We start from the raw sequence: 227680 nt of genomic DNA on the forward strand, positions 1-227680 counted from the left end.
GAAGGCGGATAGAAAAATCTGCATGAGGATGAGGACTCCGTGAACGCAATCCCCAATTCAGAATCCATCTCGCCCTCACAGGCAAGAGCGACCGTTCACGCCTTCAGTTCCAAACGCGATTCCCCTGCAGGTTGCGGGCGGAGCGGGGGCAATTGGCGGGCCGTTCACTCTGGTCAGTGAAACCGGCGAGACTGTGACAGATGTCGATGTGATCACCAAGCCGACGCTGGTTTACTTTGGCTACACCTTCTGTCCCGATGTCTGTCCTCTGGATGCGGCGCGCAATGCGGCGGCTGTCGATCTTTTGGCGGAACGGGGCTATGACGTGCAGCCGGTGTTCATCACCATCGACCCCGAGCGCGACACACCCGAGGTTCTGGCCGAATGGACGGATTACATGCACCCCGACATGCTTGGGCTGACCGGATCGCCCGAGCAGATCAAGGCGGCGTCACAGGCCTATAAAACCTATTTCGCCAAGCGCGAAGGCGATGATCCCGCTTTCTATCTTATGGATCATACGGTGTTCAGCTATTTGATGCTGCCCGAACACGGGTTCGTCGAGTTCTTTCGCGGGGCACCGAATTTCAATGGCGAAGGCGTGACCGAAGAAGCCGTTGCAGAAAGCACCGCCTGTTTTCTCGACAAGGCGTCCTGAAAAGCATGTCCGGCCCAGCGTCATCGATGACAACCATGTCCGGCACCAAGCAGGGGCCGCCAACCGTTCCCGACGGAAAATTGACCCGCGCGGGTGTTCGCTCTACATCAGATGGAAATATGGGAAACCAGATGGATTCGTCGATGAACCCCAGCGAAGCGAACGAGATCGGCCCCGACAACAGTCTGCTGCTGGTCGACGATGACGAAACCTTTGTAAAACGTCTGGAGCGCGCCATGGAAAAGCGCGGATTCAAGGTGGAAACCGCCCAATCCGTTGCCCAGGGCCGCGCGATCGTCTCAGCCCGGCCCCCGGCCTATGCGGTGATCGACCTGCGGCTTGAGGATGGCAGCGGGCTGGATGTGGTCGAAGCCCTGCGCGAACGTCGGCCCGATGCACGGGTCGTGGTGTTGACCGGATATGGCGCCATCGCTACGGCGGTTGCGGCGGTCAAAATCGGGGCGACGGATTATCTGTCAAAACCCGCCGACGCGAACGAGGTGACGGCGGCCCTGCTGGCCAAGGGCGATGCCCTGCCGCCACCGCCCGAAAACCCGATGTCGGCTGACCGGGTGCGCTGGGAACATATTCAACGCGTCTATGAACAATGTGACCGCAATGTCAGCGAAACCGCCCGTCGGTTGAACATGCACCGGCGCACGTTGCAGCGCATACTGGCGAAACGTTCCCCAAAGTAAGGTTTGCGCGATGGGGCTATCGACGTTCCGTTTGCGCTGGCCCGGTTCTGATCAAAGCATCGCCAGCAAATCGCGGTGGCGGGTGGTGAACGCCTCTCGTACCACCACAGGAGGCCGCAACAGGATATCCAGCCCGTCGGCCAGTGCCGGGTCGGGGCGGCCAAAGATGCGGTTTGCCTCGGGTTCGGCAAATCCGGCGATGCGCACCGCCTCCAGCCAGGCAGATACACGGTCCGCCTGTTTGATGCGTTTCTTGACTGTTGCGGGCACGGTTGCGGGCAGCCCGAACCGCAGGTGCACCGCTGCCGCCAGCCGGGCGTCCAACGCTTCGTAAGCCGGGCCAACCGCCGCCTTGACCGGTGATATCATGTCCCCGATGACATATTCCGGCGCATCGTGCAGCAGCGCCGCCAACCGCCATTTCGCAGGTGCGTCGGGGGATATCCGGGCAAAGATCGCTTCTACCAGCAGCGAATGTTCCGCCACCGAATAGGCGAAATCGCCCCGCGTCTGACCGTTCCAGCGCGCGACAAAGGCAAGGCCATGGGCGATATCTTCGATCTCGATGTCCATTGGCGTGGGATCCAGCAGGTCAAGCCTTCGGCCCGACAGCATCCTTTGCCAGGCTCGTGGTTGTTTCATCGCTGCCAGCCTCACCGTCACTTTCATTGCGGCGAAACTGACATGGTGCTAGTCCCCCCGCAACACGGGTTTATCGCAGGAGCAGGGCTCATGGCCAAAGATTACATCGTCAAGGACATTTCGCTTGCCGCCTTTGGCCGCAAAGAGCTGGACATTGCCGAAACCGAAATGCCGGGGCTGATGGCGCTGCGCAAGGAATACGGCGAGGCGAAACCGCTTGCAGGCTCGCGCATAGTCGGATCGCTGCACATGACGATTCAGACGGCGGTGCTGATCGAAACGCTGAACGAACTTGGCGCAGATGTGCGCTGGGCGTCGTGCAATATTTTTTCCACCCAGGATCACGCGGCGGCCGCCATTGCCGAGGGCGGCACCCCGGTCTTCGCGATCAAGGGTCAGTCGCTGGTCGAGCACTGGGATTACCTTGACCGGTCGTTCCAGTTTCCCGAAGGCGCGAACCTGATCCTTGATGATGGCGGCGATGCTACGCTCTATGTCCTGCTGGGCGCGCGGGTCGAGGCAGGCGAGGAAAACCTGATCGCGGTCCCCACGTCCGAGGAGGAAGAGGCGATCTTTGCGCAGATCCGCAAACGGATGAAGCAATCTCCGGGCTGGTTCACCAAGACCCGCGACGATATCAAGGGCGTCAGCGAAGAAACGACCACCGGCGTGCATCGTCTGTACGATCTGCACAAGAAGGGTCAGCTTCCTTTCCCGGCGATCAATGTGAACGACTCGGTCACCAAGTCAAAGTTCGACAACAAATACGGCTGCAAGGAATCGCTGGTTGATGGCATCCGTCGCGCCACCGACACGATGATGGCCGGCAAGGTTGCCGTGGTCATGGGCTACGGTGACGTTGGCAAGGGATCGGCAGCCTCGCTGAGCGGTGCGGGTGCCCGGGTGAAAGTGACCGAGGTTGATCCGATCTGCGCGCTGCAGGCTGCGATGGACGGGTACGAGGTTGTTTTGCTGGAAGATGTGGTGTCCACCGCCGACATCTTCATCACCACAACAGGCAACAAGGACGTGATCCGCATCGAGCATATGCGCGAGATGAAGGACATGGCCATCGTCGGCAATATCGGCCACTTCGACAACGAAATTCAGGTCGCCGCACTGAAAAACCACAAGTGGACCAACATCAAGGAACAGGTCGACATGATCGAGATGCCCAACGGGCACCGTCTGATCCTGTTGTCCGAGGGCCGTCTGCTGAACCTTGGCAATGCCACCGGTCACCCCAGCTTTGTCATGTCGGCCAGTTTCACCAATCAGGTGCTGGCGCAGATCGAACTCTGGACCAACACCGACGCCTATAAGAACGAGGTTTATATCCTGCCGAAACATCTGGATGAAAAGGTCGCGCGCCTGCATCTGGACCGGATCGGCGTGAAGCTGTCCAAGCTCAACCCCGAACAGGCGGCCTATATCGGCGTTTCGCCCGATGGTCCGTTCAAGCCCGAACATTACCGGTATTGATCCGGTCCGCCGCCGGACACCACCGGCGGCGGATCAGCGCGGGTTCAGATGCCAGGCGGATTCTTCCGCCGGTATTATCCCCTTGAGCCCGCCCTTTACCTCGCATCTTTCCAATTCGACGACGTCAAACCGGGCGTCATAGTGCCGCCGCACCTCGGGCCCGTCGATGGAAAACGGCGGGCCGTCCATTGCCGTCTGATCGTATTCGAAGGTGATCAGCAACTGCTGAACACCGCCCGTCAGCCCGATCAGGTGCGGCGCATAGCGGTCACGCATAGTCGGCGGCAGCGCCACAAGCGCGGCGCGGTCATACACGGCATCGACCGGCCCAAGGTCCTGTGCCGTCAGATCGAAGATATCGCCGACGAAAAAATCCAGTCCCGGCGCGTGCCAATTTTCCAGGGTTTCGGTCCGGGTGATTTCGGGGGTGACGTCAAGATCGGTGAACAGATCGCCGATGGCCCGCCTGCTCAACTCGGCCCCGGCCACCGCAAAACCCCGCTCGCGCAGCCATCCCACGTCTCGGGTCTTGCCACACAGCGGAAGGAACAGCCGCGCCCCTGCTCTCAGATGCAACCGGCCAAAGTGCGCGGCAAACAGCGCGTTCACCTGTCCTTCGTGAAACCCGATCCGGTTGCTGCCCCATCTTTGATGCCAGAAATCGCTTTCCATCCCGTACCCCCCGAATTTCTTTGCCACCCTATGCAAAATAGCCCGATTCGGGCCACGGAAATGGGTAAATCAACGTCGGAAAATGACTTTGTATTCCGTCTCAACGCCATTTTTAGGTATGTTTCTGCCAAAAGCAGAGATTTTGCTGCCTTCACCATTGTCATACCACCCCGGCCCGGCGTTCTATAACGCGGTTCACGCGGAAACGCGGGATTCACGGGAAACAGGGACAAGGTTCGAAAAAATGGGAAAACGTGACGATTTGATTGCAAAATACGCGGATGATCTCAGGGACAAGTGCGGCATGACGCCGGACATGGATCTGTTGACCAAGGTGACCATCGGCTGCGGCCCGGCGATCTATAACGCGGATGCGTCGACCGTCGCCGCTTCGCAATCCGAAGAGCTTGAAACGATCAAGAAGAACTTCCTGATCAAAAAGCTGGGTCTTGCCGATGGCCCGGAACTGATGGAGGCGCTGAAGAAGGTGCTTGAAATCTATGGGTCGTCCAATCGCAACAAGTATCGCGCGGTCATTTATTACATGCTGACCCGGCATTTCGGCAAAGAGGCCGTCTACGGCTGAACCGGTCGGCCCGGGCGCAAAACGTGTCCGGGCGAACCCCTTTCCGAGCAGGGTCGGGAACATTTCCACCACCAAGCCGGAACCGCCAGCCATGACCCGTCTGAACCTTGAACAGATCCGCACATTTCTTGAGGTCGTGCGCCGGGGCGGGGTGCGCCGGGCTGCACTGGCGCTGCATGTCACGCAGCCTGCGGTCACTGCCCGGCTGAAGGCGCTTGAAAATACGCTGTCGGTCGCGCTGTTTGACCGCACGACGAACGGTCTGACCCTGACGCGGCAGGGCGAACGGCTGGTCCGGCACGCTGAACAGTTTGAGCAACTGACCGAACAGGTCGCGGCCAACATCATCGCCCCCGATGCCATCGACATGCATCTGCGGATCGGCGTGGCGGAAACCGTGGCGCAAAGCTGGCTTGCCGGGTTTGTCGCCGCCCTGCATCACAGCTTTGCCCGGGTCGAGGTTGAGATTGACGTCGATGTATCGGCCAACCTGCGCCAGTCGCTGCTGCGCCGCGAGGTGGATCTGGCGATCCTGCTGGGGCCGGTGTCGGACCCTGCGGTGAACAACCTGTCGCTGCCCGAGTTTGAGCTGGAGTGGTATGTCGCCGCCAATGTGCCCGATGCCAATGATGCCGCACTGATCGCCAGCCGTCCGGTGATCACCTATGCCCGCAACACCCGGCCTTACCGCGACCTGAAAGAAATGTTGTTTAAAAGGGTCGGGCCGGGGGTGCAGATTTTCACCTCGTCGTCCCTGTCGGCCTGTTTCGGACTGGTTGAATCGGGTCTGGGAGTGGCCGCCTTGCCCCGTGCTCTGGGCCGGTCCTTGGTGGCGCGTGGCAGCCTGCGCGCCTTTGATCCGGGGTGGACCCCGGCACCGCTGCACTTCACCGCATCATGGTTGGGCGAGCCCAAGCGGCATGTGGTGGAAACCGCCGCGCGATTGGCGGTGGAAACGGCTGCGCAGCACGCGGCTGATCAGAATACCTGATCGCTTTGCGTCAGAATTTTCGATTTGCCCTTATCCCTATCGGCTGCGAGCGTGCTTTCTGACAACGTCCTGAACCAAGGCCGATGAAAGCATGTTCCGTCGATGACCAGCCCGCACATCCGCATTGCCGTCGACATCGGCGGCACCTTTACCGATCTTGAGGTGACCGACACCGCGAGCGGCGCGGCGCATAGCCTGAAATCGCCCACCACGCCTGACGATCCAGCGCGCGGTCTGAACACGGCGATCCTGTTGGCGGCCGAAACCCATGGCTTTGCCCTGTCCGACATTGCACTGATCCTGCACGGAACGACCATCGCCACCAATGCCGTCCTGACACGCAATCTGCCCTCTGGCGCGCTGATCACCACGGCAGGCTTTGAAGACGTGCTGGAAATTGGCCGTCATGCCCGCACCGACATCTATGCGCTGAAAGGCCCTGACCGGGCGCTGCTGATCCCCCGACGCCACCGCTTCGGGGCGCCGGGGCGGATCGGTGCGAATGGCGAAGAGGTTCGACCGCTTGATGATACGCTGGAGGTCGTGATCGAACAGGTCGCTGCATCGGGCGTGGCCGCCTGTGCGATCTGTCTGATCAACGGTTTCGCCAACCCCGCCCATGAAATCGCGATCCGTGACCGGCTGGCCAAACGCTGCCCCGATATGGCGATTTCTTGCAGCCATGAGGTATCGCCCGAGATCCGCGAATTCGAGCGCACGGCCACCACAGTGTTGAACGCGCTGCTGATGCCGGTGATCGCCCGCTATGTCACCAAGCTGCGCCATCGTCTGAGCGAAACCGGCATCACCGCGCCGTTGTATCTGATCCAAAGCAATGGTGGCGCCATCGCCTTGGAAGCTGCCGTGCAGGCCCCGGTCAAACTGCTGCTGTCCGGGCCCTCGGGCGGGGTACTGGCGGCGGAGCGTCTGGCGGGGCAGTTGGGCCTGCCGAATGTCGTCGGGGTGGATATGGGCGGCACCAGTTATGACGTGGCGATCATTGCCGATGGGGTGCGAACCGTCGTCACTCAGGGTGAAATCGACGGTCTGCCGGTGCGTGTTCCGATGGTTGAGATGCACACCATCGGGGCCGGAGGCGGGTCCATCGCCTTTGTCGATCCGTCGGGGCGGTTGCAGGTCGGGCCGCGCAGTGCGGGCGCAGTGCCGGGGCCGGTCTGTTACGGGCGCGGTGGCACAGAGCCCACCGTGACCGACGTGAACCTGATCCTCGGGCGGCTGGACGCGGCAGCATTCCTTGGCGGGACATTCGCCCTCAACCTCAACGCGGCCCGCGTAGCCCTTGATAAAAACGTCGCCCGCCCGCTGTCGCTGGAGAAAGACCGCGCGGCGTCCGGAATTCTCGAGGTGGTCAACGCAAAACTGGCGGCATCAATCAAGTTCTCACTTTTCGCGCGCGGGCTTGATCCGCGAGATTTCGCGCTGATGTCCTTTGGCGGGGCAGGGGGGCTGCATGCCTGCGAAGTGGCCGGCGAACTGGGGATCACCACGGTGGTCTTTCCGCGCGATCCCTCGACGTTTTCGGCGCATGGGATCTTGCAATCGGACATCCTGCACGATGCGTCACGCACCGAAATCCTGCCGCTGACCGGCGAAAGCCTGCCGGCACTGAACGCAATGGCCGACGACCTGCGCGCCCGGGGCGCCGCCCTGCTTGACGCAGACGCGATGCCGGACGACCGGCGCACCCTGACCCTGACGGCGGATTTGCGGTATCGAGGACAGGCGTTCGAACTGATGGTACTGGTTCCGGATGGCGTCGCGGATGAAGCCACACTGATCACCCTGCGCGAACGGTTCGAAGCCCTGCATCGCCAGCGATTCTCGTTCGACGATCCAAAGGAAGCGGTCGAATTGATCACCCTGCGCCTTGTTGCCACTGGCCATCTGAACGACGGCGCGGCGCCCCTCGCCTTTGCCGCGCGCCCGGCGCGACCACGACAAACCCGCGCCGTGCATGTGGATGGAAAATGGCAGGATATTCCCGTGCTACAACAGGACAGCCTGACCCCCGGCAGCGAAATCACCGGCCCGGCTGTTATCGAACAGGTCTATACCACGATGCTGCTGACCGGCGGCTGGACCCTGACCGTTACCCCCACCGGCGATCTGATTGCCCGACACACAGCAGGAAAATCGCAATGACCCCCGATCCCGTCCTGCTCGAAATCGTGTCAGCCGCGCTGGTGTCAGCAGCCGAGGAAATGTCGGTGACCGTCTGGCGCACATCGCGCTCCACCACAGTGCGTGAACTGCTGGATTACTCCACCGCGGTTTTCGACGCAAACGGGCGCAACGTGGCCCAGGCGGCGCGAATGCCGGTACACCTGAACTCGATGGAATTGTGCCTGCAGCACGTCATCGCGCATCATATCCCGCTGGAGCAGTGGAACGAGGGCGACGTGATCGTCACCAACGACCCCTATTGCGGCGGTCAGCACCTGCCCGATTTCATTGCCTTCAAACCGGTGTTCAAGGATGGCGCGAGGATCGCAATCACCTGTGTACTGATCCACCACGTCGATGTCGGCGGTGGGGCGGCAGGCGGCTATAACGCCCATGCCGTCGAAGTATTTCAAGAGGGGCTGCGCCTGCCCCCTGTGCGGATCGTCAGGGCGGGCGAGATGCAGGACGACCTGTTCGCCACCATCCTGCAGAATGTGCGCGAACCCGAAACATTCCGCGGTGATTTCCTGAGTCAGCTCGCCGCGCTCGAGGTCGGGGCGCGGGCGATGCGCCGTCTTGCCGAACGCTATGGCACGCAAACCCTGACGGCGACGGGAGCGGCTCTGTTGGATCATGCCGAAACCGCCATGCGCGCGGCCCTGTCCGCCCTGCCCGATGGCACCTACCGCGCCGAAGATTTTGTCGATGGCGACGGGTTGGAGCAGGGCGCGAAACGGATCAGCGTGGCGCTGACCATCAGCGGCAGCGATATCGCGCTGGATTTCACCGGCACGGCGGATCAGGCAAAAGGCCCGATCAACGCAACCCTCGCAACCACCACATCCGCCGTCTATTACGCTGTGATCGCGGCCTGCGGCGTGACCGGAACGGTAAATGCGGGCTGTTACCGCCCGATCACGGTCACCGCACCCGCAGGATCGCTGGTCAATGCGGCCTTCCCCGCGCCGGTGTCGATGCGGATGCTGCCCGGTCACAAGATCGCTGTGGCGGTGCTGCGCGCTTTTGCCGAAGCAATCCCCGACCGGATTCCGGCCAGCTACTATGGCACCACGTTCAACCATGCAGTCAACATCCGCCACGCAGACGGGCGGCGACAGGTGTACTTCGACAGCGAGTTGGGCGGCTGGGGTGCACACCCGGAACGTGACGGCCCGAACGCGCTGGCCGCCGGGTTTCACAACGGCCAGAACACCCCGGTCGAAATGATCGAGGCGCTGTTTCCGCTGCGTTTCACCCGCTATGCGCTCGCTCCCGGATCAGGGGGCGCAGGCAAGATGCGCGGCGGTCTGGGGCTGGTGCGTGAATGGGAGTTCCTGGCCGATTCCGGCCTGCTCAACACGGCCTTCGACGCATTTGATTCCCTGCCTCAGGGCCTGGCCGGAGGGCAACCCGGGCGCGGTGGTTCATTGTCAGTGACCCGTGATGGCGTGACGGTGCCGCTTGCGTCAAAGACGATCGGCCACCCTCTGCGCCCGGGTGATATCGTGCGCATGGAAACACCTGGCGGTGGCGGACATGGCGACCCCGCATTGCGTGACCCGGTCGCCGCGGCACGCGATCTGGCCGATGGATATGTAATCGGAGAGCCGTCATGAGCGGCGCGCCCCGTCATGAGCCCCGGGGGCGCTGCCCCCGGACCCCCGGAGTATTTACACAAAGAAGAAGCCGGGGGTCGTTTCTTCTTTGTAAAAATACTCCCGCCGGAGGCACCGCGACGCCGAAGGCGGTGCAACTGCCGGGCGATGGGTGTGGGATGGCCGGAGTTTCTGGACAGCGGTGGCAAAGCATGGTCCGCTATGTGCGACCGGGGGAATGCCGCTGATGGAACCGCTGACGCAGCGCATATCACGATGGCTGGCCTGGCTGGCCGGCGCGGCGATTCTGTTTGGATCGGCAGTGCCGATTACCATTGATGTGATTGCGCGGTATTTCTTCAACCGCGGCGTGGTCGAGAGTTTCGAGATCTCCGGCTATGCGCTTGCTGCCTGTGTCGGGTTGGGGCTGGCGTTTACGGTGACGACCAAGGCAAACATCCGCGTCGATTTCCTCATCTCGTCTTTGCCGTTTCCTTTGCGCGCCGCTTGCGATCTGCTCGCGTCTTTCGCTTTGGCGGGGGTTGCGGTTGCGCTCGCCTGGTTTGCCTGGGGGACGGTGGCGCAATCTCTGGCGATGAACGCCAAGTCTATTTCGCGCCTTCAGGTGCCTATGGCCATTCCACAGGGCATCTGGTGGATCGGGCTGTTCTGGTTCGCTTTCGTCGCCGTTCTGGCGCCGCTTCAGGCGGTCTGGCGGCTGGTCCGCGGCGATCGGGCGGGTTTCGATGCGGGGATCGGCCCCGCTGATCTGGACACCGAAATTGAACAGGCGATCGAGGACACGGCATGATCACAACCGCCTTGCTTATGCTGCTTGGCTTGCTGGCTTTGTCGCTGCCGGTTGCCGTGGTTCTGGCGCTGACCGGCTATGTCCTGTCGGAGCGATTTGCCTTTTTCCCGATGACCGGCGCGGCAGGCGAACTGGCGTGGAATTCGAGCAACGATTTCATCCTCATCGCCTTGCCGATGTTCATCATGATGGGCGAGTTGATGCATCGCTCGGGGGTAAGCGAGCGGTTGTTCAGCGCGCTGGCCCCATGGTTCGCCCGGGTGCCGGGGCGCCTGATGCACACCAACATTGCCGCCAGTGCTGTGTTCGCCGCCACCTCGGGCAGTTCGTTCGCCACGGCCGCCACCATCGGCACCGTGGCGACGCCGAACATGGATGCGGGAGGATATAATCGGCCGTTGTTCCTTGGCTCCATTGCCGCCGGGGGGACGCTGGGAATTCTGATCCCGCCGTCGATCAACATGATCATCTATGCCGTGCTGACCGACACTTCGGTTGCCGACCTTTATGCTGCCGGTTTCATCCCCGGTTTCATGCTGGCCACGCTGTTTTCCGGTATTATTCTGGCATTGGTCCTGTGGCGGCCTCATTGGGGCGGAAAGCCGGTGGGTGACGTCTCGCTGTGGCCTGAGCGGATTGCCGGGCTGCCGCATCTTCTGCCGCCGCTGGGGCTGTTTATGGTTGTGGTTGGCAGTATCTATGCGGGTATCGCCACCCCGACCGAGGCGGCGGCGCTGGGCCTCATCGCCACTGTCGGGTTGGTCGCGGCCAACCGGAAGTTAAGCCTGCCCGTTCTGCTGGCCGCATTCGAGGGCACGGTCCGGACCACCTGCATGATCATGCTGATCGTGATTGCCGCGTTTTTCCTGAACTTTGTCATGGTGTCCATCGGGCTGGTCGCGGCGATCACCGATGCTGTTCTGGCGCTGGGCTGGCCGCCGCTGGGCATGCTTTTGGCCATTGTCGCCTTCTATCTGCTGCTGGGGTGTTTCATGGAAACGCTGTCCATGATGATCGCGACCACGCCGATTATTGTACCGGTGGTCACGGGCCTGGGGTATTCGCCGGTCTGGTGGGGCGTTGTGTTCGTCATTCTGATCGAGGCGGCGCTGATTACCCCGCCCGTGGGCATGAACCTGTATATCGTACAGGCGGTGCGCAAGGGCGGCGGGCCGTTTTCCGATCTGTTCAAGGGGGCGGCGCCGTTTCTTGTCGCCATGTTGGCGATGATCGCCATCCTGATCGCCTTTCCGCAGCTGGCGCTTTGGCTGCCGACGATCCTCAATCCAAAAACCGGCGGCTGAAACCGCCTTTCTCAGGGAGACGACCCAAATGAAACTGGCCATGAAATATCTTCTCACCACCGCCGTTGCCGGGCTGCTGGCGCTTCCTGCCGGGGCGCAGGACATGCCGGTGACGGAGTTCAATGTCGTCGGATCGATCGGCAACCTGTCGATGTACACCGACAAGGAGCTTCCTTTCTGGACCGAACAGGTGCCCGCCGAGACCGATGGGAAGATCAAGGTTCAGGTGAAGCCATTTACCGAACTGGGGTTCAAGGGCGGCGAAATCTTCCGTCTGGTCAGCAACGGTACGTTGCAGATGGCGACAACCGTTCTGGCCTATAACTCGGGCGAGGTTCCGACAAACGAATCGACCGATCTGGTGGGCCTCCTCGGATCGGTTGGAGAACTGGCCGAAGTGGTCGAGGAATGGCGCCCGACCTATGCCGAATTCCTGGAGAAAGAGCACAATATCAAGCTGCTGGGTTTTGGTACCTATCAGGCGCAGGTGATCTATTGCCGCGATGAATTCACCGGCATAGCCGATCTGGCCGGGCGCAAAGTGCGGGCCTCGGGTGCATCGCAACAGGCCTTTGTCGCTCATCTGGGCGGGTCGCCGATGAACATCGCCTTTGCCGAGGTTCAGCCCGCGCTGGCCAGCGGCGTGGTCGATTGTGCGATCACCGGCGCGCTGTCGGGATACAAGTCCAAGTGGCATGAAGCGGCCAAGTTCATTTCGCCGATGCCGGTCAATTTCGGTCTGGCGGCGCAACTGGCAAATCTGGACTGGTGGAACGGGCTGGACGCGTCGGTGCAGGACTATCTGACCGGTGCTCTGCGCGGGCTTGAGGATTCGATCTTTGAGCTGGCGGCGACCGAGACGGAAACCGGTCTGGCCTGCAACACCCAAGGCCCCTGCGATCAGGGCGAACCGGCGGGAATGACGCTGGTTCCACTGACCGAAGCGGATGACGTTACCCGCAAAGAGGCCGTGAAGTCGGCGATCCTGCCCTCGTTTGGCGAACGGTGCGGGGCGGACTGCGTAACGTCCTGGAACGATACCATCGGTGCAAAGCTGGGCATCACCATTGAGTGACGTTATGGGTGGCGGGGATATTTTCCGCCGCCCATTCCACACTTTCGGCAGGGGCTGACCATCAGAAACGGGCAGACCATGAAGAAATTGACCGGACTGCCGCAATTTGTCGCCGTCTGCGCGACCCGCAACCTGACCGTGACCGCAGCCGATCTTGGAGTGTCGCAACCGGCCCTGACCCAGGCAATCGCCAAGCTTGAGCGGCAGTTGGACGTGACGCTGTTCGACCGCTCTACCCGGCCTCTGACCCTGACCCCCTACGGCGCTGTCCTGCTTGACTATGCCCGCGCCCTGGAACGGGACGGTGACGCGCTGGACCAAAAGCTGACGGCGATGAAGACCGGATCTGGTGGTACGCTGCGGATCGGGTGCGGGCCGGACTGGATTCACGAAATCGTGCCGGTGGCGGTCAGTGGGTTGCAGGCGGATCGCCCGAACATCCGGGTGTCGCTGACCGTATCGTTGAACGACGATCTGCGGCGAAGGCTGGATCTGGGCGAGATCGATATGTTTTTTGCCTCACTCACCGACGTTTACTTTGGCGGGGTCTATCGCACCCGCACGCTGTTGCGCGAACGTATGCATATACTGGCACGGACCGATCACCCGATTCACGATGGCGGGCCGAAATCACTGGACCAGCTGGCGGATGAAGACTGGGTGCTGACCGGCTCAGATACTTTTGGCGGGCAGTTGGTGCGCCGGCTGTTTGGCCAGCACGGAGTCGAAATGCCGCCGCCTTCGGTCGAAACCAATTCGGTCAGGGCGATGATCAACATCCTGCGCCACAGCCAGAAACTGGGGTTTCTGTCGCAGGCACACGCGCGGGCCTATCCCGAGATCAAGACCGTCGAAACGACGGAGGACATGCCGCACCGCGAAGGTGGGGTGGTCTGGCGCAACGATGCACCGCTGCTGCCGGTGGCCGAAGCGCTGATTGACCGTGCCCGCGATGTTATCGCTGCGGCGGGGGGCAGTGCCCACTGACCGGCGATTTTGCTGGCCGTCGCCGGCCTCATCCGCCGACCCACTGCGAAACACTGGTCAGCCCGCAAGAATCCGGTCAGGATGGTGGTGGATCAACGGAGGATCGACGATGGCCGAAATCGTGATTGCCGGGGCAGCGCGCACGCCCATGGGGGGCTTTCAGGGCGTGTTCGCGGATGTAGCGGCGCCGGTGCTGGGCTCTGCCGCCATTGCGGGCGCGCTGGCCGATGCCGGTCTGCCGCCCGGTACGGTGGGTGAGGTTCTGATGGGCTGCGTCCTGCCTGCCGGGCTGGGTCAGGCCCCTGCGCGGCAAGCGTCAATGGGCGCGGGTCTGGGGGAGGATGTGCCTTGCACCACCCTGAACAAGATGTGCGGATCGGGGATGGCCACGCTGATGCTGGCCCATGATCAGATCGCTGCGGGGTCGCAGACCATCATGGTTGCGGGCGGAATGGAAAGCATGTCGCGCGCGCCATATCTGTCGCTGAAATCCCGCACGGGTGCGCGACTGGGACATATCGAGATGAAGGACCACATGTTCCTCGACGGGCTGGAAGATGCCTTTGACAAGGGGCGCCTGATGGGATCCTTTGCCGAGCTCTGTGCCGAAGAATTCCAGTTCACTCGTGCGGCACAGGATGAATATGCGCTGCAATCCCTGTCCAACGCACTGGCGGCGCAACAGGACGGCGCGTTCGGGCGTGAAATTGTTTCGGTCACGGTTGCCGGACGCAGGGGCGATACGGTGGTCGCCGAAGATGAACAGCCCGGCAAGGCGCGACCCGAAAACATCCCCTTGCTGAAACCCGCATTCGAGGCGGGTGGCACTGTGACGGCGGCCAATGCCTCGTCCATATCGGACGGCGCGGCGGCCATGGTGCTGTGTGATGCAGCCTCGGCAGCCAAGTACGGTCTGACGCCCCGCGCGCGTATCGTTGGCCATGCCAGCCATGCGCAAGCGCCTGCATGGTTCACCACCGCGCCGATTCCGGCGGCGCAAAAGCTGCTGGCGCGGATCGGCTGGTCGGTGGGTGATGTGGATCTGTGGGAGGTGAACGAGGCTTTCGCGGTCGTTCCCATGGCATTCATGCGGGAAATGGCGATCCCGCGCGACCGGATCAACGTGAACGGCGGGGCCTGCGCGCTGGGCCATCCGATCGGCGCAAGCGGTACGCGGATCGTCGTGACCCTGCTGAACGCCATGGAAAAGCGCGGTCTGCGGCGCGGGGTCGCGGCAATCTGTATCGGCGGCGGCGAGGGCACGGCCATCGCTCTGGAACGGCTCTGATATGCGGGTCGGCACCGACACCGGGGTGATTGCGACACGGTCCGCCCTGCCGTGCGGCGCAACGCGCCTGACGCCTGAGGTGACCGAATGGATTTCGCACTGACCGAAGAACAAGTGGCCATCTTCGACATGGCCCGGGCGTTTGGTGCCGAACACATCGCCCCCCATGCCCGCGCGTGGGAAAAGGCCGAGATCATCCCGAAAGACCTTTGGCCAAGGTTGGCCGAACTTGGCTTTGGCGGGCTTTATGTCAGTGACGCATCGGGCGGATCGGGACTGTCCCGGATGGATGCGACCCTTGTGTTCGAGGCGCTGAGCATGGCCTGTCCCGCCACCGCCGCCTTTCTGTCGATCCACAACATGTGCGCCGCGATGATCGACCGGTTCGGGTCGGACGCATTGAAATCGCGCTATCTGGCCGATGCCGTGGCGATGAAGACATTCTTTTCCTATTGCCTGACCGAACCCGGATCGGGGTCAGACGCCGCCGCTCTGCGCACCCGGGCCGACCGTACCAACGATGGCTATGCGCTGAGTGGCACCAAGGCGTTCATTTCCGGCGCGGGGTACTCGGACGCCTATGTCGTGATGTGCCGCACGGGCGATGCCGGCGCGAGTGGGATCAGCGCCGTCGTTGTCGATGCGGGCTCGAAGGGACTGTCCTTTGGCGGGCTAGAGGACAAGATGGGCTGGCGCGCGCAACCCACACGGGCGGTGCAGTTCGATGATTGCCATGTGCCCGCCGCCAATCTGTTGGGTGACGAGGGGGCGGGGTTCCGCTATGCCATGGCCGGGCTGGACGGCGGGCGGTTGAACATTGCCGCCTGTTCGCTGGGCGCGGCGCAAGCGGCGATGGACGCCACGCTCGCCTATATGTCGGAACGCCGCGCCTTTGGCCAAAGCATTGACCGGTTTCAGGGATTGCAGTTCCGCCTTGCCGATATGGAAATCGACATGCAGGCGGCGCGCGTGCTGCTGCGTCAGGCGGCTTGGAAGCTGGACAAGGCCACGCCCGATGCCTCGCGACATTGTGCCATGGCCAAGAAATTCGTCACCGAGACCGGCAGCCGGGTGGTCAACGACTGTCTGCAACTGCATGGCGGTTACGGCTATCTGGCCGACTATGGGATAGAAAAGCTGGTGCGCGATCTGCGGGTGCATGAAATTCTTGAAGGCACGAATGAGATCATGCGGGTGATCGTCGCACGCGGTTTGATTGAGTCTTGATCGGTGGCTGACCATAGGCTGATCGCGGTCTGAGGAGGGAATATGTTTACGACCAGCATGGATTTCGGACTGGGGGATGACATCGACGCCCTGCGCGACATGGTGCATAGCTGGGCGCAGAAACGGGTCAAACCGCTGGCCGCCGGGATCGACGCCGACAACTGCTTTCCCCCCGATCTGTGGCCCGAGATGGGCGAATTGGGCGTGTTGGGCATCACAGTCCCCGAGTCCGAGGGTGGTGCCGGTATGGGATACCTTGCCCATGTCGTCGCGGTTGAAGAGATCGCCCGGGCCAGCGCCTCGGTTTCCCTGTCCTATGGCGCGCATTCCAATCTCTGCGTCAATCAGATCGCCCTGAACGGATCACCCGAACAAAAGGCGCGGTATCTGCCTGACCTGATCTCGGGCACCCGCGTCGGTGCCTTGGCCATGTCCGAGGCGGGGGCCGGATCGGATGTGGTTTCGATGAAACTGCGCGCCGAGAAAAAGAACGACCGCTTTATCCTGAACGGCACGAAATACTGGATCACCAATGGCGGCGAGGCGGGCACACTGGTGGTCTATGCCAAAACCGACCCCGAGGCGGGTTCAAAAGGCATCACCGCCTTCCTGATCGAAAAAGACATGCCCGGGTTCACCCAGTCCGATCACTTTGACAAGCTGGGCATGCGCGGCAGCAACACCGTGGAACTGGTATTCGACGAGGTCGAGGTGCCGTTCGAAAACATCCTTGGGCAGGAAGGGCGCGGCGTGCGCGTGCTGATGTCCGGGCTGGATTATGAACGGGTTGTGCTCTCGGGCATCGGTCTGGGCATCATGGCGGGCTGTCTGGACGAAATCATGCCCTATCTGGCGCAGCGCAAACAGTTCGGTCAGCGGATCGGAGATTTCCAGCTGATGCAGGGAAAGATTGCCGACATCTATACAAGGATGAACAGCGCGCGGGCCTATGTCTATGCCGTGGCGCGGGCCTGTGATGCAGGAAAGGTGACGCGGGCCGATGCGGCGGCCTGTGTTCTTTATGCGTCGGAAGAGGCGATGACCGCCGCTCACCAGGCGGTGCAGGCGATGGGTGGCGCAGGTTTCATGACCGAAACGCCCGTATCGCGCCTGTTTCGCGACGCCAAATTGATGGAAATCGGCGCCGGCACCAGCGAAATCCGCCGCATGCTGATCGGACGCGAGATGATGGGCGCGATGGGCTGACGGCAATCAGCGACAGGAGAGTCATTCGGAATTCTTTGTAAAATCGGGCCGTTAGAAATCGGGTGTGCACTTTTCCAGAAATGCGCTGTATCCCTCGCGGAACTCGGGCGCGGTGAAGGTGCGTTCGAACACCGATTGCTCCGGTAAAAACACCGGTTCGCTCAGCCCGTTGGTGATTGCCTTGATCGCGGCCAGCACACCGGGGGCCAGAACTGCCAGTTCGGCAGCCAGAGTCTGCGCCGCAGCAACGGCATCGGTATCGCTCAACCGGTCAATCAGACCGATGGACAGCGCCACGCGCGGGGCGACACGACGGCCGGTCAGAAGCAGATCCTTCGCCCGCGCGACGCCGACCTTTTCGATCAACTTCCATGTGTCGGCGGGCGAATAGGCAAGCCCGAGCCGGGCAGGGGTGATCGCAAAAGCAGCGGTTCCGTCCGCCACCTGCAGAACACAGGTCAGCGCCAGCCCGCACCCACCGCCAAAGCTCGCGCCCCGGATTGCCGCGATCACCGGGCGGGGCAGATCACGCAGCCGGGCCTGAGCGCTGCGCACGAACCCGTTATAGGCGTCGATCGAGTCAGGCGTGCAGCGGTTGCGGATCACTTTCGGTCAGGATCACGCTCAGCCCGGTGGGATAGATGTTGATGCCGCGCAGCTTGACCATGTTGTCGCTGCGTCCCTGAAACCCTGCGATCCGGCGCAGGGTCAGACCCATCGGCGATTGATCCGCGCGAAAGGCGGAAACGTCATGGGTGCTGAAACGTATGATCGGAAATACGTCATCCTTGAACAGGCAGGTGCAGGCCATGTCGCCGCTTTGAAGCGCGGTCAGCAGCTCGTTCAGTCGGGCGGCATTCTGTCCGGATTCCGCCGACAGCGCAGCGTCGGGCAGGGGGCGGCCTGCGGGTGACAGCGGATGCGACCCTATCGGGGCACTGCCCGCCCGGTTCGTTACAGCACCCACCGGTGTCGCCGCTCCGGCCAGCGCACCTGCCAACCAGTCCAGAAGATGCGGCGGCGCAGCCGCACGATCCCTTGGGGCGGGCCGTCGGTCAATTGCGGCCAGCAGGGCGGCGCTGAGCGGCCGGGAGATGGCGCATCCATCCGGGCGTATAATTTGTCCGGATATATTTCTACGTTTCGCTCGCGATCATAAGTCTAAATTCGCGCGTGAAACGCCAAAACGCCCGGCCATGAATCCCGAACGGGGCGATGTGCGCAGGGAGTGTCCTGGCGGGGCCATACCTGATCGGATGAAAATTCGCATTCCTTCGCAGATTATTCACCCCCGCCATGGATTATTGCGGCGATCCCCGGCCATACTCTGCGGACACCTGCACGGGCAGGATGCGCAAACGGGCAAAGGAAAAACAGATGACGGATTTCTCGGGACAGGTGGCTGTGGTGACGGGCGGTGCACAGGGAATCGGCCGCGCGGTGGCTGACCGGCTGGCGGCGGGCGGTGCACGTGTCGCCATCTGGGACATGGACGCAGATCTTGCCAATACGGCAGCCAAGGCCATGGGCAACGGCGCTTTTGCGCAACAGGTCGATGTATCGGACTGGGACAGCGTCAGCGCTGCGATGGCCGCGACTCTGGATATCGCCGAACGGGTCGACATTTGTGTCAACTCGGCCGGGATTGCCGGATCGAACGGCCCTCTGGCCGATTACCCGGTCGACGAGTTCCGCAAGATTACCGAGATCAACCTGCTGGGCACCTTCCACGTCAACCGCGCCGTGGTTCCGACAATGACCGAGCAGAACTACGGGCGAATCGTCAACATCGCCTCGATCGCCGGAAAAGAGGGCAATCCGAACGCCAGCGCCTATTCCGCGTCAAAGGCCGGGGTGATCGGGCTGACGAAATCGCTGGGCAAGGAGCTGGCGGGTCATGATATCGCCGTTAACTGCGTTACACCTGCCGCCGCACGCACCCGTATCTTTGATCAGATGAGCCAGGAACACATCGATTTCATGCTGAGCAAGATCCCCCGCAACCGGTTTCTGGAGCTGGACGAGGCGGCAGCGATGATCGTTTGGCTGTGCACGCGCGAAAACAGCTTTTCCACCGGCGCAGTGTTTGATTTGTCGGGCGGGCGCGCAACCTATTGAACCGGTGCGCTTGCCGCGCCGTCTGTCGCGGCTGATCGGGGTCAGACCAGTCCTGACCAGATCAGCCGCAGCAACACCAGAACCAGAATTGTGTGCAGCGCCGGGCGAAACCGCGGTTCACCGATCAGGATCAACAGGTGCCGCCCGGCCAGCGCATCCAGAAACCCGGTGACGTTCATTGGCAAGCCGTTTGATATCGGAGAACCTGTTCCGGGCTTATCAATGCGCACCAGCGACGCAAATTTCAGTTACTGCATTGCCTCGGACAATGCGCGGCGCGACGCTGGTGTCGCCATCTGATCGTGTGCGCGTCGAAACTCGGCCACGGCTGCCGGGCGGTTGCCGGAATTCAGATATGCATATCCGCGCAACAGCGAGAGATCACGGTGCATCCGACCGGTCAGTCGTTCGAGTTCGTCGAAATATGCAATGGCCCGGCCATAATCCCCACGATTGTACGCGTAAACACCGCGTTTATCGAGGATTTGACTTTCGATCTCCACCCGTTGCTTACGGTCGAAATGCGTGTTGGCGGCGACCTCGGCTGCCTGATCGATCATCCCGAGGCGCAGCATCGCCAGCGCCATGCCATAGGCTGAATCCGTTCTGGATTGGGCGGTTGATCCGATTGAAGTGGCCTTCCGGAAATCATTCAAGGCCTCCATCGGACGGTCGGCGTTCAGCGCGCACCACCCGCGTTGGGACAGGATCGCGCCGCTTTGAGCGTTGGCCGTCAATGCCAGACATCCCTGCCAATCGCCGCGTGCGGCAGCCTGTGCCGCGCGGGAAAGATTGGGCGCAGCAGCAGACCCACCGCCTGCAGGTTGGGGTGTCGATCCGCCCGACGATGATCGAGCCGTCGATGTTCGGGGCGGCGCAGGTTGCGAGGTCGCCGACCGGGTGTCGAGCGTTTTGGGCCTTGGGTTTGGCCTTGGACTTGTCATCATGGCAAGCGTCGGGTCGGACTCCGGATCGTCGGGCGCCGATTGGCTTGTTGGGTCGGTGGGCGTTTTGAGCGGCACAGAGCTTGCCCCCGCGCGAAGCCGATTTTCGACCACAGTCAACTGTTCGGCTGTTTCCGGGGAGGTTTCGCGGGCCAGATCTGCCAGGGCGGACAAGGCTGCGGCATCAGCGATCGCGGCGGATTTCTCCAGCGTGGCGATCAGAACCTCGGACGTGTCGCAACTGCGCAATACGCTGCGATAGACGGCGAGGGCCGATTCATTGTCACCCACTGACTGATATTGCTCCGCGAGCAGCCAGGCGTTGTTGACCCGCTCGCAACGCAACAGGGCGGAATTGCTGCGCGCGACGCGGATTGCGGCATTTGCCTCGCCGGCATCGACCGCCTGGGTAAAGCGGCTCTGCGCCTCTGCAATCACAAGGGTTTGCAACAATTCCTCGGTTGGGGACCACGCGGGATAGGCTTGGCGAGTCTTGTCGATCAAGGATCGAGCGCCATCGAAATCGCCGGTCGCGATCAGACCATAGATCTCGTCGATGGCTTCGGCGGGGACATCACGCGAAACTTCGTTCAGATCCTCTGACGGCGTCCAGTCGGGATATTGAAGTTGCAGGCGGCGGATTTCAGATTGCACCGCCTGCTCATTGCCCTCGCCGATATAAAAGCGGAGCGCCATGAGATCGCCGTCGGGCGGCGTCTGGGCCGCGGCCGGAACGGCGGCCAGCGCCTGCAGCATGGCGAACGCGGCGATGAGTTTCCAAATGCGCGTCACAGGGGGAAGCACATGGGTGCGCTTTTGGCTTGGGCAATCATGGTCATCACCTGCAAGGTTGCTGGATAATAGGGGTCGTCGGACACGAAAGGCGGCAAGGCCGAGCCGACGCTGTTCTGCGCGCTGCAGATGGAAAGCGCCGCGACGGCCTTATACCCCGCATGCGCGCTGGTTTCGAGGATCTTTCCGGTTTTTCGGTCGATGACGGTGGCCGCGCTGCCTTCTGGTGCGCGCGCCTGCGCTTCGGCATAACGCAGAACAGCGGGGTGCGCGTTCAGGCCTGACCAGATCAGGAAAAGCGGTATGCGCATCGCCTCATACCCGGCGTTGAACGAGAAGTCCTGTGCGGGGCGGATTGCATCACTGGTGATTTCCACCCAATCCGGCACGACGCCGTCCCGCGCCAGCGTGGTTTGCAGATCGACCGCGCCGCGCGCTGCGAGAGCGAGTTCGGGCAGTTCGAAAGCTGTCGCCAATTCGGTCATCGCCAACGGCATCGAATAGCAGGGATTGATGATGAATCCGCTGTCGGTGCGAAATCCGTGTGCCGCGGGCAAAAGCAACGGTGTCGCGTCCGATCCCGGACTTTCTATGATACACAGCTCGACCAGATCCGTCGCGATGCTCTTTGCCAGTTCGCGGTATTCCGGAACCGAAAATTTCCGCGACGCCTTGAGAAGCGCCCAAGCCCGGAACAGATCACCGTCGCTTGCATTGTTGGTGTCGGGCACCCGCTCCGGCGCGTCGGGCAGCCAGCGCCAGGCGAGCAGATTGTCGGACCGGACGCCCAGATTGACTTTGGTCCAGGTCTCCATCCTTTCAAACGCAAGCCGGTCGCCAACCGTCACGGCAAGCAGCATGCCATATGCCTGCCCCTCCGAATGGCTGGCGTTCTGCTGATTGCGGTCAACCACCCGGCCCGAGGAATCCAGATTGGCAGCTTTCCACGCCGCCCAGACATCGCGAAGATTAACCTCGATGTCCGCGTCCTGACCATACGCCGGCAGTCCGGACAGTGCGCCCAACCCCGCAAAGGCGCCAATGCCAGCCATGACTTCGCGTCGATTCATTTTCTTTTCCGCCTTGTCAGCATGGCAATCCCGATAGCGACAATTGCAGAACAAAAGATTAATAAAAACAGCGGAATGACGAAGCGGGCGGGTGTTATCGTGACGTAATTCCCAACGACGGCGCGCATGTTGCCCAATGTCAGCGGTTCGTTCAGGGACAGCGGCTTCTGCGGTGAAGTCCAACTGCTCCAGCCGTTCTCGGACGAATACAGTGCGACCTGACCGTGTGGGCCCTCGAACTCTTGATGACTGGCTGCGAGGGACGCAACGATTTCGACAGGATCGGCACGGGACCGCAGGATCAGCCAGATTTTTTCAGGCGTCGCCATATCCGGCTGGATCAACATGGCTTCCGCAGAATGCCTTGCAAGCCATGTTTGCAGATCCGGCTCGGAGCCGCGCCACATTTCGGCCAGACCGTCAGACAGGCGCGATGGCAGGGCGGCAGCGCGTTCCAGATCATAGAAAACACGCCACCACGGCCCATCGTCGATATTTTTCCACAGATCTATGTCCTCGACCGTTTCCTGGGCGGTCGACAGGAGGACAGATTGCAATTCGGCGCTGTTTCCATCGACAATGTCGCCTTCCAGCGATGACAGATCGGCGGGCACCCCCACCGTCAGCTCAAAGTCCGACCGGTTCGCGTCTGCCTGATCCGATGGCGCATCGTTGACGTAGACGGCAGCGAGTTGGGGCAGCATGCCCAAGGGGATCGAACCGCGCCCGGCCTCGCTCAGCCGGATCGAGTCGGGGCCGATGACGCCAAGCACGGCTTCGATGCTTGGCAATGACATGTTGGGCGAATCCGGAACGAACAGCGCAGTCGTCCCCGATACCTGAAAGATCGGAACGTCCCTGAGCTCACAGGCCTGATCCGGCGGATCACCGGGGACAAGCGCCTCGAACGTCAGACGGTTCACCCCCGGTGCCAGCAGGTTTGCGGCAAAGGGAACGCGAAGCGTCTTAAGCGGGCGGCCCGATCTTTCGGCCTCGTCCAGAGGCAAGAGACGGATCGTCGTGTTGTTGATCTTGACGAGCAGCAGCGATCCTTGCGGCAGCTCATCGTCGTATTGATAATCGAGATTCAGCTCGGCCTGTTGCGACGCAAGCAGCAACCAGTCCCGCGGCAGACGAAACGATACCGGCGCGCGGAAATAACGCCCCTGTCCTTCGATGATCGGGGTACCGAGATCTGCAATAGACGTCTGGCGGCCGGGCGTCAGCAGTGGCGGCACATCGCCTGAACCTGCGTCTTTCAGGGCCCCGGCAAGCATCTGACCGACTTCGGCATAGCGACTGCTGTTGGTGACCAGAACGATGGCCCCGTCTCCGCCGCGCCGAAACTCTGGCCCATTGGGCAGCTTCTGGTCAGGCGGCAGAGCCGTGACCCGCGCCAGCTGTGGCGGCTTCGGCGAGACGGCATAGTAATCCTCGAACGCGATCTCGGGGGGGGTGCCGCCAAAGACATCCCCGACCCTTGCGATGATCCCGGCGGCGCCGGCCAGCGGAAAATCAGCGCCCGAGATCCGGATCGAGAACGGTTGGCCCCGCCCCAGTTGCGCGCCGATCGCCGCAAGAAAACCCAGTGGATCGGGCGTCAGGTCATCCTTCTGTGTTTCGACGCCGCTTTCGGCCAGGTCAATATCGGTCCACAGGCTGAACGACGCTTCCGGTCCGCAAAAAACGCGGTGTACCTGCCGCGCCACCAGAGAAACCTGATTTCGGCCTGCCTTGAACAGTCCGGCGGGCACATCCAGCGTGTCGATGGAATCTTCTTGGAAATGGTTCGGTGTGATCTTGCCGATAGAGGTTCCATTCACGAAAACCTCGATCGAAGACCGTTCAGGCAAAATGTTGATCGCGCTTCTGGTTGTCAGTCGAAACGTGGTGGCATCAGTTTCGCTTGGCAGGACCAGAATGAACTCTTCACGCGAATATTGACCCTGCATCCGGAAACGGTTTGCCGAGCCGACCTGCGCCCGCACTGTCCGGAGCGGCATGATCAAGGTCGCGGGTTCTGGCGCGCTTGCCAAATCCCGGGCGGTTTCGTCGTGCATCGCGCGCGGCGCTGTCGGGGCCTCCGGCATGTTAAACCGGTCGCTCGCGGACCCTTCCGGGTCTTCGAAATCTTCCAGAATGATCTGTTGGGCCGATGCCTTTTGCAGCGGAAGAACAGACGCCAGCATCGTGGCAATCAGAAGGGGTTTCCACCGGATCATCGCCATCTAACTCCCGACTCCGAAATATTTTTCTGCTTCAGGCGACGGTTCGTTCGGCTTTTGCCCGGGCTGAACCGGAGCGGAGACAACATTTGCGAGTTCGTTGGATGGCACGTGCGTGGCCGTCTCAAGCTCAGCCTTTCGGCGGGCGGGTTCGTTCAGAAAATCATAGACGGTTGTGGGCAGGGACAGGATGCCTTTGGAAAACACGAAGACCAGCCCCGAAAACAACCCGCGGCCCCTGGAGTGCACCTTGCGGAAAAAAGTCCAGCGCGCGCTGTCGCCGAAGGTGAGAAAGGCGGCCAGACGACTTGCGGCGATCATGTCCTTCGAGGCAATGGCGAGGTTTACAGTCACCCCCTCCACACCGCTGCGCACAGATGCGATTGTCGCGGGCAGCGCGGCTGCCAGATCAGGCTCATTGGTAAGTATCGCGTGGACCTCGACAGCGCCGCCCTCACGGGCCTCGTTCAATCGATCCTTGCCATCGGGGCCGCGGGTATCGCCGTCGACTCTCAGGATCAATGATTTCGCCCCGGCGGAAAGGATCGTGGCGTCCAGCGGATAGCTGCCCTCGCCACCCGAAATCAGGTGCAGCGACGCCGGCACTGAAACACCCGTTCGCGGCTTTAGCAAACGCCGAGGGCGTTCGAAAACTGCGCGCAGAGCCAAAGAGGTGAGCAGGAAGTTGTAAAGATTCCATGCCCCAACAAGCTGTACGACAGTCCGGTCACCCGGAAATGCGATCCAGCGGTATCCGCCGGCGATCAATCCCAACAGCATCAGCAGGGTCAGACCCAGCAATGGCAGGTAAATCGGTGACAGGAAGGCGTGGTCAAGTTCTTCCTCTTTCACAGTGACCTTGAACTGCGCGGCGCGGGGTCGGAGCACGGTGCCGATGATCGCGCGCAGCAGATAGGGAGTCTGCGCAATCTCATAAACTTCAGAGATTTGCGGCCATCGAACTTTGGAGAACAGGGCGCTCTGAACCAGAAAACCGATCAACAGATAGGGCAAGATATAGACCAGAACCTCTTTAGAGGAGACGACAAAGATTTCGAGACCGAAGAACATATAGAACAGCGGACTGATCAGAAAAATCATCCGGATCAACGGAAACAGCCAGAAACTCATCGAGTTGAGATAGCAGAGCCGCTGTGTGATCGAGAGACCCGAGCGGAAGATCGGGTTCTTCAGGATGAGCATTTGGATCATGCCCGTGGCCCAACGGCCCCTCTGCTGGATGAACGAGGCAAAGGTTTCGGGCTGCAAGCCGCCGATCATCGCCTGATCCAGATATTTGCTTTCCCAGCCACGCGCATGGATGTCGAGAGCGGTTTCCGCATCCTCGGTGATGGTTTCGCCAGAGATTCCGCCCACCTCATCCACTGCCCGGCGTCGCAACAGCGCGGCCGATCCGCAGAAGAACGCGCCGCCCAGCCGGTCAAGACCCCGGTGGATCGTGGTATAAAACATCTCGTTCTCGGACGGACAGGTTTCCGGCAAGCCAATGTTGCGCTCGATCGGATCGCGGTTGATGAAAAAGTGCGGCGTCTGAACAAGAAACAGGCGCGGGTTCTCGACAAAATATCCGACCGTTCGGATCAGAAAGTCGCGGCTGGGCACGTGATCTGCGTCCAGAACAAGAAACAGCTCACCGCTCAGGTTCTGCAATGCAGAGTTCAGGTTACCAGCCTTCGCGCTCTCGTTGCGGGCGCGCGTGACATAGACGACACCCAGATCGCTGCACAGTTTCTGCAACCGCGCGCGGCGGGCTTTCGACTCGGTCGCGATGGCGGGGTCGGAGTGGTTGCACCGCTGATCGGTCCCGCCATCATCGCACAGAACCACCGTCACCTTGTCGTGCGGATAGTTGATCTGCTTTGCTGCGGCCAGCGTGACGGCCAGCAGTTCATCGGCTTCATTATAGGAGGGAACCAGAATGTCGACGCTGGGCACGTCTTTTACCCGCACACGCGCGGGCGGTTCCGGGTCGGTCGGGTCGGCGGTGACAAGTGCTGTCAGAAAGAACAGGCCGACAGTAAAGGTTTCAGCCCCGAACAGGATGATGGCGGCGGCGAAGGACAACGGTTCTTCTGGCGATGGCAGCGTTTCCGTCAATCGCCACAGCCAATAGCGCAGGGTGAAAAAGCTTGCCACTGCAAGCATTCCGAAACGAATAGGAAGGCAGACATGGACGAAAGGTTTCACCACCAGCAGCAGGCCAACTGTCACCAGCGCCAACACTCCCTGAACCGCGATCGAGGTCGGAACCGACGCGAGAAACAGGATCGGCACCATCAACAGCAGCCAAAGCAGGACCATCACCGACACGCCAAGGCGCGAGACTACTCCTGAAATATTCATGGCCGCGGACCGGCAAGTGGTGAAAGCATCTCGGGTGCGTCGCCCGGACGTTTGGTTTTGGCGGCAAACCCGGCTTGCGTGGGTTCTGCGGCGATCAAAGCCTCATCGGCTGTTCCGTGGATGCAGTTGCGCAAAATCATGTCCATTGCTGATCGGCCTGCCGGTACGATCCGGGTTGCACCGTCAAGTCGGCGCAGGGCAAGCACGCAGGTCAATCCGGCATTGTTTGACCATTCCGCCCAGTTCAGCGCACCAAGACTATCTGTGCGGCTGAAGAACGAAAGGTCTGCGATCTCTCCAAACGGAAAGAGATCGGTATCCAGCGATGCCAGATACTTCACGGGCTGGAACCGTCCGTTGGTTGCAAGGTCCGCGCCATGTGCTCTCAGCATCACGACATTATCGCCACGCAATGCGGTGCGATTTGTCAGCAGGATGCGTTGTTCGGCATAGGGCCCAACCAGACGCGCCAGCACCATTTCCGCGTCGGGAACTGAAATCCACGCGCTTGCGAGCGGCTGCTGAACGAACGGTTCCTGCGCGAGGTCCGTGCGAAATTCGCCCATCGGCAGGACAAATGTCTCGCATCCGGCCAGCAGCACGCAAGCGGTCCAGAGAAACGGCTGCCTCAAGGCGTCACCGTTTCTGAAGGTGATCGAGCGCGGGTCGAGTTCCGTAACGGAAAGTTGCTGCCACAATGCAGCCGGGACTGGATCAACGATGGATATTTTAGCACTGCCATATCTTCACACGACCCATCGAAGCGTGGCGACTGCATCACAATCTGGCAGGGAGTGATGCACCGTTTTGACATTTAATTGCTTGATGTCCATTAGAAGTTCCGCTCCAGAGACAAGCCGGAAAGCGCAAGGAAGGAGTGCATCATGAAGTGCCTAGATCTGCGCAGAAGTTGTTGTGATCAACTTAAACGGGAGTACAATAATTTGCAACGCGCTCTGATTGATCATGGAACATGACGGTGACATTGGCATTGGGTTTATACACATTGATGTAAAAATGGCGCTGAGGCGGGCTTGCGAGCCTTCGATTGTTGGTCATTGGCGCAGCCACTTATCGACGAGAAAGCATGGGTCCATGAAAATACTTGCCATCGACGACGATTCGTCCGCTCTTGAAATCCTGAGCATGCTTGTCGCCCACGCGGGGTATTCGGATATTGAAACTGCGGCGAGTGCAGGGATCGCGTTGGAGCGGATTACCTCGGCCAGCAGGCCGTTTGAGTGTATTTTGCTTGATATTCAGATGCCAGTCATGGATGGAATCGAGTTCTGTGATCTTCTGCGGCGTTTGCCCGGTTATGGTGATTGCCCGATCATCATGGTTACGGCGATGACCGACAAGCGGTACATGGATCAGGCCTATGCCGCCGGGGCAAGTGCATACGTCACCAAGCCGTTCGACGCGAATGGTCTTGCGGTGTGTCTGGCCGATGCCGCACGCAGGCTTGGGGACGCACGCATGCACGGGTAGGCTTGGCCTGCGTAGCGCCGACAGGGGCGGTGATGGTCTCGGGCGGTAAAGCTCGACGACTTGCGATGGTTTGAACGGAGTTTTCATGAGTTCAGAGGTTAAATTGAACGATTCACCAATTATTAATGCGTTCAAGCGTATTCAGGTCGCGCTGATGATCGTCGGGCCGACGGGGCGGATCCTGCATTGCAATCCGGCCGCCGACAGCCTGTTCGGCTATGACAGCGGCAAATTGGTGGGCCGTCCGGTCTTTGACGTGCTTGCGGTCACCTCGGTGGCCGAGCTTGGCGCCTATATCGAACCGCCGGCGATTGACGCGATCATCAAGGGCATCGCCGGACGGACCGCGAACGGCCAGAGGATCCTGCTTGGCGCGCAGATGACCGTGTGGACGGAGGCCGAAAACGGGCTTCAACATGCGCTGGTCCTGCGTGACATCGCCGATGAGGTAAGTGCCGAACGGCGGTCCCGCAGCGAGCTGGAGCGCGCCAACAATGCAATCGTCGGCGCAAAGATCGGCGTGTTCGACTATGTGCGCAAAACCGAGTCCGTGAACGTTTCCGATCTCTGGCGTGAGCTGCTGGGGGTCGATTCGGTTGACTCCGACGATTTGAAGCGCGAGTGGCTGTCAAAGGTGCATCCCGACGATCTTGACGCGGCACTGGAGTCGGTTCGACTCTGTCTCGAGGATCAATGCGAGCGGCACAGTTGTGAATACCGGTTGAGATCAAAGGACGATTCCCGCTGGCTCTGGATTCGAAGCGATATGTCGATTGCCGAACGCGACAGGCAGGGGAACGTCAGTCGTCTGAGCGGCGCGATGACCGATATCACCGACCGCAAGGCGACCGAAACCGCGCTGCGCCGAAGCGAAGAACAGTTCAGATCCGCCTTTCAGTCGACAACGATCGGAATGGCGATCGTCGGTTTCGATGGCAAATTTCTCCGGGTCAATCCCGCGCTCTGCGAGCTTTTCGGCTATTCCGAGCAGGATCTCGTGAACACCGACATTCAGGCGCTGACCCATAGCGAGGATCAGCAAGACACCGAAGCCCGGCTCGATCTGATCAAGGCCGGCGAGGCTTCTTCCTATCAGTTCGAAAAGCGGTATATCCGTGCCAATGGCGCCGTGATGTGGGGGTCGCTGAGCGTCGGCATCGTAAGGGATGACGAAGGCCGGCCCGACCATATGGTGTCACAGATCGTCGACATGACCGAACAGCGGCGTCTGAACGAGTTGAAAAGCCAATTCGTGTCCACCGTCAGCCACGAGTTGCGCACCCCGCTGACGTCGATCCTCGGATCGCTGATGCTGTTGTCCTCGATGGATGACGAGCCGTTTTCCGATCAGGCGCAGCGCCTGTTGTTCATCGCCCAGCAAAACGGCGACCGGCTGCACGCCTTGATCAACGATGTTCTCGATTTCGAGAAGTTTTCCGCACAACAGATGCGCTTCGACCTCTCAACGCATCGGATCGTCACACTGGTCGAAGAGGCGATTCTGGCCAATCTGGCCTCGGGCGACAAGTTCGGCGTCCGGTTCGATATGGTCTGTCCGGATCGCACGCTGACCGGGGTGGTCGATCCGCAGCGCTTTCAGCAGGTCATGACCAACCTGCTTTCCAACGCGGCCAAGTTCGCCCACACCGGCAGCACGGTCAGGGTGGCGGTGGAAGAGCAGGAAGACGCCGTCCGGATCGCGGTCACCAGCGACGGCGAGAAAATCCCCGAGTCCTTCCGCGAGCATCTGTTCCAACCGTTTTCCCAGGCCGACTCGGCAACGACCCGCGCCCGGGGCGGAACCGGTCTGGGGCTGGCGATCACAAAACAGATCGTCGAGCAGACCGGCGGCGCGATCGATTTTGACAGCACCGAGGGCGAGGGCACAACCTTCTGGTTCACCGTCCCAAGCCCAAGACCCCAGTGACGCTTTCGCAGCCAGCCAACCGAGCCAGCGCCGATTGTTGTGGGGCATCGACAGGCTGTGCAGATCCCTATTCATCAAGCGCTGTCCTCAATCCTTTCTCGATTGCCGCGAAGCAGGGCATTTGCAGCAATGCGCAGCTTTCGCATGACCGCTGTGATGGACAATCTGCTTTATTTACCGGATGCTATCCGTTGCGTGCATTGGCCTTGATGTCCGGATTGAAGCGCGTGGCGACAACAACAGGCAAATCACTCGCGCGCCTGATGCTGGATCGACTGCTCTGGGTGCGCTCGTTGCCCCGCCACTTTCCGGATTGCCTTGGGCTTGGCACGGCCGATGCTTGCGACTGGCAAGAAAACAGTTACATTCCGTGCAATCCGCCGACCGGCATAATTGGGAGGCCTTGAATGAACGACGACCCCTACACGGTGCTTGGCGTCGCCCGCGATGCGTCGCAGGCCGACATAAAGAGCGCCTATCGGAAGCTCGCGAAGACACTGCACCCTGATCTGCATCCCGGCGACAAGACGAAGGAAAAGGAATTCCTCAAGGTCGGGTCGGCCTATGCCATTCTGTCCGACGTCGAGAAGCGCAGACAGTTCGATGCGGGCGAAATCGACGCGCGCGGTCAGGAGCGCCCGCAGCAGCAATATTATCGCCAGCACGCCGAAGCCGACCCGCAGGGGCGCTATGCTTCATCAGACGGGTATGGCGATTTCGGAGATGCCTCGGACATTTTCGCCGATCTTTTCTCGCGTCGCGCCCGCGGCGGCGGCGGCACGGGTGGTTTCGACGCGCCGGGCGGCGACCTGCGATATCATCTCGATGTCGATTTCATGGATGCAGCCCTTGGCGCGAAACGACAGATCCCACTGCCGGGCGGTGGCACGATAGATCTGTCGATTCCGGCTGGAATACGTCAGGGTCAGACCCTGCGGCTGCGTGGTAAAGGGCAGGCGGGATTTGGCAAAGGGCCGCCGGGCGATGCCCATGTAGAGATCAGTGTGGGCCCTCATCCGTTCTTCGTGCGTGAAGGAAACGACATCGAAGTCGAGGTTCCGATCACCTTTGATGAGGCGGTATTGGGTGCGAAGGTCGAAGTGCCGACGCTGGCCGGTCGTGTGTCGATGACGATACCGAAAGGCGCCTCAACCGGGCGCCGCTTGCGGCTGAAAGGGCGGGGCGTGAAGCCTGCGAAGGGTAAGCCCGGCGACCAGACTGTCGTGCTGAAGATCGTCTTGCCGGAGTTGATTGACGCGGAGATGGAAGAGATAGCCCGCCGCTGGCAAGAGGCGGCTAAAGAAGATCCGCGTGCAGAACTGTGGAGAACCCCATGAGACTGGATGAAAATCAGGTCGTGGCAACGATCCGCCGCGTCGAGTTGCACGAACTTCGAGTGTGGGTGCGTGAAGGGTGGGTCAAACCGGTGCCGGGCGACCGTGGTCCGATGTTCGATGATCTGGATGTCGCGCGGATCCGGCTGATCTGTGATCTGACGCAGGACATCTCGATAGAAGGCGAGACGCTGCCCGTGGTTCTTTCGCTGCTCGACCAGATCCACGGCCTGCGCCGCGAGTTGAGTGACATTGCGCACAGCGTGGATCAGCAGCCCGATGAGGTCCGAAAGGCGATCACCGAGGCATATCGCGCGCTGTCATCCGAACGCGGCTGAATGTCGTTGGCCGGACTGCTGGCCGTAGCGTTGCGCAGAGCACATACGGCGGTATCGTCGACACCTTGCTTATGCGAGTCACCGGGTTTTCCAGGCCCTGCCGCGTTTCGTGCTGGCGCTGATCGTCGATCAGTCCGGGGAGCCGACACTGTGACCGACGCGCCGGTCTGGATATTCGCGATCTGACGGTCGAGCCCCGGATCGGGAGCCGGAGTTTGAAACTGGTCGAAGATGTCTCGCTGACCGGTCCCCCGCCGGGCTTAACGCTATCATTCACAGCCTGCGCACGGTGTTCACCGCGACTGCCCCGGTCCACTGCTGATCGGTGGAGAATCCGCCCGCGCCAATCTGACCATCGCAGAGATGCTTACGAAAGGGACGCGGGCCGCCCTATGCCTGACGCTGTGCTACTTTCCTATGGCATCTATGACGCTGACCTTGGTAACGAGACCTATGTCAGATACCGCAACGGGCCGGAAAGACCGGGCACGTTGACGCCGCCTATGCCGAGGACGAAATCATGACCTATAGCGAAGTGTTCCGCACCAGCAACGAACCCGAAGTGGTGATCCGGCGCGACCTGCATCAGCATCCGGAAACCGCGTTTCTGGAATATCGCACGGCCGCGCTTGTGGCGGCACATCTCGACGGGCTGGGCTATGGCGTAAAGGTCGGGCCCGAGGTGATGAAAGCTTCGGCGATCATCGATCCGCCATCGGGTGATGAGGTCAAAACGGCGAAAGACGCGGCCCGCGCCACAGGTGCTCTGGACGAATGGATGGACCGGATGCCCGGCGGACAGACTGCCGTGGTGGCCGAAAAGCGGTTCGGCGACGGCCCGGTTCTGGCGTTTCGTTTCGACATGGATGCCCTGCCGGTGAACGAGACGAAATCGGACAGCCATGCGCCCAACGCCGAGGGCTATCGCTCGCTGAATTCCGGGCGAATGCATGCCTGCGGCCATGACGGTCACGTCTCGATCGGCCTTGCGGTTGCGACGCAACTCTATGGCGCCGAAGGGTTCACGGGAACGATCCGGCTGATCTTTCAACCCGCCGAGGAAGGCGGGCGCGGCGCACAGCCCATCGTCGAGGCGGGGGTGCTGGACGACGTCGATTACCTGTTCGTCGGCCACCTTGGGTGTCTGCTGCCCACTGGCAAGATCGCCGCCGAGGCGATCGGTTTCCTTTACGCGTCAAAACTGAAGGTAGTCCTTACGGGCAAGGGCGCCCATGCCGCCATGGGGCCGCAGGACGGATGCAACGCACTGCTTGCCGGGGCGACAGCGGCGCTTAATATCCACGCGATTTCGCGCCATGCCGATTCGCCGACTTTCGTCAACGTCGGGCATTTAAGCGCTGGTTCCGCCTTCAACATCATCGCCGAATCCTGCGATATGATGGTTGAGGTGCGCGCGGTGACCGAAGACGGCCATAACTATATGCTGCGCCGGGTACGGGAAATCCTGACGGCCGCCGCCCAGATGCACGGCGCAACCTGCGACATCGCCCTCAAGGGGGGGCTTCAGGGCAACAGCAACAGCCCCCGCGCCGCCGAAATCGTCAGCGCGGTGGGTGCGGGTATTGACGGCGTGGAGGTCGTTCCCGAATGGCCGATCGGTGGCGGCGATGATGCAACGCGGATGATCCGCCGGGTTCAGGAACGGGGCGGAAACGCCGGTTATTTCCTGATCGGCAGCGACATTCCCGCCGTCCATCACGCCAGCGACTTCGACATCGACGAGGCCGCGCTGCAGTACGGAACTCAGATTTTCGTCAACATCGCCAACGCGATCCTCGGCAGGCAATAGCAACGAAAATGGCCGCTGCCAGCAAGCGGCGGCCATTTCAGACTCAGGCGGCCATTCACATCGCCGTGCCTGATTTTGGCCTGCTCACGCTCGCTTGCAGGGTGTGGATGATCCCTTGTCCGCTGCTCTGAGTGGCTTCACACAGGGGGCAAATCATGGTGGAAATTGCGCATTCCACCGGATCTGTTCCAAGCGGAAATCCCCATCCCGCCGTCTTGCAAATCTCACGGATCGCGTTTATCTCTGCGTCCCACGATGCCCCAATAGCTCAGTCGGTAGAGCAACTGTTTCGTAAATAGTAGGTCGGCGGTTCGAATCCGTCTTGGGGCACCAAATTATCCACAGTAATCGGCTAAAATCAGGGCACTGCCTGCAATTAGGCAATTTTCACCCGATCCGTAGCCCATCACGTGTCGAGCATCTATTGCGAGTCCCTTCTTGTGCCTTGGCCGTTGGTTATTACCGGCAGCGAAGGGCACACGGGCGTGCCTCTGTCATGGGTAGTTAATCGGTGATACTTTGATGAAGTGCCGCCTTTTGTGATACAAAGGCACAGACGAGAAGTTGCGACATATGGTAAATCATCAGCGGCAGAACGATCGCGCCCACTATATCTGGTGCAAATAGAGCGGTCGCAATTGGTAGGCCACTCGCAAGACTTTTGGTTGATCCGCAGTAGAACAACACCGCGCGGTCTGGATATCCTAGCCCGGAAAGTTTTCCGGTCGCTACCGTAGCACCCATGACAATGGCCAGAAAAATCCAGATAACCGCAAAAAGTGTGAGAAGGGTCGTAAGCGGGATCGCTGCCCAAACCCCCGAGACAGTGCCCGCGCTGAACGCGGAATAGACGATCAGGATGATCGACCCACGATCCACGATCATGGTCAGAACCTTGTGCCGTGTCAAAAAGCCACCGAGCCAAGGTCGCAAAATCTGCCCGATGATGAAGGGCAACAAGATCTGAATCCCGATCTTGCTGACCGCATCAAAGCTGACGCCGCCATCGCCCTGATGCAGCAAAACCGCCACAAGTACGGGCGTCAGGACCACGCCAACAAGGTTCGACACCGATGCGGCACAGATCGCAGCAGGCACATTTCCCCCCGCAATGGACGTAAAGGCGATGGAGGATTGCACCGTAGAGGGCAGTACAGCCAGAAATAGCAGACCCAGAGTGACCGTGGTCCCCAAGAGCGGACCAAAGACCGCCGCAAGCCCAAGCCCGATCAGCGGAAACATCAAATAAGTAGCGCCAAACGCCAGTCCTTGAAGGCGCCAGTTCGTCAGACCCTTCCGAACCGCGGCGGGGTCAAGTTTTGCGCCATAAAGAAAAAACAACAAGGCCACGGCCCAGAACGTGACATGCCGCAGCCCCACGGCGGCGATCCCCTGTGCCGGTAGCGCCACCCCTGCCACGACCGTAGCGAGCAGCAGCAGCATATAAATGTCGATGCCGATGCGCTTTAAAAAGTTCATGCCGTGTTCTGCCTGTCTTGGTTTTTACGTAAATCCTGCGCGTGCCCAAGCGCTTTGGGTTCAGGCGGATGCCCCCCCCCCCTCACACGGTAATGTTCAAAAACCGGCAGCTTGTCCATCTTTGCGCGGATCCGATCCTGCGGCATAGCCACCCCCGGGAAGTCGCTGGACAAGCTGCGCACCGCCAAATCCAAATGCATTATCCGGAGCATCGACCTGAACCTTGTGGCCAAGGTGCTTTAGCCCGTCGATAAGCTTTGCCGCCATGGTCGGTTCGCAAGCGAGTTCCAATCCTGCAAGTATCCGCCAGCGAGGCGCATCTGCGGCGGTCTGGGGGTCTTGGTTCCACAGTTGCGTGCGCAGCAAAAGCTGCAGATGGCCCTGCGCCTGAATTGGACCGCCCATCATGCCAAAGGCCATCAGCGGTGCGCCATTCTTCATCGCAAAGCCTGGAATAATCGTATGGAAAGGTCGTTTGCCCGGTGCAACCTGATTGGGATGACCCTGTTCGGTCGTAAAGCCGAAGCCACGGTTCTGCATCGAAATCCCGGTCCCCGGCACGACGACGCCCGAGCCAAACCCGGAGTAATTTGACTGGATGAAGCTGATCATCATCCCTGACGCATCGCCGACATTCAACAACACAGTGCCACCCAATTTGGGCGCACCCGCACCGAAATCCTGCGCATGATCCAGCTCGATCAGGGCCGCGCGGGATTTCAGATAGGCCGGATCCAGCAAGACAGTTTCGCCGACGTCACCCATGTGGTCCCGGTCGGATACAAAGGCATAGAGGTCACGATACGCGAGCTTGATAGCCTCGATTTGCAGGTGAATGGCGGTAAGATCGTCTGGTCCGTGATCGCGAATGGATGTGTGCTGCAACATGCCAAGTGCCATCAGCGCGGCGATGCCTTGTCCGTTCGGCGGGATCTCATGCAGCTCAACATCGTCAAAAGTCTGGCTGATTGTACCGCACCAATCGTTGCGATGGGCGGCAAGGTCATCCGCCGTCATTGCACCACCGTGGGCCTTTGCAAAAGCCGCTATCTTCTGCGCAATCTCGCCTTCGTAAAAGGCGCGACCCTTGGTTTCGGCAATGGCACGCAGGGTGCGCGCAGCACCGGGATTGCGGAATCGCTCACCAGCTTTTGGGGCACGCCCGTCGGGCATGAAAGTTTCCGCAAATCCGGGTTGGTCTTTCAGCACGGCCGCGCCCTTTGCCCAGGCAGCACCGACCACGGGCGACACGATAAAGCCTTCTTCGGCATACCGAATAGCTGGGGCCAGTACAGTCGCGAGTCCCAACTTGCCAAATCTTTCGGACAGTTCGACCCATGCGCTGACCGCTCCAGGGACAGTCACCGCGTCCCAGCCATGCTGCGGCATGCCGCCGGAAAAGCGCTCGGGCGTCCATGCGGCGGGCGCACGGCCTGACGCATTTAACCCGTGCAGCTCCTTGCCATCCCACAAGATACAGAAGGCATCCGAGCCTAGTCCGCAGCCTGTCGGTTCTACAATGGTCAAGGTCGCGGCGGTTGCGATCGCTGCATCGACTGCATTGCCGCCCTGTTGTAAAATCGTAAGTCCGGCTTGCGTGGCCAAAGGCTGTGAAGTCGCAACGATATTCTCTGCAAGAACCGGCGAGCGCCGCGAGGGGTAGACAGGATCATGACGCAGGTGCATCGGATTCTCTTTCTGTAGTTTTGCGACTTTTCAAATGGGTTCGGATCGCCCAGACGATGGAAACCAATGCGGCAATCAGGAATATCAGGCTGATAGGGCGGGTGAAGAAGAGACTCGGGTCAGAATCGGTCATCAGCGCACGGCGCAGGTTGGTCTCCGCGATCGGCCCCAAGATAACGCCGAGCACCAGCGGCGCCAAAGAATAGTTGAGCGCGCGCATCGCATAGCCTGCAATGCCGATAAATATCAGCAAGTACAAATCCGTCACGCGGTTATTCAGCGCGAACGTTCCCACGACACAGCAGGTCATCACGACCGGCACGATCAGCCATTTCGGCACCTCGGTCACACGCAGAAACAACCGCATGGAACACACCGATACAAAGAGCATCATGAAGGCCGACACGACCATGGCGATAAACATTCCATAGACCAAATCTGCGTGATCGAGGATCAATCTTGGCCCGATAGCGATCCCGTGCACCATCAGCGAGGCCATCAGGATCGCATCAACCGCCGAGCCCGGAATGCCGAGGCTGATCATCGGGATCAATCCTCCACCCGCCGTGGCCGAGTTGCCCGCCTCGGAGGCTACGATGCCATCCGGTTCGCCCTGGCCGAAATTCTCGGGATGTTTCGAGGCTCGTTTTGCCTGATCATAGGCCACCAGGTTGGCGATTGACCCGCCGGCCCCCGGAAGCGCGCCGATCAGGACACCCACCAGCGACGAGCGCAACAGGTTCACCGGCCGCATCAGGACCTCTTTCATCACCTTCCACGTTTGGAAGTCGACTGTGCCTGTTACAAGCGCATTGCCCGAACGCACGCTGTCGGCATCCTCAACCTCGGACACCAGTTGTGAAATAGCGAACACGCCGATCAGCACGACAAGAAAGGGCAATCCCGTCTGTAACAACTCGATCCCGAAATCAAAGCGCAGGCGGCCCAACATCGGATCTGTTCCAACAGTCGAAATCGCAAGACCAATGAGCCCCGCAAGCATGCCGCGAATAACAGAGGAACCAACGAGGCTTGCAACAATCGTCAGGGCGAAGACAATCAGTGAAAAATATTCCCACGGTCCCAAACGCACGGCAAACAGCGCAAGCGGTGGCGCAGCAAAGATAAGAACGATTGTAGAGATTATTGTCCCGAAAAATGACGCCCAAACCCCGAGCGAGAGCGCCCGTCCCGGTTCACCGTTGCGGGCCATCGGAAAGGCATCAAACGTCGTCGCGACAGATGATGGCGTGCCGGGAATTCCCAGAAGAGCCGCTGAAATCAGCCCTCCGGTATAGCCGCCAACATACACTGAAAGCATGACCGCGATGCCCTGCAACGGTTCCATGGAGAACGTCAGCGGCAACGTCAGAATAATCGCCATAGTCACAGTAAAGCCGGGAACGGCGGCGGCCACGATCCCTGCAATAGAACCAAGAAGCATGAAAATCAGCGTCGTGAAGGTGAAAATCTGCGCCGCACCGGATAGAAAATCAGCCATTTCACAAGACTCCGCGAGGCAGAAATACCGTAAACACCTCGGCAAAAAGCCAGTTCAAGCCGAATGAAAACACCAGCGCGACAATGACGGCCACGATCATGGATTTCGGGCGGCGCGGCATCAAGATCAGTTGCAGCCCAAACAGGAACACAAAGCTCGCGATGGAAAAGCCAAGGACCGGAATGGCCAGCAGATAGGCGGTCAGCGCCGCGAGACTGATAAACACCAAGTAGCGGCGTCGCGCCCAAGCCACCGTTTGTCTGCCAAAATCCCCATAGGTCGAGCGTGGTATTTTCCGAACCGCGTCGATGATGGCCATCCCGGAAACAATGATCATCACACCAAAGACGATCTTTGGAAAAGCGCCCGCCCCAAGTTTTTCAAACCGGGAAGCGGGAATAGCGTTTGCGGTGAAAAACAAGCCGACCGAAGCGAGTAAGAGAAGCAGATAGCTGATCAGGCGGGCGATTTCGCCCGCCTCCCGTACCTCTTTCATTGCAGGATCGGTGTCCTTCACTCTGCGAGAACCGATGAGAGCGATTTGACCGTCGCATCAAGCTTGGTGAGGTATGCCCGATACGCGTCCTGACCGCGGAAATCGACATCAGCACCGGAGTTGTTGGTCTGTTCGACATAGTTCGGGTCTTGCGACAGCTTTTCAAACGCGGCTTCAAGTGTGTCGCGGACCTCTTGTGGGACACCCTTGGGCGTAACGATGCCACGGGTGACGCTGAGCTCCAGATCGTGACCAAACTCGGTGAAGGTCGGCACATCCGGCGTTGCTGCAAGACGTTCTACAGAGCCAGCCGCGAGAAACGTCAGGTCTCCGTTATCTACGAATTCCTTGGCAGAGCTGACATCGCCGATCGCAATATCAAGATTTCCGCCGACCAACGCACGGATCCGTTCCCCGGTACCTTCATAACCGACATATTTGAATTGCAGACCAAACGCCTGCTCGATCATCGCGGCATGAAGATGCGGCACCCCGCCCAACGTGACCCCGATCGAAATTTCGTTGGGATGCGCCTCGGCATAGGTCACGAATTCTTCGAAATTACTGTAATTCTCGCTCGGACCCGCCACAAGATATTGCGGTGAATTCGTCATCAATGCGATCGTGTCGAAATCATCCCACGCGAGATCTGTGATACCGGTTTCGGTTGCAACCAAGAGGCCTTCGTGGACCTGACTGATGGTGTAACCATCTGCCGCCCGGCGAGACGCTTCGCGCAGACCCACTGTCCCGCCGACACCGGGTATGTTGATGATCGGCATATCGGCACCAAGGAAAGGCGGTATATTGTTGGCGACCAACCGCATAAGGATATCCGACCCGCCGCCCGGTGACCAAGGCACAATGAATTCAACGGCTCGTTCAGGGTAGGTTTGGGCGCTGACTGATCCTGCAACAAGCGTCGCTGCGGTGAAGAGGGCGGCAAAGCCCGTGCGAATTGCCATGGTGAGGCTCCCTGCGAAAATACAGCGGCTTGATCGCCGCAATTACGTTTGCGCGCCAAGGCTAACACAAGAATAACCCTGACAAAGTGATTAATTCTGGCTATCTTGTTAAAGCATTCTTACGTTATCGGATGGATACACGCCAACTTGAGACCCTACTTGCCATTGCCCGGCACGGAGGCTTTGCGGCAGCGGCAAAAGTCGTCAACCTCACCGCTTCGGCCGTAAGTCAACAGATCTCGGCTCTGGAGGCCGAGTTGGGCACACAGCTTTTCGATCGCTCTCGCCGCCCGCCAGCACTGACAGCCAAGGGCGCCGAGATGGTGCGCTCTGCCCGTTCGATCCTGCACATTGTGAGCGAAACCAAGGCGTCCGTCGCCGAGGGACGGATGCGCGGGACGATCGCCTTTGGATCACTGCGCACGGGGGCGAATTCGTTGATGCCCAAGGCGCTTGCTACCCTGCGCGCGACCTATCCAGACCTGAAATTCCGCCTGCGCGTCGGCATGTCCGAAGAATTGATGAACGAAGTGGTCTCGGGTCGTCTGGACGCGGCGCTGGTTGCCGACCATGTGGCCGTGCCACCCAGTTTGCGTTGGACGCCGGTGGTGCAAGAACCGCTGATCGTATTGGTCCCGCCAGGCGACCCTGCGCTGTCGGTCGACGACTTGATCCGTAACGTGCCCTATATCCGCTATCGCACCGAGGTGCCGCTGGCGCGCCAGATTGATACTGAAATGGCACGGATTGGCACCCCGCCAAGGCAGGCGGGGTCAGTAAATACAATGGCTGCGCTGGTGGGTTGCGTGCGGGCCGGGCTTGGCTTTGCGGTGATCCCGAAAATCTCGTGCCAAGATATGATAGCGGCTTCGCTAGATTGGTTTCCCTTCGGCGCGCCACCGATCCACCGAAGGCTCGGGGTCGTACAGCGTGCAACCGCGCGCCGTGAAGAGGTCTTGGGCGCGATGATCGCTGCGCTCGGCCATCATGGCCGTTCTCACGACGAGGACGGCTAATGTTGAGGCACCTTGAGGATCGTGACTGAACCCCGTGATCTGTGGAAACTGGGGTGGTCGCCGCGAGATGCCGGGATTTGTGATCGGCAGCCAAGAGGCTGAGCAGATCCGGACGAAATTCCAACGCAAGCTGACCCGGCGCCTGCGGGGAGCAATGCTGATGATTTCCGACACCGAGGCGGGCATCAAGGCAGACGTCAAGGAGGTGCTGAGTGCAAAGCGCCACTCAACTGGATTTTGGTCCGCCATAGAGAGCAGTTTTTTTCCAGGGTTTGCGAGACAGGCGCATCGGTGAAGAACGTGTCTATTTCCGCCAGCGACCCGATCCGGGCCGGGGCCGTGCGCTTGAACTTCGTGTGGTCTGCTATCAGCATGGTATTGCGGGACTGGCGCAGGATCGTCTGGCTGACCCCGACCTCACGTAAATCGAAATCGAGGATATCGCCGTCCGCGTCGATCGCGGAGCAGCCGATGACGCCGATGTCGAACTTGAACTGTCGGATCGCGGCTGTTGTGATGTCGCCGGTCAGGCCGCCGTCCGATTGGCGCAAGGCCCCGCCTGTCACGATCACTTCGCAATCCGGATTGCGCGTCAGGATATTGGCGACGTTCATGTTGTTGGTCACGACCAGCAGGTTGCGATGATGCAGTAGCTCTGTCGCGACGGCCTCGGTGCTGGTCCCGATGTTCAGAAAGATCGCGCAATCCTCGGGGATCAGCGCAGCGCAGGCCTTGGCCATCGCCATCTTGCCCTCGGCGTTCAATCGCCGCCGTTCCTCGTAGGCGATGTTCACCGTACCCGATGGCAGGACTGCGCCGCCATGCACCCGCTCCAGCTTGCCCACTTCAGCCAGCTCGCTCAGGTCGCGTCGAATGGTCTGCAAGGTGACGCCCAGATGCTCTGCCAGATGTTCGACGGTCACTTTGCCATCGCGCCGCGCGATGTCGAGAATTTCGGGGAATCGGATGGTTTGCGACATGGGGCGGCGTCCGTAAGTGAAGGTCTGACAAAAACCACGCGACCTGAAAAGGCGACCTATGCTGATCCGTGCATGTTCGTTGATACGCGATTGTCCTATATTTGCGTGTGGATTGAGCCACCGCAAGCAAATTATGGTCTAAAATCTGGTGATATCGGATAAAATCCTACAAAACGAAAATAACCGAAAGTATTCGCTTTCTTTTCGGAGCAAACTGGCAATATTGTGCCGGAGAAGATTTGGGAGGATCCAGAGTGAGCGACGACACGGACATCCGTGACCTTTTGGTCATTGGTGGCGGCATCAATGGCTGCGGCATCGCACGCGACGCGGCCGGACGTGGCCTGTCGGTGACGTTGGTCGAGATGTCCGATCTTGCGTCCGCAACCTCCTCTGCGTCGACCAAGCTGTTCCATGGTGGCCTGCGCTATTTGGAATATTTCGAGTTTCGCCTGGTCCGCGAGGCGCTGATCGAACGCGAGACCCTGCTCCGCGCCATGCCGCATATCAGTTGGCCGATGCGGTTCGTGCTGCCATACCACAAGGAAATGCGGTTTGAAGGCGACACACCGACGTCCAGACTGATGTCGGTGGTGATGCCATGGATGCGCGGTCGCCGTCCGGCGTGGCTGATCCGGCTGGGCCTGCTGATGTATGACACCCTTGGCGGTCGCAAGATCCTGCCGGGGACAAAGACGCTGAACCTGACGAATGCACCCGAGGGTGCGCCGCTGAATGACGCTTTCACCAAGGCTTATGAATACAGCGACTGCTGGGTCGAAGATGCGCGCCTTGTCGCGCTGAACGCCCGCGACGCAGCACAGCGCGGGGCGACCGTATTGACCCGGACCAAGGTGGTGTCCGCCAAGGTCAATAACGGCGTCTGGACCGTCACCCTGCAGGAGGCCACGACAGGGTCCCAAAGCACCGTCCGCGCCCGCATGGTCGTGAACGCCGGTGGTCCTTGGGTCGGTCAGATCATGCGCCAGCAGATCGGGTCCAACAGTCAGGATGACGTGCGCCTTGTGCGCGGTAGCCATATCGTCACCAAACGCCTGTTCGATCACGATAAATGCTACTTTTTCCAAGGCACCGACGGTCGCATCATGTTCGCGATTCCATACGAGACTGATTTCACTCTGATTGGGACCACCGATCAGGAGCACGAGGATCTGACGTCCAAACCGATCTGCACGCCCGAGGAACAGGCCTATATGATCAAATTCGTGAACGCCTATCTTAAGGACCCGATCAGCAGCGACGACGTCGTATGGACCTATTCCGGCGTCCGCCCGCTTTATGACGAGGGTGCGAGTTCCATTACTGCCGCGACCCGCGACTATACGCTGAAACTGGACGACAGTGCGGGTGCGCCGGCCTTGAACGTCTTCGGCGGCAAGATCACGACGTACCGCCGACTGGCGGAAAATGCCCTGGACAAGATCGGCCAGCGTCTGAACGTGGCTCAGGGCCCGTGGACCGCCGGCGTCGCGATACCCGGCGGAGATTTTCCGGTGGGCGATGTGGACAAGCTGATCGGTGATCTGCGGCGCGATCATGCGTTTCTTGACGGCCGATGGGCGCGCCGCCTGATCCGCGCCTACGGTACGGATGCAAAGCTGATCATGGGCGAGGCGAGAACCGCCGCCGATCTGGGGCAGGATTTCGGCGCGACCCTGACCGCGGCAGAGGTCGATTGGCTGATGGACCATGAATTCGCCCGCACCGCCGAGGATATCCTTTGGCGTCGGAGTAAGCTAGGCCTGCGTGATACCGACGCAGTTACCCTTGACGCTTACATGACCGCTCGCCGCCCGCAGCTAAAGGATATCGCATGACACTCGAACTGGATGACGTGAGCTATGTGGTTGGTGCGCAGACCTATATCCATCCGACAACCTTGACGCTGGAAAAGGGCACGATGAACGTGCTTCTCGGGCCGACGTCTTCTGGCAAGACGACGCTGATGCGTATCATGGCGGGCCTTGATGCGCCGACGAAGGGCCGCATTCGCTGGAACGGCGAGGACGTCACAGGGCAGCGCGTGCAGGATCGCAAGATCGCGATGGTCTACCAGCAATTCATCAATTACCCGGGGATGACCGTCTACGACAACATTGCCTCCCCGATGAAGCTGATAGGGCTCGATAAAAAAGAGATCGACCGCCGCGTCCGCGACACCGCCGCCCTGATGCAACTGACCCCGATGCTGAACCGCAAGCCGCTTGAATTGTCCGGTGGTCAACAACAGCGCTGCGCTCTGGCCCGTGCGCTGGTCAAGAACGCAGGCCTTGTGCTGCTGGACGAACCGCTGGCGAACCTCGACTATAAGCTGCGCGAGGAACTCCGCGCCGAAATCCCCCGCATCTTTGCTGAATCGGGCTCGATCTTCGTCTACGCCACGACGGAACCCGAGGAAGCCCTGCTGTTGGGCGGCAACTGCGCCACCCTGTGGGAAGGCCGCGTAACCCAGTTCGGACCGACCGCACAGGTCTATCGCAATCCCACCGATGCGACGACGGCCCGCGTCTTTTCTGACCCGCCGATGAATTTTCTGAAGGTCGAAAAGCGCGGTGATCGGATGCACTTCGGTCAGGGAGACTCGATGCCTTCCGTTGGCCAGAACATCGCCGATGGCACTTATATGCTGGGCTTTCGCCCCAATCATCTGTCGTTGAAACCGGGCGACGGAATGGTCGCCTTTGACACGATACTCAGCGTTATGGAAATTACCGGGTCGGAAACCTATGTCCACCTGACCCGTGACGACTCCCGCTGGGTCGGCCTGATCCACGGCGTCCGCGACCTGGATCCCGGTCAGTCCCTGACGGTCTACCTTGACCCGACGCGCATCTATCTCTTTGCGGAAAGTGGCGACCTCGTCGCCTCTGCACCCTATGCGGAGGCTGCGTAGCATGGCCAAGATCACACTCGAGAACCTCGCGCATTCCTATCTGCCCAACCCCAAGTCAGAGGACGACTTTGCGCTGAAGGAGTTGAACCATGACTGGGTGGACGGCGAGGCCTACGCCCTGCTCGGGTCTTCCGGCTGCGGCAAGTCCACGCTTTTGAACATCATCTCGGGCCTGCTGATCCCCAGCCAAGGCCGCGTGCTGTTCGATGGAAAGGACGTGACGACTGCCCCCACTGCCGACCGCAATATCGCGCAGGTGTTCCAGTTTCCCGTCGTCTATGACACGATGTCCGTGCGTCAAAACCTTGCCTTTCCGCTGAAAAACCGCGGTATGGAGGCTTCCGAGATCGCGCGTCGGGTGCAGAAAGTTGCCGCGATGATCGACATGGAAGCGCAGCTGGATCACAAGGCGCGCGGCCTTACCGCCGACGCCAAGCAAAAGATCTCTTTGGGCCGAGGCATGGTCCGAGAGGACGTGAACGCCTTGCTGTTTGACGAACCGCTGACCGTGATTGACCCGCATATGAAGTGGGAATTGCGCACGCAGTTGAAAAAGCTGCACCAGGATTTCGGACACACAATGATCTATGTGACCCACGATCAGACCGAGGCACTGACTTTTGCCGATAAGGTCGTCGTCATGTTCGACGGTCGCGTCGTTCAGATCGGCTCTCCGCAGGAATTGTTCGAACGCCCCGCCCATACTTTCGTTGGCTACTTTATTGGCTCACCCGGGATGAACCTGTTCGACGCGCAGATCGACGGAAACACCGCCCGCGTGGGTGACGCGACCGTGCAGTTGGACGGCGCCTATACCGCCCACGGCAAGACGCAGCTTGGCGTGCGCCCCGAATTCATCCGCCTGTCCGCTGGCGGCGAGGGCATTCCTGCCACGGTGCGCCGGGTCGAGGATGTGGGCCGCCACAAAATCGTGCGCCTTGACGTCGCAGGCCGCGAAATAAACGCCGTCGCCACCGAAGGCGAGGAGATCCCGGCCGACACTAACCGGATCACCTTCGCCCCGGGGAGCGTCAACGTCTACGCCGACGACTGGCGCGTGACACCACGGGGGACAGACGCATGAACAAGACCGTCAATCAAAAGGCATGGTTTCTGGTCCTGCCCGTTCTGATCCTCGTGGCGTTTTCTGCCGTGATCCCCTTGATGACCGTCGTGAACTATTCCGTGCAGGACACCTTCGGGAACAATCAGTTCTTCTGGGCTGGTCTCACCTGGTTCGAGGACATGCTGCATTCCGACCGCATGTGGAACGCACTGGGACGACAGCTGATGTTCTCGGCGATCATTCTGGCGATCGAGGTGCCACTGGGCATCTTTGTCGCTCTGAACATGCCGAAGAAGGGCTTCTGGTCGTCCTTCTGCCTTGTTGTGATGTCCCTGCCTTTGTTGATCCCGTGGAACGTGGTTGGCACGATCTGGCAGATTTTCGGCCGCGTCGATATCGGCCTGCTGGGCTATACGATGGACGCGCTGGGTTTCGACTACAACTATACGCAGGACACGTTTGACGCATGGGTCACCGTGATCGCCATGGACGTCTGGCACTGGACGTCGCTGGTCGCGCTTCTGGCCTATGCTGGTCTGCGGTCGATCCCCGACGCCTATTATCAGGCGGCCAAGATTGATCAGGCCAGCCGCTGGGCCGTGTTCCGGTATATCGAGTTGCCAAAGATGGCCGGTGTTCTGATGATCGCGATCCTGTTGCGGTTCATGGACAGCTTCATGATCTACACCGAACCGTTCGTGCTGACGGGTGGGGGACCGGGCAACGCCACGACCTTCCTGTCCATCGACCTCGTGAAGATGGCATTGGGGCAGTTCGATCTTGGCCCCGCAGCGGCCTTCAGTCTGATGTATTTCCTCGTGATCATGGTGATTTCGTGGGTGTTTTACACCGTCATGACCACGCTCGACAAAAGGGATGGCAAGTAAATGACCGATAGCGCAATTCCAGAAGTCGTCATCAACACGCACGAGATGGCCATCGAAAAACCGCGCACCACCCCGAAACGTTTTCGCCCCTCTGGCGGGGCGGTGGTGATGGGCCTTTACCTGCTGTTCCTGATGCTGCCGATCTATTGGCTGATCAACATGAGCCTTAAGACGAATTCCGAAATCCTTGGTGCCTTCAGCCTGTGGCCCCGCAACCTGACGTTCGAGAACTACGCGCTGATCCTGACGGACCCAAGCTGGTATATGGGTTACGTCAACTCGCTGATCTATGTGCTGATGAACACGGCAATCAGCCTCGCGGTTGCGCTGCCTGCCGCCTATGCGTTCAGCCGCTACAGCTTCATGGGCGACAAGCACCTGTTTTTCTGGTTGCTGACGAACCGCATGGCCCCGCCTGCCGTTTTTGCGCTGCCGTTCTTCCAGCTTTATTCCAGCATCGGGCTTTTCGATACGCACATCGCGGTGGCCTTGGCGCATTGTTTGTTCAACGTCCCTCTGGCGGTCTGGATCCTCGAAGGCTTCATGCGCGGCGTGCCCAAGGAGATCGACGAGACGGCCTATATTGACGGCTACTCGTTCCCGACATTCTTCATCAAGATCTTCACGCCTCTGATCGCGTCTGGAATCGGCGTCGCGGCTTTCTTCTGCTTCATGTTCTCTTGGGTCGAGCTGCTGCTGTCGCGCACCCTGACCTCTGTCAACGCCAAGCCGATTGCCGCCACCATGACCCGCACCGTCGGTGCCGCAGGTGTCGATTGGGGCGTCCTTGCCGCCGCCGGTGTCCTGACCATCGTGCCAGGCGCCTTGGTCATCTATTTTGTGCGCAACTACATCGCCAAGGGCTTTGCCCTGGGGCGGGTGTGATGCGCCAGTTGAAAGGAGCGTACAATGCTTGACTGGATGGCATGGACCTGGCCCACCGCTTTGTTCTTCGTGATCATCGCCACCTTGCTGACCACCTTCACGGTGCTCGCGATCAAATTTCCCGAGGCGCCCCGAAAGGGCGTCCTGCGGATCGAAACCACGCGCGGTGACCGCCTGTTCATCACGCTGCTGGGGTCCGCCTTTATCAATCTGGCGTGGCTTGGTGCGGGTCTTGGCCCGCAGCCCTACGCGCTGATCGTCTGTCTGGTCTATGCCGCAGCGGTGTTCCGCTGGGTCTAGACCACGTCAAAACCCGGACCAGATCATCGGCCCGGATCGTCTACGTTCAACCGTAAAGGGAGGAAACCTATTATGAACGTTCTCTTGAAATCATCCACTGCCCTGGGACTGGCGCTTGCCCTGTCCCAGCCCGCGTGGGCTGATATGGCCGCCGCGACGGATTTTCTGGATAAGGAGATCGGTGACGTCTCGACCCTGTCCCGCGCGGATCAGGAAGCCGAGATGCAGTGGTTCGTCGACGCCGCCAAACCGTTTGTCGGCATGGATATCAACGTCGTATCGGAAACTATCACGACCCACGAATACGAAAGCCAGGTGCTGGCCCCCGCGTTCCGAGCGATCACCGGGATCAACATCACTCACGACCTGATCGGTGAAGGCGACGTCGTCGAAAAACTGCAGACCCAAATGCAGTCGGGCGAGAATATCTATGACGCCTATGTCAACGACTCTGACCTGATCGGCACCCACTGGCGCTACCAGCAGGTCCGCAACCTGACCGATTGGATGGCGAACGAAGGCAAGGACGTTACCTCGCCCACGCTGAACCTCGAAGATTTCATCGGTCTGGACTTTACCACCGCCCCCGATAGCAAACTTTACCAGCTGCCGACCCAGCAGTTCGCGAACCTTTACTGGTTCCGCTATGATTGGTTCAACGACGAGCAGAACAAAGCCGATTTCAAGGAAAAGTACGGCTACGATCTGGGCGTGCCTGTGAATTGGTCCGCCTACGAGGATATCGCCGAATTCTTCACCGGTCGCGACCTGTCGCGCATGGGTGTCGAAGACGCGATCTATGGCAACATGGACTACGGCAAGAAGGACCCCAGTCTGGGTTGGCGTTACACCGACGCATGGATGTCCATGGCCGGGATGGGCGACAAGGGTGAACCCAACGGCCTGCCGGTCGATGAATGGGGCATCCGCGTAAACGAGAATTCGCAGCCCGTCGGTGCCTGCGTGGCGCGTGGCGGCGCAACGAACTCTCCCGCCGCTGTCTATGCCGTGGACAAAGCCATCAACTGGCTTCAGAAGTATGCGCCGCCCGCCGCCGCCGGCATGACCTTTTCCGAGGCCGGACCGGTCCCGGCGCAGGGCAATATTGCGCAGCAGATGTTCATGTACACCACCTTTGTCGCACCGCTGGTCGACTCGGCGGCTGTGATGAACGAGGACGGCACGCCGAAGTGGCGTCTCGCCCCCAGCCCGCATGGCGCGTACTGGGAAGAGGGCATGAAAGTCGGCTATCAGGACGTGGGCAGCTGGACGCTGATGAAATCCACTCCTGTGGATCGCGCACAGGCCGCATGGCTCTATGCGCAGTTCGTCACCTCGATGACCGTCGATGTGAAGAAATCCGACGTGGGACTGACCTTTATCCGCGAGTCCACGATCAGCTCTGACCACTTCAGCGAACGTGCGGACAAGCTGGGCGGTCTGGTGGAATTCTACCGTTCGCCCGATCGCGTCCGCTGGTCGCCCACGGGGACCAACGTGCCCGACTATCCCAAGCTGGCACAGCTGTGGTGGCAGAACATCGGCGACGCCATGTCCGGTGCGAAGACATCCCAGGCGGCACTCGATCAATTGTGTGCCGACATGGAGAGCGTGATGGACCGTATCGAACGCTCCGGTGTTCAAGGTGAGCTCGGCCCCGTGCTTGGCGAACCGCAAGAGGCCTCCTATTGGCTGGAAGGCCAGCCAGGCGCGCCCAAGCCCAAGCTGGAAAACGAAGATCCGAAGCCGGAAACCATCGGCTATGACGAGCTTGTTTCATCCTGGAACCAGTAAGTCGTTGATACCGGCCGGGGCACACAGGCTGTGCCCCGGCTTTTTTGTGCCCGGTTTATCGAGGTATCCCTTTCTCGCCCATGGGCGACGGGAACGGCGATGGCGTCAGGCCGGTATAGGCCCGCCGCGAACACGGGCGTGTATCTCCGAGGATCCGCTCATTTCGGGTTCGAGGTGACGCCGTCACGCTGTAACCCTGCGATGTCGGCGTCGGAATAGCCCGCTTCGCGCAGGATCGCTTCGTTGTGTGCCCCAAGATCAGGCGCCGGGTGACGGATCTGTAGCGGCGAGGCGCCGAATTTCATTGGAAATCCTGTCATCTTGACGTTCCCATGCCCAGGATGCGGGACGTCCAGGATCATTTCCTGAGCGGCGACCTGCGGATCGGCCAGCGCCTCGGTCATCGACTGGACCCGTCCACAGGGGACGCCTGCACGGTTCAGACGTGTGATCCAGTTGGCCTGAGTATCATCGGCCAGCGCCGCGTTTATCATCGCGTTGAGGTCCTGCCGCCGATCCAGCCGTTTGGCATTCGTGTCGAAAAGCGGGTCGCCCATGACATCGCCAAGCCCCAGTTCGCCCAGGAATTTGCCACAGATCGACTCGGTCGACGGCGCGACGGCAATGTCGCCGTCCGACGCGTGAAACAGACCATAGGGTGAGGCAATCGGGTGATCGTTGCCGGTCGGTGTCGGATCTTGCCCGGTGGCCAACGCGCCCGACGACAGATAGGCCATCATCGACAGCATGGACATCATCATCGAGGCTTCCACCCGTTGCGCCGGTCCACCTGCTTCGCGCCCGCGCAGGGCCGACACCGCAGCCAGTGCAGCGTAAAGGCCGCAAACCAGATCGGTAATCGGCGGAGCCGAGCGTATCGGCCCGGTCTCTGTCGATCCGTTCGTCGACATGAACCCCGACATGGCTTGCGCGATGAAATCGAATGCGGGGCGGTCGGCATAGGGCCCGGTCGAGCCATATCCGTTGATGCTGACCACGATGAGCTTTGGGTTTATTCTGGCCAATGTTTCAGGGGTCAGCCCCATCTTGACCAGAACGCCGGGGCGAAAGTTCTCGGTCAGGATGTCGGCGTTGGCCAGCAGACGGTGCAGAACTTCCTTACCCTTTTCCGACCGCAGATCCAGCGTCAGTGACCGCTTGTTGCGGTTGAACCCGGCGAAATACCACGACATGCCGTCGATGATTTCACCCTGAGTCCGCACGCTGTCACCGCCGGTAGGGGCCTCGATCTTGATGACGTCCGCGCCCAGATCGCCAAGGATCATCGAACAGAACGGCCCCGACAGGATACGGGTCAGATCGATCACGCGAACCCCGGAGAGGGGCAGTTGCGACAGGTCATTCATCCCCGGGCCGTCGCGGTCATCTGCGGGTCGAATTTTCTAAGACGCGGTCCGGCCTTCAGAATTTGCCCCGGAAGATCGCGGCCCAACGTGTCTTGCGTCATACGCGCGACGTCTGTGATCCCCTCAAGGTCGATCCCGGTCTCGAAACCGCTTTCTTGCAACAGATAAACCAGATCCTCGGTGCAGATATTGCCGGTGGCGCCGGCTGCAAAGGGACAACCACCCAGACCCCCGATCGAGGCGTCATAGTAACTGACGCCCTCGGCCAGACCGGTCATCACGCAGGCCAGCCCGACACCGCGCGTATTGTGGAAATGCAGACAGATCTCGACTTCCGGCGCTTCGGCACGGATGGCCCGTATGGCGGCGCGAACGCTGGCGGGCGTCGCCATGCCGGTGGTGTCGCCCAGACTGACGCGCTTGGCGCCAAGCTCCTGATACCGTCTGGCAATCTGCGCCACGCGTTCGGGCGGGACGACACCTTCGAACGGGCAACCAAAGGCCGTAGCGATCCCGCCTTCGACCGCGATTCCCTCGCGGTGCATGAGAGCGGTTACGACTTCAAATTCAATCAGGGACTGATCAACCGAGCGGTTCACATTCTTGAGGTTGTGCGTGGCAGAGGCCGACACGACCGTATGCACCGCATCGACCCCTGCCGCCGCGGCACGTTCCGCGCCTTTCAGGTTCGGGATCAGTGCCGAAACAACCGACCCCGCAGGCCGTCGGATGCCCGCGATCACCTCGGTCGCATCGGACAGCTGCGGCACGGCGCGGGGGCTGACAAAGGACGTGACTTGCACGTTGCGCACGCCGGCCGCGAACATCGCGTCTACGATTTCGATTTTGCGGGCGGTGGGTATGAAAGTCTTTTCGCTTTGAAACCCATCGCGCGGTCCGACTTCGCAGACGGTGACGGCGCTGCCTTCGGAAAGCGGGGTGCTGGCATGTTTCATGGAAAACCTTTCGATTGCAGGCGGTTTGAATGACGGGATCATCGACGCAGGAAGGGGCACGACCTGCGATTCTGTACCAGAATGCCCGCAGAAACCGCAGCTTAGCAAGGCACGCGCCGGAGATTCCTTGCAATCTTTCTGGATGCGATCGAAAGCCAACCCGCCCGGGGCTTGATATTCTATTTCCCCTCGGCCCCTGTCTGTTGTTTGTTCGTATACACTTGAAAATAAGGGGAAACGCAGGCTGCGGCGTGCGTGATGCGCCCATGCCCATCGCGCTGAGTGACGTCGTTTTTCGCACGCCAGCCATCACATCTCAAGATGGCATATTTCGAGATAGACTTTCGCACGCTTGAGTTTCCGGCAAATGTGTACTTCTGTGTCCGGAATCTATGCAACGGGAGGAGTTCGTACCCATGGGAAGCAAAACCATGATTTCGGCCAAATTGGCCATCGCGACAGCGGCGACGGTGTTTTCGCTGTCGGCGGCACCGCAAGCGGCGCAGGCCAATGAATGTATCGCACCATCAAGCCCCGGCGGCGGCTGGGATTTCACTTGCCGCACCATCGGACGCATCCTGACCGAATTGAATCTTGTCGACGGCAACGTTCAGATCACCAACATGGCAGGCGGCGTGGGCGCCGTGACCTATGCCACGGTCGAGGCGAAACGGTCCGACGACCCGAACCTGATCGTCGCGACATCCACCGTGGGGATCACCCAGATCGCTCAGGGGCGCTATCCTTCGGGCATCGAAACGATGCGCTATCTCGGGATGCTCGGGGCTGACGTTGGCGTAATCGCGGTTGCCGCGGACAGCAAATATGAAACGCTGGCACAGTTGAACGAAGCGATCGTCGCCGACGCATCATCGGTTGTCACGGCGGGTTCGTCCGGGGCCGGGGGCTGGGATCATATCCGTCTGTTGCTGGTCGCACGTGCGGCAGGGCTTGAGGATCTGAGCTCGTTGCGCTGGGTCCAGTTTGACGGCGGTACCGATGCCGTGACGCAGATGATGGGCGGACAGCTTGACGTTGTATCGACCGATCTGGGGGAAATCGCGGGTTTCGTGGAATCAGGCGACATCCGTATTCTTGCCGCGTTGTCGACCGATCCAATCCCGGCCTTTCCCGATATCCCGACAGCGATCAGCCAGGGTGTCGATGTAACGGGCTATAACTGGCGCGGTCTTTACACCGGTGGAAACGTGTCGGACGAGGCCTATGACAAATGGGTCGAGCGTCTGAAGACACTGTACGACTCGGAAGAGTGGCAGACCGCCGCGGTAGATTTCGGTCTGGTTCCAATCTGGATCGGCGGCGCCGAATTCGAGACTTATGTCCGCGAACAGGAAAAAATCATGGCCGACATCTCGCGCGATATCGGCATCATTGAATGAGCATAAGGCTTGCAAGCGCCGCGATCTTTCTGATCGCGGCGCTTTATGCCTGGACGGCGCAGGATTACACGGCCTCATTCGGGGACGTTCTTGGGCCGTCTGTCTTTCCCGTGATGGTGGGCATCCCGGCCATGGCGCTTGCGCTGTCGCTGGTGGTGTTTCCGGGTGGCACGACCAGTTGGCCCTTGCTGCCGCGGCTTTTCCGGCAGGCAATGGCGCTGGCGGCGCTGCTTGGCTACGCTCTGTTGCTGGAACCGCTCGGCTTTCCGCTGGCCACTGCTGCGGTGATCGCTGCGGTCGCGGTTGTTCTTGACGGCCCCGTTCTCAAATCGCTGATGATCGGCGTGGCCGGATCGCTTTCACTCTGGGTACTTTTCGATCAGCTGCTCGGTCTGCCCATCGACTTTTTCGGCACTCTATTTGGCGGGTAGTTCCTGATGGAAATCCTATCGTCCCTCGGCCTCGGTTTTTCCGTGGCATTGCAACCGCTTCACTTGGCGCTGCTTTTGTTTGGCTGCTTTGCGGGCACATTGATCGGCGCGATGCCGGGTCTGGGCCCGGTCAACGGTGTCGCGATCCTTATTCCGCTGACCTTTGCGTTCGGCTTCGACGCCACAGCCTCGCTGATCCTGCTCAGCGCGGTCTATTTCGGTTGCATGTACGGCGGGCGGATTTCATCGATCCTGCTGAACATTCCCGGCGATGAACCGGCCGTGATGACCACACTCGACGGTTATCCCATGGCGCAGCAGGGACATGCGGCCAACGCGCTTGCGATTTCCGGAGTGGCGTCGTTCATCGGAGCGACCGTGGCGATTATCGGTCTCACGCTGTTCGCCCCAATGCTGGCGAAAGCGGCGATCTATTTCGGCCCGGCGGATTATTTTGCGCTGTACATCATGGCATTTGCCACCATCGGCGGGCTTTCGGGCGTCGACCCGCGCAAGACGCTTTTGTCGGCGCTTCTTGGTCTGATGATCGCCACTGTCGGGCTGGACCCCGCCACCGGCATTCCGCGCTACACCACCGGGTCGTTTCACCTGTATGACGGAATTGATCCGATCGTCGCGCTTGTGGGTCTGTTCGCCATTTCCGAACTGTTGTTCCTGTTGGAAAAGACCATCAAAGACCGCGATGTCGCGATCCGGCTGACCACCTGGATTCCGGATGTAAAGGTCGTGGTCGGCACGCTCTGGGCGACGCTCCGCGGGTCCATCGTCGGGTTCGTCGCAGGCGTCTTGCCGGGGGCGGGTGCATCGCTTGGCGCGGTGATGAGTTATTCGATCGAAAAACAGGTCAGCAACAAGAACAACACCTTTGGCAAGGGCGACCCGCGAGGCGTCGCGGCACCCGAGGCAGGCAATAATTCGGCTTCGGCGGGAGCGCTGATCCCGATGCTGTCGCTGGGGGTGCCGGGATCGGGAACCACCGCCGTCATGCTGGCGATGCTGATCTCTCTCAACGTCCAGCCCGGACCGCTTTTGTTTGAACGCCAACCCGACTTGGTCTGGGGGCTGGTCGCATCGCTTTACATGGCCAACGTGATGCTGCTGATCCTGAACCTGCCGCTCATCGGATTATTTACCCGTCTGATGGCCGTCCCGACCTGGGCTCTCATGCCGCTGGTCGTTGCCGTCAGTTTCGTCGGCGTTTATTCGATCAGCAATTCGACCTTCGATCTTTACGTGATGATCGGTTTTGGCCTGCTCGGCTATGTGCTGCGCAAGCTGGACATCACGCTGGTGCCGCTTGTCCTTGGTCTGCTGCTGGGCACGGACATGGAAAACAACCTGCGGCGCGCGCTGTCGATTTCGGGCGGTGATTTCGGCGTGCTTGTGGCAAGCTGGATTTCAATCGGTCTTTATGTTGCGACTGCCGCGTTCCTTATCCTGTCGGTCTTTCTGGCTGCTCGCGACAGGAAACGGGTGCCCACAGAAGCAGGGTGATGCGTGCCGGGCGCACAACTTTCCAGTGGGACACGCGATGCGCCATGACCTGATCACCCTTCAGCTTTTTCGTAGGGTGACGCAGGTCGGTTCCATTGCCGGTGCGGCAGTGCGCCACAACATGGTCGCGCCCGCCGTCAGCAAACGCCTCTCGGATCTGGAAACGCAGATTGCGCACGTCACGGGCGGTTTTTGCTGGAAAACCTGACCGGAGCCTGAGTCTGATGTAAGCCGGGCAGCCATTCCCGCTTCGCATGGGGCCCGCTCAATTCATAGATCGAGCGATGAGACACTGCAGGAAGTCGTTCAGGTAATCGGGATCATCACGTTCTCCCTGTAGGCGCGGCGCTCCACCAACCTGTCCCACCATGCCTTTAGGTTTGGCAAATCCGGACGCGCGAAATCCATCGAATGCCAGCGATATGCCGAGCTCCCTAACGGGATGTCGGCCATGCTCAAGTAGTCGCCCATGATGAAATCGCGGGTGGCGAGGTGTTGATCCAGCATCGCCCAAAGCTTCGTGCCTTGCGCGATCGCCGTTTCGATTTTCGCTGCGTCTCGCATGTCGGGGTCGGTGCGGATGAGCTGCCAGAAGAGCGTTGTCATCGGCGGATGCATTGACGTGAGATACCAATCCATCCACTGCCCGGCGAGGCCGTTCTGCGGCGGCGTTCCCAGCTTCCAGTCGCCGGATCCGTATTGGTCGCACAAATAGCGCACGATCGCATTGGATTCCCAAAGCACGAAATCACCGTCGACCAGCACAGGAACGCTGCCGTTCGGGTTCATTGCGCGAAACGCGTCAGTGTCATTGCCTCCGAATGCACCACCGACATCTGCCCGCGCTACTTCGACGTCAAGCTCAGCTGCGCACCACATAACCTTTTGCACGTTGACCGAGTTTGCGCGCCCGAGAATCTTAATCATTCCAATTTATCCAATCTTTATAAACCAACCAGCGCGAACCCGGTCATTCAACCCGCAGGAATCTCATTTGCGAAAACCGGAACGTGGTATCCCTTTTGGACTGCATCACGTGACAGAATGCGGCGATACCAAGCGCGGACCTCTGGATAGTCGGCCAGATCAATCTGGTGCCATTCATGGCGTGATACCCACGGCCAGCAGGCCATATCGGCGATGGAATAGTCGTCGCAGATGTAATCCCGCCCGACGAGGCGCTGATTGAGGACCCGATAGAGCCGCGCGACTTCGGTCCTGAAACGATCCTCGGCATAGGGTGCCTGTCCGGGGTTGTTTTTCAGGAAGTGATGCGCTTGACCGGCCATGGGCCCGAGCCCGCCCATCTGCCACATCAGCCATTGTGTCACTTCGGCCTTTCCTTTCGGATCCTGAGGCAGAAATCTCCCACTTTTTTCGGCAAGATAGAGAAGGATTGCGCCGGATTCGAACAGGGCGATACCGGTGTCGCGATCCACGATCGCCGGTACTTTGTTGTTGGGACTGATCGCGAGAAATTCCGGAGTGTGCTGTGCGCCGTCGTTGATGTCGATGGGATGCGCTTCATAGGGCAGGCCAAGCTCCTCCAGCAGGATCGAGACCTTGCGACAGTTCGGCGTGGGCCAGGTATATAAATCAATCATTGACGATCCTCTTTATCGGTCAGGTGACGTGGTTCCGAGCCAGTGCGGATGTTGTATCAGGAGATCTGGCCAAGGAAATTTTTCGTCCGTTCGTGTTGCGGATTGCCAAAAAATAGCTCCGGCGCATTTTCTTCGACAATCTGGCCGTGGTCCATGAAAATTACACGATCCGCGACGGCCCGCGCAAATCCCATTTCGTGGGTCACGCAGATCATGGTCATGCCGTCCTGGGCAAGGTCGATCATCGTATCCAATACTTCCTTCACCATCTCGGGATCCAGCGCAGAGGTCGGCTCGTCGAACAACATGATGCGGGGCTTCATGCACAGCGCGCGCGCGATGGCGACGCGCTGCTGCTGACCACCGGACAGTTGGGCGGGATATTTGTCGGCTTGTTCGGGAATACGCACCCGTTCGAGAAATTCCCGTGCCGTTTGTGTGGCTTTCTCCTTGCTCACACCGAGGGCTTTCACGGGTCCCAGAATGCAGTTCTCTAGAACGGTCATATGCGGGAACAGATTGAACTGCTGGAACACCATTCCAATGTCCAGCGGTACCGTCTTGGGGGTTTTATCCAAGACGACACCGTTTACCTTGATGGATCCTTTTTGAATGGCCTCAAGCTGATTGATGCAGCGAATGAGGGTCGATTTTCCGGATCCGGACGGGCCGCAAATCACAATGCGCTCACCCGCCTCTACTGTAAGGTCAACCCCGTGTAAGACCTGAAATGCGCCATACCATTTTTCAATCTGGGACATTTCTATCGCGAGTTCTGGTGCAGACTGCCCAGTTGAGGAAGCTTGGGAGGACATTGGCTTGCTTTCCCTTTACGAATTATTCGTTGAAGCTTGGAAGCGGTTCATCGAGCCATTGCATGTGCGCCTCGTTCAAGGCACCGGACGCGGTGACACCGGCAAGAAATTCATTCACATAGGCAAGAAGCTCGGGCGCGTCGGGGCTCACCGCGATGGCCAGTCTGAACTGGTTCAGTGTGAATTTTTCATCAAACCTTCCCGGGGCGATCTGGCGGATTTGCGCCATCACCGTGTTAGAGGCGCCGATCGTCTGGACCTGTCCGGACAACAGAGCCTGTACAGCGCTCACGTCATCATCGAACCGTCGGATTTCGGTCGTCTCCGGAGCGATTTCGGTAATTGTCGTGTCCTGACCACTCGCGCGGGCAACGGCAACACTGACGCCGGCAAGATCAGCCGCCGATGTGATGTCGAGGTCGGCTTGACCCATTACGCCGATGCGGATCGCGGCGTAAGGATTGGAGAAATCCACCTTTTCCGCGCGGGCCGGACTAATCGCCAAAGACGAGACCAGAATATCCACCTGTCCGCTGAGCAGGAAAGGTATCCGGTTGGGGCCGGTGACCGGTATGAGGTTGAGTTCAACTCCGAGATCGTCCGCGAGCGTCTTTGCGACCGTCGCATCATAGCCGTCTGGTTCATTGTTTTCATTCAGGATGCCATAGGGCGGAAAATCGATCAGAACGCCAACTTTGATGGTATTCGCCGCCTGGATGTCGGCAAGTTCAGCCGCCGCGGCGGGCAGGGTGGCCGCGCTGCTCAGGGCAGCTGCTGCCAACGTGACTTTGAGAATATTCAGAAGCTTAATTTTCATGACTTTTCCTTTTATGCTTCGCGCATTTGTCTCGCATGAAGGGTTAACGTGTCGTGGCTTGATTGAATTTATGCTCCAGGTTGGCGGCCAGTTTCGAAAGCGGCCAACACAGGATGAAGTACAGCACGGCAACAAGACTGATCACCGCGAACGGCTGGAAGGTGGCGTTGCTGATGATCTGACCGGCGCGGGTCAGTTCGGTGAAGCCGATGATGGATGCAAGCGAAGTCGCCTTTATCAGTTGGACAAGGAAACCGGTGGTCGGGCCGACCGCGATGCGAAAGGCCTGCGGCAACACCACATGCCGCATGCGATTGACATATCCGAGCCCGACGACGCGTGCGGCTTCGTGCTGGCCCGTTGGTACGGCTTCGATACACCCGCGCCAGATCTCGCCCAGGAACGCAGCCGCATGCAGGATCAGCGCAACACTGGCGGCCGTCCAGGGATCAATGGGGAAGCCCAGGATCGCCATGCCGAAATAGGCGAGAAACAGTTGCATCAAAAGCGGCGTGCCTTGGAACACCCGAATGAACGCCATCGCGATCCAACGCCGGTATTTGTTCTGAGACACCCGCATCAAGGCGACCATCAAGCCGCCGACAGCACCGCCTGCGAAGGCGATGAGCGACAACAGGATCGTATATCGTATTGCCAGCGTGATGTAGATGACTTCGTTTGGACCGAATTCTCTGATCATCTGGGGCTACCTATTCAACGGATAGGAGAACGCGAGTTTGCCGATAAGGGCAAAGACGCCTGAAAACGCGAGCGACATCACAAAGTACATCGCCGTGATGACAATATAGACTTCAAAGCTCGCAAAGGTTTGAGATTGCAGATCATTGCCCGCCGCCGCGAGGTCAGTCGCTGAAATGACGGACACGACGCTACTGGCCAGCATCAGATAGATGAATTGGCTGGTAAGTGCCGGGTAGACTGCCCTCATTGCAGGCTTGAGGATCACGTATCGCAGGGTCTGAAAGAAGTTCAGGCCGACTGTTTTCGCAGCCTCGATATGTCCGCGACCCACCGACGCGACTCCGGCCCGCACGATTTCGGTCCCGTAAGCGCCAAAATTCACGACCAGCGCCAGCAGTGCTGCCTGGTTCGGACCAAGGCGCACCCCCAACGCGGGCAACGCGAAAAAGAAGAAATACAGTTGGACGAGAAACGGCGTGTTTCTGATGATCTCGATATAGACGTTGATCGCGATGCGGACTGGCTTGGGCCCGGATGTCTTGCCGACAGCGCCGAGGATCGACAAAACCAACCCAATGACCATCGCGACAGTCGACATCTGGATAGTCAGCCACGCGCCCACAAGGAGCGTGTCGAACGAGGCGAAAACTGGCGCAAAGTTGAAGTCGTACACGTAAACCTCCCTGCTGCTTGCACTTGTTCATAAGCTCCCGGTCTGCGGATTTCTCCTCCCAGCAGATACGGGGCTATCGTTACACGGGGCGAATTCGTCCCGTGTGTCAGTCGTCTATGCAGTCACAGTCCCACGAAATGGCAGATTGTTTGCGATGGTGTACTGCATGCCGTCCAGCAACTGCGCGAGATCAGGACGCGCCGAGGGGGCGTTCGAGATCGCCGCAACGACGATGTTGCCGTCCGGATCGATGCAGAAAATTCCTGGCTCGGCGAACCGCGCGATGGCATCCCCGTTGTTTGTAGGCTCAGTGATGTAGAGACCCAAGGTCACCATCTGCTCGACGCTCAGACCATAGCCTACATCCATGCTCCACTTGAATTCGGCGATGTCAGCGGCGGCACGTTCTGCTGTGTCGGCAGATGCGACTTTGACAGTAAAGCCGGACTTCTCCCAGTCGGGTTTCATTGCTTCCAAACTGTTCAAGTAGTTTTTGCAGCGACCACAGTGTCGACCGCGATAGACGATAAACAGCGTCCAGTTTTCGGTCGCGCCGCCGATGTTCATTGTGCCCCCGCCCAGTTTTGGAACGGAAATTGCGGGCATCGGCGCACCGACGATGGGTTTGGAAAGTCCGTTCATGATCGGCGGTTCCTTATTTGATCTGACGACACCGGCTGTCGCGAAAACATGCCTTTGCAGAGGGCCAGATAAGACGTCGGTTGTTCTTGAGTCAATAGACATATGATGTCATACGTCATATGTCACCAGATGCTGAAGATTGTGATTCATCAGGCTTTAAGTATGAAGCTCGAAGAGTTCAGCTTTGGCTCGCCCCTGACACCTTCGCTGCACAGCAGGAGATTTGGACGTTGCAAGACATGCCGTCGCCAACATCAGCAAGACGACCCCGCCTGAGCGTGGATGTGGCCAGCCGGCTGCGAAAGATGATCGATGACGGCCAATGGGTTGCCGGCCAGCAGCTCCCGACCGAACTCAAATTCATCGAGATGTTTGGCGTGAGCCGAACCGTCATCCGCGAGGCCATTTCAGCGCTGGGTGCCGAGGGGCTTGTGAAACCTCAACATGGTCGCGGTGTTTTTGTGGCCGAGCATCTGCCCACGCCCCCGTTTCGTTTCGGCGACAGCAGCATCGATGAAATTGACCATATCCGTCAGAGTATGGAGTTGCGGCTCGGGATTGAAACGGAGGCGGTTGCGCTTGCTGCAACACGACGTACCGAAGGCGAACTCGCGTCAATAAAGCAGGCGCTGGACACCGTTAATCAGCTCAATTCCGAAAGCATAGGCGGAGCTGCAGAAGATTTTAATTTTCATGTCAAAATCGCAGAGGCGGCGCACAACAGTTATCTGGTGGATTTCATGAACTTCCTCGGCAGCCAAAGCATCCCGCGCGTGGTCCTGCGGCTGGAGTTCGGCGCAGAGCGTGACGCATTCTTTGAAGAACTGATCGCACATCATGTGGCGATTTACGACGCGATCGCGGCCAAAGACCCGGTGGCAGCTTCTGAAGCGATGCGCGTGCATCTATCGCGTGGATTGGTTGTAAATCGGGCGGTTTAGGGCAACGAACACCCGCGTTCCAATCTGGGACCGCCGCCCCAAAACCCTGCTCTCAGGCCTGATGGCCTGCGGTCACTGTGGCGGCAATTTTGCGAAAGCGACCAAATCCAACTTCACAGACGGCCCCTTACGGCCTTGTAGCGATCAATCTGGTGTCGCAGTGCGCCTATTCTGGCGTTGAGCCCTCATGACGCCTACCGTTAATAAATCACCGACATCCTGCCCTTCCACACCTGCCAAATGCCAACATCATTGACCGGCGTGGACATAAAGCAGGCGACGTTGATACGGCTTGTTTGGTTGGGTTCATTGATCAGCCCGTCAGGCGGGACAGAGGCCCATTCGATCATCGGATCATTTTGGCCGACCTTGCAGCGTATACAGTCCGCGGCCTGTACGTTGTCCACGTGCGGCGGCACAAGCAGACGGAGCAGGCCAATTACGCATTTTTGGCGATACCTGCTGATCAACATCGCGATTGCTGTTGCCTGCTTAGTGACTCCCCACGGCTGGACAGGATCTGGCACAATTCAACCTACTCGTTGCCCGTGCTGATCAGGCTGGTTGATATCAGAAGACCGCAAACCGCAACTTTTGTCAGTGTCCAAATCTCTGGGTAGCTCAGATCATCTTGGAACTCACAGACGCCTCGTAGGCTTGGTCGCCTGTATCCCCTGCGCTTACCTGACAAGTTAGGAAGAAATATGTGCCGCGTCCTTGCCTATATCGGCCCGGAAATACCGCTTGAGAGCTTGCTTCTGGAGCCGGAGAACAGCCTGATCAACCAGAGCCTGGACCCCGAGCTTCACCCGCTGCTTCAACTGGCCGGTTGGGGGTTCGGAGCGTGGAGCGAACATCTTTTAAAAACTGAGGAGCCGCTTCTCTATCGCCGGCCAATGGGAGCCTTCTATGATGACAATGCGCAAGGCATCATCCCGAGCCTTCAGGGCAGCACACTGCTCGCGCACGTCAGGGCCGCTGCCTATAATTCACGGACTGTTCTGGCGGATGAGAACTGCCATCCTTTTTCCTTCGATGAAACGCCCTGGATCATCGCCCAAAACGGTGCCTTGCCAAACTGGCAGATTTTACAAAGGGAGCTGATTTCGCACTGCGAGGATAGGTATCTTAAGCAGATGCGGGGCACCACCGACACAGAGTTTCTTTACGTTCTGCTCCTCTCCCTGCTCAAGGGCGACAGTGACGGAGACGTGCAAAAAGGCTTCGAGGACCTGCTGAAAGTCATTCTTCAGGCCATGAAAAAGCTTGATCTGGTTGAACTGACAAAATTGAAGATTGCCTTGGTTGCGCCAAAGCGGATCATCGGGGTCAATTATGGATTGGGGCACAAGGGAGAGACTGACCCCGCAGGCGATTGGAAAGAGCTGCGAAAATCCGGGTCGGGAACCGCCGACTATTCGCTTTCGATGCTTCTGGAGCCGATGTATTTGCTCATGGGGGCGAATTTTCAGGACCATGAAAAATCCTACAAAGTCGACTCTTGTCCGGAGGGCGAGGCAACTTCCGCTATCTTCGCATCTGAGCCTTTGACCGAGGATGGCGACGAATGGCTGAACATCGAATTTGGTGAAATCGTCGCTCTCGAGAGAAAGGGCGAAAAAATTTCGAAAACCGTGAACAAGCTGAACCTGTGACGACGCAGCCCCGCGTGTATACGCTGACCCCACTTGCCGCGAACAGGACATTGGCCAATGGCTGATCGCTACCGAAATTTCGAAGAACTCGCTGCCGATTTGCAGCCGGAGGTCGACTACCGCATCCGCAGTGAGGATCGCGGCACATCTGTGGTGATCCTTGCGCCGCACGGTGGCTCCATCGAGCCGGAAACTTCGCAAATCGCCATGGCAATTGCGGGAACCGACTTATCCTTCTACTCCTTCGATGCACTGAAGGCCGGGGGGCATGGCGACTTCCACATTACCTCTCACCGGTTCGATGAACCCCGAGCCATCGACCTTGTCGGCAGGTCGAATACCGCGGTCGCGATCCATGGACGCAAAGACGACGGCACCAATACCGTATGGCTGGGCGGGCGCGCGACTGTGCTGCGCGACGCCATTGGTTCCGCGCTGCGCGACGCAGGGTTTGGGGCCGAACTTAACCAGACGCTGCCGGGTATCCATGAATCCAATATCTGCAACCGGACCCGCTCTGGCAAAGGTGTGCAGCTCGAGCTTCCGAGATCGCTGCGTCGCAGGTTGGCGACAGAGAGTAATGACTTGGATGCATTCTGTTTGGCCATCCGAAGTGCCATCGTGTCTGCGTCGCAAAGTTGACAGAATGACCGCCCTATTCGCGAACGAACGGTACTACAGCGCGGCCATCCGGCGCAAAGCGAACACAAGCGGACATCTGGAAATGGAAGTTCGATGTGCCTGCCTGTGCTGGCTGCGAGCGTCGAAACCGCTGGGCCATCGGCACATCTGCAGGTGGTCTCTGGTTCGGTGCGCTACCTGTGCCTAGAATATTACAACTCTTCCGTCTTCCGGGAACTGGCACCCAAGACAAAGAAGGTCCGCGTGAATAGCCATAGATTTGTAGACGCCTTGATTGATAATTTTGGAAGCAAGTAGGACGAGATGTCAGCACCAAATCGATCTACACATGGCAGAAGCTGTTTTCGCGGCCGACGAAGGTGATCAAAGAGGTTGAGGCGCAAACCGATGAGATCCGCCGTCTGAAGCGCGATTTGGCGCGTGTCACGGAGGAACGGGACATCTTAAAACCGTCTTGGGTCGCAGCCCGCCTGTGCACGGTAGGAACAGCCTGTGCTATCGTCGAGGTCTGGAGGGCAGTTGCCGATCGCTTATTGGAGGGACTGACCCCGTTAAAAAACGTGGCACATGGGCTGATGCGCACTTGAGAGTGGTGACGCCGACTCGGCGGTAATCCCGCTTAGGAGGATGACGAACTTGCATGGCTCAGGTCTTCCAGCCCAATGGAGGAGATGTAGTAATCCCCCCGAAAGTAAGGGGATGCGGATGCTGAATTTTCTCAGCAAGATAGCCGCAGTGCCGGGCCACATAGTGAGGTGGTTTGACTGACCCCTTCTCACGGGGCCCACAGCGTCCATTCACGCGCTGACGCAATGCTGCGTTGTTGCGCGCCGAGGCGGTCATTCGTGCATCGTGCAGCATTTTCTACTGTCGTACGGCAGCAGTGCGGAGAGGGTGTGTGAAAACTCCGGCAGTTTTTCTCAATTGATGGTATGATTTCTGTATTCGATGCGGAGGTTGTTCATGGCGCAATTTATCGAAGGTTTGGATCGTCAGCAGACGATGCTGTTGCCGGAACATCTGGATGATTATGTCGACGAGAACAGCCCGGTTCGTGCCATCGATGCCTTTGCAGACATGCTTGATCTCGCAGCACTTGGCTTCAACGTGCAACCTGCGTCTACTGGTCGGCCGGGTTATCATCCAGGTCTGATGCTGCGGATTTATCTGTACGGATATTTGAACCAGATCCAGTCATCGCGGCGACTGGAACGTGAGTGCGGACGTAATCTGGAGCTCATTTGGCTGACGGGTCGGTTGAAGCCTGACTTCAAGACGATTGCTGACTTCCGCAAAGACAACGGCCCTGCGATCCGCAAAGTGTGTCAGCAGTTCGTGGCGCTATGCCGCAACATGGGCTTGCTCGACGCAGATGTGGTCGCGATTGACGGCAGCCGGTTTAAGGCGCTGAACTCCAAGGCCAAGAATTACACACGCGGTAAGCTACGCCAAAAGTTGATCGAGATCGACACGGCAATCGAGCGCTATATGGGGGAATTGGATCGTGCTGATGAGGTGTTTGCGCAGACCGGCACGGTGCTGCCCGAAGCACGTATGGAACGCACCTTGAGAAAGCTGGAGCATCTGAAAAAGGAGGCCACGCGCTACAGATCAATTGAACAGCGCATGGACCAGACCGGCGAAACGCAGGTGTCGCTCAGCGATCCTGATGCCCGGTCCATGGCGACGACGGCGCGGATGCCGCGCATTGTCGGCTACAACGTTCAAACGGCTGTCGAGGCCGATCACCACCTGATCGTTGCGCATGAAGTCACGATGCTTGGGTTTGACCGGGATGCTTTGTCGATGATGACCGCGGCAGCAAACGATGTCATGATGACAGATCAGCTCACCGCAATCGCCGACAAAGGTTACTACAAAGGCGAGGAGATTGTTGCCAGCGAAGAGGCTGGCATCTCGGTCGTCGTCCCCAAACCCATGACGTCAAACGCTGCTGCACGCGGCCAGTTTGACAAGGCTGACTTTGCATATGACAGCGTCCTGGACGCCTATTTATGCCCAGCGGGCGAGCCTCTGGCCTACCGATTTACCGGCCAGCAAGACGGCAAAGCGATCAGATCATACTGGTCAGGAGCCTGCGCTGAGTGTCCGATAAAGACGAAATGCACAACCTCAAAAGAGAGGCGCGTTCGTCGATGGGAACACGAGGACGTGCTCGAACGCGTGCAGGACCGAAGACCCGACCCAACTGGCTGTTCGGAGCATGACCGTGGAGCATCCCTACGGCACGATCAAATCCTGGATGGGAGCCACGCACTTCAAAATGCGAACGCTGAAGAAGGTGGCGACAGAGATGGCCCTGCATGTGCTCGCCTACAACATGACCCGCGTCATGAACATCATGGGCGTTCCTGCGATGATCACCGCCATGAGGGCGTAACCGGCCTCATTTGCACTGGAATTTGTTCCAAATTGCCCAATCCGTCTCTGATCACTACCACCGCCCGCACACTCCATCCTGTCTACTAAGAGGGCGATCTCACGCCAAAACGGGCATAAACGCCGGAAAAGACAGCGGGGCATCGCAATCAGCCGAGTTTCCACACACCCTCCGGTCTTAGCTGTCATTGGCATCTTGAAACGAAGGCCCTTTCCTATAGGCCTTGCAGACATTCGCTTCCAGTTGGAGATTGCACACTTCAAGTCGCTACCGCCTTGATTATCTCCCGAGGATGGCGACGGAATGACAGTAAGGCCCGTCAGATTAGCCTACTCACATGGCTTTCAAGCATAGTGATTTCATGAATTTCGCAGATTTTGCACCGCAACTGCGACATAATATTGTAAACCGTGAGATGTTGATCTTTCTCCGGCCGGTTTGCCGCGCGTGGTGGCACCACGGAGAAAGTGGTAACCTGTTCAAAAGGAAACGCTATGCTTGAAGTCTGCAAGTCAGGTCTAACCGCACTGGCAATCTCAACTCTGAGCGCAACGATTGCGTCCGCCGAACCGCTCAAGGTCAAGGTCTTTATCGGCACGATGTTCGAGATCGGCGAAAATGCTGGCGATCGCGCAGGCGAGTTTCAGCATTGGTTCGAAAAATACTGGACTGGCACCGAACCGCAGGACGTTGCAGGTGCCTTCCGGCCTGTGCATTGCAACGACGACGGCGTGTGCGGGTCTGTTCTTGGAATGGGCAAAGTCAACTCCTCTGCGTCCATGCAAGCGATCCTCCTGAATCCAAACTACGACTTTTCCGAGGCTTATTATTTGCTTGCAGGCGTTGCGGGAACTCCGCCTTCAAGGGGCACGATCGGTGACGTTGTCTGGGGAACCTGGCTTGTGGATTATGACCTCGGCCATCGCTGGGCACCGGAAGAAGGTGAGCCGGGCGCTCCCGTGTTCATGCCACGCAAGGGCTATGAAGCGTATCGCCTGTTTGAAATGAACCCTGCATTGGTCGCCTGGGGCGTCGCTCTGTCCGACGATATCGAAATGCGAGACTCAGAAGCGGCGCAGGATTACCGGCAGCGCTATCCCGATGCTGCGGCTCAGGCCGCGCCCAGTGTAAAAACCGGAACGCACATGACAGGGGACACGTTTTTCCACGGTCCCGGGCTCTCAAACCAGGCTCAGTATATGACCGAGCTTTATGGCGCAGATGACTATCTGATTACCGAGATGGAGGCTGCTGCGATCGCCCTTGTAATTGGCCGCCAGCACGGGATCGACCGGATCATCAGCTTGCGAGGTGCGGTAAACTTCGATCAGGGAAATCCGGATGAAACAACACTTCAACACCTTGACCCTGCACCGGGTGAAACCGCTGGCGGCTTCGCTGAAACCGTAGAGAACATAACCTTGGTGGGTGCGCCGCTGGTGGATAGGATCGTCACCGACTGGGCACAGTGGAAAACCGGTACTCCAGCGGAAGTCGCCAAATAACGTGCCCCCTAAATAGTCGCCACGTTAGGTGTAAATTTTGGATGCAATGAGGGCGATCACTTCGCATTAGCATCCGCCTCGACGGCCTGCACCTGACGTTGTGGGCCGCTTTGGGGTGGGCCAACTGACATTTGTACAAGTTTGAGGCAGAGGGTGCGGCGTGGAGTCTGCCCGATCCGGACATTGACGGTGATGACCCGCCAGCCAACCACTAACTACATTTCCTGCCAGTCTCCCAATGAGCCACTGACCTGGGTCATCTCGCCGATGATGCCGGTTTCGCGGTCAAGGAAGGCCTTCTTGCGCCCGATAACGGTGCCATCCGCAGGGGCGAAGGTGTCGAAATCATCGTCAACCCAGCCCGTGCGCGAAACGCGCACAAACTTTTCCTGCGGCCGCCATGCACACAGCAAGTCAACCAACCGCCCTCGCGCCTCGGCACCCGCAGCACCCGTTGCGATTTGCACCCCACTGCCCCCTAGGGGCCGCAACAGAGCGGCAAGGGAACCGTTGAACAGCGATTCGTCAAGGAGGAGGCGATGCGTACGGTCATCTGGATCGACGATATCCACCAAACGGCTCCAGCCTTTGCCGTCAGACCAACTGCAGAGACCGATGACGGCGATCTTTGATCAGATCCAAACCGGGCCTACATCGTGTTTGGCATCCACATCGTGGAAATAGATACCATCCGGTGTGGCGAAATAGTTCTCGACAGGCGCCCGGCAGGAACATTCACAGGCATTGTTGCCACATGCGGCGAACCTGAAGTTTCGCGAACAGACAATGAGATGACATTCGAGGATGCCATATCGATGTTACCGATGATCGCTGAGTGGGCTTTCATACTACGTCTTTTGAATGGCCATAGCCTCCGGCTGCCGCGAAACGGATCTCGCTGCCTTGGGCCGTTTGAAGATGTTGAAGGGGCCAAACCCGCGTCGATCAGGACATCCGGGTCTGGCAGGCTAGGGTCACATTGCTGCGTGGAACGGGTAGTTGGTGATGAAGCCGCAGGGGCACTCCGCCTCGTAGGCTTGAAGTTCGCTGAGCCGCCAGCGTGAGGTCTTGAGGCTCAGCATGATCGGCTTGGGAAAACCGCCTTCGCGACGCCAGCGCCAGATGGAATCCTTTGAGACATTGTACGGGCCGAGACCTGCTCTACAGACAGGTAGACGTCGCTTGCGGCTTTGTTCATGAACGTTCACTGCACATGATCTGCGCACACAAAATTGCTCTCGTTGCCGATTGAGGCGTCGAGAGTATCCGGTGAACGTCAGCGGGTTGATATGCGTAAAGGGAAACTACTAGACCATACTTGGCACAAAAAGAGCACCTTATTTCTCGTGGTCTTACGCGAAAAAAACCCAATTCCCAATAATGCGGCGAGATTGGCACAGCGTATCAGTCCTAACGCATGACAACATGCATTTGTCTGGCACCTCATACATGGGAGCCACCTCGCCCAGTGCAGCGGGCTGAATGATGGAGATCTCATCATCGAGGGGCATCGTATTAGAGACTGGACGCGCGACTGGCGGAGGATTGAGGCGCCCTCGTCCGGCTGGCACCGCCTGCATCCCACGACTGAAGCATCTTTTTCCAGGTCTTCGCATGCCCCGACGCATCGCAGAAAGTCCCACCTGACTGCTGTGATACAACACGTCAAATATGTCATGATGCCGACCACACGAGAGAGACATCACGTACCCGTATCAGAATACCCCGACCGCAAGATTGATCTCAGACCGCATCTGCGAGCTGTCGAATCGCAAGATTCAGGCCGGATTGAAGCTGATCATTAGGGGTTGTGCTCGCTCTATACGACTTCGAAAGTTGCCTTCGGGATTGTGAAGTTCGAACAGATTCTTCCTAGACAGCGTTCGCGGATGAAGAAGCCTGTAGTTAGTGCCAGCGAGCATTTGTAGCCCCAGTGTAGCCCCAAACAACGCATGGCGTCTGACGGTCATTCTGAAATGCAGCAAAACGATGGTTATTCAACTGGTTAAAGTGGTGCCCGGGGGCGGAATTGAACCACCGACACGAGGATTTTCAATCCACTGCTCTACCCCTGAGCTACCCGGGCACGGATTGGCAAGGTCGTGCCTTGCCGAGGCTGCGATCTTCTAGACGCGGCGGGGTGGGGTTGTCCATAGGGCGATTGATTAAATTCGAGGTTTCGCGTCATCGGGCGTAAAGAACCGGCCAAATTGACACCCGCCAACGGTGAGGCGGGCTGTCATCTGTTCTGCGTCATCGCGCAACACGGGCGGTGGGGCGTCCGACAGCGTACCGCGCTGCGGTAAGCGGGTGACAACCGGTGCAGGATCGATTGTGCCGGCTAGGCAGGGCGCCCATCGCCCGGAGCGCTTGGTTCGGGAACGATCTCGGCATCCGGCGTGTCAGGCGCGACATCCCGCCTTGTGCCATCGTTTGTCGCAGGGGACGCCGCGACGATCTCGGATTCCGGTTCGGGCTGCTTTGCGATCTGACCCACGATCAGCGGCAGCATTTCCGTACTGGACGGCATCGCTACCTCGCCGGATTTTGGTACAGTCCAGGCCAGAGTGTCGAAGGCGCCGCATTCGTTGCAGACGGGGGTCCAGGCGCTGTGGATCGTGTGGCAGTTTTCGCACACCCACTGCGGCCCGCGCGAGACGGTCAGCGCCCGGGTGAGCCAGCCGCGCACGATGGCATCGTCAGCCCCCTCGCCCCGCTCGATCGCGGCCATGATCGTTACGGAACGCGCGGTCGGATCGGCGGTGGCCAGATCACCCAGCGCACGGCGGGCGGATGGGAAATCTTCGTCAGCGATGTTCAGTTCGGCCAGCAGCATCTTGGTTTCCGGATGATCAGGCCGGATCCGTGTCAGCACGGTAAACCGCTTGATCCTCTCGCGCGGCGATTCGTTCGGCTGAATTTCGGCAAAGGCGGCAGCCAGATCCGGATGCGGCTGAGCCTCCCATGCCTTGCGCAGCACGCGGGTGGCATATTTCAACTGGTTGTTGGCGATATAGCCACGGGCGGCCATCGCGGCGGCGGGAATCAGATCGGGGGACAGGCGATTCGCCTCGATCGCTGCCTCGCGCGCCTCGATCGGATGACCTTCTTCGATAACGTCTTTTGCCTCGGATAGGGCCAGAACGGCGTCGCGTCGTTTGTGAACGTCGCGCGGCATGCTGCCGTGTTTCAGCTTGGCGCCCAGCGTCTTGCGCGCACCGGACCAGTCGTTGTGGCCCGCCTGGAGCTGTAGCAGCATATCCTGGGTTTCGGTGTGTTTAGGTTTCAGCGCGAACGCCTTTTCCGCCAGTTTCAGCGCGGTATCGGTATCGCCCTCGGCCAGCTTTTGCTTGAGCAGCCCGCGCACACCCACGAACCGGGTGCGGTCGTCGGTAAGCAGCCGCTTATAGACAGCTTCGGCCTTGCGCTTGTCGCCGACCATTTCGGCGGCCTGTGCCTGAATCAGGTTGGTCAATTCGGGACGGTTCAGCAGCTTCTCGGCGCGGTTCGCCTTGGCCATGGCGACCTTGCCCTCGCCCGAGGCCAGCGCCAGCAACCCATCGGCCAGAGCGTCATAGCCTTTGCGTTCGCGATTGCGATCAAAATAGCGGGAGATTGCAGTTTCATCGCCGTTCAGGAACCGGATCAAGGCCACCAGCAGCCCGACCAGTTTCAGCAGGAGCCAGACCGTAAACAATAACAGCAGAGCGGAGATCGCCAGTTGCAGCGGCCCCAGCGTGAATTCCGTATTGGCGACTGCAACGATAACGCCGCCGTCGGTCTCCATCAGGTAACTCGCACCCAAGGCCAGACCGGCGATGATGCAGATGAAAAGGACGAATTTGAGCAGGGACCAGAGCATTTAATCGTCCTCAGTTGGAGTTCTGTGCGGCCAGATCGGCATGGGCGGCCGTGGCGGCCAGTCTGGCCTCGGCTGCGGTGCGCCAATCGGCCATCGCCTCTTGCCCCGAGGGCGGAAGAGCCGCGATTTCGGTCAGTGCAGCGGGCAGGTCACCCGATTTCACCGCCGCTTCGGCCCGCGACAGGATGGCATCGGGATCGTCACCGTCCTTGGCGCCCAAAGATCGCGCGCCGGTTTGGGCACGCAGGAAATCACCGATGCGGTTCATCGTCCCACCGCCCGATATCTCGCGGATCGACAGGTTCAGTGCGCGGCGTGCGGCAGGCGGGAACTGGTCCTGCAGTTGCGACAGCGTGGCGACACCGCTGGCGTTGGCGGTCAGGCCCTCGGGGGCTTCGGGTCCGCCAGTGGTGTCCAATTCGGCCAGAGCGTCAACGAAGGGGTCGCCGTTTTCCAGCGCCGCGCCGATCTTGGCCAATGCGGCCTGCACCGAAATCCTGCGGGTTTCCGTCTCGGCGGCATCGCGGGCTACGGCGATATCGTCGCGCTGATCGTCCAACTGTGACTGGAGCGTCGCCAGTTGCTGCGCATAGGCATCCATCGCCTTTTGCGCCGCTTCGGGGTCGATCTGGTCGGTGAATGACTCGAACCGGGTGGTCAGGTCGGCCAGACTTGCGCCCGTTGTATCGATCTGTCCGGTCAGCGCTTCGATCCGGTCTGCAACGGTATCGACCTGTCCGGCGACGGTATCAACCCGCGCCACCAGATCGCCCAAGGCCGGACCGTTGTCGGTGCCAGCGCCGGACCCTTCGGCGGGTGGTGCGGCGGGCGATGTGCCCGGAGCAGACCCCGCGCCTTGCGAAGTTTCGATCAGGGCGCGCAATTCGGCAAGGTCACTGGCACTTGCAGAGGCCTCAACGCGCTGTGCCGCGGCGGTTGCTGTTTCGGCTGCCGAGTTTGCGGTCTCGGCGGCGAGGGTGGATTGCGCCGCAAGTTCTTCGATCGATCCGGATTGATCGTTCAGCCGGGATTCGATTCCGGCCAGTCTGCCGTCGTCGCGTTGTTCAAAAACGTCATATGTGGACAGACCATAACCGATCCCGCCGGCGATCAATCCGCCAAGCAGCATGGTGAAGAACCCCGGCCCGGTGCTGATTCGCGCCTGTTTCACCGGTACCAGATCAGTGGCGGATTCACCGGTCGGCGAGTCGCGCCCGGCCTGTGCCTCGGACGCCGGTTCGGGGTCCGGCATGTCGGCGGGCGGGGCGGATTCTGCCCGGGCTGTCACAGGATCGACCGGCTCGGCGGGGTCCAATGCGGCGTTGTCGGGGCCATCGGCATCGGACGTGTCATTAGCCGAAGCATCGGTGTCAGGTGTCGCCATGTCTGGAGTGGTGTGGGCTGAAACATCGTTGTCAGACACAACGTCACTTGATGCATCCTGCAACGCCTCCGCTGGGGTTTCGCTTGATTCAGACCCATCCGCTTGATCAACCGCGACAGCCTCGGCCGTCGGTTCATCACTCGCAGAGGCGAGTTGCCCTGCATCCGCAGAACCCGGTTCGCCACCCTCGATCGTGGCTTCTGCCTTGGTCCCCGCATCGGGATTGTCGGCCTCAAACTGATCATCGACGGATTTGCCCGCCTCGGAGTTAACTACGGCCGGTTTGCCGGGTGCGGCTTTCGATCGCGTGCTTCTCGGTTTCGTCGATTTTGCCACGCTGACCTCACCTTGTTTCGAAATTCTGATTTTGCCGCGATATCGGCACAAGTCCGGAGTTTAGCTTTTCGATAACCGACCAACAAGACCGGTCATGAAATGGTTCCGGCCAACACCGCCGCCAGCATTGCCGCACTGTCGGGCCGGGCGGCGACAATCGGCGTTTCAGGGCGCTCCCATGCGGCGGCGGCGGCGGCGCTGATTGCAACAGGGAGCAGTTGTGCGGTTGACCCTTTGCATGCGGCGGCCATCAATACGGCGGAGCGGGGTGAAAACAGCGGGACGATTATGGGCCCGGGCCCGCGCAACAACGCAACTGCCTCAGGCGAAAGGGCGCGCGCATGCTGATCATAGACGATGAACGCATCGGTGGGCAGGCCATTTGCGGTCAAACGCTCGGAAAGATCGACCCGGGCATGCTCGCCGCGCAGATGGCACAGGGGTGTCGCGGGCGGATCGGCCAGCAGCATGGCAATCAAGCTCTCGGCGGTTCCGTTGGCGGTGATGGCCGTCATGCCTGCCTGTTCGGCCCGGTGTGCCGTGGCACCGCCCACGGCGATCGCCAGCCTGCCGGTCAGATCAGTCTGCGCCGCGACCGACTCGATCCCGTTGATCGAGGTAAAGATCAGCGCGGCATAGCACGACAGATCAGCCGTCAGGTGCCGCGGCTCGATCTCGATCAGCGGCGAGATCGCGATATCCCCTGACCAACCGGCAGCGCGGCAGTCCATGGCAAAGGCCCGGGATTGCGCGTCGGGACGGGTAAGCAGCAACAGCGTCATGGCGCGCCTCGTCAGGTCTGTTGGAGCGCGCGGTCATTGTCGCCGCGCGCCCCGAGTGTTAGCGACGCCGGGTCATACACGCAACCGGGGCCACCGATGACCACGCTTACCATTCTGGGAATCGAAAGCAGCTGTGACGATACCGCTGCCGCTGTCGTGCGCCATACGCCGGGCAGCGCGCCTGTCATTCTGTCGTCGATTGTCGCGGGGCAGACCGCGCTGCATGCCGGGTTCGGCGGTGTGGTGCCCGAAATTGCCGCCCGTGCCCATGCCGAAAAGCTCGACCATTGCATCGAACAGGCACTGTCCGAAGCTGGAACTGCTTTGGGCGATTGCGACGGGGTGGCGGTGACCGCCGGTCCGGGGCTGATCGGCGGGGTGATGTCGGGTGTGATGTGCGCCAAGGGGATCTGTGCCGGGTCCGGCCTGCCGCTGATCGGGGTGAACCATCTGGCCGGTCACGCGCTGACGCCGCGCCTGACCGATATGGTGGCGTTTCCATATCTGATGCTGCTGGTGTCGGGCGGGCATTGCCAGTTCCTGCTGGTTCATGGCGCGGACCGGTTCACCCGCCTTGGCGGCACGATTGACGACGCCCCGGGCGAGGCGTTCGACAAGACGGCCAAGCTGCTCGCGCTGCCTCAGCCCGGTGGTCCGGCGGTGGAGCGTACGGCGGCCACCGGTGACGCTGCGCGCTTCGCCTTTCCCCGCCCGCTGCTTGATCGGGCCGGTATGGACCTGTCATTTTCCGGGCTGAAAACGGCACTGCTGCGCGAACGGGATCGGGTGATGACACCCGAGGGATTGCGCGAAACCGACCGTGCCGATCTTTGCGCCGGGTTTCAGGCAGCGGTGCGCGATGTGCTGGTTGCAAAATCCGCCCGGGCGCTGGATGCCTATCTGACGCTGAAGCCTGCCGCACCGGTGTTTGCTGTGGCGGGCGGCGTGGCGGCGAACGGCGCGATCCGGGGCGGGTTACAGGCCCTGTGCGGCGAGCGTGGCGTGCGTTTCCTTGCCCCGCCGCTGGACCTGTGCACCGATAATGCGGCGATGATCGCTTGGGTCGGGGTCGAACGGTTCCGCCTTGGTCTGTTTGACGACATGACCCTGTCGGCCCGCCCCCGGTGGCCGCTGGACGACGCCGCTCCTGCGATGCTGGGGAGCGGCAAGAAAGGCGCCAAAGCCTGAGCAGGAGCGTTGTGCCCGGTGCATCGGTCCGGCGCTGCGCCGAAATCGGGCTGGGGCGCCCATGTGTCGATGTGCCTTGAGATGATCCAGCTTCGCCGCATCGGTAAGAGGCTTGTGAGATTGGAGTTAACGCATGGCCCATACGAACAAAGTTCTCCGGTCGATCAATCTTGACGGCAAAACCATTTGTGTTGATATTTTTGCCCGCCCTGACGGCACTTACGGCTTTGATGAGTTTCGCCGCGATCCCGAAGATGGGCAGGGATGGTACAGTATCGGACACTATGGCTCGGCCGTATTCCGCAGCCCTGATGAGGCGTTGGCCGAGGCGAGAAGGGTCGTGTCCTGGCTTGACGATACAATGGCACGATGACCGGATGGTCCGCAAAACTGACGCTCTGACGGTGATGTGAAAAATGACGGACATGTAAGTCCCTCTTGCTACCCGCCCTGTCCCCGGGCAGGTTATTGCGAACTGAGCAAGGAGACTGCCAATGCGCGTTGCGCTGATCGCCCGGGACAAACCCGGCGCCCTGTCCGTCCGGACCGAAAACCGCCCCGCCCATGTGGCATACCTCAAAGCGTCGCCCGCCGTTGAACGCGCCGGTCCGCTGCTCGATGATGCCGGAGAGATGTGCGGATCGCTGATCATCCTCAACGTCGATGACATGACGGCGGCACAGGCGTTTCGCGATGGCGATCCCTATGGCAGGGCCGGGCTTTTCGACTCGGTTGAACTGATTGCTTGGACTCAGGTAATCGGCTGATGGCATTCTGGCTGTTCAAGTCGGAACCGGGTGAGTGGTCCTGGGACATGCAGGTGGCCAAGGGTGCCGCAGGCGAAGAATGGACCGGTGTGCGCAACTATCAGGCGCGCAACTTCATGCGTGACATGGCGGTGGGTGACCGGGGGTTCTTTTATCATTCGCAGGCCGAGCGGGCGATCGTCGGCATTGTCGAAGTGTGCAAGACGGCGCACCCGGATTCCAGCACCGATGACGAACGGTGGGAATGTGTCGATATTCGCGCCGTTGAACCTCTGGCCCATCCCGTGATGCTGGATATGGTCAAGGCCGAACCGGGACTGGCCGACATGGTGCTGGTCAAGAACTCACGCTTGTCTGTCCAGCCAGTCACCGCCGACCAGTGGGCGGCGGTGCTGAAGCTTGCAAAGGGCTGATCCGGCCGCTGTTCAGGCCAGAGCCATCGGCGCAACCACCCGTTTGCGCGCATCCCGCGTCTGAACGGCGCTGTCGATGTGCCATTCCATCAGCACGGTCAGCAGGCTCGCCTTGATCGCTGCCGATCCGGGATCATCCCACAGGTTGCGGACCTCTTTCGGGTCCGCCACCAGATCGAACATCTGGCCGCAATCCATACCGCGAAAATGCACCAGTTTGTGGGTTTCGGAGCGCACCATGGTCAGGAAATTCGCACCGGTCAGGTTTACGTCACCGCCCTGTTCGCAGAACACATGGGTCCGGCCTTCGAAATCGTCGCCCTCTAATGCGGGATTCAGCGAGACCGCTTCGAAACTGCTGTCCGGCGTCACCCCGGCCCATTCCAGAATCGTAGGGCCAAGATCGAACAGTTGCACCATCTGGTCGACGCTGCGCCCACCGGTGAACCGCTTGGGCGCGCTGATGATCAGCGGCACGCGCGTCACTTCGTCGTAAGGGGCCCATTTCTGGCTCAGACCGTGATCGCCCAGACAATCGCCATGGTCGGACGTAAAGATGATGATTGTATTGTCCATCCGCCCGCGTTTTTCCAGCGCATCCAGAATTTCGCCGACTTCGCGGTCGATCATTTCGACGTTGGCATAATAATAGGCCCGCAGGCGGTGCAACTCGTCCCGCGTCGGGTTGAGTTTCCATGACACGGAATCATGATCAACCTCGACATCGTGGTGGCGCTTTTCAACAAACGGCGCGGGCAACCCGGCGATTTCCTCTTCGGTCACTTCGGGCAAGGGCACATCGCGGGCCATATATTTTTCGGCATATTCCGGCGTCGGATCATAGGGCGGATGCGGCCCGGGAAACCCGACGACCAGAAACAGCGGTTTGTCCACCGGTTTGGTTTCCAGCCACCATTCCACCATGCCGCCGACGAAAACGTCGGAATGCAGGTGTTCGGGCATGTCCCAGGTAAACGCGCCCAGACGATCCTTGTAATCGGGGCGTTTGCGGTAATCGACCCGCTGCTGTTTCTTCAGCCCGTGTGCCGCCAGCGCCTTGTCCCATTCATCGAAGTACCACCGGCCCTCCATGAAGCGATCCTTGTTTTCCACGACAAAGCGTTCGGAAAATCCTGCGGGTGCGTCATAGGGGATGGTGTGCATCTTGCCGATGTTTACTGTCTGGTACCCGACAGCGGCCAGTTCGGACACCCAGGTCCGGCTCCAGGGCTGACCATTCGCCAACACGCCGTTGGTGTGCGGATAATAACCCGAGAACAGCGAGGCGCGACAGGGTACACAACTCGGCGCGGTGACGTGGCACTGTGTGAATGTCACACCGTGCTGGGCCAGACGGTCAATGTTGGGCGTGTCCATATGCGACGCACCAAGAGCGGCAATGGTGTCATACCGTTGCTGATCGGTGCAGATCAAAACGATATCGGGCTGGTTGGCGGTCTTGGGCACGGGGGTGTCTCCGTCTGTCAGGGTCTTACAGGTTCAGTTGAAAGAAGCGTTCGGCCAGCACATCCAGATGGGCGCGCATGGCCGTCTGTGCGGCGTCGGGCAAGCGACGTTGCAGGGCGCGCAGGATGACGCTGTGATCTTCGACCGACCGCACACGGTTCTTGCGTTGGCGGGTCTTGTCATACCAGATTTCCCACATCGCGCTCTGGCGCATCTTCCACAAGTGCCCGACATAGGATTCGATCACCGCATTGCCCGAGGCCGCGGCGATCTGCAGGTGAAATTCGGCATCAGCCGCGTCGAACCGGGGAATGTCGTCCAGCGCATCGGCCATACGTTCGCTGCAGCGCTCCATTTCGGCAAGCTGTGCATCATCGATCCGTTGCGCGGCGGTATAGGCGGAATATCCCTCGATCAGGCGCCGGGCCTCCAACACCTCCCACGGGCCGGCTGCATCCTGTTCGGCCAAAGCCCCGCGGTCCGGGTCGCGCCCGGCGGCAGGCAATACGAACACCCCCGAGCTGACGCGAATTTCCACGTACCGCTGAATCTCCAGCGCCAGCAGCGCCTCGCGGACTGTTGTCCGTGACACTTCCAGTTGCGCCGCCAATTCGCGTTCGGGCGGCAACCGGTCACCGGCGGCATATTCGCCGCTGTCGATCCGGTCGGCGATGTCTTTCGCAATGCCAAGATATCGCCGCCCGCCCGTGGGAAGCCCGATCAAACTCATGCCGTGTTCCTTTTGCCTATACGCGCCGCGATCACAGGCCAGATCAGCGTAAGCACGCAGAGCACAAGGAAGAACAGCGCCCAGGGCCGGCCCAGAATCTCGGTGACGTCGCCGTCTGACATCATCAGCGATGCGCGCAACTGTTCTTCGGCGATGGGCGACAGGACAAAGCCGATCACGAAAGGCCCCAGCGGCACCCGCGCCGCCTCGAGCCCCAGACCGATCACCCCGAAGGCGATCATCACCCAGACATCGGCAAAGCTGCTGTTCACCGCATAGGAACCGGTGACGCAGAACACCAGAATGATCGACAGCAGGGTCGAGCGGGGGATCTGCACCACCCGGGCGATCCATTTCACCGCGCCCCACATCATCAGCAGCATGATGATGTTGGCCACCAGATAGGCGGCGATGATGCCATAGGCGATCTCGGGCGCGTTCTGGAACAGCAGGGGTCCGGGTTGCAGATTGTGGATGGTCAGCGCGCCGATCAGGATCGCCTCGGTCACACTGCCGGGGATCCCCATGGTGATCAGCGGGATCAGCGCGCCGCCGATGGATGCGTTGTTTGCGGTTTCCGCCGACACGACGCCGGGTTCATAACCGGTGCCGAACTTTTCTGGCTCCCGGCTCAGTTGTTTGGTGGTGGAATAGCTGACCAGCGCGGCGATATTGCCGCCGATCCCGGGCAATAGGCCGATCCAAGTCCCGATGACCGACGAACGCAGCATGTTCGCGCCATGGGTTCGGATATCGGACCAATACACCGGCAAGCGTTTTTTCGGTGGGTCGATCTTCAGATCGGTCGCGGCACTGTTGGAGTCGCGCAGGACCTGACTGATCGCAAAGGCGCCGATCAGCACCGGCAACAATCCGAATCCCGACAGCAGCGTGGACGACCCGAATGTCAGCCGCGCCTGCCCGATGCTGGAATCGATCCCCGGCAAGGCAAAGGCCATGCCCAGCGCCGCTCCCATCAACCCTTTGGCCAGCGAACCCTGTGCCAGAACCGCCAGCATCACCAGCGCCATCAGGACCAGCGTGAAATATTCCCAAGGGCCGAACTTTAACGCGAACCGCGCCAGAGAGGGCGACATGGACGCGAGAAACATCCAGGAAATCACCCCGCCCACGACTGATGCCATGATGCCCAGTGCCAGCGCCCGCTCGGCCCGGCCCGATTGCGCCATGGGATAGCCATCGAAAGTGGTGACGATCGAGGCCGGGGTGCCCGGCATGCGCAACAGGATCGCGGTGATCAGCCCGCCAGAGATTCCGCCGACATATTCACCGATCAGCAGGGTCACAGCACTGACCGGATCCATATGGAAGGTCAGCGGCAGCGTCAGCGCGATCAGCATTGTCGCCGTCAGCCCGGGAATCGCGCCGATCACGATGCCCAATCCGGTGCCCAGCACCAGAAATGCCAGATTTTGCCATTGAAACAAAAGGATGAAGGCGTCGATCATGAGCTATCCGATGCGGATAAAAAGAAAGGTGGACAGGATCCAGTCAAGCAAAAGCGCGACCCCAAGACCCAGCGCGGCAAAGAACAGCGCGTGGCGAAAGGTGAGCCGCGACATTGCCAGACCAGAGGCTAGCACGAACAGCGGTGTGGCGACGTTGAACGGCACGCGGCCAAAATCCAGAGCGCCGACATAAACGACCAGCGCGATCAGAACCATCGTTCCGCGATAGGGGATTGCAGCCGGGCGTTCGGGTGAGGGTTCGGATTCAGAGTTGCGCGCGACCACCGCCTGTACGGCGACGATCACGGACAGGACGATCAGAATGCCGCCCAGAATACGGGGTACGGCCGCGCTCCCCAAAGGTTCAAACCGGGGTGGCGGCAGGGTGGAGGCGCCAATGAACAGGACAATGGAACCGGCGATGACAAGGGCGCACAGGGCAAGATCGCCCAGAGTGCGGCGGCTGAATTCGGGCATGGCGGGCTCCGCTGAACAGATGCCACGGCCCGGGGTCGGGCCGTGGCGCTATGATTTACTGGATGGTCGCGGCGATCTTGTTCAGCTTTTCAAGCAGCTTTTCAGACTCCGCCATCGCCTCATCGCCCGGGGTCCAATAGGCCTCGAGCGTATTATTGGTGAAGTATTCGACGATTTCGGGGTCGGCCATGGCCTTTTCCAAAGCCGCCGACAGCGCCTCGACCGCTTCGTCCGGCGTGTCCGCAGGGGCCAGCCACCAGTTTGGGTTCGCCCATGTGACGTCATAGCCAAGTTCCAGTGCCGTCGGAACATCGGGCATTTCGGGCAACCGGTTCAGGCCGAAATAGACCAGCGGGCGCAAGCCTTCCTTCTGAGCCAGATATTCCGACGCGGCGAACAGCGCTATATCGGCATTGCCACCCAGTAACATGCGCAGACGGTCAGCGGCGCTGTTGGCGGTGACATAGCGGGTCTCGAATCCTGCCGCGTCGGCGAACATTCCGCCGACGAAATGCGGGATGCTGCCAATGCCCAGCGCTTCGATCAACGAACGCGGCTCGGCCTTCAGGTGATCGATCAGTTGCTCGATGGTTTCGAATTCACTGTCGGACCGGACCGCCCACAGGGGGCTGCCGCCGCCGGTGAACCCGAGCGAGCGGAAATCGTCCAACCCGAAATCGCCCAGTTTCATTGCCATGGCGATCAGCGCCTGATGATGCCAGTGGATGATCGTATGTCCGTCGGCCTTGCCCCGGCGCATCTGTTGCACCGCATTGGCACCCGCACCCCCATCGGCATTGACGATGACCATGGGTTGCGACAGCCAGTCGTTTTCCTTGATTTTCTCGGCAATCAACCGGGCGACGACATCGGTGCGCCCGCCGGGTTTGAACGGCACGATCACGCGGATCGGCTCACTGGGAAAACCCTCGGCCTGTGCGTGACCGGTCGGATTTGGTCCAACCGATCCAATCAGGGTGGCGGCCACAGCAAGGGACACACCTCCTGCCAACATCTTAATTCGACGCATCATCGCAAAATCTCCTCCCGGTATTTGCTTTAATGGTCCAACCAATATGGCACAGTGTCGCATCTGTCCAGACCAATTCGGTTGGACCAATCCGTCGATGCGTCGTGCTCCGTGCCCTCTACCGTTATGAACGGCGTGCGCCCATCGCGGCCAGCTTTTCGTCCGAAAGGTAGCCATATCGGTTCATTTGTACCGGCCCGTCCGCCACGGCATCGTATCGGCGCATCACATCGTCCAGCGGTCCGTATCCATGCGCCATTGCCCAGACACCGGGCGCCTCGATTCGCGCTGCCGCCATTTTGGCCGCCAGATCGGTCGATGCTGCCGGGTGCGCTTCGTCAGGTCCGGGATACAGGATCGCGGCCGGATCGCGGGGTGTGGCGGGTGACAACGCCATGATCCGGCTTAGCGCCAGCGCGACCTGAGCCGGGGCGAAATCGGCGCGGGTGGTCAGGGCTTTCAGAAAATCCGCCTCGATCAGTGGCCAGTGCATTGTGTACATCTTGATGCCCAGCCCGTCGCAATGGGGGGCCAGCGCTGCCAGATCGGCACCCGTTCCGGTCGACAGGGGCGGCGGGAAGCCGGGCAGGAACAGTTTGCACTCGCCCTTGGATGCCTCGTCCACCATGGCCCGAAGGGCGGCGGCGAAATCGGTCACCACGGCACGGCGCAGGGCTATCATCTGCTCCAGTGCGGGATAGGCGGCAAACAGGCTGTCACGGAACCCGTCGAACCCGTCTAGCGCGATCTTTTTATGGCGGGCAGCACCATTGCCGAGTTCGGCCAGAAACCCGCGCACCCCGGCGGCGATACCCTCCATGTCGAATCCCGCTGCCCGGGCGATGGGCGCCACATGGGGCGAGAAATCGAAGAACAGCGCGTCGAAATGGTAACAGGGGTATTCCGGCCAGTCGAATTTCAGCCCATCCACCTGCGGATAATTGCGCCACAAATCCTGTGTCAGCGCCCGCAGATAGGCCCGCAGATCGGGCGCGGCAAGCGAGGCATTGTTGTCGACCCTCGGCCGCAACACCCGGCCATCTGGCAACAACGGCTCGTCCCCCGGCAGCGGCCCCCCGAACGTCACGCGGATACAGGGCGGCATGGCGGCCTGCACCTGCAACCAGGTCTCGACCCCCCGATCCCTTGCCGCGTCGAGAAACCGGCCCACGGTCGCGCCCTCGGCCCTGGTCAGTTCCGTCGCGTCGGGCGGGCGATACCGCAGCCCGTCATACAGGCCCACGTCGGGCACAAAGCTGGGCGCGGCAGTCATCCACAATTCGCGCCGTCCCCACAGCGCCCGGTCCAGCAGCCGTTTCTTGCCCAGCCCCGCATCGCCCGGCGGTTCACGGTCGCCAACCCCCTCGGGTGCCAGTGCCGCGACATAGGGCGATGTGGTGATCGACGTCGCCCGCGCCAGTCCGGCGATATTGTCAAGAACCCGGTCGATCCCTTCGGACTGGGGGTATTCGGGCATGACGGTAATTCCCAAGGGATGGATCATCCGGCGGTCTCCTGCAGGTCGATACCGATACCCGGGGCCATGCCGTGCAGATCCACTTGTCCGTTCTTCGGGCGGGGAAGGGCGTGGCGCGACAGGGTATCGAACATCGGGGTTTCGTCGAACTGCATCTCGAGCAGATCGCAATTTCCCAGCGCGGCACAAAGCTGCATGGAATGAGCATGGCACACCGGGCCGCTGGGGTTGTGGGGCGAAAACGCGATACCGGCATCGGCAAAACTGGCGGCAATGCGCAGCATCTCGTCCGGTCCGCCGGCGTATTTCACATCGGGCATCATCACGTCATAGGCCCCCGCCGCCACCCAAGGCGCGAACCCTTGTTCAAGTATCGCGGTTTCCAGCCCGGCAAGGCGCATGCCTTTGGCGTTGGCGCGACGGCGCAGCGCCGTAATCTCGGTTATGGTTTCGGGGGTTTCCACCATCGGGCATTCGATCCAATACAGAGCCAGCGCCGCGCAGGCTTCAATCAGATCGTCCGCGCCCGTCGCATCAAACCGCCAGTGACAATCGACCATCAGCCGGGCATCGCCCAGCGCATCGCGGATCGCTGCAACACGGGCCAGTCCGATCTCCATGGCGACGCGCATCGCGGCGCGGTCCTGCGTGGGCGAAACCTCATCGAAAGGGGCGATCTTGAACGCTGTGTGCCCGGCGGCCAAAGCATCACGCGCACTGGACGCCATGCCCTTTGGCGACCGGTCGCGGGTGCGGCGGTTGAAGTTGGCATAAAGTCCAATACCGACGGTTTTCGTCCCGCCAAGATGATCCGCCAGCGATTGACCGGCCCGCCGCGCCGCCAGATCACGCGCGGCCTGCATCAGCGACGACGACAGCGCCGCCTGTGCCAGCGTGGCAAAGGGCAGGGTCGCCTGAAACCCGTCGGGAATGGCGCGCAGGCCCGGCAACATCGCCTCGGCCAGCGCGATCACCTGTGCCTCTTGCCCGGCCAGCGTCGCCTCGCCCCAGCCGGTATGGCCATCCATGTCGGTCAGTTCGGTGAACAGCCATGTCGTGACTGGGGTTACCTGAACGGGAAACAGCCGGGCCGAACGCAAGGCGATCATACGGACGGGCCCAGACGGCTGATCACCTCATCCCCGTCACCATTGCGTTCGGCGGCGGTCGTATCGCCGGAACAGATCCGCAATGCCAATGCCACCAGTTCAGGCAACAGGTCGGCGCGGGTGCGCGCGCCGGTGAATCCGGGTGAGGCGTCGAAATCGATCTGACCGGGCAGGTGCGCGGCGGTTGCCGGATTGCCGGTCAGCTTGATCGTCGGAGCCAGCGCGCTGGCATAGGGGTTGCCCTGACCGGTGGTGAAAATCACAAGCTGCGCCCCTCCGGCAACCATCGAAGTGATCGATTCCGGCGACAGCGTTGGCGTATCCATGGCATACAGGCCGGGGCCGGGGATCGGTTCGCCCTCGGCCAATGCGCCGGAAATCGGTGAAGTGCCGCCCTTTGAAATCGCACCCAGCGATTTTTCCTCAAGCGTGGTGATGCCGCCGCTATGGTTCTGCGGCCCCGGATTGCCGATCAGCAGATTGTGCCCGGCCTGTGCGGCTATGGCATGGCGCGCGGCCACCAGCGTCAGCAGGCGTTCGGCCATGGCGGGCATGGTACAGCGGGCGGCCAACCCCGTCTCGCAGCCCAGCCATTCCAGCGTTTCCGAGAATACCGCCGCACCGCCTGCGGCAATCACATGGTCGGCGAAATCTCCGGTCAACGGATTGGCGACGATGCCCGATGACGCGTCCGAATGGCCACACTCCATGGCGACCAACAGATCGGACAGCGGGCAGGGCGCGCGGGCGGTGCGGGCCAGATCGCCCTGCATGTCCTGCCCGGCCTTGATCGCGGCGGCGGTCATTGCGGTGCCGTCCTCATCCCATGATTGCAGGGAAAACACGGCCACCGGGCGGCCGGCATTGCGCACTGCCTCGCCGAATATCGCGCCAAGCCCGTCATCAGGGGCAAGCACCAGCACCGCGCCCGCATTCGGATGGCTGGCAAGCGCGCATAACATCTGGCGATGAAAGACACGGTCCGGCCCCACATGCCCCCGGCCATAGGGTGATGCGATCAGCACTGACCCGGGCAGCGCCGCCGCCACCCGCCGCGCCCCCGGCCCATTCAGCCCGCAGACCGACAGCACGACAAGATGATTGCGGGTGCCGGGGCGACCAGTGGTGCGGGGAAACCCCTGAAACGTCATGCCAGCACTCCGGCCAGATTGTGCAGATGCACATGATCCCCCGGCGCGATGTCGCAGGTCGCATGGCCGATCACCGCGCCGTATTTGACCACCGGTGCCCCGCTGGCATGGGCGATCAGCGCCATCTTGTGGCCCAAGGCAATGTCGCAGTGCAGCGCGGGCGCAACGAGACCCGCCAGCACCGGAACCGCCCCCGCCGCATGGTCACGCAGCAGGCAGATCACCGTGTCGTCGGGATGCAGGAGAATTGCGCTGGGCGTCATAGCTGCACCTCGGTGTGATCGTGCAGCAACTCGCCCATCCCGCCGACGTCGGGCGTGAAGCCCAGTCCCGGTGCGTCGGCAAGCGGGAATAGTCCCTGTTCCAGCATCAGACCCCCGCCGTGCCCCGAAAAATGGTCAAGCAGCGGGTTTTCCGAACTGTCCACCTCAAGCAATCCGTCGCCGCCCACCGCCGCCAGCAGATGCGCCGAAGCGACAAGCCCGACACCTCCGCCAAGGAAATGTGGGCAATACCTGCGCCCGGACGCAAGCGCGTTGCGGGCAATGTCGCGCGTCGTGCTCAGCCCGCCCCATTTGCAGATGTCGGGCTGAATAACGTGCAGCGCGCCCCTGGCGATCACTTCGGCAAAGGCGCTGTCTCCGGTGACGTTTTCGCCCCCGGCCAATGGCATCTCAGCCGCTTTGGCCAGCCTTGCCCAGTCGGCGGCGGGGGCGTCAACCGGCAGCGGTTCCTCCATCCAGTCAATGCCAAGCGGCGCCAGACGGGCGCATTGGGTCAGGGCGCGGTCGATATCCCAGGACTGGTTCGCATCCAGCATCAGACGGTCGCCGGGGTGCAATGCGGCCGCGGTCGCCTCGGCGGCGGGCAGGCCCTCGTCTGGGCCAAAGCCGATGCGCTGTTTGAACCGGGTAAAGCCCAGCGCGCGCATCCTCTCGACCTGAGCGGGCGCCTTGTCAGGGCTGATGCCGCTGGCATAGGCGGGCAGCTCTCGCACCTTGCCACCCAGATGCACGGCCAGCGGCACACCAGCGCGCCGCGCGGCCAGATCGTTCAGCGCAATGTCAAACCCACAGGCGACCTGCGCGACAGGGCCGGGTTCACCTGATTGGATGGCAAGCCGGTGCAGCCGGGCGATAATCTGGCGGAACGGATGATCGGTGTCCGCCGTCATTCCGTTCAGCGCGATCGCGGCAACCCTTGCGGCAAGGCGGGCCCGGTGCAGATCGCCGTCGGGTGGAAAATTACACCAGATTTCACCCCAGCCCGCCGCGCCATCGTCATCCTCGATCCGCACCAGCAGCGCCGGGCGGTGGGTCATCGGGCCCATGACGGTGGCGATCGGCTGTGCCAGTTCATGGCGGAAGTGGTAGATATTCAGACGTTTCAAGGCTGCGGTCATTGCGTATCCAGACGGTTCATTGATGGGTCGAGCGGCCAGATATGAGTGCCGGTAGGAGCAGTTTCCCGCGCCCAGGCGGCCAGAATGTCTTTGCGCTGTCGCCGTGCCAGCATCTTGTCACGGACCGCGCCCGCATCCCAGTCGCGGGTGATCAGCGCGGTCAGATCGGTCAGGGTGTCAGCATGGGCGGGATCACCTGCCAGATTGATCATCTCCTGCGGATCGTTGGCAAGATCGTACAAAAGCGGTTCTTCTTCTCCCGATACGATCAGTTTCCAACTGCCCCGCCGCACCATCCGCCGTTGAACCGCCCGCCCGCCGGTCCAGACCGGAACCGCATCGGTGCAATATTCCGAGAACACGGTATCGTCCCAGCCCTGCGCTGCGCCAGTCAGCAGCGGCCAGAAACTCCGTCCGTCCGCCTGTGGCAGCAGGTCGGCGCCCATCGCTTCGAGCATCGTCTGGGACAGATCGATCAGGCTGACCACCCGGTCACAGACCTCGCCCATGGGCAGGGTGCCGGGCAGGGACAGGATAACCGGCACTTTCGCGCTTTCGTCATAGAACGTGTGCTTCCACCAGACGCCGCGTTCGCCCACATGATCGCCGTGATCCGAGGCATAGACGATCAGCGTGTCGTCGCGCAGCCCCAGCGTATCCAGCCGATCAAGTATCTGCCCGATCATTTCATCCAGCACCGCCACCAGCCCCCAGTATGCAGCGCGGGCAAGGCGGGACTTGCGCTCGGGCACGTTGTCGACCCCGCGATTAGCGCGCCACCATGTCAGCCAGGTGTCATCCTGCCCGGGCGGGATTTCGGGCGGCGGAAGGCTGTGAAGATACCGGTCGATCCACTTTTGTGCCGCAACATAGGGCGCATGGGGCAGCATGAAACCGACCGTCAGACAGAACGGATCGCCTGTCTCGGCAATCCGGTCCAGTGCGGCAAGCGCTGCGGTGGTCACGTCGCGGTCCTTGACCTCATAGGCCGATTGCCCCGCGCCGCAGGCGATCAGGCCTTTCGGTGTGGGGTCGTTGGCCCCGTCCAGCGGGCCCATGTCATGCCATGTGCTGCCGGGGAAGTTTGGCGAATGATCGCCCACTTCGCGCCATGCGTAGCCGCGCATCTGGTCGGGCCCAACCGAGTGCATGCGCCCGATCAGGCCGGGTTTGTACCCCGCCGCGCCCAGCGCGTGCAGCCATGTGGGCCGCTCTGACGCAAGCACATCGTCGTTGGTCCAGCAGTCCTGCGACGAGGGATGACAGGCGGTCAGCATCGACATGCGCGAGGGCACGCAGATTGGCGAGGGGCAATAGGCGTTGGTCATCCGCACCCCCCGCGCTGCCAACCCGTCAAGCGCGGGTGTCTGGGCATGGGCGTCGCCCGCACAGCCCATGACGCGGGCGGCGTGCTGATCGGAAAACAGGAACAAGAGGTTCTTCGCAGGCATCATTCATTCTCCTGTACTGCTTCTTTGGATCCGCGTTCACGCGAACGGCCAGAGGGTTCGATGGGTTCAAGGGGTGGCAGGTGGATGGCCGCAACGCAGTGGGTTGTTCATTTCGCGGCCTTCGACTTGCGACGCCGTTCAGCGATGAGGGGCCAGACCAGCAGGATTACCGCCATGACCGTGAACAGCAGCGGGAAGGGCCGGGTGAGGATGGGCGAATAATCTCCGCCGGTCATCATCAGCCCCGAGCGGAGCTTTTCTTCGCCCAAGGGCGCAAGGACGAAGCCGATCACGAAAGGGCCCAAGGGGATGCGCGCCTTCTCCATCAAAAAGCCAAGCACACCGAACACCAGCATCACCCAGACGTCGAACATGGTGTTGTTCAACGCATAGCTGCCGATGACGCAGAACATCATCACCACCGGCAATACGAACGCTTTCGGCAAATAGATCAGCCCGGCAATGTGTTTCACGGTCGAGGTCATCAGGATGAACATCAGGATATTCGCGAGCAGTGCCGCGGCGATCATGCCCCACACAATGTCGTTGTTGGTCAGAAACAGGGTTGGTCCCGGCTGGATCGAATGGATGGTCAGTGCGCCGATCAGAATGGCGTCAATCACGCTGCCGGGGATGCCCATGGCAATCAGCGGAATCAGCGCACCGCCTACTGTGGCATTGTTCGCCGCTTCCGATGCTATGATGCCTTCTTCGGACCCATGGCCAAATTCTTCGGGCCTGTCGCTGACGTTTTTGGCCACGGTATAGGCGACGACCGATCCGATGCTGGCGCCGATCCCGGGCAGGATACCGATCCATGTTCCGATAAACGACGACCGCAGCAAGTTGCCCGCGCTGCGTTTCAGATCGCTCAGGGACATCAGGATGCCCGATGTATTCATCTTGTTACGCTCGGGCATGTCGGCGCGATCCATGCAATCCTTGATCACCTGCGACACGGCGAAGGTGCCGATCAGCACCGGCAAAAGCTGCAATCCGCCGTTCAGTTGATAGAACCCCATGGTCATCCGGGGCATCCCCGACGACGGATCAACCCCCGGCATCGACACCAACATCCCCAGCAGGCCAGAGATCAGCCCCTTGACCAATGATCCCTCGGAGACCGAGGCGATCAATACCATCGCCATCATGATCAGCGTGAAATACTCGAACGGGCCGAACCGTGTTGCCAGAATTGACAGGGGCTGTGTGATCGTCAGCAGCACGACCCAGGACACCAGCCCGCCGACAAAGGATGCGGTTATCCCAAGCCCCAGCGCGCGCCCCGGCTTGCCCGCCCGCGCCATGGGGTATCCGTCGAGTGTGGTCATCACGGACGCGGGCGTGCCCGGCATCCGCATCAGCGTGGCAGTGATCAGCCCGCCCGATATCGCGCCGACATACATGGCGATCAGCAGAACCACCGCATCGAATGGATCCATATAGAACGTTAGCGGCAGCGTCAGCGCGATCAGCATCGCGCCCGACAGCCCCGGAATCGCCCCCACGACAATGCCCAACGCCGTGCCGATGAACAGCATGAAAAACGTCCATGGCTCAAAGATATGGCCGATGGCGCCGAAAAGTGCCGGAAGATCCAAAGTGCCCCCTTAGACCGGAAGGTCGACGACGAAGATTTCGGTAAAGACGTATTGCGCACCAAAGGCGGTGATCGCCGCGAGTATCAGGGCGGGCAGGATGCGGCGGCGCGAAAACCCTTCCATCCCCAGAATCAACAGCAGCAGATAGACAAAGGTGATGATCCCGAACCCCGCCAGTTTCAGCTGCAGCGCGGCAACATAGGCCAGGGTCAGCCCCATCACGACAACGCCGCCCATCGGGTTGCCGCCCGAAAACTCTTCCCGCATTGCGGCGCCCGCATCGATACCGCGCAGCGACAGGGCGGCCCGCAGGATCACGGTAACGCAACACAGGATCACGATGACCGAGGTCCATATGGGCACCGGGCCAGAACCCAGAGGCTCGAACCGCCCGGGGGGCAGGGCCAGCGCCTGAACCAGAAAGACACCACAGATCAGGGTGATCAGGGTGGACACACCGATTTCGGTGAACGGACGACGTTCCATGGATACCCCGGAATGACAGGTTGGCACGCCCCGTTGCGGGACGCGCCTGAGTGGTCAGTTCTGGGCAGCCAGCTTTGCCACCGGCTCGATTGCGCTCCAGGTCGCGTCCAGATCGGCCTGCAGCGCGTCACCGGTCAGAAAGGATTCCGAGAACCCCTTGTCGGCCAGGAATTTCTGATACCGCTCCGTCTTGATCGCTGCGCCGACGGCGTTTGCAAAACCATCGACAGCCTCTTGTGGCGTGTCCTTGGGCGCAAAAATCCAGTTCTTGATGCAGAACGTCATGTCGAACCCTTCTTCCGTCACCGTCGGAATGTCCGGCAGGCCCTCAAACCGTTCGGGTCCGGTATAGGCGAGCGGTTTGATCTGGCTTTCAGGATTGTCCGTTCCATCGGGCAGCAGGGTAAAGTTGATCACCTCGGCGCCTGACAGCACGGTCAGATTGGTCTGTGCTCCGGTCAGGGCGGTAAAGTTCGCCGTACCGCCGCCGACCTGTGCAAAGCGGAACTTTGCACCGGGCAGTGTTTCCTGCAACATCACCCCGGCCAGATGGTTGATCGCACCGATATTCACCCCCATGATCAGGGTATCAGGCTCGGCCTTGGCCTTTTCCAAAAGCTGACCGACGCTGTCGATCCCGCTGTCTTTTCGGACCATTGGTAAAAGGCAGAATTCACCCGTTGCAGCGACCGGTTTGAAATCACGCCAGCTGAAGTCCAGTGCACCGGTGCCTTCGCCGCCCATCAGGGCAATGTGGATGATAACAAAGTTATATCCGTCGGGATCGCTTTCCATCACCTGCCGTGCGCCGATGGAATAATGGCCGCCGACATTGACCACAGTCACAGGTTGGCTCAGCGCATCGGCGTCCTCGATCGATGCCTGAAGGACGCGGGCAACCTGATCCGAAGTGCCTCCGGCGCCGAACGGCACGATCAGCCTGACGGGTTTTTCCGGCCACTCAGCCAGTGCGACACCCGTCGTTGCCAGCAAGGCAGCGGTGGCCAGTCCCAATAGTTTTCTCATTTGATCCTCCCCGATCAGCATAAGCAATAGATTATTTTATATAACCTTATTCACGCTTAACATTATGAAGGTGCATTTAATAAATCAACCGGTTTTAGCCGCCCGGGCGAAACAGGCGGACCACGACAGCCTTGGCGCGACATCCGGTTGAGACCAGCGGATCGACGGCCGGCTGCATGGCTGGCGCTGGCGGAATCGGGATATCGGCACGTCGACGGTGGATCAGTGTTCGGCGAACGCCGTGCGACCTTTCAATGTCCACTCGAAAGGTCGATCTGCTTGATCGCCTGCGGATGGTCCGTGAAGGGGATACCCCGCGCTAACTTCTCTGTTTTGCCCGGCGTTCGCGCCAAAGTGTGAACAGCCCTGCGGCCACCACCATGGACACGCCCAACCCCACGGCAGGGCGCAGATCTTCGCCCAGCACCAGAATGCCCAGCAGTGTCGCGAAAACCAGATGCAGATAGGCGAAGGGCTGCACCGCACTGGCCTCGGCCACCTCATAGACCTTGATCAACAGGAAATGCCCGAGGGCACCCAGCACACAGAGCGCGGCCATCACCACCTGATCGCCCGGTGTCATCGGCTCCCAATACCACAGACCGATCGGGGTGATTGCCAAGGCCCCGATGACGCCGGACCAGAAAAAACTGGTCGCTGCGGTGTCGCCCCGGGCCACATACCGGGTCAGCAGGGAATAGAGCGCAAACATAAATCCCGCCGCCAAAGGGATCAAACCGGCAGGGGTGAACAGCGCGCTGCCCGGTTGCAGGATGACAAGAATTCCCGAAAATCCCGCCCCGATTGCCGCCCAGCGTCGCCAGCCGACACGTTCACCCAGAACCGGGCCGGACAGCGCCGCGATCAGCAGCGGGCAGGCGGCAAAAATCGCATGGGATTCCACCAGCCCCAGTTGCACAAAGGCGACAACCATCACGCAGATCTCGGCAGGCAGCAACAAGCCGCGCAGCAATTGAACCCATGGGTGACGCGACCGGGCGGCGGCAGCCAGCCCGCCTGCCCGACGGGTGGCGATGGTGACGGCGAAAATTCCGAAGAACCAGTATCGCAGCATCACCACGACATAGACGTTGTAATTCGCCGCCAGATGCCGCGACAGAAGATCCTGCAAAGCAAAAATCACCGTCGTGCAGATCATCAGCGTGATGCCCAGCTTTGTATCGTTCTTCATCACAGGGCGGGGTCTTTCCGGCAGCGGGTCATATGTCTTTTGCGTCCATAACCTGCGACACGCTCAACCGTGAAACCGGCGTCACTCAGGGCGCGGCGGACGGCCCCGGCGGCGGTATAGGTGGCGGCAGTGCCATCCGGCGCAGTATGGCGGGCGACTTCGGCCAGCAGATCGGGCGACCAGAGTTCGGGGTTCCTGGCCGGAGAAAAGCCGTCAAGGAACCATGCGTCTGCCTGATCCGGCCATTTTGGCAAGCTGTCGCGTGCATCTCCCGGGATCAGGTGAAACTCAAGATCCGGCAAGGTGATGCGGCCCGGGCCGTTTTCCCACAGGGGCGTCAGTTCGCGCGACAGGTCGGCCAGTTCGGGAAACGCCAGATGGGCACGCTGCATGGCCTCGGCGGGCAGGGGAAACGCCTCGAAGGTGGAAAAGCGCAGGCGCCCGCCGATCCCCGCAGCGCGCCACAAATGCAACGTCGCCAGCAGGTTCAGCCCTGTCCCGAAGCCCAGTTCCGCAATATGGAATCCGGGTGCGAACCGCTCGGGCAACCCGTTGCCCTCCAGAAACACATGCCGCGTTTCGGCCAAGCCGTCGTCAAGCGAGAAATACGGGTCGTCAAAACGCAACGACACCGGCAGGTTGCCGGCACGCCATTCGATCGGGTGGGACTGGTTCGCATCCATGGGGTGGTCTATGCCGCATCTGTCGGGAATTGCGGCGGACAATGGGCAAGGGACGCGGGAATGGCAACGGTCGACGTGACAGTGCGCGGTGCCGGAATATTCGGCCTCTCCATCGCCTGGGCCTGTGTGCAGGCGGGTGCGCGGGTGCGGGTGATCGATCCGGGCGGCGTGGCGGCCGGGGCATCGGGCGGAATCGTCGGCGCACTTGCGCCCCACACGCCCGAACGCTGGAACGTCAAGAAGGCGGTTCAATTCGAAAGCCTGATCGTCGCCGAACGGTTCTGGGCCGGGATTGATGAGGTGTCCGGGCTGGCATCGGGGTATGGGCGCACCGGACGATTGCAGCCCGTGGCCGATGACCGGGCACTGGAATTTGCGTATGAGCGAACGGAGGCAGCGGCGGTGCTGTGGCAGGGGCTGGCCGAGTGGCGTGTGGTGCCTGCAACCGGCGCCCCGTGGGAGCCGCCATCGCCCAGCGGATATCTGATCCACGATACACTAAGCGCCCGTATTCACCCCCGGCAGGCCTGCTTGTCACTGGCGGCCGCTTTGCGGGTCAAGGGTTGCGAAATCACCGCAACGGGTGACGATCAGGGGGCGGTCGTCTGGGCCACTGGCGTGGCGGGATTGCTGGACAGCGGGGCGGGGAACGGCGTCAAGGGGCAGGCCGTGCTGTTGCGATTGGCGATGCCCGATGCGCCGCAACTCTTTGCCGATGCGCTGCATGTGGTGCCCCATGGGGATGGCACGGTCGCGATCGGATCAACCAGTGAGCGTTATTTTGACGATCCCACTGCCACCGACGGTCAACTTGACGATGTGCTTACCCGTGCCCGGGCGGCGGTGCCCGCTTTGCGCGATGCGCCGGTGATCGCGCGCTGGGCCGGGGTGCGCCCCCGCGCCGCCAGTCGCGCGCCGGTTCTGGGGCCATGGCCGGGGCGGGACGGGCATTTCATGGCCAATGGCGGTTTCAAGATCGGCTTTGGCATGGCGCCCGGAGTGGCGTCGATGATGGCCGGTCTGGTGCTGCACGGACGCGATGAAATCCCCGAGGATTTTCGGTTTTACTTGCCCGGGACGTCCAAGGGGTAACTGAAGTCATCTGATTGCCTGACAGGTTGGCGTCAGCTCAAGCGGACCGGGCATAAGCTCGGCCCCGCTAAGTTTGTCAGTCCCGCCCATAGAACAGCGATACAGTGTGTTCTGCCTCGGCGAAGAACAGCCAGCGTGTGATCAGAACGCCCGTCACATGGCACAGAACCGCCAGCGCTGCCAGAAGATGGTGAAACGGCAACAGCAACAACGCAACGGGCACCGCAAATGCGAGCGCAAGCGCGATCGATCTGAGCTTGACCGAGTGTTTGCGCGCGACGACGAAAACCATTTCCTTGGTCAGATAATTGTCACTTGTATGCGGCCCCTCGAACAGGCGAACCTTGCCGAATTGCCCCAATCCCGTCGCCGTGCCTGCGGTGCTGCCTGTGGCGGCAAACCGGGAATCGCCGAACTTCCACGCAAAGAATTGCGCGATGCCGGTCAGCACCAGAAACAGGATCGCGGCGGGCACCTCGCCGGACAAAAGCGCACCGCCTGACAGCGAATAGGCGACGAACATCACGCTGGTTGACCAGTGGCTCCAGCGCGGCACGGTGCGGATCGATGCATAGATCATCGAAGTCACATAAACCGTCGCCATGCAGGCCAGCGCTCCGAGCCACCCCAGAGGTGCCAGACGGATTCCGAACAGCACCAGAAACGCCGCGAAAATCCCCATCAATCCCAGTGTGCCGACCGACGCCCAGCCTTCACGGCTCAGCCAGCTTGTGCGCCACTGCGTGAAAGCCTTGAGCGCGCGCTCCGGGTGGCCAAGGTGGAAGGTCGAAAAGATCAACCCACCGACGGCCAGGGCAAAGGCGATGAAAAAGAACCAAAACGCACTCCAGCCTGTAACCTCCGGAAACCCAAGCCCCAGAAACGCCAGAAGTCCGAAGCCCATACCCGACAGGGTGGTAAAGGCGATGATAGAAGCAGCGGGATGCATCAGACTTTCTCCAGCGCACGGTCGAGCCAGCCCAGAAATCCGCCCTGGGCGGTGGTCACAGGCTCAAGAAAGGGGGCCAAGACGTCGATGTCCTGATCCTTGGGACGGGGCGGCAGATATTTGTTGACCGGTTTGGTTCCCTGTTCGGGCATCAGATCAAAACCGCCCCGTTCGGCCACCAATTTGCTGACGTCGGAATCGGGGTCGCCAAGATCGCCGAAATGTCGTGCCCCCGAGGGGCAGGTGCGGACACAGACGGGCACCCGGTCTACTTCGGGCAGGTTTTCATTGTAGATCCGGTCGACGCAGAGGGTGCATTTTTTCATCACCTTCTCGACCGGGTCCATTTCCCGCGCGCCATAAGGGCAGGCCCAGGCGCACAAACCGCAGCCGATGCAATCTTTTTCGTTGACCAGAACGATCCCGTCTTCCACCCGCTTGTAACTGGCACCGGTCGGGCAGACGGTCACACAGGGGGCGTCTTCGCAGTGCAGGCAGGATTTCGGGAAATGTACGGTCTGTGCCGGGGCGGCTTCGGGTTTCACCTCGAAAGAATGGATGCGGTTCAGGAAGGCCCCGACAGGATTGGCACCATAGGCGTCCTTGTCGGCCAAAGGCGCGCTTTCATTCTCGGTATTCCATCCTTTGCAGGAGGTCACGCAGGCATGGCAACCGACACAGGTGTCCAGATCGATCACCAGCCCCAGTTTGCGTTGGGTCGTTTCAGGCAGCGTGGTCATACCGGCTCTCCCAGCTTTTAGTGATCAAGATACCCGCGCCGGAAGCACGAGGTTTCAACGAAAATTTGCATCCCGCCTTTGATGTCCGGCTCATGAGCCCACCTTCTGGCGAACATTGGCCGGTCCGCGTCCGACCGGTGAAACCTGTTCGCCGGTGTCGGGATAGCTGCGCGCAGGCGTGCGCACCTTTTCAATCTTCACCCGCAGATCGAACCAGGCCGCCTGCCCGGTCACCGGATCCGAGTTTGCATAGCGCAACCCGTCGCCCTTTGCGGGCAGCAGTTCGTGAATGATATGGTTCAGCAGAAAGCCTTTTTTCGCCTCGGGCGCGTCCTTGTCCAGTGCCCAGGCACCGGCGCGTTTGCCGATGGCGTTCCAGGTCCAGATCGTGTTTTCGTTCAGCGCCGCCATATGCGCCACGGGAACGGTAATCTCACCGTGGATCGATGAGACGCGCGCCCAATCGCCATCGCTGAACCCGTTTGCCTCCCAGATCTTGGTCGGGACATACATCGGGTTGTGCCCATGGATCTGGCGCAGCCAGGCGTTCTGCGACCCCCAGGAGTGATACATCGCCATCGGTCGCTGGGTCAGGGCGTGGATCGGGTATTCGACCGGGTCGGCATGGCCGTCTTCCAGTGGCGGATACCAGACCGGCAGCGGATCGAGAGTCAGCTTGATCCGTTCGCGCAGGTGCTCGGGGGGCTGACGGGTGCCATGGCCTTCGGCAGCCAGTTGGAACCGGCGCATGGGTTCAGACCAAAGCGTGAAGATATAAGGCGTTGGTTTGTCGAACAGGCCGATGTCGACGGCCCAATTCTGATAGGCCATGTTCCACGGTTTATAGAACAGCGCGTCGTCCGGGATATGGCTGCTCCAGAACCCGCCGTTCTGGATATAGGCGTCGATCTGACCCTCGTTCGGCGCACCGCGTCCTTCGGACAGCCCGGTTTCGCCAATCCGCCAGCCCGCAAGCGGCCCGATCCCGGGGCGGCGTTCGTGGCTGACGATATAGTCGGCGTAATCGGCAAATTTCTGCGATCCGTCCTCGTTCACGAAACCCGGAAGGTTCAGCCGCGCACCCAGATCGACCAGCGCCGACTGGAAGCCTTTGACGTTGCGGTCAGGCTCGACCACGGGCCAGCGGATCGCGTCGGCCACGGCGTCGGCCTCGCTGATCGGGCGGTCAAGCAGTGAGATACAGTCGTGACGTTCAAGATAGGTCGTGTCGGGCAGGATCAGGTCGGAATAAGCGACCATTTCCGAACTGTAGGCATCTGAATAGATGATATGCGGGATGACATATTCGCCGCTTTCATCCTTGTCGGTCAGCATTTTCATGACGCCGGATGTGTTCATCGACGAATTCCACGCCATGTTCGCCATATACATGAACAGCGTGTCGATCTTGTAGGGATCGCCGGCATGGGCGTTGGAAATCACCATATGCATCATGCCGTGCGACGACATGGGATTGTCCCATGAAAACGCCTTGTCGATGCGCGCCGGTTCGCCCTCGGGGGTCAGGCACAGATCGTCCGGACCATGGGTGAACCCCAGATGCGGCCCGTCCAGCGGTTTGCCCGGCGTGACGTTGTAATGCGGTTTCGGGTGCGCGGTGGCGGGTTTCGGATAGGGCGGTTTGAACCGCATGCCACCGGGGGTTTCGACGCTGCCCAGCAGGATCTGCAAAAGATGCAGCGAACGGCAGGTCTGAAATCCGTTCGAGTGGGCGGAAATTCCGCGCATCGCGTGGAACGACACCGGGCGGCCAATCATTTTCTCATGCTTGGTGCCACGGAAGTCGGTCCAGGGCTGATCAATCTCGATGGCTTCGTCAAAAGCGACGCGGGCCAGCTCGGCGGCGATCCGGTGAATCCGGTTGGCGGGCAGACCGATCCGGTCGGCGACAGCCTCGGGGGTATAGGTGTCGGTCAGGTATTTGTCGGCGATATGCTGAAACACGGTGCGGTGGCTGATACCGGCGCGGCGCAGTGTTCCGGCCAGATCGGGTTGCACCCCGGGCTGGTCAAAAGCAGCGGGCTTGCCGGTCACCCGGTCGATCACCATATCCTTGCCGTCGTCGGTTTTCAGAAGCAGGCCGAATTCCGGGCTTTTCGGGTCTTCGTTGACCAGCACCGGCGAGTTGGTGAACTGCGCCAGATAGGACAGATCGACCTTGCCCGCCTTCAGCAGGCAGTGAATCAGCGACAGGATGAACAATCCATCGGTGCCCGGCGTGATCCCCACCCATTCATCGGCAATGGCGTTATAGCCGCTGCGGATCGGGTTGACCCCGATCACCTTGGCGCCGCGCGCCTTCAGTTTGCCCAGACCCATCTTGATCGGGTTGGAATCGTGATCCTCGGCCACGCCAAACAGCATGAACAGTTTGGTGCGGTCCCAGTCGGGCTGGCCGAACTCCCAGAATGCGCCGCCCATGGTATAGATGCCCGCCGCCGCCATGTTGACGGAACAGAACCCCCCGTGTGCGGCATAGTTTGGCGTGCCAAACGCCTGCGCCCACCATGACGTAAAGCTTTGCGATTGGTCGCGTCCGGTGAAAAACGCCAGTTTCTCGGGCGCGGTCTCACGGATCGGCTTCAGCCATTTGACCGCGATGTCATAGGCTTCGTCCCATGAAATTTCTTCGAACTTGCCCGAACCACGTTCGCCCACCCGTTTCATCGGGGCGCGCAGGCGGGCGGGTGACAGGTGCTGCATGATCCCGGCGGCACCCTTGGCACAGAGCACACCCTTGTTCACCGGATGGTCGCGGTTGCCCTCGATATAGGCAACCTGGCCCTTTTTCATATGCACGTTGATGCCACAGCGGCAGGCGCACATATAACAGGTGGTCTTGCGCACCTCATCGGACACCTTGGGCGAGGTGTCGATTTCGGGTTGGGTATGGTGTGTCATGGGTGGGATGCCTTCCTGTGCCGCGCCAAGCGGATCATGTCAGCGCCGTGCGCGCAAGGGCCAGTCCGGCCAGCCCCATCAGAAGCGACAGGCAAAACGGGCGATACCATGGTTCGAACCGTGGGGTGAAGAGAAGCTTTCCGCCAATGACACCCAGCGCGGCGGCAGGTGCCAGAAACAGACCGCGCGCCACCGTCCGTCCATCCATGGCACCGAACCACAGCAGGGTGGCCAGTGTCGTGACGGTCGAAAACAGCAGGAACACCACCAGCGACGCACGCATTTGACGCGCCGGACTGTCCGAGGCCAGAACATAAAGCGCGACAACCATTCCGCCGACCGATGCAATTCCTGTGGCGATCCCGGCCAGCAGACCCGCGCCATAAAGCCCCGGCTTTGTGGCCAGAAATGCCAGCCGGATCCGCGCCAGTTGCGTCGCGGCCAGCACCAGAATCACGACGAGCGCGACCAGTTTGCTGATCTCGACCGGCAGCGCCATGGTCAGCGCAAAGCCCACGGGCACACCGACCATTGATCCGACGACAAGGCCAAAGACGACACGGCGGTCCGCTTCGGCCCAGCCGCCCCGCGCCATCAGGACCGAGGCTGTCATTTCCAGCCACCAACACACCGGGATCAGTTCGACAGGCGGCAGGATCAGCACCGCGCTGGCCATCGTCATGGCTGACAGGGCAAACCCTGAAAAACCGCGTACCAGACCGGCAAGCAGGACGATGCCAAAGAGGATCGCGAGGTTTCCCGCGCTCAGATCCGTCATTGCCGTGATATCGAACAGGTTCATGCACGGCTTATGGCGGCAAGTGCGACCGAGGCAAGCCGGGCCGCAGGTGGATCAGCGCGCGAGGTCAACAGGATCGGCACCGAGGCGCCCGTGACGATACCCGCCGCACAGCCCCCCGAAAGATACACAAGCGATTTGAACAACACATTGCCCGAAACGATATCGGGCACGATCACCGCATCGGCGTATCCCGCCACCGGATCGTCAGTCAGACCCTTGGTGGCAGCGCTTTCGGGCGACAGGATCAGATCCAGCGCGAGCGGACCCGAAAAATCGGCATCGGTGATATTGTCCCGTGCCCATTCGGCCAGTTCTGCCGCTTCGCCCGATGAGGGTACGGCAGGGAGTACGCTTTCAGTGGCCGACAGAAACGCGACACGCGGCCGGGCGGTGCCTAGACGATGCAGCAGATCGACCACCGCATGGGTCGCGTCGCGGCGGGTTTCGATGTTGGGCGATACGTTCACCGCCGCATCGGAAATCAACAGCGGGCGACCGCCGGATGGATGGGTGATGTAAAAGATATGAACCAGCCGCCGCCCGGTGCGCAGCCCTGCATCACGAGCCAGAGCGGCCTTCATGAAAGTGTCCGAGTGCAACTGACCCTTCATCAGCACATCGGCGTCGCCACGCCCGCAGGCCTCGGCGGCGGCCTTGGCCGATGCTTCTTCGCCTGTCGCTTCGATCAGCGGAAAGGTGGATATGTCCCAGTCGAGCGCACGCGCTTCGGCGCGGATCAGATCGGGTTCGCCGGTAAAGATCGGGTGCATGATCCCGGCGCGGGTCGCATCCATCGCGGCCTGCATCGGCAGGGGCGCACCGGCGCGAGCGATGGCGACACGGGGTGCCCCGGCGGCGCGGGCCATGTCCAGCAGACCTGTCGGACAGACTGCCGGTGTATCAGACAGAAAGGGCGAACGGACGTCGGACATTTGAAAGCCTTGTGGTTTAAGGAAGCGGGCCCGCGCGTTTGCGGCGCGGGCCCGGCGTTTTCTTTATTCTACGGTCATGTCCGAACCGCTGACACCGGCAACGGCGACTGGTTTCTTCATCGCGTCGCGGCGGAATGGTTCGCCCAGCTCCTGGTTCAGCAGCACCTCGATAAAGGTCGTGGTACCATTGGCCATCTGTGCCTTGACGGCAGTGTCCAGAGCATCGGTCAGACCCTGCATCGTGGTCACCTGCACACCCTCAAGCCCACAAGCCTTGGCAATGCCCGCATAGGACACTTTGGTATCCAGTTCGGTGCCGACAAAGTTGTCATCGAACCACAGGGTCGTGTTACGCTTTTCGGCGCCCCACTGATAGTTGCGGAAGATCACCATGGTGATGGCGGGCCAGTCGTCCCGTCCCACCGATACCATTTCGTTCATCGAAATGCCGAAGGCGCCGTCGCCTGCAAAACCCACGACGGGCACATCGGGCTGGCCGATCTTTGCGCCGCAGATCGCCGGAAAGCCATATCCGCAGGGACCGAACAATCCGGGTGCGAGATATTTGCGGCCATCCTCAAAGCTGGGATAGGCGTTGCCGATGGCACAGTTGTTGCCAATGTCCGAACTGATGATCGCATTCTTGGGCAGAGCGGCCTGAATCGCGCGCCAAGCCTGACGCGGCGACATCTTTTCCGGCTCGCGGTTGCGGGCGCGTTCGTTCCAGGTTGTGCCCGGATCGTCATCCTCGTGGTCGAGGCTGGTCAGTTCTTGTGCCCAGGCCGATTTGGTCTGTGCGATCATCGACTTGCGCGCATCGCGTCCAGTATCGCCGGCGTTTTCGCCAAGGTGCGAAAGGATACCCTCGGCGACCTTTTTCGCATCACCGACGATGCCGACAGCCACGGATTTGGTCAGACCGATCCGGTCAGGGTTCAGATCGACCTGAATGATTTTCGCGTCCTTGGGCCAATAGTCGATGCCATAGCCCGGCAGGGTGGAAAACGGGTTAAGACGGGTGCCAAGCGCCAGAACGACATCGGCCTTGGCAATCAGCTCCATTCCCGCCTTGCTGCCGTTATAGCCCAGAGGGCCGGCAAACAGGGGGTGCGAACCCGGGAAAGCATCGTTGTGCTGGTATCCGACACAGACCGGCGCATCCAGTTTTTCGGCCAGTTTCATGCTGGCGTTGATGCCACCGGCCAGAACCACGCCTGCACCGTTCAGGATCACCGGGAATTTTGCCGATGACAGAAGCTCGGCTGCCTTTTTCACCGCATCCGCGCCGCCTGCAGGCGTTTCAAATTCGAGAACTGCGGGCAGGTCGATATCAATCACCTGAGTCCAGAAGTCGCGCGGCACGTTGATCTGCGCCGGGGCAGAGGCGCGGTACGCCTTAAGGATCACCCGGTTCAGAACTTCGGCGATGCGGGACGGATCGCGCACTTCTTCCTGATAGGCGACGCAATCCTTGAACAGGTTCATCTGTTCCATTTCCTGGAACCCGCCCTGACCAATGGTCTTGTTGGCCGCCTGAGGCGTGACCAGCAACAGCGGTGTGTGGTTCCAGTATGCGGTTTTCACCGAGGTGACAAAGTTGGTGATGCCGGGGCCGTTCTGCGCGATCATCATCGACATTTCGCCGGTGGCGCGGGTGTATCCGTCGGCCATCATCCCGGCGGTCATTTCATGGGCACAGTCCCAGAATTTGATGCCCGCCTTGGGAAACAGATCGGAAATCGGCATCATGGCCGAACCGATGATTCCGAATGCATGGCGAATTCCGTGGGATTGCAGCACTTTTACAAAGGCTTCTTCGGTCGTCATTTTCATTTGCGGTGTCCTCCTACGGGCGCATTGCACCGTGTCTTAGTGCCAACCATTGCCCCGCGATAGGGCCAGTTGCGCGGTCGATCTAGAGCCAGCCAGATATTTTTGAGCCGTTTGGTCTCAAAATGCAAGCCGTTCGTGGTATTTTGCCGGTGCCGTAACGGCGGTATCGGCCTTAGTGCCCGCCATTCCGGTTCAAATGTCGTGCCACCAGTTCCAGCCCGCTGCGGATACGGTTGGTCGGAATTGACGAATAGGCAAGCCGATAGAAATTGTTCGGCGCGCCCTCGGCCACGAAAAACGGGTGGCCCGGTTCGATCAGCACCGAATCGGCCCGCAGGTCTTGCGCGATCCGGGCCATATCGGTGCCTTCGGGCGCGCGCATCCACAGGGCTGAACCGCCGAACGCGCCACGCCCCGCGATCTCCAGCCCCAGATCGCTGATCGCCGACTCCATCTCGCGCCGCCGGTCATGATAGGCGCGACTGGTGCGGCGGATCATGGCGTCATAGTGGCCCAGCGACAGGAAATAGGCGGTCGTGCGCTGGATATGGCCGGGAACATGGCGCAGCACCGTTGAACGCAGCGCCCGCGCCTCGCGGATGAACGGCGCCGATCCTACCAGAAACCCCAGTCTCAGCCCCGGAAACAGTGACTTCGAAAAGCTGCCGACAAAGATCACCCGCCCATCGGTATCCAGCGACTTCAATGTCGGTGACGGCGATTTGAGGAACGACATCTCGAATTCATAGTCGTCTTCGACGATCAGCATGTCATTGGCCGCCGCCCTGTCCAGCAACGCCTGCCGCCGGTGCAGCGGCATGGTGGCCGCTGTCGGACATTGGTGGCTGGGCGTGGTGAACAGCACATGTGCGTCGTCGGGCACCTGCTCGGGGATCAGCCCGTCGTCGTCCACCGGCACCGGCACCAGATTACAGCGCGACTGCACCAGAATATCACGCAGCGCCGGATAGCATGGATCCTCGATTGCCGCCGTGCGCTGCGGCGTGAGCAGAACCTGAGCCGTGAGCCAGAGCGCGTTTTGCGCGCCCATTGTGATCAGGATCTCATCGGGTTCCGCCAGTATCCCACGGCGGGGCAGTGAGCGACGGGCGATGAACTCGATCAGTTTCGGATCGTCGGAATCGTAATAGTCCGACGTCAATGCCGAGAAATCCCGCTGACCCAGCGCCTGAAGTGCGCACAATCGCCAGTTGGCGTGATCAAACAGCGTCGGATCGGTCTGGCCATAGATGAAAGGATATTTATAGCTCTGCCAGTCGGCAGGTTTCACCATCCCAACCCCGCCGGAAAACCGCTGACCGATGGCGCGCGTCCAATCCACCCGGTCCACCCGCAGTTTCGGTGCAAAGGCGGGGTGCTGTGGTGCATTGTCGGACACAAAGTACCCGGAGCGCCCGCGTGAGGTAAGATAATCGTCAGCCAGCAGTTCGGTGAAAGCCAGGGTCACGGTGATCCGGCTGACCCCAAGATGCCGTGCAAGACTCCGGGTGGATGGCAGCCGTTCGCCCGGACGGAACCGCCCGGCCAGAATGCCCGATGCAACCATCGTCTGGATCTGGAATTGCAACGTGCCCTCGGATCGGGGGTCGAGGAAGAAAGAATCGGCGGGGACGGACATATATTTTTGGACCTATCGCTGTTCTCAGTTTGGCTCTATCGCAGAACGGGCGCAAGTGGGCCGTTCCCTGTCGTCGATTGCGGTACGGGCCGTATTGTTGTTTATGAGCCTGAAATGTGAAAACGCGCCAAAGGAGCCCACCCCATGTCGAACGCCGCATTGGAAGCCGCAATCGAAACCGCATGGGAGGGCCGCGACGCCATCACTCCCGCAACCACAGGTCAAACCCGCGAGGCAATCGAAGACACGCTTGCGGCGCTGGATTCCGGCAATCTGCGTGTGGCCGAGAAACAGGCCGACGGATCGTGGCATGTGAACCAGTGGGCGAAAAAGGCTGTGCTGCTGGGATTCCGTATCAAGGATATGGAAATGCAGCAGGGCGGTCCGCAGGGTTCCGGCTGGTGGGACAAAGTTGACAGCAAATTCGCCGGATGGGGCGAAAAAGAGTGGAAGACCGCCGGTTTCCGCGCCGTGCCCAACTGCATCGTGCGTAAATCCGCCTTTATCGCGCCCGGTGTGGTGTTGATGCCCTCCTTCGTCAATCTGGGCGCCTATGTGGATTCCGGCACCATGGTCGATACCTGGGCCACCGTGGGAAGCTGCGCGCAGATCGGCAAGAACGTGCATCTGTCGGGCGGCGTCGGCATTGGCGGCGTGCTGGAACCGATGCAGGCCGGCCCGACGATCATCGAAGACAACTGTTTCATCGGTGCGCGGTCCGAGGTGGTCGAGGGCTGTATCGTGCGCGAAGGTTCGGTTCTGGGGATGGGCGTGTTTATCGGCAAATCCACCAAGATCGTCGATCGCGAAACCGGCTCTGTCAGCTATGGAGAAGTGCCGCCCTACTCGGTCGTCGTTGCCGGATCGATGCCGAGCAAGAACGGCATCAACCTGTACTGCGCCGTGATCGTCAAGCGCGTCGATGCACAGACCCGCAGCAAGACAGCGATCAACGAGTTGTTGCGCGACTGAGCGCAATCGTCGCAGAAACCCAGACCCGCCCCCGGCGTTGCACACCTAAAGGCAGACACCGGGGGCTGAAATTTTCCGACCCTCGCAAACCCAAGATCCACGCTGCGCGAGGGAACAATTCGCCGGATCATCGCATTTATACGTCACATGACATAATGCACGAGGGGAGCGGCACATGGGAATTGGGTTAATCGGAGCCATCATCATTGGCGGACTTGCGGGCTGGATCGCAAGCATCATCATGAAGGCCGACACGGGCCTGATCCTGAACATCGGACTGGGAATCGTCGGCGCCGTTGTGCTGAACCTGATCCTTTCCGCCTTGGGCATCTATGCCGAGCGGTCGTGGCTGCCGCAACTTATTGTCGGGTTGATCGGTGCCTGTGGGCTGATCGCCATATGGCGCGCCGTCGCGCGATAGAATAGACCGGTCCACAGGACACGCCGGAAATGATAATGCTGGACGCGCCCTGCCGTTGCTGGCAGGACGCGGCCTATGGCAAAATCTGAAAAAATACATCACGTCTATACCCTTTTGGTGCAGGTCGGTCGCCGGGCCGGTGATGGCCTGCCCAAGGGCGCGACCGGTGCGGCGCTGATCTGCTATGCCTCGGGCGTGGATGAGGGCGAGGCGGTGCGCGAAACCGTGGCGATCCTGAAACAGGCTGATCTGGCTCCGCTGGATGTGACCGGATATGGCACCCTCGAAGAGCGGTTGGCCGAAGGGCACGAGATTGACGAAGACGAACAGACGTTGATGGCGCGGGCGTCAGATGAAAATTCGGTGATCGTGGCGCAGATGACGCCGCTTTATGATGACCCCGGCAAGGTCGCCGCAAGCGAAGAGGGGGGTAATCCCCGATGAGCGTACCCCAAACCCCCGCCGATCCCGTTGAATTGACCGCGGCGCTTATCCGCTGCGCTTCCGTCACTCCGGATGAGGGTGGCGCCTTGGTATTGTTGGCCGATCTGCTGACCAAAGCCGGGTTCCTCTGCACCCGCTGCGACAGAAACGGTATTGCCAATCTGCACGCGCGCTGGGGGCAGCTTGGAAATGGCAGGGTCTTTGGCTTTAATGGCCACACCGATGTCGTACCCGTGGGCAACCGCGCCGATTGGCAGCACGATCCTTTCGGGGCCGAAATTGTCGATGGTGTGATGTACGGACGAGGCGCTTGCGACATGAAATCCGGCGTTGCGGCCTTTGCTGCCGCTGCCGTCGATTTCGTCCGCGACACCCCGCCCGATGGTGCGGTCGTGCTGACGATCACCGGCGACGAAGAAGGTGACGGGGTGGACGGCACCACTGCAATTCTTGACTGGATGACCGAAAACGGCGAACGGATGGATGTCTGTCTGGTCGGCGAACCGACCTGTCCGGAAACCATGGGCCAGATGATCAAGATCGGGCGTCGCGGCTCGATGACCGCGTATTTCACTGCGACCGGTGTGCAGGGGCACTCGGCCTATCCACACCGGGCTAAAAATCCCTTGCCGGCCATGGCACGGCTGATCGACAGGTTGGCCCGTCACGAGTTGGACACCGGCACCGCGCATTTCGACGCCTCGACTCTGGCTGTCACAACCATCGACACCGGTAACCCGGCCAACAATGTGATCCCGGCCACCTGCCGCGCCACGGTCAATATCCGGTTCAACGATGCGCATTCATCGGCTGGCATCATCGAATGGCTGCAATCCGAGGCAGCCCTTGTGGCAGGTGAAACCGAGATCGCTTTCGCGATGACGACCAAAGTATCGGGCGAAAGTTTTCTGACCCCGCCCGGCGATCTGTCGGCGCTGGTGGCCCGTGCAGTCACGGCAGAAACCGGTGTGACGCCAGAGCTGTCCACCACTGGCGGCACTTCCGACGCGCGGTTCGTCAAGGATCACTGTCCGGTCGTTGAATTCGGACTGGTCGGGCGGACGATGCACCAAGTCGATGAATGTGTCGACGTAGCGCAAATTCATCAGCTCAAGGCGATTTATTCGCGGGTTCTCACTGACTTTTTTGCATGATCGTTGCGCGAACAGACGATATTGTCGCCTGCCATCGGCTGCGCCATGCCGTGTTCGTCGATGAACAGGGGATCACCCCGGAAGATGAATTTGACGGGCGGGATGGCGAGGCGATTCACCTGCTGGCCATGCTGGGCGGTGTTCCGGTCGGGACGGCCCGTTTGTTTATCATCGGAGATATCGGCAAGATCGGGCGGGTCTGCGTTTTGTCCGCACACCGGGGTACGGGAATCGGAGCGGCGCTGATCCGTGCCGCCCTGACCGAATTGCGCGTCTTGCCGGCGGTTCGGCTGGCGCGACTGGGGGCACAGACCCATGCCATCGCATTTTACGAGGCTCTGGGATTCACCGCCCATGGGCCACTCTATGACGATGCCGGAATAGCGCACCGTGATATGGACCTGACGCTTTAAAACCGAAGCTTTTCGTAATGGTGAAAGAACCGCGATCAATCGGGTAAAGACCGGCTGGGACGCGACATCTGAGCGGTGCCCGCGGCGTGGTGGTTTCGTTACCAGTCCTGCGCCGGTTGCGCGACCCGCGCTGGCGGCTGGTGCTGGCCGTGGCCCCTGATCGCGAAGGCATGATCAGCCGGGTCTGGCCCACCGATCTGCCGCGTATCCGGCAGGGACAGGGGGGACTGGGTGTGCGGATGGGGCGGTTGCTGCGGCAACCCGGACCGGTGGCGGTGATCGGCTTGGACATCCCGGGTGTCAGACGGCATCACGATCTGATGCGCCAATCCAGCGACTAAAAAATTCGGCAGCTCAGCGTTTCAACTCATCGGTCAGGCGCACCGGTTCGGTTTTTCCGGTCAGACGCGCGCGGTAAATTGGCAGCGATTCGGCCACCCGCATGACATAGTTCCGGGTTTCATCGAACGGAATATGCTCGATCCAGTCCACCGGATCGATACCATCGGCGCGTGGATCGCCGAAGTCGCCAATCCAGCGGTCCGGTCTGCCCGGCCCGGCATTGTATCCCGCCGACACCAGCGTGACATTGGGGCCGAACCTGCCGAACAGTTCGGCCAGATATCCAGTGCCAAGGCGGGCGTTGTAAACCGGATCGGTGAACAGCCGTGCGCGGGAGAACGGCAAGCCCAGCTTTTTCGCCATGTCCTGTGCTGTGCCCGGCATCAACTGCATCAGCCCGCGCGCCCCCACTCCGCTGGCCACACCGGGGTTGAATTCGCTTTCGCGCCGGGCAATCGACAGGGCCAGTTCCAGAGGCACCGGGATATTGCCAAGTCCCAGATCGACCACAGGGTAATAGGGCCGCGGCAGGGTGATCCCCGCCTGTGCTGCCTGTTTGGCAATCAGCACTGCCATATGCGGTTCGCCCAACGCCAATGCCAGATCGCCCAGTGTACCCAGCTCGGGTTCGCTCAGGGTTTCTGCCAGATGCACCAGAAACCGTTTCGACAGGTCCCGTTCGCCCGCCGCCTGCAACCGCAGGGCGGTTTTCAGCACCGATGATCCGGCAAAAGACGATTCTGCCAGCGGCGGATAAATCTGTTTGCCGATCAGTTCGGGGTCCATCGGCAACCCGCCGCGTTCGGCGGCGAGCAGGCCATAAAAACTGGTCTGATATTCCGCGCCGTAAGCATAGGCGACCGCAGCCGCTTCTTCATCGCCCAAAGCTTCCTGCGCGCGGCCTTCCCAGTAACCGGCCCGGCCCAGACTGATTGGTGTGTCCACAGCCCCCCGGAATTTCTGGAAATGGATCAGCGCCTTGGCGGGATCGTCAAGGAAACTCAGCGACAGGTACCCCGAAAGCCATTCCAGATCGGCATAGTCGGACCCGGATTCAAGCCAGTGTGACGAGGCAACGGCATAGGCGTCTTCGTGGCGTTTCGCCCGCATCAGGGTGCGCGCCAGATCGCGCCGCGCCCGCGCCCAGATTGCCGGTTGCCCAAGGCGCTCGTAGGCTGTGCTGTGTTCCAGGATCAGGGTTGTCGCCTCGTCAACGCGGTTGCGGGCGTGGGCGTCGCGAAATTTCTCATAGGCCAGACCGGGATCGGATTGCAGGGCGGTGGGCACGGCCTTCACCGCGGCCTCGGCTCCGTTGCGCCCGTTGCGCAGGCTCAGCCGTGCCTCGGCCAGCGCGGTCTGGTCAGCATCGCCAAGCCGGGGCAGCATGCGCCGCGCGGCGCTTTCGGAATCCCGCCACAGCATATTGTCCAGCCGCACGGCATGCAGGGGGAACAGGACGTCCGGATACCGCTGTAGCAGCGCGAACTCGGCCTCGGCGGTCATTGAAATGTCCAGCCAGGCCAAAGCCGCCATCGATTCGGCATCGCCATTGGCACCGATCGCCGCAAAGGCATTGACCAGAGCGACGACGCCGTGCCCGGTCATTGGCTGGTGGTCGGCAAAAAACGCGATCACGTCGGGCCCACGGGCATCCAGCGGCAGGGCCTCTTCGCTTTTCTGTTTCAGATAGGAAAGACCCGGCCAGTCGGGATGGCGGTTGAGAAAGGCCAGCGATTCGTCAAATGTGCCGCGTCCGGCCCGTAAGCGATGCCATTCGACGACATCGCCTATCAACGGCCCGGCCTGGGCGCCCAGTTCTGCCGCGGTGTCCCAATCCCCCGCCCTGAGCGCCTGCATCGCCTGGGTTGCGGCCAGGCTGGCCAGTGACACGAAAGGGCGGCGCACGGGCCGGATTCCGGTGTCAGATATCTGCGACCAGACGGGCCAAGGCGCGCCGATCAGCAAAAGGCCAAAAACAAGCATATTTCGAAGGAAATTGTACATGTTGCGCAACCTATCCTTATGCCCGATTACATCAATACACAAACTTGGCAATCCGGCGATCCGGCGCTAGGGTCCGCGCGCACCGGAGGGTGCATTTAACGGGGCCATAGCGCCCAAAAGATAAAGGAAGCGTGTCATGTTCAGGGGATCTTTCGTCGCACTGGTCACGCCGTTCAAGGACGGTAAGCTGGATCTGGACACGCTGAAGAAACTGGTCGACTGGCATATTGAACAGGGCACTCATGGCCTTGTGCCCGTCGGCACCACAGGCGAAAGCCCGACGCTGAGCCATGCCGAACATGAACAGGTGGTCGAAACCGTGGTCGCCCATGCGGCTGGGCGGGTGCCAGTGATTGCCGGGGCCGGATCGAACAACACCTCCGAAGGCATGCGGCTGATTCGCCATGCTGCTTCTGTCGGGGCGGACGCCGCGCTGGTCGTGACGCCCTATTACAACAGGCCGACACAGGCGGGCATGATTGCGCATTTCACCGCGCTTCACGATGCCGCCGATATTCCGATCATCATCTATAATATTCCGCCTCGTTCGATGGTCGACATGACACCCGCCACCATGGGCGTTTTGGCAAAGCTGCCGCGCATCATCGGTGTCAAGGACGCCACCGCCGACATCACCCGGGTTTCGTCCCAGCGGATCACCTGCGGCAAGGATTTCGTCCAGTTGTCGGGCGAAGATGGGAGTGCTCTGGGCTATAACGCCCATGGCGGTCATGGTTGCATCAGCGTGGCGGCAAACGTCGCGCCAAAGCTCTGTGCTGAATTTCAGACCGCCACGCTGAACGGCGATTTCGCCAAGGCGCTGGAGTATCAGGACCGGTTGATGCCGCTGCATCTGGCGCTGTTTCTGGAGCCCGGGCTGGTCAGTGCGAAATATGCCCTGTCGCTGCTGGGGCTGTGTAGCGATGAGGTGCGCCTGCCGTTGGTCGGGCTGACCGATACTGCGAAAGAGGCGGTTCGCGCGGCGATGCGCCATGCCGGGTTGATCGACTGACCTTTGGATATCAGGCTGCGTCGCGTTTCGATCTGCGATGCAGCCAGATTCCACAGAGCACCATGACAGCCAGCGCGGCGACGATCCCCACCACATCGGTCACGAGTTCGGCCATGTATTCCAGCTCGGTCGCGAAAATATACCCCAGCGCAACATAGGCGCCTGTCCAGACCACCGCACCAAGAACCGCGGACAGGGTGAACGCGGCCCAGCCGACGCCGGTGGCACCGCAGATATAGCTGACATAGGGTCCGGTCGGGCTGAGCACTGTATGGCTCAGGAACACGGCCAGCCCACCGCGCCTCTGCAACAGCGATTCCGCCCGATCCACGGTCGAAGCCACACGCCGAACTCCGCGTATGCGCGTCACCAGAGGCGGCCCGGCGCGGCGGGCCAGATGAAACGCGAGTTGGTCGCCGATCACGTAGGCCGCCCAGATCGCCGCAATCACCTGCCAGAGGATCAGATCGCCCGTCGCCGCAAATGCGCCCGCCGCCAGAACCAGCATCGAAGCGGGCAAAGGCACGGCAAGACATCCAAGAAGGACCGTCAACGCAACGATCCAAAGCCCGTATTCGGGCACAAGGGCCAGAAGTGTTCCGGTCACCGGTGCACGGCCCGCCAGACGGCGGCCGCGGCGCGCAGTCTGACGTTCAGTTCTTCGAGTGTGATGCCAAGGTCATCGGCGATGTCATCAAGTTTGCGACGCTTGTCTACATGGGGTTTGATATCGAACACCGAAAACACCACTTGGGGCGGCAGGCGCCATGACATCACCACATGGCGCGGGGTCATCCATTCCTTCAGGTCGGGGTCTTGCGGACGGGGGCCGCGCAGATGGGCCACGTCCAGCACAAATCCGATGGCAAACCACAGCGCCACGATGGCCGACAAGATCAGCCCCAACGCCGGGATCCAGTTGCGCCGCAGCGCCAGTGTGAAATCACTCAGTCGCACGTCATTCCCATAGGCCAGTGTTTCCGACTGCCGGGTATCCGGCAACCCCATTGTTCAGAAAAGACAGGGTCCGTGGCGCGGGCAAGGGACAGCCGAAACGGACGTCGTGCAAAGGAAAAGGGCGCGTTCCGGCAGAACGCGCCCCCATTATTTCAGTCGTGCCACCCGTTCTATGCCGAGGGCGAATCATCCTTGCGGCCATTCTTGATCGGCGCCCAGATGCGTTTGTTTGTCAGATACAGCAGCGCTGCAAGAACCGACAACATCAGAACTGCAATGAATCCCGCCCGCTTGCGCGCCATCATCTTGGGTTCTGCAGTCCACATCATGAAGGCGGCGACGTCTTGTGCGATGTCAGGGATGCCGTTGTCGTGCCCGTCGGCGAATTCGACATCTTCGCCGTACAGAGGGGGTGCCATGGAGATCCAGCCACCCGGGAAGGCCGTATTCTCGTACAGCACAGTGCCTGCCTGTTCTCTTTCCTCACCGGTATAGCCGGTCAGGAGGCTGACGATATACTCTGGACCACCAGTGCCTTTGAGGAACTGGTTGATCCCCGAGCCATAGGGCCCGTGGAACCCGGCGCGGGCCTTGGCCATCAACGTCAGGTCAGGCGCACCCGGCAGCCCGCTTTTGTTGAAGTGGTCGGTCGGCAGGGCCGGGCGAAAGTCGCCGTCGCCGTCGGCCAGCTCGGGGTCGAAAACCTCGTGCTGGGCGGCATAGGCCCTGACCTGATCCTCGGGCAGGGATGGCCCACCGGCCTCTCCCAAGGCGCGATAGGTCAGATGCTCCATCCCATGGCAGGCCGAGCAGACTTCGGTAAAGACCTGCAATCCGCGCTGCAACTGGTTCTCGTCATATTTGCCGAACGGACCTTCGTACGAAAAATCGACGTCTTCGATGTGGGCTTCGTCGCTTGCGGCCAGCGCGACACCCGGCATTAGGCCGAGGGTCAGAACTGCGGCGATTGTAAGCTGTTTCAGCATTGTCAGCGGTCCTTTCACTCGGCCGGTTTTACCAAGGTTTTCGTGCCCACGGCGTCCGGCGCGTAGTGCGCGTTGAAGTCGTCTTCGATGGTCGCGGGTTGGGCATGGGGTTTTTCGATCACACCCAGCAACGGCAGGATGATCAGGAAATAACCGAACCAATAGGCCGCACCGATCAGCGAGATCGTGGCATAGGGCTCTTCGGCGGGCATGGAGCCGCACCACATCAGAACCATGAAATCGACGCAGAGCAGGGCGAACCACCACTTGAACATCGGGCGATATCGTCCCGAACGCACCGACGACGTGTCGAGCCAGGGTGCCAAAGCCATCACGAAGATCGCACCGAACATCGCCAGGACACCGAAGAATTTGGCGTCGACGATGCCACCCGTGATGAACGACGCGAATTGCACCGCCCAGACTTCCGACGTGAAGGCCCGCAGGATTGCGTAGAACGGCAGGTAATACCATTCCGGCACGATATGCGCGGGCGTCGAAAGCGGGTTTGCCTCGATATAGTTATCCGGATGGCCCAGATAGTTGGGCATGAACCCGACCACGGCAAAGAAGATCGCCAGGATCACCGCCAGCGCGAACAGGTCCTTCATCACGAAGTAAGGCCAGAACGGCAGGGTGTCCTTTTCCGCCTCGACCTTGGATGTGCGGCGCACCTCGACCCCGGTGGGGTTGTTGTTGCCGGTGGTGTGGAACGCCCAGATGTGGACGACCACAAGACCCGCGATCACGAAGGGCAGCAGATAGTGCAGCGAGAAAAAGCGCGTCAGCGTCGCGTTGTCCACAGCCGGTCCGCCCAGCAGCCATTGCTGCAGCGTTTCACCGATGAACGGAATGGCACCGAACAACCCGGTGATGACGGTGGCACCCCAGAACGACATCTGCCCCCAGGGCAGCACATAGCCAAGGAAACCGGTCGCCATCATCAGCAGATAGATCAGCATACCGATGATCCAGGTGACTTCGCGCGGTTCCTTGTAGGAACCATAGTAAAGACCCCGGAAAATATGCAGATAGACCGCGATAAAGAACAGCGATGCGCCGTTGGCGTGAATATACCGCAGCATGAACCCACCGTTCACGTCACGCATGATGTGTTCGACCGAGGCAAATGCCATTGATGTGTCGGGCGTGTAATGCATCACCAGCACGATGCCGGTGACAATCTGCAACACCAGACAGAATGTCAGGACGATGCCCCAGATCCACATCCAATTCAAATTCTTCGGAGTGGGGATCATCAGGGTGTCGTAAAGCAGTCCGACAATCGGCAGACGGCGGTGCAACCACTTTTCGCCCCCGGTGGTCGGTTCGTAATGGTCGTGCGGGATACCAGCCATGATAAACTCCGTTATCCGAGAACGAGGGTGGATTCATCTTCGAAGGCAGCGACCGGAACCGGCAGGTTCCTCGGCGCGGGGCCTTTGCGGATGCGTCCAGCGGTGTCGTAGTGCGAACCGTGACAGGGGCAGAACCAGCCGCCGAAATCACCCGCGTCGCCCAGCGGCACACAGCCAAGGTGCGTGCAGACGCCGATCATGATCAGCCACTCACCGTCTTCCGACAGTGCGCGGTTGGCGTCGCTGGCATCGGTCTCGGCGGGCAGGTTGGCGTTTTCCGCCAACTGATCAGGCAGATCGGACAGGTCGACCGCGCGGGCCGACGCGATTTCTTCGTCGGTACGGCGACGGATGAATACCGGCTTGCCCTGCCATTTGACAGTCAGCTGGGTGCCCGGTTCAACGCCGCCCACATCCACGCGGATCGAGCTGAGAGCTTGCACGTCGGCCGAAGGGTTCATCTGGTTCACAAGCGGCCAGACGGCGGCACCGGTGACGACGACTCCGGTACCCGCAGTCGCATAGTACAGAAAGTCTCGGCGCGTGCCTTCATGATCATCTGTGTGGGACACGGCATTCTCCATTTTCTCACCCTAGCGGGCCAACAGGACTTCTGGCCGCACGGATTGCAGCCCCAATTGTTGCGTTACTTAACGAGGAGTCGCGGTTGCGTCCAGCGGACAAAGCCGCGCATCCGCGCGGTTTCCGGGTTTTGTTTCGCCGTTTTTTGTTCCCGGACCTGTGCATTGCCGCGCGTTGTCCGGTTGAACAGCGCCCGCGTGAACGCTATCTCATCCAAATGAGCAAGCCCAAGGACAATCCGAATTACAAGGTGATCGCCGAGAATCGGCGTGCGCGGTATGACTTTGCCATTGCCGACGATATCGAATGTGGCATCATTCTTATGGGGTCCGAGGTGAAAAGCCTGCGGGTCAACAGCGCGAATATCACCGAATGCTATGCTGCCGTGGAAAATGGCGAGCTGTGGCTGGTGAACTCTTATATCGCGCCTTACCTGCCGGCAAAGACCTGGGGCCACGAGGATCGGCGACGCCGCAAGTTGCTGGTCAGCAACAAAGAGCTGTCGCGCCTGTGGAACGAAACGCAGCGCAAGGGCATGACGATCGTGCCACTGGTGATGTATTTCAACCACAAAGGTCTGGTGAAGCTGAAAATCGGCATCGCCAAGGGCAAACAGAATCATGACAAGCGCGCCGATGCGGCGAAACAGGACTGGAACCGGCAAAAGGCCCGGCTGATGCGCCACAACGGCTGATCCGGTACGGCGGGCAGTGACCGCTTCGGGGCTCTTGCCTTGCCGCGGGGGCGGGGTTAGGCAGTCAGTATCCGATCCGGAGAGGTGCCCATGGCCTATGACGATCCGACGACGCTGGTTTCAACCGATTGGCTGGCCCGGCACCTGAAAGACCCTGACCTGCGTATCATCGATGCAAGCTGGTATCTGCCCGACGCCGGGCGGGATCCGGCAGCCGAGTACGAGGCCGCGCATATTCCGGGCGCGCGATTTGTCGCGCTGGACGATGTATCCGACAGCCGCTCTGACCTGCCGCACATGGCACCGCCACCTGAAAAATTTGCCTCGCGCATGCGTAAACTGGGTGTCGGCGACGGGCATCAGGTGGTCGTCTATGACGGGGCCGGGCTGCTGTCGGCGGCGCGGATGTGGTGGCTGTTTCGCCTGATGGGCAAGACGGATGTCGCCGTTCTGGATGGCGGTCTGCCGAAATGGCAGGTCGAGGGCCACCCGGTTGATGACATGCCTCCGGTTGTGCGCGACCGCCACATCACCCTCACCCGGCAAAATCACCTCATTCGCGATGTCACTCAGGTGGCTGCGGCATCCAAGCTGAACGATCCGCAGATTGTCGATGCCCGCGCCGCCGAGCGTTTCGCCGGAAAAGTGCCCGAACCGCGCCCCGGTCTGCGTGCCGGGCATATTCCCGGCGCGAAAAGCCTGCCATACAAGACCCTGCTGAACGCCGACAATACAATGAAACCGCCCGCCGCCCTGCGTACCGCCTTTATCGAAGCGGGCATCGACCTTGATAGCCCCGTCATCACGTCATGCGGATCGGGTGTGACTGCGGCAATTCTCAGCTTGGGATTGCAGGTTCTCGGCCATCGCAGGCATGCGCTGTATGACGGATCCTGGGCTGAATGGGGCATGTACAACGACCTGAAGGTCGCCACCGGAGACTGACACGATGTTAGAGACACTGAAACCGCAAGCCGCCGACAAGATCCTGACCCTGATGGCGGCCTACCGCGAGGATCCGCGCGCCGACAAGATCGATCTGGGCGTCGGGGTTTATAAAGACGCCGAGGGGCGCACGCCGGTTATGCGCGCGGTGAAAGAAGCCGAGCGTCGGCTGGTCGAACAGCAGGACACCAAAGCCTATGTCGGGTTGCTGGGCGATCCGGCGTTTACCGATGCGATGCGCGATCTGATCCTTGGCGATGCGGTGCCCGCCGACCGGGTTTCGGTGGCTGCAACGCCCGGCGGCACCGGAGCGATCCGGCAGGCGCTGGAGCTGATCAAGATGGCCGCCCCGGGTGCCACGGTTTGGCTGTCCAATCCAACATGGCCGAACCACCCGTCGATTATCAAGTATCTGGGCATGAAATCAGCCGACTATCGCTATTTCGACGAGGCGACGCGTAACGTAGACTTCGACGGAATGATGGCCGATCTTGACGGAATCGCCAAGGGCGACGTGGTGCTTTTGCATGGTTGCTGTCACAATCCGACCGGTGCCAACCTGACCCATGAACAGTGGGAAAAGGTGGCCGATCTGCTGATCGCCAAGGGTGCGATCCCGTTCATCGACATCGCCTATCAGGGGTTCGGGGACGGGTTGGACGAAGACGCATTCGGAACCCGGCTGATTGCACGACGCCTGCCCGAATGCCTGATCGCCGCCAGCTGTTCCAAGAATTTCGGCATTTACCGTGAACGGACCGGGGTGATCATGGCCATTTCGCCCGAAGCCGGGATGAAGCCGGTCACGCAGGGCACGCTGGCCTATCTGAACCGCCAGAACTTCAGCTTTCCGCCAGATCACGGCGCGCGGGTGGTCACGACGATCCTGACCGACCCTGAATTGCGCGCCGACTGGATGGCCGAGCTTGAAGAGACCCGCAACGGGATGCTGGCTCTGCGCCAAAATCTGGCGGATGAGCTGCGCCAGCGCTCGAACTCGGACCGGTTCGATTTTATCGCCGGTCACCGCGGCATGTTCTCGCGCCTTGGCGCAACGCCCGAGCAGGTCGAAAAGATGCGGGCGGAAAACGGGATCTACATGATCGGCGACAGCCGGATCAACGTTGCCGGTCTGAACGCAAAGACGGTTCCGCTGCTGGCTCAGGCGATTCTCGACGCCGGGGTCTGACCAATCCGCGCATGGCCCCGCAGACAGCGGGGCCAACCACCGCCGGTCCGGACAAGGGGCGCTCATGGAAAATCTCACCGACCGCCGCTCCCGCCTGATGGGCCCCAACGTGCCGACGTTTTTTGAAACGCCGGTGCATATCGTCCGGGGGCAGGGTGTCTGGCTGTGGGATGCTGACGGCAAACGCTATCTCGACTGCTATAACAACGTACCACACGTGGGCCACTGTCATCCGGCGGTGACCGAGGCGATTGCCCGGCAGGCGGCGGTGCTGAACACCCACACCCGATATCTGCATGAGGGTGTTCTTGACCTGCTGGACCGGATCACCGCCACCATGGGGCACGGATTGTCGCAGGGCATTCTGGTCTGCACCGGGTCCGAGGCGAATGACATCGCCTTGCGGATGGCGCAGGCGGTGACCGGCGCGACAGGGATCGTCGCCACCGACAACACCTATCACGGCAACACCACCGCCACCGCGCAGCTGTCGACCCGCCGCCCGCCGATCGGTGGCTATCCGCCCCATGTGCGACTGGTTCCAGCGCCGGAATCAGATACCGACCCCGAAGTGTTCGGCGCCGCCGTGGCACAGGCCATCGCCGGGTTGCAGCAGGCCGGGCACGGATTTTCGGGCATGATGCTGTGTCCGATCTTTGCAAATGAGGGCCTGCCGAACGTCGCGCCGGGGTTCTTTGCCCCCGCTGAACAGGCGATCCGCAGGGCCGGCGGGTTGGTCCTGTGCGACGAGGTGCAGCCCGGGTTCGGGCGCACGGGGCGCTGGTGGGGGCATGACTGGCTTGGGGTGACGCCAGATGTGGTGACACTGGGCAAACCCATGGGCAACGGGCATCCCGTGGCGGGCGTGATCGCCACGCCGGACGTCATGGCGGCCTTCCGCACCGCCTTTGGTTATTTCAACACTTTCGGCGGAAACCCGGTGTCGGCGGCTGCTGCTCTGGCAGTGCTGGACGTGATCGAGTCCGAAGACCTGATTCCCCACGCCGCCGCCATGGGCAGCCATGGGATTAACCGGCTGAATGGTCTGTCCCATCCGGCAATCACCGAAATTCGCGGCAACGGGCTGTTTTTCGGCGCGGTGCTGGAACAAGGCGGCAAGCCCGCCACCGATCTGGCGATCCGTGTGGTTGAAGAAATGAAAGAGGCCGGGGTGCTGATCGGACGCGCCGGACGGCAGATGAATATCCTCAAGATGCGCCCGCCGATGCCGATTTCAGCCGATCAAATCGATCTGGCAATCGACACTCTGGCCGACGTGCTGTCGCGCCATGGCTGAGGCCGGGATACAGGCGCTGGCCAGTGATGCGCTGCGGCTCTGGGGTGGGGGAACCGCGCCGCGCCTGATCGCAAACCGTGAAAACGCCGTGTTTCACACCGTCCTGTCCGATGGCACCCCTGCGGCCCTGCGTCTACATCGCGCTGGATACCAGACCGATGCCGCCATCGAAAGCGAACTGGTCTGGACCGATGCGCTGGCGGCTGCCGGTTTTCCCTGTCCCCGCCCGATCCGCACCGCCGATGGTGCTCTGCTGGGGTGTCCCGCTGTTGGGCCGCGCGTGTCAGTCATTGCCTGGATCGATACGCTACCGGTGGGGGGCGCGGGCATTCCGGCGGCAGGCACGATCGCCCAGCAGTGCGAGTTGTACCACACCATCGGCGCCATGATCGCCCGGCTGCATCGGCTGAGCGACGGTCTGACCCTTCCGGCGGGGTTTCAGCGTCCGCAGTGGGATCTGGACGGGCTGACCGGCGATCTGCCCCATTGGGGCCGGTTCTGGGTAAATCCTGCGCTGGACGGCAAAGAAAGCGATCGGCTGGTCCACGTCCGCGATATCGCCCGCGCGCATCTGCGCGATGGTGCGTGGGACACCGGCCTGATCCACGCCGATCTGTTGCAAGAGAACATCCTTGGCAGCGCCGAGCACCTGTCGCTGATCGATTTCGACGACGGCGGGTTCGGATATCGGTTGTACGATCTGGGCACGGCCATGGTGCAGCACGCCGAAGCGCCGCACTTTGGTGATCTGTCTGCGGCCCTGTGCGACGGCTATGGCGGGGGCCATGCCGATCTGCCGCTGTTCACCCTGTTGCGGGCCTGTGCCAGCACCGGCTGGCTGATCCCACGACTGGCCCCGGACGATCCGCGTCACCGGTCCTATGCCGACAGGGCGCTGCGTCTGGCGCACCGCTATTGCGGCTGATACTGGCCGTTGCGGACGTCAGACCACCACCGGTTGAACCTTCTGTGCACCGACCCCGAACACCCGCTTGTAGCGTTCGATTTCATCCGCCGGGCCCATTGCCTTGTTCGGGTTGTCCGAAAGCTTGACCGTGGGTCGCCCATTGGCGCTGACTGCCTTGCACACCAGCGAGAACGGACGCAGCGCATCGTCGGGAACCAGCCCGCGGAAATCGTTGGTCAGCAGCGTCCCCCAGCCGAATGAAACCCGCACCCGCCCGTTGAACTGCGCCTGCAACTGCGCGATTTTCGCGACATCCAGCCCGTCGGAAAAGATCACCAGTTTTTGCCGCGGGTCTTCGCCCCGTTCGGTCCACCAGCGGATCGCTGTCTCCGCCCAGGTCGCCGGGTCACCCGAATCGATGCGGATGCCCGTCCAGCCCGCCAGCCAGTCGGGCGCGTGCTCCAGGAACCCGGCGCTGCCATAGGTATCGGGCAGGATCACCCGCAGGTTTCCGTCGTGTTCCTCGTGCCAATCGGCCAGGACTTCATATGGCGCCTGGGCCAGTTCATCGTCACTTTCGGCCAGCGCGGAATAGACCATCGGCAATTCGTGGGCATTTGTCCCGATCGCCTCAAGGTCGCGGTTCTTGGCGATCAGGCAGTTCGACGTGCCGATGAACGACTTTCCCAACCCCTCCTGCATCGCCTGCACGCACCAGTCCTGCCACAGGAACGAGTGTCGCCTCCGAGTGCCGAAATCGGCTAGCCTGAGCCCCTGCACATCGCGCAGACCCTCGACCTTTTCCCACAGTTTGGTCATCGCGCGGGCATAGAGCACCTGCAACTCGAACCGTCCCATGTCGCGCAGCACCGAGCGCGAGCGGAGTTCCATGATGACGGCCAGCGCGGGAATCTCCCACAGCATGACCTCGGGCCATTTGCCTTCAAACGTCAGTTCATACTGCCCATCGCGTTTCTCCAGATGATAGGGCGGCAGGCGCAGGGCCTCGAACCAGTCGATGAATTCGGGCGTGAACATCTGCCGCTTGCCATAGAATGTATTGCCCCGCATCCAGGTCGATTCGCCACGGCTGAGCGACAGCCCGCGGATATGATCAAGCTGTTCGCGCAACTCGCCCTCGTCCACCACATCGGCAAGACGTATGGATGTGGTGCGGTTGATCAGCGAAAACGTGACGTTGGTGTCAGGTTTGTTGCGGAACACCGACTGGCACATCAGCAGTTTGTAAAAATCCGTGTCGATCAGGGACCGGACAATCGGATCGATCTTCCACTTGTGGTTCCAGACTCGGGTGGCGATGTCTACCATGGTGTTTCCTTAAACCTGTTGCACCCTTGTCACCCAAGGTTGCCGCCAAGAGCAAGGGCGCGCGAACCGAAGACCGTTGCGCCCGGTCGCGGACGAAGATGAGTATTTGGGCAAGGAGAAGACATCAGTTTCTTCTTTGCAAAAATACTCAATGCGTGCCGCTGACGGGTGCAGGGCTGCCGCCGCGTCTTGGCAAAGTGGCACCGGCAGAGTAATTGGAAGCGGTTTCAGAAGGGGTATCACATGACGGCGACGGTATTCATCGATGGCGAAGTCGGCACGACCGGGTTGCAGATCCGCGAACGCCTGATCGGGCGCAACGACATCCGCCTGTTGTCGCTGCCTGACGACCGGCGCAAGGATGCGGCGGCGCGGGCCGATGCGCTGGCCAGTGCCGATGTGGCGATCCTGTGCCTGCCCGACGATGCGGCGCGCGAGGCGGTGACGCTGGTCGAGGGGGCCGGTACGCGGTTGATCGATGCCAGCACGGCACACCGCATTGCGCCCGGTTGGGTGTTCGGTTTTCCCGAAATGGCTTCGGGTCAGCGCGCGGCGGTGGCCAAAGCTGCGCGGGTTTCGAATCCGGGCTGTTATTCCACCTGCGCCATCGCGTTGCTGCGGCCGCTGCGCGATGCCGGACTGCTGGCGCGGGATGCGCAACTGTCGATCTTTGGCATTTCGGGCTATACCGGCGGTGGCAAATCAATGATCGCCGAATACGAAAGCGGTGCGGCGACGGGCAGTTTCGTCTATGCCACCGGTCAGACGCACAAACATCTGCCCGAGATCGTCAAACATGCCGATCTGGCCACTTCGCCGATTTTCGTGCCTTCGGTCGGTCAATTCGCCCAAGGGATGGTGGTGCAGGTGCCACTGTTCACCGAAGCCGCGCCGGCAACATTGCATGCCGCACTGGCCGATCATTATGCCGGCAGCCAGTTTGTGACAGTCCGTCCGCTGGACGTTTCAGTGGCGCGCGAAGAACCTGCCGGGCTGAACGGCACCAACCGGCTGGAACTTTCGATTTTGGGCGATGCAGCGAGTGGGCGACTGGTGCTTTCTGCCGTGCTCGACAATCTGGGCAAAGGCGCGTCGGGGGCTGCTGTGCAGAACCTGAACCTTATGCTCGGGCTGGACGAAGCTGCAGGCCTGTAGCCGCATGGATCACTGTCTGTCTGTCGCTCAGGCAGTCAGCATGACACCTGCAGCACCCATGGCCGACATGGCAGCGTGGAGCGAGCCGTCCAGATCGATGGCGCGGCACAGATCCTGCTGAACGGTGACGTCAAAGCCAAGCCTGGCCCCGTCCACCGCAGAATAGTTCACGCAAAAATCCAGAGCCAGTCCGACGAGCGTGATCCGCCCGATCCCCCGGCTACGCAAATACCCGTCCAGCCCGGTTTCCGTGGTGTGGTCATTCTCGAAGAACGCCGAATAACTGTCGATCGCGGGGTTGAACCCCTTGCGGATGATCATGTCGCCATCGGTGCGCAGACCCGGGTGGAATTCCGCCCCGTGTGATCCGATAACGCAATGATCAGGCCACAGAACCTGCGGGCCATAGGGCATTTCGGTCACCGAAAATGGCGCCGCCCCGGGATGGGATGACGCAAAGGATGAATGTCCCGCCGGGTGCCAGTCCTGACTGAGGATCACCGCATCAAAGGCGGGGATCAGGGCGTTTATGCCCGGCACGATTGCATCACCACCCGCCACGGCCAGCGCGCCTCCCGGACAGAAATCGTTCTGGACATCGATGATCAGCAGCGCGGAACGGTCGGTCATTGTGGCCTCGGATATTAGATCTTCCGCCATCCTACAGCTTGTCGCGGGGGGGCCAAGGGGGTATTCGGCGGCGATGATTACCGTTGCCGCACTCTATCACTTCACCCGGTTCGACGATCCTGCCGCTTTGCAGGCACCGCTGGCCGAGCTGTGCCATGCGCAGGGGGTGCGGGGCATCCTTTTGCTTGCGCCTGAGGGGGTGAACGGAACCATTGCGGGCACGCGGTCGGGCATCGATGCGGTGCTGGCACATCTGCGCGGGCTGCCGGGATGTTCCGGGCTTGAGTGGAAGGAAAGCGGCGCAGAGTCGCCGCCGTTCCGCCGCATGAAGGTGCGGCTCAAGCGTGAAATCGTGACGATGGGCCAGCCTTCGGTCGATCCTCTGGCGGCGGTGGGGCACCATGTGGCGCCTGCCGACTGGAACGCACTGATCGCCGCGCCGGATGTGGCGGTGATTGACACCCGTAACGATTATGAGGTGGCGATCGGCAGTTTCGAGGGCGCGGTTGATCCCGAGACCGGAACATTCGGCGACTTCCCCGCATGGTGGGAGGCAAACCGCGAGCGGTTCGCGGGCAAGCGGATCGCGATGTTCTGTACCGGCGGAATTCGCTGCGAGAAATCCACCAGCTTTCTGCTGGGGCAGGGGGTGGAGGAGGTGTTCCACCTGAAGGGCGGAATTCTGAAATACCTCGAAGACGTGCCCGAGGAGAAGAGTCTGTGGCGCGGCGAGTGTTTCGTGTTCGACAAGCGGGTTGCGGTGGGGCACGGTCTGTCCCCCGGCACCCACGGGCTGTGCCATGCCTGCCGCCGCCCGGTTTCAACGGCTGATCGCGATCATCCGGCGTTTGAGGACGGGGTTTCCTGCCCGCAATGTATTAATACCGTGACCGACGCCGACCGCGCCCGATTTCGCGAGCGGCAGCACCAGATCGCCCTGTCTCGGTCACGGGGCGAAAGCCATCTGGGCGATTAGGTCAGCCCCCCGGTGATGATCCAGCGGATTCCCGCGAAAAATCCCAGCACGATAAAATAGGGGCAGGTGACCGATGGCCACCTGCCCCGTTCCGGCAGGACGCTGGAGATGTGCGGTTAAGACGCCCTGCCGATTCCGTGTGAACAGCCCGATCAAGCCGGGACCGTTCGAAATTTCTGCTCAGACCTGACGCCATCCGTGGTTGCGCAGGCAGCGCGGATCATAGCCTTCGAGTCCGTTGCCCTTGCCGTGCACGCGGGTGCTGCACTGGCCGGGCAGCCGGGAAATGTTCATCGTGCGTTGCAGGCAAGATCTCAGGAAGAGGTTCTGCCAGCCGCTGCGTGTCTGGACCGAGCGAAGGCAGCGGGAGTCCACCGTTTTGTTGTGGTGCGGATAGACGGGATTGGGGGGGCTCGGGCGCGGGTAGGCGGGCGGTTTCGGTGGCACATGGACCGCTGGCGGCGGGGTCTTTGAACGGCGATCCCGCGACACGGCAGCGCCGATGATGATCAAGGTCGCGGCCCCGGCAAGGATTGCCACCAGATCGCGGGAGTTGTCGGCCTGAACGGGCGTGGCGGCCATCGGGCTGAAGGCGACAGCGGCAGACAGTGTGGCGGCGGCAATGGTGCGGAACATGGGAGGCTTCCTTTCGATATCGGACGTTGCAATGCGAACAGCGGGTCCGGCACGATGTTTCCGAACTGGACTGCAATCAAACTGCAGCCGAACCCGGCGGACAGGCAATATCGCCGCGCTGTTATCCGATAGCGACCAATACAACCCTCGCGGACATTGAATATCGTGCCCGGTCGGCCCATCGTGACATCAACCGCCTGCCAAGCGGTCTGCCAAAGGTCACTGCGACCAGAACCCCGGAGACATCATGCCGCGCCCGCCTGTTCCATCTGCCATTGCCGCACTGGCCGTCTGCCTGTCACTGTTCGGTTTCGCCGCCAGTGCCGAGGCCGCCTGTTTTGCCGATTACAAAGCCAAGACGGACAATCCGTTGAAACTGCATTATGGGGTGATAAAGCTGCCCCAAAATGCGTGCGATTCGAAGAGTGCACGGGCGGTGATTGAACGGCGCATCGGTGCGGATGGCTGGCAGTTGCTGAACGTGATGTCGGTGTTCGATGAAAGTGGGCTTGAGCAAAGGAAAGACAGTGCTGGTGCCTACTTCCTCCGCTACTGACACGCGGCGTTCAACAGGGCGGATCGTGACGCTTGGGATCGGGGCGATTGTCCTGATTCTGCTGGTGGCGGCGGTGTTTCTGCTCGTCAATCTGCCCGACGCCAACGCCTTCAACGCGCGGGTCGAGCGGATATTCATCGATAACGATGCGCTGACCGGTTCGGGCGAATTGCGCCTGCTTGAGATTCTGGCCCAGTCGGGCACCGCATTCTCGGGCGTGTTGAGCAGTTACCGCATGGTGATCTTCGTGCTGCTGGTTTTCGCCACGGCGCTGCTGATTGCGAGCCTTGTGTTTCTGGTGACAATCATCGCGTTGAACCGCCGCATGGGCGAAATCGAGAGGGCAGGCATTCAGGTGTCATCGCTGTTGATTTCGCGCGATCAGCTGACGGTCTATCTGAACAACATGGAATTCAAGCTGACCGAGGCGGCGATCGAAACCCTTGCCGTGCTGGCCGAGGCGCGGATGGATGACGACGTTTTGTCAGGGTCGGAAATCGAAGCGGTGATATCGGGGCGCAAGGCTGCGGACTGTGACGAGGCGGCAGGCGCCACCCGCATCAAGCGGTTGCGCGATACGCTGGGCAACCAGATGGTCAGCGAACTTCTGGTCAAGAACATCGCGCGGCGGGGCTATATGCTTGCCATCGACAAGGACGTGATCCGCATGGTGTGACGGTCAGCGCAGACAGGTGCGGAATTTCTAAGAAATTCCGTGGTCGTTTTCTCGGGGAGAAAACGATGGCCCGCCGCTGTCAGCGATGGGGACCAGATCAGACTTTCTCATTCCGGATCGATCATTGCGATCTGACGTCCTGACCCCATGCTGGGTGGTCCAAAGTCAGTCTGGAGTCGGCATGAGCAATGCCGCCGATAACAGTGCCGGGCGGCGCGGACCGCAGAACCGTCTACAAGCTCCGGCGGGCATGGGAACAACAGCCCGGCCATGGCCGTGCTGTCGCGTGCCAGGTCACTCCAGGCGGATGGCAGCGCGGGCCGAGTTTCCGTCGGCATCGATCACCGACAGGATGACAAAGCCGGGGCCGGGGGCGGCCAGTCGAATTTCTCGCTCGGAAGCAGCAAGGGCCAACGGCGCGCCGTCCGCGAGGATCGTGAACGGCGGTTTGCCCTTACGCAGTTTCACCACAAGCGGACCGTTGCCCAATGCCATCCGTGCGCCATCGGGCGGAAAGGCGATCTGCGGCGCGTCCTGTACCGGGGACAACGCGGCCTGACGGCTGCGGAATTGCATCAGCGGCGCGGGCAGGTTCGCTGTGCCCGACATCAACGTGCCGGGTGGTGGCGCGGGCAGGGGGGTGCGGCGCGGTGCGATGCGCTGAAACGCTTGGAACAGGACGGGGGCCGCAACCGCTGCGCCGAACGCGCCGGGCACCGGTGTGCCGTCGGCCCGCCCCATCCAAACACCGATCACATGCCGCCCGTCCCAGCCAATCGCCCAGACATCCCGATAGCCATAGGAGGTGCCGGTCTTCCACGCGATGGCGCCTTCGCTGCCGCCATCGGGCGGACGGATGCCCGACAGGATGTGACCGACGTGCCAGGCGGCCTCGGGTGACAGGAACCGCGGTCGGGTCTGCGGCTGCGGCAGGGCACTCAAGTCGATCCGCACCCCGCCCTGTGCCAGCCCGGCAAACAGCTGAACCAGCCCTTCGAGACTGACGCCGACCCCGCCAAGGCTGACCGCCAGACCGGCGCGGCCACCGGGCACGACCGCCTCGACACCGGCACTGCGCAGCGCGCCCATCAGACGGGCCGGGCCGAGCGCTTCGGTCAGTTGCACCACCGGCAGATTCAGCGACAGTTGCAGCGCATCGCGCATCCGCACCGTGCCACGAAACAACCCGTCGAAATTCTGTGGCGCATAGGTGCCAAAGCGCATCGGCACGTCCTGAATCAGCGTGTCAGGATGGGCCAGCCCCTGATCGAAGGCCAAGCCATAAACCAGTGGTTTCAATGTCGAGCCGGGCGATCGCAGGGCGCGGGTCATGTCGACGAACCCCTGCCGTTTATCATTGTCGTAATCGGCGGAACCGACATGGGCCAGAATCTCGCCCGTGGTGTGATCTGCGGCGACGATCGCGATGGAAAGCCGGTCACCGCGCCCGGCCAGTGCCGCGCGGGCCATACGTTCAAACGCGATCTGGGTGGCGCGGTGCAGCGTCGTGTCGTGGCGCTGGGCAGCCGGATCGGCGGCGATCAGACGGTCGGACAGATGCGGGGCAAGGGCGGGGAACGGGCGGCGGCGGGTCGGCACAGGATCGCGCGTGGCGGCGGTGGCCGTGTCGGCGTCGATCACGCCGGCGGCCTGCATCCGCGACAACACCCGATCACGAGCCGTCCGGGCGGCAGGCGCATGGCGGTCAGGGCGGCGGGTTTCGGGGGATTGTGGCAGGGCGACCAGAAGTGCGGATTCCGCCGGGGTCAGGCGGCGCGGCTCCTTGCCGAACCATGTGAGGGTGGCGGCGCGCAGGCCTTCGATATTGCCGCCAAAGGGCGCACGGTTCAGATACAGCGCAAGGATTTCAGTCTTGTCCAACCGTCGCTCCAGCGCCAGCGCCACCCTTGCCTGCCGCAGCTTGCCGCGCAATTCACCCGTCGACCCTTCTTCAAGCAGGCGCGCGACCTGCATCGTCAGCGTCGACGCGCCCGAGGTGATCCGCCCACGGCTCAACCCCGCTACGACGGCACGCAAAACGGCACGCGGATCGATTCCGGCGTGATGGTAGAAGCGCTTGTCCTCATAGGCGATCAGCATCCGCAGATAACGCGCATCGACCTCGCCGGGCGAGACCGCAAGCCGCCATCGGCCATCGGCGACCGTATAGGCGCGCAAGAGCTGCCCGTCCCGGTCGCGCACCTCGCGGGCGGTTTCGGTGGCCAGCGGCGGCAGGGTGGTCGCGTCGATCCAGATGTCGAACTGATCACGCGCCATGCCGCTCAGGAACAGCGCAAACGCCAGTGCGAACAGCCAACGGTCAAGGCGCATCGACAGTGCCTTCCCATCCGCCGGGATACCGGGTGACAAATCCCGACGGGTCGACCACCAGCACCGCATCGTAATCTTGCGAGCGGTATCCGACCTGGGTCGCATCGATCCGGTGATAGCGTTGTTCGAGCACCTCGATCCGCCCTTCGGGCCAGCGCAGCCACAAGGCATCGACACGGGTGGGGCTGGACAAAGTTCCGGCAAGACGGCGCAGGGGCAGCAGATTGGTGGCGGGGGTGAAACCCAGATCGATGTCAATACAGGCCTCGGAACCCGGCACCGGTTCGCCGTTTACCTGCCAGCCCTCTGCCGTGCGGGTGAATTTCCACGCAACCGGCGCACCATTGCACAGCCCGGTCACATCGGCGTCGATGGTCACGAAACCCGGATCGCAGCGCACGATATATTCCAGCCGCGACTCGCCCATCTGGTCAAACAACCGCGTATGTCCGATCAACAGGAACCCGTCCGGCTCGCGGATCAGGCGGCAGGTATCGCGACCCTCTCCGATAAGGGCGCGCCAGTGGGCTGTGGCCAGACATTCACCTTTCATCGGCTATTCCATCACGGCAATCCGCCCGGTTTCTGTATGGGCACCGAAGCGGGGGCGATACATATCGGCAACGCTGGCGGCGGGATGGTGGAACACCCCCGGCGATACCGCCCGCACCACATAGGCGAGGCGGAACGCCTTGTCCGAGCGCCAGTCGACGGCGGAAATGAAGCGGTCACTGCGGAATTCACTGGTTTCAACATCATCGATGGTGTCCAGCCAGTCCAGCGCGCCGATGTCACCCGACCGGATCAGGTTGGGATTGTCGATTTCAAAACCCGCGGGCAGGGGGTCGTCGATGATCAGCCGGGCTTCGGCCCGGGCGAAGGGTTGTACTGTCAGCAGCGCCACCAGCCGGGTGCCGACCTTGATCCCGCTGGGATCAACCGGCGCACCCTCCATGGTGAAATAGGTCCGCTCGATGGCGTAACCTTCGCCGCCCTTCGGTTCGGGCACTTCGGGCACGCCAAAGGTGGTGAGGGTCAGCGTCGCCTCGGTGTTGCCGGTGTTGGCAATGGCAACCGGTGCGGCGTCGGTCTGTGCATCGCGCAGGCGGATCAGCGGGCCGTCGGGCGCCTGTCCGTTCACGCTCAGCCCACCGCCTGTGGCATCGCCGATCAGCGCGTTTGCCGCCAGCAGCGACCACACTGCCTCTTGGGTTGAGCGTTCGGGCCCGCCCTGAAGCGGCACAATGTCATCGGCCAGCGCGGCGCGGTCCACTGCCGTGCTGCCCGCCTCAACCGCCAGCGTCAGCACCGCCGCACTGTCGCGCAACCGGGTTCCGTAATCGGTCCGCCAGCGGCGTTCCGCGTCCTGTGGCTCGGGCTGGTTCAGCATCCGGCCCGCCTGTGCGAACAGGGCATCGGCGCGGGTCGGGTCGCCATAAGCGGCCAGCGCGGCACCCAGTTGCGCGACCGCCAGCGGGGTTGCGAAATCGCCCGCTTTCACATCGGCATAGTACCGCAGATCGCCGATCGACGCCGCGCCCTCACGCGCCAGAACATGCAGCGCATAGGCGATGTCGGCCCCACCGTCATCCGGATCGTCCGCAGCGAAATCGGGGGCATAATTCACCCGGTTGCGCAGATTGTCGAGCGCGCTGCGAAACGCGATGTCAGGCACCGCGATGCCTTGGCCCCGGGCGCGCGACAGGAAATCCGTGACATAGGCGTCAAGCCAAAAATCGCCCGAATCCGGACGCCACATGCCGAAACTGCCGCCGGATGTCTGATTGTCCAGAACCCGCGTCACCGCCTGTTCAATCCGTTCGCGCAGCTGGTCACGGGTGCCAAGCCCCATCACCTGCGCCACCCGGTCAAGATAAAGCAGCGGCAGCGCCACGGATGTGACCTGTTCGGTGCAGCCATAGGGATAACGGTCAAGTGCGGCCAACAATCCGGGGCTGTCGAACCGCGCCAAAGGCCCGGCGGTCAGCGTGGCAGTGCCCGATCCGGCGCGCAAACCCGCAAAGACATCGGCGTCAAAGGTGAACGTGTCGCCGGGGGCAAGGCTGAACCGGCTGGTGTGGTGGATCTCAGGGTCGTTCAACCGCACCGGCAGGGTATAGGCGCGGTTCAGTACCTGCCCCGACGGTGCTGTCATGGCAAGATCAACGGTGAAATCGCCCACGGAATTGGCGGACACCGGCACGCTGAACGTCTTTGTCTCACCCTCGCCCAGTGCGAACTGTGCAGGCAATGCGCCGGTGCCCAGCGTCAGGCCCGCCCCACCGATGCGCAGGCCGACAGCCCCGGTCGGGCCTTTTGCATGGGTCACCTCAAGCAGGATCCGCGATTCATCGCCGGGGGCCAGAAACCGGGGCAGGGTGGCGGTGACCACCACAGGATCACGCACCAGCACATCCGTAGTTGCCTGACCGACGCCGGTATCGCTCCAGACCACTGCCATCAGCCGCAGGGTGCCGTTGAAGGCGGGCAGATCGAAAGTGGTGTGGACAAAGCCATCGGCCCCCACCTGCAACGGGCCGCTGACCAGCGTCAGCAGATCCTCGGTCGGGGGCGGGGACTGCATGCGCATCCCCCCGGCTGCATCGCCGCCCGAACGGACCTGACCCATCGCCCCGACATTGCCGTCGATCAGCCGGCCATAGATGTCACGGATCGCCACGCCCAGCCGCCTTTGGCCAAAGTAATACGCGGAGGGATCGGGCGACTCGAACCCCGTCAGGTTGAGGATTCCGAGATCAATCGCTGCAATGCTGGCCCAAGCCGTTTCGCCGGGCGCGATGCCTTCGACCTTCAACGCCACCTCAAAGGGTGCGCGCGGCTGTGCCTCGGGCGGGGTGTCAAAGCTGGCGTGCAACTGTGCCGCGCCGGGATCGACCACGGCATAGGACAGGCCCAGCGAACGGGCTGGTGCAATGTCATCGCCGGACGGGCGCAGCACAGCTGCGGTGACATAGGCCCCCGGGCCCCAGTCGGCGGTCACCGGCACATCGACAATATTCTCGCCCTCGGTCACGGCGATAGCCTGCATGGCAATCACCCGGTCCGACATCACGGTGATCAGCGCTTGTCCGGCATAGCGGGGCACAAGGCGCAGACGGGCGGTTTCGCCGGGTGTATAGCGTGGCTTGTCCAGCGACAGCTCCAGAGTGTCGGGCGTGTCCTGCGCGCTCGCGCTGACATACCATCCGACATCGAAACTCAGCGAGCTTGCGACAGGATCACCGCCCATACGTTCGATCAGAATCTCGTGTTTGCCCCATTTGACGGGGGCGGTCACGGTGACAGGGGCATCGGACAGCGTCACCTCGCCCGAGGCAACGCGGGTGCGGCGGGTAATCGGCTCCCACTCCCAGCGGCCATCCAGCGAATACCACTGATACTGTGTATCGACGCGGTTGATCGTCCAGCGCACGGGCATGGGCGACGGTGCTTCCGACACCGCGATCAGGCTGAACGACGCTTCGCTGTTTTCAGGCAGCACGCCGTCGAACGCGGGCCGGATACCAATCATCGATGCGGTCGCCGCGACTTCGCGGGTAATCTGCCGCTCAATCGGTCGGCCCGAGCCTTCTTTGACGCGAACGGTAATCTGCGCCTCGGTCGGGCGGTCGGTGGTGTCCGGTTGCGGCAGGTTCAGCGGCACGGTGGCGTGACCATCGACCCCGGTTTCGACCGGCTCCGAGAAGTCGGCCTGTGACGAAGTTTCCGCGTCATATCGCCCGAAGCTGAAGCCGGGATGGGCCGTCATCGTGCTGACCGGGCGCAGCCGCGTTTCGGTTTCAACGGTCAGCCCGCCACCGGGAGCGCCGAACAAATACCGCACATCGACGCTCAGTGGCGTGACGCCACCCGCGCGCAGCGGTCCGTCGGGCAGGCTCAGGTCGGCGTCCAGTCTTTCGGGCAGGAAATCCTCGACCAGCAGGGTCTCAGTCGCCAGCGGCGGCGCATCCACATCGGCGTGAACGTCCAACCGCCATGTGCCCCGCGCCACATCCGGACCGACGGGCATCCGGAACATGTGACCCCCCGCTTTGCCATCCGCCGACAGGTGGCGCGAATATTCCACACCGTCAGGGCGGTGCAGGATCGCGGTCAGAGGCAGGCCCGGGATCGCCCGCGCCCGGTTGTCGCGCAGCAGCGCGGTTGCCACCACGGTATCCCCGGCACGATAGGCCCCCCGGTCTGTGGTCAGGAACAGGTCCATCGGCCCGGCAGGCGCCCGGCCCTCGACGCCACGGTCGGACAGATCGAACTCGGCGTCGTCCAGCGGCAGGAACGCCATGTCATCGCCCCGCTCGACCAACAGCAGCGCGGGTGCTGCACCGCCGGTGCCCCGGGTCAGACCCGGCGCGAACAGCGCATGCCCCATGGCATCGGTTTCGGCCCGGCCCAATACGGCATTGGCGCGTGACAGCAGGGTCAGCGTCGCACCCGGCACCGCGTCGGCGGTGGACAATGCGCGCACGAATCCATGCAATCCGTCAGTGCCCGACAGCGTGGTCATCCCGAGATCGGACACCACGAACCACTGGGTTGCGGGCGGATTTTCCCAGGGATCGGTCCCGGCAATCCGCGCCTGCAGCGCGTAGACGCCGGTCGTCAGATCACCCGCGATAGCGCCCAGCGGCAGGCGGGTGGTCATGTCACGGTTCAGGTCGTTCTGCACCTCGCCTGTGCCGGTCCAGATCTCTTCTGCAACCTCCGAGGCGAATTCTTGCTGGCGATAGTCGGGGAACGGGAGGCCAAACATGTCGTCCTGAATCGCGCGGATGATGTTGCGGTCGGATATTCGGAACAGCTTCAGATCAATGGTATTCAGGTTCACCGTCACGATGGGCAACGCAACCGGCCCCCCGGCAGGCAGCACATAGCCGCGTCCGGCAAACCGCGCGGCGGGTGCCCGGTCACGAACGTAAAGGTTCAGAACCACGGATTTCGCCAGCGTTTCGCCCGATGCGGCAGGCAACCCCTCGCGGAAGGTTACGCGATAGCGCGCGCCATGTTCGACACCTTCGATGCACAATTGCCGATCCTGCGCCGAGACGGCCAGCCCGCTTTCCCCGGTCTGCACAAAGGGTGCATAATCGACACCCGCCTGCACCAAAGACTCGTTGAATTCGGCACAGATGCGTGGGCTGGCGGCATCGCTGTCGATGTTATGTTCGGTGATACGAAAGCCGAACTTGCCGATGGCCTCTTCCAGCCGTGCCTCGATATCTTCGCGCGGGGACAACGTCTGGGCCAGACGCAGCGCCGGGATCATGTCGCGGCCACGATTGTTGCGCTCCAATGCGTCGGCCATCACCGACAGGGCGTTGGCCTGAACCGGTGCCGATCCGGCACGCAGATAACCGTTGATCGCGGCGAACAGCGCCTGCTCACGATATGTGCTGCGCTGTCCCGAATCGTCGGTCTCGATATCCAGTTGCAGTTGCGCATAATCGGTCCACAGGTCGGCAACATCCGTTTGACCCAGCGCCATGCCGGTGAACCGCAACGCCCCCAAGGTATTTCCCGCCGCCCGTGCAGCGCGGGCGGATTGCAACAGTTCCACCGCGCTGAGTCCGGTGCCGCTGTGCCGGACGGGCAGGGCAACCGCTTCGCGAAGGGCGACATCGAAATCGCCGGGACGCAGAAACGTCAGTTCGGCGCGGCGGGTTGCGGCCCGTGTCATATCGCCCGGCACGCGTTGCACCACTTCGGCCGAGACTGCGCCCTGGAATGTCTGCCGGTCGGTCACGTTGGATTTGGTAAAGCAGCTGTTCGAGCGGGAGTTATAGGTAAATGCCCGGCATTCCCGGTCGCTCAGACAGGTGGTTCGGCACACCTCGAATGTGGTGTCGAACACGGATTGCCGATCGCCGCCGAAAAAGTCGGTATCACGACTGACATTCAGCCATCGTTCAGGAATCGAGTCCTGTGCGACCCCTGGCAGAGCCATTGCGAAAACCGCCAGAATCGTCAGGAAAATGCGTACCATGAACCGCCTCATGCGAAAAGTTTGCGGCATGGTCGCACAGGCCCGGCAGCCCTGACAAGCATCGCTTTATTTGCCGCTGAATCGCCGCAGTTTAAGGTGTTATTTACCTATGATCGGCATCTGTTGCTGAGCAAGGGAGCGGCAGAATGTCGCGCGGTGTGTAACAATGGATCTTCCATCGCTTCTGGCGAATGAACGGCGCGCCAGGTTGGCGGCGGAACGCCTGCTTGAAATGCGGCAGCGCGATCTGCGCGCCGCCAACCGCAAGCTGGCCGAACATGCCCGCGCGCTGTCCGGGCAAATCATGGAAAAGCGCGGCGAAATGGAAACCATCCGTTCGCAGACTGCATCGTTGCGCGGAGAATTTGACGATACCTGCAATCGGCTGGAGCAGGCGACCACCGCTGCCGATCTGGCCGAAACCCGTCTGTGGGCGGCCCTGCAATCGGTGACGGATGGTTTCGCGCTGTTTGATTCCGATGATCGTCTGGTCTTGGCCAACCGTGCCTATCTTTCGGTGTTCGACGGGATGGATTGCGTAAAGCCCGGCATTTCTTATGCTGATCTCGTCGATGTTCTGCTGGCCGAAGGCATTGTCGATCCCGGCGGCGATTCGAACGATTGGCGCCGGATGATGCTGGATCGCTGGCGGCAGGCCCCGCCCGATCCGATTATCGTGCGGTTGTGGAACGGTCAGATCATCAAACTGGTGGATCGCGTGACCCCTGATGGCGGCAAGGTGTCGCTGGGCGTCAACCAGACCGCTCAATTGCGGATGTGGGCCGGGGTCGAGGCCATTCCAGATGGCTTTACCCTGTTCGATCAGGAAGACCGGTTGGTGATGTGCAATCAGCGCTATCGCGACCTCTATGATTTGCCGGTCACGGTTGCACCGCTGGGAATAACGTTCGAAGACATGTTGCGGATCGGTCTTGGGCGCGGTGCGATCGAAGGCGCGGTCGGTCGCGAGGAAGAGTGGCTGGAAGAACGGATTGCCGAACACCGCCGCGCCGACCGGCAAATTGACCAAAAGCTGAGCGATGGCCGTTGGGTGCGGATCATGGAAAAGGCCACGCCGGATGGCGGGCGGGTCGCCCTGCGGGTCGATATCACCGAGATCAAGCAGCATCAGGCCGCTCTTGAGGCCGAACGTGCGCGGGCCGAGGCGGCAAGCCGCGCCAAGTCGGCCTTTCTTGCCAACATGAGCCACGAAATCCGCACTCCGCTGAATGGGGTTGTCGGCATGGCAGAACTGTTGAAGTCCAGTCCGCTGTCCAGCGAACAGGCGCTGTTTGTCGATACGATCAAATCGTCGGGTGAGGCTCTGTTGCAGATTCTGAACGACATTCTGGATTTTTCCCGGATCGAGGCACAGAAGATGCCCCTGCGCGAAGCCCCCTTTGATCTGCCCGGGTTGGTCGGGCAGGTGGTCCGCCTGCTGAACCCGTCAATCAATGACCGTCCGATCACGCTGCTGACCGAGATTGATCCGGCGGTTCCACTTGTCGTCATGGGTGACGCAGGCCGGATTCGCCAGATTCTGACCAATCTTGTGGGCAATGCGCTGAAATTCACCGCCCGGGGCCATGTGCGTGTGATCGTCGCACCGGACGGCCCGGGGCAGGTTTCGTTCCGGATCGAAGATACGGGCATCGGCATTCCCGCGGATAGGCTGGAACATGTTTTCGGTGAGTTCAATCAGGTCGAAGACGATCGCAACCGTCGTTTCGACGGCACCGGGCTGGGCCTTGCGATCAGCCGGCAGCTGGCGCGGCTGATGGGCGGTGAAATTTCGATAAGCTCCGTCGTGGGGCGTGGCAGTTGTTTTGCCGTCACCCTGCCGCTGGCCGCCGCGCAGATGGAAGCCCCTGCCGGGCTTGAACCTGAATTGAACGGGGCCGTTTCCGGCACATCCGGGGTGGGCGTCTTGCGCGTGCTCGCGGCCGAGGATAACCGCACGAACCGGTTGGTGCTGTGCAAGATGCTCAAGGATTCGGGGATCGACCTGCATCTGGTCGAGGATGGCACCGCCGCCGTCGCCGCCTTTCGCGCCGATCCGCCCGGCTTGATCTTCATGGATATCTCGATGCCCGGTATGGATGGCCGCGAGGCCGCGCGTCAGATCCGCGCCCACGAGGCGGCGAATGGGCTGCCCCGCACCCCGATGGTTGCGATGACCGCCCATGCGATGGACAGCGACAAGGTTGAAATCTTTGCCGCCGGGATCGATCACCACCTGTCCAAACCCCTGAGCCGCGAGGCGCTGCTGCGCCATATCGAAACGGCGCGGAGGGCTCAGGGGGCGGGATAGTCGCGCAGAAACACCGGCCGGTCCGGTTCCGACAAATCCGGATCGTAGGCATATCCGCCCGTATCGAATGACAGGATTGCGTCGGCCTCGGTCAGGCGGTGTTCGACGATATGTCGCGCCATGGCACCGCGCGCCTTCTTGGCAAAGAAACTGACGATCCGGGCGCGACCGTCCTTCAATTCCATGAACTGCGGCGTGACGACCCGCAGCTTCAGCGCCGCAAGGTCGACCGCCCCGAAATATTCCTGACTGGCGCAGTTGATCAGCGTATCGGTGCCCAGGCTTTCGGCCTGTTCGCGCAGCGCCCCGGCAATCACCGTCCCCCAGAAGTCATACAGGTTCTGGCCCCGCCGGGTTTTCAGCCGACTGCCCATTTCCAGACGATAGGGCTGAATCCCGTCGCGCGGCCGCAACAGTCCGTAAAGCCCTGAAAGAATGCGCAAATGGTCCTGCGCCCAATCCATGTCTTCCCCCGACAGGCTGCGCGCCTCAAGCCCCATATAGGTATCACCGGCAAAGGCCAGCGCGGCGGGGCGCAGGATTTCGGGCGTCGGATCATCGGCATAGGTGCGGAACCGGTCACGGTTCAGCCGTGCCAGATCATCGGACAGGGCCATCAGGCCCTTCAGATCGCGCAGGGACAACTGTCGCGCATGGGCGGCCAGTCGCGCCGCCTCGGGCAGGAAATCGGGCGTCGTCACACGCTCCATTTCCGGTCCAGTCACATCCCAGTCCAGCCGCTTGGCCGGAGAAAGCACCACAAGCATGATCACCCCCTATTTGCGACAGGTCTATCAGGCGGTGCCGCAGGCTCAACCCGTCGCAAGCACATCCAGGAACGCCGCGCCGAACCTTTCCGCCCTCTGTGTGCCCATGCCCGTGATCCGCTCCAGCGCGTCCAGCGACGCCGGGCGGCGCTCGGCGATCTGGCGCAGGGTGGAGGGGGTGCAGGACATCGGCTTGTCGATCCCATCAGGCCCGCGAGAAAGATCCTGTTGCGCCGCCAGCAGCCGGTCGAACAGAGCGCCAGCGTCGCGTCCGGCCATTTTACGCCGGGTCGGATGCATCTGGGGCGTTGCGGCGCCGGTGATCACCTCCAGAAATATCGCACCATAGCGTTCCAGCTTTTTCGCCCCGACCCCGCCGATGCCGGCCATCTGGTCCAGTGTTGCGGGACGCCGTTCGGCCATTTCAACCAACGTGCGGTCGGTGAAAATCACATAGGCTGGCACCCGCCCCGCCTCGGCCAGCGCGCGGCGTTTTGCCTTGAGCGCCGAGAGCAGTGGCGCATCCTCGTCGCTGACCATCGCCTTCACCGCGGGGCGGGCTGTCTGGGCCGCCTTCACCACGTCCGAGCGCAGGGATATCCCCGCCTCGCCGCGCAGGATCGGGCGGGCGTCTTCGGTCATCCGCAGCGCGCCGTGGCGTTCGGGATCGGGACGTATCAGATCGCGGCCCATCATCTGCCGGAAAATCGCCTGCCATTGGGGCCGGGTCCAGTCCTTGCCGACCCCAAAGGTGGGCAGGCTGTCATGCCCGCGCTGGCGTACTTTGTCGGTCGCGTTGCCCAGAACGACGTCGATCAGATGCCCAGCACCAAAATATTCGCCGGTGCGCAGGATCGCCGAAAGCCCCATGCGCACGGCGGTGGTGGCATCGAACACCTCGGGGGGCTTGTCGCATAGGTCGCAATTGTTGCAGGGTTCGGCGGTTTCGCCAAAATATCCCAGCAACACCTGACGCCGACAGCCCAGCGCCTCGGCCAGACCCAGAAGCGCGTTCAACCGTCCGTGGTCGGCAGACTTGCGGTCGTTGGGCGCCAGCCCTTCGTCGATCTGGGTGCGGCGCAGGCGAATGTCATCGGGCCCGTACAGCGTCAGGGTTTCCGCCGGTGCGCCGTCACGCCCCGCACGGCCGATCTCCTGATAATAACTTTCGATGCTTTTCGGCAGGTCCGCATGGGCAACCCAGCGGATATCCGGCTTGTCCACGCCCATGCCAAAGGCAACCGTGGCGGTGACAATCAACCCGTCCTCCTGCGAGAACCGCCCCTCGACAATGCGTCGTTCCACCGGATCCATCGCGCCGTGGTAATGGCAGGCCGTGTGCCCATCGGCGCGCAGGGCGGTGGCCAAGTCTTCGGTCTTGGCACGCGAGGAGCAATAAACGATTCCCGATTGTCCCCGCCGCGCGGCGGCATAGGCCAGAATCTGTTTGCGCGGCCCGTCCTTGGGCGCAAAGGCCAGGTGGATGTTGGGCCGGTCGAACCCGCCCAGAAAAACCGTCGGTGCCCTCCCATCGAACAATCGCGTGACGATCTCGTCCCGGGTTTCGGCATCGGCAGTGGCGGTAAAGGCGGCCAGCGGCACGCCCAGAGAGCGCCGCAGATCGCCGATCCGCAGATAATCAGGTCGAAAGTCATGGCCCCACTGGCTGACGCAATGCGCCTCGTCGACGGCGATCATCGATACGCCGATCTGACGCAAAAGCCGTTCGGTGCCCCCCATGGCCAGCCGTTCGGGTGCCATATAAAGCAGCTTCATCTCGCCCGCGTGCAGTGCCGCGAAAACCTCCTCGGTTTCCTCGTCGGTGTTGCCGCTGGTCAGGGCGCCTGCATTCACCCCTGCCTCGCGCAGCCCGCGCACCTGGTCGCGCATCAGGGCGATCAACGGCGATATCACCACCGTGACCCCGTCCCGGCACAGGGCGGGCAGCTGGAAACACAGCGATTTTCCACCACCCGTGGGCATGATGGCCAGTGTGTTCTGCCCCGCCGTCACCGCCGCCACGATCTCGGCCTGACCGGCGCGGAATTCAGAGAATCCAAAGACGGACGCCAAAAGGTCGGAAGGTTCTTGCATGAATCTGTTCGGCCCCGTTTAGCTGCTTGTGAACGCCGACAATCGCAGATGGGGAATCAGGCCACAAGACCAAGGCGCGAAGCATTCCGCACCCGGCGGTCCCTGCACCGGACCCTTGGCTTCTTCTTTGTGAAAATACTCTGGGGAGCGCGAGGGGCCAGCCCCTCGCATCCGCGCTCAGTAAAATGCGCCGGCGTTGTTGACCAGAACGATCCGGCAGGCATAAACCGCGATCAGCGCGACGAGGGGCGCCAGATCGATGCCGCCTAGATCGGGCAGGATCCGACGGATCGGCCCATAGATCGGCTCAAGCAGACGGTTCAGACCATTCCAGATCTGCCCGACGATTGGCTGTCGCAGGTTCAGCACCTGAAAGTTGATCAGCCACGACATGATGATATGCGCGATCATGATGAACCACACCACATCGAGGATCAGCATAAGAATTTGAAAAATCGAAGTCATGGCCCGCCCGTTTACACCGTGTTACCGCAGCACAGGTAAGGGCACTGGCCCGCGAGGGCAAGCGATTGCCGCAACGTCTGTTTTGACATCGGGGTCTGATCGGAGCACCCGACCCGAAAAAGGAGTCCGCCGATGTATCCGGTGATACGACTGGCCAAGGAAATGCTGATCCACCGCAGGAAGCCCCGTCTGGGGCTTTTTGACACCCATGTGTCGCACCATCTCTGCTGGCCTCAGGACATCGATGTCTGGATGGAGCTGAACAACGGGCGGACGCTGACGCTCTATGATCTGGGGCGAATGGTGCTGTTTCAGCGTACCGGCGTGATTGACGTGATGCGCCGCAACCGCTGGGGTGGGACCGTCGCGGGGTCTTCGGTGCGGTATCGCCGCCGGGTGCGGCTGTTTCACCGGGTCGAAATGCGCACACGGATCCTCGGCTGGGACGACCGGTTCCTTTATCTGGAGCAATCGATGTGGCGAAACGGCGAGGCGACGTCGAATGCGCTGTTCCGCAATGCCGTCACCTCGGTGAATGGTATGGTTCCAATGGCGGTCGCGGCGGCCAAGATGGGGCACCACGAGCCCAGCCCCGCCTTGCCCGACTGGGTTCAGGGCTGGATCGATGCCGATGCGTCCCGCCCCTGGCCACCGCAAACGTAACCGCGGTGCCTGCTGACGGGCGCGCCCATTGTCAGCAGGATACCGGCACTCGTCAGTGCTGCGCGCCGGGTTTTCCCTTGAGAACAAGCTCTTGCGGTCGACTGACGACGATATGCTTGCGGCGGCTTTCGACGATCCCGCTTTTTTCCCACGCGCTCAGCAAACGGCTGACGGTGTGCAGCGTGGTTCCGGTCATTTGCGACAGATCCTGCCGGGTGATCGGAAAATCCACTTCGATTCCCTGATCGGTCTTGCGCCCCATCTGGTTGATCAGCCGCAGCAGGGCGTTGGCCACACGTTGTTCAACCTGCTGCGTTGCCATTTCGACGAAACGGTCATGCATGTCGGTCATCCGCTTGCCGACGGCGCGTTGGGTCGCTGTGGAGAATCCCTCATAGCGCGCTTCGAAGTCGGACCAGAGCCGCATCGGCCAGGCAAGCGTGATCGACTCTGAAACGGCGATTGAAGTGGCGGGATAATTTGTGTGGCCAAGGGCGCTTGCGATTCCGAATAATTGCCCTGACGGAATATGCAGCACCGTCACATGATCGCCCCCGTCGGTGATGCGCACCACCCGGACATAGCCATCCAGCAGCAGAAAAAACCGCTCGGCCACCGCGCCTTCGTCAAATATCGATTCGCCCGCGTTAAAGCGCTGCGTCGAGGCCTGATCGAGGATCTCGCGGATTTCGTCCCTTGTCAGCCCGGCAAAGGGCGCAAGGTGGGACAGCAGGCTTTCGTCAAGTTTTCGCATCATACTTTTTACCCGATCAACGTGCCCTGTTGGCTGTTCCCCACAGGAATTCCGAATTTTCACCGCCATCGCTTGCTTCTTTGGTGCAGGAACCTGCCCGAAGTTTGCGAAATCGCAAAGTGCTGCTGCTGCGGCGTCCCTAGATGTACCTCAAGACAGATAGAGATTGAAAGGAAACGGCATGTTTACCAAAGTTGGCGTAGCGATTGCGACTGTACTGATGCTTTCCGGCCCGGTGTTGGCCGATACGGTTGAGGTGCAGATGCTTAACAAGGGCGAAGCGGGGACGATGGTCTTTGAGCCTTCGTTCATTCGGATTGCGCCCGGAGATACCGTAAAATTCGTCGCCACCGATCGAGGCCACAATGCTGAAAGCATCGATGGCATGGTTCCCGAAGGCGCCGACGCCTTCAGCTCCAAGATCAACGAGGAAATCGAGGTTACACTGGATGTTCCGGGGTTCTATGGCGTGAAATGCACTCCGCACTTTGCCATGGGAATGGTGATGACCATTGCCGTCGGCGACGATGAGGCGCCCGCAGATTTGCTGGAAGGCCGTCTGCCAAAGAACGCCAAAAAGCGTTTCGAGGAACAGCTTGCCAGCCAATAGGGCCCCTATCGCTTTGGTCTGTCCGGTCAAAGCGATACCCACCCTTCCCGGATTATTCTGAGGTACTTGAGATGACATATCCAACTGATGAAAAACCACAATCCGCCGGCAGGCGCAATATTCTGCGCGGCACTGCACTGGCAGGCGCCGCGGCGCTGACCGGTTCCATGCTCTCGGCTGCGACGGTCACACGCGCGCCGGTCGCGCCACCGCGGATCAACATGCCCGGCGCCAACATGCTGCGCGTCCAGCAACAGCAGATCGATCAGGCCGCGCCTGTCGATCTGTCCGGGCTGGAGCGGGTCAAGCAGAAGATGGTCCGCCCGCCCTTCGCACCGAAACATGAACAGGTCGCACAGGGTGGCCCGAAAATCATCGAGGTCGAGCTGGTCGTGGACGAACGCCTGATGGTGGTCGACGAAGACACCGGCGCGTCGATCTGGGCAATGACCTATAACGGTTCGGTTCCCGGTCCGCTGATCATCGTGCATCAGGACGACTATATCGAACTGACGCTGAAAAGCCTTGGGCGGAACCAGCTTGAGCATAACATCGACTTTCACGCCGCAACTGGCGCTTTGGGTGGCGGCGCGTTGACGCATATCTATCCGGGCGAAGAAACCGTGCTGCGCTTCAAGGCGACCAAACCGGGCTGCTTTACCTATCACTGCGCACCCGGCGGCGCGATGATCCCCTACCACGTTTGCCACGGTATGAACGGCGCCGTCATGGTGCTGCCGCGTGACGGGCTGAAGGACAAGGACGGCAACGCGCTGCCCTATGACGAAATCGCCTATATCGGAGAGCAGGATTATTATCTGCCAAGGAACGCCGACGGGACCTACAAGACCTACTCCAATGCTGGCGATGACTATGCCGAATCGCTTGAGGCGATGCGGACGCTGACGCCAAGCCATGTGGTGTTCAACGGTTCTGTCGGGGCGCTGACCGGCACCCAGGCGCTGCACTCGAAAGTGGGCAATACCGTGCTGATGATCCACAACCAGTCCAACAGGGACAGCCGCCCGCATCTGATTGGCGGTCACGGTGACTACGTCTGGGAAACCGGCTTTGCCGAGCCGCCGTTGACCGGTGTCGAGACATGGTTCGTGCGTGGCGGGACAGCCATGGCGGCGATGTACAAGTTCGAGCAGCCGGGGGTTTACGCCTACGTCAACCACAACCTGATCGAAGCGGCGATACTGGGCGCGACCGCGCATTTCGTGGTGGATGGCGAGTGGAACAATGACCTGATGGAGCAGATCGTGGCGCCCCGCCAGGCCGAAGTCTGACACCGGAAAAAAGGGAGCGCCCGTCATGACACGCCAATTCAGGATCGCATCGGTGATGCTGGGATCGGCCTTGGTGGCGGGTGCGATAATCGCCGGGGTCGCGTGGATGCCACGCGGCCCCGATCCGGCGTTTTTACCAGATATGATTGGGCCGATTTCGGTGGATACCGACAGGTCCGTCTGGGTGCAGAAATATCAGGTCACGGTGGCGGAATGGAACGCCTGTCATGACTCGGGCGGTTGTGCGCTGCAGATCGTCGTGCGTTCGGATCAACAGCCCGCCACCACGCCCGCGACCGGGATCAGTCATCCCGATGCGCAACAATATATCGATTGGCTGAACCACGAAACCGGCGGGGCGTATCGCCTGCCCGGTGTGGCCGAATGGACCGAGGTTGCGCAGGGTGTTCTGCCGGACAAGCCGGAACCGCTGTTTACCGATCCGTCCCTGCGCTGGGCCTCTGCCTATATGGTCGAGGCAAGCATTCCCCGCGCCCTGAAACCTTCGGGCAGCTTTTCAACCACGGACGACGGCGTCTCTGATCTGGGTGGGTCGGTCTGGGAATGGACGCAGGACTGCTATGCCGGAACCGGAGAGCCGCTGACGCCCGACCGCTGTCCGGCATTCTATGTCGCCGGGCTGCATATCGCGGCCATGTCGTTTCTGGAACGCGACCCGGCGCGCGGTGGGTGTGCGGTCGGTGTGCCGCCTGCGCATCTGGGCTTGCGGCTGTTTTCGGACGTGGCGTCCTGAAAATCTGTCTGCGTCCCGGGTTTTAGCCTTTGTTTCGCCGCTGCACGCTTAGGGATTGAACGCGATTGGCAATGAAAAATGGTGAACTCCGGCGGGCAATCCGCCGGGTGCCGGTTTGAAGCGCGCACGTCTGACGGCAGTCAGGGCGGCCTGATCAAGCTTTGCTTCGCCCGAGGATTGTCGCAGTTGCACCGATGACAGCGCGCCTGCCGTCGATACACCGATCGACAGGATCGCTGTGCCACGGCTGCGGGTGCCGGCGGGGTATCTTTTGCGGCGTTCCACTGCGGCGCGGATGCTGTTGCCCCATTGCGCCATCAGGGCCGGGCTTGCCGCCTGCCGCTTGGCTGTCGTTTTTGCGCTGGCATCATTGCCGGATGCCTTGCGCTGCCCAGACCCCTTGGCGGTCTGGCTTTTGGTGGGCTGGCGTTTGGCGGATTCGGATTGCTTGGCCGGGGCAGTCAGGGTCTGTTTTCGCGGTGCCGGGCGCAGCTTGGGGCGGACAGAGGCGGTGACCGCCAGTGGCGAGGGCGGCGCTGCGGTGTCGATGGTGGGAAGGCGTTCAAAATCAGGCGGCGCGGTCGCCGCCATCGGCATGATCGGGCGCTCGGGCAGTTCGGGTCGGACGGGTTGGCTCAAAGACGGTTCCTGCGGCGCGACCGGGGCGACGGGTGAGGGCGTATCGATCTGCTGGAGCGTCTCCACCGGGCGATCCCATTCCGCGACCATGGCAGAGACGTCCTCGGTGCTGGCCGCCAGCGTGATCATGTCGCCGCCCGCGCTGCCTGCCGATGGTGCCACGCCCGCCGTATCACGCTGAAACAGGGCGAGATGCGACACCGTGGCGAGCATCAGAAAGACGGTGAATTCCGCAACCTGTCTCATGATCCGCGCAGTGCAAGATCAATGGAGGAAAACCCCATACCCGCCAGCCGTGCCAGGACCGCCGCAATCTTTGGCGTGGGCAGGTCGGCATCGGCGCGAATGGTCAGCCGCTGATCTGCCTTGACCCCCGCGAGCGTCATCCAGGCAGCGTCGTCCAAACCACCCCGAAATCCGACCCCGCCATCGGCAGAGACATAGAAGGTCATGTCTTCGTCCAGCGGGTTGTCGCTTGGCGAAACCGGCAGGGTCAGGTCGAAAGGCGGCGCGGGGGCGATCCGCGCAGTCATCATGAAAAAGATCAGCAGCAAAAATACCACGTTGATCATTGGCACGACAGATTCCGCGATGCGGCGGCGGGGGACGGGTTTGAACTGCATCGGCGCTACTCCACCACCGTCAGCCGAGTGAATCCGGCCTGCCGCAATGCCCGCGCCACGTCGATCAGCCGTTGCAGGGTGGTGTCGGCACCGCCGCGCAGAATGATCAGATCATCGGCATCGTCCATCAGCGGGCGCAGCTGTGTCACCAGCAGATCCGGCGCAACAGCGACTCCGTTCAGACGCAGGTCACCTGCCCCGATGTCGACCAGCCGCGGCGGACCGGTATAGGGGCCGGCACTTCCGGGCGCTGAGAGCGGCAGCGCGTTGTCGTGCCCGAACTGCGAGGCGAGCATGAAAAATACCAGCAACAGGAAAACCACGTCGATCATCGGTGTCAGACTTGGCCTGCGACGCGGCCTTGGGGGCGCGAAGCTGAACATCAGGCTGCCTTTGCGGGCCGTTCCGGCGCATGGATGAACAGCTTGGTCGCCATATCCTCCATATCCGCTTGCACGCGTTCTGCGATCCCTTCAAACCAGCTGAGCGCCACCGCAGCCGGGATGGCAACGGCCATGCCAGCCGCCGTGGTCAGCAGCGCCTCCCAGATACCACCGGCCAGAATGGCGGGATCAGCCTGACCGCCGCTTGTCTCCAGCGCCTGAAACGCCTCGATCATTCCCAGAACCGTGCCAAGAAGACCGATCAGCGGGGCGATTGTCACGATCAGTTCCAGCGGACGCAACCCGTGGCGCAACGCCGTCAGCTCGCGTCCGGCCAGCCGTGTGACTTCTTCCCGGGCCAGAATGTCTGGCAACGACCGGGCCGCCAGCGCACCCGCCACGAAACGCGCCCGTATGTTGCGCCGGGCGCGCGGTTTGCCCGCCTCGGTTCCCGCAATGGCCGCATCGACCAATCGTGTCGCCTGCCGTGATGACCACGCACCCGCCAACAAAAGCCGCCAGAGTTTCCACAGGATGATCGCGAGGGTCAGCACCGAAAGCACCGCGATCGCGACAAGTGCAGGTCCGCCGGTTTCAAGAAACCTCTGTGCTGCCTCTGTATCCATTGTCATCCTCATTGCCCCATCATCCCTTTCAGGCTTGGTCCGATATCGGTCTGCCATTGTTGCGCGCCCAAGGCCGTGGCGCGATAGACTGCGGCCCCCACAGCTTCTCCCAGAGCGGTGTGCAACCCGGCATAGTCCGACTGCCCCGGCGGTGCCGCAATCGCGATGCAATCGGTGCCCGTGCCGGTTGCGATACCGCTGGTGAGCGGCAGGTCGATGTCCATGATCGCCGCCGTGCGAGCCTGTGTGGCGATGCTGAGCGTTTCGATCAGCCCGGTCTGCGACAAGGCGTCAGACACGCGCACGGCAATGTTGATCGTTCCCCAGTCCTGCGCCTGACGGTTCTCACGATGCCCGACCCGTTCGGCGTTGGACAATCCGACAGTTGCGACGCAATCGGCGGTCGTGGCACCGACGCTTGCGGAAGCCTCGTGAAAGCAACAGACATGGCGCGAGGTCAGAAAGGCGACGGTGTCCTCAAACCCCTGCGCTTTCAGTTCGTCCTTGAACCAGCCCGTCACATCCATGTCACGCGGCAGATCGGCGTTGCGAACCTCGCGCCAGACGATGCGCCGGGCAGTGACAAAGCCGGGCCGGTTGATCGCCCAACTCAGCACCTGCATCTCGGCCCCCAGATCGAAGGTCAGCCAGGGCTGTGCAAGACGGACAAGGCTCATCCCAGCACCTCCAGCGGTTGAAACACCAGACCATCGGGCGTGACCTGCAAAAAAGCGCTGATGCCGAAGGTATCGCGCACCAGATCCGGGGTCAGCACATCCAGCGGCGGACCGTCGGCGGCAATCTTGCCCCGGTCGATCACGATCAGCCGGGTACAATGGCGCGCGGCAAGGCCAAGATCGTGCAGCGAAACGATAACCGAATGCCCCTCGCCGGCCAGTGCGGCGAAGGTGCGCATCGTGGCGATCTGATGCGCCGGGTCGAGCCCTGCTGTGGGTTCATCCGCCATCAAAAGCGGCGCTTCTTGCGCAAGGGCTCTTGCGATCAACACGCGGGCCTGTTCGCCGCCCGACAGCCTTGTGGCGGTGCGGGCGCGATACCCGGTCAGCCCCATGCGCTGCAACGCACGCTCGACGGCGGCGTGGTCTGCGTCACTGGGGCGCTGACCCGGCCCGAGATGCGGCGTGCGGCCCAGCATGACCAGCGTTTCAACATCCACCGGCCATGCGATTTCCCGTGACTGGGGCATCCAGGCGACGGCCCGACCGCGTTCGCGCGGGTTGAGCGACGCCAGCGAGCTGTGCCCCCTCGCGTCGATCAGCCCAAGCGCGGCGCGCATCAGCGTTGTCTTGCCCGCACCGTTCGGGCCAAGGATGCCAACCAGTTCGCCGGGCCCGACGCGCAGATCGATCCCGCGCAGGATTTCACGCTTGCGCCGGGTGACCGAAAATCCGTTGAGAGTCAGCAGGCTCACATCCCGTCCCGTCGCGTGCGAAAGATCAGATGCAGGAACAGCGGCGCACCGATCAGGGCGGTGACGACACCCAGTTTCAGATCGCGGGTGGGCAGGATGACCCGCACGGCAATATCCGCCGCAAGCAGCATCGCCGCGCCGCCAAGGCCCGACGCCCAGAGCAGACGACCGGGCCGTGCCCCCACGAAGGGGCGCAGCAGATGCGGCACCACCAGCCCGACAAAACCGATCGCCCCCGCCACTGCGGTCGAAGCGCCGACCACGGCAGCGGTGCCAAAGATCAGCGTCAGGCGCAGGCGGCTGAGGCGCACGCCCATGGCCTCGGCCGCGTCCTCGCCCAGCGTCAGGGCATCAAGCCCGCGCGACAGCGAGAGAAGCAGCGCCGCACCCAGCACGATCAGCGGCAGCGCGATCCACACATGGGTCATCGAACGGTCGGCCAGCGAGCCCATCATCCAGAACACAATTTCATTGGCGGCAAAGGGGTTGGGCGACAGGTTCAGCACGAGGGAGGTGAACGCCCCCGCCAGTGCCGAAATGGCGATCCCCGCAAGGATCAGCGTCAAGGACGATCCGCGTGGCCCCGCCAGCACCAGCACCAGAAACATCCCGATCAGCGCCCCGCCAAGCGCCGCCAGCGGCAGGCCCAAAGCAAAACCCGCCGCAACCCCGGTCTGAATCGCCAGCACGGCACCCAGCGCGGCCGAGCCCGACACGCCGATCAGCCCCGGATCGGCCAGCGGGTTGCGCAGATAACCCTGCATCGCCGCCCCGGCGAGCCCCAGCGAACCCCCGATCAGCAGACCCAGCAGGGCACGCGGCAGACGGATTTCACGCATCACCAGCGTCATCGGCCCTTCGTCACCGGCCACAAGCGCCGTCAGGCTTTGCAGCGGGCCGATATCCGCAGGCCCGACCAACAATGCGGTGATGAACAACACCCCAACCAGCGCAGTCAAAAGCAGGGCAAGCCGGGTCATCGGGTTGCGCCCTGCAGGTCACGGCGCAGGTCGACCATATCGTCGATCGCCTGCAGCACATATGGCGTGCCGCAAACCCAATCGCTGTCGGTCATCGCTGCCTCGGGTCGCGCGCGGCGCAGGGTCTCGATCACCGGATGTTCCATGATCTCTTCCGAGCGCGAGCCACCGGGATAGGGGCGGCTGGTGATCACCGTGTCGGGCTGCGCCATCGCCAGAACCTCGAGCGGCAGAAACCCGGCATCGCTGAAGCCGACTTCGCCCGCGATATTTGCCAGACCGGCGGTGGTCAGGATCTGCGAGGCCAGCGTCTTGTCCCCCGCAGTATAGCCATTGGCATGGTAAATTGCGGCGCGAGGGTGCGATGCGATCTCGGTCTGAAAGGTCGCCAGTCGCGCCTCGAATTGGGCAATCAGGGTTTCGGCACGGTCTTGCTGGTGCAGAACCTCGCCCATTTGCTTCAGACGATCCGCAACATCAGTCAGGGAATCCGCAGGATCGAACACCGCGACGGGAATGCCCAGGCGTTTGAGCATGTCGACGCTGGCGCGGGCGGTAAAACTGCCTGCGATCACCAGATCGGGCTGCATCAGATAGATTTCTTCCGCCCGCCCGTGATGGGTCGGATAGGCCGCCGCCGCATCGACCATTGCCGAACTGCGCGGATCTCTAGAGAGATCGGAAATCGACAAAAGCTGCCCTGTGCCCGCAACCAGCATGGCCAGTTGATCGGTGCACAGATTCATCGACACGACGCGGCGCGGTGCCGCCGTGACTTGATCCGCAGCGCCCGGATCGGGCGACAAACCTGCCGCGCCCGGACCGGGCGACAATCCCGCCGCGCCCACCATCAGGGTGAACGCGGCAAGACGCGTGATGCGATCAGAACTTCGCACGAACGCCAAAGAACGCGGCCCGGCCCGGCGTGTTATAACCACCAGCCGTTTCGTAATCTTCGTCGAAAACGTTCTCGATCCGCAGATACCCCGTGGCATTGTCGGTGATATCATAGGACAGGCCGACCCCGACCAGCGTGTAATCCTTAACCTTGTGATTGGCGGGCGCATAGATGCTTGGGATAACGTCGGCAACGTGGCGCAGATCCACATAACCGCTCAGCTTGTCGGAAAAATCACTGCTCGCCCCAAGAACGAGATCATGGCGCGGTGTGCGGGACAGTCGGTCACCGTTGGTCTGCGCATCGGTATAGGTATAGTTGCCGTAAAGGCTGACAGCGGTGTTAAGCGCGTATTCACCGGACAGTTCGATACCCTTGGATTTGGTTTTTCCGGACACCTGAGTGTAACAGCCATAGCCACTGCCACAGACCGTGGCAAAGTTGTCCCAATCAATTCGATCGTCGATTTCCGTGTAAAACAGCGTCGCCTTGACGGATCCAACATCGCTGAACGACTTTTCCACTCCAAGCTCAACGCTGCGGCTTTGTTCTGGCTGAAGGTCAGGGTCGCCGGCCGCACTGAACCGCTCATACAGCGACGGTGTGCGGAACCCGGTTCCAACAACCGCCCGGAATGCCAGATCGTCTGCCGGGCGCCAAACCGCCGCAAGCCTGCCCGTGGCCTTGCCGCCAAAGCTTGAATTGTCATCATAGCGCAGGGCAGCAGAGATATCGATTGCGTCGGTCGGGCGGAACAGCAGTTCGGCCTGCGCCGACGTGGTGTGATCCGACTCGGTTATCCCGTCTGTCGACGCCTCTTCCTTGGTGCGATCGATCCCGAAGTTCAGAGTGTACATTGCGCCCAGCTCGGCACTGCCGAGATAGGCAACCTGTCGGCGCTCTCCGGCGAAATGTTTGGTCCACCCGGTCGGATCGCGACGATCCACGTCGAAGTGGGAAAAGCTGAGCGTATGGGTGACGGCACCGGTCTGCATTTCGGCAAAGATCCGTGCGCCGAGTTCTTCTTGAAAGTTGGTGCCTGAATTATCCGTCGCGGACCGGTCGATTTCGGTTTCTCCGTCCCGGTAATAGATTGCGCCGCCGAGTGTGACCATATCGTTGACGGCGTGTTGCGCCGAGAATGTCAGCGTCGACTGCTTGAATCCATCGTCTTCGTCGTCGCCTGCGATGGACGAAATACCGTCAGACTCGACCCGTCCAAAGGTCAATGCGACCTCGCCCTGATCCGTCTTGTATCCGAGGTTCAGTGTGCCGGAATATGTGCCGAAGCTGCCCGCCTCAGCCGCAATTTCGGTCGAGAATCCTAGCCGCTCGGGGCGGAATGTCTGAATATCGACAACGCCGCCAATCGCCTCAGAACCATAAAGCGCCGACTGTGACCCTTTCAGGACCTCGATACGCCCGATGCCCGAGGCGGTAAGGCCGCCAAAATTATACATGCTCTGGGTCTGTGACGGGTCGGACACGTTGATACCGTTGATCCGCACACCGACATACGCCGCTGGCAAGCCTCTGATCCGTATCGAAGAAACTGTGCCAAACCCGCCATTCGATGTCGAGCTGACGCCCGGAAGCCGGTCCAGCCGGTTGATGACCGACGAATCATTGGCCCCGACATCCTCGCCGGTCAGAACCTCGACGGTGGCGCCGGTGCTGTCAGTGGTGACGGGCGAAAGGCTCCCTGATACGACAATCGTATCAAGTTCGAAGGCGTCCTGCGCCAGCGCAGGAACCCCCGACGCGATAACAGCCACAGTGGCCAGCAAATAAGAACGGGTCATCAGTTTTCCCTCGGAGCGGCCCAATCGGACCGGCAGACGTTGACGTGTCTTGTGAGGGATTTACCCCCGCAGACGGTGAAAACACCACGAGCGGACGTTCCGCAGCCCCGACGCCCCTCGCGCCCGGACAGGGTGAACACCTCGGCAGGTCTCCTGACTCGCGGGTCAATGCTTGGCCGGTCCTTCCCATCACGCAGGCGTGACAGTGGTTATTACCGGCTTCGCTCTCCGCCTACAGTTGCGGGGGCAGTCGTGGAATTGGCCGATTGGCCGTACCACATTCCCTTTTAACCGAACGGCAGACCGTCCGGACCGAAGGTTTCCCTGATACAAAGAACTGGGCGTTTTGGAAAGGCCGGAAACGAACGCGCCTGAGGGAGCGCCCGTGATCCTGTCGCAACACTTTGGGTGCGCCGGTGGGTGAGAACTCGACCGCGCCCGCCCAGCAACAGGCGCCGCATCAATCAGGCGTCACGTGCCGATGTCGTCGGGCGCCACCGCAACGGACTTCATGATCGCAAAGCAAGGTTTTCCGGGGGCCAGTTCCAGCGCCTCACACGACCGCCGGGTGACGCGGGAAAGGACCGTTTGGGTGCCGATACCGATTGTGACGATCGCCCCCGGACCAACCCCCATGCGAACCTCGCGCACCGTGCCCTCCAGCAGGTTGAGCGCGGATATATCCCGGGGCCGGCTGGTTGCCAGCATGACATCCTGTGCGGCGATCCTGACCCTGATCCGGGCACCGACCGGCGATGGGATGCGCGGCAGAAACAACTGTCCCGTCCCGATGGCCAGTTCAGTCAGCCCGTCTGCGTGATGGGCAACGACCCGCGCCGACAGGACCGCCCCGGCCCCGCGAACCCCCAATGTCGGCGCAATCGCCGGATCGCCAAGCACTTCGGCAGCAGGGCCGCAGCGCACGACGCGCCCGTCTTTAAGAACCACGATCGTTGTCGCAAGCCGGGCAATCTCGGCGACGCTGTGGCTGACATAGACAATGGGAATTTCAGTCTCGTCGCGCAGACGTTCGAGATAGGGCAGGATCTCCAGCTTTCGCGACTCGTCCAGCGCGGCAAGTGGTTCATCCATCAACAATAGACGCGGGGCGGACAGCAATGCCCGCCCGAAGGCCACACGCTGTTTCTCACCGCCCGACAGTTTGGCAGGACGGCGCGCCAACAGCGGCCCGATGCCAAGCATTTCCACGACATGGTCGAAATCGGCAGTGCCATGACGTTTTGCAAACCAATGCCCGTACAGCAGGTTCTGGCGGACGCTCAGATGGGGAAACAACCTGCCTTCCTGAAAGACATAACCGATTTTGCGGCGATGGGTCGGAATCCATCGCCCCGCCGTGCTGTCGAACAACTCGCGCCCATCAACGCTGATCCGCCCGGAATTTGGCCGCAGCAGCCCGGAAAAGGCGTTGACCAGCGTCGTCTTGCCCGAGCCGGACTGCCCGAAAATAGCGGTGACACCCGGCGGTGCTTTGAATGCAACGTCAAGGCTGAAATCCGGAAACCCGTGCTGGACAGAGACCGACAGGCTCATGCGCCCCGGACCCTGCGTGCGACGCGTTCAGCGATGAATTCCGACATCAGCAATGCGGTCATCGCCACGGCAACCGCGACGATCACCAGCTTGAGGGCCGAGCTTTCGCCGCCGGGCACCTGTAGAAAGGCATAGATTGCAGAGGGCAGGGTCTGGGTCTGGCCGGGAATGTTCGACACGAAGGTGATCGTCGCGCCGAACTCTCCCATCGCCTTGGCAAAGGCGAGGATCGCACCCGCAATAATTCCCGGCATGATCAGCGGCAGGGTGACGGTGGCAAACACCCAGAGCGGCGATGCGCCAAGGGTCGACGCGGCCTGTTCCAGTTTAGGGTCGACCGCTTCGATCGACAGGCGAACCGCCCGCACCATCAACGGAAACGCCATCACGCCCGCCGCCACCGCCGCCCCCGTCCAGCGAAAGGCGAAGACGATTCCCACCTGCTCAAGCAGCCCGCCGATCGGCCCTTTGGTGCCCAGCGTCAGCAACAGAAGATATCCGGTGACGACAGGGGGCAGGATCAGCGGCAGATGCACAAGGCCGTTCAGCACCTGTTTTCCCGGGAACTGCCACCGGGCCAGCGCATAGGCGGTGAAGATCCCCAAAGGCAGGCTGACAAAGGTCGCCCACAGCGAGACACGCAGTGAAAGTGCGACCGCCTGCCATTCCTGTGGGCCGAGCCAATCCAACTATTCGTCCAGCACGGTAAAGCCTTGGCGCTCAAACACCATCCGCGCGACATCACCGCGCAGGAATTCAAGGAACTGTGTATTGAGGGGGTTCCCGCTCGCCGCGACTATGGCCGCAGGATAGATGATCGGCGGGTGCGAGCCTTCGGGGAAGGTGGCGATCACGCTCACCTTGTCGTCGGCGACGGCATCGGTGGCATAGACGATTCCCAAGGGTGCCTCTCCGGTGGAAACAAAGGCGAGTGCTGCACGCACGTTGTCGGACTGTGCGACCTTGGGTGCGACATCATCCCAGATGCCAAGGCTTGTCAGGGCCGCCTTGCCATAGATACCAGCGGGCACCGCATCGACCATCGCCATGGCCAGCCGGTTTTCCCCCAGCATGCCCGCCAGATCAAAGCCTTGCGAGATTTCGACCGGCACGGCGTCGCTGCCGTGGGCCACAAGGACAAGCGTATTGGCAAGGAAATCAAACCGGGTTTCCGGCAGGATCAGATCGTCACTCTCAAGCACATCCATCCAGTCGGGATTGGCCGAGATGAAGATATCCGCAGGCGCGCCCTGCTGAATCTGACGCGCCAGTGCCGAGCTTGCCGCGAATGACACCGCGACGGTATGGCCGGTTTGCTCTGCCCATTGCATCGACACCTCATCCATCGCGTTCTTCATGCTGGCGGCGGCAAAAACCGTCAGATCACCGGCGGCGCTGGGCAATGGTACAAGTGTGATGGCGGCGGCAACCATCGCTAAAATCTTGCGAAGCGGTGTTTTGATCGCCATGTCAGCGCCCTTTTGGGTACGATATGTTCGTTAAAACGCATCGCAAATTCTCAATGCGTAGTGCAAGCCTTATTTCCCGCTAGACATATCGAGGGTGAGCGTAAGAACCAACGCAAGATCGGCCTTGCCTGTCTCTGGGGTCCGGATTTCCGGTCTGGACGGGAAGGCGGTGGCGCGGCGACAGCTGTGCCGCTATCAATCAAAGGTCCAGCAGAGTGGCGAGTGCATGCCGCGGCCGTGTCACATCACTGAGAGTGTAACCGTCCAGCGTGGCAAAGAATGCCTCCTGCGCTTCGGCCAGAGGGCCGCGCAATCCGCAGACGGGCAGGATGAGGCAGGACTTGTCGGGCCCGAAACACTCGACAACCGGTTCGCCGCGCTTCATCGCACGCACGACAGCGCCGATAACGATCTGATCCGCCGGACGTGCAAGGGTCAAACCACCGTTGCGGCCGCGCTCTGAGGCGACGAACCCTTCGCGGGCAAGTTGCGTGGCGACTTTGGACAGGTGATTCTCGGACAGCCCAAAGACCGCCGCAATCTCGGACGTCGGAATCCGCGCCGGAGCGCGCACCGCTAGGGTCATCAGGACACGCAAAGCGTAGTCTGTAAATTTATCCAACTGCATCGGCTATATTTAGCATTTACAATGCGCAATTAAAAGCGTTAGATATTGCGCATCTAAAATACTTGTTAAGGAGCCGAACCGATGAGTCTTTCCGAAGCATTTCTCTGGCCCGGAACAAAGGTCTGTGAGCGTATGGGCGTGAACCCCGAAGGTGAGGCAGGTCTGCTCCGCTGGCTGGTCAACACGCTGGTCTATCTTGTGGTCTGCCTGACCGTTGTCTGGATTGTTATGGTATGAACATACCACCGCGAATTCCCGTCACCGAGGCGCAGATCGACCGGGTTGTGGCGCGGTTCTATGAACGTGTGCGTGGCCATCCGGCACTGGGGCCGATTTTTGCTGCGCATGTGTCCGACTGGCCAACGCATGAAGAAAAGATCGGGCGATTCTGGCGCAACGCGCTTTTGTTGCAACGCTGTTATGACGGTAATCCGATGCAGGTGCACAGCGCGGCGGGCAACGTCCGGGCCGCGCATTTCCCTGTCTGGCTGTCGCTGTTCGATGCCACGTTGGAGCAGGAATTGCCGGAACCTCTGGCGCGGGCATGGTCGGCATTGGCGCACCGGGTCGGTCGCGGGCTGAGCTATGGCCTGCCGCAACAGGATGACCGCGGCCCTGTGCCTTTTCTTGGCGAAGACTGGTCAAAGAGAACCCCACCGTCGCTTAAAAGGAGCGGATGATGACCGCCGGAACCGCGCAGCGGATGCGCGCTTGGTCAGGCCCGGCTTTACTGTCCTACGGGTTTCGCCCGTTTTTTCTGGGTGGGGCGCTCTGTGCGGCCGGCGCGATGGTGCTGTGGGTTTTGATGTTGAGCGGTCAGGTGACCCTTCCGACACGCTTTGACCCGGTGTCCTGGCACGCGCATGAGTTTCTGTTCGGGACGTTGGGCGCGATCCTTGCCGGTTTCCTGCTGACCGCGGTGCCGAACTGGACCGGGCGGTTGCCGGTCACCGGATGGTGGCTGGGCGGGCTTGCATTGCTCTGGCTTGCGGGACGTGTGGCCATTGCATTTTCGGCAAGCTTTTCATCGGGCACGACTGCCGGAATCGATCTGGCCTTTCCGATCCTGTTGGGCGCGGTGATCCTGCGCGAAATTCTGGCAGGCCGAAACTGGAAGAACCTGCCGGTTCTGGGCTTGCTTGCCGTATTCGCGCTTGCGAACGGGCTGTTCCATCTTGATGCGGCGCAGGGGCGGTTTGCGGCGCAGGGCGTCGGGTTGCGGCTGGGGGTTGGGACGGCTGTGATGATGATCTCTCTCATTGGCGGACGTGTCGTTCCCTCATTCACCCGCAACTGGTTGGTCGGTCGGGGCCATCCCGCACGCCCCGCCCCGCCCATGCAACAGTTCGACAAGGTGGTGTTGCTGTTTACGGCGGCGACCATGCTGTCGTGGGTGATCTGGCCCGCATCGGATCTGACCGGATATGCCATGCTGGGGATGGGTGTTTTGCATATCATCCGCCTTGCCCGCTGGCGGGGATGGCTGACTGCCGCCGAGCCTTTGGTTCTGGTGCTTCATGTGGGCTATGGGTTTTTGCCGTTGGGCGCATTGGCCGTGGGCGGCGCGATGCTTTGGCCTGATGTCTTCGCCTCGGGCGCGGCACAACATCTGTGGATGGCAGGGGCGATCGGTTTGATGACCTTGGCGGTGATGACACGCGCGACACTGGGGCACACCGGACGCCCCTTGAAGGCGGGGCCGGGCACTGTGGCGATTTATGTCATGGTGGTCTTGTCGGTCACTGCACGGCTGGCCGCCGGTATCCTGCCCGATCTGCCGCTGGTTGAAGCGGCGGCAGTGTTCTGGATCGGCGCGTTCGCCGGATTTGTCGTTCTGTACGGTCCGTTGCTGCTGCGTGCGAAACCCGGCAAGGCGTGATGGGCTGGGCCGGATTCATCGCGGCTTTTGTTGCGTTCTTTGTCAGTCACCGGCTGCCGCTTCGACCTGCGGTTCGGGCGCGGCTGGTTGGTGTGCTGGGCCGACGCGGGTTCACCATTGCCTATTCGGTCCTGTCGCTGGCGGTTCTTGCTTGGTTGATCGTGGCGGCAGCGCAGGCGCCTTATGTTGCCATCTGGAGCAGCGCGCCGTGGCAGGCATGGGTGCCGCTGGTCGCCATGGCGGCGGTCTGTCTCATCTTGTGTTTTGGCATCGCCCGGCCCAACCCGCTGTCCTTTGGCGGGGCGCGCAACGAAAGCTTTGATCCGGCACACCCCGGAATCGTTCGATGGATGCGGCATCCGCTTTTGGTGGGGCTGGCACTGTGGGCCGGGGCGCATCTGGTGCCGAATGGCGATCTGGCGCATGTGATCCTGTTCGGTCTGTTCGCCGGTTTTGCAATGCTGGGGATGCGGATCGTTGACCGGCGCAGGCAACGCGCGCTGGGCGCAGAGCATTGGGCATCCTTGCGCCAACAGATCGCCCTTGGCCCGCGCATACCGCATCCGGAATCGTGGAGCGGGGTCGGTATAAGGCTGCTTTTGGCTGCGTTGATCTATCTGGTCTTGTTGGCGCTTCACCCGGTCGTTCTGGGTGTCTCACCGCTGCCCTGAGCTGTCGTGATTGTCTGTCGGACCGGGCTGAACCATCGTGAAATTCCGGTTTGAACCGATCCTGTGAAACACTGCTTCGCACCGGCATCAGAGCCATCAGCGACCTTTTCTGTTCGGCAGAGACGAAATTGCGTCGCGGTGGGCCTTGCCCCTGAAATCGTATTGCGACCCGCCTGTGGTGCTGTTCGGCCCTTGGCAGGGTTCCGATACTGTAAATCGCGCTCCCCGCGCCAGCTAACCCCCATAAATCAAAGCGGATAGCAGGCAGAAGTCGCCCTGTTTTCAAGTGAAAAACCATCCTGCGTCGGGTCAAAATCGCTGCGGCATCGGCAAGAAACCGACCGCCGAGTCAGGTGGTCAACCCCACTCAGTATTCAAATGCGACGCGCCTAATGTCGCAAATGAGCACTTATCAGGTTGAATTCCTGAGGCATAAGGGTAGGTTGGCGACCGAGTTCGGCCAATCCCGTCGTCGCACACCGCCTTTACGGCACCAGATTGCCGCGCAGGCAAATGCCTGCACAGGGCATGACTGTGGCACTGATGGGTTTTAGGTGGATGCGGCAACGCAAGGCTGTGACCCGTCAAAGACAGACACTTGAAGGAGAAACTGCATATGAAGAACGTTATCTACGGCGCGGCCTTTATGGCACTTGCTGCCCCGACGGCGGTTTTGGCTCAGGAACAATGCGGCGATGTCACAATCACCGAGATGACCTGGGAGTCGGCGGCCATCGTTACGGCGGTTTCCAAGTTCCTGATGGAACAGGGCTATGGCTGCGACGTGACGGTGGTTCCGTCCGACACCACACCTGCGATCACCTCGCTGGCCGAAAACAACGAGCCCGATATCGTGACCGAGCTGTGGACCAACTCCACCGGTGAAGTCTATGAAAAGCTGAAAGCAGACGGCACGATCGAGGAATTGGGCCAGGTGCTTGATCCCGGCGGCGTCGAAGGCTGGTGGCTGCCGACCTATCTGGTCGAAGCACATCCCGAACTTGCGACAATCGAAGGCGTGATGGCGAACCCCGAACTGGTTGGCGGCATGTTCCATAACTGCCCCGATGGCTGGGGTTGCCGCATTGTCAGTGACAACCTGGTCCGCGCCTTCAACCTCGAAGACTCGGGGATTGAGGTCTTCAACCACGGCTCGGGTGAGACACTGGCGACGTCGATGGCCTCGGCCTATCAGGACGAAAAGCCTTGGTTTGGCTATTATTGGGGGCCGACTACGCCTCTGGGCAAATACGCCATGACCAGCATCGATCTGGGCGAATATGACGAAGCGGCGCATCTGAACAACCAGAACACCCAAGCGGACGATCCCAAGCCGTCGGCGTTCCCCGCCGCGCCCGTGCTGACCGTTGTCACGAAGGACTTCATGGCAAGCCATCCTGACATCGCCGAGTTGATGGGCAACGTCACCTTCAAGACCGACACGATGAGCCAGCTTCTGGCGTGGAAAGAAGAAAACAACGCCTCGAACGAAGAAGCGGCGGTATATTTCCTCCAGAACAATGTCGATGAGTGGAGCACCTGGATCAACGATGGCGCAACAGAAAAGCTGTCGGCACTGCTGAAATAAGCAGTCGCCAAAAATCCGGCCGGGGGCGTCCACAGATGTCGGCCCCGGCCATCGTTTTTTGAAGAGCAACAATAACAAGGAGAAACCTGCTATGATAAAACGTATTCTGTCCGCCACCGTGATTGCCGCTGCGGCCCCTTCAATTGCCGCCGCCGACTGCGGTGAAGTTACCATCACCGAGATGACTTTTGCCTCGGCCATCATCACCACCGAGATCGCTTCGTTCCTGATGGAGCAGGGCTACGGCTGCAACGTGACCCGCGTACCCTCCGACACGATCCCGGCGCTGACATCGCTTTCCGAGAACAACGAACCCGATATCGTCACCGAGCTTTGGGTCAATTCCGGTGGCGCATCCTATGACAAGCTGAAAGCCGATGGCGTGATCGTCGATCTGGCCAGAGTGCTGGAGCCCGGCGGCGTCGAGGCATGGTGGATTCCCACTTATCTTGCCGATGCGCACCCCGAATTGAAAACGATTCAGGGGATCATCGACAACCCCGAACTGGTCGGCAACCGGTTCAACAACTGCCCCGATGGCGGTTGGGTGTGTGGCATCATCAACCATAACATCGCGCGGTCCTATGACTTTGACGCAGCCGGAATCGAGGTTTTTGATCACGGTTCGGGCGAGACGCTGGCCGCATCGCTTGCCGCTGCCTATGAAGACAAAGAGCCGTGGTTCGGATATTATTGGGAACCGACAGCGATCATGGGTCGTTATGACATGACAATGGTCGACATCGGCGCCGTTGATGTCGACGCGCATGAGGGAAACCTGGACCCGAACGTGGCCGATCCCAAGCCGAGCGCCTATCCGCCCAGCCTTGTCTATACAGTTGCCACGACATCATTCGTCGAGCGCGAGCCTGAAGTGGCCGCAATGATGGGCAAGCTCAGCTTTCCGACCGATGAGATGAGCGCGCTTCTGGCGTGGAAAGGTGACAGCAACGCTTCGACCGAAGAGGCTGCAGTCTATTTCCTGACAAACAACAAGGAAATATGGGCCGATTGGCTGAACGACGACGCACGTGCACGGTTGTCCAAGCTGTTGGGGGGCTGACGGACCGGGCCGCAAGGCCACGACAACTCCATAGTAGCGCGACGCGGCATCCTTCGGATCGCCGGTCGCGTTTTCTTATCAGATGAAAGAATGGGCCGCAGTCCGGCCCGAAAGAGGACTACATGGCGACATACGATTTCATTTTTAACGGCCTTGGGCTTAAGGATTGGTGTGGCGGCGGCGGCGATGGCGGCGGTTTGACATCAATGGCGCAGCTGCTCGGCGAAACCGCAGGCGAAGAGGCCGTGGTTTCGGCCTGGGATACTCCGTTTCCGTCCCTTGATACATTGCACGAGGCTTGCGCCAAGGTGCCTCAGTCGCGCGAACTGACCAGCGGGCTGGAAGAAGGCTTTCTTGCCATCAAGGACACTTTGAAAGTGATCGTGGATCCGCTGACCCAACCGCTCAGCTGGGCGTTGAACGATGCGCTGTGGGTGATGCAGGCGGTGCCGTGGTTCATCATGATCCCGCTGCTGATGCTGATTGCCTATGTTGTCGCGCGATCAATGAGCCTGGTCGGGCTTGTCGCCTTGTGTTTCGGCTTCCTCGCCTTTGTCGACTACTATGACTATACGATGCAGACTCTGGCGATCATATTTGTCTGCGCGATCATATGTGTGCTTTTAGGTGTGCCGATCGGCATTGCCATGTCGCGCAGTGACCGGGTGCAGCGCGTGATGATTCCGATTCTGGACATGCTCCAGACCTTGCCGCCGTTTGTGTATCTGATCCCGCTGATCTTCCTGTTTTCGGTGACCGAGCCAAAGCTCTATGGCATCGCGATCATCCTTTACGCCATTGTGCCGGTGATCCGCCTGACCGATCTTGGTATCCGTCTGGTTGACCCTGACGTGATCGAAGCGGCAGACGCTTTTGGCATGACCAAAAGCCAAAAGCTGTTCAATGTGCAGATCCCGCTGGCCCTGCCCAACATCATGGCCGGTGTGAACCAGACAATCATGATGAGCCTCGCAATGGTTGTCATTGCATCGCTTGTGTCGGCCCCCGGTCTGGGCGTGCTGGTGCTGCGCGGTATCCGGTCGCTCGAACTTGGCGTCGGCCTCCTGTCCGGTCTGGGCATCGTTCTGCTTGCGATCATTCTCGACCGCGTGACCAAGGCGGCGCTTGCCCGCATCAACGCCAGCCAAGCGCGATAGGGGAAAGCCATCATGACCAAGCAAGAGAACAAGATCTCCATCCGTCACCTTTACAAGGTTTTCGGAGATGACCCCGAACCGGCCCTGCAATACGTCAAGGACGGGATGGGCAAAACCGAACTGCTGGAAGAGCACAATCATGTGCTCGGCCTGAACGATATCAACGTCGACGTGCCCGCCGGGAAAACGACGGTGATCATGGGTCTGTCCGGGTCAGGAAAATCGACCCTGATCCGGCACCTCAATCGGTTGATCGAACCGACAGCGGGCGAAGTCTGGGTCGATGGCGAGAATATTCTGGAGTACAACGACAAACAGTTGCGGCACCTGCGCCAGCACAAGATGTCGATGGTGTTCCAGAAATTCGCACTGTTGCCACATCGGACCGTCTTGCAGAACGCCGGGCTTGCGCCCTCGATCGAGGGTCAGAGCGAACGTGTCTATGCCGACGACGCCCGCAAATGGCTTGATCGGGTCGGTCTTCATGGTCAGAGCGAGCAGTATCCGCACCAGTTATCAGGCGGGATGCAGCAGCGGGTGGGCATCGCCCGCGCGTTGACCAGCAATTCCGACATCATGCTGATGGACGAAGCGTTTTCGGCACTGGACCCGCTGATCCGTACCGACATGCAGGATCTGCTGAACGAACTGCAGGCCGAGTTGCAAAAGACGGTGGTGTTCATCACGCACGATCTGGATGAAGCGTTGAAACTGGCCGAGCATCTGGTGATCCTCAAAGACGGTTTCGTTGTCCAGCAGGGCGAGCCACAGCATATCCTGCTGAACCCGGCGGACCCATATATCGAAGATTTCGTAAGCGATATCAACCGCGCCCGCGTGCTGCGTGTGCGTTCGATCATGGCAACTACACCGGATGCCCCGGGCGAAATGGCCGGCGAGATCGACCATGACGACACGCTGGAATCGGTGATCGCGCTGTCCGAAGGCGACACGGGGCGCACTTACCGTGTGATGAAACAGGGCGATGCCGTCGGCGTGCTGCAAATGCGGAGTCTGGTGCGCGCGCTGGTCCCATCCGATAAATCGGACGATCCGGAAAGCGCACGCCGCAGCGGTTAAAGGCGCGCAATTCCGGCAGGGTGCGGGCCGCTTCGGCTGTGACCTGCACTCAGCCGGTGCTCGCGCGAAAATTGACACATGATGCCCGTTCGGCAGCATTTTGTCGGGCTTTGCGAATAGGTTTTCCAAGGTCCGTTGCTGGAGCATGGATTGAGGGATGCGGATGCCACGCGGCCAGCCAATACATGGCGCCCGCGAATGGGAAATCGTTGCTTATCCCGCCCATGAGGGCAGGACTTTCTGCAACCCATGCAAGGAAAGCGAGCCGTGCGATCCTCGGTATCCGTGGAATGGCGCGGTTGAATCGCACAAAACCGAACAACCTTGTCCAAACCTGATCGCCGGTCAGACATTATCCTCGAGAAAAGTGGGGGATAATAATATGATACAGAAAAAGTGGCAGCCCGTAGGGGAATCGAACCCCTCTTTCCAGGTTGAAAACCTGGCGTCCTAACCGATAGACGAACGGGCCACTGTTGGTGCGGTGGTAACTAGGCAAACTGTGGACCGGTGGCAAGAGTGATTTGCATGTTTGAATGCGAAATATTGAATGGCGTCAGGCGAGGGCCGCATCCTCAAGCCGCAACTGGACTCGGCTGCGCCCGCCCCACTGGTTGATTTCCAGACGCCCGGCCAGATGAACGCGCTGACCGCGCAGTTCGGACAGGGTAATTCCCAGCGCTCCTTCGAAAGCGCCAAAGCAGATGGCATCGATTCGCGGGCCCTGTCCGTCACTGAATGATACCTTGAGATGGGCCTCGCCAACCCGTCGGGCGCTGTGGATCGTGCAGTCGGGAAAGGCGAAGCGGGGCGCGGGGGCGGCCATGCCGAACGGGCCTGCCTGCTCAAGCTGCGTTACCAGTTCAGGGGTTGCTGCGCCGGGCATCAGCACGCCGTCGAGCCGTAACGCCTGTGCGCCGCCTTGACCTGCGCCCTGACGGGCCAGCAGCTCTGCCATACGGGCCATCGCAGGCTCCAGCTTGTCGGCAGCCACAGTCAGGCCCGCCGCCATCCGGTGACCGCCCCCTTTCAGCAGCAGGCCCTCGGACGCCACCCGCTGAACGACCGAACCGAGGTCGACGCCGGAAACCGATCTGGCCGAACCCTTGCCGATGCCGTCGTCCAGCCCGATCACCACGGCGGGCCGGTTGAACGCCTCTTTCAGCCGGGCGGCGACGATGCCGACCACGCCGGGGTGCCAGCCGTCACCCGCTGCCCAGACCAGCGGTCCGTCCACGCCGCGGGCCTCGGCCTGAACCATGGCTGCGGCGCGCACCGCCGCCTCGATCTCGCGACGTTCAGTGTTCAACTGGTCCAGTCGTTCGGCCAGCGCTGCCGCTTCGTGATCATCCGCCGTCGACAGCAGGCGTGCACCAAGATCCGCCGCGCCGATTCGGCCGCCGGCATTCACCCGTGGCCCCAGCAGGAAACCAAGGTGATAGGGTTTCGGCGCTGTATCCATCTTGGCGACATCGCAGAGCGCCACCAGACCGGGTCTTTGCCGCCGCGCCATCACCACCAGCCCCTGACGGACCAGCGCGCGGTTGACCCCTGTCAGCGGCGCTACGTCCGCCACTGTCGCCAGCGCCACGAGATCAAGCATCGCCATCAGGTCGGGGCCGGTCACCCCATCACCGCGCAACCGGCGGTTGGCCTCGACCAACATCAGAAACACCACTCCAGCGGCGCAGAGATGCCCCAGGTCGCCGGTTTCGTCCTGTCGGTTCGGGTTCACCACTGCGACACAATCGGGCAGCACCTCGCCGCCCAGGTGATGGTCCAGCACGATCACATCTGCCGCTTTGGCCGCCGCGATCGGTTCGTGCGAAAGGGTGCCGCAATCGACACAGACGATCAGGTCGTGCTTTGCCGCCAGATCGGCCATCGCCGCCTCGTTCGGGCCATAGCCCTCATCGATCCGGTCGGGAATATACAGGGTCGCGGCGGCGCCCATTTCGCGCAGCCAGCAGATCAGCAGCGCGGCAGAGGCGCCGCCGTCCACGTCATAATCGGCAAAGATCGCGATGCGCTGCCGTTGCTTCACCGCCTGCAGGAACCTGTCCGTCGCGGTGCCCATGTCCCGCAGGGTCAGCGGATCGGGCAGCAGGTCGCGCAGGGCGGGGGCCAGAAACGAAGCGACCTCGGCGGGGGCGACACCGCGCCGGGCCATGACAGCGGACAGGGCAGGGGGCAGACCCGTCTCTTGTTCCATCGCCTCGGCCTGGCGTGCATCCTCGACCGAGGGGCCACGCCAGATCCGTCCGGTGATTGACGAGTCGACACCCAGAAAGGCCGGGATGTCGGCAGAGGGCGGGTCAGCAGGGATCATGCGTTCAACCTGTCAAATCACGGCCCGACAGGACATCCGTCGCCCCGCCTGCGGCGTTTCGCTGATCGAAACAAGTGTCCTGCCGGGCGTCGCAGTTTGCGCAGCAATCGGCAGGACCAACACGTTATTTCGTCGGATTGCGATAGGTCATCCGCCGCACGGATCCGGTTTTCGACCGCATCAGGATGGTTTCGGCAGTCAGGAACCCCGGTTCGCGCTTGATGCCGGCAAGGATAGAACCGTCGGTCACACCCGTGGCGGCAAAGATCACATCGCCCGTAACCATGTCGTTCAAGGTATAGACCCGGTCAAAGTTGGTGATGCCAGCCTTTTTCGCGCGGGCCCTTTCGTCATCGTTGCGAAACAACAACCGGCCGAAGATCTGGCCGCCCATGCATTTCAGAGCGGCTGCGGCAAGAACGCCTTCCGGAGCGCCGCCCGATCCCATGTACATGTCGATGCCGGTCCGTTCGGCCTCGGCGCAGTGGATGATTCCGGCAACGTCACCATCGGTGATCAGCCGGATCGCCGCGCCCGTGGTGCGCAGTTCGGCAATCATTTCTTCGTGGCGTTCGCGTTCGAGCACACAGACCGTGATGTCGTCGGTGCTGCATCCTTTGGCGGCGGCCAGCGCGTTCACCCGTTCGGCGGGCGACATGTCCATCGTCACCACGCCGCGCCGGAATCCCGGGCCGACGGCCAGCTTGTCCATGTAAACGTCGGGCGCGTGCAGCATCGATCCGCGCGGGCCCATGGCAATCACGGTCAGGGCGTTCGGCATGTCTTTTGCGGTCAGCGTCGTGCCTTCAAGCGGATCAAGCGCGATATCCACGGCAGGACCGTTGCCGGTGCCGACCTCTTCACCGATGAACAGCATCGGCGCTTCGTCACGCTCGCCTTCGCCAATCACGACGACACCTTTGATGTCCAGCTTGTTCAGCTGTTCGCGCATGGCGTTGACGGCTGCCTGATCCGCCTTCTTCTCATCTCCGCGCCCGATCATCCGGGCCGAGGCCAGCGCCGCAGCTTCGGATACCCGGGCCAGACCCAGCGATAGCATGCGGTCATGAAATTCGACGGTTTCGGTCATTTTGGCAAATCCTTGTTTGGCGCGGGTGCTTTCCAGCGGTCTAGCGCGGGGGCATGGCAGGGCACAAGGATGTTGGCGCGAACAATGTGCAAATCAGTTCGCGCAGTCCGGGGCACGCAATGGTGCCCCGGGCAAAGGTGTCAAATCAACCCAAGCGCAGGATCAGCGCTTATCCTCGTCGTCTTCATCCTCATCCGGCTGATCGTCGGGCAGGTTGAAAAAGCTCTCGGCGTCCGGCACATCGTCGTTCTTGTCGTCGTCGTCGTCGTTCGATCTGGACAACGAGAATGTCTCAAGGCCGGCGATGGCTGTGGGGATGCGCGTTTCGGGATCCATGCCAAGGCTCTGTTCGGTGCTGACCAGCTTGCGACGTTCGTCGTCGGTCATCACGCTGCCGTCCTTGGCCTTTTTGGTGTTCGCCTTTTGCACGGCCATATCCAGCTCGGTCTGTTTGCACAGGCCCAGTGCGACAGGGTCGATTGGCTGGATGTTGTTGATGTTCCAGTGGGTGCGTTCGCGGATCGCCTGGATTGTCGGCTTGGTGGTGCCGACAAGCTTGCTCACCTGACCGTCGCTCAGTTCCGGGTGGAACTTGACCAGCCACAGAATTGAGGCGGGACGGTCCTGCCGTTTCGACAGCGGTGTGTAACGCGGTCCGCGTCGCTTTTCCTCGCCGACGGCGGCGGAATAGAATTTCAGCTTGAGCTTGTGCAGCGGATCCTTCTCGGCCTTGGTGATCTCTTCCTGCGTCAGCTGGTTGTTGGTCACCGGGTCGAACCCTTTGACCCCTGCGGCAACATCGCCATCGGCGATGCCCTGTACCTCAAGCTCGTGCAGGGCGCAGAAATCTGCAACCTGCCGGAAGGTGAGCGTCGTGTTGTCCACCAGCCAGACGGCGGTGGCCTTGGCCATGATCGGTTTGTTCATCGCAAGTCTCCTCTGGCGGTCCCGCAAACGGCATTTAGCGCCGTGGAAAACGGCTGGTCCGGCTGGACCCTCACCTCGTTTTCGGGGAAGTTGTCCTTGATATACGCATCGAAGCCACAGGAGAAAAGAGAAAATGCACGTTTTTGCTGTGTTGCTTGCGTTTGTCCTGTTGTCGCACGCGCCTTTGCCCGCATCCGCCGAGGGCGAAAAGGCAGGGCAATTCGACTATTACGTCCTGTCGCTGTCGTGGTCGCCCACATGGTGCGCGACCGAAGGCGCCGGGCGCGGATCGGCGCAATGTGCCGCAAATGCAGACTTTGGATGGGTGATGCACGGGCTGTGGCCGCAAAACCATCGGGGCTATCCCAGCTATTGCCGCACCACTGCGCGCGATCCGTCGCGCGGCCAGACGGCGGCAATGGCCGATGTGATGGGCGATGGTGGTGCGGCCTGGTATCAGTGGAAGAAACACGGACGCTGCGCCGGGTTATCGGCAAACGATTATTTCGCCACCGCGCGCCGCGCCTTTGACAGCGTGGCCAAACCCCCGGTGTTTCGCAAGCTGGATCGCGCCGTAAGACTGCCCGCGAAAGTGGTGGAGCAGGCCTTCGTCGAGGCCAATCCCGGTCTGGAACCCGATATGATCACCATCACCTGTAAGGACGGTCGGATCAACGAGGCGCGGCTGTGTCTGTCGAAAACCCTGACCCCGGTGCCTTGCGGGCGCGATGTGCTGCGTGATTGCACCATGAAAGATGCCTTGTTCGATCCAATTCCGTGAGGAAAACTCTGACGGGTTCTTGAACAGCCAGAAGCGCACAGCCTGATTCGCGCGCAACTATTCTGATGCCCGGCTGAACATCCCCGCCACAGGTGCGATCACAAAGGTGACCAGCGGGATCAGCAACATCCCGATCACCAATCCGACGATACCGTCCAGAAACGCCGTAACCGTCCATTTAACCGCTGCCGGGGCGGTTCCGGCCATGGCCACGGCCTGCATGGCAACGTCGTTGATAAAGTCCTGCGGCGCGTGAAACCCCAACTCGTGCAGCCCGTGAACGATGATCTGACCGCCGACCCAGATCATCGCTGCCGTGCCAATGATGACCAGCAGTTTCAGGAACCCCGGCATGCCGCGCACGATCGCCTGCCCGACCGCCCGGGTGACCGCAAACCGGCCCTTGGCCACCATGGCCAGCCCAAGATCGTCGGCCTTGACGATAATCCCAACCGCGCCATAGACCGCGAATGTGATGATCAATCCCGCGACGGCCAGCGCCCCTGCCGTCTGCCAAAACCCGATTTCGGGCGGCAGGGCGGAGAGGATGATCGTCATGATTTCGGCGGAGAGAATGAAATCGGTCTTGATCGCCCCGCGCACTTTTCTTTCTTCAAGCGTGGCATCGTGCATCTTGGCCGCAAGAACGTCTTCCGAGTGGTGATCGGCGGGGTTGACCGCATGCCACACCTTTTCTGCACCCTCAAAGGTCAGATAGGCACCGCCCAACATCAGCAATGGCGCGATTGCCCAGGGTGCGAATTCCGCCAGCAACAGCGCGACCGGCACAAGGATCACAAGTTTGTTGAATATCGACCCCTTGGCGATGCTCCAGACAATGGGAAGCTCGCGCGCTGCCGAAAAGCCATGCACGTATTTTGGCGTCACGGCGGCATCGTCGATCACCGCGCCTGCCGCCTTGCTTGAGGCTTTGACCGCCTGCCCGATGACGTCGTCGACAGAAGCCGCCGCCACTTTGGCGATGGCCGCCACGTCGTCCAGCAATGCGATCAGTCCGCTCATGTGTCGATCTCCGTTGATACAGGACCGCAACCTAGCGTGATGCCCCTGACGCACAACGCGGAAATGCGCGACAGGGTCCGACGAAGCGCAGCTTTTTACGCCTGACACCTTACCGATTTTTGCGATGTCTGCCTGTCACGCGGTCAATGAAACGCCCTCAAACCGCATCACCGGCAACCCGCAGCACGATCTTGCCAATGTGATCGCCGGCCTCCATCCGGGCATGGGCCCCGGCGGCATCGCTTAGCGCGAATTCGCGGTCCATTACCGGCGCGATCCGTCCGGCGTCGAGCCATGGCCAGACATCGCGCACCAGACCCTCGGCAATCCGTGCCTTGGCCAGATCCGATTGCGGGCGCAGGGTGGAACCAGTGATCGTCAGCCGGCGCATCATCACCTGTGCAAAGTTCAACTCGACCTTCGGACCGGTCAGAAAGGCAATCTGCACCAACCGCCCGTCATCAGCCAGCGCCTTGACGTTGCGCGGAATATAGTCGCCGCCAACCATGTCGAGGATCAAATTCGCCCCGCCTTCGGCCTTCAGGATTTCCACGAAGTCGGAGTCGCGGTAATTGATCGCCTCGGCCCCCAGATCGGCGCAGGTTTCGCACTTTTCATCGGTTCCGGCGGTGGCAAAGACCCGTGCGCCCCACATCCGGGCCAGTTGGATTGCCGTGGTGCCGATGCCCGACGATCCGCCATGCACCAGAAACCGTTCGCCCGCCGACAACCCGCCCCGGGTGATCACGTTGGAATAGACGGTAAAATACGTCTCCGGCAGGCAAGCGGCCTGTTTCAGGTCCATGTCTTTGGGCACCGGCAGGCAATGGGCCGCCGGGCACAGCGCGTATTCGGCATATCCTCCGCCGGGCAGCAGGGCACAAACCCGGTCGCCCACCGCCCAGTCCGACACGCCGGGACCGATCGCCGCCACGACTCCGGCGCATTCCAGCCCCGGCAGATCGCTGGCCGTCGGGGGGGGCGCATAGGATCCCGCCCGCTGTAACGCATCGGGGCGGTTCACCCCGGCATAGGCAATCCGGAGCAGCACCTGCCCGCTCCCGGGGGCGGGCACCGGCCGGGTGACGGGGCGCAGAACTTCCGGACCTCCGGGGGTCGATATTTCAACGGCTTGCATCGTGTCGGGCAGGGTCATCGCAGTTTCCTTAGGCGTTCAGTTCGGTCGGTTCCAGCTTCCGGGCATGCCGGTCCGGGTGGTGCGGGTGGGGGCGCGGACATGGCCCAGCAACCAGTTTGGGCCTGCCATCAGACCGCGCAGAACCGGGTTCTTGTTCACCGCCGCTTTCATTTTTTCGATTGTCATCACATCGTCGATGCGCCGGTCGAGAAATTCCCACGTTGCCTGATGATCCGGGCTGTCGTCGCCCAGCCAGAACAGCACGGTGGACGCATGAACCCCCGACAACGTGGCGCGTTTGGTGTACCAGTTGATATCCTCGGAGGTGTCACCCAGCGCGGTCCAGATGTGATCGGCGGTTTCCCACAACGCGCGGGCACCGTCGGCGGCATGCTGGGGCAGTGCGAACAGGGTCGTGCCCCGCCGCACCGCTTCGCGATCTTCGATTGTCTCAAGCCGGAATCGCACAGCGGCGGCGATACGGTCGCGGAACCGCATTTCGCCCAGCGGTTCGCGTTTGATCCGCGCCAGCATCGCGGCATCGCCCGCCCGGTGATACGCCATCGCCAGATCGACACCGCCCCGGGGAAACAGCGCCTTGGCCATCGCCAAGGGCAGGTCAGTGTCGCGGGCAGCGGCGGCAAGGGTCGCGTCGCTCCACCCGTCAAAGGCGACATGGGGCAGGGCGGCGTTCAGCAGGTCAGTGGATGGATCGGCCATGGCATGTCCTTCGCTGTTGCACAGGAGATGATCTAGCATGGATGACGCCGGGTTCCACGCCCCTTGCGCCCAATTGCCCGCCATCCCCTGCGGTTACTTCACGGCAGTGTCCCCGTGCCCGAAAAAGCCTGCGTTCCGTTCGCGGAGCCGCGCCGCTGGATCATCATAAAGGTACGGCAGGAACGTATAAAGCGTGATACGGCATGGAGCAGCGAACAGGAAAACACCAGGCACCCCCGACCGGCGGCTTTTAACGCTGGTTGAGCCAAGGCGCGAAATCACCCGTTTGCACTTCGTTCTACATGGTGGATGACTCCTCGCCGCGAAAACCCGCATTCAGGATCAACAAAGCTAAAATTCCGTTAAGTATATTATTAGCGCGGTTTATGGCGTGACGAATAGACAGGTGGCGCAATCTGTGCTAGGTGCCGCGCTCCTGCAAATCCATGCAACTCTTACTAGAAAGGTGGTGAAAACCACATGCAGGTCAGTGTTCGTGACAACAACGTCGATCAGGCGCTTCGTGCCCTGAAGAAAAAGCTCCAGCGTGAGGGCGTTTTTCGTGAGATGAAGCTTAAGCAACATTTCGAAAAACCCTCTGAGAAAAAAGCGCGTGAGAAGGCCGAGGCGATCCGTCGTGCCCGCAAGCTTGCCCGTAAAAAGGCACAACGCGAGAACGGGATGTAATCTGTCAGAATATTGGGGCGGCTCCGGTCGCCTTCAATTGAACCCCCGGGCGAAAGCGCGGGGGTTTCGTTTTTTCCGGCAATCGGTTCATCGGAGACCAGCGGGTTGACGACCGGCTTGAATTTGCGCCTGAATTTCACGCCGCAACAGATGAGCGTTGCGCAGGTTTCCCTTGAACGCCATGTCGAAAATATCACCCGCAATCGGCACGGATCCAAGCGCGAAATCCAGCCCCCAGTTGATCCCCATCCGCGTCAGAACCGACCGCGGAACGCCCAGTTTCCACGCCCGCCAGACGATCCATGCCGCGGGTGCGGCGGTCAGAACATCTCCGACACCGGGCACAAGCCCGACAATCCCATCCCAACCGAACCGCAGTCCGAACACGCGAAATCGCGCGTCAAGCAGACGCGCGATCTGGTCCACCCGCGCCAGCTCACTCGCCAGCGCGGGGTCCGGTCCAGTTACTTCATCAGCTTCCGGCCCGGACGGAAACATCCGGTCACTCCACCGATGTCAGTGTCATCGAGGTAAGGCCGACGGCAACGTTCAGTCCTGTTTTTCCTTCGACGCTCAGCGGCTGCAAGCCGATGGACTTGTCGCTTCCGCCGACCAGAGCGTTTGCGCCAAAGCCGATTCCGACCGATGCATCCGCCGACACGCCGACATATGTGCCGTCAAGCGTCAGATCTTCGGGTGCATGATCCAACGCCTGAACCACGACCCATTTCATATAGCTTTCGCCGGAAATGCCGATATCCACGCCCAGTTTGTCGATCTGTCCGAGATAGACCTGATCTTCGCCTTCGGCCTGGTCAAAGGTGCAGACAGCCTCACGCGACGATCCGATAAGCAGGCCGAACCCGCCTTCGACCGTGCATTCCAGAAATCCGATCGTCGATCCGGTTTCGACAGTTTCGACCTGCACGGGTTGGGTGGCTTGCGCCAATACGGGGGAGCCGATGGTTGCGGCACAGGCAGTGGCGATGGCGAATGTTCGGGTCAGTTTCATAATGGTCGTCCTTTCATTCCGGTCACAGGTCCGGGCGGTTCGATCCGCCCAGGCGCTCCGGCGGGGCGCCTGTTCATGATCCGGGTTGGTAAAGAAAGCGGTGACAGGGGCTTATGGTTCCAGAAATTCCTTTTACGGATCGGCGGAACTTTGCCGGACCGGTGCCAATCGACGCGCGACACGCGGGGAAAATTGAATTAGCAATACCCGGGCAATGGAAATAATCCTTTGGCGGAGTCAGATCATGGTGCGATCTTTTGTTCTTTCCCGGGCGGTCGCTGTCGCCCTTGTCTTGTGCACGGCGCTCGCCTCTTGTGGCAGTCGTGGGCCGGGGTCCGACGCCTCGGCGACACGCCGTGCGACTTCGGACGGACCGGCGTATCTGAACGCTATGATCGCGCAATACGCCGATCTTTACGATATTCCCGTCGACCTGGTGCATCGGGTCGTGCAACGGGAAAGCAGCTATCAGCCTACTGCGCGCAATGGGCCGTATTATGGCCTGATGCAGATCCATCCGACCACCGCGCGCACCATGGGGCACCGCGGCGACCCTTCTGATCTTCTGGATGCCGAAACCAACCTGAAGTATGCGGCAAAGTACCTGCGTGGCGCCTGGATGGTGTCGGACGGCAGCCGCGATGCCGCTGTCGGCTGGTATTCACGCGGATATTATTACGAGGCGAAAAGCCGTGGCCTGTTGGTGCAAACCGGATTGAAGGGCTGATCGTCGGTCCCGGGCCAATTATTGCGACTTGGGGGCGCCAAAGCTGATGGTTCTCTCAACCGGTCCCGTAATGATCGAAACCCTTCCCGCATGGGTACTGCTGCTTCTGCTCTGGATCGCCGTGGTCAATCCGGTCACGTTTGCCGTCTATGCCTGGGACAAATCACGCGCCCGGTTCGGCGCATGGCGGGTTCCGGAATCGCGGCTGTTGTTTTTGGCTCTGATCGGTGGCTGGCCGGGGGCGAAGCTGGCCCAGCACCTGTTGCATCACAAGACGCGCAAGATGCCCTTTGCCCGGCAGTTGAACACCGTCCCGGTGATCCAATTGATGTTGATCGGTGGGGCGATGACGCTCTGGGCGTCTTTGGGGGCAGCGAAAGAACTCACGCCTGCCCATTCCGTGACGCGTCAATCCGAAAGGTCTGATTGACCGCGACGGTCTGGCCGGGGCGGTCAAGATGCGGGTCGTCTGTCGCAGGGTGCGCAGCACGCAGGCCGCCGGTGACTGAAGGCCGTGCAAAAGGCCCGCGCCGGGCGGGCCCTTTCCTGTGCAGTCACAGACGGATCAGCGCGTTTTCAGCGAATCGCGAATCTCCAGAAGCACGTCCAGTTCCGACGGGCCGGTCTTGACCTCGGGCGCGACGTCGTCGGGCCGTTCCGCTGTGGATTTGATCCGGTTGACGAATTTGACCAGCATGAACACCACGAAAGCGATGATCAGGAAATTGATGCATGCGGTAATGAAAGCGCCATAGGCAAAGATCGCAGCGCCGGATTCCCGCGCCGGTTCCAGCCCGATACCCTCAGGCACCACGCCCGACAGCACGAGATACATGCTGGTGAAATCCACGCCGCCCAGTACCAGACCGATGATCGGATTGATCAGATCACCCACCAGGGATGATACGATCGCGGTGAACGCGGCCCCGATGATGATACCCACCGCCAGGTCCATCACGTTGCCCTTGGCAATAAAATCTTTGAATTCGTTGATCATTTCTGTCCCCACAGAATTGTGTTCCGCCGCGATTGTTCGCTGCTGCACAGTTTATAGCATCAAAACACTCAGTCTTGAGAGGTTTGTTCCCAGAGGGATCGAGCCTATCTGTCACTCAGACACGTCCAAGGAGTATGAAATGGCCGATCTTTCCGCTTTTCCAATCACCCGTCGCTGGCCCGCCGCCAATCCCGATGTCATCCAGCTTTATTCCTTTCCGACCCCGAACGGCGTCAAGGTCTCGATCGCATTGGAAGAAACCGGCCTGCCATATGAGGCGCACAGGGTGACGCTGTCGGACGCCGATGTCCGTTCGCCCGAGTTTCTATCACTGAATCCGAACAACAAGATCCCGGCGATCATCGACCCGAACGGGCCGGATGGCACGCCTCTGGGATTGTTCGAAAGCGGTGCGATCCTGATCTATCTGGCGGAAAAGTCCGGTCAGCTAATCGGACGTACGGGTTCGGATAAGGCCCGGACGATCCAATGGCTGATGTTCCAGATGGGCGGTGTGGGGCCGATGTTCGGGCAACTCGGGTATTTCTCGAAGTTCGCCGGGGCCGAGATTGAGGATCCGCGCCCGCGCCAGCGCTATCTCAACGAGGCAAAACGGCTTTTGGCCGTGCTGGAAAAGGAAATGCAGGGCAAAGAATGGATCACCGGCGAATTTTCTATCGCCGATATCGCCATCCTGCCCTGGCTGAACGGGCTGGAATACTATGGGGTGCAGGATGATCTTGGCTGGGGCAGCCACGAAAATCTTGTCGCGTGGAAGGACAGGTTTTATGCCCGTCCGGCAGTAGACCGGGCAAAGAATATCCCGCCGCGCGACTGATTGCATGACGAGATCGGAATGCGCCCCTGAAAAGCGGCGCATTCCGGTCTGTCCAACCCTGTCTGTCGAGGTTTAACCCTGTGCGGGCAATGTGCCGGTCAGTACATAACGCAGGATATCAACCACCTGTTCGGGGGTTTCGGCCACGGCCAAAGCCGCTGCGTCGACTTCTTTCAAAGCGTGGGCGTGGTCGGGACCATGCAGCACGATCAGTGATTTTCCCAACGCGGCGGCATAGCCTGCATCGAAGGCCGCGTTCCATTGCTTGTATTGATCGCCAAAGCGCACAACGACGACATCGGCATCGGCGATCCCCTTGCGGGTGCGGATTGCGTTCATGCTCGCGCCCTTGCGGTCATGCCACATCTTGTCCGGTTCGGCCCCAAGGATCGCGACGCCGCAATCGTCGCTGGCCGCGTGATCGGTGACCGGGCCGTTAAACGCAACGTCCAGACCTTTCGCGCCCTCGGTGATCCTTTCGCGCCAATCGGTGTGAATTTCGCCCGAGAGATAGACATTCAGCATGGAGTTTCCTTTCATTCCGTGCCGCCTTGGCAGGCGGCGCTCCTCCGTCCCTTGCGGTCCGTCCTCGCGCGGAGCGACCGCGGGACGGGCCTGCGGGTCATCCGGCAGGCAATTTGTAGCAACGGCGGATATCTTCTCCGGTCATGCGACACAATAGGACGGGCGGCCAAAGGAGGGGCGAACTGGGCGCGCAAGGAATGCCCCGCACGGCTGCCCTAAAGGATCAGCCGGAACCGGGCAAAGCCGTCGTCGCCGTCCCCTGCGGGCTCAAGCGTCACGCCCGACACAGAGGCGGCATGGGCGGCACCGCCCGGTCCGGTGTCAAAAAGCACCGACGTGCCCGGCAGCGGCGCGAAGGTCCAGTTACCATCGGCCTTGGGATTGATCGTTCCCTGTTCGACGATATAACGCACAATCACGTCGCGGTTTGTGTCGGGCCCCTCAAACACAATGGTATCACCCTTGGCACCCGGAAAATCCCCGCCGCCCGAGGCGCGATAGTTATTGGTGGCGACGATGAACGCCATGTCATCCGTCACCGGCTGACCATTATACGCCAGATCGACGATCCGGCTGGCATCTGGATTGGCGGCCTCGCCCTGAGGGCCGAAGCGCGACGGCTGGGACAGGTCGATGCGATAGGTCACGCCGTCGATGACATCGAAGTTATAGCTGGGAAAATCCGGGTCCAGCAGCGGCTGGTCAGCCTCACCGGGCGTTACCCTGTGAAACATGCCCGCGCTCCGCTCCAGCCAGCCTTTCAACTGCGCGCCGTCGATTTTTACCGCCCGCACCGTGTTGGGATAAAGATATAGATCGGCGACGTTCTTGATCGCCACATCTCCGACGGGAACATCGGTATAATACTCTGGGCCGCCCCGGCCCCCGGCCTTGAAGGGTGCCGCCGCCGACAGGACCGGCAGCCCTGCGTATTCGGTGCCCGCCATCATCTGTTCGATATACCAGATCTGGGCCTGACTAACGATCTGAACTGACGGATCATCGGCCACAAGCGCGAAATAGCTGTGCATCGGCGCTGCCGTCTTGCCCACCGCGCGGCGGACATATTTCAGCGTCGCATCATGGTCAGCCTGAACCGAGGCAAGCACTGCGGGCACGCTTTCAACCAGGGCCGAAACCGACCGATCCTCGTTTCGCACTGAAATCGGCCGGGTCGTGCTTTCATGGGCGGCGATGCGCCAGCCCCCGCCATCACGTTCCAGCATCAAATCGATCACGCCCAGATGGCTGCCCCAAAACCCGCCCATGGTGGCCGGTTTGCCGTGCAGCGTTCCCTTTTCCGCGTCCACACCGGCAAAATCGGCATAGGCGGGGCCGGGAAACACCAGATGCGAATGGCCGGTCAGGATCGCGTCGATCCCTTCAACCATGGCAAGCGCGGTACTGGCATTCTCCATCCCATCGCTGGCTTCGGCGGCGCCGATCCCCGAATGGGACAGGGCGATGATGATGTCGGCGCCTTCTTCCTTCATCTGCGGCACCCAGGCGCGGGCGGTGGCGACGATGTCGCGGGCGGTCACGCTGCCCTCCAGATGCTTTCTGTCCCAGTTCATGATCTGCGGCGGGACAAATCCGATCAGCCCGACCTTGATCGGGTGTTTTTCTCCGGTGCCATCAGTCAGCATCCGCTCAAGAATCACATAGGGCCGGACCAGCGGCGTGTCCTTGGTCGGATCCGCACCCTGCGCCTTGACCACATTGGCCGAAATGACCGGAAACTCGGCCCCGGCCAGCGATTTCAGCAAGAAATCCAGCCCATAGTTGAACTCGTGGTTGCCAAGGGTCGAGGCATCAAAACCCACCGCATTCATCGCTGTGATGACCGGGTGCGCATCGCCTTCTTTCATCCCGCGTTCATAGGCGATGTAATCGCCCATCGGATTGCCCTGAAGAAAGTCACCGTTGTCCAGCAACAGCGAATTTGCCGCCTCGGCGCGGATGTCGGCCACATGGGCGGCGGTACGCGCCAGACCGACAGTATCGACAGCCTTGTCCGCATAATAATCATAGGGGAAGACATGCACATGCAGATCGGTGGTTTCCATCAGCCGCAGATGCGCCTGACCGGCGGCGGCACGGGCGGAAAACGGATGGATCATCACCAGTGTTGCCCCGGCGATGCCCGCATGCAGAATTTGACGTCGGGTCATGTGCTCGGCGGCTCGGCTGATCTTGCGCAGTTGCATGGCAGGCTCCTGACGCTGGCTAAGGAACAAACGAGACGGATCATGACAGTCTTTCACGCAAAAAAGAATAGGCGAGTTCTTGCCTAGTGCGGGGCGGGTGGCGTTCTGTCAATTCCACCTGAGGTTGAGGCGGCGCATTTTTCCGTTGTGGTGCATTTACCCACATCCTCAGACATGGTCAGAAAGAGCAGGCCCGGTATGGGGCAAGGCTTTGCGAAATGGGCGGTGGGCACGATGAAACTGGCTGAGACGGTGACATTCGGTGGAGGCGCGTTGGCGCGACACGCAGAGTTGCGGGGAAACGTCAGGAAGCAGGCCGAACTGCTGGCGGATCCGGCGGCCCGGACCTTGGCGATCTGGCGGGGCAAGCCGTTGTTTGAGCTTGCCAATGAACGGTGCGCGCCTGGATGGTTGATGACGGGGGACCGCGTCCTGGCCCAGGCCGGACCACCGGTTTTCCTTGGCCTTGCCGGCGGCCCGCGGTTCGCTGTCGACCTGTCGATGTGGGAGCCGGACAGTCTACCCGACACCCTGACCGATTTCTTCGACCCTTCTGAACAGCGCCACCCCGATCTGCCCGAAACAGCCAGATTTGCCGAGTTGCGCGGCACAATGACTCGGCTGTCTCCGCTGGACGCCGAATTGATCGCTTCGGCCAAGGCGGTGCTGGGCTGGCACGCAACGCACCGGTTCTGTGCGAGATGCGGGAGCGAATCAACGATGAGCATGGCAGGTTGGCAGCGCGATTGCCCGGCCTGCAAGGCGCATCATTTTCCGCGCACCGATCCGGTGGTGATCATGCTGATCACCCGCGGCAATTCCGTTCTGCTGGGGCGTTCGCCCGGCTGGCCCGAGGGGATGTTCTCGCTTTTGGCGGGGTTTGTCGAACCGGGCGAAGGCATCGAAGCGGCGGTTCGCCGCGAAGTGTTCGAGGAGTCGGGCATCCGCGTTGGTGCCGTGTCCTACCTGTCCAGTCAGCCCTGGCCGTTTCCCGCATCGTTGATGTTCGGTTGTCGTGGCGAGGCGCTGGATGACACGATCTCGGTCGATCCCGAGGAGATCGAAGAGGCGCTGTGGCTGTCCCGCGAGGAAATGATCCGCGTGTTTGCCGGAGAACACCCGCGTATCCGCGCACCGCGACAGGGCGCAATCGCTGGTTTTCTTCTGTCCAACTGGGTTGCAGATCGGCTGGATTAAAGGGACAACAACGCCGGATATTGGAACCGGCAAGGGTCAGTCACGATGGAATTCACCACCCGCAAGGATATCGAGGCGCCGCAGCAATATGTCTTTGTGGCCGCAAGCGATTTCGCCGTGTTCGAACGTCAGGCGCTGCGCCGAAACGTCGATATCACCCGTACCGAGGGGCCCGGACCGGCGCGCGAAGGCACGGCATGGCGGATCCGGTTCGATTATCGCGGTCGCAGCCGGGAAATCGACGCGCGGGTCGCGTCGTTTGAAGCGCCGGGCGGCTATGTGATCAAGGGGAGCACTGCCGGGTTGGATATCGTGCTGAAGCTTGAACTGATGCCGCTGTCCAAGGCGACCACCCGTATGTTCATGTCGCTGGAACTGCTGCCCACAACGATGACCGCCCGTCTTCTGATGCAATCGCTGAAACTGGCAAAGTCCGCCATGTCGCGCAAGCTTGACTATCGCGCGGCGACTTTTGCTTCGGATATCGAAGACCGGTATCGGGCCGAGGTTTAGACCGGATCGGTTGCCGACTTTAACCTGCGCCGCGAGTCTCCGGCGTGGCGGCAGTCCGTGTCCGGCAATCCGCATATGGAAAGCTTCACCTTTCCTTTGCTTATCCTTAACCAATCCTTAACTAAGATTGCGGCAGGCTGAGGCGATGTTGGAAATCCGTCTCGCCATCCTTTTCATTCTGCTTGCTGTCCTCTTCGGCTGCGACAGCCCTTCGATTGCGTTTCAGGGTGCGCCGATGCGCGTGGTGACGATCGGCCCGTCCACGTTCAGCGTGCGGATGCGCGACGACCGGGTGGAATCCATACGCACCAGCCGCGAATGGCGGCCAAGCGCATCCGCGATCATGGAGCGCGCCGCTCAGGCGATAGAACAGGCCACCGGATGTGTTCTGCGCAAGGGTTCGCTGACCGGCGATCAGGCGATTCAGCGCGCGCGTGTGCTGTGTGACAACGGATAGATCGCCGCGCCGTGGCAAACGCCGGTTCCGTTGCGGTAATCGCCTGTGGATAAGCGCAATTTCGCACAGAGTTCCATGGCTGGCGCGTTGACTTCGGTGCAGTGCAAACGGCAGGATGCGGCTTCTGATCCCGAGCCCGAGCACCGCCTTGCGATTTACCCGCCTGAAACTGAACGGCTTCAAATCCTTCGTCGACCCGACAGATCTGGTGATTGCCGAAGGGCTCACCGGCGTTGTCGGGCCCAATGGCTGTGGCAAATCGAACCTGCTCGAGGCGTTGCGCTGGGTGATGGGCGAAAACCGCGCCAGTGCCATGCGGGGTGGCGGGATGGAGGACGTGATTTTTGCCGGTGCGGCCACCCGGCCCGCGCGCAATTTTGCCGAAGTCGCGCTTCATATCGACAACTCCGAACGCCGCGCGCCCGCTGGATTCAACGACTCGGACATGCTCGAGGTTACACGGCGGATCACCCGCGATGCCGGTTCGGCCTATAAGGCCAATGCGCGGGATGTGCGGGCGCGCGATGTGCAGATGCTGTTCGCTGATGCGTCGACCGGGGCCCATTCGCCCGCGCTGGTGCGGCAAGGGCAGATATCCGAGCTGATCAACGCCAAGCCCAAGGCCCGGCGGCGCATTCTTGAGGAAGCGGCGGGGATCTCGGGGCTGTACCAACGCCGCCACGAGGCCGAGTTGAAGTTGAAGGGCGCCGAAACGAACCTGCTGCGGGTCGATGATGTGGTCGAAGCCCTTGCGGCGCAGTTGGCACAACTGTCCCGGCAGGCACGACAGGCGGCGCGCTATCGCGAAATCGGCGCGCAATTGCGGCAGGCCGAAGGGCTGTTATTGTACCGTCGCTGGCGCGAGGCGGATGTGGCCCGCGCCGCTGCGTTGGCGGATCTGCGTGCCCGAACCTCCGCCGCGTCCGAGGCGGAACGTGCCGCGCGTACAGCGGAGGAGGCCCGGGCACGGGCCGAGGACGCGCTGCCCCCCCTGCGCGAGGAAGAGGCGATCGCCGCCGCAGTGCTTCAGCGGCTCGAAGTCGAACAGGCTCAGCTGACCGAACGTGAAGGTCAGGCGCGGGCGCGGGTTGCCGGGCTGCGCACCCGTATTGCGCAGTTGGATCAGGACGGATCACGCGAAGATGCGCTGAACCGCGACGCGGGCGAGAGCATCGCCGCACTGCAGGCGGAATCCGCGGAACTGGCCCGAGAACAGGACGGCCACGACGAGCGCCTGAGCATCGCTGAAGCCGCCTCGGACGCGGCAGGCGATATCCTGACCGCGCGTGAATCCGCCCTTGCGCAATTGACAGAAGACGTCGCCCGCCTGTCCGCCCGTCACCAATCGGCGCATCGTCTGGTCGAAGACACCTCCCGTACCCGCGACCGGGCCGAGCGCGAGGCCGCACTGGCCCGGCAATCGGTTGCCACGACGCAGGACGCTCTGCAAACCGCCGAAGATGCGCTGAACGCCGCCGCCAATGCATCGACGATGGCGACCGATCTTGCCACCGCCGCCGATGAGGCCCTGCTGGCGGCTGACGCTGCGCAGATCGAAGCGCAATCGCTTGAGGCAGAGGCGCGGGCCGAACGGTCCTCCGCTGCCGGCGAGCTTGGCGCGATCAAGGCCGAAGCGGGCGCGCTCGCCAAGCTGGTCAACCGGGACACCGCCGAGGGCGGGCAGGTGATGGATTTGCTGACGGTCACACCCGGCTATGAGCTGGCGCTTGGGGCGGCGCTGGCCGATGATCTGCGGGCGCCTGCCATCGGGCCTGCCGGGGCGTCGGGTTGGGCACCGTTGCCCGGATATGGCACGACACAACCGCTGCCCGAAGGCATCCCGTCCCTGGCCGATCATGTGCGGGTGCCCGATGTACTGACGCGGCGGATCGGCCAGATCGGTATCGTTCCCCGCGAAGAGGGTACGCAGATGCAGGCGGCGCTGCACCCCGGGCAGCGGCTGGTCAGCACCGAGGGCGATCTGTGGCGCTGGGACGGGTTCCGCGCTGGCGCCGACGATGCACCCAGCGCGGCGACCCTGCGGCTCCAGCAGATGAATCGTCTCGAGTCGCTGAAGCAGGAGATGGAGCGCGCGCTGGCCCGGGCCGATGGGGCAGAACGCGCGCATGAGATGCTGAAACAGCAACTTGACGCGCTGACCCGGGCGGACCGCGACGCACGCGAAGCCCGGCGTGACGCCGACCGTCAACTGGCCGATGCGTCACGCGCACAAAGCCGGGCCGAGGCCGACCGCACCATCGCGGCGGGCAAGCAGGAAAGCGCGAGACAGGCCGTTGCCCGGCACGAAGAAGATGCCAACACCGCCCGCACCCGTCTGGCCGAGGCCGAGGCCACAGTCGCCGAACTGGGCGATCTGTCCGCCGCGCGCGGTGAAATCGCCGATGTGCGAATGACCGTCGAGGCATCGCGCCTGACGATGCTGCAACGTCGGTCGGCCCATGACGAGTTGCGTCGCGACGGCGAAGCGCGCACCAAACGGGCGGCGGCGGTGGAAAAGGAACTGACCGGTTGGTTGGCGCGATTGGACACGGCAGGCAAACGCATGGCCGATCTGGATCAGCGCCGCGCCGCCGCCGCCGCCGATCTGGACCGGGCCAGCGGCCAGCCCGCAGAAATCGCTGAAAAGCGCGTCGCGCTCTCGGACTCCCTCGATGTCGCAATCGATCGCCGCCGGACTGCAGGCGATGCTCTTGCGGCTGGCGAGGCCGCCGCCCGCTCGACCGTTCAGGCCGAACGCGACAGTGAACGCGCCGCCGGCGAGGCTCGCGAAGCCCGCGCCGCCGCCGAAGCCCGGGCCGAGGCTGCCACCGGTACGGTGACACAGGCGGTCGACCGCATTGATGAGGCGTTGGAGATCACACCGCAGCAATTGCTCGACACGCTGGGTGCCGATCCCGATGCCATGCCCCCCGCAGAACAGATCGAGGCCGAGGTGAACCGGCTGAAACGCCAGCGTGATTCACTGGGCGCCGTCAACCTGCGCGCCGAAGAGGACGCGCAAGAGGTGCAGGGCGAACATGATCTGCTGGTCCGCGAAAAGGCCGATCTTGAGGATGCGATCCGCGCTCTGCGAACCGGCATCGCCGCTCTGAACAAGGAAGGACGCGAACGGCTGCTGACCGCGTTCGAACAGGTGAATTCCAACTTCTCGATGCTGTTCACCCACCTGTTCAACGGGGGTGAGGCGCGGCTGGAACTGATCGAATCCGACGATCCGCTGGACGCGGGACTGGAGATCATGTGTCAGCCGCCGGGCAAGAAGCTGTCAACGCTGTCGCTGCTGTCCGGGGGCGAACAGACGCTGACGGCGATGGCGCTGATCTTTGCGGTTTTTCTGGCCAACCCCGCCCCGATCTGTGTGCTGGACGAGGTGGATGCGCCGCTTGACGACGCCAACGTGACCCGCTTCTGCGACCTGTTGGATGAAATGACCCGCCAGACTGAAACCCGGTTTCTGATCATCACCCACCATGCGGTGACGATGGCGCGCATGGATCGCTTGTTCGGGGTCACAATGGGTGAACAGGGGGTCAGTCAGCTGGTGTCGGTCGATCTGAAAAATGCCGAGGCGCTGGTGGCCTGAACCAACTGGTAATCAAAGAATCTATCCGTAAACAAAAAAGGGCCGCGACATGCGCGGCCCTCTTTGTGGATTATGGGCAAATCAGCCGCGGGTGTCGACCCAATCTTCCATCGACTCGAACTGTTCGCTTGTGATGGATGTCCGCACGGACAGATCATCTGCATCATCGGAGTCGCGCATGATGGTCAGATCTTCCATCATGACTGAGACTTTCTTTTCGCCAATCCCAAGGAAACCGCCGATGCCCAGGATGACTTCGGTGACTTTACCCTGATCGTCGATCAGAAGTTCCGAGATTTCTCCGACGGATTCATCGTTGACGTCATAGACGTTGGCACCAATCAGCGCATCGGTGTTGACTTCGGTTGCCGGAACTTCGACGGAACCGGAGAAATCGCGCATTTCACGATCAGTGGCTTCGGCGTTCGTCGTCGCGTCCATCGCAGGTGCAGCCGCAGGATCGGCGGCCGGAGCAACTTCTGCGTCCGTCGCGGGGGCCGCGGCTGCGTCGGTTGCCGGAGCAACTTCAGCGTCTGTCGCCGGGGCCGCGGTTGCGTCGGTTGCCGGAGCAACTGCTGCGTCCGTTGTGGCAGCTGGAGTCGTACCGGCTTCCCGCAGACCGACTGTACCGATGTCGAACTCAGGTGCGTTTTCCAGCGAGTCCTGCGAAGCATTTATCACGACGAAATAGTCATCGTCCGAGTCGCCGTCGCGCACAAGTTTCAGCTGATCCATCGACACGGCGACAGTGCGTTCGCCGATGCCAAGAAATCCGCCGATGTCGAGCAGGATGGCTTCGGACGAACCGTCGGCTGCCAGAACGACATCGCTGATTTCGCCGACGTCATTCCAGTCTTCGGACGGGTCGTTCATATCCGCGCCGTCATATCCGACTTCGCTTGTGTACAGACGCTTGCCGATCAGTTCAGAGGCGCGCAGATCGAAGCCCATCGAGGCAGCGTTTGCGTCGGTGCCATAGAACGGGCTGGTCATTGCAGCGTCCTGCGCGATGGCAGGAGCGGCAAAAGGGGTGGCCAGAAGGGCGACAAGGGCGGTTGTGCTCATGAAACGTTTCATGGTGGTCCTCTCACTATTGCTGTGCGGATGGTTCCGCTTTCTGGTTCAACAACCCACTGCGCCCGGCGGCGGTTCCGCAATCGGGTGCAGCAGAGAGCGAAATTTTGTCGGGAACAAAGTGCCGGGTTCGACGTTTGTGACGCCTTGCAACAGGGGCTTACAACCGGGCGCGACGGGAGGTGAAAAATCCCGTCATGCTTTGCGCTCCGTGGCGGCAGCGGGCCGCAATCTGGGGGCCATCTGGCAAGACGACCGGTGACGCTCGGCTGTGCCATCGCCCCACCCGCCGTCCCGAAAGCCCTGTTTCGGGTCCGGTAAACGTGGGGCTGCAGGGCAGTCGGACCAAAACCACCATGCCATAAAAAAAGGCCGCTCCATCCGGAGCGGCCCTTCTGTCGTTTGGTCGATCCGATCTGTTGGATCAGAAACCGAGACCTTCGTACTTCTTCTTGAACTTCGACACGCGGCCGCCGGTGTCCAGCAACCTGGTGTTGCCGCCGGTCCAGGCCGGGTGCACCGTGGGGTCGATGTCCAGCGACAGTTGGTCGCCTTCTTTGCCCCAGGTCGATTTCATCTGAATGATATCGCCATTCGTCATCTTGACGGCGATCACGTGATATTCGGGATGGATGTCCGCTTTCATCTGTCCGCTCCTTACGCCGGTGATTTGTCGGCACGGGGCCGGTAATTCGAGACTTCGGCGATCCGGGCCGATTTGCCCCGCCGGTCACGCAGATAGTACAGCTTGGCGCGACGCACCTTGCCGCGGCGCACCACTGTGATGCTGTCGATGTTCGTCGAATGCAGGGGGAACACGCGCTCTACGCCTTCGCCGAACGAAATTTTGCGCACGGTGAACGAGCCAGCAATGCTGTGGCCGTTCTTTCTTGCGATGCAGACACCTTCGTAGTTCTGGACCCGGGTACGGGTGCCTTCGGTCACTTTGTAACCGACGCGGATGGTGTCACCCGCCTTGAAGTCGGGAATATCATTTCCCAGTGCGGCGACCTGTTCGGCCTCCAACTGTGCGATCAGATTCATCTGACGCTCCTCTAATACACGGGTTTGTCCCGTTTGGTGACGCGCGGGATGGTCCCGCGCTATGCGCTCTCAGAGCTCTTGGTCGTCCATCGGGTCCATACCGCGCGCCGCGCAATATGCCCGCCAGAGATCAGGGCGGCGTTCCTTGGTCAGCCTTTCGGCCATCGCCCGGCGCCACTGTGAAATTTTGCCGTGATGCCCAGACAGGAGAATGTCGGGGATTTCGCGGCCTTCCCAGCTGCCGGGTTTCGTGTACTGCGGGTGTTCGAGCAGGCCGTCGGAAAATGATTCCTCCTGCGTCGATTCATGATTCCCGAGCACGCGGGGTATAAGCCGGACTGTCGCGTCGATCAAGGCCTGTGCTGCAATCTCGCCTCCGGTCAGGATGAAATCCCCAAGGCTGATCTCTTCGATGGCGTGATGTTCGATAACGCGTTCGTCCACGCCCTCAAAACGACCGCACAGCAGGGTGATACCTTCGGTCCGGCTGAACCGCTCGGCTGTTTGCTGATCAAAGGGTTTGCCCCGCGGCGACAGATAGACCAGCGGCCATTTTTCGCGATCCGGCGGAGTGCCGCGCATCGCCTGACGGATCGCCCGGTTCAGGACATCGGCGCGCAGAACCATCCCGGCGCCGCCGCCCGCCGGGGTATCGTCGACATTCCGGTGCTTGCCTTCGCCGAAGATGCGCAGATCGATGGGTTCCAGCCGCCACAGCCCGTCCTGCAACGCTTTGCCGGTCAGGGATGCGCCGAGGACCCCCGGGAAAGCGTCGGGGAACAGGGTGATCACCCGCGCCTCCCATGCGCCTTTCAGGTGTGGCCGGTCCTGCATCAATTCACGCGGCTGCAACGTCGGCTGGTTCGTCAGACGGCCATGGGATCTTGCGGGGCGGTCAGTCGGAGGTGTGTCGGTCATCTCTATCGGGTATCCATCTTCGAGTATCTCGATCGGCTAGGCAGGGCCCGGGTGGCGCCCGATGGGCGTGCCACAGGGATGACGGAATTGCCAGCGGTGCGCGGCAACGGCGATGCCGGAGCGCAGCGAAATGCGCCGGTCAATGCCGTCAATTTCACCGGCAAAAGTCGATCATCCCGCGCCCTTGCCCTGCTGCATCACCGCCTCTTTCGCGGCACGCAATCGTGGGCGAGGTCCGCCAGCGCGGTTCAGGGCCAGCATCCGGTCACGCTGCGCCGTGGTTGGGCCGGGGTTGTTCGGCGGCGCGGCGGTGAAGGTCCGCCACTCGTCCTGTGGTACTCCCAGCAGGCGCAGAACCGTGGCGCCGTGGCCAAGACGGTGTAGTGCTGCGTCCTCAAGGGTTGAGATATGAACTGGAATTGGTGTCAGGGCGGCGGCAACTCTTGCAGCCTGCGCCGCCGGGTCCGGGGTGTCTGCGAAGCGTTTGCGAAAGGTTTGCCAGTCGTCGATCAAGCGCGAACTGCGCAGCACATGCCCATAGAGCGAGCGTTGCCACGCTTCCGCCTCGCGCAGTGAATACAGAAATTCTACCCGCACATCGGGGCCAAACCTGCGGCGCAGGCAGCGCAATATAGCGCGGGCCAAAGTGATTGCGTCGTGCGATCCGTCGGTCATCACAGCACTGCGTCGCCGGAACCCGGGCATCATCCCCGACCAACTTTCACGGGACAGGATGATGACGGGGGCATCCGGGATGCGGCGCAGGGCGGCTGCCAGGCCATGCTCGAACAACCAAAGCGTCAGGCGTGACGGTCGCTGACCATACCATCGCCCCAGATACCGGGCGCGGCCAAGGTCGGCTTTCATATGCACATCTGCATAGGGTTTCAGCGCGTAGCGGTGGCGTTCAAGAAACGTCTGAAGGCTGGTTGTCCCGGTCTTGTAGAACCCGGCATGGACGAGGACGCGCGGCGCCCTGTCACGGGCGCCGATGTCAGCCATGGCCGGGAACCGTAGCGATCAGGCGATTACAAATACGCCCAACAGCAGAAGCAGGAACAAGACGAGAACGATTCCGATCAGCAGTTTCGCACCCGTCAGTGCCGCGCCCGAAATGAAATTGAACCCCAAAAGCGCCGCGACGGCGCCAACGACCAGCAGTATGAGAATAAGTTGCAGCATGACTGTCCTTTCCGGTTTCCGGCTGTATGGCCGGTTCGCAAAGGCAACGCCGCAGTTTGTGCCGAGGTTCCCTTGAAGGGGCCAGCGTCACAACAATCCGTCGGGCGGATCGGCAACGATGCGGCGTGCGGCCAGATCGACGGTTGGCACGCCATCACGGGTAAACGGCAGCAACAGAGTGTCGCCGCCTGTGGGGCGCTTGATTTCCAGCAGATCGTCGGCGCCGTGGTTCTGTACCGCGATTACCGTGCCCAGAGGCGCGCCGCCGGTGTCGACCACGCTCAGCCCAATCAGGTCGGCATAGTAGTATTCATCATCCGGCAGACCGGGCAACCGCCCGCGCGGAGCGAAAAGACGGACACCGCGCAGGGCATCGGCCTGTTCCTTGGTCGAAACGCCAGATATCCGGGCGGTAAACACGCCCTTGGCCTGACCGGTCAGTTTCAGATCAAACTGGCGGGTGCCGTCCTCGGTGCTGAGCGGGGCATAATCCGCAATGGCGCCGGGATCAGCACAAAAGCTTTTCAGCCGGATATCTCCACGCACCCCAAAGGCGCCCGAGATCGCACCGACACAGATCATCGGGGTGGTCTGGTCCGACATGCGTCTGCCCCTTTCACAGGTTGCGCCGCGCCCGGAATACGGACGCGGCGGGTTCGGTAATAAAGGATTATTCCTCGGCCGGGGCGGCGGCTTTTTCGGCCTTCTTGGTGGCGCGATCTACCGTTGCCTTGCTCGGGGTGCCCTTGGTCGGGTTGTTGCGCGTGGACTTTTCACGCAGGCCAGCAGCTTCGAGCATACGGGCAACACGATCTGTCGGCTGTGCACCGTGGGACAGCCAGTACTGGACCCGCTCGGCGTCCATCTTGACGCGGCTTTCATCGTCCTTGGGCAGCAGCGGGTTATAGGTGCCCAGCTTTTCCAGGAAACGCCCGTCGCGGGGCATACGCGAATCGGTCGCGACGATGGAATAATGCGGGCGCTTTTTCGATCCGCCACGGGCGAGTCTGATCTTCATGGCCATTGGTGTTCTCCTTTGAATGGCTTGGGATGCGACGGCTGTGCCGCCGCTCAGGATTTATGGATTTCGTGGTGCTTGATCACTTCCTGGATGATGAAGGCCAGGAATTTCTTGGTGAATTCGGGGTCGAGATCGGCGTCGAGAGACAGTTGCTGCAACCGCGCGATCTGGGTCGCTTCGCGGGATGGATCGGAGGGCGGCAGATCATGTTCCGCCTTCAGCCTTCCCACCGCCTGAGTGTGTTTGAACCGCTCGCCCAGAGTATAAACGAGGATCGCATCGAGACGGTCGATGCTGTCGCGATGGCTTGCCAGAAGCGATGCGGCGCGGGTCACTGGATCGGTCATGGGCGAAAACCTGCAACGTGAGTATGGGCGGACAGGCAAGCGGTGCCCGGCGGTGGTGTGGGATTGCGTCGGGCCGCGCTGTCGAAGGCGGACAGGCACGGGAATTCGATCACGACAGGGTTCAGGGTGCGGTCGTTCATTTCTTTTTTCCGAACCCGGACAGGCCCGGGGGCAGACCGCCGCCACCAAGGCCGGGAAGGCCGCCCGCGCCGCCGGGCATTTTGCCGCCCATTTGCGCCTGTGCGGCTTGCATCTCTGCCTCGGAGGGCATGCCGCCTTTGCCAAACATGCCTTTCATGGCCTGTTTCAGCATCCCGCCTTTGCCCATCTTCTTCATCATGTCGCCCATCTGGCGCTGCATCTTCAGAAGTTTGTTCAGATCGGACACTTGCAGCCCCGAACCGCTCGCGATGCGTTTCTTGCGGCTGGCCTGAAGCAGGGCGGGATTTGCGCGCTCCTTCTTTGTCATCGACTGGATCAGCGCGATCTGGCGGCGCAGGACAGAATCGTCAAAACCGGCATCGGCGACCTGTTTGCTCATCTTGGCCATGCCGGGCATCATGCCCATCACGCCTTCCATGCCGCCCATCTTGAGCATCTGTTCCAGTTGCATTTTCAGGTCGTTCATATTGAACTGACCCTTCTGGAACCGCCTCATCATCCGCTCGGCCTGTTCGGCCTCGATCGTTTGCTGTGCCTTTTCGACCAAAGCGACGATGTCGCCCATTCCAAGGATCCGGCCCGCCACCCGTTCGGGCTGAAATTCTTCAAGCGCGTCGAGCTTTTCGCCGGTGCCGACATATTTAATCGGCTTGCCGGTCACCGCGCGCATGGACAGGGCCGCGCCGCCGCGTCCGTCGCCATCCATCCGGGTCAGAACGACGCCGGTGATGCCGATGCGTTCGTCAAAATTTTCGGCGGTGTGCACGGCGTCTTGTCCGGTCAAACCGTCGACCACCAGAAGTGTTTCGCGCGGCTTGGCGATGTCACGAACTGTCGCCACTTCGTCCATCAGGGTGTCGTCGATGGACAACCGGCCTGCGGTGTCCAGCATGATCACGTCGTATCCGCCAAGCGCACCTTGGGTCTTTGCCCGTTTCGCGATGTCGGCAGGCTTTTGCCCCGCGACAATCGGCAGGGTGTCGACACCGATCTGCACGCCGAGGATGGCCAGCTGTTCCATTGCCGCAGGACGATTCACATCGAGCGAGGCCATCAGAACCCGCTTGTTGTCGCGGGTGGTCAGGCGGCGGGCCAGCTTGGCGGTTGTCGTCGTCTTGCCCGACCCCTGCAGGCCGACCATCAGGATCGTTGCCGGGGGATTGTCGATGCGCAGTGCACCGGGATCGTCGCCGTCACCCTTCAGCACATGGATCAGCTCGTCATGGACGATCTTGACCACCTGTTGGCCCGGGGTGACCGATTTCGTCACGGACTGGCCGGTCGCCTTGTCCTGCACCGCTTTGACGAAATCCCGTGCCACGGGCAGCGAAACGTCGGCCTCAAGCAGTGCAACCCGCACTTCTCGCAGAGCAGTTTTCACATCGTCGTCGGAAAGGGCACCCTGTTTGGTGAGCCGGTCAAAGACGCCTGACAGGCGTTCGGACAGATTTTCAAACATGGCCAAGCCGCCTTCCGGTCGTTTCATCTGCCCCCGGGATCAGAGGCGAAACCCCAAACGAGAAACGCACCAGTGGGCGCAACGCGCTGACTGGTGGCGATCCCGGCTGAGGCTGCGGGACCGGAAGCGTAAAAACCCCCGGAGTTGCGTCGCGATTTAAAGACCGGGACGCACAGAGTCAAGGCGGCGTGCCACCAACAAGAAAGGGCGCAGGGAAAAGACCCTGCGCCCCGGTATCACGGCAAGTGATGGATTACTTGCTGTTGTCGGCAAAGATTTCGCGGGTTTGCAGCACCACCAGTTCGGCGGTTGTGTACTCTGCGGGGTTCACGTCCAGCGTGGCGGCCAGTTGAACCTTGCCCGGCGACAGCGAAGCGCGGTCGTCGGCGGTGTTGTTGCCAACGTCTTTGCTGCGTTGCGAGATCAGGAAGTCGTCATGTTCTTCGCGGGCCTGATCCAGCAGGATGGCACGGTTGAGAGCGTTCGAGGTTGAAACGCGGGCCTCGCCCTTGGAATTCAGGATCGCAAGCGCGTTGGAGCGAGCGGCGGCGCCGGACTCGGACTGTGCCTGCTGCAGCAGGATCAAATCGCTGCGGGAAAAGGCTCCGGGCTCGACACCCAAGGTGCTTGCCAGTTGTGCGTCGCCCTGGCTGACCGATTGGGCGACGGCGGGAATTGCGGCGACCGAAGTTGCGGCGACGGCGAGAGCGGCGATGATTGTGTTCAGTTTCATGGTTCTGGTCCTTTTCTTGTACCGCAATTCGTGCGGCAATCGGGTGTGTCTGGGGCCTTCGGATCGGTGCCATGCGGCTGTTCCGTTGACCGTGAACAGTACATGGTATAGTGCTGTAGCGAACCAAACTGGCAGAATCATCAAGGCGGTTGTGCACATACGCACATCACGAAAAGCGGAGCAGGGGATGTATTGTGAAATCCGCTTCTACCGCTGCGCCGGGATGGGGCAGGGCCGCATCGCATCCGGGCAATTCCATCCGATCGTTGAGCGATGGGCGCAGATATAAACTCCTTGCATGGGTGATCGAAAACCGGTCACCTTGGCAATCAACTTTTCCTGACCGCGCATAGGCACATGTCGATCAAAACCTGGGATGAAATCCGAACCGCGTATCAGGTTGCCCGTCTGGGCACGGTCAGCGGCGCGGCAGATGTGCTGGGTGTGCATCATGCGACGGTGATCCGTCATATCGACGCGCTGGAGGGGCAGTTGGGTGTAAAGCTGTTTCAACGGCATGCACGCGGCTATACCGCGACCGAGGCGGGGACCGACCTGTTGCAGGTTGCGCAGGCGACCGATGACCAGTTCATTCAGCTTGCAGGCCGGATTCGCGGGCGCGGCGCGTCAGTGACGGGTGAACTGGTGGTCACTTCGATTGCGATGCTGTCGCCGTTGTTGAATCCGGTGATGATCCGGTTCCAAAGGGACCACCCCGGATTGATTGTGCGGTTTCTGACCGATGATCGGGTGTTCCGGCTGGAATACGGCGAGGCGCATGTGGCGATCCGCGCGGGTGCAGCGCCCGAGGGGGGCGACAACGTGGTGCAGCCGTTTGTCCACGACCGATTCGCTCTTTACGGCAGCAAGGATTATCTGGCGCTTAACGGCGCGCCCGAGTCGGACGAAGATCTGGCGAATCACAAATTTGTCGTGGCCGATGGGATGGACAGCAAGGCGCCGTTCTTTCGCTGGTTGTTCGATCGCGTACCACAGGCAAGCCTGTCGTTTCGCGCGACCGATGGACGGGTGATGCGCGATGCGATTCAGATGGGGGCCGGGCTTGGGTTCCTGTCGTCCTATGAGGCGAGGCTGCTGCCTGATCTGGTACAGGTGATGCCGCCGCGCCCTGAATGGAGAGCTCAGTTGTGGCTGGTCACCCATGTGGATCTGCATCGCACGATGAAGGTGCAGAGCTTTCTGGCCTATCTCAAGGACGCCGCGAAATCCTGGCCGCTGGAGTGATCCGGCGATGACCGAAACGGCCCGTGGACATCTGGCGATGCTGCTGTTTTCTGCGCTGGTGGCGGGGTCGTTCACTCTGGGGTCATTGGCGGCAAACGAGCTGGATCCGACGGTCTTGAACGCCGCGCGGTTCATTCTGGCAATGTGTATCGTCGGCGCGGTCGCCCTGGCGACGACCGGGATCAATCGTGAGGCATTCCGCGCGCCTTGGCGCTATCTTTTGCTCGGCGGGCTGTTTGCCTCGTATTTCGTGCTGATGTTCGAAGGGTTGAAAACCGCGCCGCCCGTGTCTGCGGCGGCGGTTTTCACTTTGGTGCCGGTGATGGCGGCCGTGTTCGGCTGGTTGCTGCTGCGTCAGGCGATTACAGGCCGAATCGTTCTGGCGCTGTCCATTGGTGCGGTCGGCGCGCTTTGGGTTATCTTTCGCGGTGATCCGCGCCTTGCTCTGTCGCTGGATGTCGGACGCGGCGAGGCGGTGTATTTTGTCGGATGTGTTGCACATGCAGCATACACCCCATTGGTGCGCAAACTGAACCGCGGAGAGCCCGCAGTCGTCTTTACCTTCGGCATGCTGGTTGCAGGCGCGGTGCTGCTGACCGTCATTGCATGGCCGGGGATCGTTGCGACGCAGTGGGGTGAATTGCCCACTATTGTCTGGATTACAATCGGTTACACGGCCGTATTCGCAAGCGCGGCGACGTTTGTGTTGATGCAATATGCGACCATGCGATTGCCTTCGGCAAACGTGATGGCCTATACCTATCTGACGCCGGGATGGGTGATCGTCTGGGAAGCCGTCCGCACAGGACAATTGCCACCGCCGTGGATATCTGGCGGTATCTTGCTGACGGGTATTGCTCTTTTCATGCTTCTGACCAAAAAGAACACAGCCGCGCGGGAAAATAAGTCAAAGGTTGCGGTGTCGCGGTGACGTCGCCTGTAACCTATGGTAGTTTTTCGCGTAGTATGATTTATGACCACAAACCGGAATTTTGGTGAGGATCAAATGAAGATTTCAAACATCGTCTCAACCGCTGCGGCTGGCGCTCTGGCGCTGGGCTTGTCGGTCTCGGCTGCCGCTGCCGAAACCTGTGTGATTGCACTGCCGTTTGATTTTGGCAGCGCCGCCGTTTCGACCACGAACCAGGGCCTGCTGGATATCGTCCGGTCCAAGTACAACGGCACGACCGTCGATCTGGCCGGTTATACCGACGCTGTCGGCAGCCCGGCTTCCAACCTGGTTTTGTCCCAGCGTCGGGCAAAGACGGTTTCCGATTATCTGACCTCGGGCACGACGATCAGCGTCAACAACGTGACCGGTTTCGGCGAATCGAACCTGAAGGTCGCCGACACGGGACCGAACCAGTTGAACCGTCGGGTCGAAGTTACCGTCTATGACTGTAACGCCGCAGATTTCGACGCCGTGCCGATTGGCGCGGGCCTTCTGGGCGGTGCGGGTGTTGCCGCTGGTATTCTGGGTGCGGTCATCATCGTGGGCGCCATCGGCGGTGGCGACGGTGACGGCGGTACCGGAACCGGCACCGGTACGGGCACAGCGACAGGCACGGGCAACTGATCCGGGCTTTCTGAACTGAAATTCTGAAAACGGCGCTCCTTGATGGGGCGCCGTTTTCGTTTCCGAGGACCGGGTTGTCGGAAAAAACTGCCGCCCTGCGGGGAACGGAACTGTGACATGCGAAGTTGGACCCTCAGACAGCGGTGACAAGACAGCGCACAGAGTCATCTGACCTTAGGGTCTGAAAGACACCGTGCAAGAGTTTGCAGGTCCTGTCGCCAATACAACGGGGAGACCCGACAACGCCGGGGGCGGCACACCCACCCTCAGGTTCAACACGTAAACTGCGGAGAACAATTCATGCGTAATATCATATATCTTGTCGGTCTCGTCGTTATCGTACTGGTTATCGTTCAGTTCGTGCTCTGATCCGGTGTGTTGGGCGGTCGGGGCAACCCGGCCCCTTCGCCGTCCAGCTCGACCGCAAGGAACCGCTCGAAGGCATCTAGATGCACGGCCTCGTACTGTCCGAATGCCTGCATCCAGATTGACGCATCGCGCATGGCGTCCGGTTCCAACTTGCACCATTTCACGCGGCCGCGCTTTTCCTGCGTGATAAGCCCCGCATGAGCCAACACCATCAGATGTTTTGAAATTGCAGCCAGTGATGTGGAAAATGGTTCTGCCACGTCGGTCACAGCCATGTCATCCTCGAGCAGCATTGCGAGAATGGCGCGGCGGGTCGGATCGGCGAGAGCCGAGAAAACTGTGTCAAGTGGTGCGGTCATGGCTCGATCAAGCACTCGGGCGCGTCATCGTCAACCATTTGGTTGAATATGCCGGTTGCGCGTCCCGCGACGTCCGAAGGGCAGATGTCGCCATATGCGGCAATCGCGACATTCAGTTAGATACATATATAACAATAGGTTAGCTTGTTGATCCGGCGCTCTTTCGCGCGCTTGACTTGCCCCCGTCCGGTTCATAGTGTCCGCTCAACCGCTGAGAGGGGGCTGCCGTGGCCAAAGATCCGCATGCCGAGCGTTTGAAGGCGCTGGACGACAGGATCGTTGCCGCCAAAAAGGCGCACGGCCCCAAGAAGCGTTCGGATGAGCATTATTCGACAGCCAATACGGCATGGCGGATGGTGATTGAGCTTGTGGCCGGTCTGGGGATCGGTTTTGGCATCGGATATGGGCTGGATGTGCTGTTTGACACCTTGCCTATCTTCCTGCTGCTGTTTACGGGGCTGGGGTTGGCTGCCGGTGTGAAGACGATGATGCGCACGGCGAGAGAGCTGCAGGACGACGCGATACGCACGCAGGGCATCGGTGATGACCTGCCGGAAAAGAAGGACGACTGAGGCATGGCGAGCGACGGCGGAAGCGGGCTTAGCATTCACCCGATGGATCAGTTCATCGTCCAGCCCCTGTTCGGGGACGGGCCGGTGGGCATGTTCACCATAACTAACGTCACGCTCTGGCTGGCGCTTTCGGTGGTCGCGGTTCTGGCGCTCATGGTATTGGGCACCCGGGGGCGCGCAGTTGTGCCCGGCCGTACGCAATCGGTGGCCGAACTGGCCTATGGTTTCGTGTACAAGATGGTCGAGGACGTGTCGGGCAAGGAGGGGCTGAAGTTTTTCCCCTATATCATGACGCTGTTCCTGTTCATCGTCTTTGCCAACTTTCTGGGCCTGCTCCCCATGTCGTTTGCCACCACCAGCCATATCGCGGTGACCGCGCTTCTGGCGATGGGGGTTTTCCTGACCGTCACTATTCTGGGTTTCGTAAAGAACGGATCAAAGTTCCTCGGCCTGTTCTGGGTGTCCAGCGCGCCCTTGGCCCTGCGTCCGGTTCTCGCAATCATCGAGCTGATCTCGTACTTTGTGCGGCCCGTTAGCCACTCCATCCGTCTTGCGGGCAATATCATGGCCGGGCACGCGGTTTTGAAGGTGTTCGCAGGGTTCGCGGCCGTCGGCGCGATCGCCCCCATCGCGATCTTCGGGATGATTGGCGTCTATGCGCTCGAACTGCTGGTTGCCTTTATCCAGGCTTATGTTTTCACGATCCTGACCTGTGTGTACCTCAAGGATGCGCTGCATCCCGGACACTGACGGTCAGCCCGACACAACAACACATCAATACCTAAATTCATCGTAAGGAGAGACGACATGGAAGGCGATATCGCACAAATGGGCCAATTCATCGGTGCCGGCCTGGCCGCCATCGGTTCGGGTGCAGCAGCTATCGGTGTGGGCCACGTGGCAGGAAACTTCCTGTCGGGTGCTTTGCGCAACCCGTCGGCCGCCGCCGGTCAGACCGCGATTCTGTTCATCGGCATCGCATTCGCAGAAGCGCTGGGGATCTTCTCGTTCCTCGTTGCGCTGCTGCTGATGTTTGCCGTCTGATCCAGCCTGATCCTTGCGACCGGGTGGGCAGCATTGTCTGCCCGGTGCATTTTTTGAGGTGTCACGGGGGACCATATGGCAACCGAAACAGCGGGTCACGGGGTCGAAACCGTCGGCCAGGAAATCGAAGCCGGCATGCCGCAGCTTGATTTCTCTACGTTCCCAAACCAGATTTTCTGGCTTCTGGTGGCGTTGTTCGCCATCTATTTCATCCTGTCGCGCATTGCGCTGCCCCGGATCGGCGCCGTTCTGGCCGAACGTCAGGGCACGATCACAAATGACATCGCTGCCGCAGAAGAGTTGAAGCTGCGCGCTGTCGATGCGGAAAAAGCCTATGACAAGGCGCTGGCCGATGCTCGCACCGAAGCAGGGCGTATCGTGGCAGCGACCAAGGCCGATATCCAAGGCGAACTGGACAACGTGATTGCGAAAGCCGATGCCGAAATCGCCGCAAAATCGGCCGAGTCGGAAAAAGCGATCAACGAAATCCGCGCCGGGGCGATCAAAAGCGTCGAAGAAGTTGCCACAGACACCGTTGCGGCAATCGTTGTGGCGCTGGGTGGCCAAGCCGACAAGGCCGCAGTCGACAGTGCCGTCAAATCCCGCCTGAAAGGGGACGCGCGATGACCAGACTTGCCCTTGCTCTGACCATGTTCGCGTCACCCGCTCTTGCGGCGACTGGACCGTTCTTTTCCCTGCGCAACACAGATTTTGTTGTGCTGATTGCCTTCGTACTGTTCCTCGGGGTGCTTGTCTATTTCAAGGTGCCGCCGATCATTGCGGGTTTGCTGGACAAGCGGTCGGACGAAATCCGCGCCAATCTGAACGAGGCACGCAGCCTGCGCGAAGAGGCACAGACGCTGCTCGCCTCGTATGAGCGCAAGCATGCCGAGGTTCAGGCCCAGGCAGACCGCATTGTCTCTGCCGCCAAGGTCGAGGCTGACGAAGCCGCCACCAAGGCGAAAGCTGATCTTGATCTGTCGCTCAAGCGCCGGATCAAGGCTGCGGAAGAACAGATCGAATCGGCGCAGGCGGCCGCGGTGCGCGACGTGCGTGACCGTGCCATCCAGGTGGCGATTGCCGCAGCGGGCGAGGTTCTGGCCAAGGATATGAGTGCATCAAGGTCAAGTGCGCTGATCGACGAATCAATCGAGACGGTCGCGGCCAAACTCCACTGACAAGGCCTGCATGCGCAGGTGGATGAACCCCGGCCCAAGTGGCTGGGGTTTTTCGTTTTCAGCCGCTTGTGAATGGAACAAGGCTCATCGCCGCTCGGCATGGTCCAATCGCTGGCGGGCGATCGCTTCATTCCGGTCGGCCCTCTGCTGTTCGACAAGCGCGGTCTGAACAAAGTCCAGATGCGATTCCATTGCAGCCCGCGCCGCCGGCCCATCGCGCGCCTGCATCGCCGTGTTGATATCCCGGTGCTGGTTCAGCAGCGTCTCGCGGGTTGTGTGCTGGCCAAACATGATCTGCCGGTTATACACGACGCCCTCGCGCAGAACCGCATTCATTGCACGCATCATATGCAGCATGACCAGATTGTGCCCTGCTTCGATGATGGCGAGGTGGAAATCGGCGTCCAACCCCGCCTCACGAGCCGGATCGGCGGCGGTATGGGCCTGTTCCATCCGGTGCAATGTGGCAGCGATGACCTTCAGATCCGTGGGCGTGGCCTGCCGTGCGGCCCGTTCGGCGGCCATTCCTTCGATATCGCGACGAAAGGCGATATAGTCGAAAACCGCTTCGGTGTGGGTGGCAAACAGCTGCGCAAGTGCCGGCGTGAAGGCCGGACCGATCAGATCGGCAACAAATACGCCCGACCCTGCCCGGCTGGTCAAAAGCCCGCGCGCCTGAAGCTCGGCCACGGCGTCGCGCAGCGACGGGCGAGATACGCCCATCCGGTCAGCCAGATCCCTTTCGGACGGCAAACGTTCACCGGGGCGCAGGATGCCCCGAAGAATCAGCAGTTCGATCTGTCGAACAACGGCAGAAGACAGCTTTTCCGGCTGAACCTTGTGAAACGGCATGGGCAGACACCTGTTGAATTGGTCAAATGATATGACCGCTTTCAGTCCCCGCCAAGGTCAATAGGCCAGCCAGCGAAAAAGGCCCGTTAACGAAAATGACCAGCCAACGAAAAAGGCCGGGCGCGGGGCCCGGCCTTCGACAGATTGCCGACCGATCAGTTGGTCGGGCGGATCACGATATCGACGCGACGGTTCTGTGCGCGCGTGGAAGCGGACAGGTTCGACGCGACAGGGCGGTCTTCGCCGTAACCGATGGCGCGAAGGCGTGACGACGAAACCCCATTCGACGCAAGGATCGCGGTGACCGCCTGTGCCCGACGCTGGGACAGGTCCAGGTTATAGGCGCTGGCACCGGTGTTGTCGGTATGGCCCTGAACTTCGACCACTGAATTGGGATAGCGGTTCAGGTTGGCAGCCAGCACGCCCAGATCGCCACGCAGCCCGCCCGATACCGAAGCGCTGTCGGTGGCGAACAGGATGTCCTGCGGCATGCGCACGATCAGTTCGTTGCCATTGTTCACGACATCGATGGAGCCGTTCGAGAAGTCGCCGCGCAGTTCGGCGGCCTGCTTGTCCAGAACGTTGCCGATGACGGCACCACCGGCGGCACCAATCGCGGCACCCAGGGCGGCATTCTTCAGGCGGTCACTGCCGCTTTCGCGGGTTCCGCCCAACACAGCGCCGATGGCGGCACCAGTCAGGGCACCGGAACGGGTGCGGTTGGGATCACCGGTAACGGGATCGGTACAGGCAGTCAGTCCCAGCAGACCCGCAGATGCGGTCAGCAGGGCGATTTTTGTGATGGTCATGTCAGTCCTCGTTCGAAGTTCGGCACATCTCAACGCGTGTCATATGATATGCGGTTCCATGTCGCACCGTAGAAATCGGCCATCGGCGGAACACCGCCCGCACATCTTTGTGATAGGGCTGGTGCATTCAAGCGACAGGTTACAGGGCGGTGAGGGCCGATTCATGGGCCAGCATCGCACGTTTCACCGGTAGACCCCAATGATAACCGCCCAATTCACCGGATTTGCGCAATGCACGATGACAGGGAATCAGCCAACTGATCGGGTTTCGCCCGACCGCGGTCCCGACAGCGCGCACCGCTTTGGGGTTGCCAATGCTGTTTGCGATCTCGCCATAGGTTGTGACATGGCCGGTGGGGATGGTCAGCAACGCCTCCCATACTTTCAACTGGAACGGCGCACCGATCAGGAAAAGCGGCGTTTTTTCATTGGTTTGCGATGCTCCGAACGCCGAATTGGCCCAAGGACGCAACCTGTCGGGATCTTCCACAAAAGTCGCATCGGGCCAGCGGGCGATAAGATCGTCCATCGCCGCCGCTTCGCCGGTTTCGGCGGCGAAGGCGATGCCGCAAAGACCTTTGTCGGTGCCCATGACAAGGGCCGGGCCAAAGGGACTGTCGAACCTGCCCCAGAACACGCATAATCCGTCGCCATGCCGGGCATAGCTGCCGGGGCTCATCGCCTCCCATGTCACGAAAAGATCGTGCAGGCGCGAGTTTCCGGACAAGCCCACGGCATCGGCGGTTGCCAGGGTGGTAAACCGTTCGCGCAACAAGGTACGGGCATGGCCCAGCCGCAGATACTGCTGGAATCGCTTTGGCGAAATTCCGACCCAGCGGGAAAAGACCCGCTGAAAATGGGCAGGTGACAGGTTCATCTCGGCGGCGATGTCGTCAAGCGTGAGAGTGCGCCCATCGTCGCCGTCAAGCCGGTCGATGGCCCGGCGGATAAGCGGCCAGTAATAGCTCTGTTCGGGATCTGACATGCGGCTTCCTTTCATCTGCCTCTGTTTATCCCTTTACGCGTTGCGGTGCGATCCGGAACCTGCGGCTTCGTTGCTATGATCTGCGATGGAAATTCGTGTCACTCGCCGGGATATTTGCACGCCAGAGGGGCGGGGGGCTTGCCTGCCATATGCCGGCGTTGCATGACAGCGGTATGGCAAAGCAACTGTCCTTTCCGGTGATGTACGAGATTTTCGCCCGCTTCCGGTCCGCCGAGCCCGAGCCGAAAGGCGAGCTTGAGCACGTCAATGCCTTTACCCTTGTCGTGGCTGTCGCTCTCAGCGCGCAGGCAACCGATGCAGGGGTGAACCGCGCGACGCGGGGCTTGTTTGCGGTCGCCGATACGCCCGAAAAAATGCTGGCGCTGGGGATTGATGGCGTTACCGAATATATCAAGACCATCGGCCTGTTTCGCAACAAGGCCAAGAACGTGATCGCAATGAGCCGTATTCTGGTCGAAGACTTTGGCGGCGTTGTTCCGTCGTCGCGTGCGGCCCTGCAATCCTTGCCCGGAGTGGGGCGCAAGACCGCGAATGTTGTTCTGAACATGTGGTTCCGGTATCCGGCACAGGCGGTCGACACGCATATCTTCCGGCTTGGCAACCGCAGCGGCATCGCGCCGGGAAAGACAGTCGAAATCGTCGAACGCGCGATTGAAGACAATGTTCCCGCCGAATTTCAACAGCACGCCCATCACTGGATGATCCTGCACGGGCGGTATACATGCGTGGCGCGCAAGCCCAAATGTGGCGCCTGCCTGATCCGCGACCTGTGCGCATACGAGGAAAAAACGACATGAAGAAATTTCAGGTTGTCGGCATCGGCAACGCAATGGTGGATGTTCTGGCGTCCTGCGATGATGATTTTCTGTCGGACAACGGCATCGAAAAGGGCATCATGCAGCTGACCGACCGGGAACGTGGTGTCGAGCTGTATTCGCGGATCGGCCCGGCGCGCGAAGTCAGCGGCGGCTCGGCGGCCAATACTATCGCGGGAATTGCCCATCTGGGCGGGCGCTCTGCCTATGTCGGCAAGGTGAAAGATGACCAGTTGGGCGCGATCTTTGCCCATGACCTGCGGGCGCAGGGGGTGGTCTATGACACCGCCATGGCAGAACCGGGGGCCGAGGCCGAAACCGGGCGCTGCATCATCCTTGTGACGCCGGATGGTGAGCGGTCAATGAACACCTATCTGGGCGTGACCGAGTTTTTGGCGCCCTCGGATATCGACGAAGGCCAAGTGGCCGAGGCCGACTGGATCTATCTGGAGGGTTATCGGTTCGATGGTCCGCAAAGCCACGCGGCCTTTGCCAAGGCAATCGACGCCTGCACCGGGGCGGGGGGCCGCGTTGCCCTGACGCTGAGCGATCCGTTCTGTGTCGAGCGTCACCGCGATGCCTTTCGCGCAATGATCCGCGATCACGTCGATCTGCTGTTTTGCAACCGGGCCGAGATACTGTCGATGTATCAGACCGATGATTTCGACGAGGCGCTGACCCGCGCTGGGTCCGAGGTCGCCATGGTCGCCTGTACCGACAGCGAGAACGGCGCCTATGTTCTGACCGGCGGGCAGCGCGTGCATGTGCCTGCAACCAAGGTCGATGTCGTCGATGCCACGGGGGCGGGCGATCTGTTTGCCGGTGCGTTTCTTTGGGCACAGGCCGAAGGCATGAACCCCGAGATTTGCGCAAGGGCAGGCTGTATCGCAGCGGGCGAGGTGATCTCGCACATCGGGGCGCGGCCCGAGACCGACCTGAAAACCCTGTTCGCGAAACACGGCTTGCACGCCTGAGGTGACGGAACGTGTCATCGGGTTTCATGTGAGAAGAATCCTGCCCCCACTGCCCTGATCCCGATTTCGATCCTGTCGGATTGCGAAATGCTCGGGGGGGCGCGGGTTCAGGGCTTCAACCGCCGCCCTGCCTTGCTGGCGGGGCGGGAAAAGATCCCTCGGCGAACGGCCATTGCGCGGTGTTTGTCACCAAAAGCGACGCTCTGGACGGAAACCGGGCGTTTCGCGGTATGAGGTCAGGCCCGGTCAATCACCCAGTTTCGCATGGACCTCGTCCAGGTCGATTTCACCGGTGGGCATCTTGTTGGCTGGGTTCTCAAAGTCATAGCGAAACAGCCGGAAATCGCGTTTGTACACTTCGTACATCAGGTGCATCGTCAGGTCGTCAAAGTAATCCTCGACCGGGTGGGCGCGCTTGGGGCCGTGGCCTTCGGATTCATTGAACCGCGGAATGGCCGACAGATCGACGGGGTGCGGCGTTTCGGCCCCGTCCAGCACCGCCTGCATCCCGGCGTTGAAATCTTCGGTCCAGAAGATCCGGTCATACCGCCCGCCGTTGACCACAAAGGTCGCAAGGTGGCCCGACATGGCTGACCAGTGGATGTCAGGCTCCATCGGTTTGCGCCAGCGGATCGTGTCGCGCACAAACAGCATGAACCGGCGGAAACTGGCAATCTGGTCGAAATCACCGGTGCCGTCTGGTCCACCCACGTCGATTCCATATTTCTGAACCAGCAGCGGCACCAGATTGCCGCGATAGCGTTTGCCGTTGCGCTGGACGCCGCAGATCTTGTCAAAAAACGACGACAACACCCGGGTATAGGGATTGCGAACACAGGTAAAAGTCGGTGACGTGCCCGCCTTGACGTTGGCGGTGATCAACGGCTGGCTGTCCTCTTGCGCCCATTTGTGCAGACCGCTGGTGGCGTCATGAATATCGCCGTCATAGAACTGCCCGTGATCCGAGTAATACATGATCTGTCCGATGGTAGAGCAGGCGCATTTGGGCACCACACGGTAAACCATGCTTTCGCTTGTCGTCATCCATGTCCCGGGAAAGCCCATGTGCCGTCATCCTCGCCTTTTACAGCCTTATATGTGACAACTGCGTGGGAAGGCAGAGAAAAAACCGCCACAACCCTGTCACCTCATATGGTTTTCAGAGTATCCGGTTAAAGCAATCACAATCCGGACCTGTTCACTGTTTCAACAATGGCTCGAATCGCGTTCATCCTACTGTGTCACAAAGATCCGGACGCCGTCATTCAGCAGGCGCGCCGACTGACGGCTGTTGGCGATTTCATGTCGATCCATTTCGACGCCCGGGCTGGCCGTGCCGACTATGATCGGATTCACGAGGCGCTGAAGGACAACCCCAGAGTCGTCTTTGTGCGCAGACGGATCAAATGCGGCTGGGGAACGTGGAGCCTTGTCAAGGCGACGTTGCTGGCGGTGCGTGCCGCGGTCGAAGCGTTTCCGCGCGCCACGCATTTCTATATGCTGTCAGGCGATTGCATGGCGATCAAATCGGCGGAATACGCGCACGGATTTCTGGATGCGGAAGACGCCGATTATATTGAATCCGTCGATTATTTCGACAGCGGTTGGATCAAGACGGGGTTCCGCGAAGAACGGTTGATCTATCGCCACTTCTTTAACGAACGCACACACAAGTGGTTGTTCTACAAATCCTATGAGTTGCAAAAGCGGCTGGGGCTGGCGCGCGGGGTTCCGGCCGACCTGCAAATGATGATCGGCAGCCAGTGGTGGTGCCTGCGCCGTCGTACGATCGAGGTGGTCTTGGATCTTGCCCGCCGTCGCCGCGACATAATGCGGTTCTTTCGCACCACCTGGATTCCGGATGAGACATTTTTCCAGACTCTGGTGCGGCATCTGGTGCCGGAAAAGGAAATCCGTTCACGCACCCTGACGTTCCTGATCTTTACCGACTACGGGATGCCGGTGGTTTTTTACAACGATCACTATGATCTGCTGCTGGCGCAGGATTACCTGTTCGCGCGCAAGATCAGCCCGGGCGCCGCGACGTTGAAGGAAAAATTGGGCGATCTTTATTCCGCGCGGGGTACGGCGTTCCAGATCAGCAATGAAGGGCGCAGTCTGTTCAATTTCATGACCGGGCGCGGCCGCGAGGGGCGACGGTTCGCGCCGCGATTCTGGGAAACCGAATCGACCCTGGGCCGGGAACGCGAGCTGATGATCGTGATCAGCAAGAAGTGGCATGTGGGCAAGCGTCTGCTGGAGCGGATTCGCAATGTGACCGACGTGCCCGCCATCGACTATTTGTTCGACGAGGACGGCGCGCATCTGCCCGATCTGGGCGGCATTCAGAAAACGATGGAAAAGCGCACCCGCCACCGCCGCGCCCTGATGCGGATGCTGTTCGATTACTATGAATCCGACCGTCTGGTGATCTGCCTTGATCCCGACAATATCGACCTGTTGCGTGATTTCCAAACTGACCGTTCGGTCACTCGACTGCTTGAAGTTCAATGCCAGTTCACCGACGAATATCTGCTGGGCCATGCAAAACGCGTCGGTCTGGCGGGCGAAAGAACACCGCAGGAAACCATCGACACCCTGCTGCCGACCATCCGCGCCGACGTCGCCCACGAAAGCGATATTCTGCGCGATGCCGGGTTCGACGCGCTTTATCAACTTACTCAGGGTGCACCGGATGCGGTGAATGCCGCCGCTCTGACCGCATTCCTGTCGATTTCACCGGAGGCTGCGATGCGGCTTGCCAGTGACGACCAGCTTTTCGACGACTGACCAAAAAGGAATACGCCGATGTTTGCAACCTATGACGACCAGAACATCTTTGCCCGCATCCTGCGCGGTGAAATCCCGAACACGACAGTGATGGAAACCGATCACACGCTGGCGTTCCGCGATATCAACCCTCTGGCACCGGAGCATGTGCTGGTGATCCCCAAGGGCGCCTATATCTCCCACGACGATTTTGCCCTCAACGCTGGCGAGGCCGAGATTGTCGATTTCATCCGCGTCACGGGCCGGATCTGTGCCGAACTGGGCGTTCAGCCTTCCACCCAGGGGGCAGGATACCGGATTATTTCGAATGCAGGAACGGATGGGGTGCAGGATGTGCCACACTACCACCTGCATATCCTTGCCGGGCGCCCGCTGGGCCGGATGCTTTCGGCGGGTTGAACGCGCGGCACGGGTCGCCGGGGCTGGCCTTGCCGCCCTGCCGGGATTTCTGAGCGCGACGTAAGGCGCGCTCGGCGAGCATCGCTGCGATCTGCTCGCAAGGATGACGGCATTTTCATCGGCAGGACGGGAAATCGGGATGACGGCAGTTTGAAATCTGCGATACTGCGTCGCAGATTGACGACACCCGCATGTCCGAGGAGAATGCCATGGCCGATCTCGATGCCCAGGTCCGCAAAAGTCAGGCGCAGGTCGCCGATACCCAAGCCAAGATCACTGAAATTACCAGCCGGATCGAAACGGCACGTCAGAAAATGGCGTCCGGCACAGATGTGACCGTCGAGATCGAGAACGCCACTCTGGACGATGTACATGCCCATACAGAGGCGATGAATGCGAATATCGCCGAACTGATCATGGGGCTTGATGACGTGACCTCGGGGTTTTCGAAAGACTTCGCTGAAATGCGCGACAAGACCGGTTGGGAAAGCTTCGTCGGCATCTTTTCCGAAGGCAAATCCGAATCCCTGCGGCAGGAACGGATGCGGACTGCATCGGTTGACGAAAAGTTGCAGGATCTGATCTCCAAGTCCGACATCATCGTGCGCCTTCTAGAGGGCCAGCTTGCCGTGCTGAACGAACAGAAGACGCGGGTCGAGGTCAACCTGACCGAAACGCTGGACGACCGCGAGTTCACAGTCGGCGAGCTTGAAGCGCTGCGGGTCGATATTCTGGCCATGGACCCGAAGATCATCGCGCTGGAAAACCGGATCAGCGTCGAACAGGACGCCGCCGCCCGCACCCGTCTGGAAACTGAACTCGCCGGATTGAACCAGAGCTATAATGAAATGGTGCAGCAGGAACAGGTCAAGCTGGCCAAGTCGCAGACGCTGGAACGCTATATCGAAAAGGGCAAGACCTGGGTCGATTCGCTGCAAAATCAGGCGGCGACGCAGATGGTCTTGATTAACAAGTTGCAGACCGACACGAAACAGCGTGTCGTATTGTATGACGCCCTGACAAAATCGCTGAAGACCGCGCAGCAGCAGGATGTCGCACACCGGATCAACGAGATCGGTGTGCAGACCGATCAGGAGGCGCAGACCGCCATGGCGCAGATCGGCGCGGCAACCAACAGCCGGATGGGTGACATGCTGGAGGCGCACGAGGATCATATGGTCTTTGCGCGAAAGGTTCTGGAGCAAAAGCAAAAGGCCGACGAACGGTTCGCCCGACGCTTTGCCTCGATCGTCGAAAAGCACGACAAGAACCTGTATGGTGAATGACCTGTGCAGGCGGCGAAATTTCCTTGAAGTAAGGAAATTGAAAAATTTCTCGCAGGAGAAATTTGGGGGCCGGCGATGAGCGAGGGCGTGACCGGTGCCGATCTGTCGCGCGATCATGTCGGGCTGACCGATACATTGGTCGCGCGCCGGTACTTCCGCAAGTTTGAAGCGATCTCGTCGCATCTGGCACGCGTCGCAGCCGCGATGGAGTCCGAGGGTATCTTTTCGCGCGGCGAGGTCGAGGTTCTGGGCGATTACGTTCAGCGGATTGCCAATACGTTTCGCGCTCTGGGCATGAAATATCTGATGACCGGGCGTGATACCGGCACCTCATTTGGCAGCCTTGCGATGGACCGGACCGAAAGCGGGTTTCCGGTGTTCCGCGAGCTGCTGACCATGGGCAGCGATTTCGCGCAGGCGGCCGCACATCTTGATTCAACCCCCGACCGGGAAGGGTTGACCGAGCAGATGCTTGGACGGATTCTGCGAGACCTCGAGATTCCGACCCGGCTGCAATTCGCCATGGCTCAGCGGGTCTATTATGAAACACTGTTGGCACAGTCATTGTTCTGGGCGCAGAACGATCCGCGCGCGATCTGGCTGGGCGGGGTGGAGGGCAGGCGGCGGTTCTTGCTGCACTGGGCGGTCTATGACACCGAGGTCAACCTGCCGGTCGTCTATCTGATGGAGATCGAGGATTCGGGGCGCGTGTCGCTTCCCAAGGATGCGGCGCGCTGGCCGGCGGTTCAGGCGCATTTGACGGCTCAGTCGATGGGCGGGCTGAAACTGTTGACTATCGCCAATGGGTTCGACCGGGATTTCGACGATCTGCACCCCAAACGGTTGCGCCGCCTGCACATCGGGCCAATGTATTCGCGAGCCTATACCCAGCAGTCCGGGCCAATTCATGAGATTCTGGAAGAGGCTCATGCACCGGATGAGCAGGACTGGTGTCTGGTCTGGACGACCGAGGAACTGGAGAGCGGACGGGTGGAGCGTGAGTCCAAGGGATGGTTCGGTTCGGTCGAACGTGAGGTGTTCACGCTGGATCCCTTCGGGACGCGCGGCATAGACACCGGCGCGACACGGACCGACAGATCGATCATTCTGCCGCAGCTCTTGTTTCAGGTGTTGTCCGAGAAGAATCCGCCGGGGTTTCGGTCGGTGCGCAAATTCGTCGTTTCCGCCAATGGGCGCGTTCTGAGCCACCGATAGATCGGCGCGAGTGTTCGGGCGCAGCGCAGTGAGTATTTTTGCAAAGAAGAAACAGGAGGTTCTGTGAGCCTGTCAGCCGATACAATGGAACTGCGTGAGGCGGATATTCGCAAGCACTATGTCGCCGCGCTGGCGATGCTGGCGGGGTTCGACCACATGCCGCGGATCGCCGCCGCGAAGAGGGACGTAAGGACCGATGAGCGTTCGCCGGGGATCGGCACGCGCCGGCGGTTCCGCTCCACCACGCCCGGGCTGGTGACGCGGTCGACCGCGCGGGCGGAAGGTGTGCGGATCATTGAACGGGTCGAATCCGTAGGGGGTGATGAGTTGCCCTCGCCCGTGCAGGCGGCGGTATTGCAGGGGTTGCGGCGCGGGCTTGCCATCGCTTTGGCGGTGGGGGAGCAGTTTGCAGAACGCACCGGGCTGGATGCGTTGAAGCGCGACAATCTGGCGGGCGTGCTCTCAGCGGGAAAATCGGCCGGGTTTTCGGAACTTCTGTCGGCTGAATCCCTGGTGGTCCTGTCGGTGTTCGGCAATGCGGTGTCGGTTCTTTTGGCCGCCCATGCGGGTGAACTGACGGTCGAGATCGGCGAGGTCGAAGAGGTGCTGACCGACAACGCGCCGCTGGCCCTGCACGGCGCGCTATGGGAGTTGGATCAGGACATCTCTGCTTTCGGCGTGGAAGACGACGGCCGGGTGGTGGCGACAGTTCTGGCCTTTGCCGAGGCGCTGATGCGCCGGGTGGAGCAGCGTGCGGCAACGGCGCCGCAAATTGCCGGGTTCACTGGCGCAAGCTGGCGGGTCGAGGCCGACGATCTGACCATCCACGGATTCACGCCGTCGCGCCGGGGCAAGGGCACGGCCCTGACCATGACGTTCAAACAACCCAACGAGGTGGTGGGCAACCACATCGCCAAATATCAGGCGATGAAGCTGTCGAAGATGCTGATGGCTTATGATTTTGACCGGCGGCTGAACCCCTTTGCCGAGCTCGGTGGTTTCATCTTTACCTTCATGGGGGACGGCGCGCCGGGCACCGGTAAAACGACGCTGATTCAAATGATGGCGGGGCTGATTTCCGGCTATTGCGAGGTGGCGGGATATCCGTTCCGATATCAAAACCTGTCGACCGACAATATCGACAGCTATCAGGGCAAGTCCGGTCAGAACGCCAAGGCTTTCATCACTTCTATCATCGACCCGGGCGTCATCGGCTTTGGAACCATCGACGACATCGACCAACTGGCGGGAAAGCGCGGTGACCGGCAGTCCAGCGCCGGACAGTTGGAAATCACCGCCGTCCTGATGGAAAGTTTCGCGGGGGCCAATACTGTGGTGCGCGGCAACTGTACCTTCGGCATGTTCTCGAATTATCCCGAAAACGTCGACGATGCCCTGCGCCAAAGGGCGGGTGCGCGGTTTCTAGTCGACGGGCCGCAGAGCCGGGACGATTACATCGACATCCTGCATCTGCTGATCGGCAAGAACCACAAAATTCCCCTGGGCGATCACCAGTTGTTTGCAGCGCAGGAAATCCGGCAGGCGGTCGCTGCGAGTTTCGAAAGCCATGGTCGCCCGAAAGAGGATGGGTTGATTGCGGTCTGGGACCGGACCGAGAAAGCCCTTGGGCGGCTGGATACTATCGCCAAGCTGGGCAGTTATCTGAAAGCGATACAAGAGGCCGATCATCGTTTTACCGGGCGGGCGATCAAGAACATCACCGATGCGGTCAAGGTGCGGGCGATGGATTTCGAGCTGCCGGACGAATGGATGGAGAACCCCGACCTGTTCCTGTTCAAAGCCTATGACCACAAGGTGGCGATGATCCGCGACATGGCCCGGCCAATTACCGTTGAGATGGTGATTCAGGAAATCAACCGCTACGCCGACAGTGAGTTCCGCTATGCCGACAAGTCGGACGAGGTCGCGATTGCCAATATGGTGCGTGACTTTGGCCTGACCGAGATCGCCAAGCGGCGGTATCTGGAGTCGAAGGGATGAGCGAATGCGCGGTCATGCCGATCGATCCCGTTCTGACGTCTTCGGCTGTGACGGACAGGCTGAGTTCGGACCATATGAGCTTGGGCGGGGGGCGGCGCGACGCATGGGTCCAATCCTGATTTTTGTCGGCACGGTGATCGCCGCCTCTGTGGTGGCGAGCCTTACTGCTGTATCGGCGCTGGCCGAAACCGGCGTTGACACTCGGCTGGGGCAGTTTCGCGCGACGGTCCTGGGAGTTGCGATCTGTTTCGTTGCCGCCTTCGTCCTGTTTGCCTTGACCGACCCCGACCCTCTATCCTGGCCTGAGACGACCACCGAATATCTGCGCCGTACCCTTGGGATAACGATATTTGCCGGTTTTATCTGGCTGCCGGTGTTTCTGGGGGTGTTTGCCACACTTGTACGGCGGCGGCGGGCATGACCGGCCTGTTGATCCCTGCGGTTCTTTTGATCCTTGCTGCGGCGGCAATCCCCTTTGCCATGGCGCGGGTATTGCCCGAAGGTATCGCGGGACTGGTCGTGAATGGTGCGATTTCGGCGCTGGTGCTGACCGGGATGTCTGCGGCCTATTTCCTGTGGGCCTATGGTCGGACCGACACCCGCGTGGTTGACCTGCTCGGTGCCGCTCCGGGGGCGACGCTGGTGTATTTCCTGCGGCTTGGGGTTCAGGCGGGGCTGATCTGGGCGCCGGTCATGATCCTGAGCCTGAGTGCGCAACCCAAACGCTGGAAGACAGTACAATGGTAAATTCCGGCGCCGACGGGTTCTGGACTGGCGGAACGCCACATTTACTGTCGCTTGGGGCGCGAATTGCGCGGTCGGGAGCGGATCCGGGGCCTGAGATGATCCCGATGATCAGCATTGCAGGGCTGGTGGTGCTGGGCCTGATCCTGGGCATGAATGCCCTGCGCCGATGGTCATTCTGGCCCCGTCTCGCCGTGATCTTGGTCGTTCTGTCGGTCTGTGGCGCGCTTGCCGCAGTGGGTGCCTATGTGGCCAACGGGGTGCAGGTGGGGGCGGCGCTGACCGCCGATCCTCTGGGCGGTGCGATCTGGTTCTTGGCGGCAGGGGTGCAACTGGCCCTGCCGGGGTGTATCGTCGCGGCGGTCGCGTTGTGGTGGCGGCAGAGGGGCAGGGCGGCGTGATACAGGTTCGGCAATCACAGGCGAGAGCGGTGCATCGGGTCCGGAAGGGAAACGCATGAGACGGCTGATCGAAAAGGGGCTGATGTTCGGCGGGCTGGTGTCTGTGGATTCACCCGCTTTGGTCGAACGCTATAACCGCGCGTTAAGGCAACTGACCGGCAAAACCACAGGGCTGGATTCCTTTCATATTGATCTGTCGGGCTATTCCCCCGAGATCGGCGATGAGTTGGGCGATATCCGGTATCTGAACGCCAATGGTGTGAACCGGCAGTTCATTTTGCTGTCCAGCGAACAGAAACACGCGCCGCTGCTGAACATGTCGTTTTCCACCAGTCGCCCGATCCTTGTTCAGTTCATCGAAGCCAACGAAAGCGAGCTTTTTGCCCTGACCGCCCGGGACGCCGTGGCGGGTGAACTGGCCAATTCCGTGTTCGACGTGTCGCGCCCCGCCCGCCTGTTCGACATACGCCGCATCACGATCGAGGCGGACACCACCGGCTCTCATGTCGCTGATGCCCGCAAGCTGGCCGACAAGGTGCAAGAGTTCCGCACGCGGCAGGATGCCTGGTGGGACGACGTGCTGATTGCTGAAATGATCGGTCTGGCGAAACACACCGGCGACGTGACGCGCCACCCTGTCGCGCTGAAACAGATGGTGTTCGAGCACGGCAATTTCTGGACCTCGCATTTCGGTGGTTCCTATGTCTTTCACAAGGTCAAACGGCCCTTTGTGCTGACCGCCTCGCCCGACGCATTCACCAGCGACGATGGCGTCAGGGTGCCGGCTCTGGGGCTGGACCAGCCCAATGCCATCGCCCGCGCGCTAGAGGAGAACGGGCTGGTTGAACCCATCGTTAAGGCGCGCAATGTGGATGCCGCCGCGATCCTGCGCCAGAAAATGGACTTTATCCTGATCGATGCCGCCGCGACGCTGGAAATCGACATGGCGGATGCCACGCGCAGCGATCTGCGTGCCGTGGCCCGGCGGCTGGGTGCGGCGCTGCCCGATGCGTTCACTGGGCTTGGCGATCTGTTGCGCTGGGTCGAGGGCGGCGGCACCTGGCCACGCATCACATCAGAGCATCCGGCGTATTTCTATACCTTCCGCGCCGCACCCGGCGCCGACCGCGATCTGGTGAACATGCTGCTGGCCGAACTGGCGCCACTGGATGTGCGGCAGTTGTTCATCTGCCACAAGGAACTGTTCTATCGGTTGTATGCCACATGGTCGGACGCGCGGCGGCAATATGTGGCGGATTTTCTGGAACGCGAGTATCAGGTCGACAAGGCAGGAACGCGCGCCGCTCTGTTTGGCGACGAACCGGGGATGGAGGATGTTGTGCCCGCCGCAACCCTCGGGGCAAAGCCGCGCGTCGGTCAGATCCGCCGCGTTGGCCCCTGGGGCTCAGCAAGGAGCTAACTCATGGTGTTTGCAATCGCACGATTGGGGCTGATGGGGTTCGTGATCCTGTCGATCATCTATGTTCTTGTCTCGATCTATTCCCGGTCGGTCCGGCGTGAGCGACTTGAAAATCGGTGGGAAGCCGAAGAGATCGGCGGCGACCGCGAGGAATATGTAAAGAACGGTCTGGCGGAATATGACAGTTCGGTCCGTCGCAAATTGATTCTGGGTGTCTATGTAGTACCTGTGATCGTGGTCGGCACGCTGATCTATGTGATTAATTTCTGGTAAGGATTCGAAATGCGCTATGTGAAATGGGCCTTGGTGATCGTGTTGATTTCGGTCGTCGGCGGGTTCCTGCATTACACCTTGCCGCAGCAGGATATCGTTCGCGTTGTCGGCACCGAAGTACGGCGCGTCGATGTGAACGAGAACAGCATTTTCTGGGCGCAGACCGATGTGGGCAACAATCCGACGACGGTAAACCGCGATGTGCGGTTCATCGAAACGATCCGCGACAATGGCAAACCCATGGTGTACCGGAACGAGGATACGGGGTGGGGCTGGCCGCCGTATTTCAAGTTGAATTCATCCAACCTTCAGGCGACGACAAGCGATCTGGTCTCGACCCGCAACGATCCGCAGTGGGTGGTGGTGCGCCACTATGGCTGGCGCAACGAATTCCTGTCGATCTTTCCCAACGCTGTCGGCGTCCGCGCGGTGGATGGCCCGGATGTGCGGCTGATCCCTTGGCTGAACATCATTCTGCTGGTGCTGCTGTTGGTGTTGATCCTGACAATCCGCGCCATGTGGCGCCAGTTTCGCCAGCGCACGGTCGATCCGATGGTGCAGGATGCGGGTGAAACCTGGGATCGGGTTGATGCCTATGCCGACGAAAAACGTGGGCGCTTCGGTCGGTGGCTGGACAGCTGGAAGAAGAAATAGCGGCGCTGTTCGACACTCCGTCCGCGATGGGCGCGTGAAATCCTGTTAGAACAGCGGGTTTTCACGCGTCAGGATGACGAAATTGTCACCCTTGAAGAAAACGCTCTGCATTGCGCTAAATCCGGTCCGGTCCGCCAGTCTGAGCGATGCTGCATGTTCCGGCGCAAGGATACAATGTGTACGCGGTGCTTTCAGCACGGTATCCGCCCAGCGCAGCATGCGGTTCACCGCCTCGGCGGCAAATCCCTGACCCTGTGCGTTGGGCAGGAACGCCCAGCCCGCTTCGGGTGCAAGCGACCGCATCGGTTCGATCTGACGTTTATAGTCGGCCAGACCGACACAGCCCAGAAATGCGCCCGCCCGGTCGGTCACCGCGAAATACCCATAGTCCATGAAGCGCCAGTGGCCTTCATAGCGCAACAGGCGCTGCCATGATGTTTCCGAGGTCTGAACTTCGCCGGTGATATGTTCGGTCACCCGCGGATCGGCCCAAAGCGCGGCGGTATCGGCAAAGTCGTCCACGGTATGTCCGCGCAGGATCAGGCGATCGGTGGTCAGCGTGGGTGCTTTGGTCATTTTGGTGCAGACGCTTTCGGAAAGCGGAACTCGGCACCAAGGAGACCCGAGGTTCAGGCCTGACGCAAGGCGCGTTCGCACCGAAACGACAGCAACCGACGTGACTCTTCATCCCACAGGTGCAACCGGACGCATCGCAGGCTTTCACGGATGGTCAGGCGTTGGGTGGTAGCCAGTTCGGCATGATCGCGCAACACTTCGGTCAGGCGATAGAACGGGATGCGGGCATAAAGGTGATGCACGTGATGCACGCCGATATTGCCAGAGAACCAGCGCAGAACCGGCGGCAGATCGTAATGTGACGATCCGTGCAGCGCCGCGTCGTGCAGTTGCCAGTCGGGATCGGAATCCCACTGGGTTTCTTCAAACTGGTGCTGCACATAAAACAGCCAGACACCGGCCGATGCGGCGACAAGGGAGGTGGGCAGGAAAATCAGGACCAGAGGCCGCCAGCCGCCAAACCAGGCAATCGCGCAAAGCCCCGCAACAATCAGCAGGTTGGTCAGCATCGCACTGGCCCAATATTTGCCGAATCTCATCAGGCCCAGTGGAAGACGGTTCTGCAACAGGAACAGATATCCCGGCCCAAGCCCAAACAGGATCGCCGGGTGACGATACACGCGATAGTGCAGCCGCCACAGGGGCGACAGCGCCCGGTATTCGGCCACAGTCAGAGTGTGAACGTCGCCGATCCCGCGCTTGTCCAGGTTGCCCGCGGCGGAATGGTGAATCGCATGGGTGCGCCGCCAGACGTCATAGGGGGTCAGCGTCAATACGCCGAGCGCGCGCCCGATCCAGTCAGACACGTGACGGTTGCGGAAAAATCCGCCATGACCGCAATCATGTTGGATGATGAACAGGCGTACCAGGAAACCGCCGTTCAGCATCGCCAAAGCGACCGAAGCCCAGGGAGCTATATCAATAAGGGCCCATGCCAGCGCCCAAAGCGCGAAAAACGGCACAAGGCTGACCGCGAGCTCAAAGCTGCTGCGGGCATGATTCGGGTCGCGGTATTTCGCGAGCACCTGAATCCAGTTTCGTGCAGGGGTGCGCTCGGATGGCTGCGCAGAGTCCTGCGAGAAGGTCGATTTTGTCTGTTCGTTCATGTCTGGTCTGTCACGCCTGCTCGGGCACGCGATGTGTCCCGCGGCTGGACCAGTGCAATATGTCAAAATCATTGGCAAGTCGAGTGTTCAGGTTAGCGACGCAACGACATTGGCAAAACCGGCGCTGAAAATCCCGTGATCAGCCCTCGCCGAAGGGGATCCAGACGGTTTTCACTTCGCAGGACTGCCCGAGGAATTCGCGGGTGGACGGATCGGTCCAGTCGCGGTTCCGGGCGTGGTTGACCCATGTGCGCTTCAGATCGCGCGCCGCCTCGGTTTCGATCGTCTGCGACAGGTCGGATGAAGAAAAGCTCCAGACCGCGCCCACATCCATGTGCCCGGCCAGATGCGGCGCCAGTTCGGTGTGCGACCCGGTCAGGATGTTAACCACGCCGGGCGGCACGTCTGATGTTTCCAGCACCTGATAGAAATCTGTCGCCGCCAGCGGAAAAGGCTCGGACGCCACGGTGACGGTCCGGTTGCCCATGGCCAGAGCGGGTGCGATGACCGACACAAGCCCCAGCAGCGGCGCGTCATCCGGCGCGAACTGACCGATCACGCCCACGGGTTCATTCATCGCCAGCGCCACGGCGCGCATCGGAACGCCTCGCGCGGCGCCGTCGTGTTTGTCCGCCCAAGCGGCCCAGTGGAACAGGCGGTCGATGCTCGCCTCTACCTCTCCTTCGGCCTGCGCCTGCCGTGCGCCACTCATCGCGCTGAGCCGTGCGGCGAATTCAGCTGCCCGGGCCGACAGGTTCTCGGCGATGTAATACAGGATCTGCGCGCGCAAATGGCCGGTGGTGCGCGACCACCCTTTTGCCGCCTGCGCCGCCTCAACCGCGTTGCGGATATCCTTGCGGTTGGCCAGACTCACATGGCCCAGCAGCGCGCCCTTGCCGGACCAAACGGCGCGGGAATACCCGCCGTCGGGTCGCGCCTGTTTGCCGCCGATATACAGCTTCGCCGTTCGGTCCAGACCGGTCACCACTGCCGACTTCGGCGCGGCCACAGGCGGCACGGGTTTCAACGGCTTGCCGGTGATCGCGGGGCGGGAATAGGCCGCAAGCCCCTCCCATCCGCCTTCGCGCCCGAACCCTGATTCGCGCACACCGCCAAACGGGGCCGCAGCATCCAGCAGGTTGGTGCTGTTGATCCAGACGACGCCGCTGACCAGCTTTGGCGCGATGTCCAGTGCCAGGTTCACATTCTCGGTCCATAAGGTCGCCGCCAGCCCATAGCGGGTGTTGTTGGCCAATTCGACAGCCTCGGCCGGGGTGCGGAACGTGGTCGAGACAAGGACCGGGCCGAATATCTCCTCCTGCATCAGCGGATCGGCGGGGGACAGGCCGGTGATCAGCGTCGGCGGATAGAAACAGCCCGCCGGCAGATCGCAGGCGGCGCGGTAAATATCGCCGCGCGATGCATCAACCAGCCGGGCGATGGCGTCCCGCTGAACAGGATGCACGATCGCACCCACGTCGATGCACTTGTCCAGAGGATCGCCCAACCGCAGCTTGTCCATCCGCACGCGCAGGCGGTGATGGAAATCCTCTGCGATATTCTCTTGCACCAACAGGCGCGACCCGGCACAGCAGACCTGCCCGCCGTTGAACCAGATCGCATCGACCAACCCTTCAATCGCACTGTCGATATCGGCATCGTCGAACACGATGAAAGGCGATTTGCCCCCCAGTTCCAGCGTCAACGCCTTGCCGGTCCCCGCCGTCGCGGCGCGAATCTGGCGGCCCACTCCGGTTGATCCGGTAAAGGCGATCTTGTCGATATCGGGATGTGCGACGATCATTTCGCCCACAGCGCCGTCGCCGGTGACGATGTTGATCACCCCCGGCGGAACCCCGGCCTGCGCGCAGAGATCGGCGAACAAAAGGGTGGTCAACGGCGTGTATTCCGCAGGTTTCAGCACCACGGTGTTGCCCATCGCGAGGGCGGGCGCCACCTTCCAGGCCAGCATCAGCAGCGGAAAATTCCATGGCACGATCTGGCCGCAGACCCCAAAGGGCACCCGGCCGGGCAGTTCGCTGTCGGCCAGTTGCGCCATCCCGGCGTGATAATAGAAATGCCGCGCCACCAAGGGCACATCGATGTCACGGCTTTCGCGCACCGGTTTGCCGGAATCCAGACTTTCCAGAACCGCGAACAGCCGCGCCTGTTTTTGCACCATCCGGGCCAGCGCATAGAGCACCCGCGCCCGCGCCGCCCCCGATTTCGCCCAAGACCCCTGCGCCCGCCGCGCCGCCGCCACAGCAGCATCCACATCACCCGCACTGGCCTGTGTCACCTGTGCCAGACTCTGATCGCGCGCTGGATTGCGAACCTCGAACAAGTCGCCCGGCGCAGTCCATGCCCCGCCGATGAACAGGCCGAACGACCGGTCGCTGCCAAGCCATGCCATCGCCTCGGCCTCGCTTTCGGGGGCGGGGCCGTATTCCATGCTCTGAAAGATATCCGAAACGCTCATAGCTTCTTCTTTGCAAAAATACTCAAATTCCCCGCCCCGCCAAGATCCCCGTCAGCCGATCCCATGGCGATACCCCGCCGAATACCGGCCCGTCACATGATGCTCCAACTGCCGCTCGATATCCCCCAAAAGCGACGAGGCCCCAAAGCGGAACAGATCGGGCTGCAACCAGCGATCACCCAACTCGTCCTTGATCAGCGACAGATAGACCAGGGCGTCCTTGGCCTTCGATATCCCCCCGGCGGGCTTGTAGCCTACCATGAAACCCGTGTCGTTGTGATAGGCGCGGATCGCCCGGATCATCGTCAGCGACACCGGCAAGGTCGCGTTCACATTTTCCTTGCCGGTCGAGGTCTTGATGAAATCCGCCCCGGCCATCATGCAGATCAGCGATGCGCGGGCGACGTTGCGCAGCGTGCCAAGCTCTCCGGTGGCCAGAATCGCCTTGATATGGGCGGGGCCACAGGCGGCGCGGAACGCCTGTACCTCGTCATACAGGGCCTGCCAATTGCTGGTCAGGACGTGGCGGCGGGAAATCACGATGTCGATCTCTTTCGCCCCGGCCTTTACCGACTCGCCGATCTCGGCCAGCCGCAGGTGAAACGGCGACAGCCCGGCGGGAAAACCGGTGGACACGGCAGCCACGGGCACGCCCGTTCCCTCCAGCGCCTGCACCGCCGTCTCGACCATGTCGTGATAGACGCAGACCGCCCCAGTGGTGATTCCGGTGACGCCCAGTGCGTCCAGAATGTCGGCGCGCACCGGATTGGCCGCCTTGGCGCACAGCCGCTGCACCCGTGCCGGCGTATCGTCGCCCGACAGGGTTGTCAGATCCATGCAGGTGATCGCCCGCAGCAGCCAGGCCGCCTGATGGTTCTTCTTGACCGAGCGCCTCCCGGGCAGGGTCGCGGCCCGGCGTTCAATCGCGCTGGTGTTGGCCTGCACCGCGCGCACCCGGTCCATATCCAGCGCCATGCCGGGATTACGCGGCAGGGCGATCTGCGGCAGGTGTGTGGCGGTCTGGACGGTCATCGGCGCTTTCCATGCGGGGGCGAGAAGCAGGCGGGAAACGGATGGGCAAAACGTGCCATGGGGCCGGAGGTTTGACAAGGTTCGACAATCCAACCCGGATTTCGGCCCCACCCGAATTTCCGCGCCCGCGAGATCTGTTCATCTTGCCGTACAGGCTGTATCGCAATGGCGTCCAGATCAAACAAGCCCGACCAAACAAAGGTGATGCCATGACCTTCGACCGTTCACCAAAGCTTGCCCCGTCGATCCTGTCGGCTGATTTCGCCAATTTCGGCGCCGAGATCCGCGCGATCGAGGAACAGGGCGCCGATTGGGTGCATGTGGATGTGATGGACGGGCATTTCGTGCCCAACCTCACCTTCGGCCCGGCGCTATGCGCCGCGATCCGCCCGCATATCCGCACGGTGATGGACGTGCACCTGATGATTGCCCCCGTCGATCCCTATATCGAGGCCTTCTCCAAAGCGGGCGCCGATGTGATTTCCGCCCATGTCGAATCCGGACCGCATATCCACCGCACATTGCAGGCGATCCGCGGCGCGGGCTGCCGTGCTGGCGTGGCGATCAACCCGGGCACCCCCGCCGAGGCAGTGGAAAACCTGCTCGATATGGTCGATCTGATCAATGTGATGACGGTGAACCCCGGCTTTGGCGGCCAGAAATTCATCGAGTCGCAATATGAAAAGATCCGCCGCCTGCGGGCGATGATCGGCGACCGTCCCGTGCATATCGAAATCGACGGCGGAATCGACGCAACCACGGCCCCCCGCGCCATCGCGGCCGGGGCGGATATCCTTGTCGCAGGCAGCGCGATCTTTTCCGGCGGATCCGTCGAGCGTCCCGCAGTCTATGGCGAAAACATGAACCGTTTGCGCAAAGCGATCACCGCCGGAAATCCGGGCTGACCGGCGCACTCCTGCGCCTTCTTCTTTGTCCAAATACTCATCTATCGCGCCGCAGGCGCGTCCCGTCGTTCTACGCCACAGGCGCGTCCCCTCCGCCGGAGGACCGGGCCGGCTTCCCGGTTGGACACGGTTTCCCGCGATCGCAGTTGCAAACTGACGAGGGGGTTTTGTCGATCCGCGCGGGGCAAATGGCAACACGCCCGCCCCCCCGGATTGAACGAAAACCGGCACAGCACGGGCCTCGGCGAAACCGCCCTGACCGCCGTCAGCTCGGGCCGTCGGATCGTCCCACAGCGAAACTGAACCGGGCGGGGGCGATGACAAGTTCCGTCACACGTCGGCGGATTGTTGCGCATTGGCGAGCGGCAGTTAATATGCACCGCATGAAATGTTTGATCCCCCTCGTGGCGCTGGGCGCCTTCACGCTTCCCTCGCCCGGCTGGAGCGAGGTCCGCGCACTGTTGATCGGGGTTGGCGACTATCAATATCTTGATGTCGATCTGCGCGGTCCAGTCAACGATGTCGGGCTGATGGCGCGGGCCCTGATGGCGCGGGGCGCCGACCGGGTGACCGTGTTGGCCGATCCGGGGGCACGCTTGCCGGACGGCGCGATGCCTGCCGGGGTGGCGACGCGGGCGGCGGTTCTTGAAGGTCTGAGCGCGCTGGCCGATGGCGTGGGGCCCGGGGATACGGTGATCTTCTATTTCTCCGGCCACGGATCGCAGGCCCCCGACATGAACGGCGACAAGGCGGTCGGATACGATGAAATCCTGCTGCCCGCCGATGCCCGGGGCTGGAGCGGCGCAATCGGCGCGGTCGAAGACGCGATCGTCGAAGATGAATTCCAACCGTTTTTCCAGGCGATCCTCGATACGGGCGCCAAACTGGTCGCCATCCTTGATGCCTGCTGTGCGGCCACCGGGTTTCGCGCGGTGACGGGGGGCGGCGGGGTCGACCGTTTCGTCCCGCCTTCGGTGCTGGGCCTGCCCGAGGAGCAACCGCAAGGGAGCGAGGAGGCCACCGGGCATATCGCCCCGCCATTGACCGGCGATTTCGCGTTTCTGTATTCTTCCCAGCCCGACGAACGCTCGTTTGAATATCCACTGGGCGACAAGTCCAATCCAGCCAACTGGTTCGGTCATTTTACCCGGTCCCTTTCCAATGTGCTGACCGAAGTGCCGGAACTGACCTGGGCGCAGGCGCTGGCCGGTGCCATGGACGGGATGCAGGCCGGCAATCCGATCGCCGTCCAGACCCCCGACGGCGAAGGCACGGCGCTTGAGTCGCCGGTTTTCGGCACGGGGCGCGCCGGTGCGCGGCGGGTGCTGACCGAGGGACTGGCGCTTCAGGCCGGGCTGTTGTCGGGCTTTGCCGATGGCGCCGTCTTTGATGTCTTTGCAGATGCCATGATGCCCGATCCGGTTGCGCAGGCCGTGCTGCGCGCGCCCGGGGCAGACAGCGGCAAACTTGACCTGCTGGCGGGTGACATGCCGAGCAAGGGATATGCGCGGCAGGTGCAGCCGGGGTTGCCATCGCCCTTCCGTCTGTCATCGCCCGTGGTGCGGGATGGCGCAGATTACGCGCCGATCCTGGGGGAACTGGCGGCGCTCGCGGCGGCGGGTCTGCCCGAAGGCGTCGTCTGGAACGCCGCCGAACCCGATGCGGTCATCGTGCTCAGCGATGGCAAACTGGCGTTGACCGGGCCTGACGGTGTGCTCGACCCGCTGGGGCCGGGCAGCAGCCCGCGGATGGACAAGGAACCGGCGGCATTTTTCGACCGGGCCACCCGGGCGCACCGGTTGCGCCGCGCGTTGGTGCTGGCCGAAACCGGCGGGCCGGTTGGATTCACCCTGCCCGGTTCCGGTCTGTCGCAGATCATCGAACGTCAGCAGGGCGCGCCGACCGACGGCAAATGCGACGAACCCAGCGCCGGAGTTGAGGCCTTTTCGCCGGTTCAGCCCGTCACCGATTGCGACCGGCTTTGGCTGTCTCTGACGAACGACAGCAAGACGGCGCAGGATGTTACTGTGCTTTATATTGATCGGGATTTTCATATCAGCGTTCTCTGGCCCGATCCTGGGCTGAGCAACCGCATCGGGTTTGGCGAAACACGTGAGATCGGTATGGTGATCCGCGCCGCCGATCGCCTGCCGGGGCAGGAAGAGATCATCGTGCTGGCTGTACCTGCCCGACCGGGCAGCCCAAGCACGGTGCTCAGCGCCCTGGCTGATCCGTCTGCCGCCCGCGCAGGTCCGGGCGCTCCGGCGCTGCAGATATACCTCGAAGCGGCAGCAGACCCCGCCGCGACCTATCGCAATCTCGGATTCACCGGCGCGCCGGCGCCCCTGAAAGTTACGCGGACCCGGCTGAATCTGGTGTCGGCGCCGCGATGAATGCGTTTTTCGACCAAGTGGAGAGGAGCCCCTGATGTCATCCCGCAATTCTATTTTGACCGAAACCATTTTGTTGGCTGCCTGTGCCACGGTCGCAGCGGGACAGGAATGAATCGCCCCGACTGATCCGGCGATCCAATCACCCTCTGCCTTGGCCGAAAGCAGGTAAAAGGAAACCCAGCGGATCGAATCCGGAAAAACGGCGGAAACCTCGCGAGGCGGGTGATCGGCGGCGAAGTCGCAAGCTCCGGCGCCTGCCCCGGCAAGTTGGGCGGCTGACCCGTCGGCCCCGAGGCACAGGTCTGCGGCGGCACGATTGTCCGAGATTGGGCATCGGAGAATATACGAAGACTTCATGCGGTGTGGCGGGTGATCCGCGATGTTGACTTTCAGTCGGCCGGGACGACACGCCGTCCCGTCCAGAGCTGCAAAATCAGCCTGAAAAGCAAAAACCCCCGAAAACCAAGGTTTTCAAGGGGTTTTAAGCTTTGTCTTGGTGCCCAGGAGAGGACTCGAACCTCCACACCGTTGCCAGTACTAGCACCTGAAGCTAGCGCGTCTACCATTCCGCCACCTGGGCCACCGTGATCGGCGATGTACGGCAGGGTCTTGGGGCTGTCAACGCCATTCTCGCTAATATTCGGGGAACTTAGGGCTGTGGGGTGGTGCGCATGGGGCGGCGTGACGGATTCCGCCTTGTGTGCAGGGGATGGCATCCTTAAACCTGCATTGGCCGGAACAATGCAGGCCGGAACAGTGCGGGACAGTGAAATGTCGAACCTTGTGACGATCTTTGGCGGCTCGGGTTTCGTCGGGCGATATGTTGCCCGACGCATGGCCCATGCGGGATGGCGCGTGCGGGTCGCCGTGCGCCGCCCGAACGAGGCGAATTTCGTCCGCACTTATGGCGTTGTCGGACAGGTCGATCCGGTGTTCTGCAACATCCGCGACGACGATTCGGTCCAGCGTGTTATGCATGGCGCGGATGCGGTGGTGAATTGCGTCGGGATCCTGGCCGAGAGCGGCAAGCAGTCTTTTGATGCGGTGCTGACTGAAGGCGCCGGGCGCATTGCCCGGATCGCGGCCAAGTCGGGCGTGGCGCGTATGGTGCATGTATCGGCCATCGGTGCGGATCCGGACAGCGACAGCGGCTATGCCCGGTCCAAGGCGGCGGGTGAGGCGGAAGTGCTGAGCCACATGCCGGATGCGATGATCCTGCGGCCCTCGGTCATTTTTGGCCCCGAGGATGAGTTTTTCAACCGGTTCGCCGGGATGACCCGTTTCGGTCCGATCCTGCCGTTGATCGGGGCGGATACCCGGTTTCAGCCGATCTATGTCGATGATGTGGCCCATGCGGCCGAACTTGGCGTGACCGGGGCGGCGTCCGGGGGCATCTATGAGCTGGGTGGACCCGATGTTCTGACCCTGCGCGAGTTGATGGCTGAAATGCTGGAGGTGATCCAGCGTCGGCGTCTGGTGGTTAACGTGCCCTTTCCACTGGCGCGGCTGATGGGGTCGACGTTCGATATGATGGGCCGGTTCTCGGGCGGTCTGATTTCCGGGCCGGTGACGCGCGATCAGGTCATCAACCTTGCCCATGACAACATTGTGGGTGACGGGGTAAAAACGATGGCCGACCTGGGTATTTTCCCGACGGCCACCGATATGGTTCTGCCTGAATATCTGTGGCGGTTCCGCCACACCGGGCAGTACGCGGCGATCAAGGACTCCGCCCGCACCCTGCGCCGCCGTCAGGAATAGGCGATCCACAACAGCACCACGCCCAGGATTATGCGATAGATCACATAGGGCGTAAAACTGACCGATTTCAGCAGCCGCATCATCAGTGCCAGCGCCACAAGGGCGGCGACAAAGGCGAATGCGGCGCCAATGGCCGCGTTGGTCATCAGCTCGGTGTCTGCCTCGCCAATAACTTCGGCCCCCAGCAAAATCCCCGAGGCCAGGATCGTCGGAATCGACATCAGCATGGCCAGCCGCGCGGCATCGGGGCGGGCATAGCCCAGCATTCGCGCCGCCGAAACAGTGATGCCTGACCGCGACGTGCCGGGAATCAGCGCAATCGTCTGCCACAGCCCCATCACCAACGCATGCCGCAGCGTCCAGTCCTGCGCATGTTCGGTTTCGGCGCCTTTCTGATCGGTCCAGTACAGCACGATGCCAAAGATGATCATCGTCCAGCCGATAACGGCGGTTGAACGGAGCATCTCGTCCAGCCCGGACAGTTTCAGCGCCAGCCCGGCCAGAATGACCGGCACGGTTGCGATGATCAGACAGAGCGCCAGCCATGCGCCCGGCGTATCCACTTTGCCGCGGATCAGCCGGGGCAGGCCGCCCAGCCCCATGCGCACGTCTGACCAGAAGTACAGGATGACAGCACCCAGTGTACCAACATGCACGGCGACATCAATGGCCTGTCCCTGGTCGGCCATGCCGGTAAGATTCGGCAAAAGAATAAGGTGACCCGAGGATGAAACTGGCAGAAATTCGGTTAATCCCTGAATAACCGCGATGATAAACAGATGGAACAAGGTCATATGGTCGGCACTTTCTGGTGGTCGAGTTGGCGCTATCGCGTTGATATTATGTCTTATCGTGAAAATTGAGGCCGAACCGGCTGCAATTCCCAAGAAAGCTTGCTCCCTGCGGATGGTGTGGTTGAAAAAAACGTAATTTAGGTCAGCATGTCTGCCTTTTATTTTTATGACGACTACTTTACACCCGCAGATCTGGAGTAACCGAGGATCGGACGATGGCCAAGAACGTCATGTTGAAATTCGTGGAAGTCGGCCGTGACATGCCGTCGAAACGTCCGCCCGATCTGCGGCGGCACGATTTCGGAGAGATATATGGCGAATATGCCCGCGAGAAAGCTGCCGAACAATCGGGGCGCTGTTCCCAATGCGGTGTCCCCTATTGCCAGACCCATTGCCCCCTGCACAACAACATTCCCGACTGGCTGCGCCTGACTGCCGAAGGGCGGTTGCAGGAAGCCTATGAGCTTAGCCAGGCGACCAACACCTTCCCCGAGATCTGTGGCCGGATCTGCCCGCAGGATCGCCTGTGCGAAGGCAACTGCGTGATTGAACAGGCGGGACATGGCACCGTCACCATTGGATCGGTCGAAAAGTTCCTCACCGATACCGCCTTTGAACAGGGCTGGGTCAAACCGATCACCAATCCGGGCGAACGCGGCGAATCCGTGGGGATCATCGGTGCCGGGCCGGGCGGAATGGCAGCGGCGGATATGCTGCGCCGGGCCGGGGTGCAGGTGACGATATACGACAGGTACGACCGTGCCGGCGGCTTGATGACCTATGGTATTCCGGGGTTCAAGCTGGAGAAAGACATCGTCATGCAACGGGTCGCGCAGCTGGAACAGGGCGGTGTGAACTTTGTGCTGAACTGCGATGTGGGCGTCGATATCTCGTTTGATGCGATCCGGGGCAAACACGACGCGGTGCTGATCGCAACGGGTGTGTACAAAACCCGCGAGTTGGGCGGGCCGGGGTCGGGCGCTGCCGGGATCGTGCGCGCCATTGATTATCTGACGGCCAGCAACCGCAAGAGTTTCGGCGATGATGTGGCAGAATTCGACAATGGCCAACTGGATGCCAAGGGTCGCAAGGTCGTGGTGATTGGCGGTGGCGACACGGCGATGGATTGCGTGCGCACGGCGGTTCGTCAGGGGGCGGAATCAGTCAAGTGTCTGTACCGCCGCGACCGTGCCAACATGCCCGGCAGCCAGCGCGAAGTGGCAAATGCCGAAGAAGAAGGCGTTGAATTCGTCTGGCTGAGCGCACCACACGGGTTCGCCGGGGAGACGGTGACCGGAGTGATGACCCAGCGCATGCGCCTTGGCGAACCGGATGCAACCGGGCGTCAGATGCCCGAACTGATCGACGGCTCGGACTATGTGGAAAATGCCGATCTGGTGATCAAGGCGCTGGGATTCGAACCCGAGGATCTGCCCACGCTCTGGGGGGTTGAGGGGCTTGAGGTCAGCCGCTGGGGCACCGTGATCGCCGATTTCAAGACTCATGAAACCAGCATCGAAGGTGTCTATGCCTGCGGCGACATCCAGCGCGGCGCATCTCTTGTTGTCTGGGCGATCCGCGACGGACGCGAGGCGGCCGAGGCGATGCTTGACTATGTATCGGGCGCGGCAAGCATCGCCGCAGAATAAACTGTAAGATTCCTGCGGCAAACCGTTCAATTCAGGGCCGATCACGCCACTCGCACCGGCACAGTTGAAGCCTTCATTGTGGAACAGAAAATGACGATGTCAGACACGTTGAATGGCCAGTGCCTTTGCGGTGCCGTGACGGTAACGGCGAAACCCGGTGATGACGGGCTGCATGCCTGCCATTGCACCATGTGCCGCCGCTGGACCGGATCGGCCTTTGTGGGCATGGCGATTGCGCCGGGTGATCTGACCGCCAACGGTCCGATCAAGACCTATGTATCGTCGGAATGGGCCGAACGGTCGTTCTGTGACACCTGCGGTTCGACGCTTTGGTACAGGGTGACGCTGCCGGGGCACGAATTCAATCATGTCGCGGCCGGATTGTTCGATGATGCCGGAGGGCAGGCCCTGACCAAGGAAGTCTTTATCGACAGTAAACCGGACGGATACGCTTTCGCCGGAGATCACACACTGGTCACGAAAGAAGAAATGCTGGCGATCTTCGCCAAAATCGGAGGGAAGACCGAATGACCATCTATAACGACGCATGGGTTGCCGCCGAAGAAGCGAAACGCGCATGGATCGCCGAAAACGGACTGTATCGCGACGATGATGAACACGCATCCTGCGGTGTGGGGCTTGTGGTGGCGATTGACGGCAAGGCCCGCCGTCAGGTTGTCGAGCACGGGATTTCCGCGCTCAAGGCGATTTGGCACCGAGGCGCAGTGGACGCCGATGGGCGCACGGGCGACGGTGCGGGTATCCATGTTCAGATCCCGGTCGCGTTCTTTTATGACCAGATCAAGCGGACCGGCCACATTCCGCGCGACAATCAAATGATGGCGGTGGGTCAGGTGTTCCTGCCGCGCACCGACTTTGGCGCGCAGGAAATCTGCCGCACCATCGTGGAAACCGAAGTCCTGCGCATGGGCTACTACATCTATGGCTGGCGGCACGTTCCGGTGGACATCAGCGTTCTGGGCGAAAAGGCCAACGCCACCCGCCCCGAGATCGAACAGATCCTGATTTCCAACGCCAAAGGCGTTGATGAGGAAACGTTCGAGCGCGAATTATACGTCATCCGCCGCCGTATCGAAAAAGCATCCGCCGCCGCCGGTGTGGGAACGCTTTACCTTGCTTCGCTGTCGTGCCGCTCGATCATCTACAAGGGGATGATGTTGGCGCAGGATGTGGCGAATTTCTATCCCGATCTGCAGGATGAACGGTTCGAGTCGGCTTTCGCGATCTATCACCAGCGGTATTCGACCAACACTTTCCCCCAGTGGTGGCTGGCGCAACCCTTCCGCATGCTGGCGCACAACGGCGAGATCAACACGCTGAAGGGCAACCTGAACTGGATGAAATCGCACGAAATCCGGATGGCCAGCAGCACCTTTGGCGACATGGCCGAAGACATCAAACCGATCGTCGCGCTGGGTTCGTCGGATTCTGCCGCTCTGGATGCAGTGTTCGAGGTTCTGGTACGCTCGGGCCGTTCCGCACCGATGGCGAAAACCCTGTTGGTGCCGGAAAGCTGGAGCAAACAGGCCGAGGAACTGCCCCAGGCCTGGCGCGACATGTATTCCTATTGCAATTCGGTCATGGAGCCCTGGGACGGTCCCGCTGCTCTGGCGATGACTGACGGACGTTGGGTCTGCGCCGGGCTGGACCGTAACGGGCTGCGGCCCATGCGTTATGTGGTGACGGGCGACGGGCTGGTGATTGCGGGTTCCGAGGCCGGGATGGTCCCGATCGACGAGGCGCGCGTGATCGAAAAGGGCGCTCTTGGCCCGGGTCAGATGCTGGCCGTCGACATGACCAAGGGCATTTTATTCAATGACCGCGACATCAAGAACAAACTGGCGGCAGCACTGCCGTTCGGCGATTGGGTCGGCA

General features: G+C 61.2%; 218 protein-coding genes, 4 tRNA genes, 3 pseudogenes and 1 riboswitch (1 of these 226 cut by a window edge). Of the genes and pseudogenes, 108 read left to right on the forward strand and 117 right to left on the reverse strand.

The window, feature by feature from the left end:
- Positions 1 to 130 precede the first annotated feature (130 nt).
- A pseudogene (locus tag FQ320_RS01970) lies at positions 131 to 658 on the forward strand (SCO family protein); the annotation flags it as partial.
- A gap of 143 nt (positions 659 to 801) precedes the next feature.
- Entirely contained in the window at positions 802 to 1356 is a 555-nt protein-coding gene (locus tag FQ320_RS01975; protein WP_148470240.1) for an ActR/PrrA/RegA family redox response regulator transcription factor, read from the forward strand.
- A 51-nt stretch (positions 1357 to 1407) separates the two neighbouring features.
- Here the strand turns inward: FQ320_RS01975 and FQ320_RS01980 are convergent, their stop codons facing one another.
- Positions 1408 to 1998: an HD family hydrolase gene (locus FQ320_RS01980; RefSeq protein ID WP_148469536.1), complete on the reverse strand. Its 591-nt coding sequence runs from the start codon at positions 1996 to 1998 to the stop codon at positions 1408 to 1410.
- A 90-nt stretch (positions 1999 to 2088) separates the two neighbouring features.
- Here FQ320_RS01980 and ahcY point away from each other — a divergent pair, with 90 nt between their 5' ends.
- Positions 2089 to 3480 carry an adenosylhomocysteinase gene (ahcY, locus tag FQ320_RS01985; RefSeq protein ID WP_148469538.1) on the forward strand — a complete coding sequence of 464 codons (1392 nt, stop codon included), beginning with the start codon at positions 2089 to 2091 and terminating at the stop codon, positions 3478 to 3480.
- Positions 3481 to 3513: 33 nt separating this feature from the next.
- On the opposite strand, the gene tmpT is transcribed toward ahcY, so the two are convergent.
- Positions 3514 to 4152: a thiopurine S-methyltransferase gene (gene tmpT, locus FQ320_RS01990; RefSeq protein ID WP_148469540.1), complete on the reverse strand. Its 639-nt coding sequence runs from the start codon at positions 4150 to 4152 to the stop codon at positions 3514 to 3516.
- 244 nt (positions 4153 to 4396) lie between these two features.
- Here tmpT and FQ320_RS01995 point away from each other — a divergent pair, with 244 nt between their 5' ends.
- From FQ320_RS01995 to FQ320_RS02045, 11 genes are all read left to right on the forward strand, one after another.
- Positions 4397 to 4738 carry a DUF2853 family protein gene (locus FQ320_RS01995; protein WP_148469542.1) on the forward strand — a complete coding sequence of 114 codons (342 nt, stop codon included), beginning with the start codon at positions 4397 to 4399 and terminating at the stop codon, positions 4736 to 4738.
- A gap of 91 nt (positions 4739 to 4829) precedes the next feature.
- Positions 4830 to 5729: a LysR family transcriptional regulator gene (locus FQ320_RS02000; protein WP_148469554.1), complete on the forward strand. Its 900-nt coding sequence runs from the start codon at positions 4830 to 4832 to the stop codon at positions 5727 to 5729.
- A gap of 102 nt (positions 5730 to 5831) precedes the next feature.
- Positions 5832 to 7892 (forward strand): hydantoinase/oxoprolinase family protein, encoded by a 2061-nt coding sequence (locus FQ320_RS02005; protein WP_148469556.1) that lies wholly within the window; start codon positions 5832 to 5834, stop codon positions 7890 to 7892.
- Positions 7889 to 9529 (forward strand): hydantoinase B/oxoprolinase family protein, encoded by a 1641-nt coding sequence (locus FQ320_RS02010; protein ID WP_148469558.1) that lies wholly within the window; start codon positions 7889 to 7891, stop codon positions 9527 to 9529. Before FQ320_RS02005 ends, FQ320_RS02010 begins: the two co-directional genes overlap by 4 nt.
- 226 nt (positions 9530 to 9755) lie before the next feature.
- The gene (locus FQ320_RS02015; protein ID WP_187393740.1) at positions 9756 to 10319 is read left to right on the forward strand and encodes a TRAP transporter small permease subunit; all 564 of its coding nucleotides are present in this window, start codon (positions 9756 to 9758) and stop codon (positions 10317 to 10319) included.
- Complete coding sequence (locus FQ320_RS02020; RefSeq protein WP_148469562.1) at positions 10316 to 11623, forward strand: TRAP transporter large permease; 1308 nt, start codon at positions 10316 to 10318, stop codon at positions 11621 to 11623. Before FQ320_RS02015 ends, FQ320_RS02020 begins: the two co-directional genes overlap by 4 nt.
- A gap of 40 nt (positions 11624 to 11663) precedes the next feature.
- The gene (locus FQ320_RS02025; RefSeq protein ID WP_187393741.1) at positions 11664 to 12698 is read left to right on the forward strand and encodes a TRAP transporter substrate-binding protein; all 1035 of its coding nucleotides are present in this window, start codon (positions 11664 to 11666) and stop codon (positions 12696 to 12698) included.
- Positions 12699 to 12776: 78 nt separating this feature from the next.
- On the forward strand, positions 12777 to 13685 hold the full coding sequence (locus FQ320_RS02030; protein WP_148469566.1) for a LysR family transcriptional regulator: 909 nt from the start codon (positions 12777 to 12779) through the stop codon (positions 13683 to 13685).
- A 109-nt stretch (positions 13686 to 13794) separates the two neighbouring features.
- Positions 13795 to 14973 carry an acetyl-CoA C-acyltransferase gene (locus tag FQ320_RS02035; RefSeq protein ID WP_148469568.1) on the forward strand — a complete coding sequence of 393 codons (1179 nt, stop codon included), beginning with the start codon at positions 13795 to 13797 and terminating at the stop codon, positions 14971 to 14973.
- 87 nt (positions 14974 to 15060) lie between these two features.
- Entirely contained in the window at positions 15061 to 16200 is a 1140-nt protein-coding gene (locus FQ320_RS02040) for an acyl-CoA dehydrogenase family protein (RefSeq protein ID WP_148469570.1), read from the forward strand.
- A gap of 42 nt (positions 16201 to 16242) precedes the next feature.
- Positions 16243 to 17406, forward strand: coding sequence for an acyl-CoA dehydrogenase family protein (locus tag FQ320_RS02045; RefSeq protein ID WP_148469572.1), 1164 nt, complete (start codon positions 16243 to 16245; stop codon positions 17404 to 17406).
- A gap of 51 nt (positions 17407 to 17457) precedes the next feature.
- On the opposite strand, the gene FQ320_RS02050 is transcribed toward FQ320_RS02045, so the two are convergent.
- Together FQ320_RS02050 and FQ320_RS02055 are read right to left on the reverse strand one after the other, a co-directional pair.
- Positions 17458 to 18012, reverse strand: a complete 555-nt coding sequence (locus FQ320_RS02050; RefSeq protein WP_148469574.1) for an enoyl-CoA hydratase/isomerase family protein — start codon at positions 18010 to 18012, stop codon at positions 17458 to 17460.
- Positions 17987 to 18406 carry a phenylacetate--CoA ligase gene (locus FQ320_RS02055; RefSeq protein ID WP_148469576.1) on the reverse strand — a complete coding sequence of 140 codons (420 nt, stop codon included), beginning with the start codon at positions 18404 to 18406 and terminating at the stop codon, positions 17987 to 17989. Before FQ320_RS02055 ends, FQ320_RS02050 begins: the two co-directional genes overlap by 26 nt.
- Before the next feature lie 377 nt (positions 18407 to 18783).
- Here FQ320_RS02055 and FQ320_RS02060 point away from each other — a divergent pair, with 377 nt between their 5' ends.
- On the forward strand, positions 18784 to 19524 hold the full coding sequence (locus FQ320_RS02060; protein WP_148469578.1) for an SDR family NAD(P)-dependent oxidoreductase: 741 nt from the start codon (positions 18784 to 18786) through the stop codon (positions 19522 to 19524).
- 41 nt (positions 19525 to 19565) lie between these two features.
- Here FQ320_RS02060 and FQ320_RS25485 read toward each other — a convergent pair whose 3' ends face one another.
- The 6 genes from FQ320_RS25485 to FQ320_RS02085 all read right to left on the reverse strand — a co-directional run bounded on the left by FQ320_RS25485 (position 19566) and on the right by FQ320_RS02085 (position 27551).
- A complete protein-coding gene (locus FQ320_RS25485; protein ID WP_187393742.1) occupies positions 19566 to 19703 on the reverse strand; it encodes a hypothetical protein in 138 nt (45 codons plus the stop codon).
- 69 nt (positions 19704 to 19772) lie between these two features.
- Positions 19773 to 21260 carry a hypothetical protein gene (locus FQ320_RS02065; RefSeq protein WP_255509339.1) on the reverse strand — a complete coding sequence of 496 codons (1488 nt, stop codon included), beginning with the start codon at positions 21258 to 21260 and terminating at the stop codon, positions 19773 to 19775.
- Positions 21257 to 22330, reverse strand: a complete 1074-nt coding sequence (locus FQ320_RS02070) for a glycosyl hydrolase family 8 (RefSeq protein WP_148469580.1) — start codon at positions 22328 to 22330, stop codon at positions 21257 to 21259. The genes FQ320_RS02065 and FQ320_RS02070 overlap by 4 nt, the downstream gene beginning before the upstream one ends.
- Positions 22327 to 24558: a cellulose biosynthesis cyclic di-GMP-binding regulatory protein BcsB gene (locus tag FQ320_RS02075; protein WP_148469582.1), complete on the reverse strand. Its 2232-nt coding sequence runs from the start codon at positions 24556 to 24558 to the stop codon at positions 22327 to 22329. Before FQ320_RS02075 ends, FQ320_RS02070 begins: the two co-directional genes overlap by 4 nt.
- The gene (gene bcsA, locus FQ320_RS02080) at positions 24559 to 26919 is read right to left on the reverse strand and encodes a UDP-forming cellulose synthase catalytic subunit (protein WP_255509340.1); all 2361 of its coding nucleotides are present in this window, start codon (positions 26917 to 26919) and stop codon (positions 24559 to 24561) included.
- Entirely contained in the window at positions 26916 to 27551 is a 636-nt protein-coding gene (locus tag FQ320_RS02085; RefSeq protein WP_148469584.1) for a hypothetical protein, read from the reverse strand. The genes bcsA and FQ320_RS02085 overlap by 4 nt, the downstream gene beginning before the upstream one ends.
- Before the next feature lie 463 nt (positions 27552 to 28014).
- On the opposite strand from FQ320_RS02085, the gene FQ320_RS02090 reads away from it, so the two are divergent.
- The 6 genes from FQ320_RS02090 to FQ320_RS02115 all read left to right on the forward strand — a co-directional run bounded on the left by FQ320_RS02090 (position 28015) and on the right by FQ320_RS02115 (position 34152).
- Positions 28015 to 28410, forward strand: a complete 396-nt coding sequence (locus FQ320_RS02090; protein ID WP_187393743.1) for a response regulator — start codon at positions 28015 to 28017, stop codon at positions 28408 to 28410.
- Positions 28411 to 28495: 85 nt separating this feature from the next.
- On the forward strand, positions 28496 to 30337 hold the full coding sequence (locus FQ320_RS02095) for a PAS domain-containing sensor histidine kinase (protein WP_148469588.1): 1842 nt from the start codon (positions 28496 to 28498) through the stop codon (positions 30335 to 30337).
- A gap of 407 nt (positions 30338 to 30744) precedes the next feature.
- Positions 30745 to 31674 carry a DnaJ C-terminal domain-containing protein gene (locus FQ320_RS02100; protein ID WP_148469590.1) on the forward strand — a complete coding sequence of 310 codons (930 nt, stop codon included), beginning with the start codon at positions 30745 to 30747 and terminating at the stop codon, positions 31672 to 31674.
- The gene (locus FQ320_RS02105) at positions 31671 to 32009 is read left to right on the forward strand and encodes a chaperone modulator CbpM (protein WP_148469592.1); all 339 of its coding nucleotides are present in this window, start codon (positions 31671 to 31673) and stop codon (positions 32007 to 32009) included. The genes FQ320_RS02100 and FQ320_RS02105 overlap by 4 nt, the downstream gene beginning before the upstream one ends.
- Before the next feature lie 520 nt (positions 32010 to 32529).
- The gene (locus tag FQ320_RS02110; protein WP_148469594.1) at positions 32530 to 33819 is read left to right on the forward strand and encodes an amidohydrolase; all 1290 of its coding nucleotides are present in this window, start codon (positions 32530 to 32532) and stop codon (positions 33817 to 33819) included.
- A gap of 257 nt (positions 33820 to 34076) precedes the next feature.
- A tRNA-Thr gene (locus FQ320_RS02115) sits at positions 34077 to 34152 on the forward strand.
- Positions 34153 to 34323: 171 nt separating this feature from the next.
- Here the strand turns inward: FQ320_RS02115 and FQ320_RS02120 are convergent.
- The 5 genes from FQ320_RS02120 to FQ320_RS02140 form a co-directional block, all read right to left on the reverse strand.
- Positions 34324 to 35298, reverse strand: a complete 975-nt coding sequence (locus tag FQ320_RS02120) for a bile acid:sodium symporter family protein (protein WP_148469596.1) — start codon at positions 35296 to 35298, stop codon at positions 34324 to 34326.
- Positions 35299 to 35394: 96 nt separating this feature from the next.
- Positions 35395 to 36984 (reverse strand): gamma-glutamyltransferase family protein, encoded by a 1590-nt coding sequence (locus FQ320_RS02125; protein WP_148469599.1) that lies wholly within the window; start codon positions 36982 to 36984, stop codon positions 35395 to 35397.
- Positions 36968 to 38485: a tripartite tricarboxylate transporter permease gene (locus FQ320_RS02130; protein ID WP_148469601.1), complete on the reverse strand. Its 1518-nt coding sequence runs from the start codon at positions 38483 to 38485 to the stop codon at positions 36968 to 36970. Before FQ320_RS02130 ends, FQ320_RS02125 begins: the two co-directional genes overlap by 17 nt.
- A gap of 1 nt (position 38486) precedes the next feature.
- Positions 38487 to 38981 carry a tripartite tricarboxylate transporter TctB family protein gene (locus FQ320_RS02135; protein WP_148469606.1) on the reverse strand — a complete coding sequence of 165 codons (495 nt, stop codon included), beginning with the start codon at positions 38979 to 38981 and terminating at the stop codon, positions 38487 to 38489.
- 17 nt (positions 38982 to 38998) lie between these two features.
- The gene (locus tag FQ320_RS02140; RefSeq protein WP_148469607.1) at positions 38999 to 39946 is read right to left on the reverse strand and encodes a tripartite tricarboxylate transporter substrate binding protein; all 948 of its coding nucleotides are present in this window, start codon (positions 39944 to 39946) and stop codon (positions 38999 to 39001) included.
- A gap of 131 nt (positions 39947 to 40077) precedes the next feature.
- Between FQ320_RS02140 and FQ320_RS02145 the strand changes: the two genes are divergently transcribed.
- On the forward strand, positions 40078 to 40962 hold the full coding sequence (locus FQ320_RS02145; protein WP_148469609.1) for a LysR family transcriptional regulator: 885 nt from the start codon (positions 40078 to 40080) through the stop codon (positions 40960 to 40962).
- Between the two features lie 197 nt (positions 40963 to 41159).
- Here FQ320_RS02145 and FQ320_RS02155 read toward each other — a convergent pair whose 3' ends face one another.
- Positions 41160 to 41942 (reverse strand): DeoR/GlpR family DNA-binding transcription regulator, encoded by a 783-nt coding sequence (locus tag FQ320_RS02155; protein ID WP_148469613.1) that lies wholly within the window; start codon positions 41940 to 41942, stop codon positions 41160 to 41162.
- 254 nt (positions 41943 to 42196) lie between these two features.
- Here FQ320_RS02155 and glpD point away from each other — a divergent pair, with 254 nt between their 5' ends.
- The 7 genes from glpD (at position 42197) to FQ320_RS02190 (ending at position 49788) form a co-directional block, all read left to right on the forward strand.
- A complete protein-coding gene (gene glpD, locus FQ320_RS02160) occupies positions 42197 to 43780 on the forward strand; it encodes a glycerol-3-phosphate dehydrogenase (RefSeq protein WP_148469614.1) in 1584 nt (527 codons plus the stop codon).
- Positions 43777 to 44856: an ABC transporter ATP-binding protein gene (locus FQ320_RS02165; protein ID WP_148469615.1), complete on the forward strand. Its 1080-nt coding sequence runs from the start codon at positions 43777 to 43779 to the stop codon at positions 44854 to 44856. The genes glpD and FQ320_RS02165 overlap by 4 nt, the downstream gene beginning before the upstream one ends.
- Position 44857: 1 nt before the next feature.
- Positions 44858 to 45940 carry an ABC transporter ATP-binding protein gene (locus FQ320_RS02170; protein ID WP_148469617.1) on the forward strand — a complete coding sequence of 361 codons (1083 nt, stop codon included), beginning with the start codon at positions 44858 to 44860 and terminating at the stop codon, positions 45938 to 45940.
- On the forward strand, positions 45937 to 46809 hold the full coding sequence (locus tag FQ320_RS02175; protein ID WP_148469618.1) for a carbohydrate ABC transporter permease: 873 nt from the start codon (positions 45937 to 45939) through the stop codon (positions 46807 to 46809). Before FQ320_RS02170 ends, FQ320_RS02175 begins: the two co-directional genes overlap by 4 nt.
- Positions 46810 to 46854: 45 nt before the next feature.
- Entirely contained in the window at positions 46855 to 47694 is an 840-nt protein-coding gene (locus FQ320_RS02180) for a carbohydrate ABC transporter permease (RefSeq protein ID WP_255509357.1), read from the forward strand.
- 24 nt (positions 47695 to 47718) lie between these two features.
- The gene (locus FQ320_RS02185) at positions 47719 to 47994 is read left to right on the forward strand and encodes a DUF2160 domain-containing protein (RefSeq protein WP_148469622.1); all 276 of its coding nucleotides are present in this window, start codon (positions 47719 to 47721) and stop codon (positions 47992 to 47994) included.
- 72 nt (positions 47995 to 48066) lie between these two features.
- Positions 48067 to 49788, forward strand: coding sequence for an ABC transporter substrate-binding protein (locus tag FQ320_RS02190; RefSeq protein ID WP_148469624.1), 1722 nt, complete (start codon positions 48067 to 48069; stop codon positions 49786 to 49788).
- Between the two features lie 158 nt (positions 49789 to 49946).
- On the opposite strand, the gene FQ320_RS02195 is transcribed toward FQ320_RS02190, so the two are convergent.
- Positions 49947 to 51155, reverse strand: a complete 1209-nt coding sequence (locus tag FQ320_RS02195; protein ID WP_148469626.1) for a CaiB/BaiF CoA-transferase family protein — start codon at positions 51153 to 51155, stop codon at positions 49947 to 49949.
- Positions 51152 to 52111, reverse strand: coding sequence for a hydroxymethylglutaryl-CoA lyase (locus FQ320_RS02200; RefSeq protein ID WP_148469628.1), 960 nt, complete (start codon positions 52109 to 52111; stop codon positions 51152 to 51154). Before FQ320_RS02200 ends, FQ320_RS02195 begins: the two co-directional genes overlap by 4 nt.
- A gap of 416 nt (positions 52112 to 52527) precedes the next feature.
- On the opposite strand from FQ320_RS02200, the gene FQ320_RS02205 reads away from it, so the two are divergent.
- Genes FQ320_RS02205 through FQ320_RS02220 form a run of 4 tightly spaced genes read left to right on the forward strand, consistent with a single transcriptional unit; the run spans position 52528 to position 55665 of the window.
- Positions 52528 to 53511 (forward strand): tripartite tricarboxylate transporter substrate binding protein, encoded by a 984-nt coding sequence (locus FQ320_RS02205; protein WP_148469630.1) that lies wholly within the window; start codon positions 52528 to 52530, stop codon positions 53509 to 53511.
- Positions 53508 to 53942, forward strand: coding sequence for a tripartite tricarboxylate transporter TctB family protein (locus tag FQ320_RS02210; protein ID WP_148469632.1), 435 nt, complete (start codon positions 53508 to 53510; stop codon positions 53940 to 53942). Before FQ320_RS02205 ends, FQ320_RS02210 begins: the two co-directional genes overlap by 4 nt.
- A 6-nt stretch (positions 53943 to 53948) precedes the next feature.
- Complete coding sequence (locus FQ320_RS02215) at positions 53949 to 55457, forward strand: tripartite tricarboxylate transporter permease (RefSeq protein WP_148469633.1); 1509 nt, start codon at positions 53949 to 53951, stop codon at positions 55455 to 55457.
- A gap of 37 nt (positions 55458 to 55494) precedes the next feature.
- Positions 55495 to 55665: a LysR family transcriptional regulator gene (locus FQ320_RS02220; protein WP_148469635.1), complete on the forward strand. Its 171-nt coding sequence runs from the start codon at positions 55495 to 55497 to the stop codon at positions 55663 to 55665.
- A gap of 98 nt (positions 55666 to 55763) precedes the next feature.
- On the opposite strand, the gene FQ320_RS02225 is transcribed toward FQ320_RS02220, so the two are convergent.
- The 7 genes from FQ320_RS02225 to FQ320_RS02255 form a co-directional block, all read right to left on the reverse strand.
- Positions 55764 to 56384 (reverse strand): glutathione S-transferase family protein, encoded by a 621-nt coding sequence (locus FQ320_RS02225; protein WP_148469636.1) that lies wholly within the window; start codon positions 56382 to 56384, stop codon positions 55764 to 55766.
- Positions 56385 to 56431: 47 nt separating this feature from the next.
- On the reverse strand, positions 56432 to 57061 hold the full coding sequence (locus tag FQ320_RS02230; protein WP_148469638.1) for a glutathione S-transferase family protein: 630 nt from the start codon (positions 57059 to 57061) through the stop codon (positions 56432 to 56434).
- Between the two features lie 56 nt (positions 57062 to 57117).
- Positions 57118 to 57876, reverse strand: a complete 759-nt coding sequence (locus tag FQ320_RS02235; protein ID WP_187393744.1) for an amino acid ABC transporter ATP-binding protein — start codon at positions 57874 to 57876, stop codon at positions 57118 to 57120.
- Between the two features lie 22 nt (positions 57877 to 57898).
- Complete coding sequence (locus tag FQ320_RS02240) at positions 57899 to 58693, reverse strand: transporter substrate-binding domain-containing protein (RefSeq protein ID WP_148469641.1); 795 nt, start codon at positions 58691 to 58693, stop codon at positions 57899 to 57901.
- A 43-nt stretch (positions 58694 to 58736) separates the two neighbouring features.
- Positions 58737 to 59393: an amino acid ABC transporter permease gene (locus FQ320_RS02245; RefSeq protein WP_148469643.1), complete on the reverse strand. Its 657-nt coding sequence runs from the start codon at positions 59391 to 59393 to the stop codon at positions 58737 to 58739.
- A gap of 6 nt (positions 59394 to 59399) precedes the next feature.
- Positions 59400 to 60068 (reverse strand): amino acid ABC transporter permease, encoded by a 669-nt coding sequence (locus FQ320_RS02250; RefSeq protein ID WP_148469645.1) that lies wholly within the window; start codon positions 60066 to 60068, stop codon positions 59400 to 59402.
- Positions 60069 to 60182: 114 nt separating this feature from the next.
- Positions 60183 to 60710, reverse strand: a complete 528-nt coding sequence (locus FQ320_RS02255; protein WP_148469647.1) for a redoxin domain-containing protein — start codon at positions 60708 to 60710, stop codon at positions 60183 to 60185.
- A gap of 239 nt (positions 60711 to 60949) precedes the next feature.
- On the opposite strand from FQ320_RS02255, the gene FQ320_RS02260 reads away from it, so the two are divergent.
- From FQ320_RS02260 to FQ320_RS02285, 5 genes and pseudogenes are all read left to right on the forward strand, one after another.
- Positions 60950 to 61651 carry a FadR/GntR family transcriptional regulator gene (locus FQ320_RS02260; RefSeq protein WP_255509358.1) on the forward strand — a complete coding sequence of 234 codons (702 nt, stop codon included), beginning with the start codon at positions 60950 to 60952 and terminating at the stop codon, positions 61649 to 61651.
- A 704-nt stretch (positions 61652 to 62355) separates the two neighbouring features.
- Complete coding sequence (locus FQ320_RS02270) at positions 62356 to 63306, forward strand: class II glutamine amidotransferase (protein WP_148469652.1); 951 nt, start codon at positions 62356 to 62358, stop codon at positions 63304 to 63306.
- Positions 63307 to 63363: 57 nt separating this feature from the next.
- Positions 63364 to 63948: a poly-gamma-glutamate hydrolase family protein gene (locus FQ320_RS02275; protein WP_148469653.1), complete on the forward strand. Its 585-nt coding sequence runs from the start codon at positions 63364 to 63366 to the stop codon at positions 63946 to 63948.
- Between the two features lie 963 nt (positions 63949 to 64911).
- Positions 64912 to 66349: pseudogene (locus FQ320_RS02280) on the forward strand (IS1182 family transposase).
- A gap of 494 nt (positions 66350 to 66843) precedes the next feature.
- Positions 66844 to 67854 carry a purine nucleoside permease gene (locus FQ320_RS02285; protein WP_148469655.1) on the forward strand — a complete coding sequence of 337 codons (1011 nt, stop codon included), beginning with the start codon at positions 66844 to 66846 and terminating at the stop codon, positions 67852 to 67854.
- A gap of 215 nt (positions 67855 to 68069) precedes the next feature.
- Here FQ320_RS02285 and FQ320_RS02290 read toward each other — a convergent pair whose 3' ends face one another.
- The 5 genes from FQ320_RS02290 to FQ320_RS02315 all read right to left on the reverse strand — a co-directional run bounded on the left by FQ320_RS02290 (position 68070) and on the right by FQ320_RS02315 (position 74218).
- A complete protein-coding gene (locus FQ320_RS02290) occupies positions 68070 to 68480 on the reverse strand; it encodes a DUF927 domain-containing protein (protein WP_148469657.1) in 411 nt (136 codons plus the stop codon).
- 1385 nt (positions 68481 to 69865) lie between these two features.
- A tRNA-Phe gene (locus FQ320_RS02300) sits at positions 69866 to 69940 on the reverse strand.
- Between the two features lie 255 nt (positions 69941 to 70195).
- A complete protein-coding gene (locus FQ320_RS02305; protein WP_148469659.1) occupies positions 70196 to 71716 on the reverse strand; it encodes a heme biosynthesis protein HemY in 1521 nt (506 codons plus the stop codon).
- Positions 71717 to 71726: 10 nt separating this feature from the next.
- Positions 71727 to 73436, reverse strand: coding sequence for a hypothetical protein (locus tag FQ320_RS02310; RefSeq protein ID WP_148469661.1), 1710 nt, complete (start codon positions 73434 to 73436; stop codon positions 71727 to 71729).
- Between the two features lie 92 nt (positions 73437 to 73528).
- On the reverse strand, positions 73529 to 74218 hold the full coding sequence (locus tag FQ320_RS02315; protein WP_148469663.1) for a uroporphyrinogen-III synthase: 690 nt from the start codon (positions 74216 to 74218) through the stop codon (positions 73529 to 73531).
- A gap of 96 nt (positions 74219 to 74314) precedes the next feature.
- On the opposite strand from FQ320_RS02315, the gene tsaD reads away from it, so the two are divergent.
- The 4 genes from tsaD (at position 74315) to FQ320_RS02335 (ending at position 76586) form a co-directional block, all read left to right on the forward strand.
- On the forward strand, positions 74315 to 75406 hold the full coding sequence (gene tsaD, locus FQ320_RS02320; RefSeq protein WP_148469665.1) for a tRNA (adenosine(37)-N6)-threonylcarbamoyltransferase complex transferase subunit TsaD: 1092 nt from the start codon (positions 74315 to 74317) through the stop codon (positions 75404 to 75406).
- A gap of 133 nt (positions 75407 to 75539) precedes the next feature.
- Positions 75540 to 75779 carry a hypothetical protein gene (locus FQ320_RS02325; RefSeq protein WP_148469667.1) on the forward strand — a complete coding sequence of 80 codons (240 nt, stop codon included), beginning with the start codon at positions 75540 to 75542 and terminating at the stop codon, positions 75777 to 75779.
- A gap of 121 nt (positions 75780 to 75900) precedes the next feature.
- On the forward strand, positions 75901 to 76173 hold the full coding sequence (locus tag FQ320_RS02330; protein WP_148469669.1) for a YciI family protein: 273 nt from the start codon (positions 75901 to 75903) through the stop codon (positions 76171 to 76173).
- Positions 76173 to 76586 (forward strand): EVE domain-containing protein, encoded by a 414-nt coding sequence (locus tag FQ320_RS02335; protein WP_148469670.1) that lies wholly within the window; start codon positions 76173 to 76175, stop codon positions 76584 to 76586. The genes FQ320_RS02330 and FQ320_RS02335 overlap by 1 nt, the downstream gene beginning before the upstream one ends.
- 12 nt (positions 76587 to 76598) lie before the next feature.
- Here FQ320_RS02335 and FQ320_RS02340 read toward each other — a convergent pair whose 3' ends face one another.
- From FQ320_RS02340 to mnmD, 16 genes are all read right to left on the reverse strand, one after another.
- Positions 76599 to 78053, reverse strand: coding sequence for a sulfatase (locus tag FQ320_RS02340; protein ID WP_148469672.1), 1455 nt, complete (start codon positions 78051 to 78053; stop codon positions 76599 to 76601).
- Between the two features lie 25 nt (positions 78054 to 78078).
- Positions 78079 to 78783: a FadR/GntR family transcriptional regulator gene (locus tag FQ320_RS02345; protein WP_148469675.1), complete on the reverse strand. Its 705-nt coding sequence runs from the start codon at positions 78781 to 78783 to the stop codon at positions 78079 to 78081.
- Positions 78780 to 80252 carry a tripartite tricarboxylate transporter permease gene (locus FQ320_RS02350; protein WP_148469677.1) on the reverse strand — a complete coding sequence of 491 codons (1473 nt, stop codon included), beginning with the start codon at positions 80250 to 80252 and terminating at the stop codon, positions 78780 to 78782. The genes FQ320_RS02345 and FQ320_RS02350 overlap by 4 nt, the downstream gene beginning before the upstream one ends.
- A 3-nt stretch (positions 80253 to 80255) precedes the next feature.
- Positions 80256 to 80729 carry a tripartite tricarboxylate transporter TctB family protein gene (locus tag FQ320_RS02355; protein WP_148469678.1) on the reverse strand — a complete coding sequence of 158 codons (474 nt, stop codon included), beginning with the start codon at positions 80727 to 80729 and terminating at the stop codon, positions 80256 to 80258.
- 55 nt (positions 80730 to 80784) lie between these two features.
- Positions 80785 to 81762 (reverse strand): tripartite tricarboxylate transporter substrate binding protein, encoded by a 978-nt coding sequence (locus tag FQ320_RS02360; protein WP_187393746.1) that lies wholly within the window; start codon positions 81760 to 81762, stop codon positions 80785 to 80787.
- A 121-nt stretch (positions 81763 to 81883) separates the two neighbouring features.
- A complete protein-coding gene (locus FQ320_RS02365) occupies positions 81884 to 83263 on the reverse strand; it encodes a hypothetical protein (protein ID WP_148469682.1) in 1380 nt (459 codons plus the stop codon).
- Positions 83260 to 84345 (reverse strand): enolase C-terminal domain-like protein, encoded by a 1086-nt coding sequence (locus tag FQ320_RS02370; protein WP_148469684.1) that lies wholly within the window; start codon positions 84343 to 84345, stop codon positions 83260 to 83262. The genes FQ320_RS02365 and FQ320_RS02370 overlap by 4 nt, the downstream gene beginning before the upstream one ends.
- Complete coding sequence (locus FQ320_RS02375; protein WP_148469686.1) at positions 84342 to 85496, reverse strand: UxaA family hydrolase; 1155 nt, start codon at positions 85494 to 85496, stop codon at positions 84342 to 84344. Before FQ320_RS02375 ends, FQ320_RS02370 begins: the two co-directional genes overlap by 4 nt.
- The gene (locus FQ320_RS02380; RefSeq protein WP_148469688.1) at positions 85493 to 85759 is read right to left on the reverse strand and encodes a UxaA family hydrolase; all 267 of its coding nucleotides are present in this window, start codon (positions 85757 to 85759) and stop codon (positions 85493 to 85495) included. Before FQ320_RS02380 ends, FQ320_RS02375 begins: the two co-directional genes overlap by 4 nt.
- Complete coding sequence (locus tag FQ320_RS02385; RefSeq protein ID WP_148469690.1) at positions 85756 to 86898, reverse strand: mandelate racemase/muconate lactonizing enzyme family protein; 1143 nt, start codon at positions 86896 to 86898, stop codon at positions 85756 to 85758. The genes FQ320_RS02380 and FQ320_RS02385 overlap by 4 nt, the downstream gene beginning before the upstream one ends.
- Positions 86895 to 88352, reverse strand: coding sequence for a sulfatase-like hydrolase/transferase (locus tag FQ320_RS02390; RefSeq protein WP_222861561.1), 1458 nt, complete (start codon positions 88350 to 88352; stop codon positions 86895 to 86897). Before FQ320_RS02390 ends, FQ320_RS02385 begins: the two co-directional genes overlap by 4 nt.
- A 104-nt stretch (positions 88353 to 88456) precedes the next feature.
- Positions 88457 to 89950, reverse strand: coding sequence for a tripartite tricarboxylate transporter permease (locus FQ320_RS02395; protein ID WP_222861562.1), 1494 nt, complete (start codon positions 89948 to 89950; stop codon positions 88457 to 88459).
- Between the two features lie 9 nt (positions 89951 to 89959).
- Positions 89960 to 90436: a tripartite tricarboxylate transporter TctB family protein gene (locus tag FQ320_RS02400; protein WP_148469692.1), complete on the reverse strand. Its 477-nt coding sequence runs from the start codon at positions 90434 to 90436 to the stop codon at positions 89960 to 89962.
- Positions 90437 to 90490: 54 nt separating this feature from the next.
- Complete coding sequence (locus tag FQ320_RS02405; protein WP_187393747.1) at positions 90491 to 91462, reverse strand: tripartite tricarboxylate transporter substrate binding protein; 972 nt, start codon at positions 91460 to 91462, stop codon at positions 90491 to 90493.
- 319 nt (positions 91463 to 91781) lie between these two features.
- Positions 91782 to 92654: a DMT family transporter gene (locus tag FQ320_RS02410; RefSeq protein ID WP_370513007.1), complete on the reverse strand. Its 873-nt coding sequence runs from the start codon at positions 92652 to 92654 to the stop codon at positions 91782 to 91784.
- Entirely contained in the window at positions 92654 to 93337 is a 684-nt protein-coding gene (gene mnmD, locus FQ320_RS02415; RefSeq protein WP_148469697.1) for a tRNA (5-methylaminomethyl-2-thiouridine)(34)-methyltransferase MnmD, read from the reverse strand. The genes FQ320_RS02410 and mnmD overlap by 1 nt, the downstream gene beginning before the upstream one ends.
- Before the next feature lie 60 nt (positions 93338 to 93397).
- On the opposite strand from mnmD, the gene FQ320_RS02420 reads away from it, so the two are divergent.
- A complete protein-coding gene (locus FQ320_RS02420; protein ID WP_148469699.1) occupies positions 93398 to 94429 on the forward strand; it encodes an FAD-binding oxidoreductase in 1032 nt (343 codons plus the stop codon).
- Between the two features lie 76 nt (positions 94430 to 94505).
- Here the strand turns inward: FQ320_RS02420 and FQ320_RS02425 are convergent, their stop codons facing one another.
- From FQ320_RS02425 to FQ320_RS02455, 7 genes are all read right to left on the reverse strand, one after another.
- Complete coding sequence (locus FQ320_RS02425; RefSeq protein ID WP_148469702.1) at positions 94506 to 95378, reverse strand: DmsC/YnfH family molybdoenzyme membrane anchor subunit; 873 nt, start codon at positions 95376 to 95378, stop codon at positions 94506 to 94508.
- Complete coding sequence (locus FQ320_RS02430) at positions 95378 to 96118, reverse strand: 4Fe-4S dicluster domain-containing protein (RefSeq protein ID WP_148469703.1); 741 nt, start codon at positions 96116 to 96118, stop codon at positions 95378 to 95380. Before FQ320_RS02430 ends, FQ320_RS02425 begins: the two co-directional genes overlap by 1 nt.
- A gap of 90 nt (positions 96119 to 96208) precedes the next feature.
- A complete protein-coding gene (locus FQ320_RS02435; protein ID WP_148469705.1) occupies positions 96209 to 99040 on the reverse strand; it encodes a molybdopterin oxidoreductase family protein in 2832 nt (943 codons plus the stop codon).
- A gap of 34 nt (positions 99041 to 99074) precedes the next feature.
- Complete coding sequence (locus FQ320_RS02440) at positions 99075 to 99842, reverse strand: sulfite exporter TauE/SafE family protein (RefSeq protein WP_255509341.1); 768 nt, start codon at positions 99840 to 99842, stop codon at positions 99075 to 99077.
- On the reverse strand, positions 99839 to 100774 hold the full coding sequence (locus FQ320_RS02445; RefSeq protein WP_148469707.1) for a phosphate acyltransferase: 936 nt from the start codon (positions 100772 to 100774) through the stop codon (positions 99839 to 99841). Before FQ320_RS02445 ends, FQ320_RS02440 begins: the two co-directional genes overlap by 4 nt.
- Before the next feature lie 63 nt (positions 100775 to 100837).
- On the reverse strand, positions 100838 to 102607 hold the full coding sequence (xsc, locus tag FQ320_RS02450; RefSeq protein WP_148469709.1) for a sulfoacetaldehyde acetyltransferase: 1770 nt from the start codon (positions 102605 to 102607) through the stop codon (positions 100838 to 100840).
- 172 nt (positions 102608 to 102779) lie between these two features.
- A complete protein-coding gene (locus FQ320_RS02455) occupies positions 102780 to 104246 on the reverse strand; it encodes a PLP-dependent aminotransferase family protein (protein WP_148469711.1) in 1467 nt (488 codons plus the stop codon).
- A gap of 144 nt (positions 104247 to 104390) precedes the next feature.
- Here FQ320_RS02455 and dapD point away from each other — a divergent pair, with 144 nt between their 5' ends.
- The 6 genes and pseudogenes from dapD to FQ320_RS02485 all read left to right on the forward strand — a co-directional run.
- A complete protein-coding gene (gene dapD, locus FQ320_RS02460) occupies positions 104391 to 105218 on the forward strand; it encodes a 2,3,4,5-tetrahydropyridine-2,6-dicarboxylate N-succinyltransferase (RefSeq protein ID WP_148469713.1) in 828 nt (275 codons plus the stop codon).
- Between the two features lie 175 nt (positions 105219 to 105393).
- Positions 105394 to 105639 carry a GlsB/YeaQ/YmgE family stress response membrane protein gene (locus FQ320_RS02465; RefSeq protein WP_148469715.1) on the forward strand — a complete coding sequence of 82 codons (246 nt, stop codon included), beginning with the start codon at positions 105394 to 105396 and terminating at the stop codon, positions 105637 to 105639.
- Between the two features lie 75 nt (positions 105640 to 105714).
- A complete protein-coding gene (locus FQ320_RS02470; protein WP_148469717.1) occupies positions 105715 to 106083 on the forward strand; it encodes a hypothetical protein in 369 nt (122 codons plus the stop codon).
- Positions 106080 to 107237, forward strand: coding sequence for a succinyl-diaminopimelate desuccinylase (gene dapE, locus FQ320_RS02475; protein WP_148469719.1), 1158 nt, complete (start codon positions 106080 to 106082; stop codon positions 107235 to 107237). The genes FQ320_RS02470 and dapE overlap by 4 nt, the downstream gene beginning before the upstream one ends.
- Positions 107234 to 107650, forward strand: coding sequence for a GNAT family N-acetyltransferase (locus FQ320_RS02480; RefSeq protein WP_148469720.1), 417 nt, complete (start codon positions 107234 to 107236; stop codon positions 107648 to 107650). Before dapE ends, FQ320_RS02480 begins: the two co-directional genes overlap by 4 nt.
- Before the next feature lie 17 nt (positions 107651 to 107667).
- Positions 107668 to 107964, forward strand: a pseudogene (locus tag FQ320_RS02485) (DUF2064 domain-containing protein); the annotation flags it as partial.
- 40 nt (positions 107965 to 108004) lie between these two features.
- On the opposite strand, the gene FQ320_RS02490 reads toward FQ320_RS02485, so the two are convergent.
- Positions 108005 to 109996, reverse strand: a complete 1992-nt coding sequence (locus FQ320_RS02490) for a lytic transglycosylase domain-containing protein (RefSeq protein ID WP_148469722.1) — start codon at positions 109994 to 109996, stop codon at positions 108005 to 108007.
- Between the two features lie 136 nt (positions 109997 to 110132).
- Here FQ320_RS02490 and dapA point away from each other — a divergent pair, with 136 nt between their 5' ends.
- Entirely contained in the window at positions 110133 to 111008 is an 876-nt protein-coding gene (gene dapA / locus FQ320_RS02495) for a 4-hydroxy-tetrahydrodipicolinate synthase (RefSeq protein ID WP_148469724.1), read from the forward strand.
- 10 nt (positions 111009 to 111018) lie between these two features.
- On the opposite strand, the gene FQ320_RS02500 is transcribed toward dapA, so the two are convergent.
- The 5 genes from FQ320_RS02500 to petA form a co-directional block, all read right to left on the reverse strand.
- Positions 111019 to 111615 (reverse strand): DedA family protein, encoded by a 597-nt coding sequence (locus tag FQ320_RS02500; protein WP_148469726.1) that lies wholly within the window; start codon positions 111613 to 111615, stop codon positions 111019 to 111021.
- Entirely contained in the window at positions 111612 to 112010 is a 399-nt protein-coding gene (locus FQ320_RS02505) for a hypothetical protein (RefSeq protein WP_148469728.1), read from the reverse strand. The genes FQ320_RS02500 and FQ320_RS02505 overlap by 4 nt, the downstream gene beginning before the upstream one ends.
- A 125-nt stretch (positions 112011 to 112135) precedes the next feature.
- Positions 112136 to 112951 (reverse strand): cytochrome c1, encoded by an 816-nt coding sequence (locus FQ320_RS02510; RefSeq protein ID WP_148469730.1) that lies wholly within the window; start codon positions 112949 to 112951, stop codon positions 112136 to 112138.
- Between the two features lie 14 nt (positions 112952 to 112965).
- Positions 112966 to 114309, reverse strand: coding sequence for a cytochrome b (gene petB, locus FQ320_RS02515; RefSeq protein WP_148469731.1), 1344 nt, complete (start codon positions 114307 to 114309; stop codon positions 112966 to 112968).
- Positions 114310 to 114320: 11 nt separating this feature from the next.
- On the reverse strand, positions 114321 to 114881 hold the full coding sequence (petA, locus tag FQ320_RS02520; protein WP_148469732.1) for a ubiquinol-cytochrome c reductase iron-sulfur subunit: 561 nt from the start codon (positions 114879 to 114881) through the stop codon (positions 114321 to 114323).
- Between the two features lie 227 nt (positions 114882 to 115108).
- Here petA and smpB point away from each other — a divergent pair, with 227 nt between their 5' ends.
- From smpB to FQ320_RS02545, 5 genes are all read left to right on the forward strand, one after another.
- Positions 115109 to 115585, forward strand: a complete 477-nt coding sequence (gene smpB / locus FQ320_RS02525) for an SsrA-binding protein SmpB (protein WP_148469734.1) — start codon at positions 115109 to 115111, stop codon at positions 115583 to 115585.
- A gap of 90 nt (positions 115586 to 115675) precedes the next feature.
- On the forward strand, positions 115676 to 116530 hold the full coding sequence (sseA, locus tag FQ320_RS02530; protein WP_148469736.1) for a 3-mercaptopyruvate sulfurtransferase: 855 nt from the start codon (positions 115676 to 115678) through the stop codon (positions 116528 to 116530).
- A gap of 4 nt (positions 116531 to 116534) precedes the next feature.
- Positions 116535 to 117719, forward strand: a complete 1185-nt coding sequence (locus FQ320_RS02535; protein WP_148469738.1) for an amino acid aminotransferase — start codon at positions 116535 to 116537, stop codon at positions 117717 to 117719.
- A gap of 64 nt (positions 117720 to 117783) precedes the next feature.
- Positions 117784 to 119016: an aspartate aminotransferase family protein gene (locus FQ320_RS02540; RefSeq protein ID WP_148469740.1), complete on the forward strand. Its 1233-nt coding sequence runs from the start codon at positions 117784 to 117786 to the stop codon at positions 119014 to 119016.
- On the forward strand, positions 119009 to 119941 hold the full coding sequence (locus tag FQ320_RS02545) for a phosphotransferase enzyme family protein (RefSeq protein WP_148469742.1): 933 nt from the start codon (positions 119009 to 119011) through the stop codon (positions 119939 to 119941). The genes FQ320_RS02540 and FQ320_RS02545 overlap by 8 nt, the downstream gene beginning before the upstream one ends.
- Positions 119942 to 119959: 18 nt before the next feature.
- Here the strand turns inward: FQ320_RS02545 and pncB are convergent, their stop codons facing one another.
- Complete coding sequence (gene pncB, locus FQ320_RS02550; protein WP_148469744.1) at positions 119960 to 121252, reverse strand: nicotinate phosphoribosyltransferase; 1293 nt, start codon at positions 121250 to 121252, stop codon at positions 119960 to 119962.
- A 243-nt stretch (positions 121253 to 121495) separates the two neighbouring features.
- Here pncB and argC point away from each other — a divergent pair, with 243 nt between their 5' ends.
- Positions 121496 to 122407 carry an N-acetyl-gamma-glutamyl-phosphate reductase gene (gene argC, locus FQ320_RS02555; RefSeq protein ID WP_148469746.1) on the forward strand — a complete coding sequence of 304 codons (912 nt, stop codon included), beginning with the start codon at positions 121496 to 121498 and terminating at the stop codon, positions 122405 to 122407.
- A 27-nt stretch (positions 122408 to 122434) separates the two neighbouring features.
- Here argC and pncA read toward each other — a convergent pair whose 3' ends face one another.
- Positions 122435 to 123037 carry a bifunctional nicotinamidase/pyrazinamidase gene (pncA, locus tag FQ320_RS02560; protein ID WP_148469748.1) on the reverse strand — a complete coding sequence of 201 codons (603 nt, stop codon included), beginning with the start codon at positions 123035 to 123037 and terminating at the stop codon, positions 122435 to 122437.
- A 73-nt stretch (positions 123038 to 123110) separates the two neighbouring features.
- Between pncA and FQ320_RS02565 the strand changes: the two genes are divergently transcribed.
- Positions 123111 to 124013 carry a rhodanese-related sulfurtransferase gene (locus FQ320_RS02565; protein WP_148469750.1) on the forward strand — a complete coding sequence of 301 codons (903 nt, stop codon included), beginning with the start codon at positions 123111 to 123113 and terminating at the stop codon, positions 124011 to 124013.
- 180 nt (positions 124014 to 124193) lie between these two features.
- Here the strand turns inward: FQ320_RS02565 and FQ320_RS02570 are convergent, their stop codons facing one another.
- Entirely contained in the window at positions 124194 to 124649 is a 456-nt protein-coding gene (locus FQ320_RS02570; protein ID WP_148469752.1) for a hypothetical protein, read from the reverse strand.
- A 247-nt stretch (positions 124650 to 124896) separates the two neighbouring features.
- On the opposite strand from FQ320_RS02570, the gene FQ320_RS02575 reads away from it, so the two are divergent.
- Entirely contained in the window at positions 124897 to 125205 is a 309-nt protein-coding gene (locus FQ320_RS02575; RefSeq protein WP_187393748.1) for a hypothetical protein, read from the forward strand.
- Entirely contained in the window at positions 125147 to 125881 is a 735-nt protein-coding gene (locus tag FQ320_RS02580; protein ID WP_370513008.1) for a transcriptional regulator, read from the forward strand. Before FQ320_RS02575 ends, FQ320_RS02580 begins: the two co-directional genes overlap by 59 nt.
- A 294-nt stretch (positions 125882 to 126175) precedes the next feature.
- Here FQ320_RS02580 and pbpC read toward each other — a convergent pair whose 3' ends face one another.
- From pbpC to FQ320_RS02595, 3 genes are read right to left on the reverse strand one after another with little or no spacing between them, the layout of a single operon-like run.
- Positions 126176 to 128212 carry a penicillin-binding protein 1C gene (gene pbpC / locus FQ320_RS02585; protein WP_148469756.1) on the reverse strand — a complete coding sequence of 679 codons (2037 nt, stop codon included), beginning with the start codon at positions 128210 to 128212 and terminating at the stop codon, positions 126176 to 126178.
- On the reverse strand, positions 128202 to 128765 hold the full coding sequence (locus FQ320_RS02590; protein ID WP_148469758.1) for a putative glycolipid-binding domain-containing protein: 564 nt from the start codon (positions 128763 to 128765) through the stop codon (positions 128202 to 128204). The genes pbpC and FQ320_RS02590 overlap by 11 nt, the downstream gene beginning before the upstream one ends.
- A 3-nt stretch (positions 128766 to 128768) precedes the next feature.
- Positions 128769 to 134213, reverse strand: a complete 5445-nt coding sequence (locus FQ320_RS02595) for an alpha-2-macroglobulin family protein (protein ID WP_148469760.1) — start codon at positions 134211 to 134213, stop codon at positions 128769 to 128771.
- Positions 134214 to 134379: 166 nt separating this feature from the next.
- Between FQ320_RS02595 and FQ320_RS02600 the strand changes: the two genes are divergently transcribed.
- Positions 134380 to 136524, forward strand: coding sequence for a PAS-domain containing protein (locus FQ320_RS02600; protein ID WP_148469761.1), 2145 nt, complete (start codon positions 134380 to 134382; stop codon positions 136522 to 136524).
- Here the strand turns inward: FQ320_RS02600 and yaaA are convergent.
- From yaaA to FQ320_RS02615, 3 genes are all read right to left on the reverse strand, one after another.
- Positions 136509 to 137291, reverse strand: coding sequence for a peroxide stress protein YaaA (gene yaaA, locus FQ320_RS02605; protein ID WP_148469763.1), 783 nt, complete (start codon positions 137289 to 137291; stop codon positions 136509 to 136511). The genes FQ320_RS02600 and yaaA overlap by 16 nt on opposite strands.
- Positions 137292 to 137336: 45 nt before the next feature.
- Complete coding sequence (gene recQ, locus FQ320_RS02610; protein WP_148469765.1) at positions 137337 to 139385, reverse strand: DNA helicase RecQ; 2049 nt, start codon at positions 139383 to 139385, stop codon at positions 137337 to 137339.
- A gap of 177 nt (positions 139386 to 139562) precedes the next feature.
- Entirely contained in the window at positions 139563 to 139850 is a 288-nt protein-coding gene (locus FQ320_RS02615) for a YggT family protein (RefSeq protein WP_148469767.1), read from the reverse strand.
- 132 nt (positions 139851 to 139982) lie between these two features.
- On the opposite strand from FQ320_RS02615, the gene FQ320_RS02620 reads away from it, so the two are divergent.
- The gene (locus FQ320_RS02620) at positions 139983 to 140513 is read left to right on the forward strand and encodes a thioesterase family protein (protein ID WP_148469769.1); all 531 of its coding nucleotides are present in this window, start codon (positions 139983 to 139985) and stop codon (positions 140511 to 140513) included.
- 52 nt (positions 140514 to 140565) lie between these two features.
- Here FQ320_RS02620 and FQ320_RS02625 read toward each other — a convergent pair whose 3' ends face one another.
- Positions 140566 to 141267: a Crp/Fnr family transcriptional regulator gene (locus FQ320_RS02625; RefSeq protein ID WP_148470254.1), complete on the reverse strand. Its 702-nt coding sequence runs from the start codon at positions 141265 to 141267 to the stop codon at positions 140566 to 140568.
- Between the two features lie 181 nt (positions 141268 to 141448).
- Here FQ320_RS02625 and FQ320_RS02630 point away from each other — a divergent pair, with 181 nt between their 5' ends.
- The 3 genes from FQ320_RS02630 (at position 141449) to FQ320_RS02640 (ending at position 143923) form a co-directional block, all read left to right on the forward strand.
- Positions 141449 to 141877, forward strand: coding sequence for a pseudoazurin (locus FQ320_RS02630; protein WP_187393749.1), 429 nt, complete (start codon positions 141449 to 141451; stop codon positions 141875 to 141877).
- A 71-nt stretch (positions 141878 to 141948) separates the two neighbouring features.
- Positions 141949 to 143169, forward strand: a complete 1221-nt coding sequence (nirK, locus tag FQ320_RS02635) for a copper-containing nitrite reductase (RefSeq protein ID WP_148469771.1) — start codon at positions 141949 to 141951, stop codon at positions 143167 to 143169.
- Between the two features lie 25 nt (positions 143170 to 143194).
- Positions 143195 to 143923, forward strand: a complete 729-nt coding sequence (locus FQ320_RS02640; protein ID WP_187393750.1) for an SUMF1/EgtB/PvdO family nonheme iron enzyme — start codon at positions 143195 to 143197, stop codon at positions 143921 to 143923.
- 48 nt (positions 143924 to 143971) lie between these two features.
- On the opposite strand, the gene FQ320_RS02645 is transcribed toward FQ320_RS02640, so the two are convergent.
- From FQ320_RS02645 to FQ320_RS02705, 13 genes are all read right to left on the reverse strand, one after another.
- A complete protein-coding gene (locus tag FQ320_RS02645; RefSeq protein WP_148469772.1) occupies positions 143972 to 144808 on the reverse strand; it encodes an energy transducer TonB in 837 nt (278 codons plus the stop codon).
- Entirely contained in the window at positions 144805 to 145185 is a 381-nt protein-coding gene (locus FQ320_RS02650; protein ID WP_148469774.1) for a biopolymer transporter ExbD, read from the reverse strand. Before FQ320_RS02650 ends, FQ320_RS02645 begins: the two co-directional genes overlap by 4 nt.
- A gap of 5 nt (positions 145186 to 145190) precedes the next feature.
- Entirely contained in the window at positions 145191 to 145568 is a 378-nt protein-coding gene (locus FQ320_RS02655) for an ExbD/TolR family protein (protein ID WP_370513009.1), read from the reverse strand.
- Positions 145568 to 146200, reverse strand: a complete 633-nt coding sequence (locus FQ320_RS02660) for a MotA/TolQ/ExbB proton channel family protein (RefSeq protein WP_255509342.1) — start codon at positions 146198 to 146200, stop codon at positions 145568 to 145570. Before FQ320_RS02660 ends, FQ320_RS02655 begins: the two co-directional genes overlap by 1 nt.
- Positions 146201 to 146202: 2 nt before the next feature.
- Complete coding sequence (locus tag FQ320_RS02665; RefSeq protein ID WP_148469780.1) at positions 146203 to 146871, reverse strand: adenosylcobinamide amidohydrolase; 669 nt, start codon at positions 146869 to 146871, stop codon at positions 146203 to 146205.
- A complete protein-coding gene (locus FQ320_RS02670; RefSeq protein WP_148469782.1) occupies positions 146868 to 147626 on the reverse strand; it encodes an ABC transporter ATP-binding protein in 759 nt (252 codons plus the stop codon). Before FQ320_RS02670 ends, FQ320_RS02665 begins: the two co-directional genes overlap by 4 nt.
- Positions 147623 to 148606, reverse strand: a complete 984-nt coding sequence (locus tag FQ320_RS02675) for an iron ABC transporter permease (protein ID WP_148469784.1) — start codon at positions 148604 to 148606, stop codon at positions 147623 to 147625. The genes FQ320_RS02670 and FQ320_RS02675 overlap by 4 nt, the downstream gene beginning before the upstream one ends.
- Positions 148603 to 149502: an ABC transporter substrate-binding protein gene (locus FQ320_RS02680; RefSeq protein WP_255509360.1), complete on the reverse strand. Its 900-nt coding sequence runs from the start codon at positions 149500 to 149502 to the stop codon at positions 148603 to 148605. The genes FQ320_RS02675 and FQ320_RS02680 overlap by 4 nt, the downstream gene beginning before the upstream one ends.
- A complete protein-coding gene (locus FQ320_RS02685) occupies positions 149489 to 151306 on the reverse strand; it encodes a TonB-dependent siderophore receptor (protein WP_148469786.1) in 1818 nt (605 codons plus the stop codon). The genes FQ320_RS02680 and FQ320_RS02685 overlap by 14 nt, the downstream gene beginning before the upstream one ends.
- 125 nt (positions 151307 to 151431) lie before the next feature.
- Positions 151432 to 151638, reverse strand: a riboswitch (cobalamin riboswitch).
- Between the two features lie 139 nt (positions 151639 to 151777).
- Entirely contained in the window at positions 151778 to 152860 is a 1083-nt protein-coding gene (gene modC, locus FQ320_RS02690) for a molybdenum ABC transporter ATP-binding protein (RefSeq protein ID WP_148469789.1), read from the reverse strand.
- Positions 152857 to 153549 carry a molybdate ABC transporter permease subunit gene (gene modB / locus FQ320_RS02695; protein WP_148469790.1) on the reverse strand — a complete coding sequence of 231 codons (693 nt, stop codon included), beginning with the start codon at positions 153547 to 153549 and terminating at the stop codon, positions 152857 to 152859. The genes modC and modB overlap by 4 nt, the downstream gene beginning before the upstream one ends.
- Positions 153550 to 154329, reverse strand: coding sequence for a molybdate ABC transporter substrate-binding protein (modA, locus tag FQ320_RS02700; protein WP_148469792.1), 780 nt, complete (start codon positions 154327 to 154329; stop codon positions 153550 to 153552).
- A gap of 199 nt (positions 154330 to 154528) precedes the next feature.
- Positions 154529 to 154957, reverse strand: a complete 429-nt coding sequence (locus FQ320_RS02705) for an Rrf2 family transcriptional regulator (protein WP_148469794.1) — start codon at positions 154955 to 154957, stop codon at positions 154529 to 154531.
- Between the two features lie 81 nt (positions 154958 to 155038).
- Between FQ320_RS02705 and FQ320_RS25490 the strand changes: the two genes are divergently transcribed.
- The 8 genes from FQ320_RS25490 (at position 155039) to FQ320_RS02740 (ending at position 162395) form a co-directional block, all read left to right on the forward strand.
- Complete coding sequence (locus FQ320_RS25490; RefSeq protein ID WP_187393751.1) at positions 155039 to 155194, forward strand: hypothetical protein; 156 nt, start codon at positions 155039 to 155041, stop codon at positions 155192 to 155194.
- The gene (locus FQ320_RS02710) at positions 155191 to 155637 is read left to right on the forward strand and encodes a group III truncated hemoglobin (protein ID WP_148469796.1); all 447 of its coding nucleotides are present in this window, start codon (positions 155191 to 155193) and stop codon (positions 155635 to 155637) included. Before FQ320_RS25490 ends, FQ320_RS02710 begins: the two co-directional genes overlap by 4 nt.
- Entirely contained in the window at positions 155637 to 156836 is a 1200-nt protein-coding gene (locus FQ320_RS02715) for an NnrS family protein (RefSeq protein ID WP_148469798.1), read from the forward strand. The genes FQ320_RS02710 and FQ320_RS02715 overlap by 1 nt, the downstream gene beginning before the upstream one ends.
- On the forward strand, positions 156836 to 157507 hold the full coding sequence (locus tag FQ320_RS02720; RefSeq protein ID WP_187393752.1) for an NnrU family protein: 672 nt from the start codon (positions 156836 to 156838) through the stop codon (positions 157505 to 157507). Before FQ320_RS02715 ends, FQ320_RS02720 begins: the two co-directional genes overlap by 1 nt.
- Positions 157508 to 158123: 616 nt before the next feature.
- The gene (locus FQ320_RS02725) at positions 158124 to 159095 is read left to right on the forward strand and encodes an ABC transporter substrate-binding protein (RefSeq protein ID WP_148469802.1); all 972 of its coding nucleotides are present in this window, start codon (positions 158124 to 158126) and stop codon (positions 159093 to 159095) included.
- A 91-nt stretch (positions 159096 to 159186) separates the two neighbouring features.
- Positions 159187 to 160158, forward strand: coding sequence for an ABC transporter substrate-binding protein (locus tag FQ320_RS02730; protein ID WP_187393753.1), 972 nt, complete (start codon positions 159187 to 159189; stop codon positions 160156 to 160158).
- A 122-nt stretch (positions 160159 to 160280) separates the two neighbouring features.
- A complete protein-coding gene (locus tag FQ320_RS02735; RefSeq protein ID WP_148469804.1) occupies positions 160281 to 161315 on the forward strand; it encodes a proline/glycine betaine ABC transporter permease in 1035 nt (344 codons plus the stop codon).
- 12 nt (positions 161316 to 161327) lie between these two features.
- Positions 161328 to 162395: a glycine betaine/L-proline ABC transporter ATP-binding protein gene (locus FQ320_RS02740; RefSeq protein ID WP_148469806.1), complete on the forward strand. Its 1068-nt coding sequence runs from the start codon at positions 161328 to 161330 to the stop codon at positions 162393 to 162395.
- A gap of 397 nt (positions 162396 to 162792) precedes the next feature.
- On the opposite strand, the gene FQ320_RS02745 is transcribed toward FQ320_RS02740, so the two are convergent.
- From FQ320_RS02745 to FQ320_RS02760, 4 genes are all read right to left on the reverse strand, one after another.
- Positions 162793 to 162867: transfer RNA gene (locus FQ320_RS02745), tRNA-Glu, on the reverse strand.
- Positions 162868 to 162951: 84 nt separating this feature from the next.
- Positions 162952 to 164724 carry a single-stranded-DNA-specific exonuclease RecJ gene (gene recJ, locus FQ320_RS02750; RefSeq protein WP_148469808.1) on the reverse strand — a complete coding sequence of 591 codons (1773 nt, stop codon included), beginning with the start codon at positions 164722 to 164724 and terminating at the stop codon, positions 162952 to 162954.
- 124 nt (positions 164725 to 164848) lie between these two features.
- On the reverse strand, positions 164849 to 165814 hold the full coding sequence (gene glpX / locus FQ320_RS02755; protein WP_148469810.1) for a class II fructose-bisphosphatase: 966 nt from the start codon (positions 165812 to 165814) through the stop codon (positions 164849 to 164851).
- A 162-nt stretch (positions 165815 to 165976) separates the two neighbouring features.
- On the reverse strand, positions 165977 to 166741 hold the full coding sequence (locus FQ320_RS02760; protein WP_148469812.1) for a DUF1013 domain-containing protein: 765 nt from the start codon (positions 166739 to 166741) through the stop codon (positions 165977 to 165979).
- 133 nt (positions 166742 to 166874) lie between these two features.
- Between FQ320_RS02760 and FQ320_RS02765 the strand changes: the two genes are divergently transcribed.
- Positions 166875 to 167522, forward strand: coding sequence for a ribonuclease T2 (locus tag FQ320_RS02765; protein WP_148469814.1), 648 nt, complete (start codon positions 166875 to 166877; stop codon positions 167520 to 167522).
- A 57-nt stretch (positions 167523 to 167579) separates the two neighbouring features.
- Here the strand turns inward: FQ320_RS02765 and FQ320_RS02770 are convergent, their stop codons facing one another.
- The 3 genes from FQ320_RS02770 to FQ320_RS02780 form a co-directional block, all read right to left on the reverse strand.
- Positions 167580 to 168545, reverse strand: a complete 966-nt coding sequence (locus FQ320_RS02770) for a DUF808 domain-containing protein (RefSeq protein WP_148469815.1) — start codon at positions 168543 to 168545, stop codon at positions 167580 to 167582.
- 157 nt (positions 168546 to 168702) lie between these two features.
- Complete coding sequence (locus tag FQ320_RS02775) at positions 168703 to 169695, reverse strand: NAD(P)H-quinone oxidoreductase (protein ID WP_148470263.1); 993 nt, start codon at positions 169693 to 169695, stop codon at positions 168703 to 168705.
- 24 nt (positions 169696 to 169719) lie between these two features.
- Positions 169720 to 170403, reverse strand: coding sequence for a COQ9 family protein (locus FQ320_RS02780; protein ID WP_148469817.1), 684 nt, complete (start codon positions 170401 to 170403; stop codon positions 169720 to 169722).
- 480 nt (positions 170404 to 170883) lie between these two features.
- Between FQ320_RS02780 and rpsU the strand changes: the two genes are divergently transcribed.
- Positions 170884 to 171090: a 30S ribosomal protein S21 gene (rpsU, locus tag FQ320_RS02785; RefSeq protein WP_148469819.1), complete on the forward strand. Its 207-nt coding sequence runs from the start codon at positions 170884 to 170886 to the stop codon at positions 171088 to 171090.
- A gap of 87 nt (positions 171091 to 171177) precedes the next feature.
- On the opposite strand, the gene FQ320_RS02790 is transcribed toward rpsU, so the two are convergent.
- Together FQ320_RS02790 and FQ320_RS02795 are read right to left on the reverse strand one after the other, a co-directional pair.
- A complete protein-coding gene (locus FQ320_RS02790) occupies positions 171178 to 171588 on the reverse strand; it encodes a DUF4112 domain-containing protein (protein WP_148469821.1) in 411 nt (136 codons plus the stop codon).
- 4 nt (positions 171589 to 171592) lie between these two features.
- The gene (locus tag FQ320_RS02795; RefSeq protein WP_148469823.1) at positions 171593 to 172102 is read right to left on the reverse strand and encodes a DUF992 domain-containing protein; all 510 of its coding nucleotides are present in this window, start codon (positions 172100 to 172102) and stop codon (positions 171593 to 171595) included.
- A gap of 244 nt (positions 172103 to 172346) precedes the next feature.
- On the opposite strand from FQ320_RS02795, the gene FQ320_RS02800 reads away from it, so the two are divergent.
- Entirely contained in the window at positions 172347 to 172829 is a 483-nt protein-coding gene (locus tag FQ320_RS02800) for a lytic transglycosylase domain-containing protein (RefSeq protein WP_148469825.1), read from the forward strand.
- A gap of 70 nt (positions 172830 to 172899) precedes the next feature.
- Positions 172900 to 173259 carry a DUF1294 domain-containing protein gene (locus FQ320_RS02805; RefSeq protein ID WP_148469827.1) on the forward strand — a complete coding sequence of 120 codons (360 nt, stop codon included), beginning with the start codon at positions 172900 to 172902 and terminating at the stop codon, positions 173257 to 173259.
- A 135-nt stretch (positions 173260 to 173394) separates the two neighbouring features.
- Here FQ320_RS02805 and mscL read toward each other — a convergent pair whose 3' ends face one another.
- Positions 173395 to 173826 (reverse strand): large conductance mechanosensitive channel protein MscL, encoded by a 432-nt coding sequence (gene mscL, locus FQ320_RS02810; RefSeq protein ID WP_148469829.1) that lies wholly within the window; start codon positions 173824 to 173826, stop codon positions 173395 to 173397.
- A 139-nt stretch (positions 173827 to 173965) separates the two neighbouring features.
- Here mscL and FQ320_RS02815 point away from each other — a divergent pair, with 139 nt between their 5' ends.
- Entirely contained in the window at positions 173966 to 174664 is a 699-nt protein-coding gene (locus tag FQ320_RS02815; RefSeq protein WP_148469831.1) for a glutathione S-transferase family protein, read from the forward strand.
- Between the two features lie 72 nt (positions 174665 to 174736).
- On the opposite strand, the gene FQ320_RS02820 is transcribed toward FQ320_RS02815, so the two are convergent.
- Positions 174737 to 175189 carry a YtoQ family protein gene (locus FQ320_RS02820; protein WP_148469833.1) on the reverse strand — a complete coding sequence of 151 codons (453 nt, stop codon included), beginning with the start codon at positions 175187 to 175189 and terminating at the stop codon, positions 174737 to 174739.
- Positions 175190 to 175404: 215 nt separating this feature from the next.
- On the reverse strand, positions 175405 to 177396 hold the full coding sequence (locus FQ320_RS02825; RefSeq protein WP_255509343.1) for a bifunctional 2',3'-cyclic-nucleotide 2'-phosphodiesterase/3'-nucleotidase: 1992 nt from the start codon (positions 177394 to 177396) through the stop codon (positions 175405 to 175407).
- A gap of 234 nt (positions 177397 to 177630) precedes the next feature.
- Here FQ320_RS02825 and nudC point away from each other — a divergent pair, with 234 nt between their 5' ends.
- The 4 genes from nudC to FQ320_RS02845 all read left to right on the forward strand — a co-directional run bounded on the left by nudC (position 177631) and on the right by FQ320_RS02845 (position 183167).
- Positions 177631 to 178593: an NAD(+) diphosphatase gene (gene nudC / locus FQ320_RS02830; protein ID WP_148470267.1), complete on the forward strand. Its 963-nt coding sequence runs from the start codon at positions 177631 to 177633 to the stop codon at positions 178591 to 178593.
- 45 nt (positions 178594 to 178638) lie between these two features.
- A complete protein-coding gene (locus FQ320_RS02835; RefSeq protein WP_148469835.1) occupies positions 178639 to 179106 on the forward strand; it encodes an SRPBCC family protein in 468 nt (155 codons plus the stop codon).
- 145 nt (positions 179107 to 179251) lie between these two features.
- Entirely contained in the window at positions 179252 to 179563 is a 312-nt protein-coding gene (locus FQ320_RS02840) for a hypothetical protein (RefSeq protein ID WP_148469837.1), read from the forward strand.
- Between the two features lie 115 nt (positions 179564 to 179678).
- Complete coding sequence (locus FQ320_RS02845; RefSeq protein WP_255509344.1) at positions 179679 to 183167, forward strand: chromosome segregation SMC family protein; 3489 nt, start codon at positions 179679 to 179681, stop codon at positions 183165 to 183167.
- Positions 183168 to 183248: 81 nt separating this feature from the next.
- Here FQ320_RS02845 and FQ320_RS02850 read toward each other — a convergent pair whose 3' ends face one another.
- The 12 genes from FQ320_RS02850 to FQ320_RS02900 form a co-directional block, all read right to left on the reverse strand.
- Positions 183249 to 184232, reverse strand: coding sequence for a PRC-barrel domain-containing protein (locus FQ320_RS02850; RefSeq protein ID WP_187393754.1), 984 nt, complete (start codon positions 184230 to 184232; stop codon positions 183249 to 183251).
- A 433-nt stretch (positions 184233 to 184665) separates the two neighbouring features.
- Complete coding sequence (gene rpmE, locus FQ320_RS02855) at positions 184666 to 184887, reverse strand: 50S ribosomal protein L31 (RefSeq protein ID WP_148469841.1); 222 nt, start codon at positions 184885 to 184887, stop codon at positions 184666 to 184668.
- A gap of 11 nt (positions 184888 to 184898) precedes the next feature.
- Positions 184899 to 185285 carry a 50S ribosomal protein L19 gene (gene rplS / locus FQ320_RS02860; protein WP_148469843.1) on the reverse strand — a complete coding sequence of 129 codons (387 nt, stop codon included), beginning with the start codon at positions 185283 to 185285 and terminating at the stop codon, positions 184899 to 184901.
- A gap of 69 nt (positions 185286 to 185354) precedes the next feature.
- Positions 185355 to 186203 carry a tRNA (guanosine(37)-N1)-methyltransferase TrmD gene (gene trmD, locus FQ320_RS02865; protein WP_148469845.1) on the reverse strand — a complete coding sequence of 283 codons (849 nt, stop codon included), beginning with the start codon at positions 186201 to 186203 and terminating at the stop codon, positions 185355 to 185357.
- Between the two features lie 171 nt (positions 186204 to 186374).
- Positions 186375 to 187205: a hypothetical protein gene (locus FQ320_RS02870; protein WP_148469847.1), complete on the reverse strand. Its 831-nt coding sequence runs from the start codon at positions 187203 to 187205 to the stop codon at positions 186375 to 186377.
- Positions 187206 to 187223: 18 nt separating this feature from the next.
- Positions 187224 to 187385, reverse strand: a complete 162-nt coding sequence (locus FQ320_RS02875; protein WP_148469849.1) for a DUF1328 family protein — start codon at positions 187383 to 187385, stop codon at positions 187224 to 187226.
- Between the two features lie 87 nt (positions 187386 to 187472).
- On the reverse strand, positions 187473 to 187988 hold the full coding sequence (gene rimM / locus FQ320_RS02880) for a ribosome maturation factor RimM (protein WP_148469850.1): 516 nt from the start codon (positions 187986 to 187988) through the stop codon (positions 187473 to 187475).
- Between the two features lie 67 nt (positions 187989 to 188055).
- On the reverse strand, positions 188056 to 188409 hold the full coding sequence (rpsP, locus tag FQ320_RS02885) for a 30S ribosomal protein S16 (RefSeq protein WP_148469852.1): 354 nt from the start codon (positions 188407 to 188409) through the stop codon (positions 188056 to 188058).
- 47 nt (positions 188410 to 188456) lie between these two features.
- On the reverse strand, positions 188457 to 188753 hold the full coding sequence (locus FQ320_RS02890; RefSeq protein WP_148469855.1) for a chorismate mutase: 297 nt from the start codon (positions 188751 to 188753) through the stop codon (positions 188457 to 188459).
- Positions 188750 to 188893: a hypothetical protein gene (locus FQ320_RS25495; protein WP_187393755.1), complete on the reverse strand. Its 144-nt coding sequence runs from the start codon at positions 188891 to 188893 to the stop codon at positions 188750 to 188752. Before FQ320_RS25495 ends, FQ320_RS02890 begins: the two co-directional genes overlap by 4 nt.
- Positions 188890 to 190374 carry a signal recognition particle protein gene (ffh, locus tag FQ320_RS02895; protein WP_148470270.1) on the reverse strand — a complete coding sequence of 495 codons (1485 nt, stop codon included), beginning with the start codon at positions 190372 to 190374 and terminating at the stop codon, positions 188890 to 188892. Before ffh ends, FQ320_RS25495 begins: the two co-directional genes overlap by 4 nt.
- A gap of 253 nt (positions 190375 to 190627) precedes the next feature.
- Positions 190628 to 191107 (reverse strand): hypothetical protein, encoded by a 480-nt coding sequence (locus FQ320_RS02900; protein WP_148469857.1) that lies wholly within the window; start codon positions 191105 to 191107, stop codon positions 190628 to 190630.
- Between the two features lie 363 nt (positions 191108 to 191470).
- On the opposite strand from FQ320_RS02900, the gene FQ320_RS02905 reads away from it, so the two are divergent.
- From FQ320_RS02905 to FQ320_RS02915, 3 genes are all read left to right on the forward strand, one after another.
- Positions 191471 to 192352, forward strand: a complete 882-nt coding sequence (locus tag FQ320_RS02905; protein ID WP_148470272.1) for a LysR family transcriptional regulator — start codon at positions 191471 to 191473, stop codon at positions 192350 to 192352.
- 7 nt (positions 192353 to 192359) lie between these two features.
- Positions 192360 to 193283, forward strand: coding sequence for a DMT family transporter (locus tag FQ320_RS02910; RefSeq protein ID WP_148469859.1), 924 nt, complete (start codon positions 192360 to 192362; stop codon positions 193281 to 193283).
- A gap of 75 nt (positions 193284 to 193358) precedes the next feature.
- On the forward strand, positions 193359 to 193928 hold the full coding sequence (locus FQ320_RS02915; protein ID WP_222861563.1) for an OmpA family protein: 570 nt from the start codon (positions 193359 to 193361) through the stop codon (positions 193926 to 193928).
- A 353-nt stretch (positions 193929 to 194281) separates the two neighbouring features.
- Here FQ320_RS02915 and FQ320_RS02920 read toward each other — a convergent pair whose 3' ends face one another.
- Positions 194282 to 194656 carry a helix-turn-helix transcriptional regulator gene (locus tag FQ320_RS02920; RefSeq protein ID WP_148469863.1) on the reverse strand — a complete coding sequence of 125 codons (375 nt, stop codon included), beginning with the start codon at positions 194654 to 194656 and terminating at the stop codon, positions 194282 to 194284.
- A 227-nt stretch (positions 194657 to 194883) separates the two neighbouring features.
- Between FQ320_RS02920 and FQ320_RS02925 the strand changes: the two genes are divergently transcribed.
- The 5 genes from FQ320_RS02925 (at position 194884) to FQ320_RS02945 (ending at position 197450) form a co-directional block, all read left to right on the forward strand.
- Entirely contained in the window at positions 194884 to 195228 is a 345-nt protein-coding gene (locus FQ320_RS02925) for an AtpZ/AtpI family protein (protein ID WP_148469865.1), read from the forward strand.
- A gap of 3 nt (positions 195229 to 195231) precedes the next feature.
- Positions 195232 to 195978 (forward strand): F0F1 ATP synthase subunit A, encoded by a 747-nt coding sequence (locus tag FQ320_RS02930; RefSeq protein WP_148469867.1) that lies wholly within the window; start codon positions 195232 to 195234, stop codon positions 195976 to 195978.
- A 57-nt stretch (positions 195979 to 196035) separates the two neighbouring features.
- Entirely contained in the window at positions 196036 to 196272 is a 237-nt protein-coding gene (locus tag FQ320_RS02935) for a F0F1 ATP synthase subunit C (RefSeq protein WP_148469869.1), read from the forward strand.
- 75 nt (positions 196273 to 196347) lie between these two features.
- Positions 196348 to 196899 (forward strand): F0F1 ATP synthase subunit B', encoded by a 552-nt coding sequence (locus FQ320_RS02940; RefSeq protein ID WP_148469871.1) that lies wholly within the window; start codon positions 196348 to 196350, stop codon positions 196897 to 196899.
- The gene (locus FQ320_RS02945; RefSeq protein ID WP_148469873.1) at positions 196896 to 197450 is read left to right on the forward strand and encodes a F0F1 ATP synthase subunit B; all 555 of its coding nucleotides are present in this window, start codon (positions 196896 to 196898) and stop codon (positions 197448 to 197450) included. The genes FQ320_RS02940 and FQ320_RS02945 overlap by 4 nt, the downstream gene beginning before the upstream one ends.
- Positions 197451 to 197534: 84 nt before the next feature.
- Here FQ320_RS02945 and FQ320_RS02950 read toward each other — a convergent pair whose 3' ends face one another.
- The 3 genes from FQ320_RS02950 to FQ320_RS02960 form a co-directional block, all read right to left on the reverse strand.
- Positions 197535 to 198302: a FadR/GntR family transcriptional regulator gene (locus FQ320_RS02950; protein WP_148469874.1), complete on the reverse strand. Its 768-nt coding sequence runs from the start codon at positions 198300 to 198302 to the stop codon at positions 197535 to 197537.
- 155 nt (positions 198303 to 198457) lie between these two features.
- Positions 198458 to 199111: an OmpA family protein gene (locus FQ320_RS02955; RefSeq protein WP_148469876.1), complete on the reverse strand. Its 654-nt coding sequence runs from the start codon at positions 199109 to 199111 to the stop codon at positions 198458 to 198460.
- A gap of 139 nt (positions 199112 to 199250) precedes the next feature.
- A complete protein-coding gene (locus FQ320_RS02960; protein ID WP_148469878.1) occupies positions 199251 to 200096 on the reverse strand; it encodes a bifunctional helix-turn-helix domain-containing protein/methylated-DNA--[protein]-cysteine S-methyltransferase in 846 nt (281 codons plus the stop codon).
- A 173-nt stretch (positions 200097 to 200269) separates the two neighbouring features.
- Here FQ320_RS02960 and nth point away from each other — a divergent pair, with 173 nt between their 5' ends.
- Positions 200270 to 200914, forward strand: coding sequence for an endonuclease III (gene nth / locus FQ320_RS02965; protein ID WP_148469880.1), 645 nt, complete (start codon positions 200270 to 200272; stop codon positions 200912 to 200914).
- On the forward strand, positions 200911 to 201906 hold the full coding sequence (locus FQ320_RS02970) for an adenosine kinase (RefSeq protein WP_148469882.1): 996 nt from the start codon (positions 200911 to 200913) through the stop codon (positions 201904 to 201906). The genes nth and FQ320_RS02970 overlap by 4 nt, the downstream gene beginning before the upstream one ends.
- A gap of 246 nt (positions 201907 to 202152) precedes the next feature.
- Here the strand turns inward: FQ320_RS02970 and FQ320_RS02975 are convergent, their stop codons facing one another.
- Positions 202153 to 202971: a sulfotransferase family protein gene (locus FQ320_RS02975; RefSeq protein ID WP_148469884.1), complete on the reverse strand. Its 819-nt coding sequence runs from the start codon at positions 202969 to 202971 to the stop codon at positions 202153 to 202155.
- A gap of 147 nt (positions 202972 to 203118) precedes the next feature.
- On the opposite strand from FQ320_RS02975, the gene FQ320_RS02980 reads away from it, so the two are divergent.
- The 11 genes from FQ320_RS02980 (at position 203119) to FQ320_RS03030 (ending at position 213089) form a co-directional block, all read left to right on the forward strand.
- The gene (locus FQ320_RS02980; RefSeq protein WP_148469886.1) at positions 203119 to 204696 is read left to right on the forward strand and encodes a DUF5928 domain-containing protein; all 1578 of its coding nucleotides are present in this window, start codon (positions 203119 to 203121) and stop codon (positions 204694 to 204696) included.
- 18 nt (positions 204697 to 204714) lie between these two features.
- Positions 204715 to 205095: an HIT domain-containing protein gene (locus FQ320_RS02985; RefSeq protein ID WP_148469888.1), complete on the forward strand. Its 381-nt coding sequence runs from the start codon at positions 204715 to 204717 to the stop codon at positions 205093 to 205095.
- Positions 205096 to 205304: 209 nt separating this feature from the next.
- Complete coding sequence (locus FQ320_RS02990) at positions 205305 to 206381, forward strand: hypothetical protein (RefSeq protein WP_148469890.1); 1077 nt, start codon at positions 205305 to 205307, stop codon at positions 206379 to 206381.
- A gap of 75 nt (positions 206382 to 206456) precedes the next feature.
- Positions 206457 to 207596, forward strand: a complete 1140-nt coding sequence (locus tag FQ320_RS02995; protein WP_148469892.1) for a hypothetical protein — start codon at positions 206457 to 206459, stop codon at positions 207594 to 207596.
- Between the two features lie 63 nt (positions 207597 to 207659).
- Positions 207660 to 209597 carry an ATP-binding protein gene (locus tag FQ320_RS03000; protein WP_148469895.1) on the forward strand — a complete coding sequence of 646 codons (1938 nt, stop codon included), beginning with the start codon at positions 207660 to 207662 and terminating at the stop codon, positions 209595 to 209597.
- Positions 209598 to 209601: 4 nt separating this feature from the next.
- The gene (locus FQ320_RS03005; protein WP_148469896.1) at positions 209602 to 210018 is read left to right on the forward strand and encodes a hypothetical protein; all 417 of its coding nucleotides are present in this window, start codon (positions 209602 to 209604) and stop codon (positions 210016 to 210018) included.
- Positions 210015 to 210344, forward strand: coding sequence for a hypothetical protein (locus FQ320_RS03010; protein WP_148469898.1), 330 nt, complete (start codon positions 210015 to 210017; stop codon positions 210342 to 210344). Before FQ320_RS03005 ends, FQ320_RS03010 begins: the two co-directional genes overlap by 4 nt.
- The gene (locus tag FQ320_RS03015) at positions 210338 to 210742 is read left to right on the forward strand and encodes a hypothetical protein (protein WP_148469900.1); all 405 of its coding nucleotides are present in this window, start codon (positions 210338 to 210340) and stop codon (positions 210740 to 210742) included. The genes FQ320_RS03010 and FQ320_RS03015 overlap by 7 nt, the downstream gene beginning before the upstream one ends.
- A gap of 55 nt (positions 210743 to 210797) precedes the next feature.
- Positions 210798 to 212162 (forward strand): DUF6638 family protein, encoded by a 1365-nt coding sequence (locus FQ320_RS03020; RefSeq protein WP_148469902.1) that lies wholly within the window; start codon positions 210798 to 210800, stop codon positions 212160 to 212162.
- Between the two features lie 3 nt (positions 212163 to 212165).
- A complete protein-coding gene (locus FQ320_RS03025; protein ID WP_370513010.1) occupies positions 212166 to 212435 on the forward strand; it encodes a hypothetical protein in 270 nt (89 codons plus the stop codon).
- A 9-nt stretch (positions 212436 to 212444) separates the two neighbouring features.
- Entirely contained in the window at positions 212445 to 213089 is a 645-nt protein-coding gene (locus tag FQ320_RS03030; protein WP_148469904.1) for a DUF1523 family protein, read from the forward strand.
- A 45-nt stretch (positions 213090 to 213134) separates the two neighbouring features.
- Here FQ320_RS03030 and FQ320_RS03035 read toward each other — a convergent pair whose 3' ends face one another.
- From FQ320_RS03035 to deoC, 4 genes are all read right to left on the reverse strand, one after another.
- On the reverse strand, positions 213135 to 213665 hold the full coding sequence (locus FQ320_RS03035; protein WP_148469906.1) for a GNAT family N-acetyltransferase: 531 nt from the start codon (positions 213663 to 213665) through the stop codon (positions 213135 to 213137).
- Between the two features lie 53 nt (positions 213666 to 213718).
- The gene (locus FQ320_RS03040; protein WP_148469907.1) at positions 213719 to 214771 is read right to left on the reverse strand and encodes a fatty acid desaturase; all 1053 of its coding nucleotides are present in this window, start codon (positions 214769 to 214771) and stop codon (positions 213719 to 213721) included.
- A 139-nt stretch (positions 214772 to 214910) separates the two neighbouring features.
- Positions 214911 to 217250: an aldehyde dehydrogenase family protein gene (locus tag FQ320_RS03045; protein ID WP_148469909.1), complete on the reverse strand. Its 2340-nt coding sequence runs from the start codon at positions 217248 to 217250 to the stop codon at positions 214911 to 214913.
- Between the two features lie 51 nt (positions 217251 to 217301).
- Positions 217302 to 218282, reverse strand: a complete 981-nt coding sequence (gene deoC / locus FQ320_RS03050) for a deoxyribose-phosphate aldolase (protein WP_148469911.1) — start codon at positions 218280 to 218282, stop codon at positions 217302 to 217304.
- A 209-nt stretch (positions 218283 to 218491) separates the two neighbouring features.
- Between deoC and rpe the strand changes: the two genes are divergently transcribed.
- Entirely contained in the window at positions 218492 to 219187 is a 696-nt protein-coding gene (rpe, locus tag FQ320_RS03055) for a ribulose-phosphate 3-epimerase (RefSeq protein WP_148469913.1), read from the forward strand.
- A gap of 383 nt (positions 219188 to 219570) precedes the next feature.
- Positions 219571 to 221580: a caspase family protein gene (locus FQ320_RS03060; RefSeq protein WP_187393756.1), complete on the forward strand. Its 2010-nt coding sequence runs from the start codon at positions 219571 to 219573 to the stop codon at positions 221578 to 221580.
- 494 nt (positions 221581 to 222074) lie between these two features.
- On the opposite strand, the gene FQ320_RS03065 is transcribed toward FQ320_RS03060, so the two are convergent.
- Positions 222075 to 222160, reverse strand: a tRNA-Leu gene (locus tag FQ320_RS03065).
- 191 nt (positions 222161 to 222351) lie between these two features.
- On the opposite strand from FQ320_RS03065, the gene FQ320_RS03070 reads away from it, so the two are divergent.
- Positions 222352 to 223341 (forward strand): complex I NDUFA9 subunit family protein, encoded by a 990-nt coding sequence (locus FQ320_RS03070; RefSeq protein WP_148469917.1) that lies wholly within the window; start codon positions 222352 to 222354, stop codon positions 223339 to 223341.
- Here FQ320_RS03070 and FQ320_RS03075 read toward each other — a convergent pair.
- On the reverse strand, positions 223332 to 224135 hold the full coding sequence (locus FQ320_RS03075; RefSeq protein ID WP_148469919.1) for an undecaprenyl-diphosphate phosphatase: 804 nt from the start codon (positions 224133 to 224135) through the stop codon (positions 223332 to 223334). The genes FQ320_RS03070 and FQ320_RS03075 overlap by 10 nt on opposite strands.
- Before the next feature lie 215 nt (positions 224136 to 224350).
- Between FQ320_RS03075 and FQ320_RS03080 the strand changes: the two genes are divergently transcribed.
- The 3 genes from FQ320_RS03080 to gltB form a co-directional block, all read left to right on the forward strand.
- Positions 224351 to 225784: an NAD(P)-dependent oxidoreductase gene (locus FQ320_RS03080; RefSeq protein WP_148469921.1), complete on the forward strand. Its 1434-nt coding sequence runs from the start codon at positions 224351 to 224353 to the stop codon at positions 225782 to 225784.
- Between the two features lie 90 nt (positions 225785 to 225874).
- Positions 225875 to 226315, forward strand: coding sequence for a GFA family protein (locus FQ320_RS03085; RefSeq protein WP_255509345.1), 441 nt, complete (start codon positions 225875 to 225877; stop codon positions 226313 to 226315).
- Positions 226312 to 227680: the 5' end (the start) of a glutamate synthase large subunit gene (gene gltB, locus FQ320_RS03090; protein WP_148469923.1), read on the forward strand. The gene runs 3158 nt beyond the window's last position; the window shows 1369 of its 4527 coding nt (coding positions 1–1369); its start codon is at positions 226312 to 226314; its stop codon lies off the right edge, out of view. The genes FQ320_RS03085 and gltB overlap by 4 nt, the downstream gene beginning before the upstream one ends.

The sequence above is a fragment of the Oceaniovalibus sp. ACAM 378 genome (assembly GCF_008085915.1).
GTDB lineage: Bacteria > Pseudomonadota > Alphaproteobacteria > Rhodobacterales > Rhodobacteraceae > Oceaniglobus.

What these genes read in the sequence shown, in the direction of transcription:
- ffh (WP_148470270.1), bottom strand. Translation starts at nt 190,374, where the DNA reads ATGTTTGAAAATCTGTCCGAACGCCTGTCAGGCGTCTTTGACCGGCTC.
- FQ320_RS02445 (WP_148469707.1), bottom strand. Translation starts at nt 100,774, where the DNA reads ATGTCCGACGTCCGTTCGCCCTTTCTGTCTGATACACCGGCAGTCTGT.
- FQ320_RS02685 (WP_148469786.1), bottom strand. Translation starts at nt 151,306, where the DNA reads ATGACCCGTTCTTATTTGCTGGCCACTGTGGCTGTTATCGCGTCGGGG.
- glpX (WP_148469810.1), bottom strand. Translation starts at nt 165,814, where the DNA reads ATGACCGAAACCGTCGAATTTCATGACCGCATGCTATCGCTGGGTCTG.
- FQ320_RS02410 (WP_370513007.1), bottom strand. Translation starts at nt 92,654, where the DNA reads ATGAAGAACGATACAAAGCTGGGCATCACGCTGATGATCTGCACGACG.
- recJ (WP_148469808.1), bottom strand. Translation starts at nt 164,724, where the DNA reads ATGATCCCTGCTGACCCGCCCTCTGCCGACATCCCGGCCTTTCTGGGT.
- FQ320_RS02190 (WP_148469624.1), top strand. Translation starts at nt 48,067, where the DNA reads ATGAACGTTCTCTTGAAATCATCCACTGCCCTGGGACTGGCGCTTGCC.
- FQ320_RS02720 (WP_187393752.1), top strand. Translation starts at nt 156,836, where the DNA reads ATGGGCTGGGCCGGATTCATCGCGGCTTTTGTTGCGTTCTTTGTCAGT.
- rpmE (WP_148469841.1), bottom strand. Translation starts at nt 184,887, where the DNA reads ATGAAAGCGGACATCCATCCCGAATATCACGTGATCGCCGTCAAGATG.
- FQ320_RS02365 (WP_148469682.1), bottom strand. Translation starts at nt 83,263, where the DNA reads ATGATCCATCCCTTGGGAATTACCGTCATGCCCGAATACCCCCAGTCC.
- FQ320_RS03020 (WP_148469902.1), top strand. Translation starts at nt 210,798, where the DNA reads ATGAGACGGCTGATCGAAAAGGGGCTGATGTTCGGCGGGCTGGTGTCT.
- FQ320_RS02430 (WP_148469703.1), bottom strand. Translation starts at nt 96,118, where the DNA reads ATGACCACGCTGCCTGAAACGACCCAACGCAAACTGGGGCTGGTGATC.
- FQ320_RS02205 (WP_148469630.1), top strand. Translation starts at nt 52,528, where the DNA reads ATGGGAAGCAAAACCATGATTTCGGCCAAATTGGCCATCGCGACAGCG.
- FQ320_RS02615 (WP_148469767.1), bottom strand. Translation starts at nt 139,850, where the DNA reads ATGACTTCGATTTTTCAAATTCTTATGCTGATCCTCGATGTGGTGTGG.
- rpe (WP_148469913.1), top strand. Translation starts at nt 218,492, where the DNA reads ATGACCTTCGACCGTTCACCAAAGCTTGCCCCGTCGATCCTGTCGGCT.
- pncB (WP_148469744.1), bottom strand. Translation starts at nt 121,252, where the DNA reads ATGGTAGACATCGCCACCCGAGTCTGGAACCACAAGTGGAAGATCGAT.
- FQ320_RS02005 (WP_148469556.1), top strand. Translation starts at nt 5,832, where the DNA reads ATGACCAGCCCGCACATCCGCATTGCCGTCGACATCGGCGGCACCTTT.
- FQ320_RS02275 (WP_148469653.1), top strand. Translation starts at nt 63,364, where the DNA reads ATGGCTGATCGCTACCGAAATTTCGAAGAACTCGCTGCCGATTTGCAG.
- FQ320_RS02325 (WP_148469667.1), top strand. Translation starts at nt 75,540, where the DNA reads ATGGCCCATACGAACAAAGTTCTCCGGTCGATCAATCTTGACGGCAAA.
- FQ320_RS02835 (WP_148469835.1), top strand. Translation starts at nt 178,639, where the DNA reads ATGGAATTCACCACCCGCAAGGATATCGAGGCGCCGCAGCAATATGTC.
- FQ320_RS02195 (WP_148469626.1), bottom strand. Translation starts at nt 51,155, where the DNA reads ATGAATGACCTGTCGCAACTGCCCCTCTCCGGGGTTCGCGTGATCGAT.
- FQ320_RS03035 (WP_148469906.1), bottom strand. Translation starts at nt 213,665, where the DNA reads ATGACCAAAGCACCCACGCTGACCACCGATCGCCTGATCCTGCGCGGA.
- FQ320_RS02145 (WP_148469609.1), top strand. Translation starts at nt 40,078, where the DNA reads ATGGATACACGCCAACTTGAGACCCTACTTGCCATTGCCCGGCACGGA.
- FQ320_RS03015 (WP_148469900.1), top strand. Translation starts at nt 210,338, where the DNA reads ATGGTAAATTCCGGCGCCGACGGGTTCTGGACTGGCGGAACGCCACAT.
- FQ320_RS02910 (WP_148469859.1), top strand. Translation starts at nt 192,360, where the DNA reads ATGACCGAAACGGCCCGTGGACATCTGGCGATGCTGCTGTTTTCTGCG.
- nth (WP_148469880.1), top strand. Translation starts at nt 200,270, where the DNA reads ATGGCAAAGCAACTGTCCTTTCCGGTGATGTACGAGATTTTCGCCCGC.
- FQ320_RS02185 (WP_148469622.1), top strand. Translation starts at nt 47,719, where the DNA reads ATGCTTGACTGGATGGCATGGACCTGGCCCACCGCTTTGTTCTTCGTG.
- FQ320_RS02455 (WP_148469711.1), bottom strand. Translation starts at nt 104,246, where the DNA reads ATGTCCGTCCCCGCCGATTCTTTCTTCCTCGACCCCCGATCCGAGGGC.
- dapA (WP_148469724.1), top strand. Translation starts at nt 110,133, where the DNA reads ATGTTCAGGGGATCTTTCGTCGCACTGGTCACGCCGTTCAAGGACGGT.
- FQ320_RS02155 (WP_148469613.1), bottom strand. Translation starts at nt 41,942, where the DNA reads ATGTCGCAAACCATCCGATTCCCCGAAATTCTCGACATCGCGCGGCGC.
- FQ320_RS02000 (WP_148469554.1), top strand. Translation starts at nt 4,830, where the DNA reads ATGACCCGTCTGAACCTTGAACAGATCCGCACATTTCTTGAGGTCGTG.
- FQ320_RS02060 (WP_148469578.1), top strand. Translation starts at nt 18,784, where the DNA reads ATGACGGATTTCTCGGGACAGGTGGCTGTGGTGACGGGCGGTGCACAG.
- sseA (WP_148469736.1), top strand. Translation starts at nt 115,676, where the DNA reads ATGGCCTATGACGATCCGACGACGCTGGTTTCAACCGATTGGCTGGCC.
- FQ320_RS02355 (WP_148469678.1), bottom strand. Translation starts at nt 80,729, where the DNA reads ATGCCCGAATTCAGCCGCCGCACTCTGGGCGATCTTGCCCTGTGCGCC.
- FQ320_RS02890 (WP_148469855.1), bottom strand. Translation starts at nt 188,753, where the DNA reads ATGACCGATCCAGTGACCCGCGCCGCATCGCTTCTGGCAAGCCATCGC.
- FQ320_RS02465 (WP_148469715.1), top strand. Translation starts at nt 105,394, where the DNA reads ATGGGAATTGGGTTAATCGGAGCCATCATCATTGGCGGACTTGCGGGC.
- argC (WP_148469746.1), top strand. Translation starts at nt 121,496, where the DNA reads ATGACGGCGACGGTATTCATCGATGGCGAAGTCGGCACGACCGGGTTG.
- FQ320_RS02710 (WP_148469796.1), top strand. Translation starts at nt 155,191, where the DNA reads ATGAACATACCACCGCGAATTCCCGTCACCGAGGCGCAGATCGACCGG.
- FQ320_RS02675 (WP_148469784.1), bottom strand. Translation starts at nt 148,606, where the DNA reads ATGACCCGGCTTGCCCTGCTTTTGACTGCGCTGGTTGGGGTGTTGTTC.
- FQ320_RS02545 (WP_148469742.1), top strand. Translation starts at nt 119,009, where the DNA reads ATGGCTGAGGCCGGGATACAGGCGCTGGCCAGTGATGCGCTGCGGCTC.
- FQ320_RS01995 (WP_148469542.1), top strand. Translation starts at nt 4,397, where the DNA reads ATGGGAAAACGTGACGATTTGATTGCAAAATACGCGGATGATCTCAGG.
- FQ320_RS03070 (WP_148469917.1), top strand. Translation starts at nt 222,352, where the DNA reads ATGTCGAACCTTGTGACGATCTTTGGCGGCTCGGGTTTCGTCGGGCGA.
- FQ320_RS02805 (WP_148469827.1), top strand. Translation starts at nt 172,900, where the DNA reads ATGATCGAAACCCTTCCCGCATGGGTACTGCTGCTTCTGCTCTGGATC.
- FQ320_RS02725 (WP_148469802.1), top strand. Translation starts at nt 158,124, where the DNA reads ATGAAGAACGTTATCTACGGCGCGGCCTTTATGGCACTTGCTGCCCCG.
- FQ320_RS02235 (WP_187393744.1), bottom strand. Translation starts at nt 57,876, where the DNA reads ATGTCCTCCCAAGCTTCCTCAACTGGGCAGTCTGCACCAGAACTCGCG.
- FQ320_RS02840 (WP_148469837.1), top strand. Translation starts at nt 179,252, where the DNA reads ATGTTGGAAATCCGTCTCGCCATCCTTTTCATTCTGCTTGCTGTCCTC.
- FQ320_RS02345 (WP_148469675.1), bottom strand. Translation starts at nt 78,783, where the DNA reads ATGAGTTTGATCGGGCTTCCCACGGGCGGGCGGCGATATCTTGGCATT.
- FQ320_RS02105 (WP_148469592.1), top strand. Translation starts at nt 31,671, where the DNA reads ATGAGACTGGATGAAAATCAGGTCGTGGCAACGATCCGCCGCGTCGAG.
- FQ320_RS02650 (WP_148469774.1), bottom strand. Translation starts at nt 145,185, where the DNA reads ATGCAGTTCAAACCCGTCCCCCGCCGCCGCATCGCGGAATCTGTCGTG.
- FQ320_RS02565 (WP_148469750.1), top strand. Translation starts at nt 123,111, where the DNA reads ATGATTACCGTTGCCGCACTCTATCACTTCACCCGGTTCGACGATCCT.
- mnmD (WP_148469697.1), bottom strand. Translation starts at nt 93,337, where the DNA reads ATGGATGCGAACCAGTCCCACCCGATCGAATGGCGTGCCGGCAACCTG.
- FQ320_RS03060 (WP_187393756.1), top strand. Translation starts at nt 219,571, where the DNA reads ATGAAATGTTTGATCCCCCTCGTGGCGCTGGGCGCCTTCACGCTTCCC.
- nirK (WP_148469771.1), top strand. Translation starts at nt 141,949, where the DNA reads ATGACATATCCAACTGATGAAAAACCACAATCCGCCGGCAGGCGCAAT.
- xsc (WP_148469709.1), bottom strand. Translation starts at nt 102,607, where the DNA reads ATGAAAATGACGACCGAAGAAGCCTTTGTAAAAGTGCTGCAATCCCAC.
- pbpC (WP_148469756.1), bottom strand. Translation starts at nt 128,212, where the DNA reads ATGCGCCTTGACCGTTGGCTGTTCGCACTGGCGTTTGCGCTGTTCCTG.
- FQ320_RS02645 (WP_148469772.1), bottom strand. Translation starts at nt 144,808, where the DNA reads ATGAGACAGGTTGCGGAATTCACCGTCTTTCTGATGCTCGCCACGGTG.
- yaaA (WP_148469763.1), bottom strand. Translation starts at nt 137,291, where the DNA reads ATGCTTGTGGTGCTTTCTCCGGCCAAGCGGCTGGACTGGGATGTGACT.
- FQ320_RS01975 (WP_148470240.1), top strand. Translation starts at nt 802, where the DNA reads ATGAACCCCAGCGAAGCGAACGAGATCGGCCCCGACAACAGTCTGCTG.
- FQ320_RS02640 (WP_187393750.1), top strand. Translation starts at nt 143,195, where the DNA reads ATGACACGCCAATTCAGGATCGCATCGGTGATGCTGGGATCGGCCTTG.
- FQ320_RS03030 (WP_148469904.1), top strand. Translation starts at nt 212,445, where the DNA reads ATGCGCTATGTGAAATGGGCCTTGGTGATCGTGTTGATTTCGGTCGTC.
- FQ320_RS02220 (WP_148469635.1), top strand. Translation starts at nt 55,495, where the DNA reads ATGCGCCATGACCTGATCACCCTTCAGCTTTTTCGTAGGGTGACGCAG.
- FQ320_RS02715 (WP_148469798.1), top strand. Translation starts at nt 155,637, where the DNA reads ATGACCGCCGGAACCGCGCAGCGGATGCGCGCTTGGTCAGGCCCGGCT.
- FQ320_RS02075 (WP_148469582.1), bottom strand. Translation starts at nt 24,558, where the DNA reads ATGGCGATGATCCGGTGGAAACCCCTTCTGATTGCCACGATGCTGGCG.
- FQ320_RS02435 (WP_148469705.1), bottom strand. Translation starts at nt 99,040, where the DNA reads ATGACACACCATACCCAACCCGAAATCGACACCTCGCCCAAGGTGTCC.
- deoC (WP_148469911.1), bottom strand. Translation starts at nt 218,282, where the DNA reads ATGACCGTCCAGACCGCCACACACCTGCCGCAGATCGCCCTGCCGCGT.
- rplS (WP_148469843.1), bottom strand. Translation starts at nt 185,285, where the DNA reads ATGAATCTGATCGCACAGTTGGAGGCCGAACAGGTCGCCGCACTGGGA.
- FQ320_RS02170 (WP_148469617.1), top strand. Translation starts at nt 44,858, where the DNA reads ATGGCCAAGATCACACTCGAGAACCTCGCGCATTCCTATCTGCCCAAC.
- FQ320_RS02765 (WP_148469814.1), top strand. Translation starts at nt 166,875, where the DNA reads ATGCACGTTTTTGCTGTGTTGCTTGCGTTTGTCCTGTTGTCGCACGCG.
- FQ320_RS02090 (WP_187393743.1), top strand. Translation starts at nt 28,015, where the DNA reads ATGAAAATACTTGCCATCGACGACGATTCGTCCGCTCTTGAAATCCTG.
- FQ320_RS02180 (WP_255509357.1), top strand. Translation starts at nt 46,855, where the DNA reads ATGGCCATCGAAAAACCGCGCACCACCCCGAAACGTTTTCGCCCCTCT.
- FQ320_RS02030 (WP_148469566.1), top strand. Translation starts at nt 12,777, where the DNA reads ATGAAGAAATTGACCGGACTGCCGCAATTTGTCGCCGTCTGCGCGACC.
- FQ320_RS02575 (WP_187393748.1), top strand. Translation starts at nt 124,897, where the DNA reads ATGCCGCGCCCGCCTGTTCCATCTGCCATTGCCGCACTGGCCGTCTGC.
- FQ320_RS02930 (WP_148469867.1), top strand. Translation starts at nt 195,232, where the DNA reads ATGGCGAGCGACGGCGGAAGCGGGCTTAGCATTCACCCGATGGATCAG.
- FQ320_RS02795 (WP_148469823.1), bottom strand. Translation starts at nt 172,102, where the DNA reads ATGAAACTGACCCGAACATTCGCCATCGCCACTGCCTGTGCCGCAACC.
- FQ320_RS02335 (WP_148469670.1), top strand. Translation starts at nt 76,173, where the DNA reads ATGGCATTCTGGCTGTTCAAGTCGGAACCGGGTGAGTGGTCCTGGGAC.
- rpsU (WP_148469819.1), top strand. Translation starts at nt 170,884, where the DNA reads ATGCAGGTCAGTGTTCGTGACAACAACGTCGATCAGGCGCTTCGTGCC.
- FQ320_RS02660 (WP_255509342.1), bottom strand. Translation starts at nt 146,200, where the DNA reads ATGACAATGGATACAGAGGCAGCACAGAGGTTTCTTGAAACCGGCGGA.
- FQ320_RS02200 (WP_148469628.1), bottom strand. Translation starts at nt 52,111, where the DNA reads ATGAAACATGCCAGCACCCCGCTTTCCGAAGGCAGCGCCGTCACCGTC.
- FQ320_RS02165 (WP_148469615.1), top strand. Translation starts at nt 43,777, where the DNA reads ATGACACTCGAACTGGATGACGTGAGCTATGTGGTTGGTGCGCAGACC.
- FQ320_RS02225 (WP_148469636.1), bottom strand. Translation starts at nt 56,384, where the DNA reads ATGATTAAGATTCTCGGGCGCGCAAACTCGGTCAACGTGCAAAAGGTT.
- FQ320_RS02870 (WP_148469847.1), bottom strand. Translation starts at nt 187,205, where the DNA reads ATGGCTGACATCGGCGCCCGTGACAGGGCGCCGCGCGTCCTCGTCCAT.
- FQ320_RS02385 (WP_148469690.1), bottom strand. Translation starts at nt 86,898, where the DNA reads ATGACCGCAGCCTTGAAACGTCTGAATATCTACCACTTCCGCCATGAA.
- FQ320_RS02915 (WP_222861563.1), top strand. Translation starts at nt 193,359, where the DNA reads ATGAAGATTTCAAACATCGTCTCAACCGCTGCGGCTGGCGCTCTGGCG.
- FQ320_RS02230 (WP_148469638.1), bottom strand. Translation starts at nt 57,061, where the DNA reads ATGATTGATTTATATACCTGGCCCACGCCGAACTGTCGCAAGGTCTCG.
- FQ320_RS02600 (WP_148469761.1), top strand. Translation starts at nt 134,380, where the DNA reads ATGGATCTTCCATCGCTTCTGGCGAATGAACGGCGCGCCAGGTTGGCG.
- dapE (WP_148469719.1), top strand. Translation starts at nt 106,080, where the DNA reads ATGAGCGTACCCCAAACCCCCGCCGATCCCGTTGAATTGACCGCGGCG.
- FQ320_RS02735 (WP_148469804.1), top strand. Translation starts at nt 160,281, where the DNA reads ATGGCGACATACGATTTCATTTTTAACGGCCTTGGGCTTAAGGATTGG.
- FQ320_RS02740 (WP_148469806.1), top strand. Translation starts at nt 161,328, where the DNA reads ATGACCAAGCAAGAGAACAAGATCTCCATCCGTCACCTTTACAAGGTT.
- bcsA (WP_255509340.1), bottom strand. Translation starts at nt 26,919, where the DNA reads ATGAATATTTCAGGAGTAGTCTCGCGCCTTGGCGTGTCGGTGATGGTC.
- FQ320_RS02420 (WP_148469699.1), top strand. Translation starts at nt 93,398, where the DNA reads ATGGCAACGGTCGACGTGACAGTGCGCGGTGCCGGAATATTCGGCCTC.
- ahcY (WP_148469538.1), top strand. Translation starts at nt 2,089, where the DNA reads ATGGCCAAAGATTACATCGTCAAGGACATTTCGCTTGCCGCCTTTGGC.
- FQ320_RS02580 (WP_370513008.1), top strand. Translation starts at nt 125,147, where the DNA reads ATGAAAGTGGGCTTGAGCAAAGGAAAGACAGTGCTGGTGCCTACTTCC.
- FQ320_RS02730 (WP_187393753.1), top strand. Translation starts at nt 159,187, where the DNA reads ATGATAAAACGTATTCTGTCCGCCACCGTGATTGCCGCTGCGGCCCCT.
- FQ320_RS02010 (WP_148469558.1), top strand. Translation starts at nt 7,889, where the DNA reads ATGACCCCCGATCCCGTCCTGCTCGAAATCGTGTCAGCCGCGCTGGTG.
- FQ320_RS02380 (WP_148469688.1), bottom strand. Translation starts at nt 85,759, where the DNA reads ATGACGCCCAGCGCAATTCTCCTGCATCCCGACGACACGGTGATCTGC.
- FQ320_RS02780 (WP_148469817.1), bottom strand. Translation starts at nt 170,403, where the DNA reads ATGGCCGATCCATCCACTGACCTGCTGAACGCCGCCCTGCCCCATGTC.
- FQ320_RS02305 (WP_148469659.1), bottom strand. Translation starts at nt 71,716, where the DNA reads ATGCTCTGGTCCCTGCTCAAATTCGTCCTTTTCATCTGCATCATCGCC.
- recQ (WP_148469765.1), bottom strand. Translation starts at nt 139,385, where the DNA reads ATGCAAGAACCTTCCGACCTTTTGGCGTCCGTCTTTGGATTCTCTGAA.
- FQ320_RS02935 (WP_148469869.1), top strand. Translation starts at nt 196,036, where the DNA reads ATGGAAGGCGATATCGCACAAATGGGCCAATTCATCGGTGCCGGCCTG.
- tsaD (WP_148469665.1), top strand. Translation starts at nt 74,315, where the DNA reads ATGACCACGCTTACCATTCTGGGAATCGAAAGCAGCTGTGACGATACC.
- FQ320_RS03045 (WP_148469909.1), bottom strand. Translation starts at nt 217,250, where the DNA reads ATGAGCGTTTCGGATATCTTTCAGAGCATGGAATACGGCCCCGCCCCC.
- FQ320_RS02285 (WP_148469655.1), top strand. Translation starts at nt 66,844, where the DNA reads ATGCTTGAAGTCTGCAAGTCAGGTCTAACCGCACTGGCAATCTCAACT.
- modA (WP_148469792.1), bottom strand. Translation starts at nt 154,329, where the DNA reads ATGGCGATCAAAACACCGCTTCGCAAGATTTTAGCGATGGTTGCCGCC.
- FQ320_RS02025 (WP_187393741.1), top strand. Translation starts at nt 11,664, where the DNA reads ATGAAATATCTTCTCACCACCGCCGTTGCCGGGCTGCTGGCGCTTCCT.
- pncA (WP_148469748.1), bottom strand. Translation starts at nt 123,037, where the DNA reads ATGACCGACCGTTCCGCGCTGCTGATCATCGATGTCCAGAACGATTTC.
- petB (WP_148469731.1), bottom strand. Translation starts at nt 114,309, where the DNA reads ATGGCTGGTATCCCGCACGACCATTACGAACCGACCACCGGGGGCGAA.
- FQ320_RS02900 (WP_148469857.1), bottom strand. Translation starts at nt 191,107, where the DNA reads ATGAAACTGAACACAATCATCGCCGCTCTCGCCGTCGCCGCAACTTCG.
- FQ320_RS02140 (WP_148469607.1), bottom strand. Translation starts at nt 39,946, where the DNA reads ATGGCAATTCGCACGGGCTTTGCCGCCCTCTTCACCGCAGCGACGCTT.
- FQ320_RS02985 (WP_148469888.1), top strand. Translation starts at nt 204,715, where the DNA reads ATGTTTGCAACCTATGACGACCAGAACATCTTTGCCCGCATCCTGCGC.
- FQ320_RS02875 (WP_148469849.1), bottom strand. Translation starts at nt 187,385, where the DNA reads ATGCTGCAACTTATTCTCATACTGCTGGTCGTTGGCGCCGTCGCGGCG.
- FQ320_RS02245 (WP_148469643.1), bottom strand. Translation starts at nt 59,393, where the DNA reads ATGATCAGAGAATTCGGTCCAAACGAAGTCATCTACATCACGCTGGCA.
- FQ320_RS02990 (WP_148469890.1), top strand. Translation starts at nt 205,305, where the DNA reads ATGGCCGATCTCGATGCCCAGGTCCGCAAAAGTCAGGCGCAGGTCGCC.
- FQ320_RS02540 (WP_148469740.1), top strand. Translation starts at nt 117,784, where the DNA reads ATGGAAAATCTCACCGACCGCCGCTCCCGCCTGATGGGCCCCAACGTG.
- FQ320_RS02590 (WP_148469758.1), bottom strand. Translation starts at nt 128,765, where the DNA reads ATGAAAGGTGAATGTCTGGCCACAGCCCACTGGCGCGCCCTTATCGGA.
- FQ320_RS02350 (WP_148469677.1), bottom strand. Translation starts at nt 80,252, where the DNA reads ATGATCGACGCCTTCATCCTTTTGTTTCAATGGCAAAATCTGGCATTT.
- FQ320_RS02215 (WP_148469633.1), top strand. Translation starts at nt 53,949, where the DNA reads ATGGAAATCCTATCGTCCCTCGGCCTCGGTTTTTCCGTGGCATTGCAA.
- FQ320_RS02375 (WP_148469686.1), bottom strand. Translation starts at nt 85,496, where the DNA reads ATGACGTTTCAGGGGTTTCCCCGCACCACTGGTCGCCCCGGCACCCGC.
- FQ320_RS02950 (WP_148469874.1), bottom strand. Translation starts at nt 198,302, where the DNA reads ATGCCGTTTCACAAGGTTCAGCCGGAAAAGCTGTCTTCTGCCGTTGTT.
- FQ320_RS02770 (WP_148469815.1), bottom strand. Translation starts at nt 168,545, where the DNA reads ATGAGCGGACTGATCGCATTGCTGGACGACGTGGCGGCCATCGCCAAA.
- FQ320_RS02360 (WP_187393746.1), bottom strand. Translation starts at nt 81,762, where the DNA reads ATGATGCGTCGAATTAAGATGTTGGCAGGAGGTGTGTCCCTTGCTGTG.
- FQ320_RS03040 (WP_148469907.1), bottom strand. Translation starts at nt 214,771, where the DNA reads ATGAACGAACAGACAAAATCGACCTTCTCGCAGGACTCTGCGCAGCCA.
- FQ320_RS02425 (WP_148469702.1), bottom strand. Translation starts at nt 95,378, where the DNA reads ATGCATCCCGCTGCTTCTATCATCGCCTTTACCACCCTGTCGGGTATG.
- FQ320_RS02015 (WP_187393740.1), top strand. Translation starts at nt 9,756, where the DNA reads ATGGAACCGCTGACGCAGCGCATATCACGATGGCTGGCCTGGCTGGCC.
- FQ320_RS02210 (WP_148469632.1), top strand. Translation starts at nt 53,508, where the DNA reads ATGAGCATAAGGCTTGCAAGCGCCGCGATCTTTCTGATCGCGGCGCTT.
- FQ320_RS02270 (WP_148469652.1), top strand. Translation starts at nt 62,356, where the DNA reads ATGTGCCGCGTCCTTGCCTATATCGGCCCGGAAATACCGCTTGAGAGC.
- FQ320_RS02315 (WP_148469663.1), bottom strand. Translation starts at nt 74,218, where the DNA reads ATGACGCTGTTGCTGCTTACCCGTCCCGACGCGCAATCCCGGGCCTTT.
- FQ320_RS25485 (WP_187393742.1), bottom strand. Translation starts at nt 19,703, where the DNA reads ATGAACGTCACCGGGTTTCTGGATGCGCTGGCCGGGCGGCACCTGTTG.
- FQ320_RS02595 (WP_148469760.1), bottom strand. Translation starts at nt 134,213, where the DNA reads ATGGTACGCATTTTCCTGACGATTCTGGCGGTTTTCGCAATGGCTCTG.
- FQ320_RS02110 (WP_148469594.1), top strand. Translation starts at nt 32,530, where the DNA reads ATGACCTATAGCGAAGTGTTCCGCACCAGCAACGAACCCGAAGTGGTG.
- rimM (WP_148469850.1), bottom strand. Translation starts at nt 187,988, where the DNA reads ATGTCGGACCAGACCACCCCGATGATCTGTGTCGGTGCGATCTCGGGC.
- FQ320_RS02400 (WP_148469692.1), bottom strand. Translation starts at nt 90,436, where the DNA reads ATGGAACGTCGTCCGTTCACCGAAATCGGTGTGTCCACCCTGATCACC.
- FQ320_RS02850 (WP_187393754.1), bottom strand. Translation starts at nt 184,232, where the DNA reads ATGAGCACAACCGCCCTTGTCGCCCTTCTGGCCACCCCTTTTGCCGCT.
- tmpT (WP_148469540.1), bottom strand. Translation starts at nt 4,152, where the DNA reads ATGGAAAGCGATTTCTGGCATCAAAGATGGGGCAGCAACCGGATCGGG.
- FQ320_RS02665 (WP_148469780.1), bottom strand. Translation starts at nt 146,871, where the DNA reads ATGAGCCTTGTCCGTCTTGCACAGCCCTGGCTGACCTTCGATCTGGGG.
- FQ320_RS03085 (WP_255509345.1), top strand. Translation starts at nt 225,875, where the DNA reads ATGACGATGTCAGACACGTTGAATGGCCAGTGCCTTTGCGGTGCCGTG.
- FQ320_RS02125 (WP_148469599.1), bottom strand. Translation starts at nt 36,984, where the DNA reads ATGCACCTGCGTCATGATCCTGTCTACCCCTCGCGGCGCTCGCCGGTT.
- FQ320_RS02120 (WP_148469596.1), bottom strand. Translation starts at nt 35,298, where the DNA reads ATGAACTTTTTAAAGCGCATCGGCATCGACATTTATATGCTGCTGCTG.
- FQ320_RS03075 (WP_148469919.1), bottom strand. Translation starts at nt 224,135, where the DNA reads ATGACCTTGTTCCATCTGTTTATCATCGCGGTTATTCAGGGATTAACC.
- FQ320_RS02995 (WP_148469892.1), top strand. Translation starts at nt 206,457, where the DNA reads ATGAGCGAGGGCGTGACCGGTGCCGATCTGTCGCGCGATCATGTCGGG.
- rpsP (WP_148469852.1), bottom strand. Translation starts at nt 188,409, where the DNA reads ATGGCCATGAAGATCAGACTCGCCCGTGGCGGATCGAAAAAGCGCCCG.
- FQ320_RS02570 (WP_148469752.1), bottom strand. Translation starts at nt 124,649, where the DNA reads ATGTTCCGCACCATTGCCGCCGCCACACTGTCTGCCGCTGTCGCCTTC.
- FQ320_RS03005 (WP_148469896.1), top strand. Translation starts at nt 209,602, where the DNA reads ATGCGCGGTCATGCCGATCGATCCCGTTCTGACGTCTTCGGCTGTGAC.
- FQ320_RS02705 (WP_148469794.1), bottom strand. Translation starts at nt 154,957, where the DNA reads ATGCAGTTGGATAAATTTACAGACTACGCTTTGCGTGTCCTGATGACC.
- FQ320_RS02625 (WP_148470254.1), bottom strand. Translation starts at nt 141,267, where the DNA reads ATGCGAAAACTTGACGAAAGCCTGCTGTCCCACCTTGCGCCCTTTGCC.
- FQ320_RS02945 (WP_148469873.1), top strand. Translation starts at nt 196,896, where the DNA reads ATGACCAGACTTGCCCTTGCTCTGACCATGTTCGCGTCACCCGCTCTT.
- FQ320_RS02655 (WP_370513009.1), bottom strand. Translation starts at nt 145,568, where the DNA reads ATGTTCAGCTTCGCGCCCCCAAGGCCGCGTCGCAGGCCAAGTCTGACA.
- FQ320_RS02970 (WP_148469882.1), top strand. Translation starts at nt 200,911, where the DNA reads ATGAAGAAATTTCAGGTTGTCGGCATCGGCAACGCAATGGTGGATGTT.
- FQ320_RS02045 (WP_148469572.1), top strand. Translation starts at nt 16,243, where the DNA reads ATGTTTACGACCAGCATGGATTTCGGACTGGGGGATGACATCGACGCC.
- FQ320_RS02390 (WP_222861561.1), bottom strand. Translation starts at nt 88,352, where the DNA reads ATGATGCCTGCGAAGAACCTCTTGTTCCTGTTTTCCGATCAGCACGCC.
- FQ320_RS02820 (WP_148469833.1), bottom strand. Translation starts at nt 175,189, where the DNA reads ATGCTGAATGTCTATCTCTCGGGCGAAATTCACACCGATTGGCGCGAA.
- FQ320_RS02070 (WP_148469580.1), bottom strand. Translation starts at nt 22,330, where the DNA reads ATGAATCGACGCGAAGTCATGGCTGGCATTGGCGCCTTTGCGGGGTTG.
- FQ320_RS02535 (WP_148469738.1), top strand. Translation starts at nt 116,535, where the DNA reads ATGTTAGAGACACTGAAACCGCAAGCCGCCGACAAGATCCTGACCCTG.
- FQ320_RS02800 (WP_148469825.1), top strand. Translation starts at nt 172,347, where the DNA reads ATGGTGCGATCTTTTGTTCTTTCCCGGGCGGTCGCTGTCGCCCTTGTC.
- dapD (WP_148469713.1), top strand. Translation starts at nt 104,391, where the DNA reads ATGTCGAACGCCGCATTGGAAGCCGCAATCGAAACCGCATGGGAGGGC.
- FQ320_RS02260 (WP_255509358.1), top strand. Translation starts at nt 60,950, where the DNA reads ATGCCGTCGCCAACATCAGCAAGACGACCCCGCCTGAGCGTGGATGTG.
- FQ320_RS02035 (WP_148469568.1), top strand. Translation starts at nt 13,795, where the DNA reads ATGGCCGAAATCGTGATTGCCGGGGCAGCGCGCACGCCCATGGGGGGC.
- modC (WP_148469789.1), bottom strand. Translation starts at nt 152,860, where the DNA reads ATGAGCCTGTCGGTCTCTGTCCAGCACGGGTTTCCGGATTTCAGCCTT.
- FQ320_RS02240 (WP_148469641.1), bottom strand. Translation starts at nt 58,693, where the DNA reads ATGAAAATTAAGCTTCTGAATATTCTCAAAGTCACGTTGGCAGCAGCT.
- FQ320_RS02980 (WP_148469886.1), top strand. Translation starts at nt 203,119, where the DNA reads ATGGCTCGAATCGCGTTCATCCTACTGTGTCACAAAGATCCGGACGCC.
- FQ320_RS02630 (WP_187393749.1), top strand. Translation starts at nt 141,449, where the DNA reads ATGTTTACCAAAGTTGGCGTAGCGATTGCGACTGTACTGATGCTTTCC.
- nudC (WP_148470267.1), top strand. Translation starts at nt 177,631, where the DNA reads ATGAAACTGGCTGAGACGGTGACATTCGGTGGAGGCGCGTTGGCGCGA.
- FQ320_RS02920 (WP_148469863.1), bottom strand. Translation starts at nt 194,656, where the DNA reads ATGACCGCACCACTTGACACAGTTTTCTCGGCTCTCGCCGATCCGACC.
- FQ320_RS25490 (WP_187393751.1), top strand. Translation starts at nt 155,039, where the DNA reads ATGAGTCTTTCCGAAGCATTTCTCTGGCCCGGAACAAAGGTCTGTGAG.
- FQ320_RS02330 (WP_148469669.1), top strand. Translation starts at nt 75,901, where the DNA reads ATGCGCGTTGCGCTGATCGCCCGGGACAAACCCGGCGCCCTGTCCGTC.
- trmD (WP_148469845.1), bottom strand. Translation starts at nt 186,203, where the DNA reads ATGACCGACACACCTCCGACTGACCGCCCCGCAAGATCCCATGGCCGT.
- FQ320_RS02960 (WP_148469878.1), bottom strand. Translation starts at nt 200,096, where the DNA reads ATGTCAGATCCCGAACAGAGCTATTACTGGCCGCTTATCCGCCGGGCC.
- mscL (WP_148469829.1), bottom strand. Translation starts at nt 173,826, where the DNA reads ATGATCAACGAATTCAAAGATTTTATTGCCAAGGGCAACGTGATGGAC.
- FQ320_RS02510 (WP_148469730.1), bottom strand. Translation starts at nt 112,951, where the DNA reads ATGCTGAAACAGCTTACAATCGCCGCAGTTCTGACCCTCGGCCTAATG.
- FQ320_RS02095 (WP_148469588.1), top strand. Translation starts at nt 28,496, where the DNA reads ATGAGTTCAGAGGTTAAATTGAACGATTCACCAATTATTAATGCGTTC.
- FQ320_RS02955 (WP_148469876.1), bottom strand. Translation starts at nt 199,111, where the DNA reads ATGACCATCACAAAAATCGCCCTGCTGACCGCATCTGCGGGTCTGCTG.
- FQ320_RS02825 (WP_255509343.1), bottom strand. Translation starts at nt 177,396, where the DNA reads ATGCAACTGCGCAAGATCAGCCGAGCCGCCGAGCACATGACCCGACGT.
- FQ320_RS02940 (WP_148469871.1), top strand. Translation starts at nt 196,348, where the DNA reads ATGGCAACCGAAACAGCGGGTCACGGGGTCGAAACCGTCGGCCAGGAA.
- FQ320_RS02405 (WP_187393747.1), bottom strand. Translation starts at nt 91,462, where the DNA reads ATGAGAAAACTATTGGGACTGGCCACCGCTGCCTTGCTGGCAACGACG.
- FQ320_RS02620 (WP_148469769.1), top strand. Translation starts at nt 139,983, where the DNA reads ATGTATCCGGTGATACGACTGGCCAAGGAAATGCTGATCCACCGCAGG.
- FQ320_RS02130 (WP_148469601.1), bottom strand. Translation starts at nt 38,485, where the DNA reads ATGGCTGATTTTCTATCCGGTGCGGCGCAGATTTTCACCTTCACGACG.
- FQ320_RS01980 (WP_148469536.1), bottom strand. Translation starts at nt 1,998, where the DNA reads ATGAAACAACCACGAGCCTGGCAAAGGATGCTGTCGGGCCGAAGGCTT.
- FQ320_RS02255 (WP_148469647.1), bottom strand. Translation starts at nt 60,710, where the DNA reads ATGAACGGACTTTCCAAACCCATCGTCGGTGCGCCGATGCCCGCAATT.
- FQ320_RS02175 (WP_148469618.1), top strand. Translation starts at nt 45,937, where the DNA reads ATGAACAAGACCGTCAATCAAAAGGCATGGTTTCTGGTCCTGCCCGTT.
- FQ320_RS02040 (WP_148469570.1), top strand. Translation starts at nt 15,061, where the DNA reads ATGGATTTCGCACTGACCGAAGAACAAGTGGCCATCTTCGACATGGCC.
- FQ320_RS25495 (WP_187393755.1), bottom strand. Translation starts at nt 188,893, where the DNA reads ATGAACGACCGCACCCTGAACCCTGTCGTGATCGAATTCCCGTGCCTG.
- FQ320_RS02845 (WP_255509344.1), top strand. Translation starts at nt 179,679, where the DNA reads ATGCGGCTTCTGATCCCGAGCCCGAGCACCGCCTTGCGATTTACCCGC.
- FQ320_RS02815 (WP_148469831.1), top strand. Translation starts at nt 173,966, where the DNA reads ATGGCCGATCTTTCCGCTTTTCCAATCACCCGTCGCTGGCCCGCCGCC.
- FQ320_RS03080 (WP_148469921.1), top strand. Translation starts at nt 224,351, where the DNA reads ATGGCCAAGAACGTCATGTTGAAATTCGTGGAAGTCGGCCGTGACATG.
- FQ320_RS02975 (WP_148469884.1), bottom strand. Translation starts at nt 202,971, where the DNA reads ATGGGCTTTCCCGGGACATGGATGACGACAAGCGAAAGCATGGTTTAC.
- FQ320_RS03025 (WP_370513010.1), top strand. Translation starts at nt 212,166, where the DNA reads ATGGTGTTTGCAATCGCACGATTGGGGCTGATGGGGTTCGTGATCCTG.
- FQ320_RS02470 (WP_148469717.1), top strand. Translation starts at nt 105,715, where the DNA reads ATGGCAAAATCTGAAAAAATACATCACGTCTATACCCTTTTGGTGCAG.
- FQ320_RS02480 (WP_148469720.1), top strand. Translation starts at nt 107,234, where the DNA reads ATGATCGTTGCGCGAACAGACGATATTGTCGCCTGCCATCGGCTGCGC.
- FQ320_RS02490 (WP_148469722.1), bottom strand. Translation starts at nt 109,996, where the DNA reads ATGTACAATTTCCTTCGAAATATGCTTGTTTTTGGCCTTTTGCTGATC.
- FQ320_RS03010 (WP_148469898.1), top strand. Translation starts at nt 210,015, where the DNA reads ATGACCGGCCTGTTGATCCCTGCGGTTCTTTTGATCCTTGCTGCGGCG.
- FQ320_RS02135 (WP_148469606.1), bottom strand. Translation starts at nt 38,981, where the DNA reads ATGAAAGAGGTACGGGAGGCGGGCGAAATCGCCCGCCTGATCAGCTAT.
- FQ320_RS02100 (WP_148469590.1), top strand. Translation starts at nt 30,745, where the DNA reads ATGAACGACGACCCCTACACGGTGCTTGGCGTCGCCCGCGATGCGTCG.
- FQ320_RS02370 (WP_148469684.1), bottom strand. Translation starts at nt 84,345, where the DNA reads ATGATCGCCTTGCGTTCGGCCCGGCTGTTTCCCGTTCAGGTAACCCCA.
- FQ320_RS02790 (WP_148469821.1), bottom strand. Translation starts at nt 171,588, where the DNA reads ATGTTTCCGTCCGGGCCGGAAGCTGATGAAGTAACTGGACCGGACCCC.
- FQ320_RS02440 (WP_255509341.1), bottom strand. Translation starts at nt 99,842, where the DNA reads ATGAACCTGTTCGATATCACGGCAATGACGGATCTGAGCGCGGGAAAC.
- FQ320_RS02020 (WP_148469562.1), top strand. Translation starts at nt 10,316, where the DNA reads ATGATCACAACCGCCTTGCTTATGCTGCTTGGCTTGCTGGCTTTGTCG.
- FQ320_RS02760 (WP_148469812.1), bottom strand. Translation starts at nt 166,741, where the DNA reads ATGAACAAACCGATCATGGCCAAGGCCACCGCCGTCTGGCTGGTGGAC.
- smpB (WP_148469734.1), top strand. Translation starts at nt 115,109, where the DNA reads ATGAGCAAGCCCAAGGACAATCCGAATTACAAGGTGATCGCCGAGAAT.